General features: G+C 46.6%; 225 protein-coding genes, 1 pseudogene and 2 riboswitches (2 of these 228 only partly in view). Of the genes and pseudogenes, 155 read left to right on the top strand and 71 right to left on the bottom strand.

What is annotated here, in order from left to right; genetic code table 11:
• The 15 genes from licT to yunB form a co-directional block, all read left to right on the top strand.
• On the top strand, positions 1-381 hold the 3' end of the coding sequence (licT, locus tag MKX30_RS09725) for a BglG family transcription antiterminator LicT (RefSeq protein ID WP_023990227.1). The gene continues 450 nt to the left of window position 1, outside the view; only the last 381 of its 831 coding nucleotides appear in the window; its start codon lies off the left edge, out of view; its stop codon occupies positions 379-381.
• A gap of 250 nt (positions 382-631) precedes the next feature.
• Positions 632-2,521 (top strand): beta-glucoside-specific PTS transporter subunit IIABC, encoded by a 1,890-nt coding sequence (locus MKX30_RS09720; protein ID WP_341062766.1) that lies wholly within the window; start codon positions 632-634, stop codon positions 2,519-2,521.
• 219 nt (positions 2,522-2,740) lie between these two features.
• Positions 2,741-4,231 (top strand): alanine/glycine:cation symporter family protein, encoded by a 1,491-nt coding sequence (locus tag MKX30_RS09715; RefSeq protein WP_341062765.1) that lies wholly within the window; start codon positions 2,741-2,743, stop codon positions 4,229-4,231.
• Positions 4,232-4,416: 185 nt separating this feature from the next.
• On the top strand, positions 4,417-5,022 hold the full coding sequence (locus MKX30_RS09710) for a bifunctional transcriptional activator/DNA repair enzyme AdaA (protein WP_264454548.1): 606 nt from the start codon (positions 4,417-4,419) through the stop codon (positions 5,020-5,022).
• A complete protein-coding gene (locus MKX30_RS09705; protein WP_071558275.1) occupies positions 5,003-5,545 on the top strand; it encodes a methylated-DNA--[protein]-cysteine S-methyltransferase in 543 nt (180 codons plus the stop codon). Before MKX30_RS09710 ends, MKX30_RS09705 begins: the two co-directional genes overlap by 20 nt.
• A complete protein-coding gene (locus tag MKX30_RS09700) occupies positions 5,535-6,350 on the top strand; it encodes an SPL family radical SAM protein (protein WP_160789237.1) in 816 nt (271 codons plus the stop codon). The genes MKX30_RS09705 and MKX30_RS09700 overlap by 11 nt, the downstream gene beginning before the upstream one ends.
• 62 nt (positions 6,351-6,412) lie before the next feature.
• Positions 6,413-7,030, top strand: coding sequence for a DNA-3-methyladenine glycosylase family protein (locus MKX30_RS09695; RefSeq protein ID WP_075154728.1), 618 nt, complete (start codon positions 6,413-6,415; stop codon positions 7,028-7,030).
• 19 nt (positions 7,031-7,049) lie between these two features.
• A complete protein-coding gene (locus tag MKX30_RS09690; RefSeq protein ID WP_339200872.1) occupies positions 7,050-7,739 on the top strand; it encodes a DNA alkylation repair protein in 690 nt (229 codons plus the stop codon).
• Positions 7,740-7,809: 70 nt separating this feature from the next.
• Positions 7,810-9,405 carry a response regulator transcription factor gene (locus tag MKX30_RS09685; protein WP_341062763.1) on the top strand — a complete coding sequence of 532 codons (1,596 nt, stop codon included), beginning with the start codon at positions 7,810-7,812 and terminating at the stop codon, positions 9,403-9,405.
• Between the two features lie 23 nt (positions 9,406-9,428).
• A complete protein-coding gene (locus MKX30_RS09680; RefSeq protein ID WP_160789682.1) occupies positions 9,429-11,285 on the top strand; it encodes a sensor histidine kinase in 1,857 nt (618 codons plus the stop codon).
• A gap of 99 nt (positions 11,286-11,384) precedes the next feature.
• A complete protein-coding gene (locus MKX30_RS09675; RefSeq protein ID WP_103049961.1) occupies positions 11,385-12,749 on the top strand; it encodes an ABC transporter substrate-binding protein in 1,365 nt (454 codons plus the stop codon).
• Between the two features lie 32 nt (positions 12,750-12,781).
• Positions 12,782-13,684 (top strand): carbohydrate ABC transporter permease, encoded by a 903-nt coding sequence (locus tag MKX30_RS09670; protein WP_341062762.1) that lies wholly within the window; start codon positions 12,782-12,784, stop codon positions 13,682-13,684.
• A 2-nt stretch (positions 13,685-13,686) separates the two neighbouring features.
• Complete coding sequence (locus tag MKX30_RS09665) at positions 13,687-14,523, top strand: carbohydrate ABC transporter permease (RefSeq protein ID WP_028541414.1); 837 nt, start codon at positions 13,687-13,689, stop codon at positions 14,521-14,523.
• Between the two features lie 83 nt (positions 14,524-14,606).
• Positions 14,607-15,539: an aldo/keto reductase gene (locus tag MKX30_RS09660; protein ID WP_069080784.1), complete on the top strand. Its 933-nt coding sequence runs from the start codon at positions 14,607-14,609 to the stop codon at positions 15,537-15,539.
• A gap of 126 nt (positions 15,540-15,665) precedes the next feature.
• Entirely contained in the window at positions 15,666-16,475 is an 810-nt protein-coding gene (gene yunB, locus MKX30_RS09655; protein ID WP_023990213.1) for a sporulation protein YunB, read from the top strand.
• Positions 16,476-16,522: 47 nt separating this feature from the next.
• Here the strand turns inward: yunB and MKX30_RS09650 are convergent, their stop codons facing one another.
• Positions 16,523-17,629 carry a M23 family metallopeptidase gene (locus MKX30_RS09650; RefSeq protein WP_023990212.1) on the bottom strand — a complete coding sequence of 369 codons (1,107 nt, stop codon included), beginning with the start codon at positions 17,627-17,629 and terminating at the stop codon, positions 16,523-16,525.
• Between the two features lie 248 nt (positions 17,630-17,877).
• Between MKX30_RS09650 and lipA the strand changes: the two genes are divergently transcribed.
• Together lipA and MKX30_RS09640 are read left to right on the top strand one after the other, a co-directional pair.
• A complete protein-coding gene (lipA, locus tag MKX30_RS09645) occupies positions 17,878-18,780 on the top strand; it encodes a lipoyl synthase (RefSeq protein ID WP_023990211.1) in 903 nt (300 codons plus the stop codon).
• Positions 18,781-18,804: 24 nt separating this feature from the next.
• Entirely contained in the window at positions 18,805-19,719 is a 915-nt protein-coding gene (locus MKX30_RS09640) for a YutD family protein (RefSeq protein ID WP_028541418.1), read from the top strand.
• A gap of 58 nt (positions 19,720-19,777) precedes the next feature.
• Here the strand turns inward: MKX30_RS09640 and MKX30_RS09635 are convergent, their stop codons facing one another.
• Positions 19,778-20,581: an NAD kinase gene (locus MKX30_RS09635; RefSeq protein WP_013372943.1), complete on the bottom strand. Its 804-nt coding sequence runs from the start codon at positions 20,579-20,581 to the stop codon at positions 19,778-19,780.
• Between the two features lie 66 nt (positions 20,582-20,647).
• The gene (ylbJ, locus tag MKX30_RS09630; RefSeq protein ID WP_341062761.1) at positions 20,648-21,943 is read right to left on the bottom strand and encodes a sporulation integral membrane protein YlbJ; all 1,296 of its coding nucleotides are present in this window, start codon (positions 21,941-21,943) and stop codon (positions 20,648-20,650) included.
• 412 nt (positions 21,944-22,355) lie between these two features.
• On the opposite strand from ylbJ, the gene MKX30_RS09625 reads away from it, so the two are divergent.
• Complete coding sequence (locus MKX30_RS09625; protein WP_023990208.1) at positions 22,356-22,733, top strand: globin domain-containing protein; 378 nt, start codon at positions 22,356-22,358, stop codon at positions 22,731-22,733.
• Between the two features lie 42 nt (positions 22,734-22,775).
• A complete protein-coding gene (locus MKX30_RS09620; protein ID WP_023990207.1) occupies positions 22,776-23,486 on the top strand; it encodes a DUF2225 domain-containing protein in 711 nt (236 codons plus the stop codon).
• 93 nt (positions 23,487-23,579) lie between these two features.
• Here MKX30_RS09620 and MKX30_RS09615 read toward each other — a convergent pair whose 3' ends face one another.
• Complete coding sequence (locus MKX30_RS09615) at positions 23,580-23,816, bottom strand: hypothetical protein (RefSeq protein ID WP_023990206.1); 237 nt, start codon at positions 23,814-23,816, stop codon at positions 23,580-23,582.
• Entirely contained in the window at positions 23,813-23,983 is a 171-nt protein-coding gene (locus tag MKX30_RS09610; protein ID WP_014277894.1) for a YycC family protein, read from the bottom strand. The genes MKX30_RS09615 and MKX30_RS09610 overlap by 4 nt, the downstream gene beginning before the upstream one ends.
• A gap of 97 nt (positions 23,984-24,080) precedes the next feature.
• Here MKX30_RS09610 and MKX30_RS09605 point away from each other — a divergent pair, with 97 nt between their 5' ends.
• Together MKX30_RS09605 and MKX30_RS09600 are read left to right on the top strand one after the other, a co-directional pair.
• Positions 24,081-25,868, top strand: coding sequence for a M3 family oligoendopeptidase (locus tag MKX30_RS09605; RefSeq protein WP_071558284.1), 1,788 nt, complete (start codon positions 24,081-24,083; stop codon positions 25,866-25,868).
• 259 nt (positions 25,869-26,127) lie between these two features.
• Entirely contained in the window at positions 26,128-26,529 is a 402-nt protein-coding gene (locus MKX30_RS09600; protein WP_023990204.1) for a hypothetical protein, read from the top strand.
• A gap of 244 nt (positions 26,530-26,773) precedes the next feature.
• On the opposite strand, the gene MKX30_RS09595 is transcribed toward MKX30_RS09600, so the two are convergent.
• The gene (locus MKX30_RS09595) at positions 26,774-27,010 is read right to left on the bottom strand and encodes an alpha/beta-type small acid-soluble spore protein (protein ID WP_013311861.1); all 237 of its coding nucleotides are present in this window, start codon (positions 27,008-27,010) and stop codon (positions 26,774-26,776) included.
• A 90-nt stretch (positions 27,011-27,100) separates the two neighbouring features.
• Positions 27,101-28,066: an aldose 1-epimerase gene (locus MKX30_RS09590; protein ID WP_023990203.1), complete on the bottom strand. Its 966-nt coding sequence runs from the start codon at positions 28,064-28,066 to the stop codon at positions 27,101-27,103.
• A 453-nt stretch (positions 28,067-28,519) separates the two neighbouring features.
• Between MKX30_RS09590 and trpS the strand changes: the two genes are divergently transcribed.
• The gene (trpS, locus tag MKX30_RS09585) at positions 28,520-29,509 is read left to right on the top strand and encodes a tryptophan--tRNA ligase (protein WP_023990202.1); all 990 of its coding nucleotides are present in this window, start codon (positions 28,520-28,522) and stop codon (positions 29,507-29,509) included.
• 42 nt (positions 29,510-29,551) lie between these two features.
• Here the strand turns inward: trpS and MKX30_RS09580 are convergent, their stop codons facing one another.
• The gene (locus tag MKX30_RS09580) at positions 29,552-29,719 is read right to left on the bottom strand and encodes a hypothetical protein (protein WP_007431986.1); all 168 of its coding nucleotides are present in this window, start codon (positions 29,717-29,719) and stop codon (positions 29,552-29,554) included.
• A 121-nt stretch (positions 29,720-29,840) separates the two neighbouring features.
• Between MKX30_RS09580 and MKX30_RS09575 the strand changes: the two genes are divergently transcribed.
• Positions 29,841-30,062 carry an alpha/beta-type small acid-soluble spore protein gene (locus MKX30_RS09575; protein WP_013311857.1) on the top strand — a complete coding sequence of 74 codons (222 nt, stop codon included), beginning with the start codon at positions 29,841-29,843 and terminating at the stop codon, positions 30,060-30,062.
• Positions 30,063-30,313: 251 nt separating this feature from the next.
• Here MKX30_RS09575 and MKX30_RS09570 read toward each other — a convergent pair whose 3' ends face one another.
• The gene (locus MKX30_RS09570) at positions 30,314-31,297 is read right to left on the bottom strand and encodes a metal-dependent hydrolase (RefSeq protein WP_023990200.1); all 984 of its coding nucleotides are present in this window, start codon (positions 31,295-31,297) and stop codon (positions 30,314-30,316) included.
• 203 nt (positions 31,298-31,500) lie between these two features.
• On the opposite strand from MKX30_RS09570, the gene cyoE reads away from it, so the two are divergent.
• A complete protein-coding gene (cyoE, locus tag MKX30_RS09565; RefSeq protein ID WP_023990199.1) occupies positions 31,501-32,445 on the top strand; it encodes a heme o synthase in 945 nt (314 codons plus the stop codon).
• A 90-nt stretch (positions 32,446-32,535) separates the two neighbouring features.
• Here cyoE and MKX30_RS09560 read toward each other — a convergent pair whose 3' ends face one another.
• Complete coding sequence (locus MKX30_RS09560) at positions 32,536-32,880, bottom strand: toprim domain-containing protein (protein ID WP_023990198.1); 345 nt, start codon at positions 32,878-32,880, stop codon at positions 32,536-32,538.
• A 406-nt stretch (positions 32,881-33,286) separates the two neighbouring features.
• Positions 33,287-34,459, bottom strand: coding sequence for an MFS transporter (locus MKX30_RS09555; RefSeq protein ID WP_023990196.1), 1,173 nt, complete (start codon positions 34,457-34,459; stop codon positions 33,287-33,289).
• Between the two features lie 223 nt (positions 34,460-34,682).
• Between MKX30_RS09555 and MKX30_RS09550 the strand changes: the two genes are divergently transcribed.
• The 7 genes from MKX30_RS09550 to MKX30_RS09520 all read left to right on the top strand — a co-directional run bounded on the left by MKX30_RS09550 (position 34,683) and on the right by MKX30_RS09520 (position 41,467).
• Positions 34,683-35,165, top strand: a complete 483-nt coding sequence (locus MKX30_RS09550; RefSeq protein WP_068941904.1) for a hypothetical protein — start codon at positions 34,683-34,685, stop codon at positions 35,163-35,165.
• 16 nt (positions 35,166-35,181) lie between these two features.
• A complete protein-coding gene (locus MKX30_RS09545) occupies positions 35,182-36,333 on the top strand; it encodes a transglutaminase domain-containing protein (RefSeq protein WP_076159652.1) in 1,152 nt (383 codons plus the stop codon).
• 20 nt (positions 36,334-36,353) lie between these two features.
• Complete coding sequence (locus MKX30_RS09540; RefSeq protein ID WP_341062760.1) at positions 36,354-38,426, top strand: peptidoglycan D,D-transpeptidase FtsI family protein; 2,073 nt, start codon at positions 36,354-36,356, stop codon at positions 38,424-38,426.
• Positions 38,427-38,935: 509 nt separating this feature from the next.
• Positions 38,936-39,415 (top strand): hypothetical protein, encoded by a 480-nt coding sequence (locus tag MKX30_RS09535; RefSeq protein WP_341062759.1) that lies wholly within the window; start codon positions 38,936-38,938, stop codon positions 39,413-39,415.
• A gap of 451 nt (positions 39,416-39,866) precedes the next feature.
• On the top strand, positions 39,867-40,415 hold the full coding sequence (locus MKX30_RS09530) for a hypothetical protein (RefSeq protein WP_340959595.1): 549 nt from the start codon (positions 39,867-39,869) through the stop codon (positions 40,413-40,415).
• 487 nt (positions 40,416-40,902) lie between these two features.
• Positions 40,903-41,277, top strand: coding sequence for a hypothetical protein (locus tag MKX30_RS09525; RefSeq protein WP_341062757.1), 375 nt, complete (start codon positions 40,903-40,905; stop codon positions 41,275-41,277).
• 22 nt (positions 41,278-41,299) lie between these two features.
• Entirely contained in the window at positions 41,300-41,467 is a 168-nt protein-coding gene (locus MKX30_RS09520; RefSeq protein WP_322156976.1) for a hypothetical protein, read from the top strand.
• An 11-nt stretch (positions 41,468-41,478) separates the two neighbouring features.
• On the opposite strand, the gene MKX30_RS09515 is transcribed toward MKX30_RS09520, so the two are convergent.
• Entirely contained in the window at positions 41,479-41,790 is a 312-nt protein-coding gene (locus MKX30_RS09515) for a hypothetical protein (RefSeq protein WP_340959594.1), read from the bottom strand.
• An 844-nt stretch (positions 41,791-42,634) separates the two neighbouring features.
• Between MKX30_RS09515 and MKX30_RS09510 the strand changes: the two genes are divergently transcribed.
• The 5 genes from MKX30_RS09510 (at position 42,635) to MKX30_RS09490 (ending at position 50,346) form a co-directional block, all read left to right on the top strand.
• Positions 42,635-44,929 (top strand): glycoside hydrolase domain-containing protein, encoded by a 2,295-nt coding sequence (locus MKX30_RS09510; protein WP_340959592.1) that lies wholly within the window; start codon positions 42,635-42,637, stop codon positions 44,927-44,929.
• A gap of 202 nt (positions 44,930-45,131) precedes the next feature.
• Positions 45,132-47,210 carry a peptidoglycan D,D-transpeptidase FtsI family protein gene (locus MKX30_RS09505; RefSeq protein WP_341062756.1) on the top strand — a complete coding sequence of 693 codons (2,079 nt, stop codon included), beginning with the start codon at positions 45,132-45,134 and terminating at the stop codon, positions 47,208-47,210.
• Between the two features lie 82 nt (positions 47,211-47,292).
• The gene (locus MKX30_RS09500; protein ID WP_023990191.1) at positions 47,293-48,042 is read left to right on the top strand and encodes a Cof-type HAD-IIB family hydrolase; all 750 of its coding nucleotides are present in this window, start codon (positions 47,293-47,295) and stop codon (positions 48,040-48,042) included.
• Between the two features lie 51 nt (positions 48,043-48,093).
• Positions 48,094-48,573, top strand: a complete 480-nt coding sequence (locus MKX30_RS09495; RefSeq protein WP_023990190.1) for a DUF456 domain-containing protein — start codon at positions 48,094-48,096, stop codon at positions 48,571-48,573.
• Between the two features lie 138 nt (positions 48,574-48,711).
• On the top strand, positions 48,712-50,346 hold the full coding sequence (locus MKX30_RS09490) for a putative polysaccharide biosynthesis protein (protein ID WP_341062754.1): 1,635 nt from the start codon (positions 48,712-48,714) through the stop codon (positions 50,344-50,346).
• Positions 50,347-50,363: 17 nt separating this feature from the next.
• Here the strand turns inward: MKX30_RS09490 and MKX30_RS09485 are convergent, their stop codons facing one another.
• Positions 50,364-51,653 carry a DUF2515 family protein gene (locus MKX30_RS09485; protein WP_071558293.1) on the bottom strand — a complete coding sequence of 430 codons (1,290 nt, stop codon included), beginning with the start codon at positions 51,651-51,653 and terminating at the stop codon, positions 50,364-50,366.
• A 237-nt stretch (positions 51,654-51,890) separates the two neighbouring features.
• On the opposite strand from MKX30_RS09485, the gene MKX30_RS09480 reads away from it, so the two are divergent.
• The 8 genes from MKX30_RS09480 to MKX30_RS09445 all read left to right on the top strand — a co-directional run bounded on the left by MKX30_RS09480 (position 51,891) and on the right by MKX30_RS09445 (position 59,928).
• Positions 51,891-52,235: a thioredoxin family protein gene (locus tag MKX30_RS09480; RefSeq protein ID WP_028541427.1), complete on the top strand. Its 345-nt coding sequence runs from the start codon at positions 51,891-51,893 to the stop codon at positions 52,233-52,235.
• A gap of 173 nt (positions 52,236-52,408) precedes the next feature.
• Positions 52,409-53,341 carry a COX15/CtaA family protein gene (locus tag MKX30_RS09475; RefSeq protein WP_023990186.1) on the top strand — a complete coding sequence of 311 codons (933 nt, stop codon included), beginning with the start codon at positions 52,409-52,411 and terminating at the stop codon, positions 53,339-53,341.
• Between the two features lie 129 nt (positions 53,342-53,470).
• Positions 53,471-55,237: a UbiD family decarboxylase gene (locus MKX30_RS09470; protein ID WP_025723591.1), complete on the top strand. Its 1,767-nt coding sequence runs from the start codon at positions 53,471-53,473 to the stop codon at positions 55,235-55,237.
• A gap of 51 nt (positions 55,238-55,288) precedes the next feature.
• Complete coding sequence (locus tag MKX30_RS09465) at positions 55,289-56,014, top strand: Cthe_2314 family HEPN domain-containing protein (protein WP_025723590.1); 726 nt, start codon at positions 55,289-55,291, stop codon at positions 56,012-56,014.
• A gap of 125 nt (positions 56,015-56,139) precedes the next feature.
• Positions 56,140-56,279, top strand: a riboswitch (SAM riboswitch).
• Positions 56,280-56,415: 136 nt separating this feature from the next.
• Positions 56,416-57,438 (top strand): methionine ABC transporter ATP-binding protein, encoded by a 1,023-nt coding sequence (locus MKX30_RS09460; protein WP_053326058.1) that lies wholly within the window; start codon positions 56,416-56,418, stop codon positions 57,436-57,438.
• Positions 57,435-58,103: a methionine ABC transporter permease gene (locus MKX30_RS09455; RefSeq protein WP_023990182.1), complete on the top strand. Its 669-nt coding sequence runs from the start codon at positions 57,435-57,437 to the stop codon at positions 58,101-58,103. The genes MKX30_RS09460 and MKX30_RS09455 overlap by 4 nt, the downstream gene beginning before the upstream one ends.
• 74 nt (positions 58,104-58,177) lie before the next feature.
• Entirely contained in the window at positions 58,178-59,020 is an 843-nt protein-coding gene (locus tag MKX30_RS09450; protein ID WP_023990181.1) for a MetQ/NlpA family ABC transporter substrate-binding protein, read from the top strand.
• A 143-nt stretch (positions 59,021-59,163) separates the two neighbouring features.
• Positions 59,164-59,928: an SDR family oxidoreductase gene (locus tag MKX30_RS09445; RefSeq protein ID WP_023990180.1), complete on the top strand. Its 765-nt coding sequence runs from the start codon at positions 59,164-59,166 to the stop codon at positions 59,926-59,928.
• A 92-nt stretch (positions 59,929-60,020) separates the two neighbouring features.
• Here MKX30_RS09445 and MKX30_RS09440 read toward each other — a convergent pair whose 3' ends face one another.
• The gene (locus MKX30_RS09440; RefSeq protein ID WP_013311836.1) at positions 60,021-60,266 is read right to left on the bottom strand and encodes a NifU family protein; all 246 of its coding nucleotides are present in this window, start codon (positions 60,264-60,266) and stop codon (positions 60,021-60,023) included.
• An 87-nt stretch (positions 60,267-60,353) separates the two neighbouring features.
• On the opposite strand from MKX30_RS09440, the gene MKX30_RS09435 reads away from it, so the two are divergent.
• The gene (locus tag MKX30_RS09435; protein ID WP_023990179.1) at positions 60,354-60,611 is read left to right on the top strand and encodes a YuzB family protein; all 258 of its coding nucleotides are present in this window, start codon (positions 60,354-60,356) and stop codon (positions 60,609-60,611) included.
• A gap of 118 nt (positions 60,612-60,729) precedes the next feature.
• Here MKX30_RS09435 and MKX30_RS09430 read toward each other — a convergent pair whose 3' ends face one another.
• Positions 60,730-61,797, bottom strand: a complete 1,068-nt coding sequence (locus tag MKX30_RS09430; RefSeq protein ID WP_069080299.1) for an NAD(P)/FAD-dependent oxidoreductase — start codon at positions 61,795-61,797, stop codon at positions 60,730-60,732.
• A gap of 204 nt (positions 61,798-62,001) precedes the next feature.
• Positions 62,002-63,108, bottom strand: a complete 1,107-nt coding sequence (gene mqnE, locus MKX30_RS09425; protein ID WP_023990177.1) for an aminofutalosine synthase MqnE — start codon at positions 63,106-63,108, stop codon at positions 62,002-62,004.
• 372 nt (positions 63,109-63,480) lie between these two features.
• On the opposite strand from mqnE, the gene MKX30_RS09420 reads away from it, so the two are divergent.
• From MKX30_RS09420 to MKX30_RS09405, 4 genes are all read left to right on the top strand, one after another.
• Positions 63,481-63,840, top strand: coding sequence for a HesB/IscA family protein (locus MKX30_RS09420; RefSeq protein WP_013311832.1), 360 nt, complete (start codon positions 63,481-63,483; stop codon positions 63,838-63,840).
• A 640-nt stretch (positions 63,841-64,480) separates the two neighbouring features.
• Positions 64,481-64,846: a hypothetical protein gene (locus MKX30_RS09415; RefSeq protein ID WP_053326055.1), complete on the top strand. Its 366-nt coding sequence runs from the start codon at positions 64,481-64,483 to the stop codon at positions 64,844-64,846.
• 193 nt (positions 64,847-65,039) lie between these two features.
• The gene (locus tag MKX30_RS09410; RefSeq protein WP_341062753.1) at positions 65,040-66,617 is read left to right on the top strand and encodes a sigma-70 family RNA polymerase sigma factor; all 1,578 of its coding nucleotides are present in this window, start codon (positions 65,040-65,042) and stop codon (positions 66,615-66,617) included.
• A gap of 433 nt (positions 66,618-67,050) precedes the next feature.
• On the top strand, positions 67,051-67,494 hold the full coding sequence (locus MKX30_RS09405; protein WP_048481564.1) for a ferritin-like domain-containing protein: 444 nt from the start codon (positions 67,051-67,053) through the stop codon (positions 67,492-67,494).
• A 20-nt stretch (positions 67,495-67,514) separates the two neighbouring features.
• Here MKX30_RS09405 and MKX30_RS09400 read toward each other — a convergent pair whose 3' ends face one another.
• Together MKX30_RS09400 and MKX30_RS09395 are read right to left on the bottom strand one after the other, a co-directional pair.
• On the bottom strand, positions 67,515-68,222 hold the full coding sequence (locus tag MKX30_RS09400; RefSeq protein WP_023990171.1) for a DUF421 domain-containing protein: 708 nt from the start codon (positions 68,220-68,222) through the stop codon (positions 67,515-67,517).
• Positions 68,223-68,576: 354 nt separating this feature from the next.
• Complete coding sequence (locus MKX30_RS09395) at positions 68,577-69,455, bottom strand: LysR family transcriptional regulator (RefSeq protein WP_023990170.1); 879 nt, start codon at positions 69,453-69,455, stop codon at positions 68,577-68,579.
• 148 nt (positions 69,456-69,603) lie between these two features.
• On the opposite strand from MKX30_RS09395, the gene MKX30_RS09390 reads away from it, so the two are divergent.
• From MKX30_RS09390 to MKX30_RS09365, 6 genes are all read left to right on the top strand, one after another.
• The gene (locus MKX30_RS09390) at positions 69,604-70,521 is read left to right on the top strand and encodes a DMT family transporter (protein WP_023990169.1); all 918 of its coding nucleotides are present in this window, start codon (positions 69,604-69,606) and stop codon (positions 70,519-70,521) included.
• 643 nt (positions 70,522-71,164) lie between these two features.
• Positions 71,165-72,931 carry an RICIN domain-containing protein gene (locus MKX30_RS09385; protein ID WP_023990168.1) on the top strand — a complete coding sequence of 589 codons (1,767 nt, stop codon included), beginning with the start codon at positions 71,165-71,167 and terminating at the stop codon, positions 72,929-72,931.
• Positions 72,932-73,194: 263 nt separating this feature from the next.
• Positions 73,195-73,539: a YkvA family protein gene (locus MKX30_RS09380; protein WP_048481562.1), complete on the top strand. Its 345-nt coding sequence runs from the start codon at positions 73,195-73,197 to the stop codon at positions 73,537-73,539.
• A 28-nt stretch (positions 73,540-73,567) separates the two neighbouring features.
• Positions 73,568-73,894, top strand: a complete 327-nt coding sequence (locus MKX30_RS09375) for a hypothetical protein (RefSeq protein ID WP_023990166.1) — start codon at positions 73,568-73,570, stop codon at positions 73,892-73,894.
• 18 nt (positions 73,895-73,912) lie between these two features.
• Positions 73,913-74,203 (top strand): hypothetical protein, encoded by a 291-nt coding sequence (locus MKX30_RS09370; RefSeq protein WP_013311821.1) that lies wholly within the window; start codon positions 73,913-73,915, stop codon positions 74,201-74,203.
• Positions 74,204-74,516: 313 nt separating this feature from the next.
• Positions 74,517-74,837, top strand: a complete 321-nt coding sequence (locus MKX30_RS09365) for a hypothetical protein (protein ID WP_023990165.1) — start codon at positions 74,517-74,519, stop codon at positions 74,835-74,837.
• A 157-nt stretch (positions 74,838-74,994) separates the two neighbouring features.
• On the opposite strand, the gene MKX30_RS09360 is transcribed toward MKX30_RS09365, so the two are convergent.
• The 3 genes from MKX30_RS09360 to MKX30_RS09350 all read right to left on the bottom strand — a co-directional run bounded on the left by MKX30_RS09360 (position 74,995) and on the right by MKX30_RS09350 (position 76,961).
• A complete protein-coding gene (locus tag MKX30_RS09360; RefSeq protein WP_069080302.1) occupies positions 74,995-75,852 on the bottom strand; it encodes a 1,4-dihydroxy-6-naphthoate synthase in 858 nt (285 codons plus the stop codon).
• Positions 75,853-76,515 carry a futalosine hydrolase gene (locus MKX30_RS09355; RefSeq protein WP_069080303.1) on the bottom strand — a complete coding sequence of 221 codons (663 nt, stop codon included), beginning with the start codon at positions 76,513-76,515 and terminating at the stop codon, positions 75,853-75,855. It lies immediately after the preceding gene.
• Between the two features lie 200 nt (positions 76,516-76,715).
• Positions 76,716-76,961, bottom strand: coding sequence for a hypothetical protein (locus MKX30_RS09350; RefSeq protein ID WP_007431922.1), 246 nt, complete (start codon positions 76,959-76,961; stop codon positions 76,716-76,718).
• A gap of 307 nt (positions 76,962-77,268) precedes the next feature.
• Here MKX30_RS09350 and ppk1 point away from each other — a divergent pair, with 307 nt between their 5' ends.
• Positions 77,269-79,377 carry a polyphosphate kinase 1 gene (gene ppk1 / locus MKX30_RS09345; protein WP_023990162.1) on the top strand — a complete coding sequence of 703 codons (2,109 nt, stop codon included), beginning with the start codon at positions 77,269-77,271 and terminating at the stop codon, positions 79,375-79,377.
• On the opposite strand, the gene MKX30_RS09340 is transcribed toward ppk1, so the two are convergent.
• Positions 79,337-80,872 carry a Ppx/GppA phosphatase family protein gene (locus tag MKX30_RS09340; protein ID WP_279834518.1) on the bottom strand — a complete coding sequence of 512 codons (1,536 nt, stop codon included), beginning with the start codon at positions 80,870-80,872 and terminating at the stop codon, positions 79,337-79,339. The genes ppk1 and MKX30_RS09340 overlap by 41 nt on opposite strands.
• 218 nt (positions 80,873-81,090) lie before the next feature.
• Here MKX30_RS09340 and MKX30_RS09335 point away from each other — a divergent pair, with 218 nt between their 5' ends.
• Positions 81,091-81,747 (top strand): YheC/YheD family protein, encoded by a 657-nt coding sequence (locus MKX30_RS09335; protein ID WP_023990160.1) that lies wholly within the window; start codon positions 81,091-81,093, stop codon positions 81,745-81,747.
• Between the two features lie 282 nt (positions 81,748-82,029).
• Positions 82,030-82,173, top strand: coding sequence for a sporulation histidine kinase inhibitor Sda (locus MKX30_RS09330; RefSeq protein WP_023990158.1), 144 nt, complete (start codon positions 82,030-82,032; stop codon positions 82,171-82,173).
• A gap of 160 nt (positions 82,174-82,333) precedes the next feature.
• Here the strand turns inward: MKX30_RS09330 and MKX30_RS09325 are convergent, their stop codons facing one another.
• A complete protein-coding gene (locus MKX30_RS09325) occupies positions 82,334-83,338 on the bottom strand; it encodes an NAD(P)/FAD-dependent oxidoreductase (protein WP_068941838.1) in 1,005 nt (334 codons plus the stop codon).
• 238 nt (positions 83,339-83,576) lie between these two features.
• Between MKX30_RS09325 and MKX30_RS09320 the strand changes: the two genes are divergently transcribed.
• The 4 genes from MKX30_RS09320 (at position 83,577) to MKX30_RS09305 (ending at position 87,994) form a co-directional block, all read left to right on the top strand.
• Positions 83,577-84,767 carry an NAD(P)/FAD-dependent oxidoreductase gene (locus MKX30_RS09320; RefSeq protein ID WP_053326050.1) on the top strand — a complete coding sequence of 397 codons (1,191 nt, stop codon included), beginning with the start codon at positions 83,577-83,579 and terminating at the stop codon, positions 84,765-84,767.
• A gap of 136 nt (positions 84,768-84,903) precedes the next feature.
• Complete coding sequence (locus MKX30_RS09315; RefSeq protein WP_023990155.1) at positions 84,904-85,410, top strand: MarR family winged helix-turn-helix transcriptional regulator; 507 nt, start codon at positions 84,904-84,906, stop codon at positions 85,408-85,410.
• Positions 85,411-85,523: 113 nt separating this feature from the next.
• Positions 85,524-86,861 (top strand): HlyD family secretion protein, encoded by a 1,338-nt coding sequence (locus MKX30_RS09310; protein WP_071558302.1) that lies wholly within the window; start codon positions 85,524-85,526, stop codon positions 86,859-86,861.
• Entirely contained in the window at positions 86,858-87,994 is a 1,137-nt protein-coding gene (locus MKX30_RS09305; RefSeq protein ID WP_053326048.1) for an ABC transporter permease, read from the top strand. Before MKX30_RS09310 ends, MKX30_RS09305 begins: the two co-directional genes overlap by 4 nt.
• A gap of 80 nt (positions 87,995-88,074) precedes the next feature.
• Here the strand turns inward: MKX30_RS09305 and hemQ are convergent, their stop codons facing one another.
• Complete coding sequence (gene hemQ, locus MKX30_RS09300; protein WP_071558303.1) at positions 88,075-88,854, bottom strand: hydrogen peroxide-dependent heme synthase; 780 nt, start codon at positions 88,852-88,854, stop codon at positions 88,075-88,077.
• 344 nt (positions 88,855-89,198) lie between these two features.
• Here hemQ and MKX30_RS09295 point away from each other — a divergent pair, with 344 nt between their 5' ends.
• The 4 genes from MKX30_RS09295 to uvrC all read left to right on the top strand — a co-directional run bounded on the left by MKX30_RS09295 (position 89,199) and on the right by uvrC (position 94,600).
• Positions 89,199-90,716 carry a helicase DnaB gene (locus MKX30_RS09295; protein WP_341062751.1) on the top strand — a complete coding sequence of 506 codons (1,518 nt, stop codon included), beginning with the start codon at positions 89,199-89,201 and terminating at the stop codon, positions 90,714-90,716.
• Between the two features lie 248 nt (positions 90,717-90,964).
• On the top strand, positions 90,965-91,912 hold the full coding sequence (gene dnaI / locus MKX30_RS09290) for a primosomal protein DnaI (protein WP_023990150.1): 948 nt from the start codon (positions 90,965-90,967) through the stop codon (positions 91,910-91,912).
• A gap of 125 nt (positions 91,913-92,037) precedes the next feature.
• The gene (gene trxA, locus MKX30_RS09285; RefSeq protein WP_010347861.1) at positions 92,038-92,355 is read left to right on the top strand and encodes a thioredoxin; all 318 of its coding nucleotides are present in this window, start codon (positions 92,038-92,040) and stop codon (positions 92,353-92,355) included.
• A 160-nt stretch (positions 92,356-92,515) separates the two neighbouring features.
• Complete coding sequence (uvrC, locus tag MKX30_RS09280) at positions 92,516-94,600, top strand: excinuclease ABC subunit UvrC (RefSeq protein WP_023990149.1); 2,085 nt, start codon at positions 92,516-92,518, stop codon at positions 94,598-94,600.
• Here uvrC and MKX30_RS09275 read toward each other — a convergent pair.
• Positions 94,569-96,299 (bottom strand): CPBP family intramembrane glutamic endopeptidase, encoded by a 1,731-nt coding sequence (locus tag MKX30_RS09275; protein ID WP_023990148.1) that lies wholly within the window; start codon positions 96,297-96,299, stop codon positions 94,569-94,571. The two genes, uvrC and MKX30_RS09275, sit on opposite strands and share 32 nt — an antisense overlap.
• A 261-nt stretch (positions 96,300-96,560) precedes the next feature.
• Positions 96,561-96,713: riboswitch (cyclic di-AMP (ydaO/yuaA leader) on the top strand.
• Positions 96,714-97,301: 588 nt separating this feature from the next.
• On the opposite strand from MKX30_RS09275, the gene MKX30_RS09270 reads away from it, so the two are divergent.
• Together MKX30_RS09270 and MKX30_RS09265 are read left to right on the top strand one after the other, a co-directional pair.
• Positions 97,302-98,642 (top strand): TrkH family potassium uptake protein, encoded by a 1,341-nt coding sequence (locus tag MKX30_RS09270; RefSeq protein WP_341062749.1) that lies wholly within the window; start codon positions 97,302-97,304, stop codon positions 98,640-98,642.
• Positions 98,643-98,749: 107 nt separating this feature from the next.
• Positions 98,750-99,427 (top strand): potassium channel family protein, encoded by a 678-nt coding sequence (locus MKX30_RS09265; RefSeq protein ID WP_023990146.1) that lies wholly within the window; start codon positions 98,750-98,752, stop codon positions 99,425-99,427.
• 5 nt (positions 99,428-99,432) lie between these two features.
• Here MKX30_RS09265 and MKX30_RS09260 read toward each other — a convergent pair whose 3' ends face one another.
• Complete coding sequence (locus MKX30_RS09260) at positions 99,433-100,338, bottom strand: LysR family transcriptional regulator (RefSeq protein ID WP_076159680.1); 906 nt, start codon at positions 100,336-100,338, stop codon at positions 99,433-99,435.
• Between the two features lie 226 nt (positions 100,339-100,564).
• Here MKX30_RS09260 and MKX30_RS09255 point away from each other — a divergent pair, with 226 nt between their 5' ends.
• The 9 genes from MKX30_RS09255 (at position 100,565) to MKX30_RS09215 (ending at position 110,181) form a co-directional block, all read left to right on the top strand.
• Positions 100,565-101,239, top strand: a complete 675-nt coding sequence (locus MKX30_RS09255; protein WP_023990144.1) for a succinate dehydrogenase cytochrome b558 subunit — start codon at positions 100,565-100,567, stop codon at positions 101,237-101,239.
• A 93-nt stretch (positions 101,240-101,332) separates the two neighbouring features.
• Positions 101,333-103,078, top strand: coding sequence for a succinate dehydrogenase flavoprotein subunit (gene sdhA, locus MKX30_RS09250; RefSeq protein WP_013311796.1), 1,746 nt, complete (start codon positions 101,333-101,335; stop codon positions 103,076-103,078).
• A 19-nt stretch (positions 103,079-103,097) separates the two neighbouring features.
• The gene (gene sdhB / locus MKX30_RS09245) at positions 103,098-103,865 is read left to right on the top strand and encodes a succinate dehydrogenase iron-sulfur subunit (RefSeq protein ID WP_023990143.1); all 768 of its coding nucleotides are present in this window, start codon (positions 103,098-103,100) and stop codon (positions 103,863-103,865) included.
• A 172-nt stretch (positions 103,866-104,037) separates the two neighbouring features.
• A complete protein-coding gene (locus MKX30_RS09240; RefSeq protein ID WP_341062801.1) occupies positions 104,038-104,847 on the top strand; it encodes an aminoglycoside N(3)-acetyltransferase in 810 nt (269 codons plus the stop codon).
• A gap of 65 nt (positions 104,848-104,912) precedes the next feature.
• A complete protein-coding gene (locus MKX30_RS09235) occupies positions 104,913-105,857 on the top strand; it encodes a metallophosphoesterase (protein ID WP_023990141.1) in 945 nt (314 codons plus the stop codon).
• 104 nt (positions 105,858-105,961) lie between these two features.
• Positions 105,962-106,702: a metallophosphoesterase family protein gene (locus MKX30_RS09230; protein ID WP_076295556.1), complete on the top strand. Its 741-nt coding sequence runs from the start codon at positions 105,962-105,964 to the stop codon at positions 106,700-106,702.
• Between the two features lie 51 nt (positions 106,703-106,753).
• Positions 106,754-107,362: a GNAT family N-acetyltransferase gene (locus MKX30_RS09225; RefSeq protein WP_076295557.1), complete on the top strand. Its 609-nt coding sequence runs from the start codon at positions 106,754-106,756 to the stop codon at positions 107,360-107,362.
• 182 nt (positions 107,363-107,544) lie between these two features.
• Positions 107,545-108,549 (top strand): helix-turn-helix transcriptional regulator, encoded by a 1,005-nt coding sequence (locus tag MKX30_RS09220; protein ID WP_339200825.1) that lies wholly within the window; start codon positions 107,545-107,547, stop codon positions 108,547-108,549.
• 180 nt (positions 108,550-108,729) lie between these two features.
• Entirely contained in the window at positions 108,730-110,181 is a 1,452-nt protein-coding gene (locus MKX30_RS09215; protein WP_341062747.1) for an MFS transporter, read from the top strand.
• A gap of 107 nt (positions 110,182-110,288) precedes the next feature.
• Here MKX30_RS09215 and MKX30_RS09210 read toward each other — a convergent pair whose 3' ends face one another.
• On the bottom strand, positions 110,289-111,167 hold the full coding sequence (locus MKX30_RS09210) for an NAD-dependent epimerase/dehydratase family protein (protein ID WP_341062746.1): 879 nt from the start codon (positions 111,165-111,167) through the stop codon (positions 110,289-110,291).
• 280 nt (positions 111,168-111,447) lie between these two features.
• Between MKX30_RS09210 and MKX30_RS09205 the strand changes: the two genes are divergently transcribed.
• Positions 111,448-111,828 (top strand): alpha/beta fold hydrolase, encoded by a 381-nt coding sequence (locus MKX30_RS09205; protein ID WP_245240370.1) that lies wholly within the window; start codon positions 111,448-111,450, stop codon positions 111,826-111,828.
• 45 nt (positions 111,829-111,873) lie between these two features.
• Here the strand turns inward: MKX30_RS09205 and MKX30_RS09200 are convergent, their stop codons facing one another.
• The 3 genes from MKX30_RS09200 to MKX30_RS09190 form a co-directional block, all read right to left on the bottom strand.
• The gene (locus MKX30_RS09200) at positions 111,874-112,614 is read right to left on the bottom strand and encodes a GTP pyrophosphokinase (RefSeq protein WP_023990134.1); all 741 of its coding nucleotides are present in this window, start codon (positions 112,612-112,614) and stop codon (positions 111,874-111,876) included.
• 155 nt (positions 112,615-112,769) lie between these two features.
• The gene (locus MKX30_RS09195; protein ID WP_028541459.1) at positions 112,770-113,579 is read right to left on the bottom strand and encodes a histidinol-phosphatase; all 810 of its coding nucleotides are present in this window, start codon (positions 113,577-113,579) and stop codon (positions 112,770-112,772) included.
• Positions 113,580-113,638: 59 nt separating this feature from the next.
• A complete protein-coding gene (locus MKX30_RS09190) occupies positions 113,639-114,541 on the bottom strand; it encodes a LysR family transcriptional regulator (protein WP_023990132.1) in 903 nt (300 codons plus the stop codon).
• A gap of 429 nt (positions 114,542-114,970) precedes the next feature.
• On the opposite strand from MKX30_RS09190, the gene MKX30_RS09185 reads away from it, so the two are divergent.
• The 5 genes from MKX30_RS09185 to MKX30_RS09165 all read left to right on the top strand — a co-directional run bounded on the left by MKX30_RS09185 (position 114,971) and on the right by MKX30_RS09165 (position 119,753).
• Positions 114,971-115,429: a chemotaxis protein CheX gene (locus MKX30_RS09185; protein ID WP_023990131.1), complete on the top strand. Its 459-nt coding sequence runs from the start codon at positions 114,971-114,973 to the stop codon at positions 115,427-115,429.
• Positions 115,430-115,468: 39 nt separating this feature from the next.
• Complete coding sequence (locus tag MKX30_RS09180) at positions 115,469-116,248, top strand: SDR family NAD(P)-dependent oxidoreductase (protein WP_258297104.1); 780 nt, start codon at positions 115,469-115,471, stop codon at positions 116,246-116,248.
• A gap of 122 nt (positions 116,249-116,370) precedes the next feature.
• Positions 116,371-117,762, top strand: a complete 1,392-nt coding sequence (locus tag MKX30_RS09175) for a DEAD/DEAH box helicase (RefSeq protein WP_053326037.1) — start codon at positions 116,371-116,373, stop codon at positions 117,760-117,762.
• Between the two features lie 18 nt (positions 117,763-117,780).
• Positions 117,781-118,527, top strand: coding sequence for an ABC transporter ATP-binding protein (locus tag MKX30_RS09170; RefSeq protein WP_013311782.1), 747 nt, complete (start codon positions 117,781-117,783; stop codon positions 118,525-118,527).
• Positions 118,528-118,529: 2 nt separating this feature from the next.
• Complete coding sequence (locus MKX30_RS09165) at positions 118,530-119,753, top strand: ABC transporter permease (RefSeq protein ID WP_053326036.1); 1,224 nt, start codon at positions 118,530-118,532, stop codon at positions 119,751-119,753.
• A 117-nt stretch (positions 119,754-119,870) separates the two neighbouring features.
• Here MKX30_RS09165 and MKX30_RS09160 read toward each other — a convergent pair whose 3' ends face one another.
• Positions 119,871-119,987, bottom strand: a complete 117-nt coding sequence (locus tag MKX30_RS09160) for a hypothetical protein (RefSeq protein ID WP_023990126.1) — start codon at positions 119,985-119,987, stop codon at positions 119,871-119,873.
• A 206-nt stretch (positions 119,988-120,193) separates the two neighbouring features.
• Here MKX30_RS09160 and MKX30_RS09155 point away from each other — a divergent pair, with 206 nt between their 5' ends.
• The gene (locus MKX30_RS09155; protein WP_341062743.1) at positions 120,194-121,471 is read left to right on the top strand and encodes a HAMP domain-containing sensor histidine kinase; all 1,278 of its coding nucleotides are present in this window, start codon (positions 120,194-120,196) and stop codon (positions 121,469-121,471) included.
• Positions 121,472-121,571: 100 nt separating this feature from the next.
• Here the strand turns inward: MKX30_RS09155 and MKX30_RS09150 are convergent, their stop codons facing one another.
• Positions 121,572-122,870, bottom strand: a complete 1,299-nt coding sequence (locus MKX30_RS09150; protein WP_023990124.1) for an aminotransferase class I/II-fold pyridoxal phosphate-dependent enzyme — start codon at positions 122,868-122,870, stop codon at positions 121,572-121,574.
• Positions 122,871-123,049: 179 nt separating this feature from the next.
• Between MKX30_RS09150 and MKX30_RS09145 the strand changes: the two genes are divergently transcribed.
• Positions 123,050-123,835, top strand: a complete 786-nt coding sequence (locus MKX30_RS09145) for a helix-turn-helix domain-containing protein (RefSeq protein WP_023990123.1) — start codon at positions 123,050-123,052, stop codon at positions 123,833-123,835.
• Positions 123,836-124,020: 185 nt separating this feature from the next.
• Here the strand turns inward: MKX30_RS09145 and asd are convergent, their stop codons facing one another.
• Positions 124,021-124,818, bottom strand: a complete 798-nt coding sequence (gene asd, locus MKX30_RS09140) for an archaetidylserine decarboxylase (RefSeq protein WP_028541464.1) — start codon at positions 124,816-124,818, stop codon at positions 124,021-124,023.
• Positions 124,819-124,906: 88 nt separating this feature from the next.
• Positions 124,907-126,034 (bottom strand): YheC/YheD family endospore coat-associated protein, encoded by a 1,128-nt coding sequence (locus tag MKX30_RS09135; protein ID WP_023990121.1) that lies wholly within the window; start codon positions 126,032-126,034, stop codon positions 124,907-124,909.
• Between the two features lie 205 nt (positions 126,035-126,239).
• Here MKX30_RS09135 and MKX30_RS09130 point away from each other — a divergent pair, with 205 nt between their 5' ends.
• Positions 126,240-127,403 (top strand): glycosyltransferase family 4 protein, encoded by a 1,164-nt coding sequence (locus MKX30_RS09130; protein ID WP_053326033.1) that lies wholly within the window; start codon positions 126,240-126,242, stop codon positions 127,401-127,403.
• 113 nt (positions 127,404-127,516) lie between these two features.
• A complete protein-coding gene (locus tag MKX30_RS09125) occupies positions 127,517-128,296 on the top strand; it encodes a WIAG-tail domain (protein ID WP_341062742.1) in 780 nt (259 codons plus the stop codon).
• A gap of 129 nt (positions 128,297-128,425) precedes the next feature.
• Here MKX30_RS09125 and MKX30_RS09120 read toward each other — a convergent pair whose 3' ends face one another.
• Both MKX30_RS09120 and MKX30_RS09115 read right to left on the bottom strand, forming a co-directional pair.
• Positions 128,426-130,225, bottom strand: coding sequence for a M4 family metallopeptidase (locus tag MKX30_RS09120; RefSeq protein WP_341062741.1), 1,800 nt, complete (start codon positions 130,223-130,225; stop codon positions 128,426-128,428).
• A 467-nt stretch (positions 130,226-130,692) separates the two neighbouring features.
• On the bottom strand, positions 130,693-132,471 hold the full coding sequence (locus tag MKX30_RS09115; protein WP_023990117.1) for a M4 family metallopeptidase: 1,779 nt from the start codon (positions 132,469-132,471) through the stop codon (positions 130,693-130,695).
• Positions 132,472-133,029: 558 nt separating this feature from the next.
• Between MKX30_RS09115 and MKX30_RS09110 the strand changes: the two genes are divergently transcribed.
• The 18 genes from MKX30_RS09110 (at position 133,030) to MKX30_RS09025 (ending at position 149,491) form a co-directional block, all read left to right on the top strand.
• On the top strand, positions 133,030-133,968 hold the full coding sequence (locus tag MKX30_RS09110; RefSeq protein WP_075154703.1) for a glycosyltransferase family 2 protein: 939 nt from the start codon (positions 133,030-133,032) through the stop codon (positions 133,966-133,968).
• Positions 133,965-134,900, top strand: a complete 936-nt coding sequence (locus MKX30_RS09105) for a glycosyltransferase family 2 protein (protein ID WP_023990115.1) — start codon at positions 133,965-133,967, stop codon at positions 134,898-134,900. The genes MKX30_RS09110 and MKX30_RS09105 overlap by 4 nt, the downstream gene beginning before the upstream one ends.
• Positions 134,897-135,697 (top strand): glycosyltransferase family 2 protein, encoded by an 801-nt coding sequence (locus MKX30_RS09100; protein WP_341057123.1) that lies wholly within the window; start codon positions 134,897-134,899, stop codon positions 135,695-135,697. Before MKX30_RS09105 ends, MKX30_RS09100 begins: the two co-directional genes overlap by 4 nt.
• The gene (locus MKX30_RS09095) at positions 135,694-136,425 is read left to right on the top strand and encodes a sugar phosphate nucleotidyltransferase (protein WP_028541469.1); all 732 of its coding nucleotides are present in this window, start codon (positions 135,694-135,696) and stop codon (positions 136,423-136,425) included. Before MKX30_RS09100 ends, MKX30_RS09095 begins: the two co-directional genes overlap by 4 nt.
• Positions 136,426-136,497: 72 nt before the next feature.
• Complete coding sequence (locus MKX30_RS09090) at positions 136,498-137,958, top strand: glycosyltransferase family 2 protein (RefSeq protein ID WP_341057124.1); 1,461 nt, start codon at positions 136,498-136,500, stop codon at positions 137,956-137,958.
• 119 nt (positions 137,959-138,077) lie between these two features.
• Positions 138,078-138,365, top strand: a complete 288-nt coding sequence (locus MKX30_RS09085; RefSeq protein WP_013311765.1) for a hypothetical protein — start codon at positions 138,078-138,080, stop codon at positions 138,363-138,365.
• Positions 138,366-138,394: 29 nt separating this feature from the next.
• A complete protein-coding gene (locus tag MKX30_RS09080) occupies positions 138,395-138,727 on the top strand; it encodes a restriction endonuclease subunit S (protein ID WP_069080653.1) in 333 nt (110 codons plus the stop codon).
• Entirely contained in the window at positions 138,727-139,077 is a 351-nt protein-coding gene (locus MKX30_RS09075; RefSeq protein ID WP_013311763.1) for a hypothetical protein, read from the top strand. Before MKX30_RS09080 ends, MKX30_RS09075 begins: the two co-directional genes overlap by 1 nt.
• The gene (locus tag MKX30_RS09070) at positions 139,025-139,384 is read left to right on the top strand and encodes a hypothetical protein (RefSeq protein ID WP_028541471.1); all 360 of its coding nucleotides are present in this window, start codon (positions 139,025-139,027) and stop codon (positions 139,382-139,384) included. The genes MKX30_RS09075 and MKX30_RS09070 overlap by 53 nt, the downstream gene beginning before the upstream one ends.
• Positions 139,385-139,564: 180 nt before the next feature.
• Entirely contained in the window at positions 139,565-140,656 is a 1,092-nt protein-coding gene (locus MKX30_RS09065; RefSeq protein ID WP_023990109.1) for a CgeB family protein, read from the top strand.
• Between the two features lie 33 nt (positions 140,657-140,689).
• Positions 140,690-141,823: a CgeB family protein gene (locus MKX30_RS09060; protein ID WP_341062740.1), complete on the top strand. Its 1,134-nt coding sequence runs from the start codon at positions 140,690-140,692 to the stop codon at positions 141,821-141,823.
• Positions 141,824-141,883: 60 nt separating this feature from the next.
• Entirely contained in the window at positions 141,884-143,545 is a 1,662-nt protein-coding gene (locus MKX30_RS09055) for a glycosyltransferase (protein WP_339200819.1), read from the top strand.
• Between the two features lie 121 nt (positions 143,546-143,666).
• Entirely contained in the window at positions 143,667-144,758 is a 1,092-nt protein-coding gene (gene wecB / locus MKX30_RS09050; protein WP_023990106.1) for a non-hydrolyzing UDP-N-acetylglucosamine 2-epimerase, read from the top strand.
• Positions 144,751-145,737 (top strand): polysaccharide biosynthesis protein, encoded by a 987-nt coding sequence (locus MKX30_RS09045; protein ID WP_025722608.1) that lies wholly within the window; start codon positions 144,751-144,753, stop codon positions 145,735-145,737. Before wecB ends, MKX30_RS09045 begins: the two co-directional genes overlap by 8 nt.
• Positions 145,734-146,588 carry a dTDP-4-dehydrorhamnose reductase family protein gene (locus MKX30_RS09040; RefSeq protein ID WP_028541475.1) on the top strand — a complete coding sequence of 285 codons (855 nt, stop codon included), beginning with the start codon at positions 145,734-145,736 and terminating at the stop codon, positions 146,586-146,588. Before MKX30_RS09045 ends, MKX30_RS09040 begins: the two co-directional genes overlap by 4 nt.
• A complete protein-coding gene (locus tag MKX30_RS09035; RefSeq protein WP_023990104.1) occupies positions 146,549-147,547 on the top strand; it encodes an NAD-dependent epimerase/dehydratase family protein in 999 nt (332 codons plus the stop codon). The genes MKX30_RS09040 and MKX30_RS09035 overlap by 40 nt, the downstream gene beginning before the upstream one ends.
• Entirely contained in the window at positions 147,544-148,260 is a 717-nt protein-coding gene (locus MKX30_RS09030; protein WP_028541477.1) for a glycosyltransferase, read from the top strand. Before MKX30_RS09035 ends, MKX30_RS09030 begins: the two co-directional genes overlap by 4 nt.
• Positions 148,261-148,288: 28 nt before the next feature.
• The gene (locus tag MKX30_RS09025; RefSeq protein WP_076159705.1) at positions 148,289-149,491 is read left to right on the top strand and encodes a glycosyltransferase family 2 protein; all 1,203 of its coding nucleotides are present in this window, start codon (positions 148,289-148,291) and stop codon (positions 149,489-149,491) included.
• Here MKX30_RS09025 and MKX30_RS09020 read toward each other — a convergent pair.
• Positions 149,484-149,870, bottom strand: a complete 387-nt coding sequence (locus tag MKX30_RS09020) for a hypothetical protein (protein WP_254348680.1) — start codon at positions 149,868-149,870, stop codon at positions 149,484-149,486. The genes MKX30_RS09025 and MKX30_RS09020 overlap by 8 nt on opposite strands.
• A gap of 166 nt (positions 149,871-150,036) precedes the next feature.
• Here MKX30_RS09020 and MKX30_RS09015 point away from each other — a divergent pair, with 166 nt between their 5' ends.
• From MKX30_RS09015 to MKX30_RS09000, 4 genes are read left to right on the top strand one after another with little or no spacing between them, the layout of a single operon-like run.
• Positions 150,037-151,278: a sialidase family protein gene (locus MKX30_RS09015; RefSeq protein ID WP_053326610.1), complete on the top strand. Its 1,242-nt coding sequence runs from the start codon at positions 150,037-150,039 to the stop codon at positions 151,276-151,278.
• Positions 151,278-152,504: a sialidase family protein gene (locus MKX30_RS09010; RefSeq protein ID WP_053326024.1), complete on the top strand. Its 1,227-nt coding sequence runs from the start codon at positions 151,278-151,280 to the stop codon at positions 152,502-152,504. The genes MKX30_RS09015 and MKX30_RS09010 overlap by 1 nt, the downstream gene beginning before the upstream one ends.
• 33 nt (positions 152,505-152,537) lie before the next feature.
• Positions 152,538-153,758 carry a glycosyltransferase family 4 protein gene (locus MKX30_RS09005; RefSeq protein ID WP_075154695.1) on the top strand — a complete coding sequence of 407 codons (1,221 nt, stop codon included), beginning with the start codon at positions 152,538-152,540 and terminating at the stop codon, positions 153,756-153,758.
• 31 nt (positions 153,759-153,789) lie between these two features.
• Positions 153,790-153,963 carry a hypothetical protein gene (locus MKX30_RS09000; protein WP_167348638.1) on the top strand — a complete coding sequence of 58 codons (174 nt, stop codon included), beginning with the start codon at positions 153,790-153,792 and terminating at the stop codon, positions 153,961-153,963.
• 87 nt (positions 153,964-154,050) lie between these two features.
• Here the strand turns inward: MKX30_RS09000 and MKX30_RS08995 are convergent, their stop codons facing one another.
• The gene (locus MKX30_RS08995) at positions 154,051-154,446 is read right to left on the bottom strand and encodes a hypothetical protein (RefSeq protein WP_028541483.1); all 396 of its coding nucleotides are present in this window, start codon (positions 154,444-154,446) and stop codon (positions 154,051-154,053) included.
• A 25-nt stretch (positions 154,447-154,471) separates the two neighbouring features.
• Complete coding sequence (locus tag MKX30_RS08990; protein WP_023990095.1) at positions 154,472-154,819, bottom strand: hypothetical protein; 348 nt, start codon at positions 154,817-154,819, stop codon at positions 154,472-154,474.
• 244 nt (positions 154,820-155,063) lie between these two features.
• On the opposite strand from MKX30_RS08990, the gene MKX30_RS08985 reads away from it, so the two are divergent.
• The 3 genes from MKX30_RS08985 (at position 155,064) to MKX30_RS08975 (ending at position 157,394) form a co-directional block, all read left to right on the top strand.
• Positions 155,064-155,711 (top strand): DUF1796 family putative cysteine peptidase, encoded by a 648-nt coding sequence (locus tag MKX30_RS08985; RefSeq protein ID WP_023990094.1) that lies wholly within the window; start codon positions 155,064-155,066, stop codon positions 155,709-155,711.
• Positions 155,704-156,330, top strand: a complete 627-nt coding sequence (locus MKX30_RS08980; RefSeq protein WP_023990093.1) for a DUF1796 family putative cysteine peptidase — start codon at positions 155,704-155,706, stop codon at positions 156,328-156,330. Before MKX30_RS08985 ends, MKX30_RS08980 begins: the two co-directional genes overlap by 8 nt.
• Before the next feature lie 131 nt (positions 156,331-156,461).
• Positions 156,462-157,394 carry an NAD-dependent epimerase/dehydratase family protein gene (locus MKX30_RS08975; RefSeq protein WP_023990092.1) on the top strand — a complete coding sequence of 311 codons (933 nt, stop codon included), beginning with the start codon at positions 156,462-156,464 and terminating at the stop codon, positions 157,392-157,394.
• 66 nt (positions 157,395-157,460) lie between these two features.
• On the opposite strand, the gene MKX30_RS08970 is transcribed toward MKX30_RS08975, so the two are convergent.
• The 5 genes from MKX30_RS08970 to MKX30_RS08950 all read right to left on the bottom strand — a co-directional run bounded on the left by MKX30_RS08970 (position 157,461) and on the right by MKX30_RS08950 (position 163,054).
• Positions 157,461-157,787: a PTS sugar transporter subunit IIB gene (locus MKX30_RS08970; RefSeq protein ID WP_023990091.1), complete on the bottom strand. Its 327-nt coding sequence runs from the start codon at positions 157,785-157,787 to the stop codon at positions 157,461-157,463.
• 29 nt (positions 157,788-157,816) lie between these two features.
• Positions 157,817-159,253, bottom strand: a complete 1,437-nt coding sequence (locus tag MKX30_RS08965; protein WP_341062739.1) for a glycoside hydrolase family 1 protein — start codon at positions 159,251-159,253, stop codon at positions 157,817-157,819.
• 70 nt (positions 159,254-159,323) lie between these two features.
• Positions 159,324-160,619 (bottom strand): PTS sugar transporter subunit IIC, encoded by a 1,296-nt coding sequence (locus MKX30_RS08960; RefSeq protein ID WP_028541485.1) that lies wholly within the window; start codon positions 160,617-160,619, stop codon positions 159,324-159,326.
• A gap of 18 nt (positions 160,620-160,637) precedes the next feature.
• Positions 160,638-161,006, bottom strand: coding sequence for a PTS lactose/cellobiose transporter subunit IIA (locus MKX30_RS08955; protein ID WP_049828407.1), 369 nt, complete (start codon positions 161,004-161,006; stop codon positions 160,638-160,640).
• A 122-nt stretch (positions 161,007-161,128) separates the two neighbouring features.
• Complete coding sequence (locus MKX30_RS08950) at positions 161,129-163,054, bottom strand: BglG family transcription antiterminator (protein ID WP_341062738.1); 1,926 nt, start codon at positions 163,052-163,054, stop codon at positions 161,129-161,131.
• Positions 163,055-163,212: 158 nt separating this feature from the next.
• Between MKX30_RS08950 and MKX30_RS08945 the strand changes: the two genes are divergently transcribed.
• Together MKX30_RS08945 and MKX30_RS08940 are read left to right on the top strand one after the other, a co-directional pair.
• Entirely contained in the window at positions 163,213-163,611 is a 399-nt protein-coding gene (locus tag MKX30_RS08945; protein ID WP_023990086.1) for an Rrf2 family transcriptional regulator, read from the top strand.
• 113 nt (positions 163,612-163,724) lie between these two features.
• A complete protein-coding gene (locus MKX30_RS08940; RefSeq protein ID WP_023990085.1) occupies positions 163,725-164,630 on the top strand; it encodes an NAD(P)/FAD-dependent oxidoreductase in 906 nt (301 codons plus the stop codon).
• 112 nt (positions 164,631-164,742) lie between these two features.
• On the opposite strand, the gene MKX30_RS08935 is transcribed toward MKX30_RS08940, so the two are convergent.
• Positions 164,743-165,771: a LacI family DNA-binding transcriptional regulator gene (locus MKX30_RS08935; protein ID WP_076264915.1), complete on the bottom strand. Its 1,029-nt coding sequence runs from the start codon at positions 165,769-165,771 to the stop codon at positions 164,743-164,745.
• A gap of 245 nt (positions 165,772-166,016) precedes the next feature.
• On the opposite strand from MKX30_RS08935, the gene MKX30_RS08930 reads away from it, so the two are divergent.
• The gene (locus tag MKX30_RS08930) at positions 166,017-167,297 is read left to right on the top strand and encodes an apiosidase-like domain-containing protein (RefSeq protein WP_076264916.1); all 1,281 of its coding nucleotides are present in this window, start codon (positions 166,017-166,019) and stop codon (positions 167,295-167,297) included.
• Positions 167,298-167,573: 276 nt separating this feature from the next.
• A complete protein-coding gene (locus tag MKX30_RS08925; protein ID WP_341062799.1) occupies positions 167,574-169,427 on the top strand; it encodes a beta-glucoside-specific PTS transporter subunit IIABC in 1,854 nt (617 codons plus the stop codon).
• A gap of 82 nt (positions 169,428-169,509) precedes the next feature.
• Here the strand turns inward: MKX30_RS08925 and MKX30_RS08920 are convergent, their stop codons facing one another.
• The 4 genes from MKX30_RS08920 to MKX30_RS08905 form a co-directional block, all read right to left on the bottom strand.
• On the bottom strand, positions 169,510-170,604 hold the full coding sequence (locus tag MKX30_RS08920) for a glycosyltransferase family 4 protein (protein WP_053326016.1): 1,095 nt from the start codon (positions 170,602-170,604) through the stop codon (positions 169,510-169,512).
• A gap of 51 nt (positions 170,605-170,655) precedes the next feature.
• Positions 170,656-171,750, bottom strand: a complete 1,095-nt coding sequence (locus MKX30_RS08915; protein ID WP_341062736.1) for a tetratricopeptide repeat-containing glycosyltransferase — start codon at positions 171,748-171,750, stop codon at positions 170,656-170,658.
• Positions 171,751-171,808: 58 nt separating this feature from the next.
• Positions 171,809-172,900, bottom strand: a complete 1,092-nt coding sequence (locus tag MKX30_RS08910; RefSeq protein ID WP_069080661.1) for a glycosyltransferase — start codon at positions 172,898-172,900, stop codon at positions 171,809-171,811.
• Between the two features lie 193 nt (positions 172,901-173,093).
• Positions 173,094-174,833, bottom strand: a complete 1,740-nt coding sequence (locus tag MKX30_RS08905) for an NTTRR-F1 domain (RefSeq protein ID WP_341062734.1) — start codon at positions 174,831-174,833, stop codon at positions 173,094-173,096.
• A gap of 437 nt (positions 174,834-175,270) precedes the next feature.
• Between MKX30_RS08905 and MKX30_RS08900 the strand changes: the two genes are divergently transcribed.
• From MKX30_RS08900 to MKX30_RS08885, 4 genes are read left to right on the top strand one after another with little or no spacing between them, the layout of a single operon-like run.
• Complete coding sequence (locus MKX30_RS08900; RefSeq protein WP_076295622.1) at positions 175,271-176,386, top strand: ABC transporter ATP-binding protein; 1,116 nt, start codon at positions 175,271-175,273, stop codon at positions 176,384-176,386.
• Complete coding sequence (locus tag MKX30_RS08895) at positions 176,383-177,105, top strand: ABC transporter permease (protein ID WP_028541495.1); 723 nt, start codon at positions 176,383-176,385, stop codon at positions 177,103-177,105. The genes MKX30_RS08900 and MKX30_RS08895 overlap by 4 nt, the downstream gene beginning before the upstream one ends.
• Positions 177,106-177,110: 5 nt before the next feature.
• On the top strand, positions 177,111-178,502 hold the full coding sequence (locus tag MKX30_RS08890) for a GldG family protein (protein WP_076159732.1): 1,392 nt from the start codon (positions 177,111-177,113) through the stop codon (positions 178,500-178,502).
• The gene (locus MKX30_RS08885; protein WP_023990073.1) at positions 178,499-179,437 is read left to right on the top strand and encodes a DUF4340 domain-containing protein; all 939 of its coding nucleotides are present in this window, start codon (positions 178,499-178,501) and stop codon (positions 179,435-179,437) included. The genes MKX30_RS08890 and MKX30_RS08885 overlap by 4 nt, the downstream gene beginning before the upstream one ends.
• A 74-nt stretch (positions 179,438-179,511) precedes the next feature.
• Here the strand turns inward: MKX30_RS08885 and MKX30_RS08880 are convergent, their stop codons facing one another.
• Entirely contained in the window at positions 179,512-179,715 is a 204-nt protein-coding gene (locus MKX30_RS08880) for a hypothetical protein (RefSeq protein ID WP_023990072.1), read from the bottom strand.
• A 186-nt stretch (positions 179,716-179,901) separates the two neighbouring features.
• Here MKX30_RS08880 and MKX30_RS08875 point away from each other — a divergent pair, with 186 nt between their 5' ends.
• Genes MKX30_RS08875 through MKX30_RS08865 form a run of 3 tightly spaced genes read left to right on the top strand, consistent with a single transcriptional unit; the run spans position 179,902 to position 181,157 of the window.
• On the top strand, positions 179,902-180,258 hold the full coding sequence (locus MKX30_RS08875; protein WP_075154684.1) for a hypothetical protein: 357 nt from the start codon (positions 179,902-179,904) through the stop codon (positions 180,256-180,258).
• A complete protein-coding gene (locus tag MKX30_RS08870) occupies positions 180,201-180,443 on the top strand; it encodes a helix-turn-helix domain-containing protein (protein WP_071642683.1) in 243 nt (80 codons plus the stop codon). Before MKX30_RS08875 ends, MKX30_RS08870 begins: the two co-directional genes overlap by 58 nt.
• Before the next feature lie 54 nt (positions 180,444-180,497).
• Positions 180,498-181,157, top strand: coding sequence for a hypothetical protein (locus MKX30_RS08865; protein ID WP_341062733.1), 660 nt, complete (start codon positions 180,498-180,500; stop codon positions 181,155-181,157).
• A gap of 116 nt (positions 181,158-181,273) precedes the next feature.
• Here MKX30_RS08865 and MKX30_RS08860 read toward each other — a convergent pair whose 3' ends face one another.
• Positions 181,274-182,851 (bottom strand): esterase/lipase family protein, encoded by a 1,578-nt coding sequence (locus MKX30_RS08860; RefSeq protein WP_023990069.1) that lies wholly within the window; start codon positions 182,849-182,851, stop codon positions 181,274-181,276.
• A 195-nt stretch (positions 182,852-183,046) separates the two neighbouring features.
• Between MKX30_RS08860 and MKX30_RS08855 the strand changes: the two genes are divergently transcribed.
• On the top strand, positions 183,047-184,009 hold the full coding sequence (locus tag MKX30_RS08855; protein WP_028541499.1) for a YhcN/YlaJ family sporulation lipoprotein: 963 nt from the start codon (positions 183,047-183,049) through the stop codon (positions 184,007-184,009).
• 105 nt (positions 184,010-184,114) lie between these two features.
• Here the strand turns inward: MKX30_RS08855 and nagA are convergent, their stop codons facing one another.
• The 3 genes from nagA to MKX30_RS08840 are packed head-to-tail and all read right to left on the bottom strand — an operon-like array spanning position 184,115 to position 186,928.
• On the bottom strand, positions 184,115-185,335 hold the full coding sequence (nagA, locus tag MKX30_RS08850; RefSeq protein WP_081326419.1) for an N-acetylglucosamine-6-phosphate deacetylase: 1,221 nt from the start codon (positions 185,333-185,335) through the stop codon (positions 184,115-184,117).
• Positions 185,332-186,060, bottom strand: coding sequence for a glucosamine-6-phosphate deaminase (nagB, locus tag MKX30_RS08845; protein ID WP_068941770.1), 729 nt, complete (start codon positions 186,058-186,060; stop codon positions 185,332-185,334). The genes nagA and nagB overlap by 4 nt, the downstream gene beginning before the upstream one ends.
• Before the next feature lies 1 nt (position 186,061).
• Positions 186,062-186,928, bottom strand: coding sequence for a MurR/RpiR family transcriptional regulator (locus MKX30_RS08840; RefSeq protein WP_023990065.1), 867 nt, complete (start codon positions 186,926-186,928; stop codon positions 186,062-186,064).
• Positions 186,929-187,285: 357 nt separating this feature from the next.
• Between MKX30_RS08840 and MKX30_RS08835 the strand changes: the two genes are divergently transcribed.
• The 12 genes from MKX30_RS08835 to MKX30_RS08780 all read left to right on the top strand — a co-directional run bounded on the left by MKX30_RS08835 (position 187,286) and on the right by MKX30_RS08780 (position 199,641).
• Positions 187,286-187,564 carry an acyl carrier protein gene (locus MKX30_RS08835; protein ID WP_013311713.1) on the top strand — a complete coding sequence of 93 codons (279 nt, stop codon included), beginning with the start codon at positions 187,286-187,288 and terminating at the stop codon, positions 187,562-187,564.
• 49 nt (positions 187,565-187,613) lie between these two features.
• Complete coding sequence (locus tag MKX30_RS08830) at positions 187,614-188,807, top strand: radical SAM/SPASM domain-containing protein (protein ID WP_023990063.1); 1,194 nt, start codon at positions 187,614-187,616, stop codon at positions 188,805-188,807.
• Positions 188,808-188,862: 55 nt separating this feature from the next.
• Complete coding sequence (locus MKX30_RS08825; RefSeq protein ID WP_341062732.1) at positions 188,863-190,239, top strand: peptide ligase PGM1-related protein; 1,377 nt, start codon at positions 188,863-188,865, stop codon at positions 190,237-190,239.
• Positions 190,240-190,256: 17 nt separating this feature from the next.
• On the top strand, positions 190,257-190,505 hold the full coding sequence (locus tag MKX30_RS08820; RefSeq protein WP_025719468.1) for an acyl carrier protein: 249 nt from the start codon (positions 190,257-190,259) through the stop codon (positions 190,503-190,505).
• Positions 190,506-190,542: 37 nt separating this feature from the next.
• A complete protein-coding gene (locus MKX30_RS08815) occupies positions 190,543-191,628 on the top strand; it encodes a hypothetical protein (RefSeq protein ID WP_023990060.1) in 1,086 nt (361 codons plus the stop codon).
• A gap of 69 nt (positions 191,629-191,697) precedes the next feature.
• Complete coding sequence (locus tag MKX30_RS08810; protein WP_068941768.1) at positions 191,698-192,690, top strand: ABC transporter ATP-binding protein; 993 nt, start codon at positions 191,698-191,700, stop codon at positions 192,688-192,690.
• Complete coding sequence (locus tag MKX30_RS08805; protein WP_028541504.1) at positions 192,680-193,486, top strand: ABC transporter permease; 807 nt, start codon at positions 192,680-192,682, stop codon at positions 193,484-193,486. Before MKX30_RS08810 ends, MKX30_RS08805 begins: the two co-directional genes overlap by 11 nt.
• Before the next feature lies 1 nt (position 193,487).
• Positions 193,488-194,300: an ABC transporter permease gene (locus tag MKX30_RS08800; RefSeq protein WP_023990058.1), complete on the top strand. Its 813-nt coding sequence runs from the start codon at positions 193,488-193,490 to the stop codon at positions 194,298-194,300.
• Between the two features lie 49 nt (positions 194,301-194,349).
• On the top strand, positions 194,350-195,882 hold the full coding sequence (locus tag MKX30_RS08795) for a hypothetical protein (RefSeq protein WP_341062731.1): 1,533 nt from the start codon (positions 194,350-194,352) through the stop codon (positions 195,880-195,882).
• A 17-nt stretch (positions 195,883-195,899) separates the two neighbouring features.
• Positions 195,900-197,060, top strand: coding sequence for a hypothetical protein (locus MKX30_RS08790; RefSeq protein WP_053326009.1), 1,161 nt, complete (start codon positions 195,900-195,902; stop codon positions 197,058-197,060).
• Entirely contained in the window at positions 197,057-198,145 is a 1,089-nt protein-coding gene (locus tag MKX30_RS08785; RefSeq protein ID WP_340959542.1) for a Gfo/Idh/MocA family protein, read from the top strand. The genes MKX30_RS08790 and MKX30_RS08785 overlap by 4 nt, the downstream gene beginning before the upstream one ends.
• An 83-nt stretch (positions 198,146-198,228) precedes the next feature.
• A complete protein-coding gene (locus tag MKX30_RS08780; protein WP_341062730.1) occupies positions 198,229-199,641 on the top strand; it encodes a type III PLP-dependent enzyme in 1,413 nt (470 codons plus the stop codon).
• A gap of 90 nt (positions 199,642-199,731) precedes the next feature.
• Here MKX30_RS08780 and MKX30_RS08775 read toward each other — a convergent pair whose 3' ends face one another.
• The 3 genes from MKX30_RS08775 to efeO are packed head-to-tail and all read right to left on the bottom strand — an operon-like array spanning position 199,732 to position 203,833.
• On the bottom strand, positions 199,732-201,561 hold the full coding sequence (locus MKX30_RS08775; protein ID WP_339200796.1) for an FTR1 family iron permease: 1,830 nt from the start codon (positions 201,559-201,561) through the stop codon (positions 199,732-199,734).
• A gap of 24 nt (positions 201,562-201,585) precedes the next feature.
• On the bottom strand, positions 201,586-202,950 hold the full coding sequence (efeB, locus tag MKX30_RS08770; protein WP_075154673.1) for an iron uptake transporter deferrochelatase/peroxidase subunit: 1,365 nt from the start codon (positions 202,948-202,950) through the stop codon (positions 201,586-201,588).
• A gap of 4 nt (positions 202,951-202,954) precedes the next feature.
• On the bottom strand, positions 202,955-203,833 hold the full coding sequence (gene efeO / locus MKX30_RS08765) for an iron uptake system protein EfeO (RefSeq protein WP_028541511.1): 879 nt from the start codon (positions 203,831-203,833) through the stop codon (positions 202,955-202,957).
• A 305-nt stretch (positions 203,834-204,138) separates the two neighbouring features.
• On the opposite strand from efeO, the gene MKX30_RS08760 reads away from it, so the two are divergent.
• On the top strand, positions 204,139-204,366 hold the full coding sequence (locus tag MKX30_RS08760; protein WP_007431813.1) for a helix-turn-helix domain-containing protein: 228 nt from the start codon (positions 204,139-204,141) through the stop codon (positions 204,364-204,366).
• A 216-nt stretch (positions 204,367-204,582) separates the two neighbouring features.
• Here the strand turns inward: MKX30_RS08760 and MKX30_RS08755 are convergent, their stop codons facing one another.
• The 3 genes from MKX30_RS08755 to MKX30_RS08745 all read right to left on the bottom strand — a co-directional run bounded on the left by MKX30_RS08755 (position 204,583) and on the right by MKX30_RS08745 (position 205,614).
• Positions 204,583-204,831, bottom strand: coding sequence for a hypothetical protein (locus MKX30_RS08755; RefSeq protein WP_075154672.1), 249 nt, complete (start codon positions 204,829-204,831; stop codon positions 204,583-204,585).
• Positions 204,832-205,135: 304 nt separating this feature from the next.
• Positions 205,136-205,357, bottom strand: coding sequence for a hypothetical protein (locus MKX30_RS08750; protein WP_235322313.1), 222 nt, complete (start codon positions 205,355-205,357; stop codon positions 205,136-205,138).
• On the bottom strand, positions 205,354-205,614 hold the full coding sequence (locus MKX30_RS08745) for a hypothetical protein (RefSeq protein ID WP_023990050.1): 261 nt from the start codon (positions 205,612-205,614) through the stop codon (positions 205,354-205,356). The genes MKX30_RS08750 and MKX30_RS08745 overlap by 4 nt, the downstream gene beginning before the upstream one ends.
• A 491-nt stretch (positions 205,615-206,105) precedes the next feature.
• Between MKX30_RS08745 and MKX30_RS08740 the strand changes: the two genes are divergently transcribed.
• The 4 genes from MKX30_RS08740 (at position 206,106) to MKX30_RS08725 (ending at position 208,022) form a co-directional block, all read left to right on the top strand.
• Entirely contained in the window at positions 206,106-206,588 is a 483-nt protein-coding gene (locus MKX30_RS08740) for a hypothetical protein (protein ID WP_023990049.1), read from the top strand.
• Between the two features lie 141 nt (positions 206,589-206,729).
• Positions 206,730-207,221 (top strand): hypothetical protein, encoded by a 492-nt coding sequence (locus MKX30_RS08735; protein WP_013311697.1) that lies wholly within the window; start codon positions 206,730-206,732, stop codon positions 207,219-207,221.
• A gap of 87 nt (positions 207,222-207,308) precedes the next feature.
• A complete protein-coding gene (locus tag MKX30_RS08730; RefSeq protein WP_023990048.1) occupies positions 207,309-207,572 on the top strand; it encodes a hypothetical protein in 264 nt (87 codons plus the stop codon).
• A 63-nt stretch (positions 207,573-207,635) separates the two neighbouring features.
• Positions 207,636-208,022, top strand: a complete 387-nt coding sequence (locus MKX30_RS08725; RefSeq protein ID WP_202404018.1) for a hypothetical protein — start codon at positions 207,636-207,638, stop codon at positions 208,020-208,022.
• A 72-nt stretch (positions 208,023-208,094) separates the two neighbouring features.
• On the opposite strand, the gene MKX30_RS08720 is transcribed toward MKX30_RS08725, so the two are convergent.
• The 5 genes and pseudogenes from MKX30_RS08720 to MKX30_RS08700 form a co-directional block, all read right to left on the bottom strand.
• Positions 208,095-208,709 (bottom strand): methyltransferase domain-containing protein, encoded by a 615-nt coding sequence (locus MKX30_RS08720; protein ID WP_226887829.1) that lies wholly within the window; start codon positions 208,707-208,709, stop codon positions 208,095-208,097.
• A gap of 123 nt (positions 208,710-208,832) precedes the next feature.
• A pseudogene (locus MKX30_RS08715) lies at positions 208,833-208,964 on the bottom strand (putative RNA methyltransferase); the annotation flags it as partial.
• A gap of 244 nt (positions 208,965-209,208) precedes the next feature.
• Positions 209,209-210,564 carry a dipeptidase gene (locus MKX30_RS08710; RefSeq protein WP_341062727.1) on the bottom strand — a complete coding sequence of 452 codons (1,356 nt, stop codon included), beginning with the start codon at positions 210,562-210,564 and terminating at the stop codon, positions 209,209-209,211.
• Between the two features lie 188 nt (positions 210,565-210,752).
• On the bottom strand, positions 210,753-210,929 hold the full coding sequence (locus tag MKX30_RS08705) for a YjfB family protein (RefSeq protein ID WP_023990044.1): 177 nt from the start codon (positions 210,927-210,929) through the stop codon (positions 210,753-210,755).
• Between the two features lie 56 nt (positions 210,930-210,985).
• Positions 210,986-212,965 (bottom strand): methyl-accepting chemotaxis protein, encoded by a 1,980-nt coding sequence (locus MKX30_RS08700; RefSeq protein ID WP_023990043.1) that lies wholly within the window; start codon positions 212,963-212,965, stop codon positions 210,986-210,988.
• A gap of 164 nt (positions 212,966-213,129) precedes the next feature.
• Here MKX30_RS08700 and MKX30_RS08695 point away from each other — a divergent pair, with 164 nt between their 5' ends.
• Positions 213,130-213,546: a hypothetical protein gene (locus MKX30_RS08695; protein WP_023990042.1), complete on the top strand. Its 417-nt coding sequence runs from the start codon at positions 213,130-213,132 to the stop codon at positions 213,544-213,546.
• A 215-nt stretch (positions 213,547-213,761) separates the two neighbouring features.
• On the opposite strand, the gene MKX30_RS08690 is transcribed toward MKX30_RS08695, so the two are convergent.
• Together MKX30_RS08690 and MKX30_RS08685 are read right to left on the bottom strand one after the other, a co-directional pair.
• The gene (locus MKX30_RS08690) at positions 213,762-214,889 is read right to left on the bottom strand and encodes an SGNH/GDSL hydrolase family protein (RefSeq protein WP_341062726.1); all 1,128 of its coding nucleotides are present in this window, start codon (positions 214,887-214,889) and stop codon (positions 213,762-213,764) included.
• Positions 214,890-215,146: 257 nt separating this feature from the next.
• Positions 215,147-215,860, bottom strand: a complete 714-nt coding sequence (locus MKX30_RS08685; protein ID WP_023990040.1) for a GT-D fold domain-containing glycosyltransferase — start codon at positions 215,858-215,860, stop codon at positions 215,147-215,149.
• Between the two features lie 215 nt (positions 215,861-216,075).
• On the opposite strand from MKX30_RS08685, the gene MKX30_RS08680 reads away from it, so the two are divergent.
• From MKX30_RS08680 to MKX30_RS08660, 5 genes are read left to right on the top strand one after another with little or no spacing between them, the layout of a single operon-like run.
• The gene (locus MKX30_RS08680) at positions 216,076-216,783 is read left to right on the top strand and encodes a glycosyltransferase family A protein (protein WP_068941740.1); all 708 of its coding nucleotides are present in this window, start codon (positions 216,076-216,078) and stop codon (positions 216,781-216,783) included.
• A 19-nt stretch (positions 216,784-216,802) separates the two neighbouring features.
• The gene (locus tag MKX30_RS08675) at positions 216,803-217,783 is read left to right on the top strand and encodes a polysaccharide biosynthesis protein (RefSeq protein WP_076264926.1); all 981 of its coding nucleotides are present in this window, start codon (positions 216,803-216,805) and stop codon (positions 217,781-217,783) included.
• Positions 217,784-217,785: 2 nt separating this feature from the next.
• The gene (locus tag MKX30_RS08670) at positions 217,786-219,135 is read left to right on the top strand and encodes a nucleotide sugar dehydrogenase (RefSeq protein WP_023990038.1); all 1,350 of its coding nucleotides are present in this window, start codon (positions 217,786-217,788) and stop codon (positions 219,133-219,135) included.
• Entirely contained in the window at positions 219,128-220,003 is an 876-nt protein-coding gene (locus tag MKX30_RS08665; RefSeq protein WP_069080432.1) for a class I SAM-dependent methyltransferase, read from the top strand. The genes MKX30_RS08670 and MKX30_RS08665 overlap by 8 nt, the downstream gene beginning before the upstream one ends.
• Positions 220,000-221,115, top strand: coding sequence for a tetratricopeptide repeat-containing glycosyltransferase family 2 protein (locus MKX30_RS08660; RefSeq protein ID WP_076264928.1), 1,116 nt, complete (start codon positions 220,000-220,002; stop codon positions 221,113-221,115). Before MKX30_RS08665 ends, MKX30_RS08660 begins: the two co-directional genes overlap by 4 nt.
• Here MKX30_RS08660 and MKX30_RS08655 read toward each other — a convergent pair.
• Positions 221,107-221,985 (bottom strand): DUF72 domain-containing protein, encoded by an 879-nt coding sequence (locus MKX30_RS08655; protein ID WP_341057159.1) that lies wholly within the window; start codon positions 221,983-221,985, stop codon positions 221,107-221,109. The two genes, MKX30_RS08660 and MKX30_RS08655, sit on opposite strands and share 9 nt — an antisense overlap.
• Before the next feature lie 259 nt (positions 221,986-222,244).
• Here MKX30_RS08655 and MKX30_RS08650 point away from each other — a divergent pair, with 259 nt between their 5' ends.
• From MKX30_RS08650 to MKX30_RS08630, 5 genes are all read left to right on the top strand, one after another.
• A complete protein-coding gene (locus tag MKX30_RS08650) occupies positions 222,245-223,030 on the top strand; it encodes a class I SAM-dependent methyltransferase (protein ID WP_068941733.1) in 786 nt (261 codons plus the stop codon).
• Between the two features lie 23 nt (positions 223,031-223,053).
• Positions 223,054-224,064, top strand: coding sequence for an MBL fold metallo-hydrolase (locus MKX30_RS08645; protein ID WP_341062725.1), 1,011 nt, complete (start codon positions 223,054-223,056; stop codon positions 224,062-224,064).
• Positions 224,065-224,139: 75 nt separating this feature from the next.
• The gene (locus MKX30_RS08640; RefSeq protein WP_023990032.1) at positions 224,140-224,775 is read left to right on the top strand and encodes an NAD(P)-dependent oxidoreductase; all 636 of its coding nucleotides are present in this window, start codon (positions 224,140-224,142) and stop codon (positions 224,773-224,775) included.
• 218 nt (positions 224,776-224,993) lie between these two features.
• Positions 224,994-225,632, top strand: a complete 639-nt coding sequence (locus tag MKX30_RS08635; RefSeq protein WP_023990031.1) for a TetR/AcrR family transcriptional regulator — start codon at positions 224,994-224,996, stop codon at positions 225,630-225,632.
• Positions 225,633-225,737: 105 nt separating this feature from the next.
• On the top strand, positions 225,738-226,529 hold the full coding sequence (locus MKX30_RS08630; protein WP_254348669.1) for an SDR family NAD(P)-dependent oxidoreductase: 792 nt from the start codon (positions 225,738-225,740) through the stop codon (positions 226,527-226,529).
• 143 nt (positions 226,530-226,672) lie between these two features.
• Here MKX30_RS08630 and MKX30_RS08625 read toward each other — a convergent pair whose 3' ends face one another.
• Both MKX30_RS08625 and MKX30_RS08620 read right to left on the bottom strand, forming a co-directional pair.
• Positions 226,673-227,110, bottom strand: coding sequence for a GNAT family N-acetyltransferase (locus tag MKX30_RS08625; protein WP_053325996.1), 438 nt, complete (start codon positions 227,108-227,110; stop codon positions 226,673-226,675).
• 57 nt (positions 227,111-227,167) lie between these two features.
• Positions 227,168-227,725 carry a phosphatidylglycerophosphatase A family protein gene (locus MKX30_RS08620; RefSeq protein WP_023990028.1) on the bottom strand — a complete coding sequence of 186 codons (558 nt, stop codon included), beginning with the start codon at positions 227,723-227,725 and terminating at the stop codon, positions 227,168-227,170.
• Positions 227,726-227,877: 152 nt separating this feature from the next.
• Between MKX30_RS08620 and MKX30_RS08615 the strand changes: the two genes are divergently transcribed.
• The 3 genes from MKX30_RS08615 (at position 227,878) to MKX30_RS08605 (ending at position 230,422) form a co-directional block, all read left to right on the top strand.
• Positions 227,878-228,936: a GerMN domain-containing protein gene (locus MKX30_RS08615; RefSeq protein WP_023990027.1), complete on the top strand. Its 1,059-nt coding sequence runs from the start codon at positions 227,878-227,880 to the stop codon at positions 228,934-228,936.
• Positions 228,937-229,028: 92 nt separating this feature from the next.
• Positions 229,029-229,790, top strand: a complete 762-nt coding sequence (gene rph / locus MKX30_RS08610) for a ribonuclease PH (RefSeq protein ID WP_013311675.1) — start codon at positions 229,029-229,031, stop codon at positions 229,788-229,790.
• The gene (locus tag MKX30_RS08605; protein ID WP_013311674.1) at positions 229,790-230,422 is read left to right on the top strand and encodes an XTP/dITP diphosphatase; all 633 of its coding nucleotides are present in this window, start codon (positions 229,790-229,792) and stop codon (positions 230,420-230,422) included. The genes rph and MKX30_RS08605 overlap by 1 nt, the downstream gene beginning before the upstream one ends.
• 171 nt (positions 230,423-230,593) lie before the next feature.
• Here MKX30_RS08605 and asnB read toward each other — a convergent pair whose 3' ends face one another.
• Positions 230,594-230,686, bottom strand: partial view of an asparagine synthase (glutamine-hydrolyzing) gene (asnB, locus tag MKX30_RS08600; protein WP_028541532.1) — the final stretch only. 1,752 nt of this gene lie beyond the right edge of the window; only the last 93 of its 1,845 coding nucleotides appear in the window; the start codon falls outside the window, past its right edge; it ends in the stop codon at positions 230,594-230,596.

Below are 230,686 nucleotides of genomic sequence, written 5' to 3'. Positions count from 1 at the left end.
GACGAAGCAGCTTATATTGCGATTCACATCGTGAATGCTGAAATGAACGAGGAAGTCATTACGACCATGAGTATCACGAAGTTTATCCAGCAAATTATCAATATTGCAAAATATCACTTTAAGGTCGATTTTGACGAGGACTCTCTGAGCTATTTCCGCTTTATTACGCATCTGAAATTTTTCGCTCAGCGCGTATTTAAGGGAAATCACTACGAAAATAACTATGATCATTTGTATGACATGATTAAGGAAAAGCACAAGGAAGCAGCTGCTTGCACAGAGAAAATTGGTGCTTTTGTGCAAAAAGAATACAACCACGAATTGACTAATGAAGAAAAGCTATATCTGACCGTGCATATTGAACGGGTGGTGAATAGATAAGTCGAACTTTTTCGACGAAAAAGGATCAAAAATATATGATTAAAAGTTTTTGTTGACAAATATGGTAGATTAATTATATTATGATAGTAACAGGAATTTAATAAGTTTTAACTGGGATTGTTACTGGTTATGCAGGCAAAACCTAAGTCATGAAAAATTGCGGGAATAAAGTGCCCACCATTTTTCAAGGCTTAGGTTTTTTGTGTGCCTAAATATGTAAAAAGCCCCTTAGAACATGGAGGTGTCCATCATGAGTAATGAAAAACTGGCTAAGGAAATTGTACACCTGGTAGGTGGCGAAAAAAATGTAATATCACTCGTTCACTGCGCCACTCGCCTGCGTTTTGTGCTAAAAGATGAGGCAAAAGCAGACAAGGGAAAGCTGGAAAAAACCGATGGAATTATCACGGTAAAGCAAAGCGGTGGTCAGTTCCAGGTTGTAGTCGGCAACAAAGTACCAGAGGTATATAATGCAATCGGCAAAGTATCCAATATTTTGAATGAAACTGGAAAAGAAGATCATTCAGCTAAAGGCAACAAAGGATTTGGCGCCGTAATCGACGTGATTTCCAGCATTTTTGCACCGTTGCTCGGAGTTATGGCGGGGTCCGGTATTCTGAAAGGTCTGCTGCTGATTGCGAGCAACCTCGGCTGGTTGCTACCGAAAGACACTACCTATATGATTTTGTATGCTGCGGCCGACAGCTTGTTTTATTTCCTCCCGCTCTTGTTAGCGGTTACAACAGCACGGAAATTCGGTGGTAATATCTTCGTTGCCCTGACTATTGCCGGAGGGTTGCTTTACCCGACCATTGTCACGCTAAAAACGGAAGGTACACCTACGGACTTTTTCGGTATTCCTATTGTTATGATGAGTTATTCATCTACCGTTATTCCGATCATTTTAGCCGTCATCGTCATGAGTAAGCTGGAAAAATGGTGCAATCGAGTGATCCATGAGAGCGTGAAAAACTTTATTACACCTTTGATTCTACTCGTAATTATGCTACCTCTAACCCTGATCGTGTTTGGTCCAGTCGGGGTATATGTGGGCAACGCGATCGCTACTGCACTCGTTGCTGCATTTAGCTTTAGTCCGTTGCTGGCTGGAGCAATCCTTGGTGCTTGCTGGCAGTTGCTCGTTATTTTCGGTGTTCACTGGGGTCTTGTACCTGTATTCATTAATAATATTGCTGTTAATGGTAGAGACGGAATCAAGCCTTCCGCTGCGGCTTCCATCTTTGCTCAAACCGGCGCTGCATTTGGTGTTATGCTGAAAACCAAAAATAAGAAGCTGAAAACTTTGGCGGGTTCCGCCACACTGACGGCTTTATTCGGCATCACGGAGCCAGCAGTTTATGGGGTTACGCTGCCACTGAAACGTCCGTTTATTGCAGGTATTATCGGCGGTGCCATCGGTGGTGCCATTATCGGTCAAGCAGGAACGCAAGCATTTGCCTCCGGCGCACCTGGATTGCTGACCTTGCCAATCTTTTACGGCCCCGGTGGACAAGGATTCCCGGGATTGATTTTAGGGATTACGGTTTCATTCCTGGTGTCGGCAATTTTGACCTATATTTTAGGATTTGAGGACCCGGTCGAAGCGGAAGAAACCACCGACAATTCAGCTACAGAATCAACCTCACCAACCGATGTTTCTAATGAAGAGGTACTTAGCCCGATTGAAGGAACTGTGGTAGCCCTAACAGAAGTTCCAGATCCTGCATTTGCTTCAGAGGCTATGGGCAAAGGTATCGCCATCCAACCGACAACGGGCAGAGTCGTGGCCCCTTTCGATGGAACCATCACTGTGGCGTTCAAGAAAAAACATGCGCTTGCGATTGTTTCACCCCATGGCGCAGAAGTTTTGATTCATGTTGGAGTAGATACAGTCAAGCTGGACGGTAAATATTTTACTTCCCATATCAAAGAAGGCGACGAGGTAAAAGCTGGGGATCTACTGCTTGAGTTTGATGTTGAGCAAATCAGGGCAGAGGGTTATCCTACGATTACGCCAGTTATCATTACAAACTCTTCCCAATATGTCGAGATCCTTCCAATCGCTCAAGGAGAGGTAACGGAGCAGTCCCCACTGTTGAAATTGTCTAGTGCTTCAAATGAGAAAGAGGGCATCGCCTGATGTCTTAAGAATAAAGCTCTGATGGTCCATATTCTCGGATCATCAGAGCTTTTTTGTCGTCATTTTATGTAGCCGGTAAGCTCACTTGTAATTGACAATATGTCAATTAAATTAACTTGTATGGTGGTAAAAACTAATCTATAATTTTTTGTAATTATGCAAATTTTCTGAAAACATAGACTAGAAAATCAATTGATTGATCAGGGGGAAATACAAGGAATGTTAGAGCAGTGGGCAGAGGCAGTAAACGGCGTCATTTGGAGCAATCCTGTGGTATATGTCTGTTTGGGTGTGGGACTATTATTTTCGATCATGACTCGATTCCTACAAATCAGGCATTTCAAAGAGATGATCCGTCTAGTATTTAAAGGGAAAAGTTCAGAGGCAGGTGTATCCTCTTTTCAGGCCTTTACGATGGCGCTATCGGGGCGTGTTGGGACGGGAAATATTGCTGGGATTGCATTGGCAGTCGGTATGGGTGGACCCGGGGCGATATTTTGGATGTGGGTCATGGCTTTTATCGGATCGGCTACTGCGTTTGTTGAATCCACACTGGCTCAGGTATATAAGGTAAAGCGCGATGGACAGTACCGAGGCGGCCCGGCCTTTTATATTGAAAAAGGGACAGGCTTTAAATGGTTTGCCGTCATTTTTGCGGTTGCTGCGTTGGTCGCGATGTGTTTACTGATGCCGGGAACTCAATCGAACTCTATTGCCGTAGCTTTTCATAGCTCGTTTGGCATGGATATGAAGGTTTCTGGGATAGTAGTAGTCGTGTTGCTGGCGCTTATCATTTTTGGAGGTGTAAAAAGGATTGCCAATGTGGCTCAGGTTGTCATTCCGTTTATGGCACTTGGCTACATCCTTGTCTCTTTTTATATTATGATGACGAATATTACTGCGCTTCCCGATGTATTTTCGCTGATTTTTCGCAGTGCTTTTGGCGTGGATTCTGTGTTCGGCGGTATGGCAGGGACGGCGATTGCCTGGGGCGTAAAACGGGGCATTTACTCCAACGAAGCCGGGCAAGGCTCAGGTGCGCATCCGGCAGCAGCCGCGGAAGTGTCTCATCCCGCAAAACAGGGGCTAGTTCAGGCATTTTCCGTGTATGTGGATACCTTTTTAGTCTGTACGTCTACGGCTTTTATGGTCTTATTCACAGGTATGTACAACGTGAAGGGACCTGGTGGCGATTTTATTGTACAGCATCTCCCGGGTGTTGAAGAGGGAACCCAATATACACAGGCTGCTATTGAATCAGTATTTCCCGGTTTTGGATCGAGTCTGCTGTCCATTACCTTGTTCTTTTTCGCATTTACGACCATTATCGCCTATTATTACATCGCAGAAACGAATATGGCCTACCTGGTTGCCGACCGTAAAGCCAAATGGCCCATGTTCGTTCTAAAGCTGGTTATCCTGGGTTCGACGTTCTATGGAACGGTCGTCAAGGAATCGGCGTTGGCGTGGACACTGGGGGATATGGGGGTCGGTATTATGCTCTGGGTGAATCTGATTGCTATGATTCTGTTAGCCAAGCCTGCTCTTCTTGTGCTTAAGGATTACGAACAGCAGCAGAGGCAAGGGCTGGACCCGGTGTTTGACCCGGAGAAGGCAGGTATTTCAAATGCCGAGTATTGGTCAAAGGAATATAAGCCTCCTTCAGATGAGTTGACGATTACCGCCAAACCGAGCAAGCTGCAAGCCTAAATAAGATAGATAAGTAAGATCAAAGGTGGCTCCGCGGGGAGTCATCTTTTTTTCGTTATCTTGCCTTTACATTCCAAGAGGGGTACATATGTTCACTATTTAGTCTATAATTTAGACAGACGGATTTAGAAAAATTCTGCCATAGATATGTGGGGAGGCCACATTGCACAAGAGAGGTGATTTGAATGAGCACATCCGATTTATCCATAACTGACGACAAGTGGAGAGCTATTGTAGAAAACGACAAGTCATATGATGGGGTATTTTTGTACGCTGTGAAGACAACGGGAATATTTTGTCGCCCCTCCTGCAAATCCAGACCTCCCAAAAGAGAGAACATCCGTATATTTAAAACAGCAGAGCAGGCATTGGCTCAGCATTTTCGTCCATGCAAAAGATGTAAACCGACAGGACAACGATTGCCTGATCATGAATGGATCGCACTGGTTACAGAATACGTGAATTCTAACTATATGAAGGACTTAACATTGCACATCCTGGCTGAGATAAGTCATGGAAGTCCGTATCATTTACATCGTACCTTCAAGCGGATCATGCATCTAACTCCGATGGAATATATACAGCAGACCAGGTTGGAACAAGCGAAGAAGCTGCTCATTTGCTCAGATATATCTGTTGCGGAAGTGGGGGAGAATGTAGGTCTGTCCAATGCACCGTACTTTATTACGTTATTTAAAAAGAATACAGGCTACACCCCATTGCAATATCGCCAACTCAAATCGAAAGCAACACAAAATGGAGGTACACAGCATGGCACAGCAAATAAATAAAACGATCTATTGGTCATTGTTGACACATGAGGAGTGGAATTTATATATTGCAGCTACATCGGAAGGACTATGTTATGTAGGTTCGCCCAATCAACCTGTAGAGGAATTGTTTTCATGGGCGGGAAGGCGATTTCCCGGCAGTCCTTTAGTTGAAGAGGATGCTGCTTTACAGCCCTATGCCAAGGAGCTGATTGAATATCTCCAAGGGGAGCGGACCCAATTTACATTGCCCTTTGACTTTCATGGGACTGCGTTCCAGATGGCGGTTTGGAATGCGTTGTGTGATATTCCGTATGGGGAAACAGTATCCTATTCAGACATTGCCAACGCTATTCAAAAGCCAGCCTCTGTTCGTGCGGTGGGGGCTGCCATCGGTGCTAATCCGATTTTGGTCACCGTCCCTTGTCATCGGGTTATTGGTAAAAATGGAGCTATGACCGGATATCGGGGTGGGTTGGACATGAAGGTGAAGCTTTTGCAGCTCGAAAAGGAAAGTGTGGCATCGGTTCAGTATGAAAAATGAGTATTACAAATCCCCCAAGACTCTTTTGAATAAAGGGACAGGTTTTTTGTCAGGGTATACACACTCGTTGAACCCGTATACAGGTTGTACCTTTGGTTGCTCGTATTGCTATGTACGCCAATTGCCAGTCTCCACATTTCGGAAGGAAGCTTGGGGGACATGGGTTGATATTAAAAATCAGGCGGCAGATATTCTTCGTAAGGAGCTTCGCAGAGCCAAATCGAAAGGTAAAGTCACGATTTTTATGTCGTCAAGCACAGATCCTTATCAGCCTGCCGAGTACAAGGAAGAGGTGACCCGGTCTCTGCTGGAGGTGATGGTGGAGGATCCACCTGATTTTCTCTTTTTACAGACGCGCAGTCCACTGGTACGGCGGGATACCGATTTACTGCTTCGATTGGGGGATCGTGTTCGTGTGAGTATGACTGTAGAAACAGATCGAGAAGATATACGCAAACATTTTACCCCGGAAGCTCCTCCCATCCAGGCTCGTCTCCAAACGCTGCATCTCTTAAAGGAGGCAGGTGTACCAACCCAAGCTACGATTGCTCCGATGCTTCCAAGCAGTGAACATTTTGCAGACAAGCTTTTGCCTCTGGTCAACCGTGTCTGTATTGATGATTATTTTATGGGAGACGGCAGTGGGGGAAGACGAACGCGTAGCTTAAAAATTGGTGCGTTGTACGAGTCATTGGGGCTGGAAGAATGGTATCATCCTGCTGCCTATAAGGCGGTTTATGAACGTTTTCTCCATGTTTTCCCGAAAGAGCAGCTCTATGTGAGCAAAGAAGGATTTGAACCCTGATGTAAAAGCAGTCCATGCCATTGAATCAAGAGTGAGCATATAAGGGGGCAGCGGGAGAACGAATGCAAACCGTAATGACCAAAAACTTTGATTATGGAGAAAAGGAAATCAATTATCTAAAAAACGTAGACACCGTACTTGGTGCAGCGATGACGCAAATGGGCAAGGTAGAACGGATCATCATTCCCGACCTGTTCGCGGCGCTCGTTCATGCGATTGTGGGACAGCTTATATCGGCCAAGGCGGTTCAAACCATATGGGCAAGGATGCAGGAGAAGTTAGGGGGGATTACTCCACAAAATATAGCCGTTCAGACGGCTTTAGAAATTCAAAGCTGTGGCATCACCATGAAAAAGGCCACATGTATTCTAAATATAGCCCAAACGATCGAGCAGGGCCTGTTGGATTTACAGGAATTATATGAGCTTTCCGATGCACAGGTGATCCAGAAATTGTCCTCGCTGCAAGGGATAGGACCTTGGACGGCTGAAATGATGCTGATTAATTGTATGGAGCGTCCAGATGTCGTCAGTTGGGGCGATATGGCTATTCGACGGGGAATGATGAAGTTGTACCATCTAGATACATTGACCAAGCAGCAATTTGAGGAGTACCGCCGAGTTTATTCGCCTTATGGTTCGGTGGCCTCTATTTATTTGTGGAGTATTTCATTTCGTTAAGAATCAGGGAGTGGAAACGATGGAGAAAACAATCAGAGAACAGATACTGTCATACGTGGATGCAGATTTTCAGAAATTTACGGCTGCATTGCTTCCGACGATTAATAATGTGCTGGGTGTACGTCTGCCAGTGCTGCGTAAGCTAGCTCAAAATATTGCCAAAGGAGATTGGCGTCTCTACCTGGAGACCGCTGAAAGTGAACACTTCGAAGAAATAATGCTGCAAGGTATGGTGATTGGTTCTGTAAAAACAGATATAGAGGAAGTTTTGAGTTATACCGCCAAGTTTGTTCCTAAAATTGATAATTGGTCCGTATGTGACAGCTTCTGTGCCGGATTGAAAATCACGAAACATCATAAAGAACGGGTATGGGAGTTTATTCAGCCCTATCTATTCTCCAAGAAAGAATATGAAATTCGGTTTGGTGTGGTTATGCTTCTAAATTTTTATATTGAGGAACAGTATATGAACCGGGTATTTACTTTACTGGATCAGACCCATCGTGAGGATTATTATGTACAAATGGCAGTAGCATGGGCGATATCGATCTGTTATATCAAGCTGCCCGAGGTAACCATGGCGTATTTAAGTCATAATACATTGGATGATTTTACCTTCAACAAAGCACTGCAAAAAATCACGGAATCATATCGGGTGGATCAGGCAACGAAAACGACTATCCGCGGTATGAAGCGAAAAAGAAAATAGGATCGGCTCCCACCTGTAAGTGTTATACTGAAAAAAAATGCGTGTATGAAAACGAACAGGAGGGGAGTCAGTGAATTCGATCCCGCTGGGAGTACTTGTTGTGGATGATGAAACTAGACAGCGTCGAGGTTTGGCTGCCATGGTCAGGGATCTACGTCCCGAATACGAGGTATGGGAAGCCAAGAACGGGAAAGATGCTCTGACCATTTCGTTATCCAAACCGATCCAAATCGTTTTTACAGATATTCAAATGCCGATCATGAATGGACTTGAATATCTTCAACAATTGAGAACATCCGGTCAGCATGAGACCAAAGTTATTTTAGTGACAGTCTACCAGGAATTTAGCTATGCACAGCAGGCGGTGAGGTACGGGGCGAATGATTATTTGGTGAAACCAGTGCAATCGCAGCAGCTCATTGAAGTGATTCAACACATGGAGAAGATCATTGTAGAGGAACAAGAAGCACTGATTGGGAATCAAACAGCGTTGAATCAGATTGAGCAGAGTATGCCTGCATTTGTGGAGCATTTGTTTAGCAGATGCGTGACAGACAAATTACAGCCTAATGAGAAAATCCTATTAAAGAGTCACTTTGGATGGCATGGGGTAGGAGAAGTTCTCGCGTTGGGAGCATCGGCAGCCCACCCGGATGATATACATATGTGGGATTCTCAGCTCCGTAATACGGTTGTTGAAATATTGCGACCTTGGGCGTCTTCTGTCGTGTTTCCACTCGAATCCCGTAAAGACCATGTGGTTGCAGTAGTGAATTGGAAGGATAGGGCTGAAAGCAAGGAGGCCAAAAGCGCCCTTCAAGCTGGGCTGAAAAAGTTGGAGCAACAGCAAGCGATTTCAATCTGGTTTGCTTGGGGTCAGCCTTTTGATTTTGATGAAATGCAAATAAACCAATCTCACGAAAAGGCCGTTGGCCTGATCTCCATGCGTTTTTATACACCTCACATCAGATGTTTGAACCTTGTCGTTTCAGATGATGAGCAGCCAGTACAGGAAATGAGCGCACACGAACAAAGGGCCTTTTTTAAATTCATTGAAAGCGCTATCTCTAATGGAGAGCCCGATCAGCTATTGGGTCAGGTGAAAAATTTCATTGGACAAGTGACACAAGGGTATCCTGCACCTGAAGCGCTTAAAGCTAAATTGGTACACCTTCTGTTGGTTAGTTTACAACGGTTAAATATAGGGTGGAGTGAGGAAGTCTACTCACGTTTCTCGGAACGTTTGAACAAAGCTGTCGAAGGGGCAACCTATCTTCGGAATCTTGAGGATGGTGTTGCAACATGGTTAAAAGAGCTGATTCTTGAGCTTCATAGCGGCTCCAAAGGCGAACCCATTATGAACAAGTGCAAGGAATTTCTAGATGCACATCTACATGAAGACCTAAGTCTGGAGATCGTGGCCCGGCGCTTCCACTATAATGCGTCCTATTTTAGCATTCTGTTCAAAAATTATTTTGGGCTCTCGTTCACGGAATATATGGTGAAGCTCAGAATGCAAAAGGCTCAGCACTTACTGCTGCATACAGACGCCAAGGTCGCAGAAATTAGTAGACAGGTTGGTTATAAAGATATCAAATACTTTTTTAAAGTGTTCAAAAAAAACGTAATGCACACGCCGGAAGAATTTCGTAGGAAATTCAACTGATTGTTAGGTGAAAGGAAGATACGATGCGCCAAGTTAAATATATGTATCAAAAATTTTTGGACAGTAGCTTTCGTACGAAATTGATGCTGTCCTATTTTTTGTTGTCTGGTTTTATCGTTTTGATCCTAGGTTTCGTTTACTTTGAAACGAGCGCACGGAATATTACTACAAATGTAACAGATAGCGTTACAAGCGTTCTGCGTAGTAATAACCAGCTGCTGGATAACAAGCTGACAGCTATTCAAAAAACCGTAGATATGATTCCGATCGACCATGATCTTCTTCAGACCATTATGAACGTGGATACTACGGATTCTTCATCGCTGTTACGAGCTGATCGCAGCATTACAAAAATTTTGTACAGATACTTTGGCAATATGGAGGAAGTGTATGCTTCCCAAATTATGACGCAAAATTATGCATATGGAAGCACTGATCGGATGTATATTCCCGTTCAGCCGTTCTATTCTTCTCCGTTGGCAACAACGGCGGTGGAAGCAGAAGGGGCTACCAAATGGATTCCCGCTTATTCGTATGCCGATACATTCCATCAGCAGGATTTAAAACGAGGCTCCTATGAGTTTAGTTCTTTATTTGCTGTGGTAAAGCAGCTCCATTTGACTGCATTAGATGATGCAGGAACCTTTCATACGCTTCCGGAGGGAAAGGAAAAACCTATACTTATATTGAATTTTCGTCCTGACTTGTTAAAAGGGGGCTTTGAAGACTATGCAGCCCGCAGCGGATTTGCACATCTATCCTATGGCATGATTCATGATAAAAATGGGATGGTCATGAGTTCGAATGGACAGCAACAAGTGGGGGAGCCCGTGGCGGATTGGCTTAAGGATGCCATTACTTCGGAACAAGGGATGAAAATGGTAAACGTTAAAGGTCAAAGCATATTACTGGTTTACGAAGCGATGAAGACGACGGGCTGGGTATCTTATATAGCCATTCCCATGGAAGATGTATTGGGACATCTGTCAACGATTCGCACCTACACGGTGTTTTTTTTAGGTTTTATGATGCTCGTTGCTGTTATTCTTGCATATTTACTGTCTGTTTATATCAGTAAGCCCATCACGGATATGAAACAGGCGATGAAAGTAATGGAGAAGGGACATTTTGATATTCGAATTCCTGTACGTGGCTATGATGAATTGGGAGACCTGGTGATTCGGTTTAATCAAATGAATGAAAAAATTAAAGATTTAATCGAGGAAAATTACAAGTCACGTCTACGAGCCAAAGAGTCGGAGTTAATGGCACTTAATTTACAGCTGAATCCCCATTTTTTGTATAACACTTTAACGACCATGTATTGGATCGCGTTAGAACATAAACAGCACGAGCTGGGCCAATTGATCATTAGTCTGGCGGAAATGCTGCAAATTACTACTCGAAATAAAAACGATACATGGAGTTTGGAAACCGATCTGAATTGGCTGGAAAAATACATTTATATTATGCAGAATCGCTTTGAAGACAAGTTCACGGTGGAATATGATATTGATCCCATTTTGCTTCAGATGGAAGTTCCCAAACTTTTCTTGCAGCCTTTTGTAGAGAATTCAATTATTCACGGCTTCGCCGAAATGGAATCAGGGGGTCTGATTAGGATCACAGCCTGGATCGAGAAGCAATTGGTGTGTTTTAAAGTGGAGGATAATGGATTAGGAATTCAAGAAGATCATATACGCCGAATTCAAGCTGGAGAAATCAGATCAACGGGCATTAAAAATGTAGACAGAAGAGTACGGCTATTATATGGAATGGATTATGGCGTTACGCTCCACTCGCCAGCAGGTAAAGGGACATTCGTCCTGATTCGCATCGGAGAAATTCATAGATCTAATCAAATGACACCAATCCAATGAGAGTACGACTTTTAAAAATGTAAGCGTTTGCTAAAATGAGTTTAGTGACGAAGCAACAAACGAAAAGATAAAAAAATAAACAGTTTGGGGGCGTTACTCATGTTAAAACGAAAATTATGGATCGTCTGCATGTGCTTGATCGTTGGGCTTATGTCAGCCTGTAGTTCAAATGAGAGCAGCAGCAAACCAGTTGATTTGCAGGGTCACGAGCAAGTGACACTGACCTATGCCAGTTGGGGGAGCACCAATGAAAAGAAGGTTCAGCAGGAAATCGCTAAAAAATTTACAGAGAAATATCCGTGGATCAAAATCAACTATATGCATATCCCCGGGGATTACGTAACCAAATTAACGACGATGTTTGCTGCCAATCAGGCACCCGATGTATTTCCCATTTATAAAGCACAGGCTCTGCAATGGGCTGAACAAGGCAAACTATATAATTTAAATGAATTTTTGAAGGAGGATAAGGAGCTAACGAAGGAAAGTCTTATTCCTAATTCAGTCATCTATTGGGATAAGGACAAGGTGGCTGGGGTCAAGGTAACTGAGGAAGCTTTCGCCCTCTATTACAATAAAGATTTGTTTGATGAGGCTGGTGTTGCTTTGCCGCCAGTAAAGGCTGAGGAGGCTTGGACATGGGAGCAGTTTTTAGAGACTGCACAAAAGCTCACCATTGATAAAGCGGGAAATAATGCGCTCAGTCCCAATTTCGATGCAAGTAACATTAAACAGTATGGAGTTCGGTTTGATACATGGATGTGGCATTTGCTTGTGCCTTCCAATAACGCAAGTGTCATTTCAGACAAAGGGGACTCGCTTAATCTTGAGAGCCCTGATGTGATTGAAGCTGTTCAGAAAATGGCTGATCTGATCAACGTTTATCATGTGGCACCGTCGCCAACGCAGTCCAAAAATATACCTTCCCCGGCCGTAGCACTACAAAGTAAGCGTGTAGCGATGGATCTGGATGGACAGTGGGTTCAATTGGATCTTGGAGAATCGAAGGTGAATTTTGGTGTAGGCGTGTTACCCAAGCTGAAGAGCAGCAAAACGATCCTGTTTGGCGAACCGGAAGTGATTTCTGCCAAAACCAAACATCCTAAAGAAGCATGGATGTTTTATAAATTCTTGCTGGATGCTGAAAGCGGACTTGACATGCATTCCAGCGGATTGTGGATGCCTGTCATGAAAAAGTGGTACACCGAACCAGACTTGATTAGCAAATGGGCCGATGTCAAACCAGGTCATGCCGATGGTTACCGTGATGCTGTCATGAACCAAACGCTGCATAACGGTGTCAATTCTTACGACTATTATCTGAAAAACTCGGAAAAAATCAATGCTATCATTAACCCGGCGCTGGATCAGGTATGGCTGGGCAAGAAAACGGTGGAGCAAGCATTCAAGGAGGTTTCCGCAAAGGCTAACGCGGAATTTAAAGGGACGTATCCAAAAGAATAGGGTGAGTGTTTTGACAGAAAGAGAGGGATAGAATGCAATCATTATCTTCTATTCGTAAGAAGGAAAATTGGTTGGGGTGGCTTTTTGCCGCCCCTGCTATTCTCGGCTTTGTCATTTTTGTTCTGGGACCGATGATCGCTAGTCTCTGGTTCAGTCTTACCGATTACAAGGTTGCTTCACAGGCCCATTTTATCGGTCTGGATAATTACGTTCACTTATTTGACGGTACGGATCAATTTTTTTATAAATCACTCGGGGTTACGTTTTATTATGTGTTCCTGAGTGTGCCCTTGCAAATTATTGTAGCTTTCTTTTTGGCGATATTGCTTAATCAAAAGGTAAAAGGTTTGGCTTTTTTCAGGACTGTTTTCTATCTCCCTACTATTGTGCCACTCATAGCATCGTCTATGATCTGGATGTGGCTGTTTGATCCGGATCTTGGCTTGCTAAATGTGGTGCTGCGTGCGCTGCATTTGCCTGAAAGTCAGTGGATCTATAGCGAAGGGTCGGTAGTTCCTACTCTGGTTTTAATGAGTTTGTGGACCGTTGGAGGAACCATGATTATTTTTCTGGCAGGCTTGCAAGATATCCCTAGACATTATTATGAAGCCATTGAAATTGACGGTGGAAACGCTCTTCATAAGCTTATGTATATCACAATTCCATTGACATCGCCCACTATTTTTTTTAATACGATTATGGGCTTCATCGGTGGGTTTCAAGTGTTTGTTCAACCTTACGTCATGACTCAGGGTGGACCCAATAACTCCAGCTTGTTTTATACCTTTTATTTGTTTCGCGAGGCATTTACTTTTTCGAATATGGGTTATGCCTGTGCTATTGCTTGGGTGCTCTTTATTGTCGTTTTGGTATTCACTGCCTTTCTGTTCAAGACGGCCCGAAAATGGGTGTATTACGCAGGCGGGGGGGCATGAACATGAAAAAACGCGGTTGGAGTTGGAGCAGGGTTTTGCTCTACGCAGTTCTCATAGTGGGCTCACTGTTTTGTATGTTTCCTTTTTACTGGCTGGTGCGAAGCTCCATGATGGATTTAAGTCAGATTTTTTTGATCCCGCCGAAATGGATTCCAGAGCCTTTTGTATTCGAGAATTTTTTACAGCCGTTTGAAGAGTTATCCTTTGGGCGCTATTTTGTGAATACATTTATCGTCGTTGCGGGTACTTTGGCGGGTGTACTTCTGTCGAGTACCATTTCTGCCTATAGCTTTGCGCGAATGAGATGGAAGGGAAGAGATAAGGTATTTGCCTTGTTATTAAGCAGCATGATGCTGCCGTTTGCAGTCACGCTGATTCCGTCATTTATTGGTTGGCAGGCATTAGGCATGGTTAATTCGTACGTTCCATTGGTATTACCTTCTTTTTTTGGTGGAGGCGTTTTTAATATTTTTTTGCTAAGACAATTCTACATGACGCTACCGCGAGAACTGGATGAAGCTGTATTTGTGGATGGAGGCAATCATTTTACGATTTTCACCCGTATTATTTTGCCTTTGTCGAGGTCGGCGATTTTGGTCATTGGATTGTTTACGTTTTTGAATACATGGAATGATTTTATGGGGCCGCTGGTTTACCTTAATGATGAGAGCAAATTTACGTTGGCGATTGGGCTGCAGCAATTTCAGGGAATATATTCGGCTCAATGGGGCGTTTTGATGGCCGCATCTTTAATTGTAGTCTTGCCTGCTATTATTCTTTTTGCCATAGGACAGAAGTATTTTATGGAAGGGATTGCCTTGACGGGGATTAAAGGATGAGGACAACTGCCAGGTACGCACTTTGCTTTTTTTGGAATCTAATAATAAAATGGAAGTAACTTTCGAAAAGGAGATGACGTGAATTGGCAGAGCAAGTGCGTCTTGGCAAAACAGATTTATATGTAAAACCAATTGGTTTGGGTGCAAATAAGGTGGGAGGACATAATCTCTTTTCCGATTTGAATAATGAAACGGGCAAAGAAGTTGTTCGCACAGCTTTGGACAACGGCATCAATTTTCTGGATACGGCTTTTATTTATGGACCTGAGCACTCGGAACGGTTGATTGGTGAGGTATTGAAAGAGCGTGGTCAGCGTGATAAAGCTGTTATTGCCACGAAGGGTGCACACAAATTTGTGAACGGAGAGGTCGTTTTTGACAACTCGCCTGCTTTTTTACGTGAATCCGTTGAATCCAGCCTGAAAAGATTGCAGACCGATTATATCGATCTGTTTTATATCCATTTCCCGGACGAAGCAACGCCGAAGGCAGAAGCGGTCGGAGAACTGAAGAAGCTTAAGGACGAAGGCAAAATCAAGGCTATTGGCGTATCTAACTTTTCCATTGAACAACTTAAGGATGCGAATAGCGACGGTTATGTAGATGTGCTCCAATCCCAATATAATTTGTTTCAACGGGAAGCTGAGAAGGATCTGCTGCCTTATACCAAGGAAAATGGCATTTCGTTTGTGCCTTATTTCCCGCTAGCCTCAGGATTGCTGGGTGGTAAGTATACGAAAGACATGACCTTCACGGACATCAGAGCAAAAAATCCACTGTTTCAGGGAGATGCATTTGCTCGTAATTTGGACAAAGTGGAGCAGGTAAGGGAGATTGCCAATGCGTTGAATGCAGAGGTTGCTCATGTTGTGCTCGCATGGTATTTGACCCGCGATTCGATTGATGCCCTCATTCCAGGGGCGAAGGGGCCGGAGCAAGTGCTGGCGAATCTGAAGACGCTAAATGTCCAATTGAGTCAGGCTGATATCGAAAAGATTGACCACATTTTCAAATAATAAGTGCACCTGAAATTTGCAATTGTATATGTATTCCATCTAGAGAAGCTGCCGGACGGGCGGCTTCTTTTTCGTCCCTCCCTTGCATATCCTTGTAGGGTAAGTTCAACGCTGCGGGGGGATCGGATGATGAGAAGACCGCAATGGCACAGCGCGCCCAACAGAAGACGACGCGGCAGACGTAGAGTATTTTTGATTGTGGTACTGGCGCTGCTGGTGGGAATCATACAGGTGGCTGCTTATGTGGAGCAGCATTTGAAGCCGCCTATGATGCACCTGGCAAAAGTACGGGTCAAACAAATGGCGACGGAGGCTATTAATTCAGCAATTACAGCACAGGTAGAGCAGGGGAAGACGGCTGATAATTTGATCGAATGGAGAACGGATGCACAAGGAAGAACCTCCGGCTTTGTTCTGAATTATGCAGAGCATATGAGAATTACGTCAGACACGCTCAAAGCAGTCAAGGCAACGATGGACAGCATGAGCCATTTTGATGAGAGTGTTCCGATTGGTCAGGCATTGGGCAGTCCACTGTTGGCAGCTTATGGACCAACGGTCCCCCTAAAGGTGGAGCCGCATGGAGCAATCAAGGTGGATTTAAATACCCGTCAACAGGATGCGGGCATAAACATGATCTTGGTGGAAGTGTACATTCGGATTACGACGGAAGTGTCCGTGGTTATACCGTTTGAGATGCAACCTCAGATTGTGGAGACGGAAATTCCGGTTTCTTATTTATTAGTGGTAGGCAACGTTCCGATGTACTACTATGACAATCAGGGGAAACCAGTGGGTAAAAATGGTGCAGCCGCTCCGCAGTTGGCGTTGCCTCCCCATTCCATAGAGAGTAGCGGCGCTGTAGATCCCAGCACAGTAAGTGTTCCAGAGGTACAGGAAGACCAAAACACCTCCAGTCAGTCCCCAACGCCATAGAGCAGAGGGGGACTGACGTGAGACGCTCAGGAAAAACAAAAGGGACCCTATGAGGAGGTCCCTTTTGTTTTTCCTGTTTTGAGCGCTTTGCGTTCGGTCTGCTCCCACTGTCTTAATAACGGATACGGGTCAAAGGACCAATCTGCCCAGCCATTGTCCCGATATATACCATAGTGCAGATGCGGTGGAAACTTGCCTTGGGTACCGGGTTTTCCATAGCCCGAGCTTCCGACCCAGCCAACCGTCTGGCCGGGTGTAACGATGTCTCCGTTGTGGACGGTTTTGTCAAAGCCGGAAAGATGCGCATAGTAGTGATAGCGGTTGTTGAGATCTCGGATTCCGATTCGCCATCCGCCGAAGGGATTCCAGCCCTTCATTTCAACTACACCGTAGCAGGTACTGCGAACTGGAACTCCATAGCCAGCAAACAGATCAGTTCCTTCATGTATACGGTAACCGCCCCAGCTGCGACGGCTTCCCCATGTGCTGCGGTAGCTATAAATGCTGCCTAAAGGAAGAGGGAAGGCTTGACTGACCAGATCCAGCTTGCCATACGTCCGATACAGCTTGGCAAACTGCTGAACTCTTTGAACTGCGCGGCTGTTATGGTAATATTCCCAAACGGCAATACCAAATTCATCCTCGTTGTTTCCATACTTTCCGAGATAAGATGCGATGCTGAATAGCAGATCCTTGTCATTATTACGGTCAGCGATTCCATCACCCGAACCGTCTTGTCCCAGCCCGGAAAATAGTTCAATGGAACGCGGATTTTGATCCTCCGAATCAGGGTTCATCAGGCCGGACCAGACTGGTCCCGTGATGAAAATACCTATGATCCGTTCCGCATGCTTGCGATCCCTGGGATGGGCCACTGTAAGTGTGCGTTCATACTGGTCGATGGCGGCCAGCCTGTACCAAGGAACTCCAGTCAGGGCTTCGATGGAATGATATAGAGCCAGCCTGGACGTATACGACGAAGACTGAGCATGTGAAGCATCTACATTTGCGGTCAGGCTGCTTCTGGCGGACGAGGACTGTAAGTGATTGGCAAAGGCATGGGCAGGAAGCGGACAGGCCGTTGTCAGTGTAGTAGCGCATAACAGCAGCGATAACAAACGAACAGCTCGGGCTGTCCGCGTAGGGTAAGGCACGTGAACCGACCTCCTATAGAAGGGCTTAATCGCCCGGTAAATTCTAGGCCCCGTATTCAATAGCGTGAATAGGGTGCTTTTGTTTAGATTGAGCCATATCCGCCGCTTTTATCCATGTAAAGAGTTTACTTTTTCCGGCATCAATGTCATATCAAAAAGGGAACAATGAATGGAGGTTTTTCCATGGCTTTCATGTTATAATGTATGGCAATGACAGCTTAAGCTTATCAGAAAGAAGGTCTATGCCATTGTCTAGAAAAGTGAAGGAAGCTAAGCCCGACTGGATTCGTATTAAACTTACGACAGGCGATAACTATCAGGAAATCAAGAGCATGATGCGTTCCAAGACATTACATACCGTATGTGAGGAGGCACGATGCCCTAATATATATGAATGCTGGGCCAATAGGACAGCTACATTTATGATTTTGGGTGATACTTGTACGCGTGCGTGTCGTTTTTGCGCAGTAAATACGGGAATGCCTACGGAACTGGACTTGCAGGAGCCTGAACGCGTCGCTGAAGCGGCTGAAAACATGAATTTGAAGCACTGTGTCGTAACCAGTGTGGCTCGCGACGATTTGAAAGATGGGGGTGCTACTATATTTGCAGAAACGGTTCGTGCGATTCGCCGCCGGTTACCTTTTTGCAGTGTAGAAGTATTGATTCCCGATTTTATGGGCGATATTGAATCGCTACGAATCGTCATGGATGCCAAGCCAGATATTCTGAATCATAATATTGAAACGGTGGAGCGAATGTCCGACAAAGTTCGGGCTAAAGCGAAATACCGTCGCTCTCTGGAGCTGCTTCAACGTGCGAAGCAATTAAATCCGGCTATTCCAACGAAATCAAGCATCATGCTAGGTGTCGGGGAAGAGTGGGACGAGATCTTACAAACCATGGATGATCTGCGCAAAGTCGATTGTGACATTATGACAATTGGTCAATATTTGCAGCCGTCCGAGAAACATTTATATGTGCAAAAATATTATCCACCGGAAGATTTTGCGAAGTTAAAGGAAGAGGGATTACAGCGGGGATTCAGCCACGTCGAATCCGGACCGTTGGTCCGCAGCTCCTACCAAGCGCATGAGCAGGTGAAGTCAGCCGCTCAGCATAAGGAAGAAGGCGCCCTTTCGCAGGCTTGATCCGGGAAAGGCGGTCAGAATAGCTTGTTTCAAATCGGTGGTAAAAACTATGAATTGTTGCAGGATCACAAGAACGGGTGGAATCCCGAAGCGTTTCGTGATCGGTATAGTGAAGTGCTGGATCGCTATGATTACATTATTGGTGATTGGGGTTACAATCAGCTACGTCTGAAGGGCTTTTATCGAGACGGTCATCCCAAAGCAAATAAGGATACATCTATAGTGATACTGGACGATTACATTAATGAATACTGCAATTTTGGCTGTGCCTATTTTGTGTTGCAAAAAAGTCGTGAAGTGGTTAATAAAAACGGGGTCAATGATGAAATCATTGCTCCAGATATTCAGCAGTTGGTAGATGCTCAAAGGGAACAAGCAGGAACGCTAGAACCCGAAGAGCAGCAAGAAGTATTGCAACATACAGCTGGAGAACAGGAGTGGCCGCAATCACAGCAGGATTCCACAGCTACGGAGGAATCGCGAGTGGAGCAGCCTCGAGAATCCCGGGAACCACGCGAGTTGCAACGTCGGGAATCGAAGGATGCCCAGGAAGTACGTGAGCGACAGCCGCGTGAAGCTCGCGAAAGTCGTCCATCCAGAGAAGGACGTGAAGGAAATCGGCAGCGTGAGCCACGTGAAGCACGCGATTCGCGCCAGCCAAGAGAACCACGTGAAGCAAAGGATGGACGCAATCCGGGTGAAGGGCAGCAAGCCCGGGAACCACGTAGACAGCGCAATCAGCAAGGGAGTTTCGATAAAAAGGAATCGCGTGGACCACGCTATGAGCGTCAATCAAAGGAAAATCGGGAGGGACGGCAAGTTCGTGTCTCTCGTGAACCTGAGGGCCAGCGTCAGACCCAGCCAGCTGCTAAAGCCGAAAGAGCTGAGGGTAGTAAAAAGAATAAAACATTTACAGCTCCACAACAAAACGGTTCCTGAATTTTCAGGAACCGTTTTGTTTGTAAAAAAAGAGCCAAAGTCGGCTCTTTTATAGATTCTAATTAAGAAAAGCGTTGCGTACTCGATCCCAAAATGGGAAAGGACGGTAACGAGCGAAGCTGATCTTCTGACTTGCGACCTGACATCGAACAGAAATTAAGTCATCTACAGGAAAGTTGAGGTGATCTACTGTCAATAAGAGACGCTGATCTTTCCGTGAAAAAATATCACAATGATGGTGTTTGGGCAGTAGCAATGGCGATCCCAGTGTCCGATACACGCGGTTATTAATGGAAGCGATCTCAGTCAATTGCAATGCTTCAATGGTGGGATGAACCATAGCTCCGCCAAGTGCTTTATTATAGGCGGTCGTTCCTGAGGGGGTAGAAACACATATACCATCACCGCGAAACATTTCAAAGGTGATATCGTTAATATCTACTTGGGCAACGACAGTGCCATCCACCCCTTTTAATGTAAATTCATTCAAGGCAATAAAAGAAGCATTGCCTGACTTCTTGTGAATTTCCAACTCAATCAGTGGATACTTAACGATTCTCGGGTTAAGCGGTCCTTCAGATCCGCTTTGGCTCATCAGGTGGATTAGCTCCTCCAGCTCGTCCGCACGCCAATCAGCGTAAAAGCCTAGATGACCGGTATGTACACCAACAAAGGCAATATCCGGAATGCGGTCGATGAAGGTATGAAACGCATGAAGCATCGTACCATCGCCTCCAATAGACACGACGATTTCCGGCGATTCGGCATCCAGCTTGAAATTCTTTTCTTGGGCAAGACGGTGAAATTGCTGACTCAAGTCCATGGAGTGCTGATCCCCGCGATCCAGAACATAATATCTCAAGATGAAAAGCTCCTTTGTCATGGGTATATATCGATCATAATCAATTATGAGCAAGAACACAATCGTTCATTGCCTGTGTGTTCTTCTCAAACGTACATATAAGCGACTTGTACCCACACTCAACCATGAGAGACTAAGCATTCCAGCCAGTATAAAGGCAAGAAACAGCAGACTTTGCAACAACATGACGGACGAGAAGCCAGGAGACCACGCGATGTCGTATATCGGAGAAAAGACTGGAGAGCTTCCCTGTCCCATAAGAGGCCGCCATAACACGAGAGCTAGCAGTGCTGAGATGATGCCGTGCGCAGCCCGGGCCAACAAAAATGGCAAATAACGAAGATCCGTCATATTTAAAATACTTGCAACCTGCGCATGAACCGACAGCCCGCCCCAGGAGAGAACAAAAGCGGCTGCGGCTACCTTGAATGGTAACGCCGCTGCCGTGGCTTTACCTGCGGCTTGCGCTCCTAAAGTGACTTCGAAAATACCACCCACAATGGACTCCGTTAACGTAGGAGGAAGACCACATGCAGTCAATAGGCTTGCTGTAAGCAGATGAAGCCCGCTCATTAAACCGGAGTTCGTCAAAGCTTCTAAAATGACGCAGAAGAATACAACTAGCCCTCCTACGACAATAATAAGGCGTAGGGAGGAAGTAATCGCCTGACGAAGTAACTCACCCAATGGGCGACCATCTTCCAAACGAGCTGTATGCATGGCATATAATGCTTGGCGTAGGGGTCCAGGCTGCCTATTGCGATCTGCTGCTTTTGTATTCTTGGACTTCGACCAGGCTTTTTGAGTAGGTTGGCGGTCGCTGCGAGTACCTGTTTCCCCTGAACGGGAACCGTGGAAGCGCATAAGCAGCCCGATGATGAGCACGCCACCATAATGGGCCGCGCCTAGTACGAGTGCAATTTCTGGTTGATGGAAGAAGCCAACGGAAACCGCACCGATCAAAAATATCGGATCAGAGGAAGTGGTAAACGCGACCAAACGCTCTCCTTCAATGCGTGTGATCCATTTTTGCTCCCACAGCTTGGCTGTTAGTTTAGCTCCAATCGGGTAACCGGATGCACAGCTGACCGCAGCGACAAAACCCCCACAGCCAGGTACACGGAATAGAGGCTGCATCAGCGGATCCAACAGCGCACCTATGAAATGAACAATTCCGAAACCGAGGAGAAGCTCGGAAATAACGAAAAACGGGAATAAAGACGGAAACAGCACGTCCCACCAGATGGCAAGCCCCCGAAGCCCGGCATTCAGAGAAGATTGCGGGTATACAGCCATAAGCATAAACAGGAATAGCGGTGTAAGGATGAGCAGAGGAAGCGAGTAACGACGGTATAGCGACATAGAGGCCCCTCCTTTGGAGTTGTACTAATATACCTATGTCGGGGATGGACAAAGAGTACAAAAAAATCAAAGAAAACGGTTACTTTTATTGCTGTATTTTTGTAAATAGTATGTTAAAATAGGAAAACAACGATCCATAACCTTAAGGATGGAGTGATCAGGATGAGTATCGTTGCTGGTCTGTTCGTATGTGCTTTTGTGTATGTTATTCGTGCCTCTCTCGTCCATCCCGGTGAAGAGGATTGGCGGAGTTATTAGTGGTATTTATAGAATGACGAAGCTGTGTGCAACGAAGCACACCCTCTTCATATGTTAAATTGATAAAATGACGCTTATTTTTAGCGTCATTTTTTGTTTTTTGTTATAATACGGGTGTATATTTATTACCATAGCACAGAAAGTTGGAGGAAAAGTGAACCCTAGCCTGAGCATTTATGACAACCTTGGGGGTGCGGAAGGTGTTCGTGCTATTATTGAGGCCTTCTACCCGAGAGTTTATAAAGATCCGTTGTTAAGTCCCCTGTTTCCTAAAGACATGGAACCGGTTAAGGAAAAGCAGTATATGTTCCTGAGCCAGTTTTTTGGAGGACCGTCCCTTTTTTCTGATGCATATGGTCATCCGATGTTACGTGCCAGACATATGAAGTTTCCCGTAACGGAGGAGCGAGCAGAGGCATGGTTGTCTTGTATGGCAGGTGCGTTAACGGATACGGGCATTGAGGAGCCGCTTCGTTCAATCATACTTAACCGTTTGTCTGGTCCTGCGCATCATTTTGTAAATACCCCGTAAGCTTTCGGGGATTGCCGAATTTTGGAGAGGGTTGTAAAAACATTGGAACTTGAACCGTTATATCAGATCAAAATCATTTGCCCACATTGCGAAGAAGAATTTCAGACATCCCGTGTCAGACCAAGCCTAAAGAAGGCCATTCGTACGGATTCAGATTTTTGTGCTTATTATAAGAATGAAAATCCGGATTTTTATGTCGTAAGGGTCTGTCCTCATTGTGGATTTACCTCGACAGAGCACTCTACCGTTCAGTTAAGCGAACAGCAAACCAAGATATTCAAGGATAAAATCGGTAATCGCTGGCAGTCTCGCGAATATGGCGGGCATCGTAGCTGGGAAGAGGCATTAGAAACGTATAAACTGGGTTTACTATGTGCCCAGGTCATCGGAGAAAAGGAACGCGTAGTAGCTAGTCTATTACAGCATATCGCTTGGATGTACAGATACCAGGGAAATGAGGAGCAGGAGCTTCGCTTTCTCAAATTTAGCCTGGATTCTTATGTTCGGGTCTATGAGCTGGAGGGTGTCGGGGCGAATAATGCCAAACTGCTTTATCTGATTGGTGAATTGCATCGACGTACAGGCAACTTTAACGAAGCGGTACGCTGGTTTTCGCGTGTCATTAATGACAAAAAGATTATGGATGCAGCCATGATCCGGGCTTCCCGTGAACAGTGGTCTGTACTGCGAGAACAAATGCTGGCTAAAAATTACCAACTGCCAGAGGAAATGCAAGACGCAAGCTCCTCCTGAAGAAATAAAGGTGTGCACTATGGCCGATTTAGGCTCATGGTTCACACCTTGTTTGTAAAACGGGGTTATCTTATCTTACAAATGCCTCATGAATTAATGATGACGCAATGTGGTATCTGACAGCAAATAATCGTCATCACAATCCACTAAAGTAACCTTGTTATGGCAGCATGGAAACACAAGCAGCTTTTTCATACCTTCGTGTATGAGCTTAAGTTCTTTTGGCTTCAGGGGCAGCAAAACATTATCATGGTCGCAAAACGGACAAGACTGTACATAAACGTCTCCCATGACGATGTCATAAGGCCAGGTTTTATGAAAAGGGATCATGATTTGTCCGATTCTCCGCCGTTCGGGTCAGCGGTTTCTTCTTTAGCCAGTTCGGCTAGCTTTTGCATCAAAATGTGCTGGGGTGTATGCATAAGGTGTTCCAGCGGAATGCCGAGCTTTTCGGATAATTTCACAGCCGTTTCCGGCGAAATTTGTAAGGGTCTCATCCTGTTTTCCTCCCAATTGTAGTGATTTACTATCACGATGTAGCTTTATTGTATATGAAACCACAAGAATTCGCCAAAAAAGAAAGGTGGAACTATTATGAAAACACCGTTAAAGCAAACATGGGATCTGGAATCTATTTTTAGCGGAGGATCTTCCTCTGCCTCATTTCTTGCATTTTTGGAAGAAATGGAAAGCAAGGTCCAACAACTGCAAGCTCAGCTTAAAGCAGCCAAAGTACCACAAACGGTATTGGATACCGAGCGTCTGGATAGTGTACTGAATAGCATACAGGAGCTGTTTAATGGTGCGTCGCAGGCGGGTTCCTTTGTCTCTTGTCTAACTGCTCAAAACCAGCACGACAAGCTGGCTGTTCAACTGGGGGCGCGTGTCAATACGCTATATGCCCAAGGAAAAAGTGCTTTAGTATCTTTCCAGAACTTGCTGGCACAAACCAGTGAAGACATTTGGCAGAAATGGATGGAGCGCGAAGCAATCCAGCCGATTTCTTTTGTCCTGACCGAATATCGGAACGAAGCACGTGAAAAAATGGCTCCTGAGCTGGAAAGCCTTGCATTGGATCTGGCAGTGGATGGCTACCATGGCTGGGGCGACTTTTATGATACCATTGTCAAAAATATGACGATCCCTGTGCCAGAAAATGGCGAGATCGTAAACCTGTCTGTAGGTCAGGCAGCTAATAAGCTGGATGAAGCAGATCGCAGCGTACGTAAAGACGTGTTTGCACGTTGGGAAGAGGCATGGGCTCAGGTAGAGGACTATTGCGCGGATACATTGAATCATTTGGCAGGCTTCCGTCTGAAGCTATATGAAAAACGAGGCTGGACAGATGTGCTTAAGGAACCGCTGGAAATCAGCCGTATGTCTGCACAAACGCTGGATACGATGTGGCAGGTTATTAATGAAACAAAGCCTATTGTAGTCAAATACTTGGAGCGGAAAGCAAAACTGCTGGGCTTAGAGAAGCTGTCCTGGCATGACGTTGAAGCTCCGCTGGGGACGTCAACTACTAAAATCCCTTACGACGATGCTGCTGTAACGATTGTTGAGCAATTTGGTAAATTTAGCTCGAGAATGGCTGACTTTGCCCAAATGGCTTTTGAGAAAAGCTGGATCGAAGCAGAAGATCGTCCAGGCAAACGTCCGGGTGGTTTCTGTACATCTCTGCGTCTGAGCAAAGAGACCCGTATTTTTATGACCTATGCCGGATCACCATCCAATGTTTCGACACTGGCCCATGAGCTCGGACACGGTTATCATCAGCATGTGATGAATGAATTGCACCCATTGAATCAAAATTATGCCATGAACGTAGCTGAGACGGCATCGACGCTGGCAGAACTAATTGTATCAGATGCGTTGCTGGAAGCTGCCGAGGGTCAGGAGAAGGTGGCTTTGCTGGAGGATAAAATTCAGCGTGGTGTAGCCTTCTTTATGAACATTCATGCCCGTTTCCTGTTTGAAACCCGTTTTTACGAGCTGCGGAAAAAAGGAGTCGTAGGAGCACAACAATTAAGCGAGTTGATGGAACAAGCGCAGCGTGAAGCGTTTAGTGGTGTCCTGGATGAGGCTCATCCTCATTTTTGGGCATCCAAGCTGCATTTCTATATTACGAATACTCCTTTCTACAACTTCCCGTACACATTCGGGTATATGTTCAGTGCAGGAATTTACGCTTTTGCGAAGGAAAATCCTGACGGCTTCGCCGACCAATATGATGCCTTGCTGCGTGATACAGGTCGCATGACAGTCGAAGAATTGGCTTCCAAGCACTTAGGTACCGATTTAACACAGGCTGACTTCTGGCGTAATGCTGCGCAAGTTACTGTTCAGGATATTGAGCAATTTTTACAAATGACAAAATAACGGATTTACACTTTAGAGGTCTCCCACGAGGGAGGCCTTTTTTGTAATTTTTGCAGAAGATGATGAACAAAGTCGCAAAATGTCGAAGTGTAATTAACATTACCTGTTGGCGAAATTTAAAATGATGGATATACTTAGAAAATAGTTATAAATACCCAATTATGTTGGTTTTGATTGTAAGGTTAAAAATCTTCGCATATAATTGAGCCGTAAGACCTATTAAATATTTTTGGATAAGGTATATAGGAGGGTTTTTGTAATGGATGAAGTAGGTCAATTGTCGTTGGCAAGGCAGATGGATATCGTTTTAAAAGAACTGGATAATGAACTGGCGGGTTTGTCGTCAGGTATCGTATTTGTACAAATACGTAACAATGTAGTTGGGAAATTTGGGATTCGTCATAATCCGCTTGCAGGTAAAGGTGGCACATTTGCAGCAGTAGAACCGGGGTTATCAGTAAAGCATCGGGAGGATTTTCGGCGTATGGCCCTAGAAACGCTAAATCATAAGCGTAGCTGGACTCATGGTGAGATTGCTTTCGATTTTGCCATCAGACAAGGAACGATTTTGGTAGATGCAACACTGGAGTCCAACTACAACATGGCGAATCTCATGATCCGCTACAACAAGCCTACATACCGAGCGGCTAATTCGGAATAAACATTTATATGAGAATTTTGCAAATATCCCATAAGCGACTTCCAATGAACAAGATATAGATCGAAATGGTTAGTTCGTCTATATCTTGCACTTCGGAGCGACTGGAATCGAATTTTGCAAAATCCTGATAAAAAAGAGTAAAGAAAAGGCGGCCTTCCTAGGGAAGACCGCCTTTGTTATATGCCCGTTATAACGCATTTTGGTAAATTACGATGAACGGAATGCTCACGCGGAATAATGACGCTTATTGACCTGAACGACCTGATAATTGCTGTTCGGCCAGCTGTACCAAGCGTTTAGTGATATAGCCTCCCAGAGAACCAGCTTCACGGGATGGCATGTCACCGTAGTAACCATCTGCCGGAATGGTGATGCCCAGCTCTTGTGCAGCTTCATATTTCAATTGTTGCAATGCGTTGTTGGCTTGAGGAACAACTAGGTTGTTACTGCGACGGCTTCTGCCTTGATTAGCTTCATTCATGTGTAGTCACCTCCTTCGGCTGTGATGAGGTTAGTATGCGACAGAGTTATGAAAATATGCGCCGAAGGAAGAAAAGTGACTAGAGGAAAATTACGGATATATGATATGAATCTGAGTTTTGAGGTCGATGGATTGCTGAGGCTCCAGACGGATCAGCCCGGCTTCCCCGACAGGATCAGGTGAATTGGGCGCATCAGGCAGCCATGTATAAGGCTCAATGCAAAGATACTGGTCGCATTCACCTTTGGTATATAAAACCCAATACTTATAGTATTGCTCATCTGCTGTGTAGCGGATTTGATAACCGTCGTCACGGGTCAAAAGAGCTTCAGCAGGGCCTTCCGTTGCCCGCAGCAGCGTATCTAGATTTGTTCCTTTCAGAGAAAGTCCGGAAGAGAGCTGTTCCAAGTCGTCCAACGAAGTAATGATACCTGTAGGTAGCTGTTCAGCATCCTGCTCATAGACGCCGTTCACAGGCAGCTTTAGGCGCCAGCGCTCAGGTTCTCCGTCCACCATAAACCAAGTGTGATATCCCAAGCCAAATGGAGCTGCTTTTTCACCCAAATTCGTTACGCGCAGCGTTTGACTTAATACAGCACCCTGTAAGCGATACGTCATCTCCAGACGTAAAGGAATGGGGAATTGTTCCATCCAGTGCGGATCACTTTCTGTTAAAAGCTCGGTAGTAACACTGCAACCTTCTTCATCCTCTTCAATATCACTGCAGCGCCAGGATTGATTACGATGCAGACCGTGTATATGATTGTCATTGGCAGTATTTCGGTCGAACTGATAAGGAACACCGTCAAACTCAAATTGTCCCTTGCGAATTCGGCCTGGAGGAATCAAAATGGGCAAGCCAAAATGATAAGGCTTTTGTAAATAGAAAGCCAATTCTTCCTCACCAGGCCGACGTACGATATCCCGGTCGAGCTTCAGATCACGCACTGAGATAATATTATTCCCGAGGCGAGGGATCATCGTAACTTCCAGTTCACCACTATGTAAAACATACGTGTCGTAACCGTTCCAGTGTTCTTTGGTCACTTGTTTCATATCCATGCTCCTTTGTCCACTATAATCGGTTGAAGCTTCGTGTCATTATGATAACAGATTTTTGATCGTAGGGCACAATCGTCATTTGACAATAACATTATGCGGAATTATCATTAATGTAGTTTAGAAAGTAATGACATGGATAACACGATGATGAGGACAAGTAAGCTTTCGCATAAGCTCTTCAGAAAGCCGGTGGTAGATGGGAATCGGTGAGCCTGCACTGCTGAATGGACCTTGGAGTGCCGCACAGAACAGGATTCTACTGTCCTCAGTATGACGGCCGATTGCTCCCCGTTAACGGAGCTTTAAGATTGCAGGCAGCCACGGAGCATAGCTCTGACAAGTAATAGGCTGACGGCAATGAATAAGGGTGGTACCACGGTCTCGCGTCCCTTGAGGATGCGGGGCCTTTTTGCGTTCTAATTTTGAAATAAACTGAGGAGGAAGAATATGAAAACTGTACTTTCAGGTATTCAGCCTAGCGGACAACTTACTTTGGGCAATTACATTGGTGCAATGAAAAACTTTGTCAAATTGCAAGAGGATCATCAATGCTACTTTATGGTCGTAGACCTTCATGCAATTACCGTACCGCAGGAACCGGCCCAATTACGTGAGCAGTCGGAGGCGGTAGCGGCATTATTTATCGCAGCAGGTATTAACCCGGAGAAATCCAATGTCTTTTTACAATCCCATGTTCCTCAGCACGCTGAGCTAGGGTGGTTGATGACAACACTGACGAATATGGGCGAATTGGAACGTATGACTCAGTTTAAAGACAAAGCGGCAGGCAAGGACTCCGTAGGAGCAGGGCTGTTCGTATATCCATCGTTGATGGCAGCTGACATTTTGCTCTACAACGCGGATCTCGTTCCGGTAGGCGACGATCAGAAACAGCATCTGGAGCTGACACGCGATTTGGCGGGTCGCTTTAATCACCGTTACGGAGATTATTTTACTGTTCCCGAACCGTATATCCCTGAAGTAGGGGCGAGAATTATGTCCCTGGATGATGTATCTAAAAAAATGAGTAAGAGCAATCCGAATGCAGGCAGCTTTATTGCCCTGCTGGACGAACCGAAAGTCATACGCAAGAAAATTAGCCGCGCTACGACCGATTCTGGTAGTGAGGTTAGATATGATCCGGCCAATAAACCAGAAATTAGTAATCTGATGGGCATCTACAGTCAGTGTTCCGGTTTGTCGCTCCAAGAAGTGCAGGATCGCTATGAAGGTCAAATGTACGGAACATTTAAAAAAGAACTGGCAGAGACCGTTGTAGCTATGCTTGAACCGATTCAGCAGCGCTATCGTGACATCCGGGAATCCGGTGAAATTGGACGTATTTTAGCCCAATCCGCAGAGCGCGCACAAGAAGCGGCTGAAGTCACGTTGTCTGCGGTCAAAGAGCGCATGGGCTTTCTGCCACGTCTACGCTAAAGCATATTGAGGCGAACGGATTAGGCCTTTTATAAGATTGGATTAGGAGCGGCGTTGTCGAGCTTTGACCACGAAACCCCAGCCGATATTGCCGACAGATAATAGCCCCAGTAGAATGGCAAGCCATGCGGAATAACTGATGGATATAGCGGCTGCGGTCAGCAGGACAATGGATGAAACGGCGAACCATAGGGATAAACCTTTGCTCATTGGTAAAAACCTCCAGTGTTCGAATGTTGAATTTCAGGAATAAGTAGTTGTAAGCGAGCCATAATAATCTTGCAAGCTTGCAATGAACCTCACTCACAAAGAACTGAAAGGAGATTCAAATATGAGCAGACGTCGTTCAAACAACCTGCAAGTACCGCAGGCCAACGCCGCTTTACAACAATTAAAATATGAGGCAGCTCAAGAACTTGGCATCACCATCCCTCAGGACGGTTACTTCGGTAATGTTGTTTCCCGCGAAACAGGTTCGCTTGGGGGATATATCACGAAAAAGCTGGTCCAACAAGCAGAACAATCCTTGTCGGGCAGCAGCCGTTTGCAGTAATACACATAAACACTCCATCTTGGAAGCTGTATTATGAGCAACTGTGATGAAGAAAATCCGGAGCGATCATGCTCCGGATTTTTTTACGCATGGCTTATGACCATTGTGAATCACGCAAGTCCGCTTCGTCAAGAGGGCGCTTTCATGAGATCTGATTTTTTGCGGGAATGACCAAAAAAAGCAAGCTCCCAGATTAAGGGGAACTTGCTGTCTGTTGTTCATACGGCTTGTTGTTAGCTTGTAAGCAGGTTTTAATTCGTATGCAGGGAAAGGCGTTTTTGCATCTTTTCGTCACTGAGCCATCCAATATAGCTGTTGATCAGTCCGAACTGCTTATCCATCGCGACCACAGCCACGAATGGATATTGTCTCCGGTGTCGATACCTTACGTCTCCCCATCGCACAATGTAGCCCCATTCCAGTTCCTCCACCTCGGCAACGGCAAAGGAGGAAAAATAGCGAAATGCCTGCACATCGCGATAGGATTTGGAGGCTTCTACGGCAGGATGTGTGGATGGAATTGCATGTTTCGTCCAAAATAAGTGTTTGCCATTTAATCCGCCAATGTCATAACTTCCATTCTGATGAGCTTTTACCACATGCCACCGATTCCATGATACGGTGGGAATGATATAATAGATGTCGCCCTCCTGACGCTCATTGTCCATATTACGTACCGCTTTTCTGGTTATAAAATGACTCCAGGTTCGCCAAATGTAATATAGGCCAATAATAACGTACAGCGTAATAAATAAGGGAGCGGGTGGAGTCAATCCGGTGATCCACAGCATAATCGCAGCAACATGGGTGCCAAAAATAAAGGGATCGAAAATATGGATGATATTCCAAGATATCCACTTGTTTGTAAACGGCCGGAATGCCTGTGTTCCGTACGTATTAAATAAATCTGTGAATACATGCAGGCAGACGGCAATCGTTACCCATAATGCTACATGACCTGGGGGCACATCTCTGAAGATCAGGCAAATCAGTCCTGTTATGGACAAGATCCATATCAACCAGAAGGGAATTGAATGCGACAGTCCACGGTGATTGCGAATGTAGGCTGCATTGTTTTTCAACCGAAGCAAAGTGTCAAAATCCGGAGCTTGTGACCCTACGACTGTAGCGAGCAGTATGACTGCGGCCAACTTTGGATCTCCGGCGACGACAGGATCAGTGTAGGCCAGCCCGGCCAATCCGATTCCCATGACAAAGTGTGTGGCTGTATCCATATCTGTCGCTCCTTTTGTATTGTTTCCTGTACTTATTACTACCCAAATTTACTGTAAACGATCAGCAGGGGCGATTTGCCATCGGAATTGTGAACGTTTTGTGCGTTTTCTGTCAAACTTTTTGGGGTAGGTATATGATAAAATTTATATCGGAGTTCAACTTACTCCCGAATTCATACATCTCTAAGGGGGAGTTACTCACAATGGATAATATAAGTTATAAGACTTCTTCGGATGCGGCTACCTATTCTGTAAAATCTAAACCACCCGGTAAAGCGGGCACTTGGAAAGATTTTATTACAGTTACCAAGCCAGGCATCCTTCGTACCAATCTGGTTGCAGCCTTTGGTGGTTTTTGGTTAGCATCGCAATGGGATGTTGACTATATAAAGCTAATTCTTACACTTTTAGGTACAATGCTGGTTATGGCGTCTTCTTGTGTTTTTAACAACTATTTTGACCGTGAGCTGGATTTGAAAATGGAGCGTACACGTAATCGCTCACTGCCAACAGGGCGTCTGACCCCTACAACGGTGTTGTCATACGCTATTATTTTGGGCGTTGTCGGGTTAGCTGTTCTATTCTCCTTCTCTGGTGTAACGGCAGGATTACTGGGATTACTTGGTATGTTCGTCTACGTCGGTATTTATACACTTTGGTTAAAACGTTCATCTACATGGAGTACATCCATCGGCGGTATTTCTGGTGCAATGCCTCCGGTGATTGGTTATGTGGCCGCTTCGGGTCGTATTGATATGGGCGCGTGGCTCTTATTCGCTCTCCTGTTCTTATGGCAGCCTCCTCACTTTTGGGCACTTGCTATTCGCAGAGTTGAGGAATATCGCGCAGCAGGATTTCCGTTGTTGCCAGTCGTAAAAGGTATCCATCGGACGAAGATTCAGATGATTCCTTATATTGTATTGCTGATTCCGGTACCCATCCTTATGTATGCTTATGGATATGCCGGTATGATTTTTATGATCGTGTCCGTGTTACTGTCCGTGCTGTGGGCATTCTATGCCTTTAAAGGTTTTACGATTAAGGAAGAAGAAACGGATTCCTGGGCAAAAAAAGTATTTTTCTTTTCCATTAACCATCTGACACTCAGCTTCTTGCTGATGATCGTCGATACGGTTCATAAGTTCTAATGTCATTTTAGAGGCATTTTATAGTGCACCATATAGCTGTCCAACAGGCATGCAAGCGGCCTGAGGACAGCTTTTTTGTTATTTTCAAGACTAAAGAACAGGTGGCGGGTATATAATGTATTCTTCCAACCCTGCTTTTTCCAATTGAGCGATCACATATTCGTCTGGAGTGCCTTCTACGCCAGCATAGCCTTTGCGTGTATACATATGAAATGCATCCGGAAAAGAGTCTGCAAGCACTCCCCTTATTTTTTTCCCTGAGCTGTCATTGTCCATAAATAAGTATATTTCGTCGTGCTTGGCCCGCTTGTGGAGGGATTCCAGTTTTATAGAGTTTAGTGTGCCGAAGGTGCATAAAATGTGGACCTCCGGGTCAAGTAATCGGCGAAGTTTGCTGCGGTCATTTTTCCCTTCGACGATCACGGTTATCGCCATGTAAGCTCACCCCTTGTCTGATACATATGCTCGAAATTCCCCGGGAAATGAAGAATATGTGTATAGTGTAGCTCCAAATAGGGTTCTCATGCAAAAAATAACAAAACAGCCTGCCAGAAGTGGCAGGCATGGGCACAAGGGGCAACAAGTTAGGGCAATTCAGACATTAAATCCAGCAAGTACGGAGAATGATGACGAGCAAAATATAAAGAACAAGAATGGTGCCAGTTGAAGTTCCAATAGGGCAAGGATGACAGTGGCTCACAGGCTGCACCTCCCTTTGTTAGTGAATGTTCAGTCAAAATAGTCTATGTGGATAGGGGGATGGTGTACTGTGCATTTGCCCTCTTGAACGGCATTTTGGGCTTTAAAGGTAGCATATTAGCAAACCACTGCCTCAGACTAGCTAGGAATGATAAGGTCCTGAGGCAGACAGTGGCGGCGTCGGAGATAAGCGCTTAACGGGAACGAATAGCAGGCCAGCCATCAGAATCAGAAATGCGATAAAAAAAGGAGAAATGTGATCGGGTAGCTGACCTGCCAGTACAGGTCCGGCAAAGGAGCCGATAGATGTTGCAATAGACTGTAGTGCAAAGGTTTTGCCCAGTCGCGCACCTCCAATTCGTATGAAAAGAGAGGCCAGCGCTGGAAAAATGATGCCTTTGGCTGTTCCCAAAATAAAAAGTATGATGCCAATCGCCGCTTCGGGCGTGGTGGCGAGTGCGTAGAAACTTAGAGACATCAAAATAATGCCACAAAGTAGCCGCGCCATGGGTGAATATTTGTTCAGAAACAGCAAGCTGAGCGTACAAAGTGCTCCCAAACTGATGATGGAAAAGAGCAATCCGGTGGACATCATGGACGCAGAACCGTTATTTCGTAATGGGATTTCGTAAAATAAAATGCCTTGTGCACACGCCAAAACAAAAGGAAGGAGCAGGTAGCGCCAATTGAATGGTAAACGCGTCTTCTGTACCCCGGATAGTGGAGCAGGTGTCGCATGACCATCTGATAATTGGGCCTGTGGAGCGGGTGCTGTTTTGGGCAAGGTGAAATAAGCCATGAGTCCCGTGACTACGAGAATGATGCCAAGGGAACTAAACGTCTCACTAAAGCCGAAACTGGCTACGATAAATGCGCCGGCAGCTGGAGACAGGACAGAGGCCAATGTGTGAACGACACCATGTCCCGACATATATTTGCCCTGCGTAACTGGATGATCGGATAGCTGTGCCAACATGGCCAGACAGGCTGGAGATAAAAAGGCCAACACAAAACCGCTAATCGCCCGAAGAAAAAGTAATTCCCACGGTGTGTGGATGTACGATTGAATGATAAGAATGATGCCTGCGGCTGTTAGGCTGAACATAATATATCGGCGGCTGCCGTGTTTGTCGACCTTGGGGCCGGCCATCAAATTACCAGGCAGATGAGTTAGAGAGTAAATCCCCATCATCCAGCCAATAAAAGTAGGTGCTGCACCCAGGGAGATAGCGAATGGTGTCAAAATAGGATATTGTGCATGCAGATCGAAAAAGGCAATGAATAAAAAAAGATACAGCCAGAGGGCTGTTTTCATGGGATGACCCCCTTCCCTAATGTAAACTTTCATGTTGCACTACGTATCGGCCCTTCCTAAGTTGTACGCTGGAGTGGACGAACATAGACCACTTTGTATGGACAAGAATTGAATAACAAGGTGTGTAAAAGAGCTAAGCTGACAGGGCATCACGTAATCATGTATAATTACAGAGACAATTTTGTGATTTGAATGATGTAGTTGAAAACGGGAGTGTAGCGAAATGGATAAGGGCGTCTGGACAGAGTTTTTGGAACATAATTGGCATATTGTTCAGGATAACTGGCTGTATATATTAATTGGGCTTGTCCTATTGTTAGTCATATTGAAGGTTGTAAGAACTCTCATAAAATGGCTGATTGTCATTGTCGTAATTGCAGGCTTGCTTATCTACAGTGGCATTTCCTTTGAACAGGTCGGCAAGGTCGTTACTCAGGCAAAGGATGATGCGATTAACAAGGTTCAGAGCGAGGCTTTGAACATGATGATCAAAGAGGGACGGGATGCCCAATACACATCCAACGCGGATGGTACGTTTTCGGTAACCAGCTCCAACCTGGAAGTGAAAGGTCCATTTGATGGTGACAAGGTCAAGGTATGGTTTCAGGGGATGTCGCTGGGCGAGTGGAGTATGGGCGATACCGTCAAGAAATATATCGAAGGTGCGAAAGGCTCGGCTGTAACACAGTCGCCACAGTCGCCGTAGAGACAGGAGGAACACAATGAAACCATCCTGGCTGGAGCCTATTCTTCATTGGAATGGCGTGACGGTGTTTTTGATTGTCATTGTACTGTTGTCGTTGATTCAGGGCTGGAGACGAGGAGCTTCCAGATCTGTAGGGGCGCTGTTCAGTCTTATTGTGGATGGCATACTGACTGTGGCGGGTATTTTGTGCTCGCTCGGATTAGCCATGTGGCTTTCACCGAAGGTACAACAATGGCTGGCGGCTTACATGGAACATTTGCCTCAGCGAGAACTAAGCGGGATTGAGCAATTTTATTATACGTTGGTGGCGGGCTTAGAGGGGTTTCCGCTACTGCGGTTCGCCGTATTGTTTATGCTCAGTTATGCGATCGCCCAATTTGTACTACGTGCAATTTATGTGTTGATGGTAGGGGGCAAGTCAGATTCTTCTTTCCATGAGCATGAAAAAAAATCAGGCTTTTTCAGCAGGATGGCAGGGGCTGGAATAGGTACTCTTATTGGTGGAGCACGCGCTATCATGGTTATAGCCCTGCTATTCATCGGCGTAAGTCTGTATCCAGACAGCGGGTTTAGCAGCTACGTCCAAGCTTCACCGATTTATAAGCAGGGAGCGCAATCGGTCATTGAGCCGTTATCCGGTACACTGATTAAGGATAAATTGCCCGTATTTACGCAGGCCGTTACCAAGGAATTAAATGGTATCCTGCAGCGAAAATACGAAATGATTGACCGGGAAATTCCGAACGATATCGGTCAGGCTGCGGCCAAGATTACACAGGGGATGAGCGGTGATGAGCAAAAGGCCAGAGCGTTGTATGAATGGGTAGGTACCCGTATTAGCTATGATTTCGGTAAGGTAGAAGCCTATGAGCAGCGTGGTGACTGGCATGAACAGACCCCCAGAGATACGTTTGATACACGTAAAGGAGTCTGCATTGATTATGCCCGCCTGTATGCGATGATGGCTCGGTCGCAGGGACTACAGGTCAAGGTGGTGACAGGGCTTGGATATAACGGACAGGGAGGATATGGTTCCCATGCATGGAATGAAGTGTATTTGAGCGCGCAGGATCAGTGGGTACCGTTAGACCCGACCTGGGCGCAAAGTGGGGACTGGTTTAATCCGCCTGGTTTTGCCCAAACACATATCAAGGATAAAGTGATTTAATAAGGAGTGGAAAAGGGCACATGAGAAAGATAGACAACGAGCAGGGAAAAGACAACGAGACATCCGACCGAAAAAGATTTAGCTTCCGGATCAATCTGTTCTTTTTCAGCTCGTTCATTATATTTACAGTCATTATTGTAAGATTGGCGATACTTCAATTTGTAGATGGACCTCAGCTTAAGCAGCAGGAGGCCAGTAATGTTACCAAAAATGTACCACTTACGCCGATTCGCGGAACGATTTACGATTCCACCGGGCAGAACAGACTGGCGTATTCGACACCTGTACAATCGCTGTATATCACGCTCTCCAAGAACTACAGCGACCTTTTGGAGAAATCGCGTAAGCCTGATAAAAAATTGTTGCCTGAGTTGGAAAAGATGACACAAAAGCTGGAAAATCGGTTTGCTCAATATGGTAGTAAAGATGAGCCGAAAATGACAGCAGAACAGATTATGGACGCTATGGACCGAAACTATCAAAGGCTTAGCGGCTTTACGCCCCGCCTGATTAAAACGAATCTCAGTAAAGAAGAAGTCGCCTATTTTATGCAGCATAAGAGCGAGTTTCCCGGAATAGATGTGGTCGAGGAAACCGTACGCCATTATGATCCTGATACAGTAGCTGTTCAAACGGTCGGTTATATTAAAAGCTACAAAAGTGCGCGTGAAACGTTGACTAAATATAAGGATATTCAAAAATCCATGTCAGCTGAAAATGATCCGGGCCTCATCTATATGGATAACGAATCAGTTGGCTTTGATGGACTGGAATTTCAATATCAGGAACAGTTACGAGGGAAAAATGGCTATAAAACGGTTCCGATTGATCCACGCAATATGCCGGAAGGTGTAGATTCTGTTACTCCTCCGCAAAAAGGAAATAATGTCTATTCTACGATTAACAAAGAAATTCAGGTTAAGACTGAAGATGCTATTATGGATCAATTGAGATGGCTCCATTCACACGCTGTATCTGGCAAGACCCATCCTTATGCTAAAACAGGCTTTGCTGTGGCTATGGAAGTGGATACAGGAAATGTGGTGGCGATGGCTAGTATGCCGGATTATGATGCTAATTACTGGCAGACCGGAAATATATCTAGCGATAATTATAAGAAAATACAAAATGTATACTTGAATGGTACTATTCGCTCCTTTGGATCGGGCCAATCAGGTCAACATCCAGAGTCGGTTGTCCTACTTGGCTCCACCATTAAGCCGCTTTCTGTGTTAATAGGACTGGAGGAAAATCTATTCAGTACCTCATCGTATTACCAGGATACAGGAGCGGCTTACTTTGGGCGTAATAATTCGTCACGAGTTCGGAATTCCTCGGGTCATGTGTACGGCGGGTTGGACCCAGCTTCTGCCATTCGGCATTCCTCCAATGCATTTATGGTCGATATGGTGGGCAAAAGATTGTACAACAAATACATTAATAATGCCAAGGAAGATCAAGGTGTGAATGTATGGGACCGCTACATGAAGGAATTTGGACTAGGTGTTTCTACGGGTGTAGATTTACCAAGTGAATGGTCTGGACGCAGAGAGTATGCTCATAATTCGAAAGAGTCCTCATTATCTAAACTTGCATATGCTTCTTTTGGTCAGCAGGGTAAATATACAACGCTTCAGCTTGCACAATATACAGCAGTATTGGCTAGCAAGGGGAAACGGATGGAGCCGCATTTGGTCAGTCAAATTAAAGACACTAACGGCAATATAGTACAAACGATCAAGCCGAAGGTGTTGAATGAAGTGAAATTCCCGGATGCTTACTGGAATGAAGTTATACGCGGGATGGCAACAGATGTTAGCGCATTTAAAGGTTTCCCTTACGACTTTGCTCGCAAAACGGGGACATCGCAGCAAAGTGTAGGAAGAGAATTGAAAGATAATGGAGTATTTATCGCCTTTGCACCACGTCAGAATCCCAAACTTGCAGTAGCGGTTGTTATTCCTGAAGGGGGCTTTGGAGCCTGGAGTGCTGGGCCTGTGGCACGCAAAATCTTTGATGCTTACGATGAAGTGTACGGTCTGGACGGTGTTCCAAAGAAAAAAATAGATTCAACCGATAATGATGGAAAGTAATACTGTAGAAGTGAATTAAGTAATTCGTGGCTGTGCGTATAGATTGAATGAAAGTCATCGTATCTAAGTATCCCAATGAGCATTAGTTCAACAGTCGTTAGGGTTTGTCTGATGAAAAGTGGAAGGAAAATCTGGAGAAAAACAATAAGCGTGAGATTTGATCAATAAAGCAGATAGCTTAGTTCTTTCATTAATGGCGGCCCATCATTTGTTTCAAAATGATGGGCCCCTGGATATTTTAAAGAAAGCTATATACTATATCACATGTGCTATTCCTGACAAGTAGACTTATAGAGCTGAAAATATATATAGTAATATTTTCTTGAAATTTTTAAGTCGAATCTTAAGATTCGTTACTTCTGATCTGGAAGGAAAATTTATATTTAGTGATTAATGGGGAAAAATATTGAAATGATAATATTAACAAAAAATGATATATATACATAAATCCTTTTTGTGGCATTGAGTTATAAAATCAGGTTGTAGTTAATAAACAAGGAGGTTTTTATATGCTAAATAAAAAAATGAAAGTCTCAGGAGTGTCGTGTCTCTTATTTTTAACAATAACATCTTCAGCTTATGCCGATGTTTCCGCAACATCTTCAGCTCATGCGGATGCCTCTGTAACATCTTCAGCTCATGCGGATGCTTCTGTAACATCTTCAACTTATGGGGATGCCTTTGCCCATGAAAATAGTTTAATCAGTACATCGGGAACTTCAAAATCATATAATTGGGGAGACAGTAGTGCTGCAATTTATTGTAATGGTAGAATAACTGTGCATACTTTTCCAAGTGGACATTATTCTGATGTACTTACTGTAGCACTTTACCAACCAGGAGATCCTAGGTCCTGGGATAGTTATACCTTACAAGACGGTGGTAAATATAATAATAATGTTTCTTTTAAAGGGCTTTATGGATATTTTTATGTAAGAGTTGTCCCGAATGATGATTCTGCAAAAGGAACCTTCTATGTTGAATACTAACAAGTTTTGAAATATTGGAATTAGAAGATGGTGACACTTTTTTGCAGATTATCAAGTTAAGTGCAAGAGAGCTTCTGTAGATGATTTATGAGCCGTTTTTCATTACTAAACAATTTCGTGGATGGTTTTGATCAGAAGTTCCTAATTCCACTTTTGATTTTGGCACCCCCCTTACCATTAGGTAAAATTGCGTAAGGGATCATTTGAATTCTCATTGTCGCCTTTCTGCCAAAAGAAGAGTAAGGTGGATATTAAAAATAAAAAAATTAATTAAGCGGCGATCTTTTCCCGGAATTCAATTGGGGAGAGGTCGCCGAGTTTGTTGTGAAAACTCTCTGTAAAACGAAATATAGTCTTCAATCTTAATAAAACAAAAGTTTGTTGTAACAATTTAAATATTATTATCTCTACATAAAAATTAAATTTAGCTATAAGTGATGGAGCTGACTTTATGACTGCCAAGTATAAAAAGATAATATACTATCTGGTTTTTATCGTGTTATTTGTGAACTTGTTCTTATTATTTCTGTATTCCATTAATTATGATGTGTTACTTTTCAAAAAAGGTAGTTATCTAATACCTATCTTCATTAATATCATTGCTTTAATTTTACTTTCTACTATAAGTAGCGGAAAATCCCTGGTAACTTTAGTAATAATAATAGGATTACTTTTGTTGTTACTACTTAAGTCTATATTTACCCAATTATTTCATCCTTACAGCTATGAACAAGTAACATCCCCTATAAATAACAAGGTTATTCTTACTGAATATCGAAAATCCCTTCTTGATGGAAAGGTTTCGTTTTACAGGATCTATCAAGTAAAATTTGTTGTATTTACAAAACAACTTACTAAAAAAGAGATAGTTATTGATTATCCATATACCCTTGATCCTTCTCAAAAAGAAGTATTTGATTACGGAGCACCAGAATGGAGGGGAGAAAATACAGTAATATTCCATACAATAGAGGGGCCAAGAAGATTTATCATGGATTAGTCGGAGAAAGTAGTTACGTGATGCTAAAACTAAGAAAGTTGGATGGAGAATCGAGAAAAATATTGTAAAAAAACTAGGGTAAAGGAGTTTAACATAAGTAGTGTAGAATCCAAGAGAAGGGAAGTCACTCAACATTAAAAATAACCTCTCCAGTCAGAAACGTTCAAAATTTTTCTCCCCGTTAACCGTGAGGGATATAAAAAAAATTTAGAATCATAGAATGTGAAAGATATAAAGATCAGTGGCAGACTGACGTCTTCTTTCGTTGGATTAAGCAATATTTGATTATTCCAACGCTGTTTGGTACAACCGAAAATACAGAATACGGGTAACTCTTTCGGACTTTTATCGTCTTCTTCTTAAACCCTTACTTCTTTTTACTTAATCAAGAAGTGTGTTAATAAATTATATAAAATATTGCGTAACCTAACGAAACAAATTATAGTATAAGAACAAAACTCTAATCTTTAGAAAAAGGAGTGTAATTGTGAAATATAATATTAATCTATTTGGAAATAACTTTGATTGCGAACTGCATGTACAAGATAATGACTTGTCCATTACATTGGATGAGGACAATCAAAAGGCAATCAAATCGTATTTATCCAGGGTGCTTCAGAAATACACGGAAGTCAATATATCAGAGAAAAATTCATTAGAATTAATGGTCACTAAAGCTATCCAAGTTGAAAAAAATTTAGGTAGTCGAATGTCCGAGCCAAAGCTTAAATTGCCATATGAATTTGCACCCGAAACGAAAGAAAAACTTATTGAATGTGCGAATATACAGGAAACTTCAGCGACCCAGTTGTTAATTCGCTTAATTGACCAGAAGTATCATGAAGTGATGAATAACAACTAAGGGAAATAAGGAGAAAAGTAACATGGCTTATGGGAATAAAGTGAAATTCCATTATGATGTACCTGCTTATATTAAGAAGGAGTTAGCGGAGGCGGCAAAAAAGCTGGGGCTTACCGCTACCGAGTTGCTTATTAGAATTATAGAAGAGGAATATCAAAGAGTGAAAGGGACAGGGCAGGACTCTAAATGAGTCCTGCTTCTCTATGCTTTAAATAGTCTAGTAAAACAGTTATGTAGGTGAAGGCTCTCGGTGATAGAAAAAGAATGATAGCGATATTGGTCGTTATTTCTCTCGACTTGGTCCATATAAAAAAGGTGCATATCCCAATAATCTTCTTTTGCATTAGATATTATTAGAAGTAAGCTGAAAAGCTCCGGCTCATCTAAAATTTCTAATACAATTTTGGAATCTGATTGCTCAGTACTAATAATTTCACGGACATGTGCCAAAAGTGGAGTAGCCATCAAATTTTGAAGTATAAGAAAGCTTTCTTTGAGCGTAATATATTCCATTTCTAATTTCAAACCCCCAATCATTACCTTTTATTTGATGTATTCCATTGCATAGATTTATACAACATGCTAAAAAATCCTATTTATTTAATTATATACGAACATGTGTTTGACATCAAGAAAAGTGGTGTGTAATTTTTTAGCAAGTTTTATTACAGTAGCTGCATGTAAAGGGATATATGGGTCAATTCAATCAATAGTAAGTGAATGAATTTAGTATTATCTCTTAATTATTTTCTCTGTTTTCTGGGAAAGTGTAATAATAGCAATTTTGTAGGGCTTCTAAAATCATGTTGGTGCACTTGTGCCTTCCTAAGCTATATTCTTGAGTAATATTATTGAAGGCTAAGTAACTAGCTTTATCTTATGTTGTTGTGTTTCCGTAATGTATAAAAAAATAATTTGTAAAGTGGAATATATTATATCGCGTAACGATACGCTATATAATATAATATTGATGAATAGATTATTTGTTTTCAATAATTAGATGCCAGATACATCTAGTTATAGGATATCTGAGCGAATAATCTATAACTAAAATGAAAGTATCTAAAAGGAGGTTAACAAGAAATTATTCTGATGGATATTTCTTTTAGATATTAGCTGCGAATCAACTTTTATTTTCGACTATGACTGTTATACAAAAATTATGCCAACCTTAAAATTTAGAATGTAAGTCGTTGTGTTAGGGTAAATTCCTATGATCTTTAGTTTCGATAGACAGGTTATTATAACCTACTAGAAGCAGGAGGTAGTCATTAAGATTAAATCCTATTTATAGACAGTCTATTAGAAGATGAATTGCTGTGTTTACATTAGTAAAATAAATGGGAGGTTTTTATACATGGATGAAATGGTGAGGAAAGTTCAAAATTTTGTTAATGTAACATACTCTACAAAGCCAGGATACAAAATGGTTACTGCGGACGGAAACACAGGATGGGGGACTATTAAGGCTCTCATTCAAGGTTTACAATTTGAACTTGGAGTATCCCCTGCAGATGGTGATTTTGGTCCTGCGACATTGGCTGCTTGCCCAACTCTATCTTCTAGTTCTCCAGTTGGCAATTTAGTACTTATTCTTCAAGGAGCATTATATTGCAAAGGATACAGTACAAATGGTATGGACGGGCAATACGGTAATGGTACTCGCTTGGCAGTCTCCAGGCTTCAGGCTGATGCAGGGCTACCGAATCCAGATGGCATTGCTACACCTATAATCATGAAAGCCTTATTAAATATGGATGCATTCGTAAATGTAGGGGATTCCAATATTCGCGCAATGCAGCAAGTTCTAAATAGTAAATACTATAAATATATAACTCCAAAGCTTGGATTGATTCCTTGTGATGGTTTGTATTCAAGTAAAACTAATCGCGCTTTAATTTATGGACTGCAAGTAGAACAGGGGAACACCAATCCAGACGGTGTATTTGGGACCACAACATTGTCTCTTTGCCCCACGCTTAATGTAGGGAATACCAAATCGAATTTCATCTCTCTTTTGAAATATGCACTGTATGTGAATGATTTTAAAAGTATAGCTCTGAATGGTGTATATGATACTCAAACGAAAAGTGTTGTTGCTGAGTTCCAACGCTTCTGTGCGTTATCATCTGACGGTATTGCAGGCAAACAAACTTGGGCCTCTCTCCTTGTTAGTACAGGTGACCGGAATAGAAAAGGAACAGCGTGTGACTGTGTAACTGAGATTACACCTGCAAGGGCGAAGGCGCTCAAAACTAATGGGTATACGACTGTTGGCAGATACATTGTTGGGGGAGATTGGAAGAGGCTTAAGCAGGAGGAGCTTAATGTTATTTTATCTTCTGGGTTGAGGGTATTCCCAATTTATCAAACATCAGGTAACGGGGTAGACTACTTCAAACCAGGGCAGGGCATGAAGGATGCCATTGAGGCACATCATGCTGCTAATAAATTTGGATTTAAAGACGATACTATAATTTATTTTTCTGTGGACTTTGATGCAGTTGACTATCAAGTAACGAGCAATATTCTACCACATTTTAAAGCCATACATGACAAATTAACTTCACTTGGCTCTAAATATAAAGTAGGGATTTATGGGCCGCGTAATGTTTGTAGTCGTGTTGCTGCAGCTGGATATTCAGTAAGTAGTTTTATATGTGATATGTCCACAGGTTTTAGTGGTAATTTAGGTTATCCTCTGCCGAAAGACTGGGCCTTTGACCAAATTTCTACTGTTTATGTTGGAAATGAATCAGAAAATAGAATTGAGATAGATAATAATATTGCTTCGGGAAGAGATCAAGGTGTTAGTTCCATTAATACCGGGATTAATAATACGTTAGTAACTCAAAATAATTTGTTTTTTAAACAGATGGATGAGATTTATAAATATGCTCTTGAATATACTTCAAATGATATCTATCAAGCTAACCAAAGAGTTCTTGAGTACTATAGAAGCCGTATATACGATGGCATTCTCTGGGATATAACTGCAAATCCAGTTGATGAAAAATTTGTGAAACTTATAAATGAGAAAATACCTGATTTTAGAATGGAAGTACTTTACGATCTCGGAACAGAGAATATGATGGATGTTCCCCATATGCTTGCTACAGTTAACTCATATACTACTTTAGCAGATAATTCGGTTATCGCAGAGTTAGGAGGATGGGCTGGGGATCTTCTTACTGCAGCTGGTGACGTGAGTGGCTCAGTAAAACGGAATGTGTACCCTACTGCCTATTCTGCTTCTCTTGAAATTATAGGTACTGCGAAAAACAAGTCAACGTTTGACCTAATGGATTTAGTTGCTGATGTAGATGCAGTTTATCTCGTTTCAAAATTAATTAAGGGTTCCTCCTACTCTAAATTAAATGAAGAGATGCGTAATCGATACTCAACAGCAGTACAATTAAAAGATAAAATCTCTTTCTTTGTAAAAAGTAAATTCGGGACATTAGAAAATGCTCAGACCCAAGCAGAGAACATTCTAATTAGTGAGTTCCCTTTGACTTTTAGTGCAACTAGAAAGTTATTTAAAATTAAGTTTATGAATATATACAAGGAACCAATTAGTTATACTGATGAAGAAGGTAAAGAAATTGCACGTGGATTTAAGGATGCTCTAGCATCTATGATGAATGCTTAACTATCTTTATTCAACCATAATATTGTAATACGTATAATTTCATGAAAGCTTTCCTTAGCCTTTGGGCTGAGGAAAGCTTTTTTAATACTTTTTCTACGTTTTCTTACAAAATTGTCATCTTAGAATTCATCGTTTATTGCCTTGGATATGGTAGGATCAGGAATGTGAAACCCTAACTTGGAAGGAGTAATGACCAGCTAATATGGACAGAGGAAGTTTGGATAAAAAGTTTTCATTTAAAAAGAAAAATGTTGAAGAGAATGAAGAGTTACGAAAAAAACGGACGGTTTTACGAACCAACCTACTGTTTTTTAGTGCTTTTGTGCTGTTTGCCCTGATCATTACCAGACTAGCTGTATTGCAGTTTGTACAATCGGAGGAGCTGAAGGGCCAGCAGCAATCCGTAAATACGAAAAATGTCCCGTTAGCCCCGAGTCGCGGCACGATTTATGACTCCACAGGTACGGTTAAGCTGGCGTATTCGACTTCAGTACAGTCCTTGTATGTAACTTTATCTAAGGATTATAGCAAACGTACGGAGAAAGATCGCAAGCCGGGGGAAAAGCTGCTCCCTGAGCTCAATGCTTTTGCTGCCAAGCTTGCTGCCAAATTAAACGAACTGGGTCGTAACGAAGGAGAGCAGCTTAATGCAGAGGAAATAAAAAAGCGACTGGACCCGGACTATAATCAATATAGGGGATTTACCCCACGTTTGGTCAAATCCGACCTGAGTCGGGAGGAAATCGCTTATTTTCTGGAACATCGGACAGAGTTCCCTGGTGTAGAGGTTGTAGAAGAAAGTATACGCCATTATGACCCGGATCGGGTGGCGGTACAAACGATTGGATATATGTACAAGTTCAAAGGAGCTCGAACGAACCGGCCCAAATATAAAGAGCTCTATGAAGCTAATTCGGAGGTTCTAAGACCGACACAGGTGTATTCGGAAAGTGAAACGGTCGGATATGATGGCTTGGAGCTTCAGTACCAGGATGAGCTGAGAGGAAAAAACGGATATAAAACGGTAGAAGTCAATCCGCGCAGCATGCCGGAGGGCATTGAATCCATTACTCCTCCTGAAAAAGGACATCATTTATATTCCACCATTAACAAGGAAATTCAGCAGAAAACCGAACAGGCCATTATGGATCAGCTTCGCTGGCTTCATACTCATGCCGTATCGGGGAAGCTTCATCAAGACGCTACCACTGGCTTCGCTGTAGCGATGGAGGTAGAGACCGGAAATATCGTGGCAATGGCCAGTATGCCGGATTATGACTCTAATGTATGGAAAAGTGGAAGTACCTCGCCTTCGGTATATGACGAAATTCAGCATAAAATGGGAAATGGAACCATTAAATCCGTGCCTAGCGGAAAAGCGGGTCCACATCCAGAATCCTCGGTGCTTCTGGGTTCAACCATTAAACCGCTATCCGTGCTGATCGGGTTGAAGGAAAACCTGCTTTCTCCCAGACAAACTTATCTGGATACGGGAAGTGCGTACTACGGCAAAAATCGCTCCAGCCGGGTTGGGAATTCTAGCGGACATGTGTATGGTTCTTTGACACCTAGCAGGGCAATTGAGGTCTCGTCGAATACGTTTATGGTGGATATGATCGGCAAGCCGCTGTATGCCAAATACGGAAGTAATGCAGGGGTGCATCAGGGAATTGACGTATGGGACAAGTATATGAAGGAATTTGGATTAGGCGTTCCGACAGAAGTAGATCTGCCGGGCGAGTGGGCAGGCAGACTTGAGTATACGAGCAAGCATGAAAGTGCGCTGACACGTTTGGTACAGGCATCCTTTGGTCAGCAGGGAAAGTATACAGCCATGCAGCTAGCTCAGTATACAACTGTACTGGCAACAAAGGGCAAGCGTATGCAGCCTCATTTGGTCAGCAAAATTGTAGATGATCAGGGGAATCTTGTACGTGAATTTAAGCCGAAGGTGCTGAATGAGGTCGCTTTTTCAGATACGTACTGGAATACAGTGATTCGAGGTATGGCCACGGATGTTAAAGCCTTTAATGGATTTCCTTATGATTATGCCCGCAAAACGGGGACTTCCCAGCAGCTGGTGGGACGTACGGTTAAAGATAACGGGGTGTTCATCGCTTTTGCTCCGCGTCAAAATCCGAAGCTGGCAGTAGCGGTCATCATTCCTGAAGGGGGCTTTGGTGCGACGAGCGCAGGACCGGTTGCGCGTAAAATATTTGATGCGTATGACGAAGTATATGGGCTAGATGGTACTCCTAAAAAGCCTCTGGCAGCAAAGTGAGGACTTGAATACTTTTGTGGGCTTCTCTTTTTCATGGTAAAATGTCGTTGGACATAAGGGACATACAGGAGGAAGAGAGACTATGGGAGAAAACCAATATAAATACAAACTGCTTGCGCTCGACATGGATGGAACTTTACTGAATGATAATCATGAAATTTCCTTGGAAACGATTAACTGGATTAACAAGGCGATTCAGGAAGGGATTCATGTATGCTTGTCCACCGGACGTGCAGCGATGCATGCTCTGCCTTACGGTCAGCAACTCGGCCTGGAGACGCCAATGGTAACCGTAAACGGCAGTGAGGTGTGGAAATCACCCCACGAGTTGTGGCGCCGTTATTTACTTGATAAGGAGCTCGTTCGTAAGATGCACCAAATTGCTGTAGAAACAGGCTCTTGGTTCTGGGCTTACTCAACGGAGGAATTATATAATAGGGATCGTTGGCCGGATACATTGGACACACAGGAGTGGCTCAAATTCGGTTATAATACGGAAAATGACGAAATTCGCCACCAAATTTTACTTAAGCTTCAGGATATGGGTGGACTTGAAATTTCCAATTCTTCGATGACAAATCTGGAAATTAACCCAGCTGGTATATCCAAAGCCAGTGGAATCGCTGAAGTGTGCGATCTGCTTGGCATTACTCTGGAGCAGGTGGTTGCCGTTGGCGACAGTCTGAATGACCTGGCTGTGATTCAAGCGGTTGGACTGGGCGTAGCAATGGGGAATGCTCAGGATACGGTTAAAGAAGCCGCTGATTTGGTCGTGGCTTCGAATAATGACGACGGCATTGTAGAAGTGATCCGTGATTATGTGCTTGTGTAATAAAATGAATAATGCAGCAGGCCGGATGAATGGACGAGAAGGAGGAGGCCCATGGACGTTGTAGGCTGGATTGTTGTTATTGTGCTGTTCATTGTGGGCATGGCCGGGGCGGTATATCCCGTATTGCCGGGGGCGCTCGCCATCTATTTTGCATTTTTTGTATACGGCTGGTTTTTCTCGTTTGCTCCATACAATGCATTGTTTTGGATTATACAAACACTAATCGTCGTTGCCCTTTTTGTTGCGGATTATGCTGTGAATGCGTGGGGTGTCAAGCGATTTGGCGGCTCGCGTCTGTCGGCGATACTGAGTACCATCGGGATTATTATCGGCCCCTTCGTTATTCCGGCATTTGGCCTGATTTTGGGACCATTTATTGGTGCTGTGCTAGGTGAGCTGATAAGCAAAGCCCCACTGGATCGAGCTATAAAAGTGGGCTTTGGCTCTGTATTAGGCCTTTTTACCAGCACCGTGATGAAAGTGATTTTGCAGCTTGCCATGATTATTGTATTCTTAATTTGGGTGTTATGACCCGAGATTCGTTTTGGTTTATTATGATTTGCAGAGACAGAATCGACATGCGGCTCCGCACCGGTGATGGCTCAGGCCATGACTGTTTGTGCGGGGCTTTTGCATGCGTGTGAACAGCAAGAAAGAAGGGAACGCATTTTGTCCAATAAAGAAACATTCCTTAAAGGTACGCTTATTTTAGCCGCTGCCGCCTTGGTGGCCAGAGTGCTTGGTCTGGTACAGCGTGTTCCATTGGAGCATCTGCTCGGTTCCGTCGGGAACGCCTCGTTTACCATTGCGAACAACGCTTATTTGATGCTGCTCACGGTCGCTACGGCCGGCATTCCAAGCACGTTGAGCAAAATGGTTTCAGAACGTTATGCACTGGATCGGCCTTCGGAAGCGCGACGTGTGTATCATGCGGCTTTGATATTCGCGGCTGCGGCAGGCATTGTCATTACAGCGCTGCTGTATTTTGGAGCGCCTTACTTTGCCGAGCATGTAGCGGGGGTTCCGCAATCCGCTTTGGCCATTCAGGCTTTGGCACCAGCATTACTGCTGTTCCCTGCCATTGCCATGATGCGTGGATACTTCCAAGGGCGCGGTAATATGACCGCAGGCGGTATTTCACAAATTGTGGAGCAGGTTGCACGGGTAGCGACCGCTATTGTACTCGCTTTTATTATTTTGAAGCTAGGTTATGGAGATCGCGAGGTTGCGGCTGGGGCCTCCTTTGGAGGTGTCATGGGAAGTCTTGGCGCTCTAGCGGTCATGTTGTACTACACGGTGAAATTGCGTCGCCAGGATCGACAGGATCGTCAAGATCAATTCCAAGAGGAAAGCTCCGCGCTACCGATGATGCGCATTTACAAAGATATTTTCAAGCTTTCTATTCCCATTGTATTGTCGTCTCTGACGGTTCCGGCGGTCAACTTTATTGATACGTCTATTGTGGTGAGACTATTGTCTGGTCAAGTGGGATTGGATCAGGCGACTACTCAGTTGGGTTATCTAGGCTCTCGGGCACAGAGTGTGGCGGGAATTCCGCCGATTTTGGCCATTGCGCTCAGCCAATCGCTTATTCCGATCATTTCAGCGGCATTTGCCCGTAAGGATGAGCAGCATTTACAAAATCAGATGACGTTGGCTTTGCGTATCTCTATTTTGACTGGAATGCCGATTGTGCTGGCTTTATGTGTAACCGCCTATTCTATTAATGGTTTACTGTTTAGCTCGCTTGGAGGCAGTGGTATCATTGCTGTTCTGACACTCGGAACGATATTCCAGATTACGATGATGACTTCTAATTCGATACTGATCGGTATGGGCAAGCCGCGTATTTCAATGGTTAATGTCATGGTCGGTATCGTCGTCAAGTTTGCAGCGAGCTGGCTGCTGGCTGGTTGGCTTGGAATTTATGGGATCATTGCTGCAACCGGATTATGTTTCCTCGTGATCACATTGCTGAATTTGCGTGTGCTTAAAGGGATTGTCTCCTTTTCCATCATGGGCCGTCGCTGGGCAGGGTTCTTAACCGCAGTCGTCGTCTCGGGAGCTATCGGATACGGTGTAAATGAAGCCTGTATTCTGCTGGTGCATCTGATGCCTGCGCGTGTGGCCTTCTTGATCGCGTGCTGCATTGCCGGGACAGCTGTACTGGTATGCTACTTGTTGTTGCTGGTTGTACTGCGCGTATTGCGAAGGGACGAGCTGGGCAACTATCCGCGTATGTTGCAAAAGGTACTGCGTCCGTTAATGCGTCTACAGCGTGAGTCCACAGGACAACGAGGCTAAAAGAGCCCCCCAGTCTTTCAGTGGAAAGGTTGCAAGCTGTTATGGGCAACGTGGGCCATTGCTGTTTTTTGAATGCCATGACGATGCTCATGGCGCATGGCAAATAACAGCGGTCGCCTTGGTTCGCTGAGATGTCCAAGTGTGGAGCCGTCCTGAAACCAGTCATACCGGGGGATTGGATCATAAGCTGTATCGGACCAGACGGCGTTCAGCTCCGGACTGTACAGACGTTGTCCTGGCGGTAGCCATTCATGTGCTAAAAGCGTTGCACTTTCATCTAGAGAGTGCAGCGCTTTTTGTTCATTCGGTGTGAACAATCCGGGCCAATAGTCGCTGCGTGAACCTGTATGCGGCACACTGTTAGCGAATGCGGATACCTGGTCTAGCACCTGCTGATGGCCAAAGAGCATAGCATAGAGACTTTTGCCAAAGCCGATCCGCTCGTCCAAATGGCCGAAACGCTCCATTACTAGTCCAGCAAGTCCACCGTTCAGTCCAAGTGGAAATATAACCTGATTTAGCTGGAGCCAGTCATGCAAATAAAAGCCCGGCTTGTGTGTCACAAATTTTTGGAAATACGGATCTTTTACCACACGTCCTTCAATATAGTTTTGTTCATTAATGATGAGCGCCACAGTCAACAGAGAGCTATCCCGCCAAGCCCAGAAACGTTCCCAAAAGGGCTTCATGAATGGCGAAACGTGAAAATAAGGCAACAAGTGAAAGCAACTCCGACCCAAATGACGGCTGTGCATGTAAAGTTGCAACTGCGGATAAGCGTCTTGAAAAATAAGGGCGTTACAGCGCTCCAGTAGCCGATACAGCCATTCCTTTTCCTGTTCGCCGAACAGGTTGCCAATCAGTCCCCCTTTCAGATCGGTCATATTATAGCCGCCATTACGAGAAACCAGGTGGGCCAGTAATGCCCAGTGTAACTCCGGGTAGCCACGATAGCATTCAAGGTAAGCGGCAGTGCGGGTAACGTTGCTGCGATTCTCCTGTGCTGTATCGTTCTTGATCCTCTCCAGTAGCTCACAGTCTGTTTCGCATAAGGGCATATTCAGAGAAGAGGGACGCGTAGCGGGTCCGTTCACCAACATTATCGCTTCAGCTTCATTCATAGCGGCCTGTGCCGTATGATAATCCCACGCTAGTTCACGCAAGGGGGAGCGTAATTTGCGGGATTCGGTCCAAGCCGCCCGTTTGCCCTCCCAAGCTTCCTCTGCAACACGGGGAACGGAACCCAGTAACTTTAGCCCTCCTTGAAGCTGTCGAGATGCTGTATGGAGCCATTCGGTAAGAGACATGACTAAATTAACCTCCTTTCCAACTGCAAGCATCCCCGTATCCTGCCAAGTATGTTGGGTATGCTGTTAGGATGTCGACGCTTATGTGGATTCTTAAGTATATCTTTAGTATGCCTCAATGAGAGGGCTTCCAATCGGCATGTGAGTAGAATGGGGGAGTGTGCAAAAGCTTCACTTGGCGTTACAATAGAAAGTGCAATCTTTTCAGCACAAAAAGAATTTAAGGAGGAATCATCCATGCAAAAAATCGTCTCTCATGAAGACTTTAATAAGGCAATATCCACTCCGGGCGTTACGGTGGCTGTGTTTAAGGCGGACTGGTGTAAGGATTGTCATTTCATCGATCCGTTCATGCCTGATGTGGAACAACAATATGCAGATAAGCTTACATTAATTGAGATTGATGTAGAACAGGCCGAAAGCGTCAGTCAAGAGCAAAATGTATTGGGGATTCCTAGCTTTATCGCTTACAGTGAAGGGCGAGAACTGGTACGTCTGGTGAACAGACTGCGCAAATCCCGCGAAGAGATTGAGCAATTTTTGGATCGGGCTGTTGAAGTCCACGCGAGCTTAGCAAAATAACATCAAGACATTCAGAAAGCCGCTTCCTTCTCAGGGGGCGGCTTTCTCACGGACACGTTCACATTTTGTCAACAAAGCTCGTATGTCAAGGAACGATATATCAGTTATAATTACTTTAAGTGATCATTTCACAACATATAAAGTGAATAAATATTATATTTGGAAGGATACGGGTGAATTCTTTGAATAACAAAATCAGAATATTAAAATGGCTGGCACTCGTAACATGTATTGTCATGTTTTTGGCTACCTTCGGTGGAGGTGTCGTGACGCGAACGGATTCTGGTCTCGGCTGTGGCCGGGAATTCCCGCTGTGCAATGGTAAGCTGGTTCCGGCACATACGATCGCATCCCTTATTGAGTTCTCTCATCGCTCCGTCAGTGCCATGGCCGGGATTCTTTCTATCGCCTCATTTGTTGGCTTTTTGCTGTTTATGAAGCATCGGAAGGATTTGCAGCTATTCTCGCTGCTCACGCTCATGTTTGTCATCATACAAGGTGCAATGGGGGCGTTGGCTGTCGTCTTTTCCCAATCGGCTGCAGTCATGGGACTGCATTTTGGCTTTGCGCTTATCGCCTTTGCCAGTGCGACTATGATGACGTTGGGGGCCTGGCAGGAGCATGCAGATTCACGCCACACCCCGCGTCTGATTCCTGGGCCTGTCAGTCGGGGCTTTCGTAACTTTATATGGTTATCGACGATCTATACCTATATTGCTGTCTATTCAGGGGCGTTGCTTAGTCACTCGGTCATCCAGAAGGTTGTAAATATTGGGGGCTTCATATCTCCACTGCTGCTTCATCAGATTTCAGCTGGTCTGCTGTTCGTCATTATCTTGGCTGTTGGTCACTACTCATACCGTTATCACCCGAACCACCGGGATATCCGTATATTGGGTGTCGTATCGGTCTTGTTAATCTTGCTTCAAGTGGTGATTGGAATTATCTTGTTGTACGTCAACAAACCTGAAATCTACATGTTTATCGTGCTGGGACATATGCTGGTGATTGCATCGTTGTTCTCCATCTTGGCTTATCTGAGCTATCGTGTATGGCAATTGTCACCGGACCGCAAGCTTGTTCCGACCCAAGCACAACGTACCTAAGCGTTTCATAGATCATAGTCAAGCGGATTTTTGCCCAAGAGGCGTTTAAACACGTATAATAGCATATAAGAAACAAACCAGGCCCGCGAGTTTCTCGAGGGCTTGATTTGCTTAGGAGGAGTCGTCCAGTTGATCTACCAGAATTTGCGCCAATTTATTGAAGCGCTGCGTAAAGAAAATCATCTTAAAATTATAGAGGCACCTGTCGATCCTTACCTGGAGCTGGCTGAGATTCATCGAAGAGTTATTGAGGAAGAAGGGCCGGCACTTCTGTTCACGAATGTAAAAGGAACCCCGTTTCCTGTAGCCAGTAATCTGTTTGGTACAAATCGCCGTGTGGACATGGCTTTTGGTCCGCGCCCAGAGCAACTGATGGATGCGATTGTAGGAGCGACCAAAACATTGTTTCCACCTACACCCAAAGCATTGTGGAATGAACGTGGCCTGATTAAGGACATGCTAAAAGTAGGGCTAAAAACAGTATCTCATAGCGAGGCCCCTGTATTGGGAGTTCGCCGTACAGAGGCTCCGCTGGCACCACTGCCTAAAGTGACCAGTTGGCATGAGGATGGAGGGCCGTTTATTACGCTTCCACTCGTGTATACTGAGAAGCCAGGTCAGCCCAAGGATCATAATTTGGGGATGTACCGCATTCAGATTTATGATGATCAGACGACGGGCATTCACTGGCAAATTCATAAAGGCGGCGGTTTTCATTATCATGAAGCGGAACTGCGTAATGAGCCATTGCCTACGACGATTATCATCGGTGGCCCGCCTGCCCTGATTGCGTCTGCCATTGCGCCAGCACCGGAAAACTTGCCTGAGCTGTTGCTGGCTTCGCTTATTATGGGAGGCAAGCTGCCCATGACAGAAGACCCGCTTGGGGGTCACCGGATTCCAGCAGAAGCAGAATTTGCAATCAGCGGTTATGTACCGCCTCATGAACGCCGTCCGGAAGGCCCGTTTGGTGATCATTTTGGCTATTATTCATTACAGCATGATTTCCCTGTATTTCATGTCAAACATATGCATCACCGCAAGGATGCCATTTATCCGGCAACCATTGTAGGTAAGCCTCGGCAAGAAGACTACTATCTCGGTGAGTTTTTGCAACGTTTGCTGTCGCCTGCATATCCGCTTGTGATGCCTTCCGTCAAGTCCCTGTGGGCGTATGCGGAAACCGGTGTACATGCGCTAGCAGCGGCAGTGGTACGTGAAAGCTACTCCCGTGAAGCGCTTGTATCCGGTTTTACTATTTTGGGTCAAGGTCAATTGTCGTTGACTAAATTCCTGATGCTGACGGATCGAGTAATTGATTTATCGGACTTTAACCTGCTGCTGGAAACCATTCTGGAGCGATTTAATCCAGCAAGGGATTTATTTATATTCAATCACACGTCACACGATACACTCGATTACACAGGCCGCAAGCTGAATCATGGCAGTAAGGCCATCCTGATGGGGATAGGTGAGCCTGTACGTGAATTGCCTCGTGCTTATGAGGGAGGCGATCTGCCGGGAATTCGTGAAATTGAGCCCTATTGCGGAGGTTGCCTTGTCGTATCGGGTGCGTCCTTTGAGCAGGAGCCTGAGCTGGCGGCACGTGTTTTGGAGCGATTAGCAGCGGGTGAGCAAGAGTGGCCGCTCGTCTTCATTGTAGACGATGCCAAAGAAGTCGTTCGCTCTCAAGCTTCGTTCCTGTGGACGGTATTCACACGCTTTAACCCGGCTACAGATATGTACGCAGACAGCGAAGTGCGTTTGCATCATCTGAACTATAAGCTGCCGATTGTAGTGGATGCGCGTATGAAGCCGGGGTATCCAGATGAGGTGTTACCGCGTGAGGATATTGTTAAGCTTGTAGATCAACGATGGACGAGTTATTTCGCTTGACGCCCTAATTAAACCTACAGCCGGATTTTACATTTATAAGGAGGCGTAAGCATGATACGCAAGCTACTGGGTGAGCCACCACGTGTGAACAAAGGCATCCTGCTAGATGCCATGAATAGCATGTCAGCTATGTTGAACCTGCTGGAGCGGCAAATTCAGGCTGGTGGAGATCCGACCCACGATTTCCGGAAGGCGGATATTTTAACACGCGGTCTAATGTCATCTCTGGATGAACTGGAGCAGAGCCATCATGCTTCCGCCTTTTTCCGTATGAAAGTGAAAGCCGGATATGCTGAAGATATGAGTGAGGATGAAAAATCCGATTATGCATTATATGTTTTCTTTTATAAAGATGGGTTTGTTCGGGTTTTCTCTATTTTGGATAAGCTGGGTAACTGGCTAAATGATCTGTATGATTTAAAAACAGGGCAGTATAAGGCGCATTATTCGTATTTTACCGTGTTGCGGCAGCTCAAGTATCTCAAAATGCATCCTGTATTGACCGATAATTTAAATGATATCAAGGACACTTACAACGATGCCATCAATCGGCTGCGTAAGCGTCGGAATACGGAGATACACTATATGAATACGGAAATGCAGGATGATCTCTGGCAACGACACCGAGCTTTGTATGGAAAAATCCAACTGGAGGACCTCGATCACCATTTGGAAGATTTGCAGCAGGGCTTGGAAATGGTATGTCGGTCGCTGTCAAACGCCTTTACTTATACTGCGAAACAATGGGAGAACCGGGCAGTACGCCCAAAAATATGATAGAAAATATCCTTTGACAAAGCAATGTAAACTATCTATACTGAAACCTAGTTTCAGAAAAATGCTTGAATTATGTTTTTTTATATAAACTTAACGGACAGCTAAAGCTGGAGTTTAACATATTTTTCTTATCCAGAGAGGTGGAGGGACTGGCCCGATGAAGCCCGGCAACCCGTTCTTTCCCGGTGTAATACACTGGGAGGGAACATGATGGTGCTAATTCCTACAAAACCGCTAGAGTTATAGCGATTTTGGCAGATGAGAAAAGGTTCGCAAGGTGGGGCCCTTTTCATTCTGTGAAAGGGGCTCTTTTTTGTATAAATAAATAGCGATTTTATACAATCCTGAGAGATGACAATTGGTTAAAAGGGTAAGGAAGAAGTGAAGGGGGTCGCAGCACGTTGATAGAGCTTAAGCAGTTAACCAAGCATTATGGCAAAGGCAACCGACGCGTTAATGCGCTATCTGGGTTGAATCTTTCTATAAAGCGTGGAGAAATATTCGGAGTGATTGGTCACTCCGGGGCGGGGAAAAGTACATTGATCCGCTGTATTAATTTATTGGAACGCCCTACTTCAGGTGAAGTATGGGTAGACGGGGTAAACCTCGCTACTGTGAGTCAATCCCAGTTACAGAAGCAACGTCGAAAAATCGGAATGATTTTTCAGCATTTTAATTTGTTATCTTCGGCAACGGTGTATGACAATATTGCATTTCCTTTGCGGTTGGTAAACACTCCCAGGGAAAAGCTGGACATGAAAGTTCGTGAGCTGCTGGAACTGGTGGGTCTGGAAGAACACAGTGGAAAGTATCCGTCACAGCTCTCAGGTGGACAGAAACAGCGGGTAGGAATTGCACGGGCGCTGGCTAGTGATCCTCATGTATTGCTGTGTGACGAAGCGACTTCTGCGCTTGATCCGCAAACGACGGGGTCTATCCTGAAATTGCTGTTGGATATTAATCAGCGCTTTAATTTAACCATCGTGCTGATTACACATGAAATGCATGTCATTCAAAGCATTTGTGATCGAGTTGGCGTCATTCATCAGGGCGACATCGTGGAGCAAGGCCCAGTGGCGGAAGTATTTTTGAAGCCACAGCACCAGGTAACCAAGGACTTTATCCAACGGGAGTCAGAACATCCCGAGGAGTTGCAAGCAGCGATTGCGGCAGCAGGTGGCGGTGAGTCGGCGCAGGTGGTACGTATCTCCTTCTTGGGCAGTAAAACATATGATGCGATTCTGTCGCGTACGGCTCGAAGCACTGGTGTTGATTTTGCGATCTTGCAGGGAACCATATCTACGATTAAAAATGTACCCTATGGACAGCTGATCGTTCGTTTTGAAGGAAACCATGAAGATATAGAGCATACGCTGCGCGAAGTGTCTGGGCAAGGACTTGATGTGGAGGTGATCGGACAATGAGCGAACTTGATTTTTCACAAGTGAGTTGGGATGAGCTAGGGAATTCTACTCTGGAAACCCTTCAGATGCTCGGAGCATCCGCATTGTTCACCCTCATTATTGGTTTGCCGCTTGGCATATTATTGTTTCTGGCGAGTCGCTCCTCGTTAACTCTGATGAAGGTGATATACATTGTATTATCATTCATCGTTAACATTTTACGTTCCGTACCATTTATCATTTTGATCGTTGCACTTATTCCTTTTACACGATCGCTGGTAGGTACCTCGACCGGGGTGTTGGGAACCATTCCACCATTGGTTATTGGGGCGGCCCCATTCTTCGCACGTCTTGTCGAAACGTCTCTGCGTGAAGTGGACAAGGGCGTCATTGAAGCCGCACAAGCGATGGGTGCCTCGACAGGACAAATTATCCGGCGTGTGCTGTTACGTGAGGCACTTCCGGGTCTGCTCGCTGCATTAACCATTACCGTCGTTACACTCGTATCCTACACGGCAATGTCCGGGATGATCGGGGGCGGTGGACTGGGTACACTGGCTATCAACTACGGCTATTATCGTTATGAAACGGCTGTCATGATCGTTGCGGTCGTGCTGATGGTCGTATTGGTACAATTGCTGCAAATGGCGGGAGATCGTCTCGTGCGGCATTATACTCGAAAATAGGGAAAACATATAGATATCCTTATTGATCAGGACGTCTGATCCTGAATATTACAAATTATTGGAGGGGTAATAACATGAAGAAATGGGTATTGGCTGTACTAAGCTTGACATTAATTGCGGTGCTGGCGGCTTGCGGTACAAAGAGCACAACATCGGATACAAACAATGCGACCGAAAATACAGGCGGATCACCACGTGAAGTGGAGCTGAAAATTGGAGCTTCTCCTGTGCCGCATGCGGAAATTTTGGAAGCGATCAAGCCTCAGTTGGAAAAAGAAGGGGTTCGTCTCCAAGTCGTTCAGTTTAACGACTATGTACAGCCGAACGTACAATTGTTTGACAAGCAACTGGATGCTAACTTCTTTCAACATGTACCTTACTTGGATGTGATGAACAAAGAGCGCAAAATGGATCTGGTTTCTGTGGGCGCAGTTCATTTGGAGCCATTCGGTATCTACTCCCAAAAATATAAAAAGCTTGATGAAATCCCAGATGGCGCAACTGTAGCCATTCCGAACGATGCGACAAACGGAGGCCGCGCATTGCTGTTGTTGGAGAAACAAGGTCTGATCAAGCTGAAAGACGCAAGCAACATTGAAGCTACGGTAAAAGATATTACTGAAAATAAGAAAAACCTGAAATTCAAGGAGCTTGAGGCGGCTATGCTGCCACGTCAGTTGCCTGAAGTGGATATTGCGTTGATCAACACGAACTACGCTCTGGAAGCGAAGCTGAATCCAACGAAGGATGCACTGGCACTGGAAGATAAAGATTCTCCTTATGCTAACGTTCTGGTAGCACGTCCTGATAATAAAGATTCCGAAGCGATTCAGAAGCTGATCAAAGCTTTGCAATCTCCAGAAACTAAAAAATTCATCGAAGATAAATACCAAGGCGCGATTATTCCAGCATTTTAAGCAGGGAACGAGAACGCATTGCACGCAAACCCCAGATTCTCTTGAACAAGAGGACTGGGGTTTCTTTTTGGATGGAGTTGTAGGGGAAGCTTAAATATTTTATACTTGGGGGTGACCGTTCTCTGTGAACAGGAGGAAAATTGTTGAGAGATAAAGTCGCATTCATAACCGGCAGTGCCAAAGGTTTAGGTAAAACGACCGCTTTGCGTCTGGCGGATGAAGGCTGTAATATTGCGCTAAATTATGTGCATAGCCAAGCAGAAGCCGAAGCGCTTAAGCGGGTGATTGAGTCTAAGGGAGTACGCTGCCTGTCTTTACAAGGGGATATCTCTGTTCAGGAAGATATCACGAGGCTGATTGGTGAAGTACAGGATCGGCTGGGTGGAGTCGATATTATGGTGAACAATGCCGGACCGTTTATCCGGGAACGCCGTCTGTTTGCGGATTACAGTGTGGCTGAGATTCATGCCATGATACAAGGAAATCTGGTCGGTACCATGTTGCTGGATCATTTGGTATTGCCCCACATGCGTAGCCAGCATTGGGGACGTATTATTCATTTTGGCTTTGGTCATGCTGGAGAAGCAAGGGCTTGGCCGCATCGTGCCGTCTACGCAGCCGCCAAGGTGGGGCTGGTGTCTTTTACGAAGTCACTGGCTGTGGAGGAAGCTCCTTATGGCATTACGGTCAATATGATCTGTCCAGGGGACATCCGAGGAGCAAATAAGGAAATGTCAATCGCCGATGTCATCGGCATGCAGGATAAAGAGACACCGCGTGGACGTCCGGGGAGCGGAGAGGACATTGCACGAGTGATCGCCTATTTATGTGAGGAGCATTCGGATTTTATAACAGGCAATATTATGGATGTATCGGGAGGTTTAGATCCCATTCGGCCAACCATATAAGCTTAAGTGATCCTTCAGACGCTGTAATACAAAAAAGAGTCTTGAGCTTCGTTACCGAAGTCAAGACTCTCATGATCATTATGCATCAAGCATTAGAATACTTGTACCACTTCTTGGACGCCGTCGACTTCTTCGAGAAGAGCGCGTTCAATCCCTGCTTTCAGCGTGATTGTGGAACTTGGGCAACTGCCGCAAGCGCCTACCAGCTTCAGCTTAACGATGCCGTCTTCAACGTCAACCAGCTCAACGTCGCCACCATCGCGTTGCAGGAACGGACGGAGCTTATCCAGTACATCTGCTACTTCGTCATACATTTGAACGCTTTGTGTTTCGCTCATTAGAATTCAACTCCTTTCCTATACCTTTATTATTATATTACAAAGCGGGCCAAATTAAAATGCCCGTCATCCAAAGCAGGTGAAAAAATGTTAAGGCCTATTATTGAGTTTTGCACCAGTAATATGCATTGGGGTACCGATGAAATCATGTCCAAGCTGGAGCAGAATCCAGATTATGATGTGATTGAATACGGATGCCTAAGCAATTGTGGTCAGTGCAACGCCGAACCCTATGCGATGGTCAACGGTGAGATTGTATCCGCAGATTCAGCAGAGCTTCTGTACGAAGTGATTATGAACAAAATTAAGGAAGCTGAAGCATGGGATAACCTAGATTTGGATTGAAATAGAATGGTCCGTTTAACCAGCTTCCTTTTGTATAGGAAATATACATCATCATACACTCAACAAACAAAGAAGACCTGCTCTGGGAGCGGGTCTTCTTTGTTTGTTGAGCATGCGGTTAGCCAAAATGGCGTTTGGACTTCCAGAGCACGCCGCTTTTAAGCAGGCGTGGTACTCGTCCGCGCAATGAGGTACTGCCCATAAAGCCATAGCCGAACCCGGCCTTCTTGCCAAGTGCGCCTAATGTACCGCGCAGCTTTAAAGGATGCGGATGAGGCGTTTGACCTTTCCACAGGTCGCGTACAATGTGTGCGATTTGCTCCCCTTGCACTTCTGCCGCCTGAGCGCTTGGAGAGTAGGGAAGGCTCGCACAGTCTCCGACCACATACACCTCAGGATGATCTGGTATTTGATAATACTCGTTGAGCACGATACGACCCTGAGGGTCTTTAGGGACGGCTAAATCCTGCACGATTTTTACCGGCTGAATCCCAGCCGTCCATACCACTGCATCCGTTACAATTTGCTCGTCACGGTTATAAATAGCCCCCGGCTCAATACGGGAAACCGCAACATGATTCAGCGCATTTACCTGATGCTCCTTGAACCAAGCATGTACATAGGCAGACAAACGTTGCGGGAATGCCGACAGCACCCGCTCGCCCCGATCCATAATGGTAATATTCAAATCCGTGCGGCTTTCACGTAACTCCGCAGCAATCTCAACACCGCTAAGACCGCCGCCTACAATATGAACATGTCCATATGGCTTGATTTCGTTCAAGCGCAGATAGGTTTGGCGAGTATGGTTAAATGACTGGATCGTACAGCTGTGTTCCTCAGCCCCTGGTGTATTGTGAAAGCGGTCGGTACAACCCAACGCAATGACAAGCTGGTCATAGGGCAAGGGTTCACCGTCTTGAAAATGGACAATCTTATTCTCCAGATCCATCGAGGTGACCTCTCCATATTTGCGAATAAGACGTTGTTCATCTGGAAAATGCACCCGCAAATCAAAATCAGAAACCGTACCTGCCGCTAGGGAATAGTACTCTGTTTTCAACCCCTGAAAGGGCATTCGATCCACTAAAATAACTTGAACATCGTCGGGAATGTGTTTATCCAGCAATTCTTTGGCAATGGTAAGGCCGCCATAGCCGCCCCCCAGAATAACGAAATTTTTCATCAAAATCCGCCTTCCTTTCGCTACCGTGTCCCCGGCAAATGGTCTGGTGTCTTATCGATCAAACACAAGTTTTTGTTGTTATAAAACCCGAGAATCGGGCCTGCCTTTGTCAGGCAGACCAGCGTATTCCGAGGCAGCATGATGCTGCATGGTGTGAGTAATGGGGATGAAATGCTCGCGGGAAATCTGAATCCGATATTACATTTATTCGAAAACTTCGATTTCGTTATAGAAGGTGTCCCGTTCTACAGGTATGCGTCCTGCACCTTTGACCAGCCAGATTAGCTCTTTACGGGTCAATCCGGCAGGGGTTAACGCACCTGCGGCATGGCTGATCTGCTCACGCACAATCGTGCCATGGACGTCTGATGCGCCAAAGGTGAGAGCGACCTGCGTCAATTGCGGGCCAATATTAATGAAGTAAGCTTTGACATGGTCGATATTGTCCAGCATCAGGCGGCTGATCGCAATGGTTTTGAGATCCTCGTAAGCGGAGTTACGACGCATGATGTTGGCGTTTTTGCTTTTCGGCTGCATGGACAGTGGAATAAATACCATAAATCCGTTCGTTTCGTCCTGCAATTCGCGAATTTGCAGCATATGTTCAATACGATCCTGATACGATTCGACCGAACCGTACAGCATAGTCGTATGAGTTTTCATGCCGAGATTGTGGGCCGTGCGATGTACTTCGAGATAGCGGTCCACGTTGGCTTTCGTAACACGCATCTTCTTCCGATATTCGTCGGACAAGATTTCCGCGCCACCACCAGTCAGGGATTGAAGTCCAGCCTTTTGCAGCTCCTGAAGCACTTCTTTAATACTCAAGCCGCTTATGCGTGTGAAAAAGTCAATTTCCGCTGCAGTGTAAGCTTTCAGTGTAACGTGGGGATACTTTTCATTCAGCGCCTTCAATGAGTCTACATAGTATTGGAAAGGCACATGATTATTATGACCACCGACGATATGAAATTCTCTTACCCCCGGATGGATGTGTTGCTCTACATAATCAATCATTTCCTGCCCGGACAACGTATAAGAGCCGTCCTCCCCCTGATCCTTGCGGAAATTGCAGAACGCGCAGCGCGCTTCGCATACATTGGTGAAGTACAGGCTCATGTTTTCGATAAAATAAACCTTTTTTCCGTTCTTGCGTAAATTAGCTTCGTTAGCCAACTGACCCAGTGTGAGGATATCGTCAGTTTCATACAAATATATACCGTCTTCAAGGTTTAAACGAATACCGTTCTGTACCTTTTCTACAATTTCCGCCATTCTGCGGTCTGTAAAAGGTGTAACTAATGTGGACATGCCTATTCCTCCTTCAAGTTGCTCTGTGCGAGGCTGTCCGCTAAATCAGCGGCACAAGCGCTAGGTGCGCACAGGATGTCCCGTTCCGTCGGTAAGAATCCGGCAGCGCGGATATACGATATGTGAAAAATGTTACAATGCCAGGCTACAATGATGAATGTCTCAAAATATCGCCTTTGAAATGACAAATTTCCGACAGTTTCTTTTACACACTCTTCACCTATTATAAACCTCACACCACCGGTGTTCAATACAAACGAATAGAAAAACAGGTCTTTAAGCCTGTAAGGGAAGGACATTCCATGACTTGAGCACCTGCTAATAGTGGAGTATACTGAAGGAGAACATGAAGTAAAAGAGGAGGATGGAGCTATGATTAACATCACCGATTCCGCTGCTGAGCGTTTGAAAGATATGCTGGAGCAGCAGGAAACGCCGAATATGTTTTTACGTCTGGGTGTTACGCCGGGTGGTTGCACTGGATTCTCGTATGCAATGGGCTTTGACGACAACGAGACGGATCAGGATATATATATGAACGTACAGGATATGAAGATTGTAGTGGAAAAGGAAAGCATCCGCTACCTGGACGGTCTGGAAATCGACTTTGAAGAGTCTGGAATGTCAGGCGGCTTCACGATTCATAACCCGAATGCCGTAGCTACATGCGGCTGTGGTTCAAGCTTCCGTACAGCTACGGATGCTGGGAAACCGAACGAAGAGCCTTGTTAAGATAGATAACGGGGATACAATGAAAATGGGTTGTCTGCAAACCTACACGATGGGGCGTTAACAATTCGAAAATGTAAATCAAGACCTCCAGAACGGTATAGTCACGTACTATATTCGCCCTGGAGGTCTTTTTAATGTGTTTAAGGACAACTTTACTTAAGATCATTATCACTACGTGTGGATTGGACAAATTTACTCAGGGCATTAAAAAAGGCAAATACAATTGTAAAAAGCAAGAGAGCTACGGGTTTAATTTCAATCTCAGAAAAAACACTATATAGAACTAAAAATGCAAAAAAGAGTACTGAGCTATTTACGTTTTGTTTTGTGTAAATAGATTTTATAAAATCCATTGTATCACTCTCCATTTTGATTATAAGAATTCAAACATATAGTATAAGTACCTCAATAACAAAATAGAAGTTAACTTGGTATATATACCATATTGCGATTGATTTTTGAGAGAGAATATATGCGAATGTATTTAATGAACGACTTCTTATACATAAATTACAGTATTGCATACAGACCTCCAGGACTTATCGAATAAAAAATTCACATTATTTGAATTAGAGTTTTACTTCACTAAAATTTCAAGTATAGGAACTTACAATTGAATTCTGAGGGAGTGAAAGTATATATGAGCAATCCAGTTGGCTTAAAAAGAGTTACCATGACATATGGAACTGATGATGACCCTCATATGTATGAATTATTTGAGGGAGTTCTGTATGATCGTAGCTATTTCTTTTATCTTGAACATGGGATATTGTGTCTGCGGCATGTACGAAAGGTAGATCAACTGGATCATCCACATCTATATGTGGATGGGGAAAGTGGGGGCCTCCAACTAACGAACAATGTACAGCGTGAGATTGTGGAGGTCGTTACAGAAATGATTGAGCGTTTGCGTAGTAAGGATGGATTGGCATTTTTACTGGATGAACTGCTATGGCTACATGGTCGAAGTCATATTGAACTTAACCTCGTAAAAAATAAAGGATAATATATTTCTATTGAAAACCAACAACCAGTAGCTACATTATGCTTCTTTTGAGAAAGAAACTGTTAATATGGTTGCAGTGTTCAGTGAAGCTCTTTATCAATCATTTCATCTTTCCATCAACATGATTTGTAACCTTTCCCCACTGAGCCGGCACTTAAGAATAAGAACACGAAAGAAAAGAGGCTAGGGACGTATGAGGGAGTGGGTTGAAAAGGCGCGGCTAGGGGATGCGGAAGCGTTCGGTCAGCTGATGCTGCATTTTCGCGGGATGGCCTATGCGGTGTCCTATGACATGCTGAAGGATGTTCATCTCGCGGAAGATGCCGTGCAGGATGCGTTCATAGAGGCTTATCAGAATCTGGAGAAACTGCAGACCCCGTCCACTTTTCCAGGCTGGTTCAAGACCATTGTCGTAAGACAGTGCCAGCGGATGCTGCGGCGCAAGCATCATTCGATGCTTCCTCTGGATGAGGCTGTGCAGGTTTCCGGAGGAGTACCGGGTTTAGCAGAAATTGCGGAGCGTAGGGAGGAGAGCCAAGTTCTGCAACAATCGGTGAAGGCACTGTCTGCCAAGCTGCGCGTGCCTCTGCGATTGTTTTATTTTTACGGCTACTCTCTGCAGGAAATTTCGGATTATCTGGGCACTCCGGTCCCGACGCTTAAGAAGCGGCTGCACGATGCCCGCCGAAAGTTGAAAGGTACACTCCCGGTAGCCGACCTTGTTTCCGTGTTCAATCATTTGTATGAGGGAGGGCAAAACATGCTGCATATTGTTAACGGTGATGTTGTAGGCGAGATGTTGAAGCAGGGTGTTGTACAGGGTGATGTGCTTGTATGGAGAGAGGTGTATCCGGCAGGACCGATATTTGCAAATCCAGCGGGGGCGGAAGAACGGGCACTGCGGGCCCAGGTCCTGGAAGAAACGATGGGTATTCCGGCCAGCAAATATATTACGAGCTGTGAGGAACAAGAGCAGAAACTTCGTGAGTTTATTAAGTATGATGAAGTCGTGTTGTGGTTTGAGCATGACCTGTTTGATCAGAGCATGCTCGCCTATCTGCTCCACTGGTTCAAAAGACAGAAACTGGGCCGCACGAAGCTGAGCCTGCTCTGTATTGGGGAGTTTCCGGGAATCGAACGGTTTCATGGTCTGGGACAGCTCACTCCGGCACAGCTTCAAACATTATCCGGGACCTGGCGGACTATTGGGCGGCAAGAAATGGAGCTTGGAAGCGAGCTTTGGCAGGCGTATGCTTCTCCTGATCCTGTTCAAATGGCTAATCTGCTGGAAGACAAGAAGGCAGAATTGGCAGCATCCGGCCTGCCTTTTGCCTATGAAGCTTTCACAGCGCATCTCAAGCGGCTGCCCTCGGAGCAGAATGGTCTTGGCGTTGTGGAACAGACCACGCTTCAGGCCGTTCATAATGGAGTGAATACGCCATTGGAATTGTTTCGTCAGGTAACTGACGTCCTGCATGTGCTTGGGATGGGTGATCTCGAATACTGGAAATTTATTCGTGCTTTGGCGCAAGGCGAACATCCTTTGCTGATCATTGACGGGGATGAGGCCAGCTTGGATTTCAGACAAATTCCGGATTTTCTGAACCGAAAGGTAATCCTGACAGAGTTGGGTAATGAGGTACTGAATGAATCAGTGGACCGTATTGCAGTTCAAGGGATCGACGAGTGGTTTGGGGGGCTACATCTCCATGGACATGAGGTTTCTTGGCGCTGGGATGATGTAGCCGGAGAATTGGTGGTCCGACATTGAACAAGCTGTAGCAGTAAATAGCTTAACGTGCGAAGGAGTTTTCCGTTTATGGAAAACTCCTTTTTATTTTTTTAGTAGACCATATTAAGACAAGAAAACCAGCTAATGTTTGTCAAGGAGTCCCTCGTCTATTTCTCTGTAGCTTATAGTAATAGATGCAGCACTTTCAACTATGACACAAATCGTAATTAATTTTTTAGTGAGTTCTTCCCTGGTGTTAGCTATCATCAGTATAATCAACCCAGTATGTTGGTAAGTCAAATAGCCGCCAGCATTACTTCACTAGAAAAGGGCGACTAGGAGTGTGCGAAACAGTCATTTTTCCTAATGTTAGGAACCGACATGGGCAGATGTGCATATACTTTCTAAAAACTAACATCGGGAGGAGATAAACTTGTATCAAGTACCTTCTTACTGGGGAAATTCATACTATATGCGTACCAATTTTGTACCTATCTGGAACACAGGATTTCCGAAAGCAGTACAAATGATAAAGGAAGCGGTACAAGGGGAGCGTAACGATGAGTTGTTCTACGATGAATTGATCAATTTGGCACCCTCACAAGAGCAGGTGGCTATTATTGAAAGCATCCGTAATGATGAGCGCGGTCACAATAAAATGTTCAGAGAGATGTATCGTGCTTTGACAGGACAGGAAATTTCAGGAATCAGTAGTGAGCAATATGAGAGGGTGCAATCCTATACAGAAGGTCTACAGCGCGCCTTGATGGGAGAGTTGGGTGCGGTGGAACGATATCGCAACATCTGGTTTGGTTTGCCTGCTGGCATCTATAAGGACACGGTGTACGGTATCATATTGGATGAGCTTAAGCACGCTGCCAAATACAATTATCTGATTACGTTGAATCTCAGGTAACTATTGATCGAAAGTCAATACTACTCCACATCAATTGGATGCTGGATTTTATCCTTATATTCATCCACATAGAGTTGGCCGTTGCTGCCTTTAACGGCATAGAATACGTCCTCTAACTTTTTGTCGCGTGCCTTCAGTTGAGACAGCAGCCATGATTCGGGAATATGATTGGAGTTTAAATTGCCATGTAAAAGCTGTCCGTCGATTACAAGCTCAATTGGGAACTGTGTGGCATTACCTGCATTCAACTGCAGGTCTTTTAATGTCACGGCTTGCAGTTCCTTTTTCTTTTGAACAGATAGTTTTCCGTTAATCTCAAGGAGGGCGTACTCCACTTCTTCTATATTAAAAATTTCTTTCTGGCGAAGCTGTTGATTTAAAGAATCTAATGTCATATTATTTTTTTTTAAGTTATCTTCGAGAATGAACCCTCCTTCTATGAGCACGGTGGGTGCTCCCTCTGTCCACATCTTAAAGTTTCTGAATTTCAAAAAAAACTTGGATAAAACATAAGAAGTAATTGTAAAAACAGACAGGGCTATTAATAGGTGGACAACTTCTATTTTTTCGTTAAAGGCAAAGTTGGCTGCTATAGCCCCTAATATGACCGCCGTCACGAATTCGTGAAAGTTCATATTGGAGAGGGTTTGCTTCCCCAATATTCTACCAATTAGCATGAGTATAACGAATGCAGAGAAACTTCTGATCAAAATAGCGAGATGGTCCATGCAAAACCCTCCTAGTTTAAAAATTGCAGGTATTCAGTATAGGTTACCCGCTGCGCTAGAATAATATACCAGTGGAATTAATGCATTATATGTGATGTATAAGCTTGTTGGCGCAGGCGATCCCAGCTACCTTGTAAGGCTTGCCTTCTTTCTTTTTCTTTTCTTAATAGACCTTTAATTTTTGATTTGCTCTTTGTCGTAGTCCAGCATAGGCAACCAATTGTTTCGGCCCCACGAATTGTTTCCGTCTTTCCCTAAAACCACCTGAAATGGGTTAGAAATTTAGCTATTTGGTCGAATGATTTGATTTCTCTGCATATGAATAGACCTCCTAATGATCATGATCCAATGCTTCTACTGCTTCGAATCCGTAAATAGCTCCTGCGCGGTTCGCACAAATAACTGTACAGCAAGTGAAGCATTATGCAGGGATGGTACAGCGATACCGATTTGGCGTGTGATCAGAGGTGAAGTCTCCTTGACGGTCAGATCATGGGGGAACGTGGACAAGGCGAGTGAAGAAACAATGCCCATACCCAGTCCTTGTCGAACCATGCTGACCAAGGTGCTGATATTATGAGTAATGAATTGTGCCTGCAACTGACTTTGTTCGCGTTCAAAACCTTCCATAATGGCGACCTCATGTCCACCTTTACAAAAGATCATATCCTGCTCATTCAAGTCTCGAATGGCGATTTTGTTGTGCGATTGTAGAGGGTGACCGTCTGGCAGGAGAATAACCATGTCATCCTGACATAAAGGGATGACATCTACCTGAGGGTCTGGTAACAGGATGATACCCGCTTCGATTTCTCTGGTATGAACCCACTCCTTGACTTCATTCGTGGAGCCTTCATGTAGGTCGAAAACAAGGTTCGGATAATGCTGACGAATATGATGAATAATCGAGGGCAGAAAATAGGCTGAGGCAGAAGGAAAGGCACCGATCGTGATCGTGCCCACGTCTAGACCTTTTTCAGCAGCCACCTGCTGCTGTACCTTTTCCATGCTTTGCAGCATCATACGGAATTGCAGCAGTACCTTGTGCCCGATATCTGTCAGCAGCACTCCTTTTTTTCGATCGCGCAGCAATAGCTGGACATCCAGCTCGTTTTCGATGCTGGCGATGGCATGGCTGACCGCGGGCTGCGTCATATGCAGCTCATGAGCAGTTTGGGTGAAGCTTAGCGTTTCAGCTACGCGAACGAAGATCATAATTTGAGTAATGGTCATAAGTGAAAAGTTATCTCCCTTATTGAAAACATTCATTTTATTTATTAGTGATCACAGTATACGCTAGTAAAGCAAAACTTTGCAAACGGCTATTCAGATTTTAGTCGGTAGCAATGAGCGATGAAAATCTAAGGGAGAGAAGACATCTATGAAAAAATTAACACCTAAAGCTACACTGTGGCTTGTCTTGATATTAGTGATGGTATGGGGGATCAACTGGCCGTTGACCAAGCTGGCTTTGCCAGATACACCGCCGATATTTTTTTCAGGAATCCGTACCCTACTGGGTGGTGTGATTCTGCTATTGTTCGCTATGCGTCACCGGGAAACCTTGCGCTTTAGACAGAATGCGTGGACTTATCTTGTGCTGGCCATATTTAATATTGTAGGCTACTATGGCTTGCAGACGGTAGGGCTACGTTATTTGCCTGCTGGGTTATTTTCCACTTTAGTGTTCCTTCAGCCGATCTTGTTGGGATTATTCTCTTGGATGTGGTTGGGGGAGCGTATGTTTCCCCTGAAGGTCATTGGACTGGTACTGGGTTTTGGCGGGGTGATCGTGATTAGCTCTGGTGGGATGGCAGGGCATTTGTCGGTACTGGGCATTGTGTTGGGGCTAGCTTCAGGACTGTGCTGGGCGCTCGGAACGATTTATATGAAGAAAAAAAGCAATCAATTGGACTCCATTTGGGCGGTGACGATGCAGCTCATTTTTGGGGGGATCATACTCAATGGGATTGGATTTACGACCGAGAAATGGAGCGATATTCACTGGACTACCTCCTTTATCGCGATTTTATTGTTTATTTCGATATTCGTGATTGCGATGGGCTGGATGATTTATTTTAAACTGATCGATAACGGAGATGCAGGAACCGTCGGCTCCTATACGTTTATGATACCGGTGTTGTCCACGGTCTTTAGTATGGTAATGCTCAAGGAATCACTTACTTTGACGTTTGTTGTGGGACTGGTGCTGATTGCAGGCAGTGTGTATCTGGTAAATATTAAAGAAAGAATAGAGTTATCCACCAAGTATCAGAACGGTGAGACATTTGAGGATTAACGGGGGGCGATGGATCAAGAAGAACTTCAATAACTTCTTTCATGCACGCATATTGGAAGCACCAATATAGCGTGCTTTTTTTGACTATGATTTTCAAAGAGGTTTGTCGTACCAAATTAGCTAACAAGATGTACTGTTATAAAAAAACATTAAACTAACAAAATTACGTTAAAGGTTTTTTGTTTTTTTCTAGTTTTCGTTCTTATGTAAAGAATTCAATGAATATAATATTTTAGAGCAAAAAAAGAGGTGATAAAAGAAACGTGGTACTCAATATCACTAATTTGTTATGTTTATAGGATGTTTGTTTTTTTATAATGATTGTATTTTACGTATTTTTGTTATGCTAACAATTGACATTTAGTATAACGTAAACTAGAATGAGTAAGAATTCATTTCCCAATCACATAATTAGTTTGGAATAATTGAAAGCGTTTACCTAATATTAGGAAAGAGCTCTTTTTGGTTCTTTTTTCTTTTCCGAATTATGGCCGGAAGGGAGAGATCGTAGTACGTGCCTAAGGGATGGAAATTTGAATATATAAGCTAAGGGAGAGGGGTAAGTCGAGATGCAGTTAAATAGAAATGTTGGAAACTTCGAGCAAACGGTGAATTGTAACGCTGGTTACCTGGAGGTTACAAAATGAAGAAGTTATTGTCGTGTTTGATCTCGTTGAGTATGCTTGTTTATATATTGCCGACCATGATTGTAAGCGCTAACAATGATGGAGTTACTAATCTAGCGCTTGATTCAACACCGTCTGCCCAATCGGATATTATTTCAGATGCTGTTTACAAAATTACTGCACAGCATAGCGGAAAAAGCCTGGAAGTTGAAGGGGGATCAAAGGATGACGGAGCGAATGTTCAACAATGGACCGATAACGGAAAGGAGCAACAGAAGTGGAGAGTGGTTGACGTTGGTGGTGGATATTATAAGCTGATCTCGCAATCTAGTGGCAAAGCATTGGATGTAGCCGGTGGTAATACCCATGACGGAGCGAACGTTCAACAATGGACAGACAACGGGAACGCTCAGCAAAAATGGAAAATCATTGACGTTGGTGGTGGATATTATAAGCTGATCTCGCAATCTAGTGGTAAAGCATTGGATGTTGTCGGTGGTTATACCCATGACGGTGCAAACGTTCAACAATGGGCCGACAACGGTAGCGCTCAGCAAAGGTGGAGATTCACACAGATTGATACGACAACAGATACGACACCTCCAACCGCCCCAACAAACCTCCAAAGCTCATCCAAGACGAGCACATCTGTCACTCTTACATGGACGACCTCAATAGACAATGTAGGTGTAACTGGCTACGTTATTTATAACGGAACAGATCTGGTAGGTACGAGCACCACAACAAGTTATATAGTGACGGGTCTCACTGCGAACACATCCTACAACTTCACTGTAAAAGCGAAAGATGCAGCAGGCAATATTTCGGAACCAAGTAATGTCTTAAAAGTAACAACAAGTTCCGACTCCTCTCAAAATACAGGATTTTATGTTAAAGGTACGACGCTTTATGATGGCAACGGAAATCCCTTTGTCATGAGAGGAATTAATCACGCTTACACTTGGTACAAAGGTCAAGAGTCAGTTGCGATACCTGCAATTGCCAAAACCGGAGCGAACACGATTAGAATCGTGTTGTCTGACGGTCAACAATGGACGAAAGATGATTTGTCAGCGTTGCAAAACCTGATCACTTTATCAGAACAAAACAAATTGGTTGTTATCCTTGAAGTACATGATGGTACGGGAAATGATAATGCTGCTGTGTTGAATAAAATCGCAGATTACTGGATTGAAATGAAAAGTGCACTGATTGGAAAAGAAAATACAGTCATTCTCAACATCGCGAATGAATGGTTTGGTACTTGGGATGGGAACGGCTGGGCACAGGGGTATAAATCAGTTATTCCAAAGCTAAGAAATGCTGGCATCAAAAATACCATTATGGTTGACGCCGCTGGGTGGGGGCAATATCCGAAGTCGATTTTTGACTACGGAACGCAAGTGTTTGATGCCGATCCGCTTAAAAATACGATGTTCTCCATTCATATGTACGAATACGCTGGGGGAAATGCCGAAACAGTAAAAAGCAATATTGACAATGTATTAAACAAAAATCTAGCTCTCATCATTGGAGAATTCGGAATCAAGCATACAAATGGTGATGTTGACGAGGCCACCATTATGAGTTATGCCCAACAAAAAGGTGTAGGTTATCTCGGATGGTCTTGGAAAGGAAATGGATCAGGTCTAGAATATTTGGATATGTCAAACGACTGGGCAGGATCGAGCTATACTGAACAAGGACATGCCATTATTGAAGGTCCGAATGGCATCAGAGCAACATCCAAGTTAAGCACGATTTATAGCAACGGTAAACAGTAAAAGATTCATATTGTTTTAGTAACGGCCTTTTCTCGAAATTCTAATGGGAAAGGTCGTTTAGTTTGTTCTGGAATCGTAAGCAAAAGCCTGTACAAATACATAGGAGCAAGGAATAGGAAAAATATACTAGAATATCAAAGGAGGTCATAGTAAAATATGACTATAAGTCTGTTGAGTTAGTGAAAATGACGGTTCAAAATTATCCGCTTGGTAAGCGGGAAGGTGGCACTTTCAAACTCACCAGTCAGCAAGAGGAGGAACCTATGAAGGATTTTGACGTAACCAAAGCCAAGTATGATCCAAAACAGGAAGAACAGGTGAAAAAGGGATTTTTCAATAAGGTAAAGTCCACGGCTGGAAAAGTTCCCTTTGTGAAGGATGCGGTGGCTATGTACTATTGTGCGATAGATCCTGAAACGCCTCTGTATGCCAAAGGGGTAGCATTCGGAGCCTTAGCGTATTTTATTTCTCCATTAGATGCTATATCAGATGTTATTCCAATGTTGGGTTTTACAGATGATGCGGGGATTGTGCTGGCAGCTTTGAAAGTGTTGGACATGCATATCAAGCCTGTCCATCGGGAGAAGGCGAGCGAATTTTTTTCTTAAGAGATGCAATGAGCGGGGGAGCTAAGGAATGGACAGATATACACCTACAGCGAGGGAACGCTGGCAGATGAAACAGAGTGAGCCACAGCCGCAGGGCTGGGTGCTCGCTCTATTTGGCTGGATTTTTGCAGGTTTGGGGTTCGTATTTAGTTTTTTTGTCGTTGGAGGCTTGTTGGGGATCATAGGTCTTGTTTTCGGAATTTTGACTAAAAAGATGGAACAAAGAGACACGCAGGGGATCTTCATTATCGTAATCAGCTCCGTAGCTATTGGCATCGGCCTATTGATTTTTATGATTTTTTTTGCACAAGGTTTTGTAGAAGGTCTGAGAGAAGGGTATAATGAGCATTATTAGGTCAGGGAGGTAACAGCATTGAGCGTCATTATTTCACAGCAGATCTCGGCAACGGGCGTGAAGGAATATACGAAGGTGATGAAAACATTTGATTCCCAGTTTACACCTTTGGTTGGACAGAAAATTAGGGATACGGCATTTGGCGATATGCAATATTACGATGTCGAGGACGTATTTATTGATCTAGCGGAGAATGAATATTGGGTAATTCTACCTGCCGTTTTGCTGCATTCTGATGATATTGAGGATATACGAGACGCTGTGCGTGAGTATCGTTCACACGGTTGGGAATGTACGAAACCTCTGTAAATGCATACCACTTAGGCATCTATACGGAAACGTCTTTCTTTTGCGAGATAGGCGTTTTTTTGTGTATTTGTGTATAAACTATTTCTAATGATTGGCATGAAAAGAAAGAATTTATGCTGAAAATGCGCAAATTGTATCATTTTTTATCATAAAACGACAAGTTGGGAAATGAAAACGGCCTTAATGTGTTATACTTAGTATATCAAAGGACAAGAGTCTAAAACGACCGGTAAGGCCCTTTCTTTGAAGAGCCTCTGAAAGGTTCAACGTTTATCCAAAATAAATGGTCAAAAGGAAAAGGGGAAATGCTAACGTGAGAGTGAATTTGAAATTTACTAACAAAGGGCAAGTTGCAGTTGAGAAGTTCAACAATGAGGAGCTTATCGAAATCTTTACCCGCTACATTAAAACGTTAAGCAAGAAGTATGATATCTCGGTTACCGTACCGGAGGATCTGAATGAGCAGATCTTGGAAGAGGGTACCGTGAAGGTCGTGTTGGATAAGATTAATTGTGACATGGACGCTTTTTTCAAGGAGCTGAGCCGGGATATCAAGGTGCCGCTGGTCAAAAGATTGGGTACCAAACTGGATAACGTATTTAAGACCGAGGTTGTGGAGCAGGAACAGAACTAAGAATAAGGATCAAGCGAGTCCGAATGAGGATTCGCCATATGAAATGATAAAACCTCCCGAATGGGGCGCCTGGCTAGGCCATGTGCTCGTTCGGGAGGTTTTATATGTTTAAACTACTCTATTCAGCATGAAAACATGCATGGCATGTCTGTCCCTTTTAACGTGTTGTTGTGGAAGTAGGGCGCAGTTGGGCTAAATCAAACGAAGGTACCAGCCCTGCCTGCGCAGCGCGACCAAGCAAAGCTTCGATGGCGGCATATCCGCTGTCGCCCAGATTGGCGGTAAAATCGTTTACGTAAAGGTCGATATGCGATTGGGCGACATCGGGTGAAAGTTCCTGCGCATGAGACAATACATATTCACGCGAAGCTTCAGGATGCTTCCAAGCATATTCGACAGAGGCGCGTATCCAGTTTGTGATCGCATCCAGATCCAGCGTACGGCGGGCAATGATAGCTCCGAGCGGGATCGGCAGCCCTGTATCTTCTTCCCACCAGTTCCCCAGATCGACTTGCTTACTAAGTCCGTAGGACGGATACGTGAACCGTGCTTCATGAATAACCAGTCCGGCATCTATCTCCCCGTCACGGACAGCAGGCATGATTTGGTCGAACGGCATCACGACGATCTCGCCGACACCCCCAGGCACATGCTTGGCTGCCCACAGGCGGAACAGCAGATAGGCAGTGGAACGTTCACTCGGAACGGCTACACGCTTGCCAGACAGGGCTTCCGGGCCTTCGATCGTGGAACCTTCCCTGGTCAGCACGAGCGGCCCACAACCCCGGCCCAGTGCGCCCCCGCAAGGCAACAGGGCATATTCATCTAGCACCCAAGGGAGTGCAGCATACGAAATTTTCATGATATCGAGTCCGTCTGGTGTGATCGCCAGATTGTTGGTGATGTCGATATCGGCAAATGTAATGTCCAGCGCGGGTGCGCCCGGAATCAATCCATGCGCCAGGGCATGGAAGACAAAAGTGTCGTTAGGACAAGGTGAAAAAGCAATTTGCATCTATATAACCTCCGTTAATGTAGAAAATGCGGCTTCCAACGCTTGCAAAGCCTCTTTGATCCGCCAGGCTACACGGTCACGTGGACCGACAGCATTGGAAATCGTACGGATTTCCATCGTCGGCAGTTCCAGCCTATTTGCCGCCACGGCTACGCCGTAGCCTTCCATCGCTTCGGCAGCGGCTCCGGGAACGCGCTTGGCCAGTCGTTCCGCTGTTGCCGCCGTACCGGTGGCCGTGGAGACGGTCAGGATCGGCCCCGCGACAGCTGTCTGTCCAACGGCACGCAACGCCTGAACGAATCGCTGCGCGGTGGCAACATTCACGGCAATTCGGCTTGAGCCGAAACCCAGCTCGTCCACGCTGCTGAAGCCCTCTGCCGTCTCGGCACCCAGGTCGGCGGCAATGATCGCGTCAGCAACAACGACGCTTTCCAGTTCAGCGACCTCCACGAAGCCGCCACCAATTCCGGCGCTGATAACCAGTCGGTAGTCACCAGCCGCCGCCAGTGCTAGCGCGGTTGAAGCCGCTGCGGACGGTGCGCCCACGCCAGCCAGCTCGACCACAAAACGGGTATCGCCTTTCAGGCCCCGCAGTACAGCTTCCCGTTCGCCTTCAACCGCGGTCATAACCAGGATGCGTCCATCTGATGTTGTATGCTCCATCGGTTGATTCCCCTTTAAATTTAGGTAATATGCTCCCTTATCATACTGCTTTTCGAAACGATGTTCAAAAAAAGTCGACAAAAAAAGCGCTCTGAGGCGCTTTTTGGAAAAACTGCAGGATTCAGCAGATATGAAAATCGGTAATTGTAACATAAAACAATTCTAATCTGGAAGAACAGCGCAGGCATAGCATATAATAATTATATCGGCTGATCCTTCGTGATTAACTGAAACATGGTAATATTGCGGTCATAATGGCTTGGGGTTCCATCTTGATTGCGCACCCGAATCATCTCGCTACTGAATAACTCGATATATCCACAGCCAATCTCACAGTATACACCTGTAGGGTCCTCTTGCCAGACCGAAACGAGGTGTTGAGATAGCGCCGCGGTGAAAAATTCGATGTTTTTTTGCAGTACGCGTGGCGTTTTCTTGGGTTCCATAACGTAAATCCTCCCTATATCATGCCATTTGAAAATCAGCAATTGAACGTGGCTTCTAAGTGGTTACTACACATCATAATGAACATAAACAACTGAAAAAGGAACGGTTCGTCAATCTACTCTATGAAACAGACGTAAACACTGTACCGCTTAATGCTATTTTTGTAAAGCATCCGATTGACCTTTTCAAACATCCAGTTTGTGTTTACACACATTTTACATTGCGTTTACACTGCTGTGATGCTAGTGCGTTTCATCTAATAGTACAATAAAGGGTAACTATACTGCATGAATTGATGGAGGCCATATGTTGATAGAGAGTCAGAATAAGGATAAAGCCGGGTCAGAACGTTACTTTAACCGAGATTTAAGCTGGATTGAATTTAATCGCCGTGTGCTTCAGGAAGCTCAGGATGCAGATACACCGTTGCTGGAGAGAGCCAAATTTTTGGCGATTGTATCTAGCAATTTGGATGAGTTTATGGCTGTACGTGTTGCAGAGACGCGCGAGAAGATCAAGGCGGGTTTTATGCAAAAGGATTTTACGGGATATACCCCCTCCGGTTTGTACAAACGCCTGATCAAGCGTACCGTCTCGATGGTATCGGAACAATACCGGACCTATCGTGATATTTCTCGCCTCTTGACGAAAAAGGGTCTTTTACTGCTCGAATATGAAGGCTTAAATACGACACAGCGCAAGTCGCTGGATGCATATTTTCATGAAATTATATTTCCGGTGCTCACGCCGATGGCGGTCGATCAGAGCCGTCCTTTTCCACTCGTTCACAATAAATACGTATATTTAGCGGTCGTCTTGAGACGTCCCGGGGATACAGAGGAGGATAAACCACTTTTTGCCATTGTGCAGGTGCCTTCGAATATTCCACGTGTTGTTACGGTGCCTTTGCGGTCGAACAGCAAGAAGAAATCATTTATTTTAATTGAGGAACTAATCAAGCATCACATTCAAACGCTGTTCACCGGATATGTTCCGGAGGCGGTTCATGCCTTTCGTGTTACGCGTAACTCCGATTTGTCCATTAATGAAGAAGAGATCGAAGATTTGCTCGAAGAGATTGAAAAAGAGCTGCGTCGAAGACGACGGGGGGCGCCGGTAAGACTGGAAGTAGAAAAAGGGATTCATCCCTATGCCCTGATGGAGCTTCAACGCGAATTCAAGCTGTTCGATCATGTGTTTGAGATGGACGGGCCGTTGGATCTGACGTTTTTGTCGTCTTTTGCCGATCATTTGGAGGGGTATTCGCATTTGAAATTTCCGGCAATCAAACCACTGTATCCGGAAGAACTGCCCCCGCAAGAGGATATTTTCAACGTGCTTCGCAAACGGGACGTGCTCGTGTACCATCCGTATGAATCATTCGATGCGGTAACTGATTTTATCATTGAGGCATCAGAGGACCCGGATGTGATGGCAATCAAAATGACCCTGTACCGTGTCAACGGGGAATCGAAGCTGATTCCGGCATTGGCACGTGCGGCCGAATCGGGCAAGCAGGTAACGGTGGTGGTGGAGCTGAAAGCCCGTTTTGACGAGGAACGTAATATTGCCTGGGCGCGTACGCTTGAAAAAGCAGGCTGTCACGTAGTGTATGGGTTGGTTGGCTTGAAAACGCACGCCAAAATCATTCTTGTCATACGCCATGAGCGCAACGCACTCAAACGATATGTGCACGTAGGCACAGGCAATTATAATGAAAGCACGGCGCGCGTGTATACGGATATCGGATTGTTTACGTCAGATCCGGTACTTGGCGAGGATGCCTCCGAACTGTTTAATGAAATCACGGGATTCTCTGCGCTCAAGACTTTGCAAGCTTTTACGGTGGCTCCAACGGGAATGAAGAACAAGCTGTTTGAACTCATCCGTAGGGAAGCTGAGCAAGCATTGGCAGGTAAGCCCGCCCGGATTATTGCCAAGATCAACTCCTTATCCAATCAGGAGATGATTGATGAACTATATGCGGCTTCCCAAGCAGGTGTGAAGATTGATCTTATCATTAGAGGGGTCTGCTGTTTGCGTCCGGGTGTGGAAGGATTCAGCGAGAACATACGTGTCATCAGTATTGTAGACCGCTTCCTGGAGCATTCCAGATTGTTTTATTTTGAAAATGGAGGCAATTCTGAGTTGTTTCTGTCCAGCGCGGATTGGATGACGCGCAATTTGACCCGCCGAATTGAACTGATGTGCCCGATTTATGATGACGGGATCAAAGAAATGCTGGCAGATATTCTGCATTTATCGTTAAGAGATAATGTGAAGGCACGCCAGCTTATGCCTAACGGCAGCTATCAATTTGTGTCCAGAAACGACAAAGAGGCTCCCATCAGGAGCCAATCTGAAGCGATGAAGGTTAGAAATTGGAAGAAGGTAGAATGGACCACGACAATGTAAGATTCCATGCCTTTTGGAAATCCTTGGCAACTGATTCCAGCTCCCGTTGTTCTAATATGGGTTCACTCTTGCTTTCCAGACGAAGATGCAGTGCATCATCCCCTGTAGTGGGATTGATGCTGCTAATCATTCCGGACTCACTCCGATCCATGCCAATCGCGAGCTGGAGCAGCGAGCCGAGCCGATGTACACGTTCCTCGTCGGAAGGCTCCAAAATATCCGCATGTGTGCGTAGCAAACGGGGTGTCCGGTTCTTGGGATGGTAATCCGCGATCAACGCGGCTAGTACCGTTTCCCTATGGGATAAACCGCCAATGCCTGCATGTAAGATCCAGAACACGGAATTCTGGCGGAAATGATAGTAATTCAAGGCAGCTCCCGTTTTGTAAAGAGTTGCTGCGGTCAGTAACAAGCGTTTGTCCATAGCAGCTGAGGTTCCGCCAGCTAATGTGTCATAGAGCCGGACGGCGTACTCGTTAACCCGCTTGACATGCGCTTCGCTAACCGGGACAGCAAACGAAAGGATATTGCGAATGGATGTGATAAGCGGATTAGCTACCACGGGCTGTTCAGCGTTGACCAGCTCATGAAATAGGCCGTCTCGCAGACCCGCTCCACTGACTAAATACGCGGAGCCTTGAGCAGCTTCAAATATCGTTTTCAATATAATAAGACCCGGTACAATGATGTCGGCTCTGTCCTTGGACAGGCCGGCTGTTTTTTTGCGTTTTTCATAGGGCAGATGGGGCAGACTGCCATAGAAGTAATCGACATCTTCTATCGTCATTTCGTAATGGTGCGTCACAGGAAGTGAGTAATCCAGTCGTTTCTGATTGATTTTAGCCAAAGTACGCAGGGTTCCACCTAGCCCGATGAATGGCAGACCCGGATTGGAGAAGATCCAATCATGATTTTGCAGGGAAGAACGGACAAAGCTCTCCATTTCCTCAATCTGCTGAGGAGACCATTCGCCATTCTTGACCTCACGTCCAAAGCGCCAATTCATATTGACGGCGCCAAAGGGAAATGACACAGTATGCAGTCGTTCTCGATCGCGGAACAACGTAATTTCGGTACTGCCACCCCCGATGTCAATAATGATTCCGTCACTCACATTCATAGTGTTCACTACTCCCAGAAAACCGGCATAGCCTTCTTGCTCTCCGCTCAGTATTTCCAGTGTTAAATTTGTCTCCTCCGCGATCCATTGGACGATTTCGTCCGAATTCGTGGCATTGCGGATGGCTGCTGTTGCTGCTGCACGCATACGGACAACCCCGTGCATATGGCATACCGCCATAAATTGGCGCAGCAATGGAGCGATGCTTCGAATCGCCTCCCGTTCCATACGGCCGTTGGCCCCAACCTTTTCGCTCAGTCGGGCAGCTTCTTTGCATTCCTGCACAATTCGATAGGCTCCTGTCTCTGTCATTTCATAGATCACCAGACGTATGGAGTTTGAGCCAATGTCCATGATGCCAATTTTGCTATTCATGAGTTGACCTCCTTGTTGAAAAAAACGATTTGCCGGTAATTTCCGCTGCTCCGTGCAAATGGTAGTAGATTATTGTCATTGTACCAGTGATGTTCGGTGCATGCTACCGTTCGCCATGATCTTGTCGAAATAGACACATGCCGCCGACAATCATCCAAGAATAGAACCTTCCTGTTGAGTATGTATAAGTATACCTGACGGCGAAAGGAGAGGGTTAGATGAGACAACTTGCAAGCAAATGGCTAAAGACGAAGGCGCTGCTGCACCATCCACATACCGCCGTTTATATACCGGAAACCTGTCTATATAGTGAAGATCAATTGCGCATGATGCTGCGGCGGCATGCTTTTGTATTTATAAAACCTGTAAAAGGAGGCGGAGGAATCGGAGTCATGCGTGTGGCAAAGGAGCGTAGAGGATACGCCTGTACGCGTATGGAGCATACACATCGGTTCAGTCATTTTAGAGCACTTGTATTCGGAATCAATAAGCTCCGAATCCAACGTCCATATCTCATTCAACAAGGCATCCAACTGGCAAGTATTCAAGGTAGACCTGTCGACTATCGAGTCAAAGTCGTGAAGGAAGGGCAGAGATGGGATTTTCGTGCGGTGGTTGCACGTCATGCTCGTCCCGGACTGGTCATTACAAATCTGTGCAAAGGGGGAACTTTGCTGAAGGGAACAGAGGCGCTTCGGATGATATATCCCCGGCGGCTTGCTATTCAAAAGCGGCGAGAAATCATTCAACTTACACAGCGCTGTATTCCTGTACTGGAAAGAAGATTTCCTGGGATCGGACAACTGGGATTTGATTACGGGCTTGATCAGAGTGGACGGGTATGGATTTTAGAGGTTAATACAAGACCTCAATAAATTTCTGATTTCTTTAAAAAAATTCCAATATAATCTATTAACAAGACGCTAAATATAATATATTTATATAAATAATAAAAATATTTTTTTTGTGTTCGAGCGTCAAAATTCTGTGTATAAATATTGTCCACATTATCCCCTGTCACATATATGGGTTAACGACACTTACCAACAATTTATACACAGGATTTCCACAATTGACTGTGGATAACAGAACGCTTGTTCCGATTTTGGTATTTTGATAGAATAGATTTTGAAATAAAAGGAAAGGTTGTGTCGAGGATGGCTATGCTGACGGATGAAATGCTTTTGGATTCCTATCAGATGGCAATCGAGCTTAAACTTGAATGTGACTTCATTGCACTGTTGCTGGCTGAGATTCACAAAAGAAAGTTAGAGATGAATACAGCCGTAGTCCTTCATTAGACCGGACAAGCTCTCGTACTGCGACTGTGAAGTCATTCAGGGTTCGGATGACTTTACGGACAATCACTGCAACGAATAGGCACACCGTAAAAAAGGGTATTTCACTCCAAAGATTCAAATTTGGAGTAAAATACCCTTTTTTGTCATAGTCTAAACTAGACTACAATTTCATGTTACTGCTGTGACCAGGAGATAACTTGGCATCTGGATCTACATAGACCTTGGCGTTGTTGACTGCCGTAGGAGCTTCACCAAAGCCGACCGCAATCAGCTTGAGCTTGCCTGGATAGGTCGTAATGTCCCCAGCGGCGAAAATGCCGGGAATATTAGTTTCCTGGCGAGAATCGACCACGATAGAGTTACTTTCGATTTCAATTCCCCATTCAGCAATTGGGCCAAGTGTGGATACAAATCCAAAGTTAACGATCACATCGTCCACTTCGATTTCCTGTGTTTCTTTGGTTTTTACATGAGCAAGAGTGACTTTTGTGATCGTGTCTTCTCCATGCAATTCTGTAATTTCCGTTGGTGTAATAACGTTTACTTTGGAAGCGAGGAGGTTTTCGACACTGTGTTCATGCGCACGGAATTTGTCACGGCGGTGAATCAATGTAACCTGTTCTGCAATCGGTTCCAGCATAAGTGCCCAGTCTACAGCAGAGTCACCACCACCGCTAATTAGCACTTTTCGGCCTGCAAATTTGCTCAGGTCGCTGACAAAGTAATGCAGGTTCGTTTTTTCAAAACGTTCTGCACCTGGAAGCTCCAGTCTGCGCGGCTCGAAAGCACCCACACCAGCGGTAATAATAACCGCTTTACCATGATACTCGCCACCTTTGTCTGTTTTTACGATGAAGTGGCGTTCTTCCTTTTTCTCTAATGATACGACTTTCTCTTCTAGCTGCACCTCTGGATTAAAGTGGTTCATTTGTTGAACCAAATTGTTAACCAGTTCCTGTGCAGTCACTTTAGGAAAGCCAGCGACGTCATAGATATATTTTTCAGGATAAAGGGCTGCAAGCTGGCCGCCCAGTTGGGGCATACTTTCAATTAAGGTGACGGATGCCTGACGCATTCCTCCGTAAAAAGCGGCGAAAATACCGGCTGGACCGCCTCCGATAATAATCAGATCGCGGATCTCCGCACCTGTAGATTGATCTGTCACTCTAAAAACACCTCCGAAAGGGATAGTATGGGATTTGTAGATATTGAATCAGCCGCATAGAGGTTCAGATAGCCGCCGAACGCATGATTCACTGTTTATCATTATAAACTGCTGGGTTCCGCTTGCAAAGTTAAAGCGATTAATATTTGATGAAGACTTTTCTGTGAGTATAAATTAACCGTTTTGAGAGAACAGCTTTGAATAATTAATGATTATGTATATCGGAAGGGGTAGAAGCATGAGCAGTATTCCCAAAATTGTCATTGTGGGCGCCGGATATGGCGGTATATTGACGGCTCAGCAATTGCAAAAGGAGCTCAAGCACAATGAGGCGGATGTCACACTGATCAATCGACATGATTACCACTATATTACGACACATCTTCATATGCCTGCGGCAGGTACGGATACGATTGAGCATTCAAGGATTCCGATTGCCCAGCTAATCGATGAGTTCAAGGTGGATTTAGTCAAAGGAACGGTTAAGGAAATCATACCGAAGGAGAAAAAAATCGTGCTGGAGGATGGATCACTCTCCTATGACTATTTGGTCATTGGATTAGGCGGCGAGCCAGAAACATTCGGTATTCCGGGAATGGATAAGTTCGCGCTGACGATTCGCAGTATTAACTCGGTTCGCCTGATTCGTGAGCATATTGAATACCAGCTGGCCCTGTATAAAAATGACGGTAAACCAGGTCGCCTCAATTTCGTCGTAGGAGGCGCTGGTTTTAGCGGCATTGAGTTTGTAGCAGAATTGGCGGATCGATTGCCACAGCTGGCCAGAGCCTATGACATCGATTTTAACCGGATTCAAATCATTAACGTCGAGGCAGCTCCTACGGCGCTGCCAGGGTTCGATCCTGAGCTGGTGGAGTATGCGATGAACGTCCTTAAGCATAAAGGGGTCACCTTCCGCATTGGAATTCCGATTAAGGAATGCTTGCAGGATGGTGTAATCGTTGGTGAGGGGGAGAAAATCGAAGCCTGCACGGTGGTCTGGACGGGAGGGATCCGTGGGAACGGATTAATCGAGAAAGCCGGATTCGAAGTGATGCGCGGAAGGGTGAAAATCGACGATTTTCTGCGTGCCCCGGGTCACGATGATATTTTTATTATCGGGGACAGCTCCCTGATGTTTAATCCTGAAGGACGCCCTTATCCACCGACTGCCCAAATTGCGATGCAGCAAGGGGTTCTTTGTGCCAAGAATCTGGCCGCTACTCTTCGCAAAAAGGAGCTGCACAAGTTCGTATTTTCCAACAAAGGGACGGTTGCTTCTCTTGGAAAAGGCGAAGCCGTAGCCGTGGTGGGCAAACGCAAAATAAAAGGTTGGGTGGCCGCGCAATTGAAAAAAATTGTAGATCTCCGCTATCTGTTCATCATTGGCGGAATTCCACTGGTACTGAAAAAGGGACGGTTTTTCTAAAGGTAGAAAGGTTTCCTTGACTCCTAAAAAGGAGCATGGAGACCTTTTTTATTTAGGCGAACAAAAAAAAGGTATTGACTCATAACTATTTGACGACGTATAGTATGGTTACTAATTACAGAGGGGGAGCTTCAGATTGAATTCTGATTTTAATATCAATGCTGATCCCAAGAGAATAAATTTATTGGCAGAAAAGTTTCCAAATGCGGACTCCCAATCGTTGAATACGTTGGTACTTTTCGTGCAGGCAGCGCATGAAGTGTACAATGGAGTGTCTTCCAGACTGTCGGAATATGGGCTGTCTGTAGGCAACCTGAAAATTTTAATGCCATTGTTTCTTCATGAACGTGCATTGACTCCATCCGAGCTGGCTGAATATTCAGGAGTTACTCGTTCAACAGTAACCAGTGTAATTGATAAGCTGGAACGAGACGGCATCATCCGGAGAAGTACGCTGACGGATCGACGTATGACTGCAATCTCCTTGACTAATGAAGGTAAACAGTTAATGACGGAAAGAATTCCGTTGTTTATGCAGCTTTTTGCTGATTTGATGAATGAATTTACGAAGGAAGATCATATTCTATTTGCTACGTTATTAAATAAGCTTTCCTCAGGACTTGAACAGATAAAACGGGAATAAAAAAATTTCCCAACTCAAATAGTTAGACGTCGTACTATCAGGTTCCTTATTAGTTTTCGACTATTAATTTTTAACTATCATTGCTAAATCATCATGAAGGAGAGTTTATTGTAATGAACAAAAAGATCATTGTGTACGTATTACTTATTGTCGCGTTAGGTACCGGGGGTACGCTAATGGCAATGAGCGGCAAGGATGCTGTGAGTATGGCAGCCCAACAAAAAAATACACTGCTTACGGCAGATACCGTGAATGTTGCTTTTCAGGGCGTAGGGGGAAGAGTAAACACGATTGAGGTGAAGGAAGAACAACAGGTGAAAAAAGGGGATGTGCTCATGACCCTCGATCCTGTAGACCTTGATTTGCAAATTGAGAAATTAAAAACGGATATCGCACAGGCTGATGTGAAAATAAAACAGGCTAAAGACGCGCTGCAAAATCAGTCGGAGAAAATTTCGAATTCAGAAAAACAGGGGCAATTGGACATTCAAGCTGCGCAAGCGGGAGAGTCCTTATTAAACCAAGGCACACGTGCGGAGGATATTGTAAGACAAAAGCTGGCTATTGAAGCAGCACAGCAATCGTTGGACGCAGCTCTGACAGGAGTAGAGACAGCCAAAAGAAATGCGGAAATCGCGCAAAAAACAGTAGCATCCAGACAACAGGCTCTGGACTTGGCTAAAGTGAATTACAACCGTATTCAAGCGTTATATGATGCTGGAGCTGGAACCAAAGCAGAACTGGATAACGCCAAAAACCAACTGGATAATGCCCAAATCGCGTTAGATACAGCTAAGGATCAGGTTGAAATTGCCAATAACCAGATTACAGCGGCTAGCAAACAATCGGACATTGCTAAAAATGGGATCGCTCAGCAGCAAACCGCTTTGGATAAAATGGAGGCTGGCGCAACTGCTGAGGAACGCCAGCAGGCTCGTATCAAAACAGAAAAAGCCAAGGAAGCATTGACTCAAACCTCGCAAACACGAAAAGATGTTAAGAATAGCGAATACAATGTGGATCTTCTGGCTCAACAAAAGCAGGCATTGAGTGTTCAACTCAAAACTTTGGAATTGCAGCGCGGACGTATGGTGCTGAAGGCATCTACAGATGGTAAAGTGGCACGTATTGTACCTAAAATGGGAGAGATCGTTTCTACGGGGGCAACGGGCGCCGTTATTGAAACCAATCAGCTATACTACGATATTTACGTGGGCGAGGATTCCATATCACAGTTTAAAGCTGGGGGAAATGTGACTTCGCACGTTGTAGCTTTAGATAAAGATGTCCAAGGCAAGGTGAGGTACATTACTTCTGCCCCTCAGTATACTAACATGAGAATGAGTCGGGACAAAGGTCTGTCGGATATCAGCTCCTTCCAAGTACGGGTGGATGTCCAGCGAACATCTGAATTATTGCCTGGAATGACGGTAGAGGTTGTGACGAAATGAAGGCGTTTATAGAAGAATGGAAGCTGATGATCAGCGGCAAGATGGTTTTTATTATGCTGCTCGTTCCTATCGTTGTAGCTGTTGCCTTTGGATTTGTTTTTAAAAATAATCAGCTTAACGATGCCTCTGTAGCTGTAGTCGATTTAGATCATAGCAGTTATAGCCGACAGCTTATTAATAAATTAGATGCATCGCAGTATATTGATGTACGCCATGTGCAAGAGAACGAAACCGATCCGAATTTACTTTTATATAATGAAAAGTTTTTTGCGGTGATTTACCTTCCAGCTGGGTTGGAGGAAAATAGGATTAAAGGAGTTCAGAGCAACATCGGTTTTTATGTAGATAATACGGTAGGTCAGGCTACTGGAAATCTACGCTCGGCAGTCACAGAGATCATGGCGACGGAAAATGCGATGCTGGCTGGTGGTGGATTAAAGGGTATGGGAATGAGTGACAGTCAGGTTACAGGGCTTACTTCCAATATGCTGCTTCAGCAGCGCCTGTTATATAATCCTACCAATGCTACTTTGATGACCTCGGTTATGGGGTTCATTAATACGGTCATGATTTCACTGATTGGTGCTACTGTACTGACAATTGTCCCGCGATTGCGGGAGCAAGGAAGATTAAAAGAGGAGCTTCAGCATTCGTATGGCTTGATTCTTAGGGTGTTGCCGTATGCGTTAGTAGGATGTGTGTCCTTTTACCTGTCCATTGGTTTACTTAAGCAAATTGGCGGACTACGCTTTGAAGCGAATGTATGGCAGCTCAGTATTCCATTTCTCCTGTACACGATTACGTTGGGTTTGTTTGCGATGGCTTTAGGGTGGAATGCGGCCAATCCTGGAAAAGCTTCCCCACGCCTCATGCTAATTATACTGCCTTCGTTTTTACTGAGCGGCGCTCAATTGCCAGTGGCTATGCTGCCTCCATCGCTGCAATATGTAAGTAACATTCTCCCATTGACCTGGCATTTCAAGTTTTTGAGAGGTATGGGCTTTAAAGGTGGAAGCTTAAAATATTTTATTCCCGAATTGGGAGGCTTTTTGATCTTACTAAGTGGTTTGCTGCTTATTATCTCTATTCTGATCGCTTTGGAGAAAAGAAAGCTGGCGCATCAAGATATATAAAAAAGGATTCCGTCGTCCCGAAAGTGGGAGTTCGCGGAATCCTTGATTGTATGTTGCGACATAGTTCCGACGCTTATGGTTTACAGCTTCAACATGTCTTCAAATGTCTCTTCGTTCAACACGCTGCCGACATAGAAGGAGCCGAATTCACCGTAACGGGCACTGACTTCATCAAAACGCATTTCGTAGATTAGCTTCTTGAACTGAAGTGCGTCATCGGAGAACAGTGTTACGCCCCATTCCCAATCGTCAAGGCCGACGGAACCGGAAATGATTTGCTTTACTTTGCCAGCATAGCTGCGTCCAATTAAGCCGTGGCTACGCATCAAGGTGCGACGCTCGTCCATCGAAAGCATGTACCAGTTGTCGTCCAGGTCACGTTTTTTGTTCATTGGATAGAAGCAAATATAACGGGCCTTGTTTAATACGGGCTTCAAGCGTGCGACAATTTGTGGATTTTGCATGGGATCTTCATCCTTGCTCAAATAATTACTCAGTTCCACCACACTCACATAAGAATAGGTTTTGGTTGTATATTTGGCGAAGGTTGTTTTGTTAAAATCATTTTCCAGTTTATTGAGGTCTTCCAGCGTTTCGCGCAGGTGCATCATGACAAAATCAGCCTTTTGTCCGACAACAGTATAGACAGCTGAACTGCCCAGACCCGCTTCCTCGGTAACGTTCCATTCCTTCATAAACTCTTGAAGCTCGTCCAGTGCTCCGGCGCGCTCTTCATCGTCTGCGGTCTTCCATGCTGTCCAGTTGATGGACCGGAAATCGTGAAGCGCATACCAGCCTTCCAGTGTGGAGGCTACTTCGTTGGGTGTTGCTGGGGTTTGTTGAGGTTGATGTTGACTCACGATCTACACTCCTTTACGTCTGTAAATGATAATCGGCTTAGCCGAACTATGTGTACTTCCTTATATCTTTCCTGTATCCAATACGTGATGCTTAACCATTATATTGTAGCTCAAAGTAAAGCTTTTCACCAATGAAAGAAGTGTGAAGAATTTTATTTTTACTATGATGCAGGTCACAAAGTCATAAAATAGTTAGTATTCTCGAAAAAAGTAGAACTCAGACGAATATGGCTGCCAAAAAGGAGAACAATTGCCCTTATTTTGTTGGCCCCACCAGAAGGCAAGTATGATAGAATAGAAAAACATCTTGGAGACCGTTATGTCAGGAAAGGAAGAATGTTGGAATGCGGATGAAAAACCTGCTGCACTATACTGAGAACCACCGCTATTGCGTTTATCGGGAATTTGGCTTGAGCGCACTGGATGAATTGATGCTGGGAAGCGTCTATCAGCCGATGGTAGGCGCATTTGCGGTCAGTCTGTATCGACTGTTGTTCCAGCATGTGCCAGTTGGACAAATTGGTTATTCGCCGTTGGAACAGCAGCGTCGCCTTTTTCTGACACTGGGACTGGAGCCGAGTGAAAAGGGACGCAAGTATTTGATTGAACAGACCTCCAAACTGGAGGCCGTCGGTCTGTTACAGACGTCCAGGCTGTATGCACCCGAAACGGACGACTATATGTATGAATATGAGATGCAGCCGCCGCTCGCACCTGCTGAATTTTTCAGAACGCAGCATCTCACCCTTTTGTTGAGAGACAAAATCGGTAAGTTTGCAGTGCTTTCTCTGAGAGAATCATTGTGGAGCAGAGAATCTAGCGAATGGTCGCAATCTTCCTATAATAAAGAGAATATTTCGATTCCATTTTATGAGTTATTTGAACTGAATACCCATGTTATAGATTATGAACTGGAGCAGGCGCTGTCCGAGGTGTCCACTAGCCGTCAGACTGGACCAATTGCGTCAGAATCGGAGGAAGCATTGAATTATGCAGATATTATTCTCCGTTTTCCGCGTGAATCTGCCAATCGTAAGCACGTGGAGCGTCTTCGGTTTGAGCACGAGCAGTTAGGCATGGTCAATTACGTTGTTCGCAAATTTGATCTTTCTGTACAGGATATTAGCCGCTTGCTGGATGAGGACGGTATTTTTACCGAAGCAGGCGACTTGTTGCTTGACGAGCTTCAACTTCGGGCTAGCCAACACTCCAGACAGGATCGGAAGCGGCAGGAGGAGCAGCAGGTACAAGCCGCCAAAGTGGTCGCCTTGCGCCAGAGGGAAACTTCCACATCTGAAGAGCCGCCTGCAGAACAGGCTGTGGAAATGGAATTTTATGTGGAGGTTCCACCACAATTCACAGCCAAATGTGACATTCACCAGTATAATATGATGTTGCGCAACGAGCCTTATCGTCGCTTGTTGCAAACCTTTTTCCCCGGCACGGTTCCCGGTAACCTGCTGGATATATTCGAGAAAATTGATATCAGCTATAAGCTGCCCGGTGAAGTCATCAACGTGCTGATCCATTATTTAATGTCACTGCTCGTATCTGGGAGCGATCAGCGGATTAACCGCAACTTTGTCGAGGCCGTTGCTTCCAACATGCTGCTTAAGCAGGTAAACACTTATGAAAAAGCCGTTCAATATATAAGGGATCAAGCCAAAGTAAAAGGAAAACAGTCCTTTGCTTCTCCTTCCGGCGGCCGATCCCGCGCGTATGCCAAAAATAACGGGCCAGCCAAGCCATCCATTCCAATCGTTCAGGATCACCCTTCCGAGGAGTCTGTATCTGAGGAAGAATTGGATGAACTGCTGCGTCTGGCCGAACGAATGCAATCCGGAAAACAGAAAAAAGTCTAGTGAATTTTAGGTTTTATGAAACTATTAAGCGAAGCCAATTCAAATAGATGTCGACTTTATGGCGGTCAGTAGCGGAGCGGATGAAATCGTTCTGGAGAAGCGATAGCGTTCGCCTTTGCCACCGGATTTTCACCTTTAAATTTCTATTACGATAGAAAAAATCTGGTGGCAACAGCGATCGTAAGAATGATCCATCCGCGAAGCGTCTCCCCCCATAACTCTGCACATTTTAGAAAGGAGGAGCGTTCTTGGAATCACTGGGCGATTTGCTACAGCAGATGCAGAACCCTTCGTTTCGCCAGCGCACTCGCAATGTAGCCGATCAAGTTCTAAATGATCCGCTCGTGCAGGAGTTTTGTGCTGCGCATCCTGATGTGGACGAAACACAATTGCGACTCAACATGAGCATGCTCTTTCAGTATGCCCGGGATCGTCGAAATTGCGACAATTGTCCGGGGCTGGAACAGTGTCCTAACGATTTTCAGGGCCACTTTTGTAAGCTGGGCGTGGAATATCCGAATGGAACAGCCGAAATCGTGGACATTCGGACCCCATGTGCGAAGTTGGTTGCTTCCCAACATGAACAACGGGTGCGTCAGAGAATTAAAAGCTTTTATGTGGATGAACGGGCACTTCTGGAGGGATATAACGCTCTTGAGATTGCGCGCAAAGATTCACAACGTATGCCTGCCGTCACACAGCTATTCCGTTACATTGAAGAAACGAAAAGTCAGGGTCTATCCAAAAAAGGACTGTATCTGGAAGGTACGTTTGGTACGGGTAAAACTTTTTTGATGGGCTATCTATTGCACGAGCTGGCTCTGTCGGGTCTGAACGGTGTGATCGTGTATATGCCTGATTTTGTGGAGGACTTAAAGTCCATGATTCAGGATGGACAGAAGCTGAAGGAAACGACCGAAATGCTCAAAAATTGTGATCTGCTCGTATTTGACGATATTGGTGCCGAAAATTTAAGCCCGTGGGTACGGGACCATGTGATGGGTTCCATTTTGAATTACCGAATGAACCGCAAACCTACTTTTTATACTTCCAATTATTCGTTGCAGGGGCTGGAGAAGCATCTCAGCTTTACGAGCAAGGACGGAGAGGAAATGTACAAAGGACAACGCTTGATGGACCGGATTCGTCCTTTTGTAGATGTCATTACCGTAAAGGGAAAAAATCAGCGGGGGTAAGCGTTTATCCGTCTGCTATTTTGATATCTTACAATTAAAAGACTATTGTGATATAATTAAAAGGTGTCGAAACAGACATTACAGGTTATAATAATCTTGACTTTTCTATAAAGGAGGAACATACAATGGCAATTGTTAACGTGTCCGATCAATCCTTCAACGCAGAAGTCGAAGGCACAGGAACCGTTTTGGTTGATTTTTGGGCGCCATGGTGCGGTCCTTGCAAAATGATCGCTCCCATTCTGGAGGATCTGTCCACAGAAGTTGGCGACAGCGTCAAAATCGCGAAGGTGAACGTGGATGAAAATCCAGAGTCTGCTTCCCGTTTCGGCGTGATGAGTATTCCTACCCTGATCGTTTTCAAAGACGGACAGCCTGTTGATAAAGTGGTAGGTCTGAACTCCAAAGAAGCGCTGAAAAGCATGCTTACTAAACACCAATAATCATCGCATGTGACCCATGCTCCCGCGGGGGCTTGGTGGAGCGGCCATGAAAGGTCAATGCCTCCGGTTGTAAATACCGGGGGCGTTTTTGTGTATTATTCCTATATATTATAAGTAGTTAGTTGAGCAGTCATTAAGAATGGAAGGAGGAACCGGGCGAATGAAACCTTATGCGGAGGACTTGCAGAATCAGGAGAAGGCGCTGGAAAACATACGGCACAAATTAGCGTTACTGCCGGATGCATCAGGCTGTTACCTGATGAAGAACAGCGAAGGCACCATCATTTATGTCGGCAAGGCCAAAGTGTTGAAAAACCGGGTCCGTTCCTATTTTACAGGTAGCCATAACGGCAAGACGCAGCGATTGGTTTCCGATATCCGTGATTTTGAATATATCGTTACAGGTAGTAATATGGAGGCGCTCATTCTGGAGTGCAACCTCATTAAAAAGCACCAGCCGCGCTATAACGTGCTGTTGAAGGATGATAAAACCTTTCCGTATTTGAAAATTACGAACGAGGCACACCCCAAGCTGGAGGTGACCCGTCGCGTTCTGAAAGATAAAGCAAAATATTTTGGACCGTACCCCAATGCCTACGCGGCACATCAGACGAAAAAGCTGCTGGATCGCATGTATCCCTTACGCAAGTGTGGTGTGATGCCCAAGGAAGTGTGTCTGTATTATCACATGCATCAATGTTTGGGGCCTTGTGTGAAAGAGGTCGAGAAGGAAACGTATGAGCAGATTGGTCAGGAGATTGGTTCCTTTTTGAGCGGGGGACATGAGGAAATTAAAAAGGATCTTCAGCGTAAAATGCAGGAGGCCGCAGAGGAATTGTACTTTGAGCGGGCCAAGGAGTTGCGAGATCAGATTATCAGCATCGACGCGATGATGGAAAAGCAGAAAATCACCACATCGGATGCGAAGGATCGAGATGTATTCGGTTTTTCAGTAGATAAGGGCTGGATGTGTGTACAAATCCTATATGTCCGCAAAGGTAAAATGATCGAGCGCCATATGTCGACTTTTCCTTTCTACGGTGAGGCTTACAGTGATTTTATGTCCTATGTGACGCAATATTATAGTGACAACCCAGCAGTGCCGCAGGAAATATTGCTGCCGGATTCTCCTAAGCTGATGCAGGCAGAACAGGTCAATGTCGATCAACCGGTTGCGGCAGAAACTGCACTCCACAGTGCACCTCTAGCCGATGTTACTGGACAGACAGATGAGAAAGCGATACAAACGGAGACAGAGCATTCTGCTGACTCATTGCTGGTGGCTGAAGAACGAGCAGCTTATGCAGTAGCAACGAATCAAGGTCAAGTTGGTGACCAAGATGCAGAGATAAAGGAAACAGAAACCCAACTATCCGGTGGACTGGAGGACCCAGCTACGGCGGCTCTCGCTCTGGCTGAATGGTTGGATGTTAAGGTACTTGTACCGCAGCGTGGACTGAAAAAGCAAATGACAGGCATGGCGACGGAAAATGCACGTGTTGCTTTGGATGAGAAGTTTAAGCTGATCGAGCGGGATGAGGAACGGACATCCAAAGCTGCAAGCAATCTCGGACGTGCCATTGGGCTGGATAGCTTGCACCGGGTGGAGGCGTTTGATAACTCCAACATCCAGGGTTCCGATCCAGTCTCCGCCATGATCGTGTTTATTGATGGCAAGCCTGCCAAGAAGGAGTATCGAAAATATAAGATCCGTTCTGTGCAGGGACCCGATGATTATGAAACGATGCGTGAGGTTATTCGGCGTAGATATGAACGTGTGCTTAAGGAAAATCTGGAACGTCCCGACTTGATCGTTGTGGATGGTGGACGTGGACAAATTAAGGCGGCGACCGATGTACTGCAAAATGAGCTGGGTTTGTTCATTCCTGTGTGTGGTCTGGTGAAGGATGCCAAACATAGAACTTCCCAACTATTAGTGGGAGAGTCCTCTGAGGCCGTGACACTTGCACGCAATAGCGAAGAATTTTATCTGCTGCAACGGATTCAGGACGAGGTTCACCGTTTTGCCATCACGTTCCACCGCGAGCAACGCGGCAAATCTATGGTAACTTCCCGGCTGGACTCTATTCCAGGCATCGGCGAGAAACGGCGTAAGTTACTGCTCAAGCATTTTGGATCACTCAAAAAAATAAGAGAGGCCAGCGTTGAAGAATTCCGGCCTCTCTCTATTGGGGATAAGCTTGCGCGTCAGATTATAGCTGCCCTTCGGGAGGAGGAGTCGTAGAATACGGCTCCTCTTTTTTAATAGGTTCAAACATAATTCGATTTGGCTTTTTAGGACTAAACCAATAAATGATGTAACCCACAATGGCTGGAAGTAAGATCCAGAATAGACCAGCGCTCACATTCACAGTGTCTCCCAGACTCATTACACTAAGCCCCATTAGAATGCTGTCAAAAATAACGTGGCTGAACATGGCGGCAATAAAACCGTAACGCAGGAACACAAAACTGAACAGCAAGCCAAGAAAAGTCAGCTCAATAGGTCTGGAAATCACCGGATAGATCGGATAAAGTGTATGTCCCAGTGCCCAAATCAGCGTGGTGATCAGACAAGCAACAAAAGTGTTTTTCACTATTTTTTTGACCATCGGAATACCAAACAGACGGTAGACAGTCTCTTCTCCAATACCTGCCATCCAGGCCATAATCGGCAGTAACCATGGATAAGCCATATTGTAAGGGGATTGCGTGGCATCTGTTGTGGAGAATGTATTAAATGTGCGCTCCAGTATAAAGAATAAGATGGATTGTACCCCGAGTAAAATAAAGGCCCACAAGTAGCCAACATACATACTGCGAAGCACATACAGCCCGTAGCCCGGCTCTTTCGCACGCGGCCATGCATTCAGTCCAACCTGACGCATAAGTCCGTCACCGCCGACCAAGGAGAAGTAGAGCGCTACTGCCATGAAGAAGGTAACACCAATCTGGAACACCATAAGAAATATAAGCATGCCCTTACCGCCTGCTTCTGCTTGCAATAAAGGCAGCATGTTCATTGTCCCAGCTATACTTGCAATAAAGTATATAACGGACAGAACAATGCCGCGTACAAATGAAGTATGTCGTCGGGTGAGTGACGCATACACAATGGCAAGAACACCCAGCACAAAGCTAAATAGGGCATAACCCGCATAGGTCATCCAATTCGCCCAAAATGTTTGCTTTTCGATATAATCGGTATAGGACGACGGGGCCGAAAAGCTTTGAGAGAAGGAGCGAACATCACCGTCTTCGAAAGTAAAAGCCAGTGTAAGTACCGAGGCGCCGATTTTTTTATCGTCTACGGTATACTTTAATCCACCTTCTTTTTCAGTGGTGGCGAGCTTCAAGTCCGACGGCTTAAAGCCAAAGCGCTTGACCCATACTGCGGCCGCCTGCTCCTTGGCTTCAAGCGTCATGCCGTCCTCAGCTACACGTATAAGCCTGTTACGTGCTTCTTCATCCGTAGAAATATCAGCCTGTGTGTAATTGGTACTGGAGGTGATCCGTTTAAAGCTAACGACCTTCCCAGTGGATAAATCCACATGAATTTGCAGTTTGCTTTTCGCTGAGGATTCAGGCAGATCAACCCGAAAGGTTTCGTAAGGGTAATTTTTCTTCCATGTACGGTCGTACTGTTGAAGCAGTTTTTCTCTAGATAAATAACCGTACAAATCTGTTTCGGCCTGATAGGTCACGACAGGCTCCTCTGGCTGTGATTCAGTATAGCCCAACTCGGAGCGGGCAAAGTCCAATGCGTGTATGACCGCTTCTTGTTTGCTGATGACCTTTGCGTTCATTACTGATTCTGGACTCGGATTACTAAGCGAGGGAATAAGCAATTGAAAGATAAAAAAGCAAATCAGGCCAATCCCGCCCAGCAAGCCTAATTTTTTGAAGTTGGCCGTGAGCACGACCGGTTTCCCGATAGGATTCATGAGTTTCCTCCTTAATCTGTAAATAAGAACATCCATTAAAGATATCATACTGCACAGGTTCCCGCCAACAGACCAGCGATATTCATGAAAATAGAGTGAAAGCACTTTAAAGTTCCAATAAAATAAGATAAGCTGCGATTAAACGATGCCCATTCGCAAAATAAAGCCAATTTCACGTTTTTTCGGCGAAATCGGTTTTGTGATCTGGATATAGAAGGATTATAATCTTGAGGCAATGCCTATAAAATACATAGGTAATGATATACAGTTGAGCCGAATTTCTATGAGAAAACGGGGGAACCATGTTACTGGGGTGAATTTTACAGCCGATCCTGCTGGATTGGATGTGTAAATAGGGCATACTGTGCTGCCCGAATCCGTCAGCTAACCTCGTAGGCTATGAGCAGGAACCAAGTCAGGCACTCGGTTTTCCGGTGTCTTTTTTTGTGTGTATATGTGCGTGTAAAAGTTTGCTGAGTTAAGTCGCTGCGCGTTCCATTTGATCTTCCGATCGCTGTTGACTCTGAATTTTATTGAATTAGGAAACCCTAATAAGGTTAAAATTCAGACTCAAAGGCGAGCGCTACCGCTTCTCCAGATCCAAATGGACCGCTGCGCTGCTGCCTGCCTTAAAGTCACCAAACGTTTCATTAGGTAGTGAGGTATGAAGTAGTGAGTATTGAAAGGCAAAAGTATCCCGCTTTGCGGATACTTTTCTGTTTTATAAAAGAAACGGACGAAAGAAACTGAAAAGAGATTGGTGATTTTATGAGATGGCAGTAGCGGAGGGGACAGAATTGTTCTGAAGAAGCAAAGCGTTTGCCTGAAAGCTTTCCGTAGGAAAGCTCGCATCGTAAGCATAAGCTATCACCGGATTTTAACCATTAAAGGGCTTATAGAATTAGAAAAGTATCCGGGGGTAACAGCAATCGGAAGAATAATCTGCACCCGGAGCGATCTCCATGCTCATAATTCACCAAGTAGGAGAGAAGTGATGAATAGATGAATCCCAATGCAAGCTGGCTCCGGCTTTCTCCACCGCAGATATTCGTTGCGGGCTTTGCCATTATCATTCTAATAGGTAGTTTATTGTTAATGCTGCCGATCTCCAATACAACAGGAAAGCCACTTGCGTTTATAGACGCTTTGTTTACTGCCGCTTCCGCGACCTGTGTTACAGGGCTTGTCGTAAAGGATACGGGGACCTTTTTTACAACCTTTGGTCAAGTTGTTATCGCTGCGCTCATTCAGATCGGCGGCCTGGGCTTTATGACTATGGCTACCTTGATCGCGCTGGTGTTCAAACGTCGGATTTCCTTACGGGAGCGCCTCATTTTACAGGAAGCGATGAATCAGACCTCTGTCGAAGGAATTGTCGGATTGATTCGTAAGGTGCTGCTGTACTCGCTGGTCATTGAGGGCGTATGTGCTGCAATATTTGCGATTCGCTGGTCGTTTGATATGCCTGTAGGCAGGGCGATTTATTTTGGGATTTGGCATGCCATCTCCATGTTTAACAATGCTGGTTTTGACTTATTCGGGCACTTTCGCAGCCTGACAGGTTATGTATATGATCCGATTGTTAATTTTACAGCTATGTTCCTGATTATTTCAGGCGGCATTGGTTTTGTAGTGATGTCGGACCTGGCAGAATATCGCAAGCGCAAGAGACTGTCCTTGCATACTAAGGTGGTACTCAGCATGACGGGCGCTCTGATTGTAGTCGGCACGCTCGCGATTTTTGTATTTGAGTTTACGAATCCAAAGACTCTTGGCTCGCTTGATTGGGGTGGTAAACTGCTGGGATCTTTATTCCAGTCCGTTACCCCCCGTACCGCAGGTGCCAATACGCTGGACATCGGAGGCTTGCGGCAGGCTACGCAGTTTTTTATCATCATACTCATGTTTATTGGGGCTTCCCCTGGCTCCACTGGAGGCGGGATTAAGACCACAACATTCGCGCTGCTCATTGGAGCCGTGATTTCGATGCTACGGGGGCGTGAAGATATTGTGCTGTTCAGGTACCGACTTGCGCAGGGACGAATTTACAAGGCTTTGACCATTACACTGCTGGGGCTGCTGTTCGTGATCGGGGTGACCATGATTTTGTCGGCAACCGAAGATCATCATTTTTTGATGATCTTGTTCGAGACGGTGTCTGCGTTTGGTACGGTGGGGCTGTCGATAGGGCTTACACCTGATTTGACAGTCATAGGCAAGCTGGTGATTACCCTGACGATGTTTGCAGGTAGACTGGGGCCACTCACGCTAGCTTATGCACTGGGGCCGAAAAAGGGTAAAGAATTATATCGTCATCCGGAAGGCAAAATGATTATAGGATGAATCATTTCATGATAAGTAGTATACATTTCGTTGATTTAATTATTTCAGGATTTTTGCAAAATCCTCATTTATGAAATTGATTCAGATAAGGGAGTTTTCGAGTAGATATGAAAACGCAGCAGTTTGTAGTTATTGGCTTGGGACGGTTTGGCTCAAGCCTGGCTTTGCAATTGGTGGATATGGGGTGCGAGGTGCTAGGCATTGACCGGAATGAGGATGTGGTGGACAGTATGAGTGAGATGTTGACACATACTGTCGTTGCGGACGCTACCGATGAAGACTCGTTGCGATCACTGGGCATCCGTAATTTCGATTGCGGCATTGTTGCTATTGGTGATGACATTCAGGTAAGCATCCTGACCGCCATTTTGCTGAAGGAGCTGGGTGTGAAAAAAGTCGTAGCCAAAGCCATATCTGTGCTGCACGGGCGTGCGTTAGAGAAGCTCGGTGTGGACCGGATCATTTATCCAGAACGGGATATGGGTATCCGGGTGGCTCATCAGCTAGTCACGCCTAATTTGCTCGATTATTTGGAGTTGTCCAAAGAATACAGTATTGTGGAACTCAATGTACCTGCATGTCTGAATGGAAAAACGCTAGCAGAGCTAAATGCCCGTACTCGCTTTGGTTGTAGTGTCGTGGCGCTTCATACGGCGAACGGTATCCTGATCGCACCGACGGCTATGGATCGGCTAAAAGCAGACGATATTATGGTCATCATCGGCTCGAATGACAATATCGGTCGCTTTGAGGATGAGGTTGTTAATGTCAATGAAGAGGGCTAAACCCTCTACACCATACGGTAGCCTGCAAACGACGCACGTGTCTCGCTAATCCAGCGTCGTGCTGTCGGACCGAGATCGGTCGTCTCCGAGTAAATGAGGGAGGTCGTTCGGCGTGTCTCCTTCAAATCGGGCAAGTATAATGCAGTGAGTCCATTATCCCGTAATAGTTCGCTGCGCAAATAGGATTTGGGTAGCAAGGCGGAAGCCTTACAGGTTGGAAGCAGGCGTACAATTGCCTCGAAGGAGTCGATTTCCATGCGGATATCCGGCATGATGCCGCTGCGCTGGAATAAGTCATCCGTCAGACTGCGGTACCAGGTTCCTTTGGAGAATATAATCATCGGCAATCCTTGTAGATCTTTCATCGAGGCCGTTCCTGTCTTGACGGTTAATTCATGTCCAATGGGAACAACAAGCTCCAAATGATCATCAAATAGCGGAATGCAACGCAGTCCGGCTTCATGAATGGCAGACCCGACAATACCGGCGTCTGCTTTTTTATCACGTACAAAGGCGACGATTTCATGGGTTTTACCGGTGAGCAGCTTCAGCTCGGTTTGAGGATGCTTGCTCATGAAAGCTTCGACGAGGGTAGGCAGCGTCGTTTGGAGTGTCGTGAGGCTTGCGCCGAGTGTAAGCATACTCTGGGCTTCATTTTTGTGCTGGGACAGCTTTTGTAAAAAGCGAAGCTGTCGTTGCCGTTGCTCTAGTGCGAATGTATAAACAAATCGGCCAGTGGACGTAATTTCGAGCCGTTTGCCCCGACGATCAAAGAGATTCACACCCAGCTGTTCCTCCAGCTTGGCAATTTTGCGAGACAGGGCAGGTTGGGACAGATTCAGCAGTTTGGAGGCTTTATTCAGGCTGGACTGCTCGACAATGACGGCAAAAGCGTTCAAATCCTCAAACAAATCATCCACTTCCTCTCTATATGCAAAAAAGACATAATAATTAATACGTATATTGCAATTCCATTATAAGCCGAAAAGGAGTAACATGAAAGCGACACAAGATGTTCACACTTTTGTTTTTCCTTATAAGGGACACCTTGTTGGACATTTCCTGTCGGGAACTGTCATTTTATATGTTATATTACTATTGAAAACGCTATTATTGGGAGAAGGGAGCATGACCTAGATGAGAGGATTTTATTCCAGAAAGCTGCATTCGCTTCTTGGCGTCATTCCGTTGGCTCTATTTTTTGTTGAGCATTTGGTGACGAACTTCACAGCGGTGGAGGGCGGCAAGGAAGGATTTAATCGCAGCGTGGCCTTCCTGAATGGTTTGCCGCTGGTTATTGTGCTAGAAACGTTATTCATCTACTTGCCATTACTGTTCCACGGAATTTATGGCTTGTATATCGCTTATCAGGCTGACCCGAATGTCAAAAGGTTCGGCTATTCACGTAACTGGCGCTTTCTGTTCCAGCGTATTTCTGGCGTCATTACATTTGTATTTATTATCTGGCACGTATACGACACACGCTTTCAGGTAGCTCTGGGTAAAGTAACTCATGAGGAGCTAGGCGGCGTTATGCATGGCATCGTGACGAACCCGGTTTATTTCATTTTGTATTTAATCAGTGTCGTTTCGGCATCCTTTCACTTTGCTAACGGACTGTGGGCATTTATGGTCAGTTGGGGGATTACTGTGGGACCACGTGCGCAAAAAGTATCTTCTTATATCTGTATGACCCTGTTCGTGGTGGTGTCTATCGGCTTCATCGCTTCCCTGCTTGCATTCCGCAGCGCGGAATTTCAGGAAACGGCAACTGCCTTGGTGCAATGCAGCGCTTTTAAACAGCTACTGTAAATGAGTCATATCCATTATACATCGTGTTGAGATTCTATTTTTAAACGTAAAAGGGGATTTGGTTAAAATCCTGAAAAAAAGGAGTGAGCAGAAATGGCAGCATCCAACATTATTGTCGTGGGCGGCGGTCTGGCAGGTCTAATGGCTACGATCAAGGCGGCAGAGGCGGGAGTTCACGTTCATTTATTTTCTTTGGTTCCGGTCAAAAGGTCCCACTCCGTTTGTGCTCAAGGCGGCATCAATGGTGCGGTAAATACAAAGGGTGAGGGAGACTCACCCTGGATTCACTTTGATGATTCGGTCTATGGCGGGGACTTTCTGGCCAACCAGCCTCCGGTAAAAGCGATGTGCGAAGCGGCTCCAGGGATCATTCATCTCATGGACCGCATGGGCGTCATGTTTAACCGGACACCGGAAGGACTGCTGGACTTCCGTCGCTTCGGCGGTACCCAGCATCATCGGACCGCCTTTGCTGGCGCGACGACAGGACAGCAGCTTCTGTACGCTCTCGATGAGCAGGTACGGCGCTGGGAATCTGCTGGTTTGGTGACCAAGTATGAAAATTGGGAGTTTTTACAGGCTGTACTGGATGATGAAGGCATCTGTCGAGGGATTTGCGGGCAGGATTTGCGTACGATGGAAGTGAAGACTTTTGCAGCAGATGCAGTTATTTTGGCGTCTGGTGGCCCCGGGATTATTTTTGGTAAAACCACGAATTCCGTCATTAATACGGGCACAGCTGCTGGTGCGGTGTATCAGCAAGGCGTACGCTATGCGAACGGTGAGTTTATCCAGATTCATCCGACGGCTATACCAGGGGATGACAAGCTGCGTCTCATGTCCGAGTCGGCACGGGGAGAAGGCGGTCGTATTTGGACGTATAAGGACGGTAAGCCATGGTATTTCCTCGAAGAAAAGTATCCGGCTTACGGAAATCTGGTCCCTCGCGATATTGCAACACGTGAAATATTCAGTGTATGCGTTGATGATGGACTGGGTATTAATGGCGAGAACATGGTCTACCTCGATCTGTCCCACAAGGACCCGAAAGAGCTGGATGTAAAGCTGGGCGGAATTATTGAAATCTATGAAAAATTCGTCGGTGACGATCCGCGCAAAATCCCGATGAAAATATTCCCGGCTGTTCATTATTCAATGGGCGGCATGTGGGTCGATTACAATCAGATGACGAATATACCGGGCTTGTTCGCGGCTGGTGAGTGTGAATTCCAATATCATGGTGCGAACCGTTTGGGTGCGAACTCGTTGCTGTCAGCCATTTACGGCGGGATGGTAGCTGGACCTAAGGCTGTGGAATATATCAAAGGCTTGAAAAAATCTGCACAGGATATAGCTACTTCCGTATTTGATGCGGCAGTTAATCAGCAGACGGAGAAGTATGAGCGTATTTTGCATATGGACGGAAAAGAAAATGCTTATGTTCTTCATAAAGAGCTGGGCGAGTGGATGACGAACAACATGACTGTGGTTCGTTATAATGACAAGCTGGAAGCTACGATCCACAAGATCAAGGAGCTGAAGGAGCGTTACTCTAACATTAACATCAATGACGCTTCGCGCTGGAACAATGCGGGTGCGGCGTTTACACGGCAACTGTGGAATATGATGGAGCTGGCCGAAGCGATGACCAAAGGTGCGCTATTGCGCAACGAAAGCCGCGGGGCCCATTACAAACCAGACTTCCCGGATCGCAACGATGAGGATTTCCTGAAAACGACGATTGCGGACTGGACACCGGAAGGACCACAAATCTCGTATGAAGCGGTGGATGTTTCGCTGATCAAGCCGCGTATTCGGGATTATTCCAAGAACAAATAACGGAAGGGAGTGTATTTAGATGTCGGAGCAAGCAGTGAAGTCGAATAAAACAGTGAAGTTCGTTGTGACCCGTCAAGCTGATCCTAAAGCCAGTTCCTATACGGAAGAATTCGAATTGGCTTATCGTCCGGGGATGAATGTGATTAGCGCGCTGATGGAAATTCAGCGTAACCCGGTGGACAGCCACGGTAAAGAGACGGCTCCGGTGTGCTGGGAGTCGAATTGCCTGGAGGAAGTATGCGGAGCATGCTCCATGGTGATTAACGGCAAGCCGCGTCAGGCCTGTGCAGCGCTCGTCGATAAGCTGGAGCAGCCAATTACGATCGCGCCGATGAGCACGTTCCCGGTAGTTCGGGATTTGGTCATCGACCGCAGCCGGATGTTTAATGCGCTCAAGAAGGTCAAAGCGTGGATTCCGATTGACGGTACCTACGATCTGGGTCCTGGTCCTAGAATGGCAGAGAAAAAGCGTCAGTGGGCGTATGAGCTGTCCAAGTGCATGACCTGCGGTGTCTGTCTGGAAGCTTGCCCGAACGTCAACGAGAAGACGACGTTCATCGGACCTGCGGCGATTTCTCAGGTTCGCCTGTTCAACAGCCATCCGACAGGGGAAATGAATCAGGAAGAGCGGCTGGAGGCGTTGATGACGGACGACGGGCTGGAAGGGTGCGGGAACTCGCAAAACTGCGTACGCTCTTGCCCGAAAGGCATTCCGTTGACAACTTCTATTGCCGAAATGAACAAGGAAACGACCAAGCATATGTTCAAGCGCTGGCTGACTGTATAGCACTAGACAGCGAATAGGTTATGCACAAACAGGCTTTTTCTCAAACTGGAGAAAGCCTGTTTTTTTGCGCTCAGGAATGATGGAGGGTAACATGGAGAAAGGAGCGCGGGATAGCAGTTATGGTATAATTATGGTATTGTGTATCGTTTTTGGTGAAAAGGAGGCTGGACAGGTGACTGTGCAACCGATAACGAATCGACCTGTCACTAGGTCGGATGTAATGAAGGGATTAAAGGATCTGGGAGTTCGGAGCGGCATGACATTGCTTGTTCACTCGTCGATGCGCAGCTTTGGACGCTTTGTTCCAGGCGGGGCCTCGGCCATTCTTGCCGCGCTAACCGAAGCGGTTGGTCCGGAAGGGACGCTGGTAATGCCGACACAGTCTCATGACTTGACTGATCCCTCGACTTGGATGAACCCGCCTCTGGATGAGTCATGGTGGGAACTGGTACGCGAGGAAATGCCCGCTTATGATCCGGCTTGGACGCTGACCGGAGGGATGGGCGTCATTGTAGAAACGTTCCGTGGTCTGCCGGGAACCAAGCGCAGCGGGCATCCGCATGTTTCTCTGGCGGCACGTGGACCTGCTGCTTCAGACTTGCTGGAGGCGCATGAGCTTGATTTTGGGCTGGGTGAGCATTCGCCCTTGGCAAAGCTGTATGAGGCAGATGCCTATGTACTGCTGTTGGGCTGCGAACATGACAGCAACACGTCCTTGCATTTGGCGGAATATCGAACAGCCTATAATGGACGAGAAGTGATCACGCATCAAGCTCCTATGATGGTGGATGGAGCAAAAGCGTGGGTATCTTTTCAGGATTTTAATATTACCTCAGATGACTTTGAGAAGCTGGGACTTGATTTTGAACGGGACTGTCCCTCAGCCTTTATGCGGGTGAACATTGGGGAGGCTTCATGTTTTTTCGCGAGGCAACGTGATTTGGTAGACTATGCGGAGCAGTGGTTGTCCAACTACCGCTAAAGCTTCTGGACAGTAAGAATTTCTAAAAAGTGAGATCAAGGAATAGATTGCAGGGGGGAATGCATATGGAGAAGACGCCGCACACCCGCCGCGAGAGTCAGGATGGCCCGCATCAGGGGTCCGCTATCCCTCCCGGTTCTTCGCGGCGTTCCATTTCAAATGAACCAGCCAATCCTTCGCGCCGCCATTTTTTGAAAAAAGCGGCTTTAGCCACAGCCGGAACCGCGCTTCTGGCTGGAGGATATGCTTCCTTATGGGAGCCTAATCATTTGGAAATTACACGCTTCAACTTGTCTCTCCCTCGTCTTCCGTCTGCTTTTGACGGAATCAGGGTCGTACATTTTAGTGATGTGCACTTGGGTTTTCACATGGATGAGCAGGATCTACGCGAGCTTGCGGACCGTATAGCAGGTCTGAAGCCAGATTTGCTCTGTTTTACAGGCGATATTGTGGATGACTATGCAGTATCCATGAAGGCTGCTGTTCCAGTTATGGCTTCTATGCACGCCACACTTGGCAAATTTGCTATTCTGGGCAATCATGATTATAGAGGCTTACCAGCCGGAGTACAGGAATTGTATCCGAAAACCGGGTTTACGTTGCTGAGAAACGAGCATGCGATTGTAGAGCTTGCGGGACAGCGTGTAGCCTTGGTCGGTTTAGAGGATAACATCATGGGCAAGCCCAATCCGCAGCGCGCCATTCACGGACTACCTGATGAGATGTGCAAGCTCCTGCTGATGCATGAGCCGGACTATGCAGATGTGGCGGCGCAAATGTCCTTTGATCTTCAACTGTCAGGGCATACGCATGGAGGACAGGTACGCTTGCCGGTCATTGGAGCGCCGATGCCGCCTCCGGGTGGACGCAAGTACATCCAGGGATTATTTCATGTGGGAACGGAGAGAATGCCGCTGTATGTCAGCCGAGGCATTGGCATGACACATCTGCCGATTCGCGTGCTGTGCAGACCGGAGCTTAGTGTCATTACGTTAAAATCCGGCCAATAGGCCATGATCTTTTTTTCATCTTTATCATATATGTTGGAACTACATAAAGATGGCTCGAATGTAGTGTAGAGTGTAGTCGTTTCGGACAAAGGAGTGAGGTTCAGATGGATCGTATTGCTGTCATTTCAGATATTCATGGCAATTGGCCTGCCTGTGAGGCGGTGCTGGAGGATATTGCTTCCCGAGGCATTAGCCGTGTGTTTTGTTTGGGGGATCTGATCGGCAAAGGGCCTAGCCCGTGCGAGGTTCTGGATGCTGTCCGTCAACGTTGTGAAGTGGTCGTGCGGGGGAATTGGGATGAGCTGGTTAGTATTACGGATGATCTCAATTTTAGCTGGCAAGCCGAACGCTTGGGGGCAGAACGAGTGCAGTATTTGGCACAGTTACCGTTTCATTATGATTTCAGAATGAGCGGACGCCGTATCCGTCTGGTGCATGCCTCGCCGCAAAGTGTATATCACCGTGTGCAGCCATGGGATGAGCCGGAAAAACGGCTTGCCATGTTCGATCCGTTAGCAGAAGAAAATGGAAAAGTTGCTTTTGCTCCGGATGTCGTGGGATATGGTGATGTGCACAATGCTTTTATCCAGCATTTTCAGGGAAAAACACTTTTTAACGTCGGTAGTGTCGGGAATCCGTTGGATGTTACGCAGGCTTCCTACTGCATTTTAGAGGGGGAGATGGGAGAGGAGCAGCCTGCGTCCTTCTCCATTCATTTTGTACGTGTACCTTATGATATAGAACTGGCGGTAAAACAAGCGGAGGAAGCTGCTGTACCTTCTTTGCCGTATTATATTCGAGAGCTGCGTACAGGAATTTACCGGGGGATTCAGGACCTGGATTAAGTATGGAAACATTCATTTCTAAAAGCCAATCCATCCGCAGGAGGGAACATTGTGCTGACCAGAGAAATGCTTCGTCTTGGGCTACCGGAGCTTTACGCCCGTCGAGTCCGATTGCGCCAGCTAAGAGCGGAGGATTATCCCGCGCTGGAACGGATCCTATCCGATCCATTGGTGATCCAATATGTGAATCGAATTCGCAAGCCAGTCTATACACGAATGCGGCGTCTGGTTGCGCAAATTAAAGTATCTGCTGATTCACTAGATTCCCTGCATTTTGCGGTGGAATGGCATCAGAGAAATACAGGAGAAAGCAATTTACTTAGTGAATCCAATGAGCTTACCTCCTCACCGTTGCTCGGTATTGTCTCTTTTCAGCAATGGAATGAAAGAACGGGTGAGGCGCAATTGGGCTATATTCTGGATCGTCCTTTTTGGGGACAGGGGCTGGCTACAGAAATGGTAGGAGAAATGCTGAATTTTGGTTTCGGATCTTTGAAGCTCAAGCGGATCGAAAGTCGTTGCCAAGAGGATAATCAGGCTTCCATGCGCGTGCTTATTAAAAATAAGATGCGCCTGCTGCGTACAATTGGTGCTTATGATCCCTCAGGCGAGGTACCGAGTGTATTGGTATTTTCGATGACCCAAGGGGATTATGCGTAGAAATGGCAGTGGAATATTTTGTTACAAAGATGAAATATAACTGCAAAACAACTCTAACACAGGACGGGTACAATACAGACATGACCCCCTTTTGAATAATATATGTTGCTGGGACCCGATGATTCGGGTCCTCTTTTTTTGTTATCCTATAGTTAGAACCGAACAGGAAAGAAGGGCTGGCATTGGCTTTGAATATATGGAGTGCAGACATTCATCATTTATTTGACCAATTCACTGAGCTTGTGGATGGTCATATTCATCATAAAAAATCGGAGCAACAACTCACGATTCCCTCGCATATAGGTAAGGGAAGTATGACTCGCACACGGATTCGTCCAGGTATGGAAATCGTGGTCACGGATCTCACCTTTGAACAGAATATGAAGCTTCATATTCAGGAGGCTTGTCCGCTCTTTGAACTCAGCTATTGCTTAAACGGTGAAATATACTGTGAATGGAACGGCAAAGAAAGTCATACCAATCGGTTGACCGGGAATGTTTTATATTTAGAGGATGAACTGGTTTATGAGGAAAAGAAGGCAGGCGTTCACCAACAAATAGTGGAAATAAGGTGTTCTCCACAAGAGCTATTTTCTTACGCCGGAGATATTGCAGAAAAGCATAGCATAGAAACATGGTTACAACGTTACAAAGGGAATATTGACGCCTACGCGGATACGCCCGCCATGCACAAGTGTGTTTATGACATGATACATTGTAACTACAATGGGACGATGAAACGGTTATACATGGAAAGTAAGGCAATGGAGTTTATTGCATTGTTTGGGGAGATGGATGGACATGTAACAAGGGGGACAAGCCATTTTATAAGTCGTGAAGATATATCAAAGCTCCATAAGGCTCGTGAATTCGTCATTCTTCATTTTGAGCATCCCCTGTCCATTCAAGCGTTGGCCCGAAAGGTTGGGCTTAATGAATTCAAGCTAAAGAAAGGATTCCCCCATTTATTCGGAATGACTATTTTTGAAATGGTGCGTAAGCAAAGAATGGAAAAAGCTCTCTGGTACTTGGAAGTTGAACAATTAAACATTGGAGAGACGGCATTTTCAATCGGGTACAGCAACGCCAGTAATTTTACGACAACCTTTCGAAAGTATTATGGTTGTAATCCTAGCGAATATATCAAAAAAATACGTAATCCAGATACATTTACGAATAAATTTTAATGAAACAATCCTTCAAGCATGTCCATCATGTTTGGAGGTTTTTTTATTGGTGCTCCTTCTATAGGGATAGAAAATACCTTTGCAGGTAGAGACCTCCTTGCTTTATAGATGATAATGGTTATCAGTTGAGATGAGAAATGAAAAGATTAAAGATGCCCATTATAGGTTGGAGGAACTACAATGAAAGATCGTTTTGCCATAGCCATGACTAATCCTCAAGCAGTACAGCAGGTAGATTCGCGTCGCTGGTACGCATTAGCTCTTATTTTACTTCCTACTTTATTAATTTCACTGAACAACTATATGATGCAGGTTGCCCTTCCGATGATGCAGGCGGACCTGCATGCCAGTTTTTCAGAGGCACAGCTCATATTTACGGGATATTCTCTGGGATTGGCTGTGGCCTTGATATTGGGCGGCAAACTTGGAGATATGTATGGTAGAAGACGCATGTTATGTATCGGGGTGTTGGGGTTTACATTGATGGCTCTGTTAGGGGGGATCGTATCGCAGCCTACGTTAATCATTATGATTCGTGTGCTTCAAGGGATATCAGCTGCCATGATTCAACCCCAGATTCTATCTATCATGCAAAGCAGCTTTCTTCCCAAAGAGAAGGGACTGGTATTTGCAATTTACGGAGCTATCATTGGGGTTGGATTTACACTTGGTTTAATTCTGGGTGGATTTTTGGTAGACTGGAACCTTTTCGGCCTGGGCTGGCGCATCATTTTCTTTTTTAATGTCCCCTTTGGGCTGTTAGTGTTACTCTTTTGTCCTATTATTACGGAATCCTATGGCAGATCCGTGCCGAATATGGATTGGGGTGGGGCTTTTCTGTTGCTTCTTGGTTTAATGCTGTTTGTCTATCCGTTGACAACCGGGCAAAAGCAGGGCTGGGCTTTATGGACATGGGGGTGTCTGCTGTTGTCCATTCTGGTTTTGGTTGCTTTTATACTTACGCAAATGGGAAAAGAAAAGAGGGAAGGCTCGCCTTTTATTCGTCTATCTATATTTAGAAAGAGTTCATTCGGCGCAGGGATATTGACGGTAATTGTCATCTATCTTAGTATGTTTTCGTTCTTCTTTATTTTAAATTATTATGTACAATCCGGTTTGAAATACAGTGTTCGATCCACAAGCATGGTCTTTTTGCCGCTTGGTGTTGGCTTTTTCCTCACCTCATTATGGTCGTCCAGGCTAGTAAAGAAGTGGGGGAGCAAGGTGTTGAAATCAGGTATGCTAATCATGGGGATTTGTAGCTTTCTGCTCATTGGATCGTTACATCTAGATGCAATCCATTTATGTCATATTCAAAATATCACGATACTAGGTGTATATGGTCTGGGTCTCGGGATGGCCACAACGCCACTGGCCCATGTTGTCCTTGGGGCTGTATCGGCTGAAGAGGCAGGAACGGGTTCAGGCTTGTTTACGACCTTTATGTACTTGGCTAATTCGTTGGGTGTCGCTTTGATCGGTATCTTGTTCTCTTCCTCGCTCAATCACACACTTTCAGAAGCTAATCTGTCAGATTATATCAGAGCATTCTCTATTTCTGTGGCAGTGAGTGGAATTCTTGCCTTGGCTGGACTCATTTGCATTTCATTTTGTTACAAAGATGAAACATAACTGCAAAGTTACTTTAACATAGAGTGGGTACAACATAAACATGACCCCCTTTGAATAATATATATATTGCTGGGACCCGAAGCTTCGGGTCCTCTTTTTTTATGATTTTAGGAACGGTTCAGGCTGGTTATCAGCTCTGGAAGCCATTCATTTAGGGAGAGAAATGAGTACCCCTCTGACTGGGCTTTGGACGTATCCATGTACCACGATTGTGTAATACCGAATGGAGACATGTGCTCGTCTGCTGTTTTTTCTTTCACCACAGCTTGTTTTCCCGTTGTCTGCTCAATGATCGAAATGATCTCCCCAATCCTCACTGTACCGTCGGAGCAAGCATTTACAGGCCCTGTTAAAGGAGTGTGACCAAGCCAAAGTAGAAAATCTGCGGCTTCATCGGAACGAATAAATGAGATTTGTGCTACGGAATTAGGTACTCCGATTTCTCTTCCTTCACGAACATGTTCGATATGAAAATGAAGCCTTTTCGTATAATCATCTGTTCCCAATACAATCGGAAAACGAACAGCGACTACAGGGAATGTAGCTTGTTGCATAAAAACTGCTTCTGCCTGCCGTTTAGCCTCCTGATATGTAAAATCGTCTTTCCCGCCCTTGCGAACCGGGTAAGTTTGAGGATCAAAGATGCTCTCTGTCAGCACTTCCGGGCTCGAATCATAGACGGATAGGCTGGAGGTCACAATATACCTCTTGGCTTTAGCATCAAAAATGCGGCAGGCTTCGCTGGCTTCATCTGGAGAAAAGCAAATATTATCATAAACAACATCCCACACTTGCTCACCTACCGCCTCTGCGAGTGCCTGCGGGTCGGTACGGTCTGCACAGATCCGCTGAACGCGGTCACCAAACGAATCACTTGTTTGGCCTCGTGTGAGGATGGTAACCGAGTTCTCGGAACTCTCCAGCAGACGTTCCACCAGTCTCTTGCCAAAAAAGCGCGTTCCTCCCAATACAAGTACCTTTCTCATACTTTATCACTCCTTCGGAATGGTTTTCATAGATCAGGATTTTGCAAAATTCGATTCCAGTCGCTTATTGTTTTTTTGCAAAATCCTCAGATATTAAGGTAGACGAAATAATGACTGTAAAGGATACAGAGCGAATGAAAAGAGCTTAACATACTTTGATGAAGTGCTCTTAGTGCCGAACCATTTTGCAATCTATCATATACTTAGTTTATTTACATAGTTCATCTAACAATTAAGTAAAAAGAGGAGGATCATAGGCTGTAGTGGAGTCGCATGTCCTGTGGGGGCAGATGAATTTGAACCGGAGTGGCTCATCAAAAACGAACGTTATGAAATGATCCATCAAATGATGGAACGGCATGAGGAGGCACATCAGGGGAATTGGCAAGAGTTTATGCGACAGAGCGCACAGGATTGGCGCCAATATCCGCAATTGACACGTAACGAGCTAAGCAGCATTACGTGCCCTGCATTATTTATCGCGGGTGAACATGATGATTTTGCCACCGAAGAGCAGCTTCTGGAATTATGCTCATGGGTCCAAGACTCACGTTATCTAATTGCTCTGGGTTGTAGTCATCGACCGCACATGCTTAGAGAGAAGCCGATCTTAATCAATGATTCTATTCTTTCATTTTTGAACAAGCATGCAATTTGTTGATCATAAGATCAAATCATTCGCATAGCGGTGGAGCACCGCCTAATCTTACTCTCCTAGAAGCTTCAAGAAATTGGCTGGCACCGTAATTTGCTGATTATTAATCATAATCTTCCGAAGCTCCTCTATGGAGTCCTCTTCACCTCTAGCGTCTTTAATTTCCTTGATCTCACGATGTAGACGCTCCATTTGGAGATCTAGCGCATTAGCGGAATCTGCTGCGTTCTTTAATTCACGTGTCAGACTTTCGGGCACAGACTGGTTGTACTTATAAAAGATTTTATGCTCCAGGCTGGCCCAGAAATCCATCGCAATGGTTCGAATTTGCACCTCTACGCAGACTAGCTCTTCACAATCCGACATGAATACAGGAACTTGAACCAGCAAATGCAGGCTCTGGTAACCGTTCGGCTTGGGGTTCTTGATGTAATCCTTAATTTCCAGCACCTTCAAGTCACTTTGTCTCTGAAGCATGTTACTGACATCATAAATGTCAGAAATAAAAGAGCAAGTAATACGTAAGCCGGCGATATCCTTAATATGATTTTTGACAGCATCCAGGGATAACTCGCTATTTTTACGAAGCATTTTGTTCATGATGCTCTCAGGAGATTTAAGGCGTGATTTGGTATGCTCAATAGGGCTGTAATCGTGCAATGCTTGAAATTCCTGCTTTAATATTTCAATCTTGGTTTCCATTTCGTCGAGCGCAAATTTATAGATTAGCATAAATCGCGTGATGTCATGCTTTAGCTTTTTGATCTTGTCCATAGGATCTTCCAAGTGCATATGTAATTCTCCTCACACATAGATGTCATAATCTTGCTAAGCGTTCGCCTTTGCAATGGAATTATCACCTTATAAATTACAACCCTCAATAATCCCATTGCAGCAGCGTTCGTAAGATCAAATGATTTGCGGAGCGGCAATTCCCACCTTAAATTTTAAAGCGCCACAGGAATTTTACGTTTTTCTTTAAAATAGACCCATTCCCGGAAGCCGATATCCTTCAGCATTGCCTTTACTTCTTCCCAATCATCGCCTACCCGCGAAGGCTTATGGGCATCCGAACCAAAAGTGACCTCCACACCAAAATGGTGCGCTCTTTCTAAAATAGAAGCAGACGGGTACCATCCGCCACTCAGCTTGGTTTTACCCGAAGTGTTAATTTCAATCGCCACATTGGATTCCGCAATTACCCGCAAGGTTTCATCAATGGCTGTATCGGCAGGAATGTCTGAAAAGGCAGGGAAGTTCCCCTTCATTGCGTCAATATGACCTAAAATCTGAAACATGCCGCTTCGCGCAGATTCCTGAATGAGCGCATAGTAGGCTTGTTTGACCTCGATTTTACGAGCGTCGCTTAATTTGTTCCAACGGTTACGGTTAAAAATGCTGTCCCCTTCGACATTGTGAATCGACCCAATGAGGTAATCAAATGGATAAGGAGCCAGAGTGGAACGATATAATTCAGCGAAATCAGGAAAATAATCTGTTTCCAATCCGAGGAGCACGTCAATACGGCCTTCGTATTCCTTTTTGAGCTGTTGTACCTCTTCTACGTATTCAGCAAGCTGTGACTTAGCCATATAAATTTTAGGAAAAGCCTGATCCTGTTCGCTACATAGAAAGGGGGAATGATCCGAAATGCCAATAGCTTGTAAGCCAGATTGAATACCTGCTTCAATATAATCCCGAATGTTGCCGTCTGCATGACCGCAGCGGAAATGATGGGTGTGCAGATCAAATTTCATAGCCTGTCTTCCTTTCGTAACCAAGTTTATATTGCGTATGTTGTTCATAGCGAATTACGTTATTCAGAACTGGTAAAATTCGTCTCCGGCATCCCCTTCAGATCACTTAAAAATTGCTGCATGGCTGAGTTTAGATATCGGCCGGATTTATAAATCACTCCTACCGGATGACTAACTTCCAGCTCGGGAATATGGATCATTTTTAATGTGCCTGCACGCAGTTCCGAAGTGACCGACAGTCTGGAAATAATGGCAGCACCGAGATTAATTTCGACCATCCGTTTGACTTCCTCACTGCTGGACAACTCGATCACGACATGAGGTACGATTTGGTGCTTTTTAAATACATCGTCCACGAATTTTCGTCCCACCGTATCGGGAGAGAGCAGAATAAGCGGAATTTCCCGAAGGGCTTCAATGGTAGCATGTGGTTGTGAGGCCAGCGGATGAGTAGGAGACACGACTAGCTCGAAGGAATCGTAATACAGAACCGAAGTGCTTAAATTGGGATTACGTTCGATCAGATAGCCGATGCCAACATCAATAAGTCCGTTCTCCACCTGCTGATAAATCATTGAGGAAGCCATGGATTGAATGGAGGTTTTGATGAGAGGGAACTGATCCTGAAAGTAGGAAAGCACGCGCGGTAAAATTTGAATAGCGATGGATGTTGTGGTACCCAGCGCAATGTGACCCTGCGGTGTTTCGTTTAGATCGTACAATTTTTGTCTTAATTCCTCAACAACCTCCAATATGCGCTCGGCGTGTTCCAAAAAAACAGCTCCCCGGTCGGTCAGGGTGACGGGCTGGTTGCGGTCAATCAGAATGGTTTTGAACTCATCCTCTAGACTTTTAATTTGGGCGGACACCGCCGGCTGCGTCAAATTGAGAAGTTCTCCGGCTTTGCGGAAGCTCATTGTTTTGGAAATCATGATAAGTGTTTCAAGTTGACTGATGTTCATGAAGTTCCTCCTCTCTTTTCTTAATCTTGTCGCAGCTGTATAGAATGAATATTTTTAGCCAATCCATAGGTTCATATGTAAAACCGTCGTTATGCTTTATTTCATTAAATTATAGGTTATTCGAGCAGGAAGGGCAATGAATCGAAGCAGAGCACCTTAAAGTGTGGTATATTGGGAAATAAAGACTAAAGTCCTGATATCCTTCAAAAATAATCAGTCTAAAATCGGTAAGAAGCAAAGATATAGGACATTATTCACATTTTTTGTGGTTTAGCTATAAAAAATTACCGGGCAGCTGTCGATAAGTGATAGAGAGAGCATTTTGTTGAGGATCGATGCGTTTTACAGTAATATTTAATTAAAAAATTCTAATTTAAATGGGACTTTTGTTGTATGTCTAAAAGCCCATCGTAAAGGGGCGCTTTGATCGTGAAGGCAGAAGTGATAAATCCTTTTTTGGAGTCGGCGCGACGGGTCATTGAACAATTGATCCAAGTATCTCCTTCACCCGGAAATCTTGGTGTGAAAAATGTCGAGCTGGTGGACGACCACATCTGGATTATGATCGGGATGACCGGACAGCTTAGCGGAAATATTGTGTTCGGCCTGAATGAACAGGTGGCGCTACGTATGGTATCAGCGATGATGGGCGGATTTGTGTTGACTGAAATTGATGAGATGGGAAAAAGCGCAATTTCAGAATTGGGCAATATGATTAGTGGTAATGCCAGTACGATTTTGTCCAATCAGGGAATTGTCGTGGATATTACGCCTCCGCAGGTCATGAAATCAGAAAACTTGACCACTTTTGTGCCTCAGCGTGCCCTTTATATTCCGCTCACGGTGGAAGGAATCGGCGAGCTGGATATTCAGGTGATGATCTCTTAATATTAAAGGAGCAAGTTTCCTTAATGTGGAGGGATGACCGTGAGTATACTACAGGACAAGATAGTTGTGATTACAGGTGCATCTAGTGGAATTGGCGCCCTTTGCGCTCAGTTGTTAAGCGAAAAGGGCGCGATTCCTATTTTAACAGCACGCTCGCAGGAGCGACTGAAGCAAGTATCTGCGGGAATCAGCGGTAGGCATGAGCTTATCCAACTGGACGTCACCCGCCAGGAGCAGGTAGAGGCTGTTGCTGCACGAGTATTGGAACAGTACGGACGGGTCGATATATTGCTTAACAATGCGGGCTACGGAAAGTTTGAGTATTTTAATGAAACCGACCTGACGGAGTTTGAACAAATGATGGACGTGAACTACATGGGTGTTGTTCGCTGCATCAAGGCGTTTCTGCCGCAAATGACAGAGCGGGGCCATGGACAGATTGTCAATGTAGCATCGATGGCCGGGAAAATCGGGACAGCCAAATCATCCTCTTACACGGCGACGAAGCATGCATTGCTGGGTTTCAGCAATGCGCTCAGGCAAGAGCTGCGCGGGAGTGGAGTGACTGTAACGACGATTAACCCGGGGCCGATCGACACACCGTTTTTTGAGCTGGCAGATCCTTCAGGAGGATATGTTCGCAATGTAAGCTGGTTTATGCTACAACCTGATAAGGTAGCACGGCATATCGTAAGAGCGATGGAGCTTAGCAAGGAAGAGGTTAATCTGCCACGGTGGGTATCTCCTTTTCTCAAGCTGTATCAGTTAGCTCCCAGACTAACCGATAGGCTGGGTCATGGTGTGATGAATAAGAAATAAAAGATGTCCCGTAAGCCATTAGCTATGGTGAGGGACATCTTTTATTTTTGTGATTTGGTAACAGGGCTATTTTCGCATATAATGGAGAGTAACGAATTTACGTATAGGGGTTGGACCTTTTCATGACATTGAATTTTGAATCGCTCGGCGTTGAACAAGATCTATTGGACAAACTGACTGAGCATGAAATTACACAGCCTTCGCCAGTTCAGGCAGAGGCTATACCGGAAATAATGAAGGGAAAGCATGTTTTGGCGCGTTCACAAACTGGCACAGGCAAGACACTGGCTTATTTGTTGCCGCTGTTGCAAGCGATTGATCCACAGAAAAAGGCTACGCAAAAGCTGATACTAGCTCCAAGCCAGGAACTGGCCATGCAAATTGTACGTGAGGGTCAGCGCTACGGAGAGCATCGCGGAATCCGTGTACTCGGTCTGATTGGTGGGGCGGCTATCAAACGTCAAATCGAAAAGCTCAAGGATCATCCACAGCTTGTCGTGGGCACACCAGGACGTGTACGGGAACTCATCGCTTCGAAAAAGTTGAAAATGCACAATATTACAGCCATTGTTATTGATGAGGTGGATCAGATGTTCCAGCTCGGCGGAGCAGGCGATGTAACAAACATATTGGGCACCGCCCAACGTGATCGTCAATTGGTATTCCTGTCCGCAACGCTGAACGATGAGATTCAGTCGCTGGCGAAACGAGAGATGCGTGAATACGTAGAAATTGGGATTGATCCCGACCAAAAGACGGCCAGTGGACTGGAACACTATTACTTTGTATCTGAAGAACGGGATAAGGTGGATATGCTGCGCCGTCTAGTGCGTCATTTTAATCCAAGAAAAGCGCTGGTGTTCGTGAATACAACCAATGCCATCGGGGAGATTGAAGCCAAGCTCAAGCATATGGGGCTGACTACGGCATCCTTGTATGGAGATGCGGATAAAGTCACGCGTAGCAACGTGTTGGCCCGATTCCGCGAAGACAAGCTCAAAGTGCTGGTCGCTTCGGATGTGGCAGCCCGTGGTCTGGATATTGAGGGACTTGAAATGGTCATTCATTTTGACCCGGCTACGGATAGTCAAGCTTATGTTCACCGTGCAGGACGGACAGGACGGATGGGACGCAAAGGATTGGTGGCGTCGGTTGTTACCGACCGTGAAACGTTCATCATGCGTAAGTTCTCCCGTGAACTGGGCATTGACATCGCAGAGCGTGCGTTGCATGGAGGTCGAGTAGTTGTGCCGCGTCCGGCGGATGCTAAGCGTGCATCCGTAAGACCATCCGAGGCCAGATCCATATCTGACGGAGCACAGGCGGAAAACCGTAAGGCACCTGTTCGTACCGAAAACGGACGTCCTGGCAGGAATTCCGCGAACGGTTCAGCTCCAGGCAAGAGCAAAGGAGCAGCCTTGTCCAAAGCAGGAAAAGCACAGCGTGAGCGTGATCGCAAAAACAAGGGTGCACCAAGATGGCTGAAGGAAAAAGGATCAAAACCGAACGAGTAAGGGAGAAGAGGGGGAGCCATGGAACAACAGCCTGTGTTGCAAATTAACGGACTGACCGGCGGATATAGCGCCAAGCGCCCGGTGCTGCATCAGATTTCGCTGGATGTGAAACCGGGCGAAATGGTAGGATTGATCGGTCTGAACGGGGCCGGGAAAAGTACGACCATGAAGCATATTTTGGGCCTGATGACACCGCAGGCCGGAGAAATTCGTGTGCAGGGTCATAAGCAGGATGAAAATCCCGAGGAGTATCAGGGAGCCATTGCTTTTGTACCTGAATCTCCAGAGCTGTATCCTGAAATGACGGTGATGGAGCATATGGAATTCACGGCCAGAGCGTACGGAGTTAGCGAAGCAGATTTCCGCACACGCAGTGATCAAATGCTGGACTTGTTCCGTATGCGGGATAAAAGTGGAAGTATGTCGATGCACCTGTCTAAAGGGATGCGCCAGAAAGTGATGATTATGTGCGCATTTTTAGCGGGACCGCCGTTGTATGTCATAGATGAGCCTTTTTTGGGTTTGGACCCGCTTGGTATTCGTTCCCTGCTTGACTTTATGTTAGAGATGAAGCGTTCGGGTTCGTCCATTCTGCTCAGTTCTCATATTTTGTCCACGATTGAAAATTATTGCGATCGTTTCATTGTACTTCATCAGGGTGCCATCATTGCACAGGGTACGCTGGACGAAGTGACAGCACAGGCGGGTAAGCCGGGCATGCCGCTGGAAGATGCATTTTATGAGCTGGTACAGGGCAGGGAATGAGCATGGATTTGCAGCGTTTGCATAAAGAAAGACGTGTAGCGTTCTGGGGACAGGTGCTGCCCTATCTGGGCTATGTCATTCAGAGCGGTCTGGCGGTGGTCTTCGGCTTTGCACTGATTGCCTTTGCCGCATGGTACACGTCGCTGCTGATGCATACTCCACCGGATTTGCCCATCCGCTGGATCATGCTTATTGTGGCTATTCCGATTGCTCATGCGAGCTTTCGTACGTATTTAAACGCGGCGGATATTGTTTTCCTCCGTCCACAGGAGCACGCGATGCACGATTATTTTAAGGCCAGCCGGATTCGGGGTGTGGTGTATAAAATATTCGGTTTGCTATTGCTGTCTATTATCGTGTGGCCGCTGTATATTCGCAGTGATACCGCGCCTAAGCCGCTGCTACTGACCCTGCTACTGTTTGTGCTGTTAAAGCTGCTATTCAGCTACGGCGGCTGGCAAGAGCTTCGCATGGTATCGATTGGCGGGAGTGTAGGCTATCGTCTGCTTCGGTGGGTGTTGGCTGTGCTGATGGTAGCCGCATGGCTATGGCAGCCTCCACTACACAGCGTGCCATTTATCATATTGGTCGGTGTGGTGTACGTGCTTGTTCTGCGTTTTCCGGTCAAGCTGCTAGTGGCTTGGGAAAAGCTGATTCGCACAGAGGGTATGCAGGCTGCTCGGGTGATGCGCACTTTGGGCTGGTTTGTCGATGTGCCCGCCCTTACGCAGAGAGTGACGCCACGTCGTTGGCTGTCCTGGTTGGGAGGTAACATACCTTGGAACAGAAGGGGAGCGTATCGTTACCTGCTGTTTAAGACATTCCTGCGTACAGAGCCAGCAGGTATTGTCATTCGGCTTGGAATTCTGGGGTTGTTAATTATATATATCACCCATGCTAGCTGGATTGGGATTGCAGTATATTTATTTTTCATATTCCTCATTGGTGTACAGGTTACTTCACTAAGGCAGTATCACAAGGATTCGTTATGGCTTCAGTTATATCCGATTCCTGCGCATAGTCGTCGTGCGTCTTTTCTCGACTTTGTTGTTCGGTTGACGTTGCCGGCTGCTGTGGTTCTGTGGCTTCCTTTTCTGGCAAAAGGAACGGAAGATCTACTGTCTACACTGCTCACGCTGCTTGGGGGAGTTGCAGTAGTGTTCCTGTTACGAGGCGCTCAAGCCAAAAAATGGCGTTTGGACGGGCAGGATGAAGAAGAAGTGTAATGTGTATCTATGTGAATAAAGTAAAGGCTAATTCGCAAGCAGCAAGAGCTGTCTGCGAATTAGCCTTTTTTTGTATGCTCACTGCTATCGTAGCTGTGGGTGCAGATAATCGTCTGCTTATATGAAGATCGTTTTGCTGATGATAACTAATAAAATGAACAGTACCAGAATTGTTCCTGTGCTTGTAAATGCGCCGTAACCACCGTAACCGCCTCTTGTTTCTTCTGCTCCCATGCTCATTCTCCTCTCGGTCATTGTGATAAAGGATACATCGTATCTTATGAAGTGGATTTTCAGATTGCGTGGGCCAATGCTCAGTTGTGTTGCCGAATCGCCTTATATTTTTCATCAGATGTAGGGGAGGAGAGAGGAAAAGGCACGTATTATCGAGAATAGAAGAAGTACGTAGTCATTATCACTTGGAAAGTGGGAAAGACGAGATGCTGGTAGATAAGCTGCTCGTGAACATATTTCTTGTGTTTGTACCATTATTAGTATATAGCTCTTTGTCAGATCATCGGCATATGAAACATACCCCGTTGCTTATGGGAGGGGTGCTGGGTGTGTCTTCTGTGCTTTGCCTTATGTTTTCGTACATCTGGTATGGATTATATTGGGATCTTCGATATGTTCCTCTGATCCTTTCTGTTTTATATTTTGGTCCTAAGGCAGGACTTCTAAATATAACGCTGATGGTGATGGCTCGTATGTATATAGGTCCTGAGTCTATTGTGGTAGGATTTCCCAGTATGATGTTGTGTTATTTGGGCCCTCTCTTGGTGAGAAAGAAGTTTATGCAGCTCAATAGTATGTTGCTTCGGGTGGGCATGAATATGCTAATGAGTATATGGACCAATATTGCCATGCTTATAATTCTGTTAATACATTCCTGGGCCAATGGCAGGCTGGATAAGGATGAGATCGAGCTGATCCGGGCAATACTCTGGTTCGGTGTGATTCAATTCCTAAGCATTGGAGCCTCCTCTTTCTGGATGGAGTTTAGTTTGGAACGGGAAGAAATGAGAAGGAAGGTTAAATATGCTGAGCATCTGAATACGTTAGGTGAACTGGCTGCCTCTATGGCTCATGAAGTAAGGAATCCGTTGACCGTGGTTAAAGGGTTCCTGCAAATGGTTCAGTCAGGGCTAGAAGGGAAAAATCGCAGATATATTGCTTTGGCACTAGCAGAGGTCGATCGGGCTGAAAGAATTATTAGCGACTATCTGAACTTATCCAGACCGCAGATTGGGAACACAGAGCTGATGGATCTGTCTGGCATGGTTCAACAGATTGTTTTGCTTTTGAAACCGATGGCGACCAAGCAAGGCGTAAGACTGTATACTGAGCTAAGGAATGAAATATACGTACATATGGATCGTAATCAGCTGTTACAGGCGTTAATACATGTGACGAAAAATGCGATCGAAGCTGCGGATGATGGAGGCAGGGTATACATAAAGCTGGCGATTCAGGAAGAGAAGGCATGTCTGCATATTAGGGATACGGGAAAAGGCATGAGTCAGGAGCACCTGGAGCGAGTGGGGACTTTGTTTTTTTCAACCAAAGAGGTAGGAACAGGACTGGGAACGGTCGTCTCCTTTCGAATCATTGAAGCCATGAACGGAAGTATACACTATGAGAGTGAGCCCGGAGTCGGAACTGAGGTAGTCATCCTGCTGCCACTCGCACAGAAATCTTTGCTCGCTGCTGAAGGATAGTTTGTTTCGAAGTGTCATTCACAATGGTTCAGCCCATTAAAAAGCGGTATGCGCAACATCTGGCATACCGCTAATGATGCTATATTTAATCTGTTACATATTAGGTGTTCAACAAATCTTGTGCGCCACGGTAAACAATGTCATACAGGTCTTCCAGATACTCTTCCTCGATACATGAGAATGCGATTCGGAGGTCATATTCACCCAGCGCAATTGTTCCTACCCCATATTGTTCCAGCAAATGTGTGCGCAGTCGTTCAGCGGACAAGCCGTTCAGCTTGAGACACATAAAATAACCCGAATTGAAAGGATAGTAGCTCCATACATCTCCGTATTTTCCACTATCGAGCAACGCTTTGACTTTGTTAGCCCGTCCCTTCATAATCTGGAACTTTTCTTTCTTCTGTTGTTCAAAGTCCGTTGACTTGAGGGCATCCAGGACGAAGGTTTGAGATGGGTGAGGACCGCTCGAAATCGTTGCCCGAATAATCCCTAATGTTTTTTGTTCCAGTGCGCTCAGTACATCCTGATGTTCCGAAGCAAAGGTAATAAATCCGACACGGAAGCCCCAAACGAATTCTTCCTTGGTAGCTCCGTCAATTTTGACTGGTAGAATTCTCGGATGAAGTCCAGCTAACTGACCGAATAGTGATTCATGCAGGGAGTCCTCGAAGAACAGACCAAAATAAGCGTCATCCGTCACAACTACGACATTGATGCCCGCTTCCGCGGCTTCCTGGATGGCAGCAACAATTGCTTTACCCTCTTCCACTCCCGGTGTGTAGCCTGTTGGGTTATTCGGGAAGTTCAGCACAACGATCGCTTTGCCGTATTCTTTCTGTGCCAGTAGCGCGTCGCGTAATCCTTCACTATTAAAACGTTGATCCTCTGTGAACAACGGGAAATTCACCAAACGTCCATGACGGCGAATACCGAAAGTCAGCTCATAGTTTTCCCAGTTTTTGTCTGGATAAATGACAGCGTCCCCTTCATCCGTGAACAGGTCGGCAACGATGCTCAAACCGTGGGTCAGCGCGTTCGTAACTACGGGAAGGCCGTAATTTTTCCCAGCCAATGAAGGGTTTTCCTTCAGCATTTTGTCACGCCATACACTACGAAGTTCAGGTTTGCCCGCAGGGGGAGCGTAAGGGTATAAATCCTTGGGATTGTAAGCGGACAACTTCTCCTGAATGACCTCCAAATGCATAGGACCATTGCCTTCTGTAGCAATGCCGATCGTGGCGTTGTACTTTTTAGCAAGCTTCCCTGCTTCTGCGGATTGACTCAAAATCCCTTCTTTTGGGAAATAAATTTCTTTCCCTAAAAGAGAAAGCATTTGATATACATGCTCGTTGCCTGTCTGAATGTTTTGGTTTAACTGCGCTGCCAGTGGATTCATTCCCGTTTCATCCTTCCAAGTCATTTTGATTACATATTATAGCATTACACACGGTAAGCGTCACGCAAAAGCATCTGGAACATAAAAGCGCATTTTTTTGCTTAATGACGGCGCTGAGCTTATATTATAAATTAACGGGATAAAGGACAACCAAAGATGAACAAGAGGAGGTGCAGATTTTGCTGGATACATCTGCGTCATCGTTTATCCTGTTGTCGGCTTTCGCCAAAATTGTGTGCGAGCCGGGCTGGAAGTGGCAGGTACGCGAGAAGCCGATGCCAAACTATGATTTATTTTATGTATGGAGCGGAGAAGGAACAGTGATCTTAAACGGGACGTCGTATCCGGTAAGCAAGGGGAGTTGCTTCCTGTTCAAGCCGGGGGATGATACCCGTGCCACACATAACCCGCAAAAGCCGCTCATACTTACCTATATTCATTTTGATCTTATCGAACAGCCAAAGCTTATCCCTGCAAGCTACCGTATGCTGGAGGAAACGTTCGAGGTAGAGCATATGCTTGCCAGATACGTTCGACTACGTCTGGAGCGTGCTTACGGAGCTGACGAGGAAGGCAAGCTGATCCTGAAACAACTGATGATTCATCTGCTGCGTGCGGACCGCAAGGAGCCTCAGGAGCAACAGGCCAGTAACCAGCTCACCGAGGTCATTCGGGAAACGGCCAACTATGTGCGTCAGCATCCGGGACTTCCTCATCGCGTCGAGGATTTGGCTGCACGGGCGGGGCTGTCACCGCGTTATTTTTCGATTAAATTCAAGGAGCTGCTGGGTGTGTCCGCGCAATCTCATATTATCAGCATGCGGATTGAGCGTGCACAGCATCTATTACTACATGCCGGAATGAATGTGACCGAGGTGGCAGAGGCTCTGGGGTATCGTGACATCTTTTTTTTCAGCCGCCAATTCAAGCAGTATACGGGGAAAAGTCCGTCTGAGATCCGGTAATGCTATGGACGGTGGACAAGCTGTTTCGGATTTAGGCGTAATGGGATTAACGAATAACGAATATAAAGGATAAATTCCAAAAAGGACCCGAGCAGTTACGCCGGGTCCTTTTTTTATGAGCAATTTAGCATCATCCGATCCCGATGCTCATATGTGTAGCTATAATACGGTTACGGTAAATTCACTTATGCTTTGGGATCATGTCGAAAGCAACCCAGACGTTGTCCCATTTTCACCGCATCCCCCGGCTTCAATGCGGGGTCTGGATCAAACGTGCCGTTTTCAGTTAGCAAAACGACAGTTGATCCAAATTCGAAATAGGCGAGATCGTCTCCTTTTGTCCATGAGACGGCTTTATCATCCGTATATTTGATGCTACTCACATTCATTGCGCCAACCTTGACGACCGCCACCTCACCATATTCATGGGCAATGTACGTAATCTGTCGTTCATTGCGGCTAAGAACTGCTCGCATATGTTGCAAGCCGAAGTCATTCACTGGGTATACCTTGCCGCGCAGATGTTCTTTTTCTACCAGCGTACCGGATACTGGTGCATGAATGCGATGATAATCCGTCGGGCTGAGATAGAGTACAAAAGCATAGCCGTGTGTGTATTTTTCAAGACGCGGAGAGCGGTTAAGAAGCTCTTCCAGCGTATAGTCCTGCCCTTTGACATCCAAAAGAGTGCCGGACGTAATTGGGCCAGTGAAAGTAATCCGTGCATCCACCGGACTGGTCATCACCTCGGCGTTCGTATCAATCGGGCGCATGCCCGCTTTTAATTTGCGTGTAAAATAGGCGTTCAGGGAACGGTATTCCTTCCATTCCTGTTCCGCCTCATGCGTCTGGATCTGGTACGTACGTATAAAGGTGGGGATAAAAAGTCGGCTTGCACCGCTTTGCGCGAAGGAGCCTACAATCCGGCACACCCACTTGCGCGATGATAGCTCCGTCATGAGCCGCAGCCACTGTTTTGCCATTACAGATCCCCCTTGTTCATTTCCGAGCCGTCTTGGCCGGAACCTGTCCGGCCGCTCTGAACTATATTGACACAGAATGTGACGTAAATCAATACAGTGGACGGCCTGGTGAACGTTCGGTGTCTGACGAAGGCATCCGTTCGAGAAGCCAACGAGCGTAAGCCATCGGCTGAGTGTATGTTTCTTTCCAGACATTGTGCATGCCCGCCTGGCTGAAGCCATAGCGCTGATCACGACCGTTGCATTCGATAAAAACAATCTTGCCCTCATGGGTAATTCCCAGATCCAGACCGACGTCGGCGAGACGGGGAAGGGTTTGTGCCAGTCGGTGCACGATTTGTAACGAGAGTCGCTCCAATTCATTCATCAGCCGGACTGCGTTCGAAGTCTGAACCGTCTCGGTTTGTGATAATACCTCCAGTAGGGAACGGGCCGTACCGCCCTGTGCAACATTGGAAACGAAGGTGTGGGAAGGAGCAATTTTAGCATACATGCCTGTCACACCCCAGATACCGCCATATCCGCGCTGAACTGACACACGGACATCAAACGGACGATTATTGTTCAAAGCAAGCGGTATGGTTTCCTGTACGATATGAGGCACATGCAGCAGTCGTTTGTGTAGAAATAATGGGAGTTCCCCAACATTCAAACGTAGTGTGGACCAACGCTCAGGTATAGCCGGATGAGCACATTGCAAAGTCCAGCCTCCGCGGGAATGCCGCAGACGCATAATTCCTCTACCTACGCTACCGCTACTGGGTTTAATTACAACATCTCCGGTTTCCTCCATCAAGGTATGGATGGAGGAAAGGTTGCCTTGCAATGTTTTGGGGAGGTGGATGCGTAGCAAAGGGTCTTCCTGCAGAATTGCATGTATATGGTCTTTGTGGAAACGGTTTTGTTCATTAAAAATATAGAATCCCTTTTGTACAAGCTTGTTGATATCGCTAGCATTTTCATTTTGCCGATAGAGAGTCCGATTGTGGATGACCGGCGGCAACGGAAGAGTCATCTGCCGATACTCGTTGCCGTGTTTAACAAAAGCCCGGCATGTTCCGGTTGCTATATGAATATCCTCCAGACGAAGAAAGCAGGGGATGAGCTCGTAGCTTAACCCGGCGTCCTCGTAATTGGCGATAGATTCATATCGCGTCCTCATGGCGGGAATGCCCCGGTAGGTTGCCGGGTTGAGCATGACGCCGACATGCAACATGAGTATGTCCGCCCTCCTTGTAGTCACTCCAACTGATCATACTGTGATTCTAGTCCATCATATGTATCAAAGATCGGCCAGGCATGGACGCTAGCCTTGCGGTAAGCCCAAAGTTAGAAGCGAGGCACCTTTCAGGGAGGCGGACGATATGATACAAGATGATTGTTGAAGAGTGTTGGAATAGGGTCAGAAAGTAGGTGAGGTGATGCAGAGGCCGAAGGTAGCAGTCGTTACACCGGGCTCCTTTGTTATACCTTCGCCCCGCAGCAGTTCTGTGGAGCGGGTAATTGCCCACATGGTACCGCTGGCTAGTCATGAGCTCCAAGCGCAGATCTATGGCATAAAGGGAGCAGAGGCACCTGATCATGGCGATGTCGACGGAATTCCCTGCATGCGTTATAAGCGGGGAGCAGGTTATATTTCTGAGGTGATTGCTGATTTAAAGAGATGGTTACCAGCGGTAGTAGATGTACACAACCGTCCGGCAGTTGCGTATGCAATTCGCGAGGCTTTACCCGATAGTCGGGTTGTGCTGACTTTGCATTCGACCACGTTCATCCGGGAGCCCCACCTCAAACGGGAGGAGATGGGTAGGCTGCTGGCATCGATGGATCGCATTATCGTGAACAGTGCGTATTTGGGGGCAATCGTAGCTTCTGACTGTCCCGACGCGGTCAGGGAACGCATCGTCATAAACAAGCTGGGTATCCATCCCGGTGATTTCCTACCAAGGTGGACTCCTGCAGCAGAAGCGGCCAGATCGGCGCGATTGGACGATTTCGGCTGGTCAGGCCGTCAAATCGTGTTATTCGCGGGCAGACTGATGCCAGGAAAGGGCGTTCACCGACTGCTCAAGGCCCTGCGGCATGTCGTCCGCGCCTGCCCGGACATACTGCTGCTCATTGCAGGTAGTGCCTATTACGGGCATGACCGCCTCACGCCGTACACGGCGTCGTTGCATCGGCAGATGCGTAAACTAAGGTTGGGGAAGCATGTGCAATTCCTAGACTATGTCCCGCATCCAGCATTGGCCTCGCTATATCAGCTAGCTGATGTGACCGTTGTTCCTTCAGTGAAGGATGAGGCCTTCGGGCTGGTCAATCTGGAAGCCATGGCAGCAGGAGTGCCTGTGGTCGCTTCACGAATCGGCGGTATTCCGGAAGTTGTACAACACGGCGAGACAGGCTGGCTTGTGTATCCGTCTCACGGTGAGCAGGAAATGGCCGATGCCATCATCAGGCTGCTCCAGCAACCTGGCTTGCGACGACGGATGGGAGAAGCCGGGCTTGACGAGGTACGAAGACGATTTTTATGGCAGCACTCAGCACAACGCTGGGCACAAATCATAACGGACTGCGCAACGGAGTGACGTAGGCGCTGTTACGCGCATAGGCTATCTTATAGGCATTAGCCATGATTTCCAGCCGGGTGAATGAAGCGGGGCGACCGCTGGTTCACTCCTGTGCCAAAGGAGCGATCACCATGAACCATCGTACGAACCATAGCCCTAAGGATAAAAGAACAGCGCGGCGTAACCTTCCCAATGCGGTTCCCTCACCCCGTGTTAACAAGGAGAAAGCAGCTTCGACCTCCGGCAGTCATAGACTGAGCCAGCGCGGGACGGCAACGGTCCCTGCCCCCGTAGAGAAGGATACCTCGGTTCAAGCTATAGAGGAAGCGGCATGGAAGAAGCATAAGCTTCCCAAAACGCTAGAGGAAGCGATGCAGATGAATCGAGCATCTGTACTGCTGTTGTCTGTGCCTGAGTCAGATACGGAATACAGGACGGATAACGACATACCGTCTATTACGACGGAAGATCAGGCAGAGCAAGATTCGCTACTGGATTGTTCCATAACCAGTATTCACATTGCGGAAGGAAGACACCGCCCAAAGCAACGCGTGGTCTTGCCTGAGCAAGATATCGATCCAGCTTTCGATACGGAGAAAGAATTAGACTTGAATGCCATTCACGACGAATCAGCGACCAGTGACGAGGCTTCTGACGATCATATAGCTTCATCTCAATATGGGAGCATTTCTTTTCACCTCCCCGCACGAGCGGATAGGGGCGAAGTGAGCGTTATATTTGAGAAGCCTTTTATAGATACACAATATGTAATCACTGCCAGTGCGAGTATACCGGGAGTGCTGGTATCCGTCACACAACGTCAGAGGTATTCAGCAGTACTTACTGTGGAACGCATACACTCAGGTCCGATATGTGAAGGGTTGGTCCTTTGGATTGCGATGGGGCAATAATAAGAAGCCAGGAATATAAGTTGCCAATAATCAACTTCATACTAGAAAAAGGCGTCCCACAGTGGGACGCCGTATACATAAGAGGGAAGGGGGAAAACTTGTAATATCGGGGAAGTTTGTATTTATTACTTATCTCACACCTACAGCGTCAAAAGACTTAATAGCAGAGGTTAGGGCTATTGAATTTTCACCATAACTATCTTTGGCCGCTTGGATAACAGCGGCACGCGCGGTGGAGAAGTTAGACGTGGAAGTCAGATAATTGGTGAAGGCATTATAATAAATATATACGGCTGCATCACGTCCGATTCCATCTACCTTGACACCATGGAAGGTGCCTCCTTGTGCCAGTAGATAGTAGGCTTTATTAATAATGCCACTATTAATATGGGCTCCACCATAATCCTCGTTGTTAGGATCAGGATAGAGATTGCTGTAGTGATCGACTTGACCGTATTTGACAGGATCGGAAAGGGAGCGAATGGCGTCGCCCTTAATATTAGGGGTATAAGCGACTTTGCCGAAGTCCCAATTGGTACGCTCAATGTCGTTGCCTATAATATCTGAGATGGCTTCACTTAATGCACCAGATTCAGCGAAATACACGAGCCCTGATGAATGCTCGGTCACACCGTGTGTCAGCTCATGGGCAACAATTTCAAGGTCGCTGCTGAAAGGGGCAAATAACGTGCCGTCTCCGTCTCCGTAAAGCATATGAGTGCCGCCCCAGTGGGCATTATTGTAGTTCTTTGCGCCGTAATGGACTGCCGAAGCGATGGCCATGCCATGCCCGTCAATGCTGTCGCGTCCAAATCTATCCTTGTAATAATCGTAAGTGCGGATAGCGTAAGCGTGGGCATCCACCGCAGCCGGATCTTCCCATACGTTATCTGAATCTGTATACAGGGTGCCGGGGAGCGTCTCGGTGTTGTGGACGTTATAAGTTAGGATTCCTTTACCACGAGTCGTATCCTTTAGTTGATACTTCTTGCCCGAAGCTGTTGTTTCAAATGTTTTGGTATCACCGAATACACCGCGCCCTGTGCCGATCACTTCGTTAAGGATGTCATACTTGAATACGATTTTTCCATCATTAGCGTCAATAAAGTAACGTGTGCGCAGCAGAGTGGGTTGTAAAGTATTAACTTCGGTTACATAGACTAGACGTGTTGAGTCTCCATCGGGATAGATATACAGTTCTGCTTTAGGGTCCACGCTTGGTTCCAGATTGGCAATTTTGGGGATAGAGGATGCAGGCTCTACCGCTTCCAATTTACTGTCCTCCAGTTCAGCTGCTTTATCCAAATCCAAGGAGTCCTTATCAAGAGAGATTGATAATTCATTGTTAGATGCTTTTTCGTAAGTGTCTTTACTTACACTACTTGTATCCTCGTAAGGTTCAGGAACGATTTGGACGGAGGAAGAGAGAGATTGAACCCGTATAGCTGCATCTTCATATGCGGTATATACAGCCTCAGTAGCACTGATTTTTGGAGTTGTATTTTCTTTAGCATCGGCTTGTTGATCTTCTGAAATGACCGCTCCCAAATAAGAGGTGATTTGACCAGACTTGTTTACATGGATGGTCTGTTCGGCTCCAAATACGGGAATTCCGTCTACGTATTGTTTTAACCGATAATGCTTTGTACCAAATTTGTCACTGGTACGATCCACGATACGAAATTGCTCGCGCACATGGGAACCGATGTGGGTATTGTCCAGACTCAATAATGTTTTTTGTTGTCGATTTAAAAAGCTCCAGACCAGATTGTCGCCTGTTACCGTTGAAGGGGACTTCCAGTTCACCGTTTGGAATGTTGGCGTAAACTGAGTCGGATCGGGAACAGAATTTTCAGCTGCGGAGGCCCCCGGCGCTATAGATCCTAATAACATAGCCCCTCCAAGAAGTGAAACCCATACTTTTTTCAATTCATACTCACTCTCCCTAATTAATGTTGGGGTGAAAAACACCCTGTTTGCAGAAGCTATTCGTCATATATGTAAGTCTTGTTGCTCCTTTGAAACGTGAAGAGGATTGAAAAAAATTACCTTATGTAAAATATTAAGGTTTATTTTTTTGCAATCTCATCGTCTTGGCTCTGATATTAGCACAGAGGTTGTCGAACGAGAAGGTTAATTTTACAAAATACCCCAAAATGAATCTTTAGTCCCTGATTTACTGTTTATTTGTCTTATTTAGTCGAAAATGATCGAAGGGACCCGATGAACAAGAAAAGGGCGCCCCTTTGAGGGGACGCCATAAATAAGGGGGGAAGGGGCGCAGACTTGTACACTGCACCCCTATTTTTTCGTCCATTGTATGAGTCAGGGCCAAGTGACAGTTGCACAACGGCAAAGGTCTATGGACGGGATATGAGGATTATAGCGTATATGATTTAGTTTACGCCTACAGCGTCAAAAGATTTGGCAGCTGCAGTTGCTTCTGCTGAGTTCGCACCGTACTGATCTTTTGCTGCTTGGATCACAGCAGCGCGTGCGTTGGAGAAGTCGGAAGAAGAAGTCAGGTAGTTCGTAAAGGCACTATAGTAAATTTGAACCGCTGCATCGCGGCCAATTCCATTTACAGTTACGCCATGGAAAGTACCACCTTGTGCTAACAGATAGTAGGCTTTATTGATAATACCGCTGTTCGTATGAACGCCGCCGTTATCGGAGCTGCCTGTATACAAGTTGGAATAGTGATCTGGTTGATCGTACAGGGTAGGATTGGACATAGAGCGCAGAGCATCGCCTGCAATGTTTGGCGTATAAATATCATCGCCTACAAGCCAATTTTTACGCTGAATGTCATTACCGATGACGTCCGAGAAAGCCTCATTCAATGCACCGGACTCTCCGTAATATTCCAAATTCGAAGTATACTCTGTGACACCGTGCGTAAGTTCATGACCTACCACATCGGGGTCCCCGCTGAATGCGATAAATGTGCTACCGTCCCCGTCTCCATAAGTCATTTGGGAGCCATTCCAGAAGGCGTTGTTGTAACGGCTACCGTAATGGACTGTCGAACGGAGTTGCAGCCCGCGTCCGTCAATGCTGTTGCGTCCAAATTTGGCCTTATAGTAATCATATGTTTTGGCAGCATACGTATGGGCATCCACGCCGGCTGGATCATTCCATACATTATCGGCATCGGTCAGAATGGTACCTGGGATGCTTTGACGGTTGGAGGCCGTGTAGGTCACAACCCCGTTACCGCGTGTTGTATCTTTTAACTGGTAGCTACTGCCGGAAGCAGTTGTGGTGAATGATTTGGTATCACCAAGCACACCTTTACCTGTGCCTGTCGCTTCATTAATGATGTCATACTGGAATACGATGCTGCCATCATTGGCATCAATAATGTAGCGAGTACGCAGTGGGGCAGGTTCTAAAACATTGACTTCTGTTACATAAACCAGCTGCAGGTCATCCCCTTTAGGATAGAAGTACAGATCGGCTTTAGGATCTACTTCTGGCTGCAGATTAGCGATTTTGGCAATGGAACTTTTTTCTGCTTCCACCGCTTCAATTTTGCTATCTTTCAGGGCAGATGCTTTATCAAGACTCAGCTCGTCCTTATCAGTAGATAGCGTTTTTTCGTTGTTAGCTGCTTCGGCGTAAGTGTCTTTGCTTACACTGCTTTGTTCCTCAACATCTTTAGAAATCGTATCGTCGGAGGTAGGGAGGGCTTCAATCCGTGCAGCTGCTTCTTTATATGCAGTGTAGACCGCTTCAGAAGCGCTGATTTTTGGAGTTGTACCTTGCGTAGCTTCAGCTTGCTGATCCTCAGTAACCACCGCTCCTAAGTAAGAGGTGACCTCACCAGATTTGCCCACATGAATAGTCTGTTCAGCTCCATATACGGGAATCCCGTTTACATACTGTTTCAGCCGATAATGGCTCACACCGGACTTGTCGCTTGTGCGATCAACGATTCGGAATTGTTCACGTACACTAGAGTCGTCCGCACCCAGTAACGATTTCTTTTGCCGATTCAAATAGCTCCATACAATGTCGTCCCCCGATACCGAGGAAGGGGCTTTCCATTGCTCGGCGTGAAAGGTCGGTGTAAGCTGAGTTGGCCCCGAAACGGAACTCTCCGCTGATGCACCAGACGCGACAGACCCTAATAACATAGCTCCTCCAAGAAGCGAAACCCATACTTTTTTCATTAAAAATTCACTCTCCTCGATTAATGTCAGGATGAATCATCCTGTCTTGAATAGGGCATTGCGCCATTTATGTAGGTCGTGTTGTCGTCTGGAATAGAAGAAAATGGAACATGAAGAGAAATACCGAAGTGTTTTTCATGAAGCGTACGTGAAAAGAGGGTACTGCAATATGAAGCATGTAGCCTAAAAAGGTGACAAACTCCTCCTTTCCTGTCGTATATAAAGAAAATAGAATAATGGTGGATAATGGAAAAAATGACTTATGCAAAAAAAACAAATGTTGATTTTTTGAACTCCCATCATCTGGCTCTGATATTAGCACAGAGAATGACGGACGAGAAGATCTATGTCACAAATTTATCCAAAATGATTCTTTAGACCCTAATAACTGATTTATTTAATAGGATTAATAAGTTTTGTAAAATAAAGTCGAAAATTGCTGTGTCGAAAAGACTCCACGATTGCCGTTACACACGGCTTTTGGACCGCATAGGTTATGTTGAACTGTCCTAATCATGCTGTCCATCTATACAGCAGGAAGGGAGGTGAGACGGGAGCATGAAGAAGCAGGGAAGAGCTGGATACAAGATCAAACGGAGGCGGCATTCCGGCGCTTACTATCATTCCAAGATGTGGCTGCCGTTACGAATGCCGAACATGCATAAGAATCCGGTAGCCCCTGCCATGAGGGAGGTACTCGACACGGAGAGAGGGGCACAGAGCGGAGAAGAGCGACCATCTGAACTGTCATCAGTGGGAAAGTTTTTCGTATCTGTCATTATCCCGGCCATGAATGAGCAAAAAAAAATCGGAGCTGTGATTCGCGAAGCGCGCCGTGTCCATCCACATACAGAGGTTATCGTCGTTGAGAACGGATCACACGATAGAACGGCGAAGGTGGCAGCAGCGGCGGGAGCTCGTGTACTTTCTTTCCCGGAACCGCTCGGACATGATGTTGGCCGTCGTATTGGAGCGGAGGCGGCATCCGGACAGATCCTGCTTTTCCTGGATGGGGATATCGTCATTCCCTGCGTTAGACTCCGGCCGTTTATACACGCCATATGTGCAGGGGCGGATGTGGTGCTGAATGATTACCATGGACCTGTGAATCGTACGCCCGTACATCCTGTAGTGGAGGCAAAGCATGTATTGAATATCTTGTCGAATCGTGCTGATTTAGGGGGAGCATCTATGACTGGCATTCCACACGCCATAAGTCAAAAGGCTCTAAAGGAAATAGGTCTAAAGCCCTTGGAGAAACCTCCTTTATTTCAAGCTATGTCCATCGCCTCCGGGTTACGAGTGGTGACTGTATATGGAATAGCTGTCGGTAAAATAAATGCGACACGTAAAAAACAGAACGGCAAGGACCCGCTGGCAGATGTAATTGTTCAGGATCATCTGGATGCCATTGCCTGGCTTACATCGCGTCTGGGAACGCGTGCGGGATATACGGATTTGGGGCGCAAACGGATCAGAGACGAGGTGAAACTGTGAGTAGACAGTATCGCAGAGGGAAGCGTGAAGAACCGAGCTGGGGGATCAGACGTGTTCAGCGAAAACGAGGAACGACGACTTCAATGCATAGCCGTAGGGTGAGAAAGCCCACACCTCGGGCGAAAGGAATGACCGAAGTGACTCCGCCTGTGGAACGCGAAGTTCCGGGAGATATTGTGTTACAGGGAACGGCAGCGGCCGTGGTCAGCGCCTGTAATGAAGAGTCAACGATTGACCGGGTACTGGGCGAGCTGGAAAAACTTCCGTTTACGGATATCATTGTCGTATTGAACGGCTGCACGGACGGCACGCGCTCCACCGTAGCCAAACATCATCCCAGTGTGACTCTCGTCAACGTGCCGGATCGACTGGGGCATGATGTTGGCCGTGCAGTAGGCGCGCGTATGACGCAGGCTGATATTGTGCTGTTCGTGGACGGAGATTTGCCGATTCCAGCATCTGATTTGTTACCTTTTCTCCACGCGGTGGATCAGGGAACGGATGTTGCGCTTAATGATCTGGGCAGACATTTGCCGCCCTATGCCCAGCAGGACAGCGTGACACGGTGCAAAGCATTCCTGAATCGCGTACTACGCAGGCCGGATCTGGGAGCAAGCTCATTGACTGCCGTACCGCATGCCTTATCTCGGCGTTTACTGGATCAGCTTGGCTCAGCCGTGCTTGCCGTACCGCCAAAAGCCCACGCCATGGCAATTCTGCATGGCATGATCGTGGCGGCAGTACATGCTGTCGATGTCATTAAAACAAACCGTAAGCGGACCTTCAATGTTGGCAAAGGGAACGCTATGGAACAGTTGATCGTCGGTGATCATGCAGAGGCACTGACGGCGGTGTTTCAGGTAGCCGGGTATTCCCCGCTCGGGCCTGTTCCAACACGGGTAGACGTTGCCAAAGGGAGGAATGCACAATGAGTCTGACGAGCATCATTATTCCGACTTATAACGGCCTGCATCTGTTAAAGCCGTGCATTGAGGCGATTCGGACACATACGATAGATGTACCGTATGAAATCATTGTTGTGGACAACGCTTCGAATGACGGAACGGATGATTTTTGCGCATCCGAGCGGCTGATCAGCATACGTCTTCCTGAAAACAGAGGCTTTCCAGCAGCATGTAATACGGGGCTCCGGCTGGCTTCCGGTGACCAGTTCGTTATTTTAAACAATGATGTGACGGTTACGCGGGGATGGCTATCGAATATGTTGGCTGCATTGCAGAGCGAAAGCATAGTGGGATTGGTGGGACCGGTGACGAATTACGTCAGCGGTATTCAGCAGATACACGGATTAGAAGGAGATTTGGCCAGTTGTCTGAGATATGCGGAGCAGAATAATGCAAGTAATCCCTCCAGATGGCAGGAGGTCAAGCGGTTGGTCGGATTTTGTTTGTTGTTCCGGCGCGATCTGATGGAACGGATCGGATTGCTGGATGAACGGTTCAGCCCCGGACATTATGAGGATGACGATTATTGTCTACGCGCACGCGTGCATGGCTACAAGCTGCTCATGTGCAACGACTGTTTTGTCTATCACGAGGGAAATGCGAGCTTCTCACGCTCGGAAACTTCCTGGATGGAAGAGCTGATCGAGCGGAACTATCGTTTGTTTATAGAGAAATGGAGTATAGATCCCAGAATGTTCATCGAAACTGGAAACGCTGGGGTTGTATGCACTGAACATGTTGTCGAAGGAGGAAGGAAGATATGAAAGGGGTTATTCTCGCAGGAGGAACCGGATCGCGCCTTCATCCGTTGACTACATTACTCAACAAGCATCTGCTTCCGGTCGGCAAGTATCCCATGATCGTATATGGTATCGAGAGGCTGCGACAGGCGGGGATCACCGATATGCTTATTATTATTGGTAAACAATCGGCCGGACTGTATACCGATTTTTTGGGCAGTGGCAGCGATTATGGTGTCCAACTGACATACCGGATTCAAGAAAAGGCGGGCGGCATTGCGGAAGCACTCGAACTGGCAAGAAGCTATATGCAGGCAGAAGAGAAATTCACTGTTTTGTTAGGTGATAATTTGTTCAAGGAAGACTTGGGACCTGTGATCGAACGGTTCAAGCAACAGCCCCCGGGGAGCGCCAGAGTGTTGTTGAAAAAGGTGGCAGATGCTCGTCGTTACGGGGTACCCGTATTTGATCCTGAGCGCCCGGAGAGCATTATGCGGATTGAAGAAAAGCCACAGCATCCCCAATCCAAATATTGCGTTACGGGTATCTATATGTACGATACTGCCGTGTTCGATAAGATCCGGCAAATTACACCTTCGGCACGCGGTGAGCTTGAGATCACGGATGTTAACAACTGTTATGCCGCTGAAGGCAAGCTGGAATATGATATTTTACGGCGCTATTGGAGCGACGCAGGAACCTTCGATTCCCTCCAGGAAGCTGGAGTGAAAATGAAAGGACTTCTACCCTGATCTCAATGAAACACCATCCGGCCGGGCCAGGCATATAGTATAGGCATAATGCCACCCGGAGGAGTGAACGGCATGAAACGCCTGAATATGCAAAGGAAACACAGCAAGCGGCTCGGAAAGAAAGGCTATTGGTCAGGATTTAAAAGGGGCCAGGAGCAAGGCAACAGGTTGGGCCAGGCTTCGTTCGGCAAGGTTTTTGAAGGCGTCAGTATTATCATTCCGTCCTGCAATCAGCTTCAACAGCTCCGTGCATGCATTCACCGTATTGAGGAGAATACGAGCCATCCTCACGAAATTATTGTGGTGGACTGCGGCTCGACGGACGGGACATCCACCTATTTGCTCCGTAAAAGCATCGCTGTGCGTTATGCGCTGTTAAAAAAGGATGTTCAAATGATAGGTAGCCTGAATCAGGGGCTGATGATGGCAAAAGGCACAACTATTGTGGTACTGGATCAAAACTCCATGGTGACCCCCGGCTGGTTGGATCGGTTGTTAGCGTGTTTATACAGCGATCCGCGTATCGGTGTTGTTGGGCCTGTAACGAATGGTCCATTCGAAGAACAGCAGATTGAGGTTCCTTATATGAACGAAAATGGAGCACGTCAATTTGCCATGACCTACAATATGCCTAACCCGGATGCATGGCGAGAGACCGAAAGCTTAGCCGGATTTTGTTTATTGCTGCGCAGAGAGACACTGGAAAAAACGGGCTACTGGGACGAAGGCTGCCACAGTACTCAGGAAGCCCATGCAGATTGGCTGCTGCGTGTGCGTTTGTTGGGGATACGTATGGCAATTGCCGGCGATGCTTTTATCCATTATGAGGAAAGAGATCGGGATACGGTGTATGGTTTTCCTCAAACGACCGAAAAAAGCGGTTCAATGGAGGAAAGCAGCCGGAACCGATCCTTTTTTGTACAAAAGTGGGGGGACGCGGATAAGCTGTTCCACAACCTGAAATTCAGTACAGCGGAGACGGACGGCCAGATATCAACAGGTAAGGAAACACACGTATCAGCGGCAAGCTTTTATCCCATCGGAGCGGTTGTTCAGGGACCGTCTGGAGCAGTATTTCGGTTAGAGCCGGGAAGAAGGCGGTATCTGCATGGAGTCAGTGCTGCGGGAGGTGAAAATGTGCGCCCTGTTAGAGTGTCTCAGCTGGATTTGTTGGTGCTTCCCTTGGTAGGGAAGCCGGAGGCCACAGTTTCCGGCAGCATTGATGCACCTGTAGCTGAGCCGCCAGAGGAACCCATTCCTGTACTGGCGGCTCCCGATCTGGAGAACATGTCCATGCTGCCCACACTGAATATACCGGCTCAACGCAAGCGATGGATCGAGGTATTGTATGCTGAGGGCGGGCAACTGTATCAAATCGGTAACGGCTGGAAAAGGCCGTTCCTTACCCTGTACGCTGCGATGAGCTGGCGGGCAGAGGACTACCGAATTCAGTTTTTGTCTCCCGGAGATTTGTCGGCTTTGGTGGAGAAGCAGCCTATTATTGCTCCACCAGTGCTGCACGGGCATCTGTAATGATCTGAATAGGCGCTTTTAGGCGGAACCGACTACTCGCTGCGGCATACGCTGTAGTAGCGGAAAGCCCGTAGGTAATTCGTGCGTTCCGCACGGCGGAGCACATAAAGGAGGGGCTTATGCATAACGAGTTAGATGATTTGCTGATCCACATTTCGCACTCGCAGCAGCAGATGTCAAGGTTGTTGGATGCGGAACGTCAGGTGGTTGTGCGCATGGCGCAGATCATACATGAACTGCCAGATGAGGAGCCGCGTTTTGATGGAATTCCGGGCATTCTCGACAGCTCGGGACAAGTAAACAAAAGCATTGTGGCCTATCTGAACGGTATTGCCGATCTTCAGGAAGCAATGGCTGAAATGCTCGTTCGTGTCGTGAAGGAAACGGCATACCCGGAAGAGGAGTAACGTAACAACCGAGGGCAGGGAGTGAACACATGAGTAGGGAAAAAGCAATGATTCACATGCTGGACGCAGCCTCCAAAATGCAGCGGAATGTGTCTATGATTCTGGAGGCCAAGGCGGTCGAAGCAGAAAAAGTGCGTAATTGGGCGCTGAACCATCTGGCGCCCCACGCCTTTGAAACCGATGAAGAACAGCTGGGACGACCTTTGGAGATTCACGAGCAAATGGTGGAAATGCTGGAGGGATTAACGCGGCTTCAGACTGGACTTTGCAGCAATCTCAAAGCATTGCTGGATCAGGATGAGCAGCAGGGTGGCGGCATGGAAGGGATGATGGGAGGAATGGGCTCGGGGGATATGAACTAATGAGCATGAGGCGTGAACGTGAGATCAAGCTGGATATGATGGAGTCTATTGCTGCCAGCCAGCACGCCGTTGCTCGGATGCTGACCAGTCTTGCGGACTTGACGCCCCATGCGGATATGTCGGCTACCCGTCTGGAAGAAACCATTCGTATACTCAGCAACTACCAGGGAGAAATCACGCAAATGTTGGCGGGTATTCCATTAAGACGACAGGTATATGGGAAACCGACTAAACCGTGGCTCCATGTGCCTGTTCAGAAAAATGAAACCACCACGAGAAAGCAAAGGAGGAATGAAAATGAGTACAAGGTGGGAACGCGCCACTCGGGACAAAGCCCGCAAAAGACGTAAAGATGCCCGGCGTTCCAGCATGCGGAGATTAAAACGGAGAAGAAGACGTCTCCTTGCTCTAAGACGCCGTAAAAGAGGACTTCATTCTGCACGTAGAAGACATCCTCTTTTGCGGCGGCGGAAAAAACCTCAAGCTAACCCGGCGGCAGCCCCTTCTGCGGACAATCCACAGCCCGGGACTGTTGTATTGGAGCATGATCCGCAGGCATTTCAGCAGGGATATGATGCAGCTTACAACGAGGGTTTCAATTCAGGCTTTGCCAAAGGTTATGAAGATGGACACCAGCTCGCTTACAAAGCTCAGTAAACTGTGCAAATCATCTATTACTGTTCTCCCCCGAAGCTAACAGCTTTGGGGTTATTTGCGGTTCGGCAGTTGGACGGGCAAACGCCAATTTTGTCCGGGCAGTGGCAGTCGTCCATGATGCGTTTGACCCCTCCGCATATAGTTTAGGAGTGACAGAAGTTTATCCCACAACAGGACAGGGTGAAGGATGTGAACGATCAACAAAGCGGAAATGAACGCGAAGCGTACCGATGCGGCTATCGGGAAGGACGCAGAATGGGCGGTTGCACGGCTGCTCTGTCACAGGTCGTGGCAATACAGCCTGCTGTTCGTCATTTGAAAGTGTTATATATTCCGCAAGGTTTCGCAGCTATAGACACAGGTGTGCAAGAGGCATTAGGCCAAATATGCAGCTCATGCGCCATCGGTACGCCTGCTACGATGCTAGCTGACGCCGAGGCTCAACGTCCAGACCTCGTGCTGGTCATGAACGGGCTGCATGTTTTTCCGGCGGATCATCTGGAGCAGGTACAGCAAATACGAGCCCTAGGCATTCGGACGGCCATATGGTTTGTAGATGATCCTTACTTTACGGAGGATACGGCGTTGATCTGTCAATCCTACGATGTCGTATTTACGCACGAAATTTCTTGCCTGCCGTTTTATCGCGATCAGGGAGTAACGAGGGTTCACTATTTGCCGCTGGCTGCGTCAACTCGTATCTTTTATCCCCGGCGGGTAGAGCGGGAACATCAGCATGATATTTGCTTCATTGGAAATGCCTTCTGGAACCGTGTGAAGCTGTTCGACTACCTTGCTCCCTTCTTGGCGGACAAAAGAGTGCTGATCGTAGGTGGGCACTGGGATCGGCTGACCCGGCGGGATGTGCTGGAACGCTTTATCCGTCCAGGTTTTATGGAGCCGGAAGAGACCGCTCAATATTATAACGGCTCCAAAATTGTCATCAATATGCACCGCCCGACAGACCCCGGACTGGATAATCGGAATACACACCAGCTTTCAGCGGAGTCCATCAATCCTCGGACATACGAAATTTCTGCTTGCGGCACGCTTCAAATGACGGATATTCGGAAGGATTTGAGCCGTTATTACCGACCAGGCTATGACATTGAAACCTTCTCTGGAGCAGAGGAGCTGAAAGTGAAGCTGGACTACTATCTCAAGCATGACTGGGAACGCGAACGCATGGCCTGGCGCGCATTGTACACGACTATGCAAAAGCATATGTACTCCAATCGCATGGAAGAACTGCTGGACAAGGCGATGGCCTAAAGTAAACACCATAAACAGTGAGGAGTGAAAGTGATGACGATATCTACGACAGGACCGTATGACCCGGCTGTTCACCAGACGGCGGCAGCCTCCTGGGAAAGGGGGAGAATTGCGGGAGTGCATGACGGATACGACGAAGGATATCTGCGCGGACGTGCTAACGCAATTGTTGGGCGGATGAAAGCAGTTTTCCCTTTTCGACAAATCCATGTACTGTATGTCGTCTCCGGCAAAGGCCTTCCGTATTCTCCGCTGGATGAGGCGGTCATTACCACGTTGCAAAGCATGACGGCTCAGGTTACCGTAACAGACCCACGTCAGCCGGTAGGAGATATTGCCGCTCAGCTCCGTCCGAATCTGATGCTGGCACTGGATGGAATGGATCTTCCGTTGGAGCAGGTTACTGCGGTACGCCAGTTGGGCATCCCCACCGCCATCTGGCTAACGGACGATCCGTATTACACCGACACGACGACCAAAATCGTTACGAATTATGATTATGTGTTCACGTTAGAAATGAACTGCCTGGAGCTGTACCGCCAGTTGGGTTGCACGTCTGTGCACTATTTGCCCTTTGGGGCATTTCTGACTCACTATTTCCCACTCAGCTCGCCCGCTTCGGTACGACGTGAGATTGGGTTTACAGGCTCAGCCTACTGGAACCGCATCTATTTCTTCAATCCGATTATGCCTCAGCTCATGGCCCGTAACATTAAAATCAACGGAATCTGGTGGGATCGTCTCCCGGATTATCAGTCGTATGGTGACAAAATTGAGCTGGGTCGCTGGATGTCTCCGGTCGAGACCAATGATTCGTATAACGGCAGCAAAATCGTAATTAATCTTCATCGTTCCCATCAGGATGATTCGGTGAACAACAACTCACTGAAAATTCCAGGGGCTTCGCCCAACCCGCGCACGTTTGAAATTTCTGCCAGTGGCACGTTGCAACTGACAGATACAAGAGATGATCTGGCTCGTTTTTACAAGCCGGGGGAAGAGATAGAGACCTACAGCTCTCAGCGGGAACTGCTGGAGAAGGTTGAGTTTTATTTAACGCATGAAAAAGAGCGCCATGAGATTGCCCTGCGTGCTCTGGAACGAACCCTGCGGGAGCACACCTATGGTCACCGGATTGACCAACTGTTATCGGTCATATTTCCATAAGGTGATTCACACGTCCGATGGTTGCTATTTTAAAGGAGGTGAACTCCGATCAAGCCGAAAATGATGCTATTCAGCCATGTTAGCAACGTCCGAAGTATTACGGGGGCAGAGAAACTGTTATTGCAATTTTGTCTAGACATGCGTACGTACTTCGATTGTATTCTCGTAACGCCTGGTGAAGGGCGGCTGACCTCAATGGCCCGCAAGCGCGGAATCACCGTTCTGACACAGAACCTGTTCATGCTGCATGGCATGTATACCCCATATGAGGGATTGGCGCAGGATGCGGAGAATTTGCGGACCCATGTGGCGTATGCACCGTTGTTCCAGATGCTTCGGCATGCTCGACCTGATGTGGTGCTGGTCAATACCTGTGTGAACGTCATGCCTGCAATGGCAGCCCAAGAGCTTAATATTCCAGTGATCTGGAAAATAACCGAGGTCATTAACCAGAATGCGCATACGCCCGTTTCTGTTTCTATCATTGAGCGCTATAGCCAATGGGTCATCGGCATTTCGCAAGCTGTAATGCGTCCTTTGCATGGTGGGGGACTGACACGTCCGCATACGGTGTTGTCTCCCTGCCGGGATATGGATATGCCGTCTCCCAAAGAGCATGTGCTGGAACGGAGAAGGAAACGTGAAAAACTGGGGCTGCGGGATTTTCATATTTGCATTGGTTATATTTCTTCCTTTATCTACGAAGCCAAAGGGCTGTTACCTTTTGTCCAAATGGCTCTAAAGCTGTGCGAAACCAATTCGCGGTGTCGTTTCTGGATCATCGGCAGCTCGGTGGACTCGGAATATTACGTAAAATGTGTCTCTTTAATCCGCCAATCTCGTTATAGCCGCCGCTTCCAGTTCAATTCATTCGAGGAATCCGTGTCAACGGCCTATAGCGCAATGGATATTGTTGTGATCCCAAGTATGGTGGAGGAAGGCTTTGGCCTGACCGCCCTGGAAGGGCTAGTTTACGGTAAGCCCGTGGTAGCCTTTGCGCAGGGTGGACTTGTGGAATTGATGGAGGCGACGGGAAATACAGATTTTTTGGTAGAGCCGGGCAACAGCGACATGCTGGCGCAAAAAGTGAGCTATCTGCTCGATCATCCCGAGGAAGTGGAACGGATTGGTGTGCGTAACAACAGTGCGGCTACACGTGTATACGGACCTGATTCCTACCGAAGCAGTCTACACCTCATGGTCAGTCAATGGGTATGTCATCATCCGCATTGGTTCCCGTTGATTCAGCAGCCAGGTGGACCAGTATGGACGAGGGAAGGCGAAGGACTGCGTCAGGTCACTGCTATACCGGAGGGATATACCAGCACGATTCGAGAATTTCCCGAATCGGTGGTGTGTCAACTGCCTGTGCTGGGTCTGCCGCCAATCGAATATGCAGCCATTCAGGGCTTGCCACAACCACCATCCCCTTTACCTGAGTCACCGCCCGAATTGCTCCGCGGCAAGCGTAGTGTTCGGGCGAGATGGCCAAAGGGCCGCAAGCGTACCAGATTGCGGAATCGCAGGTATAAGAGAAGCGGCGGCAAGAGTCGCCTCAAGAAAATTCACGGGTCCCCGTTGTCGAAGGGACTTTATCCGAAAACCAAGTCCAGACAGAAGCTCAAGCGGAAATTCAAGCACCGGTCACGACGGCACAACGCGCACAAGCAGAAGCGAGTCACACTCAAGGCTGGACAGCATACAAAACAACGGTCCGGGTGAATCTACGCCGGACCGTTGAGATGAACGTTAAGCTGGAGCACAGCCAGTCTGCTGGATGGCTATCATTCATTGAACGCCACAATTCAATGAAACAACGACAGCAAAGGTGGGTTCCAAAACCATGAAAATATTGACCGTGCTCGGCACAAGACCGGAAATTATACGGCTCAGCCTGATCATTCCGAAGCTGGACCGCCATGCAGATGAACATGTGCTTGTGCATACGGGCCAAAATTACACCGAAAGCCTGAGCGGGCAGTTCTTTCGCGAGCTGGGACTGCGTGCCCCGGATTATGTACTTCAGGAGAAAGCGGGGACACTGGGCAAACAGTTGTCCGTCATGTACTCGCAGATGGAGGATATTTTAAACAAGGAACGCCCTGATCATGTGTTATTGCTCGGTGATACGAACAGCGCCTTATGTGCCTTGCTTGCGGAACGTATGGGTTACCCGGTCGTGCATATGGAGGCGGGGAACCGCTGTTATGATCTGGATGTGCCGGAGGAGAAGAATCGGCGTGTCATTGATGCAATATCTAGCATTAATATGCCTTATACGGAGCAAAGCAAGCAGCACCTACTACGTGAAGGCTTTCCAAGTCAACGAATTATACTGACTGGAAATCCGATCTACGAAGTGATGCAGCACTATAAGAAAGAGGTATCGGGCAGTGGAATTTTGAAAAAGTTGGGACTGTCGCCGGGAGAATATTTCCTGGTCACTGCCCACAGAGCTGAAAATGTGGACCATCCACCGCATTTGCTGGCTATTTTAGATGGTCTTAACCGGGTAGCCCAGCAGTTCGGGCAGCGGGTCATTTGCAGTATTCATCCCCGCACTGCCGCCCGAATCGCAAGCCATCCGCCGATCCAGCTTGACCCGCTAGTGGAATTTCACGAACCGTTCGGTTTTTTTGACTTCGTTCTGCTGGAGCGGCATGCCCGCTGCGCTTTGACGGACAGTGGTACCGTACAGGAAGAATGCTGTGTCATGGGGGTACCGACGGTTACGATGCGCCGGACGACCGAACGGCCGGAAACGGTAGATTGCGGCAGCAATATCGTGTCTGGTCTTGATGGCGAGGTTATAGCAAACGCGGTAGCCATAATGACCGGGATGACCCATAAGTGGCAATGTCCTGCGGGCTATCTGGCGGAAGATGTGTCGGATAAGGTAGTTAAATTTCTGCTTGGAGGGAAACGGCATGTTTGAAAACCAACGTATCTTGGTTACCGGCGGTACCGGCTCCTGGGGGCATGAGCTGGTTGCCCAGTTACTGCCGCGTAACCCCAAAGAGGTCATTATCTTTTCACGTGGAGAATCCAGTCAGGTTGCCATGAACAGGCAGTTTGAGGATGAACGACTCAGCTTCTGTATTGGAGATATTCGGGATAAGGATGCGCTGACTACCGCTTGTCAAGGAGTGGACTATGTATTTCATTTAGCAGCGCTCAAGCACGTTCCCGTCTGTGAGGATCAGCCCTATGAGGCACTCAAAACCAATGTAGTAGGCACCCAAAACGTGATCGAGGCCGCTGTTGCCAATCAGGTAAAGAAAGTCATTTATATATCGACTGACAAGGCCGCAAATCCGTCTAATTTTTACGGCATGACGAAGGCGATTGGAGAAAAACTGATTGTTTACGCCAATCTGCTGAATAGCGATACACGTTTCGTGACGGTGCGCGGCGGTAATGTTTTGGGCACAAACGGAAGCGTGGTGCATCTGTTCCAAAGCCAGATTCGCCAAAAGGGTAAGGTTTCGATCACAGATATGAACATGACCCGCTTCTTCCTGACCTTGCGTGATGCGATCAGTCTCCTGTTCAAAGCCTCGGTGGAAAGTGTCGGCGGGGAAATTTTTATTATGACCATGCCAACCTGCCGTATTGTGGACTTGGCTGAGGTGCTCATTGAGGATTCAGGTGTGGAAAACGTAGAAATTGTAGAAAAAGGTGTGCGTCCCGGCGAGAAAATTCATGAAATTCTGATGAGTGACTTTGAAAGCCTGACGACGGTAGTCTATGACGAGCAATATTTGGTTATTCTCCCAACGCTGAATATTCCTCAATTAAAGGACCGCTATACTCAGTGCCCTCCGGTGTCGTTCAGCAGCTTTAGCTCGGAGTTCAATTTGATGTCCAAAGAGGAGATTCGCAGCATTCTCCAAAGCGGGGGGTTCATCAAATGAAGCTGCTTATTTTGGGTGGTAACGGCATGGCGGGCCATGTTCTGGTTAAGTATTTCCAAAACCAGAGCGGGTATAACGTGTTCTACACCACCCGTGATCCCGAAAATAAAGGCGGTCTGCTGCTGGATGTAAAGGACAGCTTTATGGTGGAGCAGCTGGTACGGAGTGTACGGCCAGACGTTATTATTAACGCGGTAGGCGTACTGAATCAGCATGCCGGGGAGAATCAGATCGCAGCATACCAAATCAATGGATTGCTGCCACATCTTCTCCGGCGAACAGCGGACAGTATCGGTGCCCGACTGATTCATATCAGCACGGATTGCGTATTCGAGGGAAATCGGGTACCAGGTTTATATAAAGAGACGGATCAACCCGATGGGACAAGTGCCTATGCTTTGACGAAAATACTCGGAGAAGTAAAGGCAGCAGGACATTTGACTATCCGTACCTCCATTATCGGGCCGGAAATTCGGCCGGGAGGCATTGGTCTGCTGCACTGGTTCTTGCAGCAGAGCGGAGACGTTAACGGGTATCGCCGGGTCTTTTGGAACGGGGTTACGACGCTGGAATTAGCGAAGGCGATACAGGTGCAGATGAATGAGCCGCTGGACGGACTCATTCATCTGGTTCACCCTGAACCGATCAGCAAGCATGATTTGCTGCTGCTGTTCAAAGACATCTGGAATAGGGAGGATATTCGGATCGTGCCGAAAGATGAGCCGGTGCAGGACCGGACGCTTCGTTCTACCCGGGCCGATCTGCACTACGATGTTCCTCACTACAGCATCATGCTGAAGGAGCTGCTGGAATGGACGGAAGCACAGCGGAACAACGTCGGCCTGTCATAGTCATTACTGGAGCGGCGGGCTATACCGGGATGCATGCCTGCCGCCATTTTGCAAAGCTCGGCTGGGAGGTAGCGGCGCTGACTCGCACTGTCGCTTCCGTTTCAGAACTGATCTTACTGGCTCGCGATGATGAAAATAACAGTCCAGAGGCGGAGACCCGTAACTGTATTACGCCTTATGTGTGTGACTTGCTCGACAAGAAACGTCTGGGCGAAGTCATTAGACAGATTGCTCCGGATTATGTGCTTCACCTGGGTGGTAAAAATTCCGTCCCTGAATCTTGGCAGAGTCCCCTGCTATACATGGAATCCAATGTACTGTCCACCCTGTATCTGCTCGATGTACTGCGACCTTTCCCCAAAGCTAGAATTGTCGTGGCGGGCTCTCGGCTAAAGACGGCTTTGCAGGCTCCGTATCATCCAACACATCCATACAGCCTTAGCAAAAGCCTTCAAGAGGCAGTCGCGCTCTCGTGGGGCGCGCTGTTCGAACAATCCGTTATGCTGGCAGAGCCTTGCAACTTGATCGGTCCGGGTCCATCTACCGGATTTTGTGCATTACTCGCGGGGTATATCGTTCAGACGGAACGTCTGGAGGGGCAGTCCGTAACTGAAACTGCCCCGTTCCGGGTATCTTCCCGACATGCGCAACGTGATTTCCTCGACGTTCGTGATGCCGTTCGCGCATACGGTGTGCTATTGGAACAGGGGGTGCCAGGCCAAGTTTACTCGGTCTGCACAGGCCGCATTGTGGAACTGGGCAATATCGTGGAACGTATGGTTGCGCTGGCCAAAACATCTATCCCCATACAATGGGGGGATGTGGAAGAGTCAGCATCCACCGAGGCATATCGTGCGAAAGAGCTGGAGGATATGGGCTGGAAGCCGACCATACAGCTGGGGCAATCTCTGGAGGATATGATTCAATACCGCCGAGCTGGAAAGGAAGGAACGATATGAGACCAAAAGTAACAATCGTCATTCCCTTTTATAACTGTGCCTATGTGGATCAGGCTTTGCAAAGTGCACTAGAGCAAACTTATGGGCCCCTCGAGATTATTGTTGTCGATGACGGGTCCACGGAACATGTTGATATGCTTCAGGCCTATCTTCCGTATATACATTATTTGGGCAAATCCAACGGTGGAACAGCCAGCGCCCTGAATCATGGTATCCGACATGCCAGCGGGGAATATATTGCGTGGCTCAGCTCCGACGATACCTATCATAGGGACAAAATTAATAATCAGGTTTCTTTTATGGTGGAAAACGGTGCGTACATCTCCCACACCAATTTCAATTTCATCAATCAATACAGCCAAGTCACAAGCTACCAGGCAGCCGCCGTGTTTCCGTCTATGACGGAGTTTTACCGTTTTTTTCAGCAAGGAAATCCGGTTAATGGATGCACGGTTATGTTTAAAAAGGAGCTGTTTGCACATATCGGTTTGTTTGATGAACTGCTACCGTACACACATGATCTGGATATGTGGTACCGAGTAATGATAGCGGGATATCCATTTCCTTTTCTGAACGAGTCCTTGGTTAACTACCGCTGGCATGATGAAATGGGAACCAAAAAACATTGGCCCGCTGTGGAGCGGGAGTACAACATAACCCAAGCGCGTTATCGAGATCGCTTCAGTCAGGTATTGAGCGGTTTATCCTCATGAAGCCGAAAGTCTGTCAGGGGGGATTGATATGGTAGATACGGGGATTGTTATGCCACTGTACAAACAGGATATCGGCTATCTGCAAGCTGCGATCTCATCCGTACTAGCCCAGAGCTACAGGGCATTTCGCTTCATCATTGTTATTGACGGAGCGCCGGAAATGGTGGGGCCAGCGCTCCACGCAGCAATGGGAGACCCGCGCGTTCAGTTGGTTACACTCCCTCAGAACAAAGGAGTATCCCACGCCCTTAATCGAGGATTCGATGAGTTGTTTAAAGATCCTGCGATCAAGTATGTGACCTGGGTATCCAGCGACAATGTTTATAATTTTTACTTTATTGAACGATTGCGGCAGGAGCTGGAGCAGGGACCGGACTCACTCGGCCTTGTGTTCTCTACTTTCCGTCAGGTTGACGCATGTGGGAACCCGTTGTATGACGAGCAGCATCAGCAAGCTTTGATCCGGTACCAAGGCCAGCCGCATCATGAATTGCTGAATGCCAGCATTGTCGGGGTTTCATTTATGTACAAAAGCAAATATGCCCGCCTGATTGGCGGCTATCGGCTGCAACCAGTTGAGGATTATGATTACTGGCTGCGGCTGACCGAGACGTGCAGCATGAAATTCATCCCGGAGATCCTGATGGATTACCGGGTGAATTCCACATTTAGTGTATCGGCCGGCCTGCACAGCCAGAAGGAGCACCGACGCTGGCGGCACGCATTCCAAATCGCCAAGCATGAGGCGAGAGCACGTCGGGGCATCCCACTTGAAATGACGATTTTAATGCCTGTCACGGCTATGGCTCAAGCTGAACCATTGCTGGATAATCTGCTGGAGCAGCACTACAGCAATTGCGTGGTACGGTTGCTGGATTTAACGCCAGAACAGGGAGCCGCCGCTTTCCTGTCGATGATGCTCGATCCTCGGTTAATCGTAACGCCACGTCAGCATTATTCGGTCCAGGAAGCACTGGTTCAGGCTATTGGTGAAACAACGACACGCTTTGTTGTATGCTTCGGTGTCAAACCATATATTGCCGTGACGGATTTGCTGTATCTGACGGATTTGTTGCGCCCATTACAGGATACACATGCCTTTTCCTACTATACAGATGACCACTCAACCATCGGTAGCGGCCGAGGGGTTCAGTCCGTACCGCCGGAATGGAATTACGTGTATTACACCCACAGATTGCATCAAGCACTGGAGCAGGGCAACTTTAAATAACAGGAGACAGCGCCGGGATTGTGGTCAGTTCCGACTGAAGAACACGATGCTCCTGTACAACATTACCAAACTGATCCAGTCCAAAGTTGGAGAGCACAACATTGGAAGGTGCAGCGGAGACTACGTTGTATTGTACCTCGTAGGCAAGGACCCCTTGCACAAAGAAGGTACGTCGGGCAACAGAGTTTACAGGTAAGTTAACCGATGTCACGTATAAGGGGATCTTGGTATCCGGTACAAGCGAGAAAAAAATTTGGATGGTCACGGTTGCCGCGTTCACTGTATCCTCGTTGACCAAATTTACAACGACATTGGAGCAGGCAGTACCGAAATCTCTAGTGTTGGTCATATATCCGGTTGTAAAAGCCAATCGAATCATCCTCTCAAAAAACAGAATATTGGAAAACCCCTGAAGGGATGCTTCTATACTATGAATCTATTGAAAAGAAAGCTTGTATGGTTGTCTGTAGACTGTGCTGAAAAAAGTACATTTTAATAGAAATACTTCAGGCATGTCCATTTATATAATGAAGGGAATGCTTGCGATGCCTTTGAATTTTCAGGTAACACCCAGCGGTTTGCCCAAATTTGAGCCCAGTGTCGCCGTTAATTTGTTGAATCCGAATATCGTTGTAGCTGTAGCTGTTGACTTTAGTAGCGGGCCTCCGCTGATTGGACTGTATCGTTCCTTGGACGCCGGGGCGAACTGGACTGATACTTTACTGCCAATTCCACCGGGATATACAGGAGCCGAGGCAGGAATGGTAGCCTATCTGTTCCCGAATATTTTCATCATATCCGCACATGTGTTTCCAGGAAATGAGAACGGGGCTGTTGTGATCTATCGCTCTACGGACGATGGTGCCACCTTTGATCCTCCAGTGGTCATTAACCCGGGCTATGGAGATTACATTAATAATGACTGGACCAATATTACGACGGATAATGCAGGAGCAAGTCCCTATTTAGGGCACGTCTACGTTACGTATAACCGCCAATACAACGTAGAGTTTAATGCCCGGTCTGCGGCCTTTTACCAGCGTTCTACGGATGGAGGATTGACCTGGGATCGACCGTTATTGCTTTCCAATATCCAATCCTCCACGGAGCGGCCTGAGCCTGCGGTCGACAAATATGGCAGTGTATATGTCAGTTGGATTCGTACAGGGCCGCAGACACCGGCTTTCTTTATCCGGCGCTCCTTTGATGGAGGGGCAACTTTCAGCGGGGATATTCTTGTGTCCAATATAACGCTGGTGCCCAATCCTTTGCCCGTTCCTGGTTATGACTTTCGGATATTGAATTTCCCTAGCTTGGCCGCGGACTGCTCGGGTGTGCCTTCCACAACAAATACGCTATATGCCGTTTGGCAGGATTTTGGTCAGGGATACAGCAATATTTTATTGTCCAAATCAAGCGATTTTGGCGGTACCTGGAGTGCTCCGATCATCGTGACGGACAGCCCGCCCGGCTCGCAAAATTTCTTTCCTGCGATTTCGGTGTCGCCTAAGACGGGATTGGTCGTTGTCGTGTACTATACCAATCGCCTGGACGGCTTTAATCTGGATGTGTTCACCGCCCAATCGTCAGATGGAGGCAACACCTTTACGAACAGTCGTCTCACAACGACCTCCTTTAATCCGAATGTCGGTGGAGGCGAATCAGAGCTGATCGGCGACTATATTGATGTCGCCATCGTACCGCCGAATAGTTACATTTCCGTCTGGACGGATACGCGTACAGGCAGCCTGACGATTTTTGCTGGTGTACCGGGAGGTGAAGCCTGATGCCGAACGTACAGCTCACGCCTAATGGAAGGCTGGCGCAGGAGCCGAGTGTAGCTTTCAACCTGCTCGACGGTACCATTGTGTCTGCGGCTATCGATTTTACGACTGGGCCGCCGTTGACAGCAGTATACCGTTCAGGTAACGGCGGTGTCTCCTTCACACAGCAGATTTTACCGCTGCCAGCCGGCTATGTAGGGGCGGAATCCCATAGCGTCAGCTACGGTTTTCCCAACTTGTTTGTCATAGCCTGTCACGTATTTACCGCAGACGGCTTGAGCGGTACTATCGCTACCTATGTATCCAGAGACAACGGTAATACATTTGATCCGCCCGTGATTGCCCAGCGGGGGTATGGGACATTTGTCAATAATGTTGAGGTCGGCGTGAAATTTGATACTTCTCAGGTCAGCTCCTATACCGGAAATATCTATTTATGTTATACGCATCAGTACAATCCTGACTTTTTTGGCGGATCAGTCATGTTTTTCCAGCGTTCGCAGGATGGAGGGATCACGTGGGATACACCCGTGGTGCTCACCGCTGGCTCTAATCAGATCACGCGGGGGGAAATCACCGTGAGCATTACTGGGGTGATTTATGTCGGGTACATTGTAACTAATCCGGTTAACCAATATCAGGTCATTGTGTCCTTCAATGGGGGGACAGCATTCAGTTCTTCGCTGCCTGTATCTTCTGTTGTCCCGGTTCCGAGTCCGTTGCCCGTGGCCGGGTTTGGCTTCAATGTGCTGCCGATGGCCAACATTGCGGTGGATCGCTCTACTAGCCCGAATCAGGGAACACTTTATGCGGTCTGGCAGGATAATCGGGCAGGGTATGCGGATGTGCTGCTCGCCCGTTCGGTGGATGGTGGATTAAGCTGGACTGCGCCGCAATCTGTGACAGGGGCTAGTGCAGGGGCACAGCATTTTTTCCCGGCTATTGATGTTTCACCTGTGACCGGTGTGATTAAGATCGTATATTATACCAATCAAATAACGACCTCTTTATTAGACGTATTTGTGGCCGAATCAACGAACGGAGGGAATACATTTACGAACCTCAGAATAACAGACAGCTCCTTTAATCCTAACGGGATTAGTCCTGTTCCAGTCGTTACGATCGGTAATTTTATTGATGTAACGATCGTGCCGAATAATGGATTTTTTGCGGTCTGGACAGATGCGTTATCGGGTTTCCAGCAAATTTACGGAAGCAACGGAATGTAGCTCAGCGTACGAGACAGAGGAGGTGAGGCTGTTTTGAAAATTTTGTTGGCTACGTACTGGCCGATTCCTCATTTGGGTGGCGTATGGCCCTTTATGCTGCAAATTAAACGGAGGCTGGAGCTACTGGGTCACACAGTAGACTTGATGGGGAACGGACCGGATACACCTAAATACCATATTGTTTTTGAAGATAGGGAGCTGCTGAAGGATCAACTGCTTCCCCTGCTGCATACGAAGCTGAATGAATCGGCTGTCCCTGTATTACATTTGGATTCATGGGTGCAGACGGTGGAAAAGGATCGATACTGTATGGAGCTGGCAGCTGCGTATTTCGGGGTTGAGCAGTATGATGTTATTCACACGCAAGATGTCATTGCGACGCGTGCTCTAAGTCGGGTCAAACGTAAGGACAGTGCGTTGGTAGCGAATATTCATGGCTCGCTGGCTCGTGAAGTCATGATGGCTCTGGAAAGGGATCATGAGGAGGGTTACCGAGAGACGTTGATGTGGAAATATTATTGGGCGCTGGAGCACTATGGCGCTCTATCCGCGGATATTACCATTACGTCTACAGAATGGATGAAACAGACGCTTGTGCGTGAGTTCGAAGTGCCTGAGCAGCAGATTGCTACTTTCCAATACGGATTGGATACCGAGCACTTCTGGGAAGTCCACGCCCGGGGAACGGACATAGTACGACCTGAGGGGAAAAAAGTTATGATTTGTCCTTCACGGCTGGTATATATCAAAGGGCTGCATTATTTAATGAGCGCTCTTGGCCTGCTGAAAGCAAGTCGTACGGATTGGGTTTGCTGGATTGTCGGGGAGGGAGATAAAAGGGAAGAGCTTCAAACACAGGCGAAGGAGCTAGGGCTAGCAGAAGACGTGGTTTTTCTGGGGCATCGTGAAGATGTACCTGCTCTTTTACAACTGGCGGACCTTTTTGTCCATCCGAGCATACAGGATAATCAGCCGTTTTCGGTCATGGAGGCGCAGATTATGGGGCTTCCGGCAGTGGTATCGGATGCGGGCGGACTGCCGGAAATGGTGAAGCATGAACACACCGGACTGGTCTCCCCGGTTGGCGATGTGGAGGCACTGGCAGCTCATTTGCAGCATTTGCTGGCTCAGGATGAAGTGCGGATAGCTATGGGGAAACATGCCAAAGCATGGGGGACCGCGCATTGGTCTCTGGATGTTATGATTGAGCGACTCGTGAATATTTATGGGCAAGCGCTGAATCAAGTACGTTGAGTACGTTGATTCAACAGTTAGGAGGCAGAGCATGACTTTTCCTGTCGTTGGAGACTTGTACAACCGTATTTTTGAAATCCAGCAGTCGCACCCGGATCTGAAGGTCGATTACGCAATATGGAACCGAATTAATACTTCGTTGCCGGAAGATTATAAGCTGCCAGACGCTGACATTTTGGAACGTCTGAAACAATCCGCACCATGAAGGCACAGACCCTATAAAAAGGCAGGTCGGGCTTAAAACTCCCACCTGCCTTTAGTTTATTCCAGTTCATTGTCCAACAGGTTTTTGTCAATCTTCATAAACTGAGCCTCGAATTATGAGCGGCCCCGTAACAACAGCACGGCGGTCAGCTGATTGTACGGTCAAGCAGTATACATAAGGCTCTGCCTGTTCTCCCGTTTCCTCATAGCTTAACTCTGCAAATCCCTCCTGATAACAGGAATCCTGCAACCAATCCAGCATAGGTCCCCGCTCATCATTGCGACGCAATCGAATGTCCAACTCCCCGATATCCCAGTTGAGCAGCGGATTTTCCCATGCCAAAGAGACTTCAATGACAATACGTCCTTCAGATTCACTTGCAGGAATGATTAATGTAGAGAGCACGCTCTCCTGTTCGGTGACCTGAAAAGGCAGTGCATATGTGTCTGGCTCAGCTTTGTTTTGAACTGAATATTTCAACATACCTTCTTCCTCCTCTGCCCGTTCATTAGGGTGTCACGGTAAAATGACTGGCTGTACGCTTAGCGACAATGTTCCCGTTTTCCAAAAATTCAGCCAGGATAAACAGCGTTTCCGGATTGTAAATACTCGTTACCACTCGCAGGTAAAAAGGATTTTGGGCGGTCTCCATATCCTTGAGTTCTAGCACGGAGCCAGCTTCGGGAGAAGGGTTCAATCGAAGGAGCTGCCGTCGGAAAACGCCACTGTCATTTCCCATTTCCAGCAACACATCGACGGCTCTCTTTTCACGATTGAAAAGGGTCACATGGCAGCTTTGTATGTGGGCGCTGTGGTAAGCGAGATGGTGATCGACGGTTAAAAGAAACACGGACATATGATGATGCCTCCTTGAATTCCGTTAGGTTACCAGCCTTAATATGATATGAAAAATAGCCGGGATTGGACTGGATAGTTGTACGCCTCTTTGACAAAAAGCGCATCGGTGTCCAACCCTTTTCGCCGTGCTGTGCATGTAATGTAGAGTGGAACAAACTACGGCCTGAAGTCCCTTTTCGACTACAGAAGAAGGGCCAAGCAGGATCTGAGGGAAGGGTCGTATTAAAAAAGGAGGCGCGGCTATGAGACTCGCACAGCTGGCAGGGGAATATGAAGCGGTCTTCAGTCTGGGACAAAACTGTACACCTGCCATTCAATTGGAAAAGAACCGTTTGCGGCCGTTTGCCGGGGTACTGGATTGGATGATGTCTGACACGCTGTCCGATGTGAACCGCTTGCTTGAAAATCGGTTTGCCGGATTTATGGATTTGCCTAATTTAAGTGTCGTTGGTACGAGCCAACTGAATTATATGGTCAGAGATATCGCTTATAATGTGATCTCGGTACATGATTTTCCGCAGGAACGCAATACGTCCTCAGATCTGGTGACCTATCCCGAGTTCAAGGAAAAGATAGACCGTCGTATCGAACGTTTTTTTGCAAAAACACAGATGGCGAAGCGCAGCTTGTTCGTCCGTATGCTGGGAACCTATGAAGAAGTAGAGGAACTGGAACGTATTTTGTCGGGCATGGTAGCGAATGAATTTCGTTTGTTGGTGGTGAATTGTTCCGGCGTAACGGAGTTGACGGAGGTGGATTGGCAGCTTCCGCATGTATGCTCGGTGGAAATGCCTTTTGCCGATGTATGGAATTACAAGAGTGATCCGCACTGGCGTACCCTTTTTAAAGGGATGACCTTGTCTTCGGAAAGGGGAGGGCGTCGTGCTTGAGCGGTTGCAGGGGGATTATGATGCTGTATTCAGTTTGGGTGGACATTGCTTGCCTTCCATCCAGCTGGATAAAAACGGACTGCGTCCCTATGCGGGTCCGCTGGACTGGATGATTTCCGGTAACTTGTCACAGATCAGTCGCTTGCTGGACGCCCGTTTTGCCGATTTTATGGATGTTGATAGTCTACGTGTCACGGGGCATGATTACGGCGAGCATAACTTCATGGTTGAGGATGCATCCTATGGGATTACAGCAGCACACCATTTTCCGGTTAGCCAGAATACATCGGAGCAGCTGACTTCCTACCCTGCATTCAAAACGACGCTTGATCGCCGCATTGCACGTCTACTGGACCAATTCGCGCTTGCGTCCCGTCTGCTACTGGTTCGTCTCGGGGGTAGTCGGGAGCAAGCGGTGGAACTACATGATGTGTTATTACAGAGGATTACACATGATTTTCGCTTGTTATACGTGGATTATACAGGGACTGATGGTGTGACGGAGCTGGACTGGGGGTTGGAGCGGCTGGTTTCAGTGGAGCTGCCACCTGAGGATATATGGAACGGTCAGGATGAGATGTGGCGTTATATGCTGGAAAACGTGAGACTGCATGTCTGAGGTGCTGAGATTCTAGAAAGACATTATAGATTGTCTTCGGACTGTGCTTGTGCCTGCGCCAAGCTATAGGGAGTCGCATAACATGATGCGAAGGGAAGTCATATGCTTCGGTACAAAAGGAGGGTGAGCTAGTGAAGGCTTTGGTCACCGGGGGAGCCGGATTTATTGGTTCTCAGCTGGTACGTGCGCTTGCTGATTCGGGCATCAGAGTGCATGTGCTGGATAATCTGACGACCGGGAATATGGCAAATGTGGACCCGCGCGCGGTCATGCATATTGCGGATATTCGCAGCTCTGAAGCTAGGACGCTGCTGATTCGGGAAAGCCCGGATATTGTGTTTCACTTGGCCGCACAGGCGGATGTGCAGCAATCCATCCATCGACCCGATGAGGACGCGGATGTGAATGTGCTGGGGACGATTCATTTGTTGCAGGCTTGTCATGAAGCGGGTGTGTCGAAATTTATATTTGCATCCACGTCCGGTGTATATGGAGAGTTGCAAAAGCAATGTATACAGGAAGACGATCCCGTGGAGCCCATTTCAGGCTACGGACTGTCCAAGCTGACCGCAGAATCGTATATTCGACTTTTTTATCGGCTGTACGGTATGAACTATACGATTTTGCGTTATGGAAATGTGTATGGTCCCGGTCAGGCCGCGAAGGGGGAGGGTGGTGTAGTCGCTCTCTTTATGGAGCGGCTGAAAAAAGGAAGCCCCTTGCTCATTCACGGCGATGGGACGCAAACCCGCGACTTTGTGTACGTCAAGGATGTAGTTCGAGCGAACATGGCGGCTATTCATGCAGCGGACCAACGCACAGTACATGTAAGTACAGGACGAACGACGTCCATTAATCGACTGGCTTACGATTTACTAAAGCTGCATGGTTCGTCTGTCCGCCCTGTGTATTCACCAGCGCGAGCGGGAGACATTCACCATAGCTGTCTTAGTAACGCAGTCGCCAGACATTGGCTTCGTTGGGAACCGCTATACGGCATTTCTGCCGGTTTACAGGAAACGTATGTGAGCAGTATGGGATCAGGCAAAGAAGGTATGTCGTGATAAAGAGCGCGCAACTCAAGAAAGAGACTGAGGAAACTCTCAGCCTCTTTTTCATTTGAATAGCAATTAGATGTTCTCGCCAGCCAGCTTCAAGGCTTGATCTAGGACAGCTGCACCGTTTCCTCTACCATAAGCCAACGTGTCAATGACATCTACAGGGATACCATAGGGAGCTGCAATTTCGGTTACTGCCTTTTTACGCATCCGCACTTGAGGTCCGAGCAAAATAGCAATCACAGAATCTGTAACGGCTTCTAGCTCTTCCTTGATGGTGCTTTCGGGGATGGCTTCGATGTTCAGCTCTATGGATCTTGCTGTTGCTTCTTTTTTCATTTTAGAAACCAAAATGGATGTGGACATACCCGCAGCACATGCCAAAATAATTTTTTTCATATTTGAGCGCCTCCAGAATTCATTTTTAACTATTTATACTCTTCATCCAGATCAGCAATAAATGAGCGTTCCTTGATAGCGGCTTGATACCAGTAGCCGGATTTCTTCAAATGCCGACTTCGATCATTGTCCAGGTTAATTTCCACCAGTCCATAGCGATTTTTAAAAGCATTCATGGGAGAAACGTTGTCTGTAAAGGCCCACAGCATATAACCTGTACAGTTGGAGCCCGCTTCTACAGCTTGTAATGTGTAGTATAAATGCTCAGTTATAAAGTCAATACGATAGTCGTCCTGAATAATGTGTTTCTCATTTTTGAAAGCAGCTTCATTCTCAATGCCCATACCATTTTCCGCGACAAACCACTCGATATTGTGATATTCGTTCTTGATACGCATTCCCATATCGTAAATGATTTTCGGATAAATCTCCCAGCCCCGTGACTTGTTCATTCTTTTACCCGGAAGATCAAAATGCTCATAGTAGTAAGAGGGGTGAAAGGGGGTGTTTTCGTTCCACGCTTTACTCTGTGCTTTTACCCGATGGGGATAATAGAGATTGATCCCGACGTAGTCAACGGTATTTTCCTTAATGACTGCCAGTTCTTCCGTTGTAGCTTCAAATGTAATATCATGCTTGCCCATGAGATCGAACAATTCTTGCGGGTATTCGCCTTTAATAAGCGGGTCCAGAAATACTCGATTGTAAAATAAATCATACACATGTGCCGCATACTGGTCATGAGGGGCGCTTGATCGGGCATAAGTGACTTCGGGATTCAGAATAACGCCTATTTTAGCCCCGTGCTGACTATAGTTTTTTGCTTTGAAAAGCTGTACGCATTTCGCGGTAGCCAGCGATTTATTATAGTTCCATTGCATCCACTTCCGCGTATTTTGTTCATAGGGATAGCGAAGGGCATCTAGATAGACACGAGTCTGTACAACAATGGGCTCATTAAACGTAAACCAGTGCTTGACCCGATCGCCGTACCGTTCAAACACTTTCTCCGCATATTTTACAAACAGCTCCACCACATGCTTGGAAGACCAGCCCTCATATTTGTCCAGCAAATAGGCGGGTACCTCATAGTGTTCTAGACAAATCATCGGCTCGACTCCGCTTGCAATCAGCTCATCAATGACCCGGCCCATATAATCCGCATACGTTTCATCCACCACTACATTCTCATAATCCGTTAAGAAGCGGGACCAATTAATAGAAGTACGATAATGGGTTAAGCCAATCTGCTTCATCAGCGCAATATCTTCGGTATAGCGATTATAAAAGTCGGTTGCAACCGCGGGTCCATATCCATTGTGCCAGACATAGCGGTCATATTTGTACCATTGGTCTAGGTATGAGTCCTGACCTTCTTTTTTACCGCTCCAGCCCTCTGTCTGCCAAGCGGAAGCCGCTGCACCCATGATGAAATTCGACGGAATTTGTATCGTATGTTTAGCCATGACATGTTTCTCCTTTTCATTGAATAAAGAATGCGTTTTCAATTAATTGATGTATTTCTATAGTAACGCATTATTCAGCCGTTCGCTTGTTGGCAATTTTGACGAATGGGAAATAAATGATAATGGCTACCACAATACAAATGATCTGAGTTACGACGGCGCCAATGCTTCCACCTGTAGACAGGTAGGCATTAATAATAGGCGGAGTAGTCCATGGAACCATGACGACGGCTTTACCTGCAAATCCAAGCAACGTCGAGAAGTAACCAATCGTTCCTGTGATGAGCGGAGTAATAATGAAAGGGATAGCCATCAATGGATTCAGCATAATCGGAAGTCCAAAAATGACAGGCTCATTAATATTAAACAGACCCGGACCCAATGAAAGCTTTGTTATTTCCTTCATATCTTCACGCTTGGAAGCGATCATAATACAAATCAAGAGGGCCAGCGTAATTCCTGAACCACCGATACTCATGTATACGTCCCAGAAAGGCATCGTAATAATGTTCGGAATGGGCAGTCCTTGCTCATAAGCAGTCATGTTGACGGTAATCGCGCCAAGCAGCAGGGGTTCACGAATGGGCTTTACCATTTGGTTCCCGTGAATACCGATCACCCAGAAGATTTGCGCAACCAGCATCAGCACCAGTATACCTGGCAGTCCCTGTACTACGGTCTCCAGAGGTTTTTGCACCACATTATAGACGGCATCGTACAGGTAGAGACCTGTAAACTTATGAAAAAAGAATCCAAACATTGAGAAGACAGTCACCGTAATAATGGTAGGAATGAGTGCCGAGAAAGAAACGGCCACATTGCTGGGAACACTCTCAGGCATTTTAATTTTTAGTTTATCGGACTTGCCCAGTTTGCTGTATAGCTCAACGGATAGGATGCTTATGAAAATACCTAAAAACAAGCTCTTGGTATCCGTAAATTGACGGGCTATGACGTCTGTTACTTTTTGCATGTCACCGTTAACCATCAACTCTATCGTGGTCGGTGTCACAGAGATAAAACAGATTAAAGCAAGCAAACCGGGGAAGAGATTTTTCTCACCGTTAATTTTTCCTAGCTCTAGACCAATCATGAAAATAGCCAGAATGGTAAGGATATTCAAGCTGGCATAGTTAATGCCTGAGAAAATCGGTTTGTACTCAGCCAGGAATGAGAATGGCCTAAAATGGGCCAAACCATTGACCGGGTCCATGACCATATTGGAAATCAGTACAGCAAAGGCACCGACAATAATAACGGGCATCAATGTGATAAAAGCTGATTTGATCGCTATAATATATTTAAAATTGTTGATTGCATTTGCTACCGATGTGAGGCCGTCAACCAGTTTGTCTTTGAAAGCCATAAGATAGCGCCCCTCCCTCTACGATTTCGGTACGAATTGATCAATGCGTTCATACAGGTCTACAAACTCTGAGGCCATATCGCGAATGGTGATGGCATTCATCAAATGATCTTGAGCATGTACCATCATGACGGACATCTCTGTTTTTTCACCTGCTGCTTCCTTGCGGATGATTCTGGTTTGAATTTTGTGGGAGGACACCAGTTCTTTTTTTGCTGAGGCTAATTCTTCTTTGGCTTCACGGAATTTCCCCGCCTTTGCAAGCTCAATCGCTTCCATGGCCGAGCTGCGTGCATTCCCTGCGTATAATATAATTTGGAATACAATCTCTGTATCATCCATGTCCTCCATGTTCACGTCGTGCTCTGTAGATTCATCATTATTCACGTGATCTTCTCTCCTTTCAATCTTCCCTTCGTATAGCTATTATAATTTGGAATCGCTTTCAACATAATGCACATTATTTCCTCTTCTTAACGGAAATAAATCGTTCTTCATACTCTTCATGTTCAACAATTTTTATGCAACACTTCTATGAATTCTGTATACGATTTGCAGCGAATAAGCTGCTGGACGAGCTGTTCATTATTTAAAATATCAAGCAAAATATGATACATAGTCTGTAAATCTTCTGATTTAGTACGCTGTATGCAGAGCATACAAATAAATTGTACCGGCTTGCCGTCCCAGTCGATAGCTTTTTGTAATGTACAGATGGCCCAAAAAGTAGAATCTGCGAAAGGTTCCATCGGATGCGGGATCGCGACAAAGTTGCCAAATGAAGTGGGGGAAACGGCTTCACGCTCTATTACAGATTGCAGCAGGGGGCCTTTTACAAGATCTGCTTCGTGTATTTTTTCGGCTATAAATTCAAGCACTTGGAGTTTGTTCTCAAACTTCTGCTGAAGAAAGACCAATTTTTTTCGTACATACTGCACAGCAGGAAGTCTGGCCTCAGAAATGGCTTGCTCAATTTTAGTAATATCGGAACCGCCTAAAAATGTATTCACATGGATCATGGGGATAGAAAGCGGTTCTGAAATGGGGATCGTGCTAATAACAAAGTCCAGTGTATCCAACGGCATTTGTTTCAGCTTATAAAATTCAGTGGTTCCCACGATATCCAACCTGGAACCGAAGACCGATTGAAGCTTGTAATACAGCAGCTTAGCGCTACCGAGTCCAGAAGCACATACGATCATACATCTTTTGGGCGCGTCCTCCATTTTCTTTCTTTCCATCGCGACTCCGATATGAATGGCTAAATACCCAATTTCATTTTCCTCGATGTGTATATGAAGCCGCTGCTTGATGACCTCCGCAGCAATGATACCTGCTTCAAAGGCAAGCGGGTAATTGGCTTTGATTTCATCCAGCATAGGATTACGCAAATTCATTCCGTATTGATAGCGGTTAATCACCGGTTTGAGGTGAAGGCAAAAAGCAATCAGTAATTCTTGATCGTTTTGAATGTTCATTTTCAACTGCTGATCAATTTGGTCCAGTATTTCAATAGTCAGTTCGTAGATATCTTTATCAATGATCTTTTTAATCTCCACTTCATCCATACGGGCACTAACGACGGTCCTTATACCCAACAGGTGAACAGCAATGTACGCAACTTCAACAAGTGGAAAGGAGTACTTCATGTTTTGTTCCAAGGCGGATACGATCTCAGTCGCCACCCTAAACTCTTTTTGCGCTTCGATTTTTTTCATCTCTTGAGGATAATACGAAACATACCTTTCTTCGCGAATACGCTTACATGCTATAGCAATATGAATGACCAGATTGTTCAGGGCAATGTCCGACAGCTGAATATCATTGATCTCAATACGATCCAGAATCACTTCTCTTATGAATCCCATCTCTTCGTTAGAGATCAGAGGAGGGGGGGACATCTGCTGGTCGCCTATCTCATCTATCCTATTAAATATATAGTCGGAAATGCAATAACGCAGCCTGGCCTCATTACCTTTGACTCGAATACCATGATAGGGTCTATTCTCCAGGGAAAGTCCGTAAGTTGCCAATAACTTGCGTAGTTCTTTGAGGTCATTCTGTAAAGTAGATCGACTAACATACAGGATCTCGGCTAAATCATCAAGTTTGACATATGCATTGGTAAGCAGCAGCTTTTTCATTAAAAAACGATTTCTGGCGTCAGAAGAATTCGCTAATGGATAGGGTACATTATTTTCATAATTCTTTAATTGCTTCAGCAGATGATGAAATGCTTGTTCGTCCCGAACCTCTAACTTGTAGCCCGTTCCTTTAAGGGGTTTAACTGCTGCTCCATGCTTTGACAACAGCGCACCCAATTCCTTTAAATCCGTTCGTATCGTTCGAGAAGATACCTTCAATGCATTTGCCAAGTGTTCTCCATTGACCATCTGTTCAGCAACCAATATACGAAGAATATCAAAAATACGCACAACGAGCCCCCTTTCTTAGCTGTTCTGATGAACAGTATACAACGGTTAGAGCGTAACCAAAAGAAGGGTTGACAACAGCGTAAATCCTAGATGACCTTGACACACCAGCAGATTCAGAGATATAGTAGACACAATAAGTCTTTGATTGAGGTGTAGTTATGAAATTTACAAAAGCTACAAATTATGCACTGCACACCATGCTCATGCTCGTTGCTGATTCGTCGGTTAAGCCGGTAGGTGTTCAGCAATTGGCCGAATCCCAAAATGTTTCACCAACTTATCTTTCAAAAATTTTGACGAGGCTTGTGAAGGCTGGAATGATCGAATCCGTTTCTGGAGCCAATGGAGGCTATCGCCTATCCCGTCATAAAGATGATCTTACTTTTTTGGATATTATCCATGCCATTGAAGGTACGAATTCTTTGTTTGAATGTGATTTTGTCCACGGATCTGAGTGCCTGATTCAAACTGTAATGAGGGAAGCAGAGGAGAAAATGGAACGACATCTTAAAAATACGAAATTGGTCGATTTGGCGCAAAAGCAAACGCAAGTTTAAAAGTAAGCGACTTTATATAGAAAGAGGGTGGTTGCCAGTTATGTAAAGCGTTTTTTTTGGTTTTATTACAGATATAAAGAGTCTTTAATATCTTCGAAAAGGAGTTGGGTGTTATGCTGTACGATTGCGCTATTATTGGTGGAGGGCCCGCCGGATTGAATGCAGCCCTCGTGCTGGGCAGGGCAAGAAGAAATGTGGCTTTGATTGATAATAATCGGCCCAGAAATGCGGTTACGCATGCGTCGCATGGTTTTATTACGAGAGACGGCGTAACGCCAGCCGAGTTCCGCCGTGTAGCTTATGAGGAAGTGCTGCGTTATCCGTCTGTCCATCATCTGCAAACCGAGGTTGTTTCAATTACGAAAAACGAATCCGGATTTGAGGTGCTTGATTCGTCAGGCCTTCGCGTTCAAGCGCGAAAATTGATATTAGCGACGGGCGTAAAGGAGATATTCCCCGAGATCGAAGGTTTTTATCCGTTATACGGGAAAAGTCTGTTTAATTGCCCTTATTGCGACGGCTGGGAGTTGCGGGATCAACCGCTTGTCCTTGTCTCTGAATCGGCGGCTATATTTCATACAGCCAAACTACTCCTTAACTGGAGTAAGGATTTGATCGTATGTACGAACGGTCATGCATCCCTGTCGGATGAGCAAAAAGAACGGCTTCAATCCAAGGGAATTGTGGTAATGGAGCAACCTGTTGCGGCGTTCATCGGTCACAATGGAAAGCTGGAGCATGTGCGCTTTACGGATGGCACTCAAGTCCCGAGGGTCGGCGGTTTTGTGTCTCCCCAGTTTGTACAAAGTGCACCGTTTGGAGAACGTTTGGGCTGTGAAAGAACGGAGTCGGGCGGGATCAAGACGGATGAAGCGGGGAGAACCTCCATACCCGGTGTATATGCTGCCGGGGATTCTTCGTACTTCATGCCTTCTCAGTTGATTTTTGCTGCGGCCGACGGCAGTCGAACCGCTGCGAGCGTAAATATGGATTTGACAGAGGAAGATTTCAGCGAATGACGAGAAATTGGAATGTCTAATATGGAATCCGATGATAGAAAAGGCCGCCAACATGGCGGCTTTATTCTAAAATCATAGAGAGAGCAAGCAATAATAAACCAATGATCATAGGTCATTTCAAGGCTAAACAAGATCTTCTTTCAATAACCTCTGTATTCACAAGAACCTGAGTATGATGCCTCTGATTATTGTTATGCCTCTCCATAAGCAAATTTACAGCAGTTCGGGCCAAAATATCCTTTTTCACATGAATGGTTGTGAGTTCCGGGCTAATGACCTTGGCCTCATGAATATTATCAAATCCCATGACGGAAATTTGTTCAGGCACTCGAATGTTCATTTCCTGAAACGTTTTAATTGCACTGATCGCCATATAATCATTTTCGCAAAATAGGGCCGAAGGTAGCTCATTCAATTCATGAATAGCTGTTTTAAATGCGTCCTGTGACATCACAAGCATGGGATGCATATCAAATATAAGCCCATTTTCTATGGAAAGATTGTGCTCCTCTAAAGCCGCCATAAACCCTTCCTTTCGTTTTTTAAAGTTAAGAATTCTGGTACTGGATTGTACGTATCCTATCTTTCTGTGTCCTGACTGAATTAAATATTGGCCTGCCTGATATCCACCAAGATAGTTGTTAATAGATACGAAACTGGCGTCGACGTGTTCAAAGTAGGTATCTAAAATCACGATATTGGAATGAATGGATTGTATAGAATGAATAATCTCGGAAGTTAAATTGGTGCCAAGCAGAAGTATGCCTGAAGAAGGCTGATCTTTTTCCAAAATAGATAATTCTTCTTCGAGGCTATGGCTATCAAAAGACGAAAAAATCAAGGTGTTTCCATGTTCTCTCACCTGATTGGTAATATGATGAATTAATTCATTGAAAAATGGAAGTGAATCATAATGCTCTGTTACGATGTCTGTATTTTTACAGGCCACAAAGCGTATCACATGATGATTTTTAATGACTTCCTTGCTTGTCTTCATGGTGCGTGGTTTATATCCATGCTCTTGGGCTATTTTTAGAATTTGCTCCTTGGTTTCTTCACTGACTCCGGGTTTGTTATTAAAAGCAAGAGAGACAGCAGATTTCGAAACACCTGCAAGCCTTGCAATATCATCAATTTTCAATGTGGAACCCCCTATTGAACTAAACTACATAAATTATATCATTACTCTACAAGAAAGTTTAGATTATAAACTAAACTAAACTAAATAAATGAAAAGAAAAAAATGTTGACCTTTTATTATTTATAGTGTTAATATGCAAGTGTAAAGCGCTTTAATTTAGTTTATTTGCGAAAAAACATATAAATTTAGTTATTTATTTTAGTTATTTGTTTAGGAAGATTTGTGAATGTAGCAAGAAAGGAAAGGTGATTCATTTGAGTTTAAACATTGCTGAAAATCAAAGAAGTTTTACAAAAGAGGACAAACCTTTTTTTTATTTGGCAGATACGGTTTGGAGTGTATTTACCAACGCGACGATAGAGGAGTGGAGCGATTATCTTGACTATCGGAAGATGCAAGGTTTCAATGTGTTGCAAATCAACATGCTCCGACAATGGGACGCAAGTGAATCGGATCTGAATCTACAGCCGTTTGCATTACTGGAAAATGGGGATTTCGACTACCATACATTAAACGAAGCTTATTTTGACCGGGCAGAAATCATGTTGAAAATGGCTGTAGAGCGTGGATTTGTTCCGGCACTGGTTCTGTTGTGGTGTAACTATGTACCGGATACATGGGCCGAAATGTTCCAAAAGGGTAACAAAATGCCATTTGAATGCGTTGAACCCTATGTAACGTACGTCGTAAACCGTTTTTCTCCATTTGATCCTATTTTTCTGGTTAGCGGGGATAGTGATTTTCCGACTGAACGCGCCAATTCCTATTATTTAAAAGCACTGGACATTGTACAACAATTAAGCCCTGCAAGCTTAACTACGCTGCATATTCAAGGGAGATTGAGAGAAATTCCTCCAGCCTTTGAGAAACACAAGGGTCTTGGATTCTATATGTATCAATCAGGACATAACTCCCAGTTTCAACATGTAGCCCATGAGATTGCTCAACATTTCTATCATAAGTCAGATATACGGCCTGTCATTAATGGGGAGCCATGTTATGAACAAATTAGTTACAGCCGCAATGTGTATGGCAGATACACTGCACTGGATGCCAGAAAAGCAGCATGGCAAAGTCTCCTTGCAGGCGGGGGAGCGGGAATTACCTACGGGGCGCATGGCATTTGGAGCTGGCACAAGAAAGGAAAGAAATTCGGCATTGTAGAAGGGGAAGGATTCGATAGTCCCTACGATTGGAGAACCGCATTGCGATTTGAAGGTGCGTGGGATTATTCCTTTATTAAATATTTGTTTGAAATGTACAACCTTATCGGCATAAAGCCGCTAGATATTGTTTTAAACAAGACAGAGGAAATTAGAGCTGCGGGGAACGAGAATACCCTTATCTTGTATGTCCCGGTTAACACGAAGGTGCGACTAAGTACCAACGTGCAGGATTACAAGTTTACAACGATTGATTTAGCCGGGAAGCGGTTTGCCCAAACCGACGTGTCCGTCCAAAAGGATCAATCGGTGCTAGACATGCACAGCTTTGAAAGTGATGTTGTCATCATCGGAACGAAATAAAAACAGAGAAGAATGTGGATGGAGTGAAGCAACATGTGGAAAATCGGCGTTATTGGATCGGGATATTGGTCGGAAAAACATGTAAAAGCATGGCAGTTTATCTCGGATGCAGAAATCAAAGGATTTTGTGATCGAAATTAAGATTTACTTTTTCAAAAAGCAGCTCAATTCCATATACCTACTGAATTGGGATCAGTGCCGTAATTGTCGCAGTTATAGCACATCCAGCTACTACGGATAGAAAAATAGAAGCGCATCCAAGAAGGAGTGAACATGATGGATCATAAAAAAACAGCCAAAGAAGTATTAAGTGCCGTGGGCGGAAATGAAAATGTGAACAGTGTCATTCACTGTGTCACTCGATTGAGATTTAAACTGAAGGATAATCAATTGCCAGATAAAGAAAAGATCAAGCAGATTGAAGGTGTCATTACCGTTGTGGAAAGTGGTGGCCAATTTCAGGTGGTCATCGGAAATGAGGTTCCCAAAGTATACGAAGCTCTTTTGGATACAATGGGAGTAAAGCATGGAGATCAAATGGTTGAAGACGATCAAAAAAATGAAAAAGCGAGCCTATTTAGCCGCTTTGTCGATGTAATTTCAGGTGTGTTCATGCCCGTTGTGGGTGTGCTCGCTGCTGTAGGGATTCTAAAAGGACTATTGGCTTTATGCACATCCCTGGGCTGGATGACTGATCAGATGGGCACGTATAAAATTTTATATGCGACAGCAGATGCTATGTTTTATTTCTTTCCGGTGATTCTAGGGTTTTCAGCAGGTAAAAAATTTGGAGGAAACCCGTATCTGTCTGCCGTTTTGGGAGCAGCGATGGTGTACCCGACCATTACTTCCGCCTTTACGGATAAAACGGCGCTGTCCTTTTTGACCATACCTGTCGTTCTGATTAATTATACTTCTTCTGTTATACCGATCATTATTGGAGCGTTCTTGGCAGCTAAGGTCGAAAAAATGATAAGTAAGTATGCACCTGCCTCCATTAAAATGTTCATAGTGCCTTTTCTGACTTTGGTCATCATATCACCGCTTGTTTTTCTGGTTGTCGGGCCGATAGCAACTATAATCAGCGATGGGTTAGCCAAAGGCTCTATGTGGATTTATCAGTTAAGTCCGGCTGTAGCTGGCCTCGTTCTGGCCGGGTTCTGGCAGGGCATCATTATCTTCGGTCTGCATTGGGCATTCATTCCAATTCTCCTGAATAATGTAGTTACGAATGGGTTTGATCCGATTAACGGTATGCTCTTCTGTACGACTTTTGCGCAAACAGGTGCGGCATTTGCCATCGCTTTGAAATCACGGGACCCTAAATTAAAACCCATTGCCACTTCTGCCACAATTGCGGGTTTGATGGGGGTTACTGAACCAGCTATTTACGGGGTTACGCTACCCGCCAAAAAACCGTTTATTTTAGCCTCGATCGCTGGAGGTATAGGAGGAGCTGCAGCAGGCTTACTCGGCTCAACGGCATATGGATTTGCTTCGGGCGGCATTTTTGGTATCCCTCTATTCATTAATCCAAAAGGCATGGATGCAGGCTTCATCGGCTTTATCATATCTTTGGTTGTAGCTTTTGTAGTTGCATTTATTCTGACCTATCTTTTCGGTTATAAAAATGCAAAACCTGCGTCTGAAATTAAGGTTGCAGATGAAAACAAAGAGGAAGAAAAGACGGTATTCAGTCCTCTACACGGTGAATTAATTCGTTTAACCGAAGTAAAAGATGAAGCTTTTTCCAGTGGTGCGATGGGCCAGGGGGCCGCAATTATTCCGAAAGAAGGAGTAGCCTATGCGCCGTTTAACGGAACTGTTGTTACCGTTTTCAAAACAAAGCATGCCATCGGGCTTATTTCTGAGGATGGAGTTGAACTGCTCATTCACATTGGAATTAATACGGTCAGCTTGAAAGGAAAACATTTCACTTCCTTTGTGTCTGAAGGGGATACGATTCAAAAAGGGGACAAGCTGGTTGAATTCGATCCCAAAGCTATAGAGGATGAAGGATATGATATTACCACATCCGTCATTGTAATCAATACAGCTGTGTACACGGATATCTTAGTTGAAGATTCCAAGGATATTCATGTAGGAGACCGCTTACTAAAGATTAGATAGATTCCAATATTCAAGAATAAAAGGCAAATTAAAGCTGACGATGGCCCGTATATAAAAAGGGTTGTCGTCAGCTGTTTTTTAGTTACCTCACACCCAGCGTGTTCATCATCTGCCGGAAGGAGCGCACATATTTGTCTGGTGCCAACAGGTTAACGATTCGCTCCAGCCCTTTTCTGCGGATAGATTCGCGTTGAGGTACGTTGTTCATCAGGTCTAGTCCTTGGAGTATCGCCTGCAAGATGTCTCCCTGCTGATAAAATTTACCGGTTTCGTTGTGGTCAATGAATGCTCGTACTCCGTCTGAATCAGAGCTTAATACCGGGCAACGACAGGCCATCGCCTCAGCAACCGCATAGCCGAAGCCCTCTACCAGCGAGGTCGATAGCAGGTAGCCGCCTGAGTCGCCAATCATGGAGTAGTACAGGGGCATTTGGGCATGAGGTACGCTTTTAAAACGCTCGATAATGGAGGACATGCCAAGCTGAGCAAGCATGTTCTCGAATTGTATTTTATCCTCCGGCTGAGACAAGGTGTCATCATAAAACATCCAGATTCGAAGATCCGCACGGTTTTGCAGCATCCAGTAAGAAATGTCGACAAAATGCCTCCAGTTCTTGTTGGGCTCCAACCGCCCAACCCAGGCAATAATCGGATTGATCGGAGGAGTGTTAGGTACATAATTAAATACGCTGGTATCCAGTACGTTTGGAAATACATAACGATTAAGCCATGGACACATGTCGGTAAATAGCTGCACCAGATGAGTTGTATTGGGCAAGAGCACCGCGTTGGCATGTCTCTGAAGATACGGAACTGCATCCGCGACCACCCAAGCAGCCTCTTCGTGAGAACCAAAGCCCTGCGATTCATAGATTAATACCCCCTGATAGCCCAACATTCGCAGTCTGGGGAGCATAGGATAATCCGATGAGACGATAATTGCATCATAGCGGTTAGTAATTACCAGCATTCGAATTTCTTCTTCAGAGGAAGTCATGAATACAGGAATATCGCCGTTCAGGTTTTGCATCCCTGTACCTTGCTGATAATAGAGAAGATGACATTCAATCCCGTCCTGCATGAGCACTTTACAGCGTTGGCGGTTCAAGGTTTCTACGCCGCCGCTCGGTATATAAAAAGTAAATAGAACTTTGATCTCAATAACCTCCTTTGCCAATCACAAGCTCCTATACCAAGTTATTCAACCTACAGGACGGGGTGTGGGTTTCTATGGAAGCCTAGATTGAATTAGCGCATAATTATGGCTAAGGCGAGAATCGTCCGGGGAGCGCTCTGTTGCTTCTCTCGCAAATTCACAAGCTTTGTGTAAAAGGCCTAACTCGTAGCAAGCGAGGGCACCAAGATCATACAGTGTGGCGTCCCAGCAAAAATCCTCTTGCATGTACGTATCCGGTCGTGTTGAAATACGTAACGCTTCTTCAACCATATGATAGACAGCGGACCAGTTCCGTGTATGATAGGCCAGCTGAGCCATTTCCGTGTAAGGTTCACGTAAATACGGTGCTTCCGCAATAGCCCGGTATAACCAACGTGTTGCCTCCTGCCATTGTTCACTTGCTTTATAGGCTCTAGAAATAAAGCGCATCGAAGCGCTGCGTTCATCTGCCCAGCGTGCCTGCGGCATGGCAAGATGTTGTTGCAGTGTAGCAATGCACTCGTCCCAACGGCCATGATACATATATTCCCGCCCCAAGTAATGCATGTTGCGGTCATCCTCAGGAAACTCGCACACAGACTGCTCCAGCAGTGGAAGGTATTGGCTGCGGGACTTGTGCGGATCGGGATCATGATACAAGCGTAGCTGGTCGGATCGGATGCTGCGTTCTTCACCCTTCCCGATATATTCAAGCACCTCGTGAACCGGGCGTACCCAGCGGTAACCGTGACGAGTGTGTATTTTTTCTTTCCAGAACCATGTATAAACGGTATCTTGCCCAGGCTGTCCATGTGTAAAGGCATATAGCATCCGGGTAGTTCCTTCCCTCCAGTTGCGTTCCAGCCGCGACCGCCAACCTTCCTCCCAGACTTCGTCCAGATCCGTACAGACACAAATATCTATATCGTCAGGGACCAGCCGTAGGGACTCATTGCGAGCCTTGTCAAAACGCCAAGGAGTTACCTGGATACGATGCACCTCTGCACCCGCTTCGCGTAGCAGAGAAACGGTATCGTCTGTAGAGCCGGTGTCCGCTACAATGACAACATCGGCTTCACGCATGGTGTGCATCCATCGTTTGGCGAATCGGGCTTCATTTTTGCTAATGGCATAGACAGCTATCTTGTACCGATTCGATTGTTGCATTCCGCTTGCTCCTCCTTTGACTTACTTAAAGATTGAGGGTTGAGTATGGGGGACATCTCTATTGGGGAGGATTCAGGATTGAGCTGAAAAATTGTCGATTATGCAGGACATGCGGGTCGTTGGGAATATACGTGGCAGCTTGCTCGTTGTGCCAATTCGCACGTGTGTAATCCTTCAGCCGAAAATGGCAAATGCATAGCTGGATATGAGGAAACCACGTTTGGTACGCGTCCTGTACTGGGCCCATCGTGTCGGGAGGATTGAGAGTGGTAGCCATGTCGTACCAATAAATAGCTTTGGTAATCTCATTTTTATGCAAAAAATAATGACCTATCCGACAGCATAGATCTGCCCTGGGTGTATCGAAGGTCAAACTATGGAGAGCCGCGGTAATACTTTGCTCCAGCTTGCCCAGTTGTTGCAGGCAGTCGGCCATTTTGCTACATGCACTAATCGCATCCTCTACCCAGCATTGTCCGGTATCCAGAAAATTCCGGTAAGCCTGCACGGCCTGCTCATATCTTTCATTATCTCTTAACTCGTTAGCGTAATAGTAGAGGTCACGAGGAGAGAAGGCATGACCTTGGGCGAGCAACTTCTCATAAATTCGCAGGTTTCGCCCTGGAGAGGCCGTGTGTGTTCTAGTGTGAGTTATGGCGATATCGGCATGTTGAATATTCCCGTCAACGGCGAGGTACTCATGCACGGCTCCATGCCAACGGAACCCGGCTGACCTTCTGATCAAGCGGTTTCGGCGAAAATGTAGGGTGACATTGCCGTGATCATCAAAGGCATAATGATAATTCATAGACACAGAATCGACGGTTGGTACAGCTGAGGAATCAAGGGTTTGCTTTAGCTCAAGCAGCTTAACGGCATCCTGCTCCTTCAAAATATCATCGGCATCAAGCCAGAGAATGTACTCCTGCGTAGCTTGCTCAAACGAATAGTTACGTGCAAGGGCAAAATGATCTACCCATTCAAATGGAAAAATTCGATCTGTAAAGTTGCGACATATGTCAATGGTCCGATCCTGTGAACCTGTGTCCACGATATTGATCTCATCCACAATAGGATGGACCGATTCCAGGCAACGGCCAATGGTATGTTGATCATTTTTGACGATCATGCACAGGCTGATACTGATCAATTGAGCATCACTCCTTTGGAAACCATCTAAGGATTCAGGTCAAACATAAAGTTGGATTTTTAAAAGAGGCCTGAGTTATAGAAGCCCTGCCGCAACTGCGGCAGGGCATGGATGACAAAGCCTTAACATGCTGTACGGCTTTGTCGATAAGGTATGGTACATCGCTTAAAAATGATGTGACAGAAAAAGGAGGTTAGAGTCCGGTAGGCCCCGTAGGTCCAGTCGGCCCTGTAGGTCCGGTAGGTCCAATCGGTCCTTCTGGGCCTGTGTCTCCTGTTGGTCCAATCGGTCCAGTCGGCCCTGTAGGTCCGACAGGTCCAGTAACACCAGTGTCGCCCGTGGCGCCAGTAGGTCCGACAGGTCCGGTAGCACCAGTGTCGCCCGTGGCGCCAGTAGGTCCGATAGGTCCAGTAACACCAGTGTCGCCCGTGGCGCCAGTAGGTCCGACAGGTCCAGTAACACCAGTGTCGCCCGTGGCGCCAGTAGGTCCGACAGGTCCGGTAGCACCTGTGTCGCCAGTGGCGCCAGTAGGTCCGATAGGTCCAGTAACACCAGTGTCGCCTGTAGCGCCAGTAGGCCCGATAGATCCGGTAGCACCTGTGTCGCCAGTGGCGCCAGTAGGTCCGATAGGTCCAGTAACACCAGTGTCGCCTGTAGCGCCAGTAGGCCCGATAGATCCGGTAACGCCAATGTCGCCCGTGGCACCAGTAGGTCCAGCAGGTCCGGTAGCACCTGTATCACCCGTGGCTCCTGTAGGTCCGACAGGGCCAGTAGCACCAGTGTCGCCTGTGGCGCCAGTAGGCCCGACAGGTCCGGTAAATCCAAGGCCGAATGGTCCGGTAGGTCCAGTCGGCCCTGTAGGTCCCGTGTCGCCCGTAGGTCCGACAGGTCCAGTAGCGCCTGTGTCGCCAATAGGCCCGATCGGTCCGATTGGTCCAGCAGGTCCGGTAACACCAGTGTCCCCCGTGGCGCCAGTAGGTCCGACAGGTCCGGTAGCACCTGTGTCCCCCGTGGCTCCCGTAGGCCCAACAGGTCCAGTAAATCCAAGGCCAAATGGTCCGGTAGGTCCAGTCGGCCCCGCAGGTCCGGTATCGCCCGTAGGCCCAATAGGTCCAGTAACACCAGTGTCACCCGTGGCACCAGTAGGTCCGACAGGTCCAGTAACACCAGTGTCACCCGTGGCGCCCGTAGGCCCGACAGGTCCAGTAACACCAGTGTCACCTGTGGCGCCAGTAGGTCCGACAGGTCCAGTAACACCAGTGTCACCCGTGGCACCAGTAGGTCCGACAGGTCCGGTAACACCAGTGTCGCCCGTGGCACCAGTAGGTCCGACAGGTCCAGTAACACCAGTGTCCCCCGTGGCACCAGTAGGTCCGACAGGTCCAGTAACACCAGTGTCACCCGTAGCGCCCGTGGGCCCGACAGGTCCGGCTGGTCCTACAGCTCCAGCTGCACTTGCTTTAACAAGAGCAATAGAATCAATGGCTACATCAGCAGTGTTAGCCAAGGCATTTTTACTAATAACCAAAAAGGCATAGGCTGCGTTGGCTGGAACAGGAGCTGTTACTTCATATAGGCTTTGCCATGTTCCGTTCACAGCGTCTGGCAATGTGCCTGAGCTCAAATAGGTAGTTAGCCCTGTGCCAAGGAAGCTAAAGGCTGCGTCATAGTAATACAGAAATATGTTAACTTGAGGACTGGACAGGCTTCCTACTTTTGCAGCTGAAAGGCTTAATGTATAGCTTTCGCCTGGTGCAGCAAAAACGACCTGGGAAAGAGATGCATCTACTGCGCCTCCTGCCAGGATCGCACTATAAAAGTTTGTCTTTTTTACAGATAAGTTAGTGACAGTCACATTGACAGAGCTCCAAAAAAGGGTTGATCCGATCTCGAAGTCGCCGTTAGAAACTAGATTGGTAAACAATACACTCATCGCTTTTATACACTCCCTTCACACGTTGTAATGATAGTAGATGCGAATCCATATCCTAGCGAACCGTACAAGTTTCCGAGGGCAGATGTGTATTTTTGTGTTCACATTTCAGACACATTATTTTAAGCTTCTATTTAAGTGACGTTAAGCTGGAGTTATATGTGGGGGATTATCATTAGAATTTAAAAGTGTAGCATAAGGTGCGGGGAGACCGCTCCGCGAAGGCTTTGAGCTTCCGATCGCTGTTGCTGTAGGATTCTTCTTTGATTAGATAAGACATATAAAGGTAAGAATCCTACAGCAAAGGCGAACGCTGGCGCTTCTCCAGCTTCAAATCCTCTGCTTCGCTGCTACCCGCTACTCATGCAACATTTTAGGTGGGAGGGAAGTAGGGGAGCAGCAGGGAGAAGATTACGATAAAAGAAAGGGTGGAACATGTGCTCAAAGTGCAGCAGGTGAGCAAGTGGTATGAGGGCAACCGGGGTGTACATAAGCTGGATTTTGAAATGCAGCGCGGTGAAATTGTTGGTTTCCTGGGGCCGAATGGTGCGGGTAAAACGACGACGATGCGCATGATTACAGGGTATCTTCAACCCAACGAGGGAGTGATTACGATTGACGGTATCCCGATTCAGGATAAGGGCAGACAGGCCCGTTCCAAAATCGGTTATCTGCCGGAGACTCCCCCTTTGTATGAGGATATGTCCGTAAGATCCTATTTAAAGTTTGTAGCTAGTATTCGGGACGTGCCTGCGAGAGAGCAGAAGCTGCGTATTTCGGAGATGATTTCCAGGCTAGGACTGAATGGGCGGGAAAAACAATTAGTCCGCAGTTTGTCCAAAGGGTATAAACAGCGCTTGGGACTGGCAGGTGCGATTATTCATAACCCGGATTTATTGGTACTGGATGAACCGACCTCAGGTTTGGACCCCAATCAGATTTTGGAGATTCGTCAGCTCATTCAGGAGATTGGCGAAAATCATACGGTATTGCTAAGTACGCATATATTGCCTGAGGTGGATGCTTTGTGCAATCGTGTTCTCATCATCCATGAAGGGAAACTGGTCATGGATGGGCGTCCTGACGCGCTCGGCGGTTCGATGGAAGATGGATTCAAGGTGAAGGTGGAGGTTAAAGGCAAGCGTGAGCAGGTGCTGGATGTCCTGCGTACTTGGGGAAAAGTAGAGGTTGAATCTATGGCGACCACGCTGCCTTCAGCGAACACGAATCTGACTGCCGCAGAGCCAGATATGACCGGATTGCTACTCACAGGAGCCTCCGGTGAGGATTTTCGCGAAGAACTATTTTATGTGTTGTCTGATGCGAAGCTTCCAATTTTGGAGATGAAAAAAGAAAACCTTAGCTTGGAAAATATCTTCCAGCAGTTAACGACCCGCGAGACGGAAGAAGGTCAGGTCAGCGATCCAGCAGTACAAGACCTACATTCCTCGGATACTGCAGCACCTACGGCCATCACGGTGGAGCACGGAGAAGCTGCGTCCAGCGACGATAAGGCTGAAAAAGATAAGGATACAGGAGGTAATCGGTCATGAGGCGTTTGTTCGCGGTCTGTCAAAAAGAGCTGCAAGCCTATCTGTGGACACCAACGACGTATTTTGCGCTTGCAGTGTACATGCTGCTGACGGGGTTACTTTTTTACACAAATTTTGTTATGTATCAGCCTAGCATTCTGGACTATCGACTGGTACTCGGTGACACCTTGTCCATGCTGGTGTTCGTCGTCCCATTGCTCACGATGAGGCTGGTTGCGGAGGAATTCAGGCAAGGTACGGATGAACTGCTGCTTACCTCACCTGTGAGTGTGACGGAAATGATCGTAGGTAAATTTTTGGCGTCGCTGGGCATGTTGCTCATATTGGTGCTGTGCAGTCTAGCGTATCCGGTCGTGATGTCCTTTTATGGGAAGCTGGATTGGACGCTGGTATTAACATCTGTGATCGGTCTGTTCATGCTTGGCGCAGCCATGATGGCGATCGGCTTATTCGCTTCGACGCTTTCACAGCATCAGATGATGTCGGCGGTCGTCAGTTTTATTATTTTACTTGTGTTCTGGATGCTGGATTCGTTTGGTGGACAGACGGGTGCATCTGCGGCGGTACAGCAATGGCTGGAACCTTTTTCACTAACCGCACGGTTTGACAGTTTCACCAAAGGATTGCTGAATGGAGCCGATGTGATGTACTACGTGACGGTGGCGGTGCTCTTTTTGCTATTCAGCATCCAAGTGGTTGAACGGAAACGGTGGAGGTAATGAATATGAAAAAATGGCTGGGTCATACCAATAGTGTGGTACTATCGATTGCTGCTGTAGGGATTTTTATTTTATTGACGTTATTTCTGCGGTCGTTAGGTGGCTTTCAACTGGATCTGACGGCAGGCAAGCAGTATACGCTGTCTGACCAAACGTTGACGACCATCCAGGGTGTAAAGGAAAACGTACGGCTCATTGCTTTTACCGTATCCACTTCACAAAATCAGAAGCTGAACCGGGATGTTACGGATATGCTGAATGAATACGCCAAGCGTAACAACAAGCTCAAGGTCGAGCAATACGATCTGAATCAGGAACCGATACTGGCCAAGCAATATGGTGTTACTGCAGCGTCTATTGTGTTGGTGCAGGGGGAGAAGAAGCGGGTTATAGATATTGGGAGTCTATTTACGCAAGCTCAGGGGAGTGGTGAAGGGGCATACCAATTTACTGGGGAAGAAAAGCTGACTAGTGGACTGCTGGGATTATCATCTACCCGTCAAGGGAAAGTAGCCTTTCTAACTGGACATGAGGAAATCCCATTGTCCCAAATGACTGAATTAAGTAGCTCACTGTCACAAGATAATGTGAAAACAGAGGAAGTTCAGCTCAATCAGGCGGGGAGCGTGCCCAAAGATGCGTCTGTATTGGCTATTGTCGGACCAGAACGTGATATCAGTGCAACGGAACTGAAGAGTATTCGTACGTATCTGAATGATGGCGGAAAGCTTTTTATGGCACTAGGCTTTCACCCGAACATGGGGTCCGATTGGAAAAACCTTGATGCATTAGCGGCTGATTATGGAGTGAAGGACACTCATGCCATCGTGGTGGATCAGGAACAGACGAATACACTTGGACCTCTATGGACGGTTCCTACCTTCGGCAGTCATGCGATCACCGACAAGTTGGCGGCTTCCAATCTGTACCCGGTTCTTTCACTGTCTATTGCTTTGCAGGCAGGAGAGCAGAAGGATTGGAAGACGACGCTTTTGATGAAATCTTCTGCAGCCAGCTATGGCGAAACGAATATCCAAGGGCTGCTGAACAACGAAACGCAGAAGGATGACAAGGACCCGCAGGGGCCGCTGAATCTCGGTTATGCGGTAGAAGGGAAAGACGGCAAGCCCAAAGCCGTTATTCTCGGAACGTCTGCCCTTTTAAGCGACACTGAGATCAACACAGGAGGCAATCGAGACTTTGTGCTGAACAGTCTGAATTATGTGCAGGAACATTCTGATGGGCTTACCATTCGTCCTCGTCAGGAGCAGGATTATAAGGTAGCTTACTTGACTCCTGCACAAGCAAAAACGATATTGACCATATCTGTCATCGGATTGCCGTTGCTATTCGCGGTCATCGGAATCTTATTATGGTGGAGGCGAAGAAGAGCATGAGAAAATGGATACCCACAGTGCTACTGTTAGTTGTATTGGGAGCGGGTATAATCTATGCAAAGAGCCAAAACTTCTTTCGTGAACAAGCGCCGGCGGCTCGCCAGCTGGTTCAGCTTACGCAAGAGAATATTACGTCTTTCGCGATCACAGGAAAGGACGGCAAGTCGGTGGAACTTGAACAACATGATGGTCAATGGAGTATGAGCAAGCCACGGACTTACCCGCTAAACCAATATACAATAGACAATTGGCTAGCAGCGATTCAAAATGTAAAGTTGGGTGAAGTGGTGGAATCTTCCCCTACAGACGTAGCCAAATATGGGATCAGCGCTACCCATGATCAGATTGAGATTAAGACCAAGAAGGGCGACGTTCGTACCTTTGCCTTCGGTGAAACGTTGCCTTCCGGAGATGCTGTTTATGTATTATCAGACAAAAAAGAGATAGCTTCTGTACCTATAGATACACTTTCAGGGTTGTTGCTGGGTGCTGATGATTTTATAGATACAACGCCGTTCGATTGGGACGATACCAAGCTGAGCGGAATAGAGTGGGAAGGCCAAAATTCTTCATGGATGCTCAAATCCTCCGGTAACAGCGGAACCGGAGACAGTGCTTCCACATCTTGGACGCTGAACGGAAAGTCAGTAGCCAATGACACGGCGACTTCCCTCTCGCAGCAAATCAAAAACCTGGCTAGCAGTCAGGCCTTGCGCAAAGCCTCCGAGCTGAGCAAGCCTGTTCACCGCTTTACGCTGAGTATATCGCTGGGTAAGGATGATTCCCAGCTGGTCTATCAGGGCTGGACGCTTAACGATGATCCAGATACCGTATGGGTTGTGCCGCCACAAAGTAACTGGGCTTATGGTCTGTCAGTATCTGACGTGAACCGTACTGAACAGAATGGCCACGACCAAGCTCAGACTGGAAAATAATCATTAGAAATTAAATTAGCGCACAAAGAGGCTCCAACGGCGGATGATCGTCGTCTGGAGCTTCTTTGTGTTCGTTATTCGTCAGGTTTGCTGCTTTTGGAAGAAGAGCTGTTATTGTCGTTTAAATCTTGGATAACCTGAATCAGCTCATGAAGTGAGAGATCCAGCTTATCCAGCTTTTCTTCCATCGTGTGCAGGATGTGCCGCAACAAAATAAAACAAAGTCCAGCCGGAAAGCCTACGTTGGTAACCAGAGAAAGAGCATCATCCATTTGCAATGTATTCCCTCCTTTTTAGCCATATATAAAGGAAGGTAAATTAAAAGAACCATATACAACTGCATGTAAAAATAGTATAATAAATAAGAACAAATGTTCTGTTTTGGTTGTAAAATAGGTTTGCAAATTACCCTATAGTATGAGGATTTAGAAAAAGTCAAATCCAAAGAGAAAGGGTAATTTACAATGGATAAGTCTCAGCTAACATTGGTGGAACAATATCGAAAGAAGCTGTACCGCATTGCCTGGAGAATCCAGTATCGTGCTCGGGTACAAACCAATCATGAATTTGTAATGGAAAAGAACGAAGCCGTCAGCGCCCCATCTTTTACAGAATCTTCAAACTCTAATATGTACACACTACAGCTTATCAACTCTCTACCTTCTGAGATCGGAAAAATGATCATCTTTGACCTTTACATACTAGACAAAACCGAAGCACAGATTGCAAAAGAGTTAAAGCTATCCCAACAGGCGGTGAATAAATGGAAAAAGAAAATGCTCAAAGAGTTATTTCGGATGCTGAGTTCGTCCAATTGCTAAAATTAGTACGAAGTGGAGATCAGGAGGCCATGTGTAGGATACTTCAATTGTTCGAGGAAGACATTCAAAAGACCAGTCGGTATATTCGTATGTCCCGTGAAGATGCTGTCCAAAGCATTGTGACTGATTTTATAGAAGAACTGCAACAAGAGTTAAAGACAGTAAAAAGTGGACAATGGATATAGCCTTGGCTATCCTTATCCGTAGGTTTACTTATTTAACGGAGGGCTTATAAGTTTATGAGTGATAACAGGGCTTCTTTTGAAAAAAGTATGAAGATGTACCCAGTCAACAGTATTCGTTCCAATGTCATCATTCTTGTTTTATTACTGTTAGATCTGTTTCTAGTTATCCTCTTAGTGGGAAATCCATACATTGCAGTTTACGTTTATGTATTGTTGCCACCGATTGTTATGATAAACATTTGGGCCCTTGTACTGGTCATCATGCCACGCAAATTGCAGTTGAATTACGTTTTATTCCGTGGTGTATTTGGTTTGGTTTGTTCTATTGGCTTCATGATCATGACACAAAAGTTTGCTTATGGCATGTTGGATCTGGATACTCCATGGTATTTTGTAGGTTCTTTTGCCCTTTATGGAGTGGCCTTGTATTACTTTATAAAATATAATTTAACGAAATTCAAAGATCCTTCAAATCATAGGAAGAAACCAAAGTTTAAGGAAAAAAACAAAAGAGCGCCTGTAGTAACTATCACCACATTTACTGGGGCTGGTTATCTGATAGCTAATGTTTCCCTCGGATTCGCTACACAACAATTAGTTGCCACAGTATTGATAAGTGTATACTCGATGCTGGCATGTGTTCTTTTTCATTTTATTATGGATATACACCGCTACTATTGGCTTCATAAGCTGAGGAATCAGACAACGGATTGAACACAACGAATGCCTTACAAAGTATTATTTCTATCAAGATGTTTTGTAATGAAAAAAAGCCTGCAAACGCCCCAACTATAATGGGGGTTTGCAGGCTTTTTAGGTTGTAGATTTATTTAGTCAACATACTTGTTGCCGTCAGCATCAATATAAATGGATTGAACAGCTGTGCGGCGGTACGGATATCCAGCCTCTGTGGTGCCGCTAATTTCATAGGTTACAGAATAGATGCCGGGCTTGTCCGCTTTGGATAGCTCAATTTGTCCGGTAGGGTTAACGTTTTTTTGCTGTACCGTCAAACCTTTGGATGTAGAAGTGACTCCTTGCTGCGGATCACCATAATATTGAACTTGGTAGGTGACTTGTGTAACACTGTTCGGGGAATCCTGTGGTTTCAAATTTAGCTTCGGGCCCACTGCATTTAAATTGTATTTCAGCTCAGGAACTTGAACAGCCTGGTAACGTGCAATCAGGAGATACGCTCCATTATCAGGAACCGTGACGTTCAGTTTATAGGTGCCCGGTTTTGGATTTTGAATGACGGCGTTATGATGCCAGGCACCAGCAAAAATATCGTCATCATAGCCTGCTTTCAGATTAATAATTTCACTAGTACCGTCAGGCTTGGTTAGTTCCAGTTTACTCACACGTTTATCGCTGATCCAGTCCAGATCAATGGATTTTACACCATTTTCAACAGTGAGGGTTTGTGAGGCTTTTCCATTATAATCGCCGCCTCGGATAAAATATGAATTATCGATCTCGCTATAGGTGGATTGTGAAGCAGAAGCAGTCAGGGAAGATGCTGAAAGTGCCTCAGTTTCCTGATTCAATGCTGGAGTGTTCGCTTGGAGGTAGGGTTGGATCAGGGAGAAGACGTAAGAACCAGTGCGAACCTTGGCATGATCCCAAGATCCGACTTTAACTACACGTCCGCCGGGAAGCTTAGCGTTGTCGACTGTGACCACTCCATCATTCTTACCAAAGGAGGAGAGGTAAAGTCCGCCCAGTATGTAGGAAGCAGTGCCGCCAGACCAGTTATCACCAGCAAACGTGAAGAATGGAACTGTAGTCGCATTACTAAGTGAATCGGTCTTGGTTCGGAAATACTTCATATAAGATGTTTGTAAAGTGGAGGTACCGGGATTTTGTGACCCGACGATATCTGCCAGCCATCCGGCCCAGCTACTGTAGGCGAGATCTGCAAGTTGTGAACCATGATGAGGACTGCTGAGGGTGATGACACGTTGTACATAAGGAGCGGCTCCGTTATATACGAGAGCGGTTTGAGTATCCACTCCACCTTTGCTGTGGGCGATGACGATAAGCTTTTTTCCAAAGTGATTGCTGATGACCTTAATTTTGTCGGCCAGAAGCTTACCATTGTCCCACATATCTTGGGATGTGCCAGTTGTATCGTACAGATTAATGGTGGCTGTCTGGTATCCGGCGTCACGTGCGCGCTGAAGCATATCGTTATCATTCTTGGTCCAGACTTCAGCGCTACTGTTCAAACCATGTACGAACAATAGTGCGGGCTTGGCTGGATCAACGCGATTAGGTGGTGGACCTTCTGCCCAGCTTCCGGCGGGATCTTTTGGGGGTTGGGGTGTAGTGGAGCCTGCAAAAGCGCCAACGGGAACAAGAGTAACTGATAACAAAAAAATGAGCATCAAAACGGTGATCTTTTTCAAACTGAAAATCCTCCTTTGTAAAATAAAGTATTTTTCAAGCTTATTATACATGCCATCTTGTGGTAAATCATCAATTGTATTTCATATTTACATTAAAATTTTATTTTTTTAGTCATTTTTTAGTCAGGATATCCCTATGATTCATAGCGCATGATAATCTCGTCACACATTTTATAATGTATGGAGGATGAGTTCATGCCAGGAACTAAGAAGGTCATCAGTTTTACGATTTCTGCTGCTTTACTCGCCAGTATGGCTGCTTTGACCGGGTGCGGAAATGCCGATCATAACGTTCGTACGAACAGTACACGCTATAACGCGCAAAGCACACATCATATGGATGGTGTGAACCGTTATGGTATGGATGGTGTCAATCGTTATGGGGTTAAGTCCAATGGTATGGACGGGATGGCATTGAATGAAAATGCCAACCGAACCGGACATCCAGTCCGTAATCTGCAAGTCGATCGCAATTTGTCCAAACGTATATCCGAGATGCCGGATGTAAAGTCTGCGACAGTGCTGGTCGGTGAACGACATGCCTATGTAGCCGTTTCCTTGAAAGACCAAGCTAACGGAACAGGTGTTGGTGCTCCAAGTGTTGACGGTACTCCAAGTGCAAATAGTATTGGACGTAACGGGAATGTACCGAGTGTGAATGGCGTTAATGGTACTAGAGGAAACCGTACTACGGATACTACAACGCCTGGAATGACAGACAATGGAGTAACCGGGAATGGAACACCTGCGCGTCGTGATGACGGTTTATTCGGTACGATGGGTACAGGCTCGTACGGTATGTTGCGTGGCTTGACGGACAACAATCGCGCAAATACCGGAAACACCACCATCGAGGGAGCAAGAACTGCATATGAACCAAGTGATGCAGTCAAGAGCCGTATCGCTAATAAAGTGAAGCAATTTGCGCCTTCGATTGAACAGGTGTATGTATCCGCTAACCCGGACTTTGTTAAACAAGCCACTGACTTTACACACAGTGTGCAAAATGGTCATCCGATTAGAGGCTTGAGCAATGAAATGGTGGACGTGATTGAACGTGTATTCCCAACTCCGGCGGCTGGTACAAACCGTCCAATGGAAAATACAGCACCCACACGCCCACAAAATCATACGCCCGCGCCAATGAATCATCGCTAATTCAAACCCTATAAGTGTGTGCAATGCCAAAGAAAGAGCTATCCATCTCAGCGAATACGCTGGTGGATAGCTCTTTAGTTTTGGGGAATGATAACTATAACTGAATTATTTACGCAATCCTTTAATCCATACGCCTTGCAGCTTTAAGTCTCCATCCAGTAACAGGATGTCTGCTTGTTTACCTGCTTCAAGCGAACCTGTACGATCAGCAATGTGCAAGGATCGAGCCGGATTCAGGCTGGCCATTTGTGATGCCGCGGGAATACTTATACCCACATGTTGAACCAAGTAGCGGAAGCCTTCAATCATCGTTAGTGTGCTTCCTGCCAAAGTGACGCCATCCTCCAGTCGTGCTACACCGCCCTGCACGATCACCGGCAAATCGCCGAGCGTATAATGACCGTCTTCCAGACCAGTAGCAGACATGGCATCTGTGATGAGAATGAGATTATGATCCTGCTTTAATCTAGCGAGCAGGGAAATGGCGGCGGGATGCACATGAATGCCGTCCGCGATGATTTCTGCTTCAATGCGCGGATCAGCGAGTACGGCTCCGGCGGCTCCCGGCTTGCGATGATGCAGCGGAGTCATAGCATTAAATGCATGCACCGCATGATTCAGCCCCGCCGTCGCTGCCTGTTCAACCTCTTCATACGTAGCATCCGTATGACCGAGAGCCGCGGTAATGCCATGGCTACGCAGCCATGCAATCAGTTCCAGCGCTCCTTCCCGTTCGGGCGCAAGCGTGAGCTGGCGAACAAGGCCTGGATAGCGCTGCTCCCATTCTGCCACCCATGAGAGATTCGGTGGCACGATATGTTCTGGGTTTTGCGCTCCAGGCCAGTTCGGACTGATGAACGGCCCTTCCAGATGTACGCCCTCCAACTGAGCATAGGGCATAGGTAGTGCCATGTATGCGTGAACTTCACTCAATACCCGGTCAATCTGTTCCTTGGGCGCGGTCATGGTGGTAGCCAGCATAGCCGTCGTTCCTTGTGAACCGTGAAAGGAGGTGATCGTATCCAGCACCCTTGGACTGGAGTCCATAAAGTCCTCACCGTTACCGCCGTGAACATGAATATCAATAAAGCCTGGTAGCAGATATCCTCCTTCCAAACGCACAATGTTTGCGGTTTTCGCTGCGGTTTCTTCCTGATTTGCCAAGACTACCGCTGTCCAATCGGCGGGTAAATGCTCTTCTGAACCAGCGAATACAATGGATTGCCCCTCAATGACGACAACCCCTTTTTCAATGATGTCATTCCCAACGACGACTTGCCCATACAGTAGCTGGGGTACGTTACCACTCATTTCATTTGACTTCAATTGAACCCTCCTCCTGCTTTCTGATCCAGCAAAATAAGTGCATTGGGGTGACATTGCAGCAGAGAAGCCGGACACTCAGTCGTGACAGGTCCAGTTAAAGCCTGCTTTATAATATCAGCCTTATCCGAACCAAAAGCCACCAGTATAATTTGCTTCGCTTTAAGAATCGTGCCTACTCCCATCGTAACTGCTTGCCTGGGTACAGCATCTATATCGCCAAAAAATCGAGCATTCGCCGAGCGCGTACTTTCTTTCAAATCTACAACATGTGTGGCTCCAGTCAAGCGGTGACCAGGTTCGTTAAAGCCGATATGACCATTATGACCAATGCCAAGCAATTGCAGATCCACGGGTCCATGGTCCAAAATGGCCTGCTCGTGCGCTGCACATTCTGCTGCCAGATCTAGTGCATTCCCGTCAGGGACACGTGTATGGGATATCGGAATATCGATATGCTGGAACAAGTGCTCATTCATAAAGCTTCGATAGCTCTGCGGATGTTCTGGGGGAAGACCAACATACTCATCAAGATTCACGGAATAGGCTCGTGCAAAACTGACCTGTCCCTTGCTGTACATATCTGCAAGATGTTGGTAAATGCCAATCGGCGTACTACCGGTGGCCAGGCCAAGCATGGCCTGTGGTTTGGATAGCAGCAAGCTGGCGATCACAGCGGCGGCAGTAGCGTTCAGGTCCTCACGGCTGTTCAAAATGCGTATGTTCATCTTAGTGACCCCCTGGTTGTTTTTTGAGCTTGCTCACTTGTTGATATGAACCTTCCAATCTCGGAATATATTTGTCAAAATCTGCGCTCACCATACCTGTAAACAGAATATCTATGATATGAAGCTGGGCGATGCGGGAGGCCATGTCCCCACGTCGCATTCCTTCCTCCAATGAGGAGGAAAATAGCGCAATATCCGCAAGACCTGCCAGCGTATTGTTTCCGAAGGAGGTCAGGGATAATGTCTTAGCCCCCTGTTCCTTTGCACAACGTAGAGCCGCAATGGTCTCCTGGGTTTCTCCTGAATAAGAGACGGCAAAGGCGACATCTCCTGCTCCGAGCGAGGAGGCAGAGGTAATCTGCATATGCGAATCTGCAAAGGCAGTGCTGTTCTTGCCAATACGGATGAGCTTCTGGTAAAAATCCTGTGCCACAATCGACGATGTCGCCATCCCATAGAGATCAATGCGGCTCGTGGCTGACAGCCATGCAATGGCCTGCTCCAGCTTGTCGTAATCCAGCAGTCGGGTCGTGTCCGCAATGGATGCGGTATGGTTCGCCTGAATAGCCTGCACGATTCGGGAAAGTGAATTTCCGGCGACAATATCCTGATAGGATTCTTCACCATTACGGTTGGAGTGGGACAACTCGGCGGCCAGCTTCATTTTGAAATCGGGATAGCCTTTAAAATGTAGTGATTTGCAAAACCGCGTAACGGTCGCCGCGCTCACACCACAACGCTCTGACAGCTCCCGAATACCCAAATGCAGCACATCTTCCGGGGATTGCAGGATGGATTCCGCCAGCTTGCGCTCCTGTACGGGAAGCTGCTCCAGTCTATGGGCTAATGTATGAAGAATGGGGGACATGAGCTGTGCTCCTTTGGCTGTAGAATGTTTGTGTGAAAAAAAGTATCGTATACAAGAAGAATATAAGGAAAAACATTTTCATGTGTATTGTAAAATAATTCTGCCGCTCATGCAAGAGATGTGAGGAGAATTTTTATTAGATTTTGCGAAAAAATAGCCGGCGAAAATTGTAGAAGTTATCATACATTAATTTACATATTGCGAGTTTTACTTACAAAACAACCTATTGACTTGTCTCTTCATTGGAGGAGTATAATTGAATAAAGTTCCAGTGAAGGAATTTTTCTAGGAGCTTTCTTTGCAGAGGGCATCGTTGGGTGGAACGAACAGAATCTCATTCACAAGGAGGAGTTTGCTATGCAAAGCCAAGTGATTGAAATGATCAGCGCGGTTAAGGAAGATCCTGAACTGGTCGCTAAGCTGGATGGACATTCGGACATTATTCATGATGCCGGACTGGATTCGTTGCAGTTGGTTCATTTCATGCTGCAAGTGGAGGATGCGTTTGATGTGGAGATTGATTTTGATTCCTTTGAGCTAGAGCATTTGAGCTCGGTAGATGCGTTTTGCAGCTACATTCAGGGGATCAGCGATGCGGAACAAGCGCCGCACCTGGAGGGAATGGAGACGGTCTGACGTACAGCTTGGTACATGTGCCTGAAAATCCATTAAACGAGGTGTTAGCATGCAGCCCAAAAGCAATGTGCTGATTGATGAGAAAGCGTTCAAGCTCATCAAGCGTAACCTGAAAAACGCTTCTGTATCTTACCGTAACGCCACACAGGACCCTACTTTCAAAACGGACATGCCCCAGACGATCGGCATTAAGCTGACCAACCGCTGCAACCTGAGATGTACACACTGTTTTGAATGGAACGAGGAAGGCTACCATCACCAAATGGATAAAGAAGAACAAAACATGGATCTTGCTCCGGACATGCTCCGGCAGATTTTGAGCGAAACCAAGGAAGCCAAGTCCAGACTGTACATGTGGGGCGGCGAACCGATGTTTCACCGGCGTTTTGATGAAATTTTGGACGTGCTGGCGGAAGATCGGCGAGAAATGACCTTTTGTACAAATGGATTACTTATTGATAAATATTTGGACCGGATTTTGGATTTGTCCGAAAATCTGGAGTTATTAATAGCGATTGAAGGTTTTGAAAGAGAACACGATCTAATTCGCGGTAAAGGCACCTTTCAAAAAACAATGCGGCAGATGGATAAGCTGATTGAACTGCGCGACCAGGGGTTGTACAAGGGACGGGTAACTGTCCATGCGGTCATTAACGATAACATGATCGGACGGATGTACGAATTTCTGCAAATGCTGGAGGACAAAAGGCTGGATCTGGTGCTGCTGACGTTCCCCTGGTACATTTCCAAAGAGACCTCCCTCAAAATGGATGAATATTTCACACATAATTTCTCCTGGCTCCGACAACTTGAAGAAAAAAATATTAGTAGCTGGCATGCTTTCAAATATAAAATCAACCCGGATAACATCGATCCTCTGATGCAGGAACTACAGCGGATCAATGAGCGAGTATGGAACATTCGCGTGCGCTATCAGCCCGGTTTGGATTATGAGGAAATTGATAAATTTATACATGGCGAGGAAATGGTTAGCCGTTGTTCCAATCATTGTTTGGCGCTCACCTCCAGAACAGATATTTTACCAGACGGGAAGGTCATGCCTTGCAAATTTTTCAGTGAGTTCACGATTGGAAGCATGCGTGAGCACAGTCTGAAGGAGATATGGAACTCAGATGCGTATGAGAAAACTCGTCAAAAGATTAATCATGAAGGATTGACTCCGGTGTGCTCCAAATGCAGCGTATTGTATCTGCACGGGGCAGGCTCTCTGAAATACATTTAGTTTTCTATGGATGTTGTTTGTTACTGGATGGAAGAGAGAGGGATGATGACAAGACGTGACGACTAAAACTATTAACCTTGTGGAAGCGCTTGCGCATGAACGGGATCATGGAGTCCTGATTTGGCTGTTTAATATCGGCGCAGAGCAAGTGTGGCATCCATCCCCCCGCAAGGGGGGCATGGTAGACCGGGATGAACAGCAAGTCGTAAACCGGATGGAGGAAATGAATCTCCTGCTATGTCGAAGTCAGGATGTCATTGTACTTCGGGAACAGCCGGATGAGGCGTTTCTGGACATGCTCCAACGGTTGGGCTTTAGCCTGCCGCGTATTGAGGTGCCGGAGCCTTCTGATCCGCTAACGCCGATTTCAGAGCTGGTGCTGGCGGATGAGACGCTTTTGGCACGACTGCGCACGGTTGCAGATGCAGGCCACAGCAGCGGCGGAGCCAAAGCGTGGCTCGTCCCCTATGCGGTCACACCGCAGGAGGAAGCGATTGCGGAGCTTTGCGGGCTAGAGCTGATCGGTGCTCCATCCGCGGTCAGTGCTCAGGTGAATGATAAAATATTCAGCCGCCTGACCGCGCAAAAGCTTGGTTTTGCCGTCAGCGAAGGCGCTGTATGTGCAGACGAATCGGCGATCCGCAGGGAGTGTGCCAGACTGGCTGACTTATCGGATGGACCTGTGAAGCTGATTATCAAGCAACCGCACGGTGCCTCAGGACAAGGCATGTATATGCTGGACGAGCTGTCCAAGCTGGACACACTGCTGAGTGTGATGAAGCGTTTTGGCGGCTCGTCGCCATCTTCCGGCGGTTGGCTGGTGGAGCGCTGGCACAATAAGCAGATGGATCTGAACTACCAGCTCTGCATTGACGAGGGCGGTGGTGTGACGATGTTTTCGCTAAAAAGGCAAAACGTGGATGGCACCGTATATATCGGATCTCAAGTGCCGGCTGAGATTGGCGATGCGCTGGAGGAAGAAGTGAGACGCTGCGCTTATCAGCTGGGTACGCATCTCTATTCCATTGGGTATACGGGAATGGCCTCTATTGACGGTTTTGTTGACGAAGAAGGTTTGCTGGTTCCAGTCATTGAGATAAATGGTAGATTTACGTTGTCTACCTATATTTCGTTCCTGTCATCCGTCCTGGGAGAACAGCATAAAACATTATCCCGTTATTACCGCAACGTTACCGCTACACCTCTCACCTACAGCCGCTTGTGCGGGTTGCTCGCGGAGGAGGGCTTGCTCTATACGCCCGAACGTCCAGAAGGGGTGTTTGTGTATACGGCGGGTACATTGTCTGGTATTCCTGTGAAGCGGGGCTATGTGAACCGGATTTTCACACTTATTTTGGCAGACAGCTGGCAGGAAGCTGATGCTTATGCGCACAAATTGGAAGGTATTATTGCTGGATTAGGATGCTCATAAATTGGAGGGAATCAAGAATGAAAACAACAGATGTATACCATGTAGTACCCTTGCTGGAAAAGATTTTGAAGCTGGATTCGGGAGAGCTGGAACAGTTGACTCCGGATCAGGATCTGCGAACCTTGGGGCTGAATTCCTTATCCGCTGTGGAATTAATTGTAGAGTTGGAAAATGAGCTTGATATTACGATGGAGGACGACGATCTAGTGCTGGAGCATCTATCTACACTGCAAGGCATCGAGCGTCTGCTGGGCAAATATGCATAAGGGCGCTGAAAAGACAAGGTTGATGCAGGGATCCGATATGGAGACTCGTCATGATTCCGTTGTGGACTATGGTGCAGAAGAAGTCGCAAACGCTCTTCCAGGGAAACATTGTGTATATTCTTCCCTGCGTACCTCATTGCGGAGGTACGGGGTGAACATGGCCGAATCCGAGCTATTCATGCTGTGTGGAAGTATGTGCGCAGAGTACGGTGGAGATTTGAAGCGCTTCGGACCTGAGAAATATCCGGAGCAGCTTCAAGAAATGGCAGCCAGTGGTGGACCTGTTATTCGGGTGGAACCGTGGGTCGCTGGTGTCAGCGATGAAACCAACCTGTTGCAGGTACTCACATCGGGCTACGGTACCATGCTGCATACGTCGAGCACCGCTTTAACCTATCACGATGTATATGTGAAAAATTACCCAAGGGGCCACGTGATTGAGTTGTGCGGGTTGGACTTGCAAGAACGGACAGCACAGGTGAATGACAGCTTCCTGCTCGATTCCTCGGGACATGCCATGACTTATGTGGGCTCAGCCCGGCTCGACGATCTGATGCAGGGCATTATTGAGTATGCATGGCTGGTGGAGCAGCCTGCCCCGCTTTCGCCAAGTGAGATGCATGCTGCGTGTGCTCATCATATTCGACAGTATTTGACTGGACACGAAGCCATCTGGAGAGGCGTACCTACGTCTAATGAGTCGGAAAGTCAAACGGGGAAAGCTGTGACAGGCAAGCAGGTCAAGCGGGGAGATGAGGGGTACCGGGCATTTGTCGGTGACTTCCGTCTGTTGGCAGACATGGAGGATCAGGATTTTCGGACGTACTGTCATGAAATCTATTACAATCTGCGATTGGGCAGTGCTCTTCATTTGACGGATTATACAGCTGATTATTGCCTGCTGCATCAAGCCACGCTGGGACCACAAACACAGCATGTAATTGAATTGGCACAGGCGCTGTACGCGGATTGGCACAAGCTTAATCTGCATATTTACAAAACAGGGCTTCAATTGCGCAAGCATCGGATGCCTGAAATTACGGAACGAGCTTTGCATTTAATTGAAAGACAGCGGCATATGCTGGAGGAACTGATGATTTTAGCAGAGAAAGCAGCCGAGTAGTCCAAGCATTCGGCCGTATAAGAAACGTTCATCAGGTGTCCTGCACAGAGGAAAGAGGAGGGGAATTGATTGCCGTCCATTACATTAAAGCAATTGTCGAAAACATTTACGTACTACAAAAAGGAGCCGGGCGTGCGCAAATCGTTACAAAACTTGTTCAGGCGTGAGCAGCTGACCAAAGAGGCTGTGCAAAATGTCAGCTTTAGCATTGAGGAAGGCGAAATTGTCGGATTTCTCGGTCCAAACGGGGCGGGCAAAACAACGACGCTCAAAATGCTGTCTGGCATTCTCCATCCCACGGACGGGGAGGCATCGGTACTTGGCTTTACCCCGTGGAAACGACAAAAAGAGTTTAAACGTCAGTTTTCCATTGTAATGGGACAGAAAAACCAGCTCTGGTGGGATTTGCCTGCAAGCGAGTCATTCGAGCTGAACAAGCTTATCTATGAAATCGATGAAAACCGTTATAAAGAGGCACTAGAAGAACTGGTCACCCTGCTTGGGGTGGAGGAGCAGCTTCATGTGCAGGTTCGGCGGCTGTCTCTCGGCGAGCGTATGAAAATGGAACTGATCGCCGCGCTGCTGCATCGTCCACGGGTCATTTTGCTGGATGAGCCGACCATCGGACTGGACCTTGTTTCTCAGCGGCGGATTCGAGAGTTTTTCAAAGCCTATAACCGCACGCACCGGACAACCATCCTGCTGACAAGCCACTACATGAAGGATATTGAGGATTTGTGCAGTAGATCCATCATTATCAGCGGGGGCAGATTGGTCTATGACGGAGACTTACACAAGGTGAATGAGGTCATCGGTGCCCGTAAATTACTCAAGGTTCGACTGGAGACCCCCGTATCCAGCCTAACGTTGGCGAGCCTCGGCAAACTTCGCTCCAACTCGGAGCTGGAGGCGGTATTTGAGCTGGATGCAGAAGATACCTTGGCTTGGTCCAAAAAGATTTTGGACGCACTGCCTGTCGTTGATTTTACGATTGAGGACGTCCCGCTGGAAGAGGGGATAGCCAATTTGTACGATGGGGGCAGGCTGGCCGATGCGAAATAACAAATATGTGAAGGTACTCCAGCTTGGTATGCAAAACGAAATGGAGTATCGGGCTAATTATTGGCTCCAAATGGCGGGATTTATGCTGCCGATCATGACGCAAATTTTTCTCTGGCTAGCTGTATTTGGTTCTTCGGGACAAGCAAGAGTGCTGGGCTATTCTCTGCCAGAAATGCTGGTGTATGTGGTCATGGCGGGAGTAACTGGAAAACTGATTGCTACGGGCTTTGAATACGAAATTGCTACAGATATCAAGGAAGGTGGACTGGCAAAATTCATGGTACAGCCTGTGCATTATTTTGCTTACCGTTTTTGCCGGTTTATCGGAGGCAAAGTCATACAGTCTGCGGTCGTGCTGCTGGCGGCTGCTATTTTGCTGTTATGTCTTAGCCTGGAAGGACAAATCAGCTTCGGGCTATCGTACATCCTGCTTTACATATTGGCGTTGCCAGGAGCGCTTGTGCTTAATTTTGTGGTCTATTATGCGCTGAGCGGCATAGCCTTTTGGGTGACGGAATCGGCGGGACTATTTTATACGCTGTCGCTTGTCATTTACGTAGCTAGCGGTACCGTGTTTCCGCTGACGATTTTTGGAGATGTTTTGGCCCGTCTGTTCAGTCTGCTACCGTTCAGCTACACCGTATTTTTTCCGGTGAATGCGTTGACGGGCAAGCTGACTGTGCTGGAAGCCGCTAAAGGCATTGGCGTGCAATGGCTCTGGATTGTAGTGCTGGCGGCCCTATCACGCTGGGTGTGGCAAGCCGGGGTCAAACGCTTTGTCTCGGTGGGGGGTTAACATGAAAAATGTTTTCCGAAACGTTAGGCGCTACATCAGACTGTACTGGAAGTTTGTCCAGTTTTCCGTCATGTCGCAGATGGAATACCGCATTAATTTTATAACTGCATTTCTGGTTGAAACGGCTTATTTGCTCATCAAGCTGCTGTACGCATCGGTTCCATACCGCGCTGGGACGGATATTAATGGCTGGTCTCCTGACGCCATATTGTTATATATCGGCGTGTTTACGATGATGAGCGGATTTTATAGTGGATTGTTCTACAGTAATTTTACAAGCCTGCCTGACAAAATTCGTACCGGCTCACTGGACGTGCTCATGACTAAACCCGTATCGCTGCAATTTATGGTAACACTGCGTCAATTTGAATTGGGCTATACCGTGCCGAATGTAATTGGCGGCGGAATTATGACAGGGGTCGGCTGGCAACGACTCGGATTGCCGTTTAATTTTGAAACTGTAGGAGGGTTCTCTGTGCTGCTTGGATGCGGGGTGCTTACGGCATACTCCGTATTTTTGCTCCCTCAACTGCTAGCCTTCTGGATCATCCGCACGAACGGCGTTACGGAGCTGTCCAACAGCATTTTCGAGACAAACTATGTGCCGATGGCCGTGTACAGTAATCTGATTCAGCGTATCGGTTTGTTCGTGCTTCCGGTGTTTGTCATTTGTAATTTTCCGCCCATGTTCATTCTCGGCAAAATGGAAACCGGGTTAGTGGTATGGGCATTTCTCGCACCTCTCTGGCTGCTGGCGATCATCCGCCTGATATGGCAGTTTGCTCTACGTGATTATACGAGCGCGAGCCAGTAGCGCTACCGTGTAGTAGGCCAATAATGAAGCAGGAAAGGAAGCGAATCATATGAATGCGATACCGAATCAGCGTCATTTGTATATGGGAACGTTCGAAGCGGAGGTTTACTGGCGGGATGCCCAGTTAGCTTCCTTGCCAGCCCTGCCAGACCGGGCTTCTTCTGCGATTGTAGCAGCCATGGATGAACTGCTGTTCAGCTTTTGCCAGCCGGGAGATGCGTTATTGACCCGTTATGCCATTTCGCCCGTACAGCGTCAGTATATCGCGCAGTTGGGCTTTCATCCGGCTGTCAACGAACGGGACTTGACCGATGGCATGGAGCGTGCAGGCAATGTGTCGACCGCATCAGTATTTGAACTGCTGGGCAGTCGCAAGGCCGATGCCGGAGAGGGGTTTCCTCAACTGGAAGGCTGTGTGCTTAGCCCGTTTGCGGGTTTACCGCATGTGGAGGAGGCTGCACGTGCTTGGGGAATAACACTGCATCAGCCGCCGCTGGAAACGATTCGCAAGGTAAATGCCAAAACGTATTCCTCTGATCTGAAACGCAGTCTTGGTCTGCGCAACCCGGGCTATATTGTGACTTCGTTTGCAGATGTTGCTGAGGCGGGGCGTAAGCTGCTACGGGATGGAAGCTTTTTAATCAAGGATGATTTTGGCGTATCGGGCAAAGGAAACCTGCACATTACCTCGACACAAATGCTGGACCGGATCGTATCGTATTTGCGTGGACAGGAGCGTAAAGGCAAACAGGTGCTTTTCCTTTTGGAGCCTTTTCTGGAGAAAGAGCAGGATTTTTCATGCCAATTTACGATTGGTGATGATGGAAGTGTCGATATCTTATCTGTACAATGGCTGGCTAACACTCAATTCTCCTATCGGGAATCCTTGTCGCCGGACGGGGCATTTTTGGAGCGGCTGGAGCGCGAGGGCTATTTTAGCTTGATGCAGGATGTGGGGCAGCAATTGTATCAAGACGGTTATTATGGCGATGTTTGCATTGATTCCATGACACTTCGTGGTGGGAAGCTGGAGCCAATTATCGAAATTAATGCTAGAAAGTCGATGAGTTTGATCAAGCATCAGCTCGATACCTTTCTGGCCAGGAAAAATATGCGTGGCACGCTGACGAATTATTCGCTGTCCCATGATGGCAGTCTATCCTATGAAGAACTGCTGGAAGGGCTGAAAGGTGAAGGATTGTTGTTCACAGGTGAACGTGAAGAAGGCGTCATGCCTCTGGGTGCCAATACGTTATATGTGAACACAGGTGGACGAGATGGCGAGAACAAGATTGTGGGCCATACAAGCACGCCAAGCAGAAATGCAACTGGGCGCGGAGGCAGATCATCTGCCAAGCAGGTTCGTGTGAGCGGGATTGGGGCCAGCGATGGCGGATCAGAAGGGAACGGCTTGGGTAAGCCGGACTTGAATGGTAAAAAAGAAACCGCTGGAAGCGAACGGGCACGAGGCAAGGGTCGTCTTTATTTGGAACTGGTTGCTGCGAGCGATGAGGAAAAAATGCGATTGACTACAAAGCTGGAGCGTTTTTTGGCAGAGCATCATTTTACAGTGCTGAATTAAACGGGAGGCGTATGAGCATGCGTAAGAATACGGATAAGCTTATGAAGGTAACGATTTTGTGTTCCGGTTTCGGATTGGGCTTTTATACCCCTGGCTTGTTGTTGCAAGCGGGTCTTCGCAGGCTGGGCGTGGATACGGCGATTCATGTATTTGAAAATGTGCTGCCAGAATCGGCCCGTCTCAAGGTCGACAAAAGCCGCAAAGCTTACCATGACAATTTTGCGGTGGCCTTAATGTCACAAAAGGTTCCGCAGGATATGCGTAATTCACTGGATCTCGCAGCGATGGAAGTACTGCTGAACCAATGGATAGAGGAAGATCGGCGGTATTTTATATGCTTATCCGGTCATTGGATGTATGTACTGGAGGAGTATCGCAAGCGCAGAGAACCGAAGTCGGTGCATGTGGACATTGTGTATATGGATTCGACACCTTCTCCTTCCTGGAAAAATCTAGCCAAGCATAACCCACGTTTTGCGGATGGCTGTGGAGAAACGACCTTTTTTGAAAATGATAACAATAGAGTCAGCCACTATATTGATGTACCGGCCGTGGAGTATGTACCGTTTGAAGCACGGCAATCCCGCTTATTCGTACATGGCGGCGGTTGGGGGATGGGCACCTACCGCGACAAGGTTGGACGGTTGGAAGAAGCGGGCTGGGAGCTGGACCTGCTGTTGTATGATCAGGATCAACCGGATGAACAGCGGGACAGTATACGCTATTTTCAGATGGACCCGCAGTGGAGGACATGGCAGCGAAATGAAGCCGGAGAGCATACATTTCCACCTTTCGGAGAGGTGAAAAGAGGCGAGAAGACAGTGTATCAGGTTGGACCGGATTACCATAGCATGCTGGACCAAGCATGTCGTGTCCAGGCCATTGTCAGCAAGCCCGGTGGTGGCAGCCTAACCGATTCGTTCGCTACAGCTACTCCGCTCATTATGCTGGAGCCATTTGGTGTGCATGAGAAGCATAATGCGGATCTATGGGAACGGCTTGGACTGGGTATGCGGTACGATACGTGGATACAAACCTATGACGGCAGTGCTCAGATACTGGAGGATATGCATCGCAGGATCGTAGAGCTGCGCAGTCGAACGCCGCGTTATATAGAGTCCTATGTGAATAGCATCCAAATGTCAGCAAGCTCACTGGGAATGGAGCAGGGGTCATGAACGCTGCCGCGGCTGCGCAAGAACCTGCGATGCGAGATATTCGCTTTGGGATCATTGGCTGTTCTGCTATTGCTCCGCGTGCCTTGCTGGAACCGATCCGACATGTAGCAGGGGCACGCGTGACCGCGCTTGCGAACCGCACGGTTGCCAAGGCAGGAGAAATGGCAGATCGTTTTGGCGTCAGTGTCATTTATCGGCATGCTGAGGATATGCTAAAGGACCCGGAGATCGACGCTGTATATATTGCGCTCAGCAACGACTTGCATGCCGAGTGGATTGGCAAAGCACTACGGGCTCATAAGCATGTGCTGGTGGAAAAACCGTTATGTCTGAATACGGCTGATCTGGCTCCCTTGGCAGCCACAGTCGAGCAGAGCAGCGCTTACCTGCTGGAGGGAGTCATGGTGCAGCACCATCCTTGGCAGCATGAGCTGCGGAGGATCGTAGAATCGGGGCGTTATGGTCGCTTATGCTCCATAGAGACGAGTCTATGCATTCCGGCAAAAGAAGGACATGCGGACAATTACAGATCTCGTCCGGAGCAGGGTGGGGGATGCTTTTGGGATCTGGGCGTGTACTGGCTCCAGCTGCTTCAAGCCGTCGTTGGATTGGAGCAGGCTGAATTCCACAGTCAATCGGATTTTGATGGTCCTCATGGTTGTGACTGGACATTTAGTGCGCAAGCCCGTTATCCGAGCGGATTGAAGGCATCTGCCCTCTTTTCATTTGAGCGCCCTTATCACTGTGCTCATGTACTGACCTTTGATTCGGCAGTAGTCACTTTAAAGGACTGCTTTCGGGCAAATTTAGGTTTTTATAAAATGACACTCAAGACGGAAATAAAGAAGGATATCATGCCGAATATAACGGATGCGGACGCACTGCCTGTGTTATCACAGACATCCTCGCATACCAAAACGGTTTTCGAGCCTATGAACTATTATGTCAATCAGTTGAATACCTTTTGCAGCATCATCCGGGGAGAAGCGGAGCCCATTCCTTTTCGCGAGGCTGCTGAACGCGTCAGACTGCTGGCAGCCATTCATGAAGCAGCACGCTCGGGCGAGACGATCTATGCAGTATGAGTATGATTGTGTTTTCGAGCGGTGGGGAGCGAATGATGCAAAATACTGAGTATCAAGGCAAAGAGAAGAGGGGAATTCAGTAGATGGATAAAAAGGACGAAGCCTTACTGGAGCGTTTCGGCGAGCATCCGACGCCATTTTACTATTATGACGGGGATGCGCTGCATGCCCATGTCAGCTCGTTACTATCCCGATTGCACCCGGCCGTGCGTGTACATTATGCGCTCAAGGCTAATGGTAACGTAGCCTTGGCTGGGTTGCTGCGCTCGTTAGGTTGTGGTGTTGAGATTGCTTCGGCTGGAGAAATGTTCGTCGCTATGGAGGCCGGGTATGCTGCGGAAGACGTGCTGTACGCCGGACCGGGAAAAACAGTAGCCGAGCTGAACGAGGCGGTAGCCTGTGGAATCGGCTGTATTCATGTCGAATCGGTGAGGGAGCTGCGTCTGCTGGAGGACATTGCTGCCCAAGCGGGCCAGCTTGTCAGGGCAGCGGTTCGCATCAATCCCGATAACGACTTGTCTGGAGCAACGATTAAAATGGGCGGTGTTCCGCGCCCCTTTGGAGTGGATGAAGGGCAGCTGGATCACTTTTTTAAGGTGCTGGAAGATTGCCCGCACGTCAATTTTCAAGGTATTCAGGTATATACAGGTACGCAAATGTTGAAATCGGATCAGATTTTAGCTTCATTTGCGAATACGCTACAGTTGGCAGAACGGGTACAGGCTCAGTATGGTGTGGCAATGCATACGGTCAATTTGGGCGGCGGGTTTGGTGTACCTTATTTTGCTCATGAGCAACCGCTCAATATGGATCACGTCATTGACGGACTGAACGCACTCGCGGAGCAGACCCGAACCCGCATGCCCGGGGTTAAGCTAATCATCGAAAGCGGTAGGTATCTGGTCGCTCAATCGGGCATGTATGTCTGCCGAGCATTGTATACAAAGGAATCCAAGGGAGAGAAGTTTGTCGTGGCTGATGGTGGCATGAATCACTACGCCGCAGCTACTTTTCGAGGACGCCGCATTAGGGACAACTACCCGGTGCGAATTATGCGCAGGCAAGCGGGAGAATTGAAAGAGCCCAAAGAACGAGAAGTGGAAGCAACCCTATGGATGGGGCAGAGAGACGCTTCTGCTCAAACGGCTGTGGCTGTCGAACAATCATTAGAAGAGGTTGCAAACCGAATAGGAGGGCCTCTGGAAGAGGCATCCATGGAGCTTGAGACGGTAAGCATTGTCGGTCCGCTTTGTACACCCGAGGATTGTATTGTGAAAAAAGCGCAGCTTCCTCCGATTCACGAGGGCGATTATATTGCCTTTCCGAATGCAGGTGCCTATGGATTGAGCTATAGCCCACTACAATTTTTAGGACATGCTACCCCGACGGAGCTGCTCGATTTTCGTGGGGAGGTGCATGTCATTCGTGAACACGGTGACCGCACAGACCTGCTGCATCATCAGCGCATGATTCCGTTGCCTGAGGATGTGCAGTAAGTACGTAAAAAAACGCCAAACTCATGGGAACCGATATAAATCGGACCTGCGATTTGGCGTTTTTTACATGATGAGTAGGGTAGCATCGACTTATTGTTGCTTGGAGCTGCGCATTTCCTGACGCACAAGCTGCCATACCATAAAGATCAGTACAGCGATTTGTGGGACAAATGTTTCCCAAGTTGGATACATTCCCAGCCAGCTAATGGACGGAAGCGAGGAGGCAGTGTGCCCCGGAAGCTTACCGGCCACCTGAAGCGAATGAATACTTTCGCCCAGGAATCGGAATACGAGATAGTAAATCAGTACAGTGGCAGTCAGGAAAAAGGCGCGAATTGGCAATCGTACACTGAATTTAATGATCGCAAACGCCAGAATGACCAGAATAATCGTCGCTGAGCCAATGCCGATCAGCAATTGTGAGGTTTCGATGGCTGGAGCCATACCGACATAAAAGATAGCTGTCTCGGCTCCTTCACGCAGAATTGCGAGCGCAGAAACCGCAAATAGCGACCACAGGCTTCCTCGTGCCAGTGCGTTGCCCACGCTGTTTTCCACAAAGCGGTTCCATGCGGCAGCATTGGATTTGCTATGCAACCAGCTACCCACGGTCAGCATCAGCACGACCGCCACCAGCCCGGTGACACCCTCCAGCAGCTCACGCATGCTGCCCGATGCGGCAGCTGCCACCAGTGTGGTGAACAGCACTGCCAGAATTCCGCTCAGCACCAGCCCCGTTCCGGCTCCTGCCCATATCCAACGTCCAGCCACGGCTTCGCCGCTTTTTTTGGCATACGCCAGCAGAGCTGCGAGCACGAGGATGGCCTCCAGGCCCTCACGCAGCAAAATCAGCGCGGCATCCCACGCAGTGTAAGAACGTTCTTCCGTCAACGGACGGAGCCTGTTCAGCATCTGATCAAGAGTCTGAATGGCTTTGTCCGTATTCGGTGGAGAAGACAGCAGATATCCGGAAGTTTCGGTCATTTCATTTTCAATCGCAGTGTAAGACGTCGGATCGGAAATTTGTACATGTCCTTCGACGGAAGGCCACAGAGCGATAAACTGCACTACCTTATCAGCCGCTTGCTCTGATTGATTAGCTACAGCATCTTGGCGTGCGGATTCGAGCAAAGTGACTGCATCGGTCAGAGAAGCTACCGAACCATTTGCCGTTCCCGTAGCCGTATTGCCTGCATCTGTTCCTTGGCCTGTGTTCACAGACTTGCCCTGACTATAATCAGACAGCAGAGTCGTTAATTCCTGCATTTCCTTAAGAGCCTGTTCTTGGCGAATGGGCTCAGCTTGCATGGAGATGCGAATGAGACTGATTTTAGTTTCGAGCGAACTGTATACCGGAAAATTGTCCAAACGAATCGGTGTTTCTACCTGATACCAGGCTTTGACGATTCGATCGTAATCCACCCGGGCAGCAGCCCAATCGCCTTTTTGCATGGCGGCCAGACTGCCCTTCGCCATAGGAAGCAATTTTTCCGCTGCTTTGGCTCCAGCCGGGGCTGGTTTGTCCCCTTCGGCCGCAGTGACGTACTCATTGACCGAGCGCGCCAGCACGGATAAGGCAGCTTTCGCTGGTTCCCCGCCGCCACTGGCGAGTGTCTGCTCCGCATCGGTGAGTGCTTGATCTACAGCCGCGATGTGAGCTGAATCTCCGCCATTCGTTTTGGCGGCCTCCCACAGCGTGCGGAATTCTTTCAGATCCTTGGAGGCTTCCGTCCATTGAGCTTGTCCCGCCTCCACCAGCGCTCCGCCCACCACAGGCATCAGCTGATCATTGGTGACAGCTTTGGCATCCGTTTGTGCAAAAGCGACCGACCCGGAGCCGGACATGAACGGAGTGACGGTCAGCAGCAGAGCTGCCACCAGCACAAACACCCATCCCAAGCTTTTATTGCGCCGATTCATATAAATCCCCTTCCTTGCCTGCTGCTAAAATAACGTATCCCCGATGTAGCCGCCTTGCGATACACCAGGGAAGCAGGCGAACACCGCACTGCCTTTGTGTACAATGTATTCGTTCAGCTTGTCATTGCGTGCAAGCTTCTCCTGAATATGAACGAACTGCTTGAACAGATCACGCTGGTAGCTGATGAACAGCAGCCCGGCATCCAGCTGCCCTGTTTGCTTGTCCAATCCGCTTGAATACGAATAAGACCTCCGCAAAATATTAATGCTCCCGTCCCCATGAGCCAAAGCCACATGAGAGGTGGGAGGTGTAACTGGCTTGCCTTCCGGATTTTTGGCCGCCAGATCAAGCTTGTCGAACTCCTTGACCTTGCCGAGTGGGGCCCCGCTGCTGCGATGACGTCCAAAAGTATCCTCCTGGTCGCCCAATGTTGAGCGATCCCACACCTCTACCCGCATGCGTACACGGCGTACAGCCATATAACTGCCGTCGCCCATCCATGCTGGTCCGTCACTGGTCTGAGTCCACACCAGCCGATTCATCTCGTCTGCCTTGGAGGTGTCCGGGTTCCCCGTACCGTCCTTGAAGCCCAGCAAATTGCGTGGTGTGCTTCCCGCAGGATCGGCCTGTGCTGTTCGCTGGAAGCCTTCCTGCGTCCAGCGAAGCACCGCCGTTCCTCTGGCGATACGCGCCAAATTACGCAGGGCATGGAAAGCTACCTGCAAGTCATTGGCACATACCTGCACTCCGATATCGCCGCCGCACCATTGCTCCTCCAGGGCATCCCCTTGAAAACGGGGCAGCTCACGGAACTCGGCAGGTTTAAGCCTTGCCAGGCCGTATCGTCCATCAAAAAAGGATGGGCCCACACCAAAGGTGATCGTCGTGCGGGATGGCGACAATCCTGCCGCCTCGCCTGTATCGGAAGGAGGGAGGTTGAGATTTTCATTATCGTTGCCAAGGAGCACGCCAGAAGTCATTGTAGCGCTTGCTTCCGTCCAGGCTTTGAAGAGGCTACGCATCTGTTCCTTGTCGCTGGTTGTTAGATCAAAAGCGGCGAAGCAGATGAAATCCTGCGCCGGAGTCACAATACCTGCCTGATGCTTACCGTAAAAAGGGATTACATCTTTGGTATCCGCATCCGTCATCATGCTTTCGAGGCGTTGACCGGCTGACAGCACGGCTCCCACGCCCCCGCCGCCAAGCAGGAGGCCTAGTCCACCTACCCCGGCCAGCTTCAATAGGTCTCGGCGTGATACGGATTTGCTTTTTCCTGACGACTCATCTTCCACTAGCTTCGCATCCTTTTTTACCAGATCAGCCTGTTCATTATGGGATTCCGCATACTGCGGCTTTTCTTGCCCTTTTTGCCGCTTAAAGCCTTTCATATCATTACACTCCTAACAATTTCCCCATTTGGGACAACGGTTCTGCCAAGGCATCGAGGTTTTGGCTCAGCTTTTTAACTTCTTCCGGTTTCAGTTTTGTATACGATACATAGCCTTCTCCGTCTTTAAAAGGAGCCAACTCCTGCTGTAAGGCCGCAAAGCGCTCACCGATTTGTTTTTCCAATGCCGCATCTTTTTGGTTCAGATCTGTTTTCAAAATGTCATATATCTTTTGCGCGCCTTCTACATTGGCAGCAAAATCGTACAAATCCGTATGAGAATATCGCTCCTCTTCACCCGTCACCTTCGAGGTAGATACTTCATTCAACAACTCGACTGCACCCGTTACCATCAGGCTGGCGTCAATATTAACTGTTTCTACTTTGGCACGCAGCAGCTTGGCATCACTCAGCAGTCGGTCGGAAAACTCGTCCATTCCTTTGGTTGTGTTTTCTTCCCATAATGTTTTTTCAATACGGTGAAAGCCGCGCCAATCCGCTGCATCCACATCACCGTCACGTGCATCAATATTCGGGTCAAGATCACCCAGCGCCTCTGCAATCGGTTCAATCCGTTCATAGTACATACGTGCAGGGGCATATAGCGCCTTGGCTTTATCCAGTTCGCCAGCTTTGACCGCGTTCGTGAATTCTTCTGTCTTCTTCACAAATGTATCGCATTGCTCGATGGCATAGGTGCGGTAAGCGGCTACCGCTTGATCAAAATTGGGAGCAGAAGCGGCAGGAGTCGTTGTCTGTGTTGTGGCTCCTGCATCTTTGGTCGTTGCGGCAGGCTGCTGAGTAGCAGTTCCGGTTTGCCCGCAACCTGCGAACAGAATAGAAGAGACCAGCACTCCGGCCGGTACGGCATAACGTAGTTTCATAATCAATGAACACCCTTTCTGGCCAAACTGGCCCTGAACCATAGTCTGTTGCGCGATATCTATATCGAATTTTTATTTTGATAATGATTATCAGTCGCGGTTTTTCTTATCATAAGGCTGGCCCATATGCCTGTCAATACATAATTTAGACACAAAGTCCAACCCATCATTAAAACAGCAAGTAAGGTGCCTATGCCCATTTTTATCCGTATATTGAACCATACCTGAGCACATGACATAAAATGTGTTGACTGTATCCCTTAACCTTGTTACACCACACAAAACCCGAGCAAGGAGGGGTGAAATTGACGAAGGGTAACGACCACAAAAACAAGTTTTTGTTAACTCACCGTGAACGTGAAGTATTTGAACTGCTAGTGCAGGACAAAACAACACGTGACATCGCCGGACAGCTATTTATTAGCGAAAAAACGGTCCGAAACCATATTTCCAATGTGATGCAAAAATTGAACGTAAAAGGTCGTTCACAGGCGGTCGTAGAATTAATCAGGCTTGGCGAATTAAAAATCTGACCTCTCGTTCCTTGCGGGGTACAAAGTCTTCTCGATGATCCTTCGACAGTGAAGGGTGGTCGGGAAGGCTTTTGTTTTGTGGTATGTTAGCTGATCAAACCTAGTAAGTTTATTCTATATTTCAAATTGAGGAGAGAAGCTGGGAAATCTATTGTAAACGTAAAACAAGCGAGTGTCATAGCAATGGACATTCGCTTGTTTTGATCGTTTTTTAGTTTAGAAACGATAATCCTGAAGCTGTTCCTGGCAGTTATCTATTCTTGCTAGCTCTGATTTGGGATAGCCCAGTCGTTTTGTTTTATTACTGCACATCCAGCAGGAACAATGGATTTTTCCTTTGGAGAATACACCATCAAATTTGACGACCCATCCCCGGTGTGCTGAAAGCCGTTTTTTACGCTGAATAACACGTTTTCTGTGGTGCCTAAAATAAGCTCGATACCGATTTTTTTGATTAGGTTTCATTACCATCACGCTCCCTTGGGCAAAGGCTCAGCCCGCAGGAGAAACCAAGGGTATAAGTAATACTTCTACGGGCTGAGCATGATGGTAATCAGATTTAAAGGAAGAGACATGTGGCCACCTGCTTGGAATTATTTTAAAGGTGAAAGTGGGGAGTGGATGTTCATTAAATCAAAGTCAACAATTAATTTTGTTTTTAGCATAAAATCAATGCCTAATATGCCATCAAATCCATACGGCTCTTGAATAGAGCTTAGTTGAATTGGAAATGTATCTAATTGAATATGCCCGATTTTTAGATGAGGAATTACCTGTTCGTAGCAAATTTTGTGCCGCCCACCCCGTACATCCGCTTTGCTCTCCCGTTAATGAAATCAATGTGAATGCCGATTTGGGCTAGTAAATCCGTATCAAACACTGTTGCAGCGCACCCTGTATCGAACAATACGTTTGGTAATAGAGCAGTTTGGTTGTGATGTCTCAAAGTTAAGGAAACAATTGGCAAACCATTATGGAGGTTAATCTTCATGTACGCTGCCGTACTCCTGAGAAAAACTCTTCTACAACCTCGACATCGGATCGACTGGTATGGAACACATACAGTTCGCGTGACGGATACAGTTTGTGAAAATGTTTATACCCGCTCCAAGCATCTTTCGGGTTGTCGTAATCCTGAATAACCGCCATGTCTTCAAGATTGCGCACGCGATTATTGGAACTGGCTTTTATAGCCTCAACCAACACAAATCGCCTCGGATGTGATTCGGCAATTTCTTCCCATTTCATCGACTTCACCTCGCTCTTTTTGCTTTATTTTATTATAACATAATCGGGGGGACGGCAAGGAAGCAGTAACCTCTACCATGTGATCAGTCCCGTAACCCTTTTAAAAAGGATGAAGGCTTTTGTTTTACAGAATAACCGCTGAAATATGTGGGAATTTGCGTGTAAATGATGTACTATATATAGAAGGAAGAAACTACCATTAGAGATCATAGTGCAACTAACAGGAGTGATCAAAACATAAGACTGTACCACAAAGTTATACTAAGATAGAAATGCATCTGGTGATAGTCTAAGAATATAAATCCCTACAAAGCAGTATTCAGCATGACGACAGGATGGAAGATGGATCAGGTTTTGAGCTATACTTTTATATATAGGTGTTGAAGAAGAATCACAAGGCAGAAAAAGCTCATTGCTTCAGGTAGTAGGAAGTAGCTTTTGCCTAGAGCTACCTGTGGTATATTCTTGATCGGAGGTGAACGTTAAGACATATGACACCCAACCAACACTTGATGACTTATACGCTGAACAGCGGTATAAAGGGAACTGTCGACCTAACCAGTAAGCAGGTGCAGGAATGGATCAAAGCATATCGAATTGGCAGCAAGTTTGTAACGGTTGTGGGGAAACAGTATTTTGGTTTAAACCCTGAGTTGGTAGCAGATTTCAAGGTACATAATGAATACTCGGAGCAGAGAGAACACATATCCATAATACAGCCTGTAATGGAACGCAAAGCTGTAGAGCTGGACCCACTGGTAGAGGCGTACAGCCAGTATAAAACATTAATTCAGGTAGAATGTAAATGTGGTGCTTCCTATATAGAAGAGTCACCGCATAAAAGAACCAAGTGGTCATGCAAGGAGTGTAATAACATTGTGTTCCTAGATCGTAAAAAGGGCATGGTGGATACGGATAAAGGCAAGGCGTGGTACATGACCAACAAATACTATGTGGAAAGACAAAGCAACTGACAGATTGTCAGTTGCTTTCTAACCATACACTCACACCTCTTATGTGCTTACCGAGATATATTAAGTCTTTTGCCAAATAATAAAATTGATGTTTTTTGCGCTTTGTAGTACATTATCAAGTGTATTATAAGGAGGCTTCTCATGTACGGACATAGACAAGATGATACTTTATACATCATGACTTACACATTAAATAGTGGTATCAAGGGCACAGTGCCTTTGTCTAATCAACAGATACAGGAATGGCTTGAGTGTTACAGAATTGGCAAAAAATTCGTAACCGAGATCGGCAAAGAGTACTTTGGACTGCATGCGGAACTGGTGGCTGATTTTAAAGTGCATAATCAGTATTCAAGCTATCAGGAGGTTATTATCCCGATTCAACAGCCGGACACTGGCCTAAAAGAGTTGTCCCAGGCTTACAAATCAACAGAAACCTTAATTAAAGTAGATTGCAAATGTGGTACATCGTATGTAACAGAATCTCCCTTTAAGCGGACCAAGTGGTACTGCACCAAATGCCGGGAGATTGTTTTTCTCGACAACAAAAAGGGAATGGTGGATACCTCCAGAGGCAAGGCCCATTATATGACCAATAAGTATTTTGTGGAACGGGAAACAACTGGCGTATAAGCCGGTTGTTTTTTTGTTCGTAAGGTTTGTACATGTCCTGACTTTTCAAAGCCGATTGCGCTATAGTGAAAAAGGGGGCTTATGGAAATGTGGAGTATTTTGCTGAATCACGTTTTGTTGATAGGATTCCTGGCTGTTTTGATTCAACGGATCTACAAGCATCGCTTTCATCAGCAAAATGGTAGCAATTTTCTGCTATGCTTGTGGGGGATCTTGCTTAATCGGTACAATAGTTTGTTTGAACTGACAACGTTATATACGGTGTATACCGTTATTTTTGCAGTAGGAGCTTTGTTGTTTGGAGGTTACTGGCTTGTGCAGCTATTGGAAAAGGGGAAAGATAAATCTTGATATAACGATAGTCAGGTGGTGAACGTCATCCGGGAAGATCATACGAATGGTGCAAGAAACCGCATGAGCACGAACCATGTGTACATAAACGAAACGCTTCATTTGGAACAAATCATAAGTGACCTGCGGGTGATGGGCTATGTGGCTTTTCATCATCATCCGCAAATCACAGGTGAGATTGATGAGCTGGAGGCGTTAAAAAAGCAACTATTATCGTTTTTTCAACAGCATCATGTATTGTGGATTGAGCTTGATCCGCTAACGCAATATGTGGTGGTGAATAACATGGGGAAGGCAACGGTGCTCAAACTCATTGGTCGGAAAATGAACCCGCTACGGGATCTGAGAGCAAACGCTGCTTTGGCTGGACAGCCGCTGCATGAGTTGGATCGGGAGATAGAACGGCTCAATCGGCTAGCTCACCTGTTGCGCTACACCCGTTTTTCTTAAGCGACGGGACTAACGTAAAAAAAGCATTCACGAAGCATGGATGGTTCCATGCTGTGAATGCTTTTTAGTATTCTATTTTTTACCGCATAAGATGAGCAAATCTACTGTGACATACGGTAAATTTATTTCCTGCACTTGCTGCCAGTCTGCTTCCGTAGCTCCCCACGATAAGGGAGTCATATGGAGCAAAGGTTTCATGAGGTCGGCATTTAACATAAAACGATAGGTTAACCGTTCGGCGGATAGAAGTTTAAAATGATCTTTAAATCGGCTTAATATATTGTCATTCGAATAAGCAGGCTTATTCTTTTTCTGTTCATACAAGCATCTCAATTCCCGAAGATAATATTGTTCGGGAATGACCTTCAGGACGCAGCCGTCCTCCGAAAGGATTCTTGTAAATTCAGCATAATTAGAAGGGGATAAAATATTGAATACACCGTCAAATTGTTGATTTGAAAACGGACAATGAGCCAGATCCGCAACACACCAGAGGGTATGAGGATATTCTTTGGCTGCGGCCACAATACCTTCTTTAGACAGATCCATACCTACGCTTGTAAGCTCAGTGATTCCCTTCCAGGTCAGCTTATCCTGAATGTGGCTCAAATGAGTGCCTTCCCCGCAACCTGCATCGAGCAAGTAAAGGTGTGATTTTTGATCAAACAGTGGCTTCATAAATTTCATTATAGTGCTGCTTATCGCTTCATTTAAGGGATCGAAAAATCCGTTATTGCACATCATTCTTCTGGAGGAAAATAGTTGTTTATCATATTTAGTCTTATAGGACCGGGCGGCTAAATGTAAATACCCGTATTTTGAGAGATCATAGCAATGCTGATTCGTACATAGGAGGCTTTTACCTTCCACCATACGCATCGGTTGAGAGCATAGAGGACACCTAAAGAGATGTTGATGCTTTCCAATTAGGTCAGCCTTCATCTCGTGTTTATTCCATTTGGACACAGAAAAGCACCCCGTTCATTCGTATTTGGTGAATGAAAAAAGGCACAGCCAAATAGACCCAACCCATTTTCGGAAAAATGGTTGAGTTTTCATGAACTGTACCTCACATTACCGTAAACGAATAAACTGAATAATCATATTATGTAGCGCTCCTCAAAAAAAAATAGAAAGGGCTTTCGCCCTCTCTATTGTAACTTAGTCATAAGAAGTTGTCATGTGCTTACACCGATTTCAAAAACTCTACAATCGTCAGCAGACCCTTGTCAAAATTGTCCAAGTTAAAATGCTCGTTTGGTGCATGCAGGTTCTCATCTGGCAAGCCAAAGCCCATCAGCACGACTGGGGCAGTCAGCACACGGGAGAAGGTCTCCACGATTGGGATAGAGCCTCCATCCTTGGTAAAGAGGGCACGCACACCGTATACCTTCTCAAAAGCATCGGCCGCCGCTTGCAGAAACGCGTGTGACGGGTCGATGTTAAAGGCGTTCGCTTTTTCACCCTGTTGAATATCCAGGGTAGCTCCTGCCTGAACATGGGCGCGCAAATGGCGCTCGATTTTGTCCAGAATGTCTTGCGGATTCTGGTTAGCCACCAAGCGGCACGTGATTTTAGCATGAGCTTCTTTTGGAATGACCGTTTTCGTGCCTTCCCCTTGGAAGCCACCGTATACGCCGTTCAGCTCCAGTGTCGGACGTGCCCCAACACGCTCAACGAAGCTGAATCCTTCTTCGCCATAGAGAGAATCAAGTGCAAGATCTTGTTGCAGCTTGCTCTCATTGAAGCCTTGCTTCACGAATTCTTCTCTCATCTCTGCCGATAATGGAGCAACATCGTCGTAGAATCCTTCGACGCTTACGCCGCCTTTGTCGTCATGCAGGGTTGCCAGCAAGGACACCAGAGCATGCAGGGCATTCGGCACGCCGCCACCGAAAGAGCCGGAATGTAGATCTGTGTTCGCCGTGTGAATGGCGACTTCCAGTGAACATAGTCCACGCAAACCTGTGCAAATGGCAGGCTTCCCTTTTTCGATCAAGGAAGTGTCGGACACCAGTACAGCATCCGCGGCCAGACGTTCAGCTCCAGTTTGCAAAAACTCAAGCAAGTTCGGACTGGACACTTCTTCCTCACCTTCAATGCAGAATTTGATGTTCAGCGGCAATGTGCCTTCCTGCTTCAAAATGGCCTCAACTGCCTTAATGTGCAAGAAAACCTGCCCTTTATCATCTGTCGCTCCGCGCGCATACAATTTTCCATCACGGATGGATGGCTCAAACGGTGGCGTTTCCCACAGGTGAAGCGGGTCTACGGGTTGTACATCATAGTGTCCATACACGAGGATCGTTGGTTTACCAGGTGCGTGCAAATGATCCGCATATACCAGCGGGTGCCCTTTGGTTGGAATGATTTCAACGTTTTCCAGACCGGCAGCAGTCAGTTTGGAAGCCAGCCAATCAGCTGCTTGGTTAATGTCTTTTTTGTGCTCCGATAATGCTGAGATACTCGGAATGGACAACCACTCCTGTAACTCGCCCAGTTGTTGCTCTCTGGCTTTTTCAAAATAATCAGAATATCTCATAGACTATGTATCCTCCTTTTTCAATGTAAATCGTGTGAATGTTGCGCTATCCTCCGAACGAGGTCGTGGACGATATGTCTAGTTTACTACGTTTTGTGCTGAACGAAAAATAGGGAGATAAAAAACGATTCTACCCGGGTCTGTCCAGACCTGAGCAGAATCGCCCTTAACCAAGCATATGGATGTACTTATGCGCGAATGTCCAGTTGACCGCCAAGATGAGGCTGTACGCTTTTTTCCATCATCTGCACTAAAGCCTGTCCTTGTTCACTGGCCTGATCCTTAGCCATACTTAATACCTTCACACTTACAGCTTGAGCCAAGCTGGCCTGACTCATACCTGTTGATAATGCTGCGATATCCATGTTCCAACCCTCCTTCATTGTGAAGACTCTTTCTCTGTATTTATCGGTTGGAACGGTTATTTTGTTTCATCTAATTGGAATTGTGTCAGTAAATCTTGAAGCTGCTCTGCCAGACGGGTCAAATCTGCGGCAGACGAACCGATCTCTTCCATGGAGGCGAGCTGCTCCTCTGCGGCTGCGGACACGGTCTCCGTATGGGATGCCGCTTCTTCAGCGATGCGTGTAATTTCCTCCATGCTGCTGACGACTGAACTCGTTCCATCTGCGACTCCAGCGGTAGAAGCTGCGACGTTATCGAGCTGCTTCGCTGATTTGGCTACCGCTCTACGGATGCGAGAGAAGGAGCGACCGGATAGGTCAATGGAATTAATACCATCACTTACGCGTTCCTTGGCGGATTCCATAGCGATCAGGGCTTCAGATACACCGCTCTGTATCCCTTGAATCTGTTCACGAATTTGTTGTGCGGAATAAGCTGAGTTTTCAGCCAGCTTGCGGACCTCTGTCGCCACGACAGCAAAACCTTTGCCATGCTCGCCTGCACGTGCTGCTTCAATAGAAGCGTTCAATGCGAGCAGATTAGTCTGGCTGGCGATTTCCGTAATGACGGTGACAATCGTTCCGATTCGTCCAGAACGGTCACTCAAAGCACTGATGATGGTATCCAGTTCTTCCACGGTAGTGCGAATGCCATCAATGGAAACGACGCTGTTGCCGATATGCTCGCTGCCTGCATCCGACGCCTGAATGGCCTGTGCGGAGTAAGTGGTCATTTCAGCCATGGTTTCAGTCATAGCGGTAATGTCTGTTGCCATGCCGCTAATCCGTTCCTGATTATCTTTAGCGCTGCCCACTTGGCGTTCGCTGCCTGCAGCCACATCTTGAATGGCTATGGTCACATGCTCGATAGCCCGGGTCGTTTGTTCTGCACCTGCTGCAAGCTCTTGCGAGGATGCCGACAAATTGCCTGTCATCGCTTGAATTTCTTTAATCATGTTACGCAGGTTATCTACCATTTGTTGAAAATATCTTGATAATTCACCAATTTCATCTGTACTGGTCGTAGCCACGTTTATCGAAAGATTACCTTGGCTGATGGCATCCATAGAATTACGTAATCTTTGGATGGGCTTAAGTATACTGCTGATTAGCCACATTGCGAGCACACCAATGATGATGGCTGCAATCACCAACACGATGATCGTCGTGATAAGAATCGGTTGGGCGGAGGCACTGGTTTCTGCTTTATCCATCGTTCCAGCAATTCTCCAGCCTGTCAGCGTATTGGTTTTGAAAATCAGGTGTTTATCTACGCCATTAATATCGTAACTAAAGCTACCTTCTTTGGAGGCAAATAATTCAGGTATCGTTTCCCCCATTTTGGTACTTCCGCTGACTTCTGTCGGGTGGGTAACGATACGTTTAGTACCATCTAATATCATAATATAGCCATTTTGTCCGATTTTTAAATTTGTGATTTCTTTTAAATTATTTAGGTTCAGCGAAAGACCGAGAACACCACTGTTGTCAGGAAGTGTACGTGAAATATATACAACGGGGACCTTAGCCGTATTGAGTCCGACAGGGCTGATTACGGTTTGTCCGGGTTTCTCCATGGCCTGTTTGTACCACGGACGTTCACGAGGGTCGTTTGTGGAGCCTACGGCTTTGCCAATAATGAGTTTTCCTTCGGGAGTTCCTACAAACATATCAACAGCTTCCGCATGCATTTTTAAATACACTTGTAACCTTTTCAGGATGTCTTCATCTGCTTCAGCACTGTTATCACTAGCTGTCATCGTCGTAGAGTAATATTCGAGATCAGCGATTTTGGCTTGAATCGTTTGAGTAACTGCACGATCGGATGCGGTAACGCTAGTTGTCGCACTATCGAGTAATTGGCGGTCCGTCTGTTTATATGCTGCTTGATAAGAAAAAGAACTTACAATAATGCTTGGAACAAGCATGACCAGTAGAAATGCTGCTGTCAATTTCTTGCGTAGTGTTAATGTTTTGAGTCGTCTCAGTTGTTTCATCAAACCCCTGCTTTCTATCTACATATTCATTTCTAATATTTATACCATATGTATTTACTATCGGTTATTTTGAGCTGAATTGATAGATTTATTACTAATTTGTCCAATACGCTAAAGAATTTCTTGCATAGCATGGAGTATCTTGCAATTTGGAGGGATAAGGTATGGGTTTTTTTCTGGATATGAGAAGCTCCACCAATTCATCAAAAACAGGTGAGGGTCCCGATATACAGCTGGGTCCTATACCGGAGCGGTTCGGTTTGATCACCCTGCGGACCTTTCTTGTGCCGGGTCCGATTGTAACTTTTAGTGGTTCCATTGGCCTAATCGGTGAGCTTGGGGATACGTATGCGGTTGAAATCGTGCGTGGAGCCGACTATGATCCGAGTGAGGTAGTCTACCGCGCCGAGGGGGTACTGGGCGTGACTGGGGCTAATGAAACGCAAGCTTTTAATGCACAGGATCTATCTGCTCCCTGGGCAATACAAACAGTATATTCTTCTTATATTTCTGGTGTATCGACCACTGTTCGTAATGGTCCAGAGGTATTCACGGGCATTGCTTCGACTCCGTTTTTGTAAATATATCAGGTGATTATTTCTATAGTAAATGCTCGCTGCCTGTTCGTGGTTCTCCTAGGATAGTCCGCTGCGCTAACTAGCCACGAGCATAGACAGACATCTGCTGCAGACTCGTGGCTATAATTCTCAACAACAACACCCAGAGCACAAATGACCTAGTTGTTGTAATTTCCTTTATGAGCGTGTTCTACAGAGTTGATTGTGCTTCTCGGATTCTATTTCTTTAGAATCTCTCGCAAATACACTGTCAACTCATCTGCTGCTTTGGCATGGGCGGAGAGCCCGGGATGGCTGCGAGATCCTATCGTTTCTTCCGTCGTGTTAGGCAGTTGGAATACAGACACATTCCGATCCCTCGTTTTTTTCTTGTACGCGTCTACCGCTCGGTAGATTGAGGGCATCATCGGAGTACCCAGCATCCCATAGGCCCACACAATATGGGCAGCAGGATTGCAGGTCCGAAGCTTGACAAGAAAACGTACGATAGCGCTTTCAAAAGATTGTAAATCTTCTTCATTGAATGTGCCGTCCTCGTTCAAGCGTTGCTTGTACACTTTCCCGCTTGCTGGGTCCGTCCATGCAGGAGAATAAAAGGCTCCCCCGTCATTAGTCCCCAAATTCACTACGACCACGTCCGGCTGCCATGAGGTAAAATCATAATCTGAAAATGCCCCTAATGCTTCATTTCTCTCACCGGTCAGCACACCACATATCTGCTCATAATATGCCGGTATGTTCGCATGCGGATTATTATCCCAGCTTGTTAGGACACCCCATCCGCTTTGTGATAACACTCGGTAGTCCGCATTTAGTGCTTCGGCTGTTATGGCTGTATAATTGCGTAGTGCTGTGAACAGCATGGGAACCCAGTCTGTCTCCTCCTTCGCTCCAATCGTTCCTTCTCCCGAGGTAATGCTGTCACCGATAAATTCCACCTTGAGGGGCTTATCAGTGACTGGCAGCAATTCCCCATCAACCTTCAGGGCATGAATTTGCAACAAGCAGCGCGAGTCCGAACTCATAGGCTGGACATCCTTGACCACACGGACATTTTTGACCGTGTCAGGGTTCAACCCTCTCAAAAGACAGATCCAATGCCGTCCTGCGGTCACCATCAGGCGACTCATCGGAACCCCATTGATGACAATACTGATCCAGGGTTCAAACACCTGGTAACCGGCCTCAATTTCAATCCACAGCTCTGAGCCTTTGATATTCAATTCAATGCCACTGCCTGTCCAAAACAGAGTAAGAGGTGTACGTGTTTGCGTAGTTCGACCATGAACCTTTACATGCTTTGCTTTTGTAAGTGGATATGTCTTCAATCTCTTGTTATGTGACATTTCAACATCCTCCTCATAATTTCTAAATGAATGCTAGTTTCTGTAATATTGTAAAAGAAGTGACAGGAAATCTCAAATTCTATTTCTAAACAAGCAAGGGCCCAAGGCTTTATATGGATTATTCTTTTCGATCACGGACTTTAGGAAAATGTATGATAGCAAAAAGCACCAGCAAACTGAAATTTGCTAGTGCTTTTTTGATATACGGAGCAAAGATTACTTGTTAAGTGGATTTTTTCACAAATTATCTTTATTCATTAATTAGCTTTGCCGAACATGACGATATTAATCGCCTTGCCGAAGTCTATACCTACTTTGCCAGTTAGCTCTGCTGTTTTTTGTGCTAACACGACTGCATTGACACCACAAGAGAATAGCGCAATATCAAAGTCATCTTTGTGTGCTGCGATCCATTGGAGTGTTTCAGGCATTTGTTCATATTGATGAAATGCCAGCGTGTGCGCGATATTCAGCCTGTACGGATCGGCCTCAAGAACAGGCTTTACTTCAGCGGCCGTCCGGGTGACCAGCAGAATGCGTCGATTTTTCAGCATGTCCCAGAAAGCGGGTGTCTCAGCCAAATACCGATTCAGGCAGGCGTGGCAGGTCAGCGCGGGGGAAAGAGCATAGTGAGCAAAGACCTGATCGGTCAGCTCCCGCTTCATATAGGATGGTGCTTTAATAGATTCGTCATCATATGGCAAAATGCCAGCAATGCTAGCTTTGCTCACTGCCTCAGCCACCGCGTCCCGTAGTTCCGTATTCGGTAGAAACAGTCCCTTTTGACCGAGATTGGCTTTGACCGCCCAACGTTCCTGTAATACCTTTTCCATCGGCCAGACGGTGTCCTGCGACAACACCAAATTTTCACCATCCCCAATACGAATGAGCGAAAAGGACTGGTGCTGATCGAGTGCCAGCTTCAATCGTTTCAGTACCTCGTCAATCTCCAGATACCTTGGATTCGTCATAACATGTTACCTCCCTGTCGTTCCTGCTTGTTCAACTTTTCAGATGGAGCAAAAAACTTTGTATTCTATCATATGTCGAAAGCGAAAAGGTTTTTGTATGAACGACTATTCTTTTTGGATTCTACCTATTTTTACAAGATTCGTTGCATCTGTACGTGCCGTTTCAGAGGCGTCTTCATAACTTGAGAGAAGACGGTTGAAAGGGAGGAAGATCAATGAATCGCAAGATTGTAATTGAAATTAATTTTAATAACTATGGGATGAATCCCAACCGCCTGACACGTGAGTGGATCAGCGAGCGACTGGATATATTCAGAACCTTTACGCTGCGTAGTTTACTCAGTCAGACAAATACGGATTTCTTATCTGTCGTCAAGCTGGCGGGCGGATGCAGTGACATTGTGGAAGAGGAACTAGCCCGACATGAGCCCATTCCCGACCACATCCGTTTTGGTACGAGCATCGAAAGTAAACGTCGAATTCATGCGTACATCGAAGGCGCGGACGAACTGCTCATTGCTCGAATAGATTCCGACGATTTATACCACCAGTCATTTGTACAACAGTTACATGATTACAAGTTTCAACCGGAGACGGTTGCGCTGGTGAACCAGATGGGTTACCTGTGGGATGCGGTTGAGGGGCAGATGGCACCGGTGTTTCACCGTTCGCCTTCTTTTTATGTGTTTCGCTATCAAGTGGAGGATTTTCTAAATGATTACCGTGTCGTCATTCCTGGGAAGGGTACGCACGGATATGTAACGGAGCTGCCGCATGAGGTCATTCCACTTCGCAACTATGTGAACGTCATTCATGCCGCAAATACTTCGGTAAAAAAAGTGCCGGCGAAGGATCGGCTGTCAGAGAATGAAATGAATGCTGTGCTGGCTGAATTTCTGGGAACAGACATTGCCAATTCGTAACGGTCAGGAGGAGATTATATTGTTTAAAGGAAAAAAACTGCTAGTGACCGGAGGCACGGGATCTTGGGGGCAACGCCTAACGGCTGAATTGCTGAAGGAGGGACCGGCGGAAATCCGGATATTCTCACGCGGTGAATTTGCACAGATTGCCATGCAGCGGCAATTTCAATCTGATCCTCGCCTGAATTTCATGATTGGAGATATTCGCGACCTTCAGGCATTGCAGGAGGCATGTCGCGGAGTGGACTATGTGTTCCATTTGGCGGCATTAAAGCATGTCCCTGTGTGTGAGAAACAGCCGGAAGAGGCCTTCAAGACGAACGTACACGGTACGGAAAATGTGATCCGGGCCAGCATTGAGCATGGAGTCGCCAAGGTAATTGATGTCTCTACAGACAAGGCGGTAGACCCGGTGAATGTATATGGCATGACGAAGGCGATCGGTGAAAGACTGATGATCCGCGCCAACACTTTAAGTGAGCGTACTCGCTTTGTGTGTATTCGCGGCGGCAACGTGTTGGGGACGAGTGGAAGTGTCGTGCCCCTGTTCAAGCACCAGATCGCGGAAGGGCAGGATTTAACGCTGACGAGCCCAGATATGACACGCTTCTTCCTCACGCTCGGAGAGGCGATTGGCTTACTGCTGAAGGCTTCTGTCACGGCAATTGGGGGAGAGACCCTTGTGATGAAAATGAAGGGCTGCAATATTGCAGATCTGGCAGAAGTGATGAAAGAACAGGCGGGACAGCCTGCGTTGAAAGTGAAGGAAATTGGTATACGTGGTGGGGAAAAGCTGCATGAGGTGCTGATTTCGCCCTATGAGGTGCCGCATACGTATCGCTATGATGACCGTTATTTTGTTATTCTTCCCCAGCAAGCAGACGAGCGCTTACTGAGCCAATATGGTGGATTGGAACGAGTGAGCTTCGATCAATATCGCTCGGACGATGAGTTAATGGATCGCGCTGGAATTGCTGAGCTACTGCGAGGCATGGAGTAACAATGAAAGAGGTGGGTATTTTGCAGCTTATGGAAAAAATAACTAAAGGAACTGTAAAGGTTGCGGTAATCGGCCTCGGTTATGTAGGGCTGCCCATGGCAGTGGAAATGGCACAGGCTGGTTATGATGTATATGGTGTAGATTCCGATCCTGTCAAAGTAGCCAAGCTGCTTCAAGGAAAGTCTTACATCATAGACATTGGCGATGATGCATTGGAAGGTCTGATCGGGCAGCAATTGCATCCAGTTACGGATATCAAGGTGCTGGAGCATGCGGACATCGTCGTGATTTGTGTGCCTACGCCGCTGACAGACGGACATCAGCCGGATACGTCCTATATTGAAACGGCTATTGATCAGGCCATACCTCATTTGCGTAGACAAACACTGTTGATTCTGGAAAGCACCACCTATCCGGGAACGACCGAGGAACTGATTCGGCCGGTGATAGAGCAGCGCAGGGGCTGGACGGTAGGTAAGGATTTCTATGTGTGCTTTTCACCGGAACGTGTTGATCCGGGCAGCATTCATTTTAATATTCGCAACACACCCAAGGTGATCGGCGGTTGCACGCCGGATTGTCTGGCAGCGGGAGTGGGTTTTTATGGCTCCTTTTTGGACCAGATTGTTCCAGTCAGCTCGACAACCGTGGCGGAAGCCGCCAAGCTGTTCGAGAATACGTTCCGTAGCGTCAACATTGGAATGGTCAATGAGCTGACAGCCGCCTGTGAGAAAATTGGCATCAATATATGGGAGGTACTGGATGCAGCGGCAACCAAGCCATTCGGCTATATGCCTTTCTATCCGGGACCTGGCATCGGGGGGCACTGTATCCCGGTTGATCCGCTATACTTGTCATGGAAATCCGAGCAGCATGGTTTTCCACTGGAATTCGTGGACTTGGCAGATCGCATGAATCGGCGTATGCCGCTGTATATTGCGGAGCGAATTGAAGCCATGCTCGCTCATAAAGGTAAAGCCATAAACAAAGCCAAAATCATTCTGGCAGGTGTGGCCTACAAAAAGGACATTGATGATGTTCGGGAATCCCCAGCTCTTGTCCTGTTTGAACATCTAATAAAAATGGGAGCTTCGGTGAGCTTCACCGACCCATATGTATCGAGCTTTAAGCTGAACGGTGAAGCAATCCCATCTCGAACGGCAAATGCTCAGCTATGGGAAAGTGCAGATATCGTAGTCATCACGACAGACCATTCTGTGGTGGATTACCAACAGCTGGTCGACCATGCCCCGCTGGTCTTCGATACACGTAATGCGACCGCACATTGTACAGGTGGACATGTCGTGATCTTGGGGCATCCCGGTGATGGAGGGGGCGCCGCTGTTGGCTAACCGTGATCAGGTAAACGAACGTTATTACGGGCAGATCAATTCGGAGGAATCTCATGAAGCCACCCGCAATAGAATTCACTGGATTTGCCGCCATGTACAGGGGCGTACCGTGCTGGATGTTGGGTGCAGTCAGGGGATAACGTCCATTTTGCTTGGACGGGAAGGCTTTGAGGTAACGGCTATTGATTTGGAAGAGGGCAGCATTTCTTATGCAAAAAAAGAACTTCGTCAGGAATCCGCACCAGTCCGGGGAAGAGTCCACTTTCAGTTAAAGGACATTTCACAATTTGAGCGTCCTCCCGGTGGATTTGATACCATTATTTTAGGGGAGATTTTGGAACATTTTGCGCATCCCGACACCCTGCTGGCTCATGCTTACCGCTTGTTGAATAAAAAGGGAACGCTCGTCTTGTCTGTACCTTATGGATACCATCCTTTCCATGATCACAAGCGGACTTACTATGCTGGGAGCCTCTCCCGTGTGTTGTATCCTTATTTTGATGAACAAGCGCTGGAGGTACATCACAAATATTTGTGCTTTGCCGGCCGCAAGAAGTCGAAAGAACTGCGTGAGGTCAAACCAGAGGTAGCGCATCTGAATGAGTGGATGAAACTGGACGAGGAACAATTTCGACTGGTGGAGCAGCAGCATGTTCGCAAAATGAATCAGCGAAAGGCCGCACTCGACAAGGCGGTACAGCGAATCCGGCATATGGAGGAACAACTTTTGCCGATGGAAAGGTATGTACGTGCCGAACAGCTAGTCAAGACGCAGGCTGAAAGGAGAGGTGCATATACTGATGGCGAGTCTACCGGAAAAACGAAGGCAGATTCAGCCAAAGGTAAAGGGGATGACGTGAAGTCATGACTGAGCATCCAATGACCATCAGCTTGTGCATGATCGTAAAGAACGAGGAGCAGACACTTGCACGCTGTCTGGATTCGGTCGCAGACCTGATGGATGAAATCATCATTGTGGACACGGGATCGACGGATCAGACGAAGACGATAGCAGCCCGCTATACGGATCGGCTTTATACGTTTGAATGGAAGGATGATTTTGCAGCCGCCCGTAATGAATCGTTTGATAAGGCGACGTGTTCCTACATCATGTGGCTGGATGCGGACGATGTGCTGCTGGAGCCGGAGCGTGAGCGCCTGCGTGCCTTGAAGCAGCGTTTGTCTATGGATATCGACGCAGTGGTAATGCCACTTCATTTGGCAGAGGGGGAGCAGGGTGAACTGTTGTTCACCTCACGCCGTATCCGTCTCGTGAAGCGTGAGCGACAATATCGCTGGGAGGGACGTCTGCATGAGGATTTGGTGATACCTCAAGGGCAAATCGTTCATTCAGATGTGGCAGTCACACACCGCCGAATGCAAGACCACACGCTCCGTAATCAACGTATTCTCGCCAGGTGGATCAGCGAAAGCGGCAAGCTGGAGGGGCGTCTGCTGTATTTGCATGCCAATGAATGTTTTGACCGTAAAGAATATGCCGAGGCGGCAGAGGCGTTCAATCATCTGTTGGAGGAGCCGAGCGGCTACCGGGAGGAGAGGATTACCGCTTGTGCGCGCTCGGCGGAATGCTATCTTCACCTCGGGAAGCCGGAGCAACAGCTGGATAGTCTGTTACGCTCCTTTCGATACGGTGTACCGCAATCAGACTTGTGCTGCATGATCGGTGACTGGTTTTTCACACGAAACGAATGGAGCACTGCCGCATACTGGTATGAAAAGGCATTGGAGCAACAGCATCACCTTCCGGGTATGCGACCTGTTCCGCTGCCATGCTACTCCTGGTTACCTCATGTGCGGCTCAGCCATTGCTACGCCCATGCAGGTAAGCTGGACGCTTCGTATGAGCATAACCAAACCGCTTTACGCTATTTACCTGACGACCCGCATTTACTGGATAACGAACGCAAGCTCAGGGAGGCTATTTCCAACTCCTCACCCTCAGCCCGTTCCTCAAAATAGTTCAAGCTGTTCCGGCCCGTTATCCTCTTCGGGTGGCTTGCGAGGTGGAAAAGGTTTAGGGTCCATGCCAAGCATGGTCATGAGCTGCTTGGCGTTAGCAGCGGCGTCTCCACCTGAGTTGTTGTTGAAAATAACGCACACCTCACGGCTTTGCTGCTCCAGCTCCAGCAATCTGTCTCTCCATTCGGTCAACTCTTGTTCATTGTACCGATACAGATAACGAACCTCCCGCCAATTAGGCGCGGAGCTTTGATTCCAGCCCGATATGTTCCGTCCGTGGAGACGTACGATTGTCAGATTACCGTCTGTAGCCAACGGCACAATGGGAACTGACCCCAGTCCCGCCTGCGGCTCGTCGCATACGCTGTGTATCCAGCCTTCTTCACGCATGAATGCCAGCGTTTGTTTCCGAAAATCGGGTGTGAACCAGCTTTGATGTCTGAATTCAAGTACGGATGGGACCTCTCCCATCCTTTTTTTCGTGTCTCGCAGTACAGCGACATTCTCACGTGTACAGTCGAACCAGGGTGGGTACTGAAACAGTACGGCTTTAAGCTTGCCCGCTTCGCGAAGAGGCTGTATAGATGCATGCAGTGCTTCGTACATGGCATCTATTGTTTTGAAGTAAGGCTGCTTGCCGCGGGTATGTCCAGTCATGCCTTGATAGGCTTTGACGAGAAATGAAAAAGAGTCTGGGGTTTCCGCCGCCCAGCGTGCCATACGATCTGTGGGCTGCACCGCATAGAAAGAACTATCCATCTCTACTACCGGAAAATGGCTTCCATAGACGCTTAGTTTTTGGTTAGCTTTGGTGCCCGTTGGATACAAGTCATCGTGATCGCCCCAACCCGTAAGTCCAATTTGAATCATAACTTTGCTGCTCCTTTCTCTTATGAATACTTCTAAAAGCGTTCCCATGAATCATTTTAATGATAAAATGGGGTGGATCATGTACTCTTTATTAAAGCTACTGAAGGTATTATGAAATGGATTCAAATAACGATTATTGTAACATGTTTGTTGTTCAGGATTTTGTAAAACCCTTATTCGTAATGCTTTTGAGTTTCCAGTTTGAAAAAGCTAATATAGTATGTAATAGAGCGAAATGAGTTCATGGAGGAGAAACGATATGGCAGAATGGTACGAGCAAAGCTTTGGGGAAGATTATTTATTGGTATACAAGCATCGCGACTTTCAGGGAGCCTATCAGGAAGTGCAAAAAATGATCTCCTGGCTCAAATTACCGCAAGGCTCCAGCGTATTGGATTTATGCTGTGGGATGGGACGTCATTCGCTTGCGCTCGCAGATGCAGGTTATAAGGTGACAGGTGTGGACCTTTCCAATGTGCTGCTGAGAGAGGCTCGTGCAGCTGATTCCGAAGGGCGGGTAAGTTGGCATCAAGGGGATATGAGAGAGGTGCCGCTGGATGAAAGCTATGACGCGGTGATGAATTTGTTCACCTCCTTCGGTTATTTTGAAAAGGATGAGGAGCAGCTTAAAGTACTAAGGGAAATATATCGGTTGTTGAAGCCGGGAGGACGCTTTATCATAGATTATTTGAACCCTGCTTACGTAACCGCTCATTTGGTACCGCATTCGTCACGGGAGGATGAAGGAAATTGGATTGAGGAGCATCGGGTCATTGAAGATGGCTTTGTGAAAAAGCAAATTGCGATTCGGTCAGCCGCATCTGTTACGGCCACTGAGGCAGCCTCTGCTCTGGGTACGACTCCTACTGAGGGAGAACCCGCGCGCGTGTATCATGAACGAGTGAAGCTATATCCGTATGAAAAGTTCCGTGGATTGCTAGAGCAAGCCGGACTATCCGTAGAGCAGGTGCACGGAAGCTATAATGAAGATCAATATATCGAAGATGCTTCGCCTCGAATGATTTTTGTCGGCGTGCGGGCTTAAAACAGAAAGGCGGATGGGAAGCCATGAAAATGCCAGAGCTTACACCGTGTGAGCGAATAGACGGAGGTTTTCAGGTCAAAATATCCATGTCCTTTCCGCTGCGCTGGGTGAATAGCTATGTGCTCAAGGGACAGCACGGTTTTACGATTGTAGACCCGGGGCCGCGCAATATGGATACCGAGGCAGAATGGGCGCATGTCTTCCAACAGCTGGGGATGTCCTTTGAGGATATCTCTGACATTGTGGTAACTCATCATCACCCCGATCATTACGGATTGGCGGGCTGGATGCAGCAGCAAAGTCAGGCTCGTGTACATATGTCAGCTCGAAGCCATAAGGAAGCGATGATGATGTGGGACGCTCCAGAATCGACGGTCGCAATGGAGAACAGGCTTCCTAGCTTTTTTGTCCAGCATGGCTTTCCTTTGGAGCAAGTGTCGGCCTTGGAATTACATATACGGCAGGCTTATTTGCAAGTGAATCCACAGCCTGAGATTACCGTTATTCCTACCGGAATGGACGCTCGTCTGGAATGGGGTGGACGCAGTTGGCTGCCCGTCGAGACAGGAGGGCATGCGCCTGGACATGTGTCCTTATATGACCCGAATAGCGGCGTTATCTTCTGCGGTGACGCAGTTTTGCCGCAGATTTCTCCTAATATCAGTCTGCTGCCGGGCAGCGATGCCCAGCCGTTGAGGTCTTATGTAGACGGCTTGCAGCGTCTAGGCGAGCTGGAGGTAGCGTGGGCATATCCGGGGCACCGCAATCCGTTTGGTTATTTTCGGGAGCGGACGCAAGCGTTGCTGGCGCATCATGAAGAACGGCTGGATAAATTCCAGCAGCTGATCCAACCGGAGGGCAGCACAGCCTATGAGCTGTGCATTGCCATGTTTGGTGGCAAGCTGGGTATTCACCAGCTAAGGTTTGCCATGTCCGAGACGCTGGCTCATCTGGTGGAGCTGGTGCGCCGTGAACGGGCCTCTATGAGCGAGACGGACTCAATCACGCGCTTCTACCCCCTTTGCCGTCAATAGTCGCGGAAAACTACCCAACAAGTGACATGACGAAGCAACATGACAAGCGGCATGCATGCCGGAAAAGAGGATTTTATGAATTTGCTGCTGCTGGGAGCTACCGGACGCGTAGGACGGTACATATTAGATTATGCATTAGAGGACGGTCATGTCGTTACTGTCCTTGTTCGTTCACCGGATAAGCTGGAGGATTTCGCACCCGGGTACGGGAATCAGCTGCAAATCGTACAAGGCGATGCCACTAATGCAGAGGACGTAGCACAAGCGCTGAAGGGTGGGGCGACGGCTGTAATCAGTGCGCTGAATACGGATGGAACGACTACCTTATCCGTTAATATAGCCCTGCTGGTCCGGCTCATGCAGGAGCAGTCCATTTCCCGGCTCATTACAGTAGGAACGGCAGGGATTTTGCAAAGCCGGACCGAACCGGACCTGTATCGGTACGAGTCCTCCGAGACCCGGCGACGCAGCACTCGTGCAGCCGAGGAACATCGGCGAGTGTACGAATTGCTGCATGAATCGCCACTAGACTGGACAATCGTATGTCCAACCTATCTGCCGGATGGAGCGCGGACAGGTATTTATCGCGTGGAAAAAGATTTTTTGCCTGAAGGTGGCTCACAAATTACCACCGCGGATACGGCTGATTTTACCTATCGTCAATGCAAGAGTTACGAATTTATCCGTACACGGGTAGGCATTGCCTACTGATCGTGGAACGCCAAACATAGCTTCATTTTTAAGCATTCAACCAGAGCGCGGTAAGTGTACCTACTCATTGCGTTCTTTTTTATTTGACAAACACTCAGGCTTAGAATACTATGGTTCTTAACAGAAACAATGTTTCCTGAGATCTTGTGTAGATCTTTAATTTATTATAGTAGCATCAAGCAACAGTTTTTAATAAGCAAAAGGAAGTGCATTCAATCATGACCGAGCCATCGCATCCCTATAAAACCTATTCGGAAGTGAAGCTACAGCAGCAGCAATTGCTCCGTAAAAATGTCATTGACGCCGCATGTATCCTTCTTGCGGAAGAAGGGCCAGAGGCCGTGACCGTGCGGCGAGTTGCGCAGAAATTAAGCTGTTCCACCAAAATTATTTACAGTATTTTCGGCAGTAAGGATGGTCTTGCCAATGAGATGTACCTGGATGGATGTCGGCTATTGGCTGAATCCTTTCAGCAAGTACCCGTTACCGAAAGCGTACTCGCTGATCTTGAAGCTCTATGCTGGGCGTACTGGGAATTTGCGCAGCTTCATTCAGCCTATTACAAAATGATGTTTGGCGGGGCATTATCTGATTTCAAGCCGGATGAACAGAGCTTGGAGGGTACCACAACGGCCCTGTCTCAAATCCTGCAAACCGTCATACACGCTATGGAGCAGGGAGCATTGAAAGAACATGATCCGCTGCTGGTTGTCCGGATGTTTTGGTCTGCTTTACATGGAGTCATACATCTTCAGTTTGCAGGTCATTTTTCAGATGTAGATATGGCTCAAGGAGTGTATGCATTTACACTGAAGAATGCGCTCGTAGCATTTAAAACATCCTCATCTCCATCGTAAATATGAAGTGTACTGAGGTCGTCATAGTAGATGACTTCAGTTCATTATAGAGTAGTGGTAACAATGTTTCTTAAATAAAACAACGATACTATGGAGGTTGTCATCATGTTTATGTACGCAAATAAAATAGCTCTGATCACAGGGGCTTCATCCGGTATTGGCGAGGCCTTTGCCTATTCGCTCGCAGCTAAGAAATGTAATCTCATTTTGGTAGCACGCAATGAAACCAAATTAAAGACACTGGCTAAAGAACTCTCAGCTAAATATAACGTAAAAGCAACGGTGATTGCGTTAGATCTTTCTACATCAGGAGCACCCCAAGCATTGCATCAGGAGGTTCAAAAGCAACAGCTAAAGGTAGATCTCTTGATTAACAACGCGGGTTTTGCCACCTATGGATACTTTGAGCAGGTTTCAGGAGAACGACAGCATGAGGAAGTGATGCTCAATGTGGCTGCTTTAGTCGACATCACACATGCATTTATGCCTGATTTATTGCGTAAGCGGGATGGTGGATTAATCAATGTTTCTTCCACAGCTGCATTTCAGCCCGATCCTTATATGGCGGTGTATGGAGCAACCAAAGCATTTGTGCTTTCTTTTACTGAAGCGCTATGGGCCGAAAATCGGAAACGGGGGCTTAAAGTTCTGGCCCTTTGTCCAGGCTCAACGGAAACGCCGTTTTTTGATATTGTTGGCGCAAGTGAAGCGTCAATTGGAATTAGGGAAACTCCCCAAACCGTTGTGAAGAACGCGTTGAGAGCATTTGAAAAGGGGCGTAGTCACATCATTTCCGGTCGCCAAAACTATTGGGTAGCTCAGGTGTCCCGGTTCTTCTCTCGTCAATCCACGCTGGGAATTGTAGAACGTGCACTGCGTCCACAAAATGGATTGTAATTTATGAATAAAGGTAATCTGAGCTTGAAATGTTAGAAATGCTAATGAATAAGCTGTGAGTATTATGCACCGGGTCTGATCGTTTATAGCTCGACTTGAATCAGACCCGGTGTTCCTATTTGTATAGATCAAGCGCTTAGATCCTATTCTAGTCCTCGGGAATATAGTAAAATTCCATCCCGTTTCTCCCAGCCGTTAGCTGACCAGAAGCGTTGACCCCCTGCGTTATGCTCCATCACAAACAGATGACATTTATCAATGCCTTCTCTCAGCAAAGCAGATAACGCTTTATCCACCAGTCTGGGCGCGATCCCTTGACCACGATGTGCTGTGGCTACACCCAGATGATACAGAAACCCCCTGCGACTATCGTGACCCGCCAAAATCGTGCCTATGATGCTTCCATCATGCTCACAGACAAAGCTAAGTCCTTCGTTCTGTTGTAAAAAGCGTGCAATCCGCTCCGGTGAGTCGGCCTCGCTTAATCCCAATCCGTCTAAGCCATTCCAAAGGTCAATGGCCTGATCATAGTCGTCAGCCTGCATCGTACGGAATGTATATCCTTCAGTTACGTTTGCCATGTCTAGTTCTCCTCTAACCCTGTATATATCTGTTGTATTCCAAGCGTTGTTTGTTATTTAACGTGTTGTATTCGGTGCACTTTCTTCCCCAAGCTCCTGCTCGCGCTCTGCCTGTTTGCGATGGGCGATACGGCTGCTGGCCGAAGCTGCGATAGCGCCCACAATGTCGTCCAGGAACGTATGGATCGGCCCGAGGCTTTTATCATTCAGGCGTTCCAGCACACCGGGTTTGAGTTTATCAACATAACCGTAATTGGTAAATCCAATGCTACCGTACACATTTACGATGGAGAAGGCCAGAATCTCATCCACACCGTATAATCCCTCATCATTCTCAATCATGTCCTGCAATGGGGGAAGAAGAGCGCCTTGTTCAGCAAGGATATCCAGTTGGATGCCCGTGAGCACGGCATTTTGAACCTCGCGCTTCATCAGTACCTTGTCCACATTCTCCATACATTCTTCCATCGTTAGGGTCGGGTAATATTTTTTTTGTAAAAGCATGACCAGTTCTGCAATTTCAGTCAGGTTCACACCACGCTTGTGCAGCAACTCGCGGGTGGCATCGGCTACCTTTTTACTATTCAGGCTGTAAGGTGCTTTTTTCTTGTCCATAAAGTTGAAGTTCCCCTCCTCGTATAGATCCTGATTTCTACTGCAATTATGACCAGTGTGTCCAGTCTGCTGAAAAAGTAGTTATTTTTTACGCGAGGCTCGTATACATATTAGTACAATCTGTACAAAATTGTTAGGGAGGAACTTCACTTATGAATATAAAACACCCATGGCGTATGACCTCTGTAGCTGGACTGCTATCCCTACCCCTGTTGTTGTCGGGCTGCAGCCTTTTCGGCAACGAATCGGCATCCATTGACCCCCCGCCGTCCACGACAGAGCAGTCGATGATTAAGGCTGTAACGGGAAAAGCACCCGCCAGTACGGGGCAACTGAGGGCTGTTTTTTTGCAAGATCATAACGGTTTGCTGGCCCCGGTATCTTTACCGATTGCTACAGGTGATGTGCAGGCAGATGCCAAGTCAGCGCTGGAAACATTAGTTGAGGGCGGGCCATATGCTGGATTATTACCAGAGGGATTTAAAGGGGTAATACCCCAGGGTACAGAAGTGAAAAGTGTGACGGTGGACAAGAACAACAAGCTGGCTGTTGTCGAGTTCAATAAATCTTTCGCGAACTATAAGCCACAGGAAGAACGAAAATTAATGGAGAGTTTGACCTGGACCCTGACCGACCGTCCCGATATTGAGAGCGTACAGATCTGGGTGGATGGCAAAAAACTGAACGAAATGCCTGTTGGCGGCACACCGCTGGATCATCCGTTGACGCGTGCAGTAGGTATTAATTTGGAGATTGGTCATGGCGTAACACCCCTGGATTCCAGTCCAGTCACCGTGTATTTCTCTTCATCTTCTCCTGCTGGAGTTCAATACTACGTACCTGTAACACGGTTGGTCAGCCCTGAAAAAGATCGTGTCCAGTCAGCGCTGCATCAATTGATTCAAGGACCGCAGACTAAAGATGGGTTACAAGAAGTGATGACAGGGGAGACGGCGCTGAAATCGGTAGAACGCTCCAAAGACAACGTAATTACGGTATCTCTTTCAGATGATATGTTTGCTAAGGGAGAAGCCGTGCCTGCTGAATTTTTGGAATCGGTTGTGCTGACAGCGGCAGACAATTCAGATGATGCGGTCAAAACAAAAATTCGGATTGAACTAAATGGTGAAAAAAGCGTGATTGGACAAAATAATCAAAATTATGGAGAGCCTGTAGCCAAGCCGCAACATATTAACGAAATCCCTCTTTAAGGGCGGGAATCGTCCTTGGGGTGCTTTTGCCTGCACACTTTGGTAAAATAAACATATAAGAACAGGTTGCATACGACGTAGGAGGAAAAAGCATGAGTAGATCTAACGGACGAAACGGTGATGAGCTGCGCCCGATGAAATTGACAGCAGGAGTAAATAAATACGCGGAGGGCTCTGTTTTTATAGAGGTTGGCGAGACGAAAGTCATTTGCACGGCTACTGTAGAAGAACGCGTACCACCCTTTATGAAGGGACAAGGAAAAGGCTGGGTAACCGCAGAGTATTCCATGCTTCCGCGTGCGACTCATAGCCGTAATCAGCGTGAAGCAGCGCGTGGCAAGCTGACAGGCCGTACCATGGAAATTCAGCGTCTGATTGGAAGAGCGTTGCGTTCGGTGGTCAATTTGCAGGCGCTTGGTGAACGGACGATTACGTTGGATTGTGACGTCATTCAGGCGGACGGCGGAACACGCACAACCTCAATTACCGGTTCTTTCGTAGCGTTGGCGATTGCGGTCAATAAAATTGCCACCCAGCACAAGCTGCCTGTTTTTCCAATTACCGATTTCCTGGCTTCCGTCAGCGTAGGGGTTGTTGGTGAAAAAGCATTGCTGGATCTGAACTATGAAGAGGATTCCAAGGCCAAAGTGGACATGAATCTTGTCATGACTGGCAGCGGAAAATATGTTGAGCTGCAAGGTACAGGTGAAGAAAGCCCATTTGACCGTAACGAATTGGATCAACTGCTTAGCTTGGGCGAACAAGGGATTCTGCAAATGATTGAGCGCCAAAAAGAAGTGCTTGGACCGATTGCTGATAAGATCGGTGCTGGACGTACAGGAGCTGGCGCCTAATGCGGCTGGATGGCCCGGTCGTCATTGTCGCTACGAAAAATAAAGGAAAGGTGCGGGAATTTGCCCATGCTTTTGCGCCGTTTGGCAAGGAAGTCAGAAGCATGTACGATTATCCCGACATTCCTGATGTCGTTGAAGATGGCAAAACCTTTGCCGAAAATGCACTGAAAAAAGCTAAAGCGGTTGGAGATGTGCTCGGATTGCCCGTGCTGGCCGATGATTCCGGCCTCTGCGTGGACTTGCTGGACGGTGCGCCGGGGGTATACTCTGCCCGTTATGCTGGAGAAGGTGCCAGCGATCACGAAAACAATATTAAGCTGCTCGACGTTCTGGAATCGAAGCAGCTGGGTGATGATACGGGACAGCCTTTGCTAAGCCCGGCTCAATTCGTCTGTACCTTGATCCTATATAATCCGCAGACTGGCGAGACGTTGGAATCGACAGGCTCCGTGGAAGGCTGGATTACTACTGAAACCGCCGGCAGCGGCGGGTTTGGGTATGATCCGCTGTTTTATTTGCCAGAGTTTGAAAAGACAATGGCCGAGCTGACGTTGGAACAAAAGCAGGCTATCAGTCACCGAGGGATAGCTCTGCGTGATTTGGCAACAAAGCTGGGTAATCCACAGGCATAGCTTGGTAACAGGGGAGAAATCATCCCCCCCATTCACATAACGAAAAAAAAGGCTATCCGTCAGTCATGAGCTGCGGATAGCCTTTTTGGTACTTTCTGTTCCCCATATAGTACACAGCGAAAAATTGCCGCTGCCGCTTAGAAGCTCTATTGCTCCAGCATTCAGTGTAGCTTATCGAATAGCTACCTTGTAAGTGCGCAACCAGTTATCCACTTGAGCCAAGTAGGCAAACAACTGGGGACCCGACATCAGCTGACCAAACCA

Source organism: Paenibacillus sp. FSL P2-0173 (assembly GCF_038008045.1).
Taxonomy (GTDB): Bacteria; Bacillota; Bacilli; order Paenibacillales; family Paenibacillaceae; genus Paenibacillus; species Paenibacillus polymyxa_B.
The sequence above is the reverse complement of the archived record's forward strand: the minus strand, read 5'-3'. Positions and strand labels throughout refer to the sequence as shown.

Excerpts from the sequence above, each read along its gene's own strand:
- MKX30_RS08755 (WP_075154672.1), bottom strand. The coding sequence starts at position 204,831 with ATGAAACCTAATCAAAAAAATCGGTATCGAGCTTATTTTAGGCACCAC.
- efeB (WP_075154673.1), bottom strand. The coding sequence starts at position 202,950 with ATGAAAGGCTTTAAGCGGCAAAAAGGGCAAGAAAAGCCGCAGTATGCG.
- MKX30_RS09055 (WP_339200819.1), top strand. The coding sequence starts at position 141,884 with ATGATGCTATTCAGCCATGTTAGCAACGTCCGAAGTATTACGGGGGCA.
- mqnE (WP_023990177.1), bottom strand. The coding sequence starts at position 63,108 with ATGTCCACATTAGTTACACCTTTTACAGACCGCAGAATGGCGGAAATT.
- MKX30_RS08960 (WP_028541485.1), bottom strand. The coding sequence starts at position 160,619 with ATGGCTTTCAAAGACAAACTGGTTGACGGCCTCACATCGGTAGCAAAT.
- MKX30_RS08985 (WP_023990094.1), top strand. The coding sequence starts at position 155,064 with ATGAGACTCGCACAGCTGGCAGGGGAATATGAAGCGGTCTTCAGTCTG.
- MKX30_RS09550 (WP_068941904.1), top strand. The coding sequence starts at position 34,683 with ATGGATAAGGGCGTCTGGACAGAGTTTTTGGAACATAATTGGCATATT.
- MKX30_RS09165 (WP_053326036.1), top strand. The coding sequence starts at position 118,530 with ATGGATTTGCAGCGTTTGCATAAAGAAAGACGTGTAGCGTTCTGGGGA.
- MKX30_RS09200 (WP_023990134.1), bottom strand. The coding sequence starts at position 112,614 with ATGCACTTGGAAGATCCTATGGACAAGATCAAAAAGCTAAAGCATGAC.
- MKX30_RS09710 (WP_264454548.1), top strand. The coding sequence starts at position 4,417 with ATGAGCACATCCGATTTATCCATAACTGACGACAAGTGGAGAGCTATT.
- MKX30_RS09235 (WP_023990141.1), top strand. The coding sequence starts at position 104,913 with ATGGAGAAGACGCCGCACACCCGCCGCGAGAGTCAGGATGGCCCGCAT.
- MKX30_RS09515 (WP_340959594.1), bottom strand. The coding sequence starts at position 41,790 with ATGGAATATATTACGCTCAAAGAAAGCTTTCTTATACTTCAAAATTTG.
- MKX30_RS08645 (WP_341062725.1), top strand. The coding sequence starts at position 223,054 with ATGAAAATGCCAGAGCTTACACCGTGTGAGCGAATAGACGGAGGTTTT.
- MKX30_RS09600 (WP_023990204.1), top strand. The coding sequence starts at position 26,128 with ATGGATGAAGTAGGTCAATTGTCGTTGGCAAGGCAGATGGATATCGTT.
- ppk1 (WP_023990162.1), top strand. The coding sequence starts at position 77,269 with ATGTTGATAGAGAGTCAGAATAAGGATAAAGCCGGGTCAGAACGTTAC.
- sdhA (WP_013311796.1), top strand. The coding sequence starts at position 101,333 with ATGGCAGCATCCAACATTATTGTCGTGGGCGGCGGTCTGGCAGGTCTA.
- MKX30_RS09385 (WP_023990168.1), top strand. The coding sequence starts at position 71,165 with ATGAAGAAGTTATTGTCGTGTTTGATCTCGTTGAGTATGCTTGTTTAT.
- MKX30_RS09720 (WP_341062766.1), top strand. The coding sequence starts at position 632 with ATGAGTAATGAAAAACTGGCTAAGGAAATTGTACACCTGGTAGGTGGC.
- MKX30_RS09340 (WP_279834518.1), bottom strand. The coding sequence starts at position 80,872 with ATGAATAGCAAAATTGGCATCATGGACATTGGCTCAAACTCCATACGT.
- MKX30_RS09675 (WP_103049961.1), top strand. The coding sequence starts at position 11,385 with ATGTTAAAACGAAAATTATGGATCGTCTGCATGTGCTTGATCGTTGGG.
- MKX30_RS08865 (WP_341062733.1), top strand. The coding sequence starts at position 180,498 with ATGAGTGATAACAGGGCTTCTTTTGAAAAAAGTATGAAGATGTACCCA.
- MKX30_RS09355 (WP_069080303.1), bottom strand. The coding sequence starts at position 76,515 with ATGGAGCATACAACATCAGATGGACGCATCCTGGTTATGACCGCGGTT.
- ylbJ (WP_341062761.1), bottom strand. The coding sequence starts at position 21,943 with ATGTCGCTATACCGTCGTTACTCGCTTCCTCTGCTCATCCTTACACCG.
- MKX30_RS09545 (WP_076159652.1), top strand. The coding sequence starts at position 35,182 with ATGAAACCATCCTGGCTGGAGCCTATTCTTCATTGGAATGGCGTGACG.
- MKX30_RS09270 (WP_341062749.1), top strand. The coding sequence starts at position 97,302 with ATGAATCCCAATGCAAGCTGGCTCCGGCTTTCTCCACCGCAGATATTC.
- MKX30_RS09575 (WP_013311857.1), top strand. The coding sequence starts at position 29,841 with ATGAGCAGACGTCGTTCAAACAACCTGCAAGTACCGCAGGCCAACGCC.
- MKX30_RS08795 (WP_341062731.1), top strand. The coding sequence starts at position 194,350 with ATGAATGCGATACCGAATCAGCGTCATTTGTATATGGGAACGTTCGAA.
- MKX30_RS08830 (WP_023990063.1), top strand. The coding sequence starts at position 187,614 with ATGCAGCCCAAAAGCAATGTGCTGATTGATGAGAAAGCGTTCAAGCTC.
- MKX30_RS09570 (WP_023990200.1), bottom strand. The coding sequence starts at position 31,297 with ATGGATACAGCCACACACTTTGTCATGGGAATCGGATTGGCCGGGCTG.
- MKX30_RS08775 (WP_339200796.1), bottom strand. The coding sequence starts at position 201,561 with ATGAATCGGCGCAATAAAAGCTTGGGATGGGTGTTTGTGCTGGTGGCA.
- MKX30_RS09010 (WP_053326024.1), top strand. The coding sequence starts at position 151,278 with ATGCCGAACGTACAGCTCACGCCTAATGGAAGGCTGGCGCAGGAGCCG.
- MKX30_RS09610 (WP_014277894.1), bottom strand. The coding sequence starts at position 23,983 with ATGAGACCCTTACAAATTTCGCCGGAAACGGCTGTGAAATTATCCGAA.
- MKX30_RS08625 (WP_053325996.1), bottom strand. The coding sequence starts at position 227,110 with ATGGCAAACGTAACTGAAGGATATACATTCCGTACGATGCAGGCTGAC.
- MKX30_RS09190 (WP_023990132.1), bottom strand. The coding sequence starts at position 114,541 with ATGAACATCAGTCAACTTGAAACACTTATCATGATTTCCAAAACAATG.
- MKX30_RS08925 (WP_341062799.1), top strand. The coding sequence starts at position 167,574 with ATGGATCATAAAAAAACAGCCAAAGAAGTATTAAGTGCCGTGGGCGGA.
- sdhB (WP_023990143.1), top strand. The coding sequence starts at position 103,098 with ATGTCGGAGCAAGCAGTGAAGTCGAATAAAACAGTGAAGTTCGTTGTG.
- MKX30_RS09160 (WP_023990126.1), bottom strand. The coding sequence starts at position 119,987 with ATGGGAGCAGAAGAAACAAGAGGCGGTTACGGTGGTTACGGCGCATTT.
- MKX30_RS08700 (WP_023990043.1), bottom strand. The coding sequence starts at position 212,965 with ATGAAACAACTGAGACGACTCAAAACATTAACACTACGCAAGAAATTG.
- MKX30_RS09390 (WP_023990169.1), top strand. The coding sequence starts at position 69,604 with ATGAAAAAATTAACACCTAAAGCTACACTGTGGCTTGTCTTGATATTA.
- MKX30_RS09555 (WP_023990196.1), bottom strand. The coding sequence starts at position 34,459 with ATGAAAACAGCCCTCTGGCTGTATCTTTTTTTATTCATTGCCTTTTTC.
- MKX30_RS09595 (WP_013311861.1), bottom strand. The coding sequence starts at position 27,010 with ATGAATGAAGCTAATCAAGGCAGAAGCCGTCGCAGTAACAACCTAGTT.
- MKX30_RS08690 (WP_341062726.1), bottom strand. The coding sequence starts at position 214,889 with ATGTCACATAACAAGAGATTGAAGACATATCCACTTACAAAAGCAAAG.
- MKX30_RS09415 (WP_053326055.1), top strand. The coding sequence starts at position 64,481 with ATGAGCAATCCAGTTGGCTTAAAAAGAGTTACCATGACATATGGAACT.
- MKX30_RS08655 (WP_341057159.1), bottom strand. The coding sequence starts at position 221,985 with ATGATTCAAATTGGACTTACGGGTTGGGGCGATCACGATGACTTGTAT.
- MKX30_RS09175 (WP_053326037.1), top strand. The coding sequence starts at position 116,371 with ATGACATTGAATTTTGAATCGCTCGGCGTTGAACAAGATCTATTGGAC.
- MKX30_RS09540 (WP_341062760.1), top strand. The coding sequence starts at position 36,354 with ATGAGAAAGATAGACAACGAGCAGGGAAAAGACAACGAGACATCCGAC.
- MKX30_RS09705 (WP_071558275.1), top strand. The coding sequence starts at position 5,003 with ATGGCACAGCAAATAAATAAAACGATCTATTGGTCATTGTTGACACAT.
- MKX30_RS09665 (WP_028541414.1), top strand. The coding sequence starts at position 13,687 with ATGAAAAAACGCGGTTGGAGTTGGAGCAGGGTTTTGCTCTACGCAGTT.
- MKX30_RS08895 (WP_028541495.1), top strand. The coding sequence starts at position 176,383 with ATGAGGCGTTTGTTCGCGGTCTGTCAAAAAGAGCTGCAAGCCTATCTG.
- MKX30_RS09295 (WP_341062751.1), top strand. The coding sequence starts at position 89,199 with ATGCGGATGAAAAACCTGCTGCACTATACTGAGAACCACCGCTATTGC.
- MKX30_RS08815 (WP_023990060.1), top strand. The coding sequence starts at position 190,543 with ATGGAGACTCGTCATGATTCCGTTGTGGACTATGGTGCAGAAGAAGTC.
- MKX30_RS09015 (WP_053326610.1), top strand. The coding sequence starts at position 150,037 with ATGCCTTTGAATTTTCAGGTAACACCCAGCGGTTTGCCCAAATTTGAG.
- MKX30_RS09420 (WP_013311832.1), top strand. The coding sequence starts at position 63,481 with ATGATTAACATCACCGATTCCGCTGCTGAGCGTTTGAAAGATATGCTG.
- MKX30_RS09590 (WP_023990203.1), bottom strand. The coding sequence starts at position 28,066 with ATGAAACAAGTGACCAAAGAACACTGGAACGGTTACGACACGTATGTT.
- MKX30_RS09435 (WP_023990179.1), top strand. The coding sequence starts at position 60,354 with ATGTTAAGGCCTATTATTGAGTTTTGCACCAGTAATATGCATTGGGGT.
- MKX30_RS08730 (WP_023990048.1), top strand. The coding sequence starts at position 207,309 with ATGTGGAGTATTTTGCTGAATCACGTTTTGTTGATAGGATTCCTGGCT.
- MKX30_RS08615 (WP_023990027.1), top strand. The coding sequence starts at position 227,878 with ATGAATATAAAACACCCATGGCGTATGACCTCTGTAGCTGGACTGCTA.
- MKX30_RS09605 (WP_071558284.1), top strand. The coding sequence starts at position 24,081 with ATGAAAACACCGTTAAAGCAAACATGGGATCTGGAATCTATTTTTAGC.
- efeO (WP_028541511.1), bottom strand. The coding sequence starts at position 203,833 with ATGAAACTACGTTATGCCGTACCGGCCGGAGTGCTGGTCTCTTCTATT.
- MKX30_RS08630 (WP_254348669.1), top strand. The coding sequence starts at position 225,738 with ATGTTTATGTACGCAAATAAAATAGCTCTGATCACAGGGGCTTCATCC.
- MKX30_RS08605 (WP_013311674.1), top strand. The coding sequence starts at position 229,790 with ATGCGGCTGGATGGCCCGGTCGTCATTGTCGCTACGAAAAATAAAGGA.
- MKX30_RS08965 (WP_341062739.1), bottom strand. The coding sequence starts at position 159,253 with ATGGCTAAACATACGATACAAATTCCGTCGAATTTCATCATGGGTGCA.
- MKX30_RS08745 (WP_023990050.1), bottom strand. The coding sequence starts at position 205,614 with ATGAAATGGGAAGAAATTGCCGAATCACATCCGAGGCGATTTGTGTTG.
- MKX30_RS09265 (WP_023990146.1), top strand. The coding sequence starts at position 98,750 with ATGAAAACGCAGCAGTTTGTAGTTATTGGCTTGGGACGGTTTGGCTCA.
- MKX30_RS09335 (WP_023990160.1), top strand. The coding sequence starts at position 81,091 with ATGAGACAACTTGCAAGCAAATGGCTAAAGACGAAGGCGCTGCTGCAC.
- MKX30_RS09125 (WP_341062742.1), top strand. The coding sequence starts at position 127,517 with ATGAACCATCGTACGAACCATAGCCCTAAGGATAAAAGAACAGCGCGG.
- MKX30_RS09035 (WP_023990104.1), top strand. The coding sequence starts at position 146,549 with ATGGACGGAAGCACAGCGGAACAACGTCGGCCTGTCATAGTCATTACT.
- MKX30_RS08835 (WP_013311713.1), top strand. The coding sequence starts at position 187,286 with ATGCAAAGCCAAGTGATTGAAATGATCAGCGCGGTTAAGGAAGATCCT.
- MKX30_RS08735 (WP_013311697.1), top strand. The coding sequence starts at position 206,730 with ATGTACGGACATAGACAAGATGATACTTTATACATCATGACTTACACA.
- MKX30_RS09060 (WP_341062740.1), top strand. The coding sequence starts at position 140,690 with ATGACGATATCTACGACAGGACCGTATGACCCGGCTGTTCACCAGACG.
- MKX30_RS09210 (WP_341062746.1), bottom strand. The coding sequence starts at position 111,167 with ATGAGAAAGGTACTTGTATTGGGAGGAACGCGCTTTTTTGGCAAGAGA.
- asd (WP_028541464.1), bottom strand. The coding sequence starts at position 124,818 with ATGGCAAAACAGTGGCTGCGGCTCATGACGGAGCTATCATCGCGCAAG.
- MKX30_RS08740 (WP_023990049.1), top strand. The coding sequence starts at position 206,106 with ATGACACCCAACCAACACTTGATGACTTATACGCTGAACAGCGGTATA.
- MKX30_RS09465 (WP_025723590.1), top strand. The coding sequence starts at position 55,289 with ATGATACGCAAGCTACTGGGTGAGCCACCACGTGTGAACAAAGGCATC.
- MKX30_RS09215 (WP_341062747.1), top strand. The coding sequence starts at position 108,730 with ATGAAAGATCGTTTTGCCATAGCCATGACTAATCCTCAAGCAGTACAG.
- MKX30_RS09615 (WP_023990206.1), bottom strand. The coding sequence starts at position 23,816 with ATGATCCCTTTTCATAAAACCTGGCCTTATGACATCGTCATGGGAGAC.
- MKX30_RS09485 (WP_071558293.1), bottom strand. The coding sequence starts at position 51,653 with ATGTCTCTTACCGAATGGCTCCATACAGCATCTCGACAGCTTCAAGGA.
- MKX30_RS09380 (WP_048481562.1), top strand. The coding sequence starts at position 73,195 with ATGAAGGATTTTGACGTAACCAAAGCCAAGTATGATCCAAAACAGGAA.
- MKX30_RS08870 (WP_071642683.1), top strand. The coding sequence starts at position 180,201 with ATGGAAAAAGAAAATGCTCAAAGAGTTATTTCGGATGCTGAGTTCGTC.
- MKX30_RS09560 (WP_023990198.1), bottom strand. The coding sequence starts at position 32,880 with ATGGCGATAACCGTGATCGTCGAAGGGAAAAATGACCGCAGCAAACTT.
- MKX30_RS09410 (WP_341062753.1), top strand. The coding sequence starts at position 65,040 with ATGAGGGAGTGGGTTGAAAAGGCGCGGCTAGGGGATGCGGAAGCGTTC.
- MKX30_RS08705 (WP_023990044.1), bottom strand. The coding sequence starts at position 210,929 with ATGGATATCGCAGCATTATCAACAGGTATGAGTCAGGCCAGCTTGGCT.
- MKX30_RS09310 (WP_071558302.1), top strand. The coding sequence starts at position 85,524 with ATGAACAAAAAGATCATTGTGTACGTATTACTTATTGTCGCGTTAGGT.
- MKX30_RS08725 (WP_202404018.1), top strand. The coding sequence starts at position 207,636 with ATGAGCACGAACCATGTGTACATAAACGAAACGCTTCATTTGGAACAA.
- MKX30_RS09695 (WP_075154728.1), top strand. The coding sequence starts at position 6,413 with ATGCAAACCGTAATGACCAAAAACTTTGATTATGGAGAAAAGGAAATC.
- MKX30_RS09080 (WP_069080653.1), top strand. The coding sequence starts at position 138,395 with ATGAGTAGGGAAAAAGCAATGATTCACATGCTGGACGCAGCCTCCAAA.
- yunB (WP_023990213.1), top strand. The coding sequence starts at position 15,666 with ATGATGAGAAGACCGCAATGGCACAGCGCGCCCAACAGAAGACGACGC.
- rph (WP_013311675.1), top strand. The coding sequence starts at position 229,029 with ATGAGTAGATCTAACGGACGAAACGGTGATGAGCTGCGCCCGATGAAA.
- MKX30_RS09000 (WP_167348638.1), top strand. The coding sequence starts at position 153,790 with ATGACTTTTCCTGTCGTTGGAGACTTGTACAACCGTATTTTTGAAATC.
- MKX30_RS09025 (WP_076159705.1), top strand. The coding sequence starts at position 148,289 with ATGGTAGATACGGGGATTGTTATGCCACTGTACAAACAGGATATCGGC.
- MKX30_RS09230 (WP_076295556.1), top strand. The coding sequence starts at position 105,962 with ATGGATCGTATTGCTGTCATTTCAGATATTCATGGCAATTGGCCTGCC.
- MKX30_RS09455 (WP_023990182.1), top strand. The coding sequence starts at position 57,435 with ATGAGCGAACTTGATTTTTCACAAGTGAGTTGGGATGAGCTAGGGAAT.
- MKX30_RS08620 (WP_023990028.1), bottom strand. The coding sequence starts at position 227,725 with ATGGACAAGAAAAAAGCACCTTACAGCCTGAATAGTAAAAAGGTAGCC.
- MKX30_RS09045 (WP_025722608.1), top strand. The coding sequence starts at position 144,751 with ATGTTTGAAAACCAACGTATCTTGGTTACCGGCGGTACCGGCTCCTGG.
- MKX30_RS09690 (WP_339200872.1), top strand. The coding sequence starts at position 7,050 with ATGGAGAAAACAATCAGAGAACAGATACTGTCATACGTGGATGCAGAT.
- MKX30_RS09085 (WP_013311765.1), top strand. The coding sequence starts at position 138,078 with ATGCATAACGAGTTAGATGATTTGCTGATCCACATTTCGCACTCGCAG.
- MKX30_RS09030 (WP_028541477.1), top strand. The coding sequence starts at position 147,544 with ATGAGACCAAAAGTAACAATCGTCATTCCCTTTTATAACTGTGCCTAT.
- trxA (WP_010347861.1), top strand. The coding sequence starts at position 92,038 with ATGGCAATTGTTAACGTGTCCGATCAATCCTTCAACGCAGAAGTCGAA.
- MKX30_RS09275 (WP_023990148.1), bottom strand. The coding sequence starts at position 96,299 with ATGAATCCTATCGGGAAACCGGTCGTGCTCACGGCCAACTTCAAAAAA.
- MKX30_RS08890 (WP_076159732.1), top strand. The coding sequence starts at position 177,111 with ATGAAAAAATGGCTGGGTCATACCAATAGTGTGGTACTATCGATTGCT.
- MKX30_RS08905 (WP_341062734.1), bottom strand. The coding sequence starts at position 174,833 with ATGAGTGTATTGTTTACCAATCTAGTTTCTAACGGCGACTTCGAGATC.
- MKX30_RS09680 (WP_160789682.1), top strand. The coding sequence starts at position 9,429 with ATGCGCCAAGTTAAATATATGTATCAAAAATTTTTGGACAGTAGCTTT.
- MKX30_RS09305 (WP_053326048.1), top strand. The coding sequence starts at position 86,858 with ATGAAGGCGTTTATAGAAGAATGGAAGCTGATGATCAGCGGCAAGATG.
- trpS (WP_023990202.1), top strand. The coding sequence starts at position 28,520 with ATGAAAACTGTACTTTCAGGTATTCAGCCTAGCGGACAACTTACTTTG.
- MKX30_RS09715 (WP_341062765.1), top strand. The coding sequence starts at position 2,741 with ATGTTAGAGCAGTGGGCAGAGGCAGTAAACGGCGTCATTTGGAGCAAT.
- MKX30_RS09350 (WP_007431922.1), bottom strand. The coding sequence starts at position 76,961 with ATGGAACCCAAGAAAACGCCACGCGTACTGCAAAAAAACATCGAATTT.
- MKX30_RS09360 (WP_069080302.1), bottom strand. The coding sequence starts at position 75,852 with ATGCAAATTGCTTTTTCACCTTGTCCTAACGACACTTTTGTCTTCCAT.
- MKX30_RS08885 (WP_023990073.1), top strand. The coding sequence starts at position 178,499 with ATGAGAAAATGGATACCCACAGTGCTACTGTTAGTTGTATTGGGAGCG.
- MKX30_RS09150 (WP_023990124.1), bottom strand. The coding sequence starts at position 122,870 with ATGAATCCACTGGCAGCGCAGTTAAACCAAAACATTCAGACAGGCAAC.
- MKX30_RS09135 (WP_023990121.1), bottom strand. The coding sequence starts at position 126,034 with ATGTTGCATGTCGGCGTCATGCTCAACCCGGCAACCTACCGGGGCATT.
- MKX30_RS08695 (WP_023990042.1), top strand. The coding sequence starts at position 213,130 with ATGGGTTTTTTTCTGGATATGAGAAGCTCCACCAATTCATCAAAAACA.
- MKX30_RS09100 (WP_341057123.1), top strand. The coding sequence starts at position 134,897 with ATGAGTCTGACGAGCATCATTATTCCGACTTATAACGGCCTGCATCTG.
- MKX30_RS08785 (WP_340959542.1), top strand. The coding sequence starts at position 197,057 with ATGAACGCTGCCGCGGCTGCGCAAGAACCTGCGATGCGAGATATTCGC.
- MKX30_RS09405 (WP_048481564.1), top strand. The coding sequence starts at position 67,051 with ATGCGTACCAATTTTGTACCTATCTGGAACACAGGATTTCCGAAAGCA.
- MKX30_RS09320 (WP_053326050.1), top strand. The coding sequence starts at position 83,577 with ATGAGCAGTATTCCCAAAATTGTCATTGTGGGCGCCGGATATGGCGGT.
- MKX30_RS09195 (WP_028541459.1), bottom strand. The coding sequence starts at position 113,579 with ATGAAATTTGATCTGCACACCCATCATTTCCGCTGCGGTCATGCAGAC.
- MKX30_RS09110 (WP_075154703.1), top strand. The coding sequence starts at position 133,030 with ATGAAGAAGCAGGGAAGAGCTGGATACAAGATCAAACGGAGGCGGCAT.
- MKX30_RS09500 (WP_023990191.1), top strand. The coding sequence starts at position 47,293 with ATGGGAGAAAACCAATATAAATACAAACTGCTTGCGCTCGACATGGAT.
- MKX30_RS08790 (WP_053326009.1), top strand. The coding sequence starts at position 195,900 with ATGCGTAAGAATACGGATAAGCTTATGAAGGTAACGATTTTGTGTTCC.
- MKX30_RS08670 (WP_023990038.1), top strand. The coding sequence starts at position 217,786 with ATGAAAGAGGTGGGTATTTTGCAGCTTATGGAAAAAATAACTAAAGGA.
- MKX30_RS08995 (WP_028541483.1), bottom strand. The coding sequence starts at position 154,446 with ATGTTGAAATATTCAGTTCAAAACAAAGCTGAGCCAGACACATATGCA.
- MKX30_RS09480 (WP_028541427.1), top strand. The coding sequence starts at position 51,891 with ATGCAAAAAATCGTCTCTCATGAAGACTTTAATAAGGCAATATCCACT.
- MKX30_RS08635 (WP_023990031.1), top strand. The coding sequence starts at position 224,994 with ATGACCGAGCCATCGCATCCCTATAAAACCTATTCGGAAGTGAAGCTA.
- MKX30_RS08915 (WP_341062736.1), bottom strand. The coding sequence starts at position 171,750 with ATGCAACAATCGAATCGGTACAAGATAGCTGTCTATGCCATTAGCAAA.
- MKX30_RS09430 (WP_069080299.1), bottom strand. The coding sequence starts at position 61,797 with ATGAAAAATTTCGTTATTCTGGGGGGCGGCTATGGCGGCCTTACCATT.
- MKX30_RS09090 (WP_341057124.1), top strand. The coding sequence starts at position 136,498 with ATGAAACGCCTGAATATGCAAAGGAAACACAGCAAGCGGCTCGGAAAG.
- MKX30_RS09400 (WP_023990171.1), bottom strand. The coding sequence starts at position 68,222 with ATGGACCATCTCGCTATTTTGATCAGAAGTTTCTCTGCATTCGTTATA.
- MKX30_RS08720 (WP_226887829.1), bottom strand. The coding sequence starts at position 208,709 with ATGAAATTTATGAAGCCACTGTTTGATCAAAAATCACACCTTTACTTG.
- MKX30_RS09130 (WP_053326033.1), top strand. The coding sequence starts at position 126,240 with ATGCAGAGGCCGAAGGTAGCAGTCGTTACACCGGGCTCCTTTGTTATA.
- MKX30_RS08970 (WP_023990091.1), bottom strand. The coding sequence starts at position 157,787 with ATGAAAAAAATTATTTTGGCATGTGCTGCGGGTATGTCCACATCCATT.
- MKX30_RS09510 (WP_340959592.1), top strand. The coding sequence starts at position 42,635 with ATGGATGAAATGGTGAGGAAAGTTCAAAATTTTGTTAATGTAACATAC.
- MKX30_RS09075 (WP_013311763.1), top strand. The coding sequence starts at position 138,727 with ATGAGCATGAGGCGTGAACGTGAGATCAAGCTGGATATGATGGAGTCT.
- MKX30_RS09495 (WP_023990190.1), top strand. The coding sequence starts at position 48,094 with ATGGACGTTGTAGGCTGGATTGTTGTTATTGTGCTGTTCATTGTGGGC.
- MKX30_RS08685 (WP_023990040.1), bottom strand. The coding sequence starts at position 215,860 with ATGACGAATCCAAGGTATCTGGAGATTGACGAGGTACTGAAACGATTG.
- cyoE (WP_023990199.1), top strand. The coding sequence starts at position 31,501 with ATGGATAATATAAGTTATAAGACTTCTTCGGATGCGGCTACCTATTCT.
- MKX30_RS09700 (WP_160789237.1), top strand. The coding sequence starts at position 5,535 with ATGAAAAATGAGTATTACAAATCCCCCAAGACTCTTTTGAATAAAGGG.
- MKX30_RS09070 (WP_028541471.1), top strand. The coding sequence starts at position 139,025 with ATGAGTACAAGGTGGGAACGCGCCACTCGGGACAAAGCCCGCAAAAGA.
- MKX30_RS08780 (WP_341062730.1), top strand. The coding sequence starts at position 198,229 with ATGGATAAAAAGGACGAAGCCTTACTGGAGCGTTTCGGCGAGCATCCG.
- MKX30_RS08840 (WP_023990065.1), bottom strand. The coding sequence starts at position 186,928 with ATGTCCCCCATTCTTCATACATTAGCCCATAGACTGGAGCAGCTTCCC.
- MKX30_RS08990 (WP_023990095.1), bottom strand. The coding sequence starts at position 154,819 with ATGTCCGTGTTTCTTTTAACCGTCGATCACCATCTCGCTTACCACAGC.
- MKX30_RS08710 (WP_341062727.1), bottom strand. The coding sequence starts at position 210,564 with ATGAGATATTCTGATTATTTTGAAAAAGCCAGAGAGCAACAACTGGGC.
- MKX30_RS09505 (WP_341062756.1), top strand. The coding sequence starts at position 45,132 with ATGGACAGAGGAAGTTTGGATAAAAAGTTTTCATTTAAAAAGAAAAAT.
- MKX30_RS08805 (WP_028541504.1), top strand. The coding sequence starts at position 192,680 with ATGCGAAATAACAAATATGTGAAGGTACTCCAGCTTGGTATGCAAAAC.
- MKX30_RS09155 (WP_341062743.1), top strand. The coding sequence starts at position 120,194 with ATGCTGGTAGATAAGCTGCTCGTGAACATATTTCTTGTGTTTGTACCA.
- MKX30_RS09535 (WP_341062759.1), top strand. The coding sequence starts at position 38,936 with ATGCTAAATAAAAAAATGAAAGTCTCAGGAGTGTCGTGTCTCTTATTT.
- MKX30_RS09395 (WP_023990170.1), bottom strand. The coding sequence starts at position 69,455 with ATGACCATTACTCAAATTATGATCTTCGTTCGCGTAGCTGAAACGCTA.
- MKX30_RS08855 (WP_028541499.1), top strand. The coding sequence starts at position 183,047 with ATGCCAGGAACTAAGAAGGTCATCAGTTTTACGATTTCTGCTGCTTTA.
- MKX30_RS08940 (WP_023990085.1), top strand. The coding sequence starts at position 163,725 with ATGCTGTACGATTGCGCTATTATTGGTGGAGGGCCCGCCGGATTGAAT.
- MKX30_RS09375 (WP_023990166.1), top strand. The coding sequence starts at position 73,568 with ATGGACAGATATACACCTACAGCGAGGGAACGCTGGCAGATGAAACAG.
- MKX30_RS09450 (WP_023990181.1), top strand. The coding sequence starts at position 58,178 with ATGAAGAAATGGGTATTGGCTGTACTAAGCTTGACATTAATTGCGGTG.
- MKX30_RS09440 (WP_013311836.1), bottom strand. The coding sequence starts at position 60,266 with ATGAGCGAAACACAAAGCGTTCAAATGTATGACGAAGTAGCAGATGTA.
- MKX30_RS09040 (WP_028541475.1), top strand. The coding sequence starts at position 145,734 with ATGAAGCTGCTTATTTTGGGTGGTAACGGCATGGCGGGCCATGTTCTG.
- MKX30_RS09170 (WP_013311782.1), top strand. The coding sequence starts at position 117,781 with ATGGAACAACAGCCTGTGTTGCAAATTAACGGACTGACCGGCGGATAT.
- MKX30_RS08820 (WP_025719468.1), top strand. The coding sequence starts at position 190,257 with ATGAAAACAACAGATGTATACCATGTAGTACCCTTGCTGGAAAAGATT.
- MKX30_RS08680 (WP_068941740.1), top strand. The coding sequence starts at position 216,076 with ATGAATCGCAAGATTGTAATTGAAATTAATTTTAATAACTATGGGATG.
- nagB (WP_068941770.1), bottom strand. The coding sequence starts at position 186,060 with ATGAACATACGCATTTTGAACAGCCGTGAGGACCTGAACGCTACTGCC.
- uvrC (WP_023990149.1), top strand. The coding sequence starts at position 92,516 with ATGAAACCTTATGCGGAGGACTTGCAGAATCAGGAGAAGGCGCTGGAA.
- MKX30_RS09330 (WP_023990158.1), top strand. The coding sequence starts at position 82,030 with ATGGCTATGCTGACGGATGAAATGCTTTTGGATTCCTATCAGATGGCA.
- MKX30_RS09580 (WP_007431986.1), bottom strand. The coding sequence starts at position 29,719 with ATGAGCAAAGGTTTATCCCTATGGTTCGCCGTTTCATCCATTGTCCTG.
- MKX30_RS08640 (WP_023990032.1), top strand. The coding sequence starts at position 224,140 with ATGAATTTGCTGCTGCTGGGAGCTACCGGACGCGTAGGACGGTACATA.
- MKX30_RS09530 (WP_340959595.1), top strand. The coding sequence starts at position 39,867 with ATGACTGCCAAGTATAAAAAGATAATATACTATCTGGTTTTTATCGTG.
- MKX30_RS09520 (WP_322156976.1), top strand. The coding sequence starts at position 41,300 with ATGGCTTATGGGAATAAAGTGAAATTCCATTATGATGTACCTGCTTAT.
- wecB (WP_023990106.1), top strand. The coding sequence starts at position 143,667 with ATGAAAATATTGACCGTGCTCGGCACAAGACCGGAAATTATACGGCTC.
- MKX30_RS09670 (WP_341062762.1), top strand. The coding sequence starts at position 12,782 with ATGCAATCATTATCTTCTATTCGTAAGAAGGAAAATTGGTTGGGGTGG.
- MKX30_RS08750 (WP_235322313.1), bottom strand. The coding sequence starts at position 205,357 with ATGAAGATTAACCTCCATAATGGTTTGCCAATTGTTTCCTTAACTTTG.
- MKX30_RS09115 (WP_023990117.1), bottom strand. The coding sequence starts at position 132,471 with ATGAAAAAAGTATGGGTTTCGCTTCTTGGAGGAGCTATGTTATTAGGG.
- MKX30_RS09255 (WP_023990144.1), top strand. The coding sequence starts at position 100,565 with ATGAGAGGATTTTATTCCAGAAAGCTGCATTCGCTTCTTGGCGTCATT.
- MKX30_RS08875 (WP_075154684.1), top strand. The coding sequence starts at position 179,902 with ATGGATAAGTCTCAGCTAACATTGGTGGAACAATATCGAAAGAAGCTG.
- MKX30_RS09020 (WP_254348680.1), bottom strand. The coding sequence starts at position 149,870 with ATGATTCGATTGGCTTTTACAACCGGATATATGACCAACACTAGAGAT.
- MKX30_RS08660 (WP_076264928.1), top strand. The coding sequence starts at position 220,000 with ATGACTGAGCATCCAATGACCATCAGCTTGTGCATGATCGTAAAGAAC.
- MKX30_RS09095 (WP_028541469.1), top strand. The coding sequence starts at position 135,694 with ATGAAAGGGGTTATTCTCGCAGGAGGAACCGGATCGCGCCTTCATCCG.
- MKX30_RS08800 (WP_023990058.1), top strand. The coding sequence starts at position 193,488 with ATGAAAAATGTTTTCCGAAACGTTAGGCGCTACATCAGACTGTACTGG.
- MKX30_RS08945 (WP_023990086.1), top strand. The coding sequence starts at position 163,213 with ATGAAATTTACAAAAGCTACAAATTATGCACTGCACACCATGCTCATG.
- MKX30_RS08650 (WP_068941733.1), top strand. The coding sequence starts at position 222,245 with ATGGCAGAATGGTACGAGCAAAGCTTTGGGGAAGATTATTTATTGGTA.